The sequence below is a fragment of the Micromonospora sp. NBC_01412 genome (genome assembly GCF_045040215.1).
GTDB classification, from domain to species: domain Bacteria; phylum Actinomycetota; class Actinomycetes; order Mycobacteriales; family Micromonosporaceae; genus Micromonospora; species Micromonospora rubida.
In genome coordinates this window covers 5,492,561-5,722,410 of sequence record NZ_CP109528.1, presented here as the reverse complement: position 1 = coordinate 5,722,410, position 229,850 = coordinate 5,492,561, and the positions used below count along the sequence as shown (strand labels likewise).

Genomic DNA, 229,850 nt, shown 5'->3' with positions numbered 1-229,850 from the left:
GGCGCACGCCGGCCGGGCCCCGTCCCGCGCCGCATATGGCGGTCGCGAGGCACGCCCGCGTACCGTGTGGCGGTGCGCGCCGTACCCCGCTGGGCCCTGCTCTCCTCCGCCGCCGCCCCGGTGTTCCTGATCGGCGGCTGGACGCTCGCGGCGATCCGGCAGCCGGGCGGCTTCGACCAGGTGGGCGACACGATCAGCGCGCTCGCGGCGGTCGACGCCGCAGACCGGTGGATCATGACCGTCGGGCTGCTCGGCCTGGGGCTGTGTCACTGCGTGACCGCGGCCGGGTTGCGGGCGGCGCGGCCCGCCGGCCGCCTGCTGCTCGCCCTCGGCGGGGTGGCCACGCTGGCCGTGGCGGCCCTCCCGCTGCCGGCTATGAGCGGCACGTCCGCCCCGCACCGCGCCGCCGCCGTGGTCTCCTTCGGCGCGCTGGCGCTCTGGCCGGCCCTCGTGGCACCCACGCGCCGCCCGCCCGGCACCGCCGCCGCGGTGCCGGCGTCCCACGGTACGGCCGCGGCGGCGCTGCTGCTGGGCCTGGTGGGCTGGTTGCTCGTTGAGCTGGTCGGCGGCGGCGCCCGGCTCGGCCTGGCCGAGCGGGTGGCGGCCGGGGCCGAGGCGCTCTGCCCGCTGCTGGCGGTGCTGGCCCTCGGCGGTGGCCGACGGCGGGCAGGTGCTTCACCGTGACCGGCCCTCGGCCGGCGCCCGGGCGCGCCCGCCGGTCGCCGGCCTCCCGGTACGCCGGAAGCGGGCCGCCGGGAGTCCGGCGACCCGCTTCGCGGGGAGTACGAACGGATCAGATGATGCTGACCCCGTAGACGCTCATCGGCTCGGTCACCGGCTGGAAGAACGTGGTGCCGCCGGAGCTGCAGTTGCCGCTGCCACCAGAGGTGAGGCCGACGGCGCTGCTGCCGCTGAACAGCGAGCCGCCGCTGTCGCCCGGCTCGGCGCAGACGTTGGTGCGGATCAGGCCGGAGACGCTGCCCTCGGCGTAGTTCACCGTGGCGTTGGTCGCGGTCACCGAGCCACCCTTCAGGCCGGTGGTGCTGCCGGAACGCTGCACGCTCTGGCCGACGTACGCGTTGGCGGCGCCGGTGACGTCCCGGTAGCTGCCGTTGTAGAGGGAAACGTTGCCCGTGGCGTTGGCGGAGTTGCTGTGCCGCACGATGCCGTAGTCGTTGCCCGGGAAGCTGGTGCCGGCGCGGGTGCCCAGCACGCTGGTCTGGCCCGAGTTCGAGTACCAGGTCGAGGCGATGTTGGTGCAGTGCCCGGCGGTCAGGAAGAAGGTCGTGCCCGCGCTGTTGCGGACGTTGAAGCCGAGCGAGCAGCGGCCGCCACCGGCGGCGTAGATCGCCTGGCCGCCGGAGATCCGGGTGCTCAGCACGCCGGCCTCGGCCTCGACGCGCACGGCGCCGCCGGTCCGGGCGGCGGCGGCCTTGACCTGCTCCAGCTTGGCGCCGGTGACGGTGCTGTCGACGGAGACGACGACCTGGTTGGTGACCGCGTCGGTCCACCAGGCGGTGCCCGGGATCTTCGCCGAGCGCTCCAGCTCGGCGGTCGCCCGGTTGAGCTCCACGGCGCCCCGCTTCACGACCTTCGCGGTCGCGCCGGAGGCGCGGACCTGACGGGCGGCAGCCTCGTCGGTCACGGTGACGATCATCTTGCCGCTGGCGTCGGCGTACGTGCCGGCGGAGCGGTCACCGAGCCGCTCGGCCAGGGTGGCCGCGGCGTCGGGCGAAGCGGGTGAGGGCGCGGCCTGGGCGGGCGCGCCGATCAGCGCGCCGGCGACCAGGGTTCCGGCTGCGGCTACGGACGCGGCGCGGAGGAGCGATGACCTCGTGGGTCGCATGTAACAACCTCCCGGAAGGGGGTGACGGGTCGCGCCGGGGGTGACGGACCCGAGGACCAGACGACCGGATCTGGGGGAACCGATCTGGCGAAGTGAAGTATTCACATATTTAAGATCACCGGCAAGGCCGGGCGCCGCCCGCCCCATCTGAGTCGCGCACGACGCGGACCAGCACATTGTGGTCGCAGGTGTCGATCTATAGGATCGATGGACTCCGATTTCCCCTATCGGCACCCGTGATCCGGAGGCCACCATGAGCACTGTCCGACGCGTCCTGGCCACCCTCGCCGCCGCCGCCGTCCTCGTCCCGCTCGGCACCACCGCCGCCCACGCCGGCACCCACGCCGCCCCCGGCCCGGCGCCCGCCTCGATGGCCAGTCTCGGCGACTCGATCACCCGCGGCTTCAACGCCTGCGGCTGGTTCGTCGACTGCACCTCCCGCTCGTTCAGCACCGGCGACACGTCCTCGGTGAACAGTCACTACCTGCGCATCCGGGCGGTCAACCCGGCGATCGCCGGGAACAACCACAACGACGCGAAGACCGGCGCGAAGTCCGCCGACATGCCCGGCCAGGCGGCCACCGCGGTCGGCCAGGGCGTCGGGTACGTGACGATGCTGATCGGCGCCAACGACGCGTGCACCAGCGCGGAGTCGACGATGACGCCGGCGGCCACCTACCGGGCCAACATCGACGCCGCGCTCGGCCGGATCAGGGCGGGCCTGCCCGACGCCCGGGTGCTCCTGGTCAGCGTTCCGGACATCCACCGGCTCTGGTCGGTCGGCAAGGACAGCGGCAGCGCCCGCACCGCCTGGTCGCTGTTCAGCATCTGCCAGTCCATGCTGGCCAACCCGACCTCCACGGCGCAGGCCGACGTGGACCGGCGGGCCCGGGTCCGCCAGCGGGTGGTCGACTACAACACCCAGCTCGCCCAGGCGTGCGCCGCGTACGGCCCGAACTGCGACTTCGACGACAACGCCGTGTTCGGCTACCCGTTCACCCTGGGCCAGCTCTCCAGCTGGGACTACTTCCACCCGAACAGCACCGGCCAGCAGGTGCTCGCCGACACCTCGTACGCCGCCGGCTTCGGCTGGTAACCGCCGTCCCCGGCGCCCCTACCCCACCCCACCCCACCCGCCCCGCCCGCCCACCCTCCGCCCCGCCCGCCCGCCCGCTCGTGTTGATCAAGAGGTTTGCGTCGCCGATGACGCGCTCGCCGACGCAAACTTCTTGATCAACTCTGTGGGCGGGGGCGGGGGCAGGGCAGGGGTCAGTCAGCGGGCGGCGGCGAGGCGGGCGGCGCGGGCGTCGCGCTTCTCCTCGAAGCGGGACGCGTGAGTCTCCAGGGTGTCGAGGTGGGCGGCGATCTGGTCGCGGGCCGTCTCGCCGTCGGCGTCCAGGCCCGAGACGTTGAACACGTCCCACTGGCGCAGCACCGGGGCGACCACCTCGTCGCGGTGCTGGCGCAGGTCGTAGATGCCGGCCAGGGCGATCGCCACCGACTTGCGGGCGAAGCCATCGATGCCCACGCCGGGCATCTGGAAGTCCGCCAGCACCTCGGCGATCGCCCGCATCGTCTGGCTCGGGTCGAGGTCCAGGGCGGCGGCGAGCAGGTTGCGGTAGAAGACCATGTGCAGGTTCTCGTCGGCCGCGACGCGGGCCAGCAGCGCCTCGCAGGCCGGGTCGCCGGTCACCCGGCCGGTGTTGCGGTGCGAGATCCGGGTGGCCAGCTCCTGGAACGACACGTACGCCAGCGAGCGCAGCATCGAGTCGTCGTGGGAGTTGGAGTACCCGGCCGTCATGTGCACCATCCGGGCCCGCTCCAGGGCCACCGGGTCGACCGCCCGGGTCACGGTCAGGTAGTCCCGGATGGCGGTGCCGTGCCGCCCCTCCTCCGCCGTCCACCGGCCCACCCAGGTCCCCCACGCCCCGTCGGGGCCGAAGAGGGTCGCGATCTGGTGGTGGTACGAGGGGAGGTTGTCCTCGGTCAGCAGGTTCACGATCAGCGCGGTGCGCGCCACCTCGGGGATCGTCGAGTCCGACGCCGACCACGCCTCGCCGCCGAGCGGGCCGTCGAAGGTGCGACCCTCGCCCCACGGCACGTACTCGTGCGGGAACCACTCCTTGGCCATCGAGAGGTGCCGGTCGAGGTTCTTCTCCACGACAGGCTCGAGCTCGACGAGCAGGGCGGTCTGGCTCAGTGCGGTCACGACGATCTCCCTACCTACGGTGGCGTAACTTACGCCACCGTAGGTCTTCGTCGGCGTACGCGCCAGTAACCCCAGCTCGTGGGCGTTACCGGCGGGTCCTCAGCCCTCGCCGACCAGCGGCCGCAGGTCCGCCCGGGGCGGGGTCCACTCCCCCGCCGCCGCGGCCACCTGCTCGCCGGAGCGGATGTCCTTCACCTCGTCCGCCGCGCCCTCGGCCCCCGGGAACCACACGTACGGGACGCCGCGCCGCTCGGCGTAGCGGATCTGCTTGCCGAACTTCGCCGCGCTCGGCGACACCTCGGTGGGCACGCCCCGGCTGCGCAGCGCGTCGGCGACGGCGTTGCTGGCCGCCCGCTGCTCCTCGGCGGTGACCGCGACCAGCACGCAGGTCGGCACGCTGCGGGACACCGACAGGGCATCGGCGCCGAAGAGCAGGCCGAGCAGCCGGGTCACCCCGATCGAGATGCCCACCCCCGGGAACCGGGCGGTCCCCGAGCTGGCCAGGTTGTCGTACCGGCCGCCGGAGCAGATCGAGCCGAACCGCTCGTAGCCCACCAGCTGCGTCTCGTAGACCGTGCCGGTGTAGTAGTCCAGGCCACGGGCGATACGCAGGTCGGCCACGCACAGCCCCGGCGAGTGCGCGGCGGCGGTCTCCACCACCGCGACCAGCTCGGCGACGCCCTCGTCCAGCAACGGGTGACTCACCCCGAGGGCGCGCACCGCGTCGGCGAAGGAGGCGTCCGGGGCGGAGATCTCGGCCAGGGACAGGCACGCCCTGGCCTGCGCCTCGCTCGCCCCGGCCGTCTCGGCCAGCAGCTCGGCCACCTTCGCCGGGCCGATCTTGTCGAGCTTGTCGACCGCGCGCAGGGCCGCCTCCGGATCGGTCAGCCCGATGCCCCGGTAGAAGCCCTCGCAGATCTTGCGGTTGTTGACCTGGATCCGCACCGGCGGGATCGGCAGCGACCGCAGCGCGTCGCCGATGACCAGCGGCATCTCGGCCTCGAAGTGGGCGGGCAGGGTGTCCCGGTCGACGATGTCGATGTCGGCCTGGAGGAACTCCCGGTAGCGGCCCTCCTGCGGGCGCTCGCCCCGCCACACCTTCTGGATCTGGTAGCGGCGGAACGGGAACTGGAGCTTGCCGGCGTTCTCCAGCACGTAGCGGGCGAACGGGACGGTCAGGTCGAAGTGCAGGCCGAGGGCGTCGTCCCCGGCCGGGCCCTCGGCGTCGGCCTGGAGCCGGCGCAGCAGGTAGACCTCCTTCGAGGTCTCCCCCTTGCGCAGGAGCTGGTCCAGCGGCTCCACCGAGCGGGTCTCCAGGGGCGCGAAGCCGTACAGCTCGAAGGTGGCGCGGATCCGGTCGAGGACGAACTGCTCGATCATCCGCTGCGCCGGCGTCCACTCGGGGAAGCCGGAGATGGGCGTGGGCTTGCTCATGGCGTACTCCTTGCAGCTCCGCGCCGCCGGGCGCGGTGAGGTCGTGGCCCGCGCGGCGCGGGCGAAGGATCTAGAGGCCGCGGATGGGCGCGGCGGGGCGCGCGCCGCCGGAGCCCGCCACCTCGACGAGGTACGGGTTGCTCGCGCGCTCGCGACCGATGGTGGTCGCGGGGCCGTGGCCGGGCAGCACCACCGTGTCGTCGGCCAGCGGAAGGATCTTGTCCCGCAGGCTGGCGAGCATCCGGGGCATGCTGCCGCCCCACAGGTCGGTGCGGCCGATCGAGCCGGCGAAGAGCACGTCGCCGGAGAGGCAGACCTGCTCGGCCTCCCAGGGCGAACCGGCGCCGGGCAGCCGGAAGAGCACCGACCCGCCGGTATGGCCCGGGGCGTGGTCGACGGTGATCTCCAGGCCGGCCAGGGCGAGGGTGGCCCCGTCGGTCAGCTCGGCGACGTCGTCGGGCTCCGTGTAGGGCAGCCGGCCACCGAAGAGCTGGGTCAGGTCCATCGACAGCGCCTTGCCCGGATCGGCCAGTAACTCCCGGTCGTCGGGGTGGACGTACGCGGTGATGCCCCGGGCGCCGCAGACCGGCGCGACGGAGAAGGTGTGGTCGAGGTGGCCGTGGGTGAGCAGCACGGCGGCCGGGTGCAGGCGGTGCTCGGCGAGCACGGCGTCGAGCCGGTCGATCACCCCGATGCCCGGGTCGACCACCACGCACTGCTCCCCCGGCGCGGTCGCCACCACGTAACAGTTGGTGCCGAAGGCGTCCGCGGGAAAGCCGGCCACGAGCACGTCCGCTCCCCTTCCGTCGAGCTGTCGTCCCTGCACCGGCAGCCTAGCCGCAACGGCGCGCGGATTCCGTCGGCCCACCCGCCCCGGGGGCCCCGCCGGGCACAGTGACACCCCCCGATAAACCCCGCGAGGACCTGGTACACCACATTCCCAGTCCGTACCCGTACACTCTGGCGGGCGTGTGGCGTGGCGCACGTGCCGCCAGACCGGGCGCTACGCCCGACCCGCCGGTGACCGTCAGGGTAGAGGAGGGGGAGCACGGGTGGCTTCCAGCAGGGACCGGCAGCGCAAACTGGCGCGGGCCAAGCTCGATCGACAGTTGGCCCGACGGGCCTCCCGGACCAGGCGCCGTCGGCAGATTCAGGCCGGTGTGGGCGCCGCCGTGGTGCTCGCGCTGATCGTGGCCGGCTCGGCGTGGGCGCTGGGCGCCTTCGACGACGACCCGGAGAAGAATACGGCCGCCGGGGACGTCTGCCTCTGGACCCCGCAGGACGCCACCGCGAACACCAACCTCAAGGACGTCGGCACCCCGGCCACCACCGGCCTGCCGACCTCCGGCACCCGGGCGATGACCGTCACCACCAACCAGGGCTCGCCGGTCACCGCGGAGCTCGACCTCGCCTCGGCCCCCTGCGCCGGGGCGAGCATCGCCCACCTGGCCAGCCGGGGCTTCTACGACAACGCCACGTGCCACGAGATCACCGCCGAGGGCGCGCTGCGCTGCGGTGACCCGAGCGGCACCGGCCTGGGCGGGCCGACCTACACGTTCTACGACGAGAACGTCCCCGTTCAGCCGGAGGCGAGCCCGTCAGCCAGCCCCGCCCCCGGCCAGCCCCCGGCGTACCCGAAGGGCACGGTCGCGATGATGGCCAACCCGCCGGGCGCCAACGGCAGCCAGTTCCTCGTCTTCTTCAAGGACTTCAATCCCGCCAAGCCGGTCTACCCGGTGATCGGCAGGGTCACCGGCGGGCTCGACGTGATCACGAAGATCGGCGCCCTCCCGACCGTGGACAATGGGAGCGGAGCAAAGGTCAAGCCGAAGACCGACGTGGTGATCCAGAGTCTCACCGTCGGCGAGCCGACGACGGCGCCGGCCGCGACCGCCCCGGCGTCGGGCGCTCCGGCGGCCAGCCCGAATGCCGGCTGACCGGCCCCGCTCCACACACTGCGGCACAGACCGCGCCAGAGACACAGTCCAGGAGGATCGACCGTGACGTCCACGAAAGAGCGGCAGCGCGCGGCGGCGAAGGCCCGACTCCAGCGGAACATGGCCGCGCAGGCGACCAGGGCCCGCAAGCGCCGGCAGACGCAGGCGGTCGTCGGCGCCGGAGCGGCCCTGTTGCTCGTGGTCGCCGGCACCGTGTGGCTGGCCACAACCATCAGCGACGACGACGACAAGAAGCAGGACACCGCCGCGAGCGGTCTCGTGCAGTGCGCGTTCACCGAGATGCCCAAGGAGAACCGGACCAAGGAGGTCAAGGACGTCGGGCTGCCGCAGGCCCAGCAGGCGAACACCGGCGTTCAGACCCTGACGATGGACACCAACCTGGGCCCGATCACCGCCAAGGTCGACCGGGCCGCCTCGCCGTGCACCGCGGCCAGCTTCACCCACCTGGCGAGCAAGAACTTCTTCGACAACAGCAAGTGCCACCGCCTGGTCACCGAGGGCATCCAGGTGCTCCAGTGCGGTGACCCGAGCGCGACCGGCAAGGGCTGGCGGGACACCGACGGCACCGGTGGCCCGGCGTACAAGCTGACCGAGGAGAACCTGCCCACCGACAAGCGCCCCGCCTACCCGAAGGGGATCATCGCGATGGCCAACTCGGGGCAGCCAGGAAGCACCGGCAGCCAGTTCTTCATCGTCTACGGCGACTCGCAGCTCGACCCGAAGTACACCGTCCTGGGCACGATCACCGGCGGCATGGACATCGTCGAGGCAGTCGCCAAGGCCGGCGACGACAAGGCGTTCGCCCAGCAGGCCGGCGGTGGCCACCCCAAGAAGGAGGTCGTCATCAAGAAGCTGACGATGAGCGAGCCGCAGGGCTGAGCCCTCCACCACGACGAAGCGCCCGCCGGCTGAGAGCCGGCGGGCGCTGTCGTGTGCGGATCAGGACCCCGAGGTGACCCGGTACGCGTCGAAGACGCCGTCGACCTTGCGGACGGCGGCCAGCAGGTGGCCCAGGTGCTTCGGGTCGGCCATCTCGAAGCTGAACCGGCTGACCGCCACCCGGTCCCGGGTGGTGGTGACCGTGGCGGACAGGATGTTGACCCGCTCCTCGGAGAGCACCCGGGTCACGTCCGCGAGCAGCTTGTGCCGGTCCAGTGCCTCCACCTGGATGGCCACCAGGAACGTCGAGGCGGAGGTGAGCTTCCAGCTGACCTCGACCACCCGCTCGTCCTGGGCCCGCAGATCCTCGGCGTTGGCGCAGTCGTCCCGGTGCACGCTGACCCCGCCGGAGCGGGTGACGAACCCGAAGACCGCGTCCGGCGGCACCGGGGTGCAGCACCGGGCCAGCTTGATCCAGACGTCGCTGACGCCACGCACCACCACGCCCGGGTCGGAGCTGCTCTGCCGGCTGCGCGGCGGCCGGGTGGCGACGGCGGTCTCGGCGATGTCCTCCGCCGCGCCCTCCTCGCCGCCGTACGCGGCCATCAGCTTCTGCACCACCGACTGGGCGGAGACCTGACTGTCGCCGACCGCCGCGTACAGCGACGCCACGTCGACCAGGTGCAGGTCCCGGGCGATCGTCATCAACGCGTCCGAGGTGAGCATCCGCTGCAACGGCATGCCCTGCTTGCGCATCGCCTTGACGATCGAGTCCTTGCCGGCCTCGATCGCCTCCTCGCGCCGCTCCTTGTTGAAGTACTGGCGGATCTTCGTACGCGCCCGGGGGCTCTTCACGAAGCCCAGCCAGTCCTGCGTCGGCCCCGCCGTCTCGGACTTCGACGTGAAGATCTCGATCACGTCGCCGTTGGACAGCGTCGACTCCAGCGGCACCAGCTTGCCGTTGACCCGCGCCCCGATGCACTTGTGCCCCACCTCGGTGTGCACCGCGTACGCGAAGTCCACCGGCGTCGACCCGGTCGGCAGCGGGATGACGTCACCCTTCGGGGTGAAGACGTACACCTCCTGGCTGGACAGGTCGAAACGCAACGCGTCCAGGAACTCGCTCGGGTCCGCCGCCTCCCGCTGCCAGTCCAGCAACTGCCGCAGCCAGGTCATCTCGTCGATGTGCGCCGGCGGGCCGACGATCTGGGTGCCCTTGTGCTCCTTGTACTTCCAGTGCGCCGCGATGCCGAACTCCGCGGTGCGGTGCATCGCGTACGTGCGGATCTGCATCTCCACCGGCTTGCCGGTGGGCCCGATGACCGTCGTGTGCAACGACTGGTACATGTTGAACTTGGGCATCGCGATGTAGTCCTTGAACCGACCCGGCACCGGCTGCCAGTTCGCGTGGATCACACCCAGCGCCGCGTAGCAGTCCCGCACCGTGTCGACCAGGATCCGCACCCCGACCAGGTCGTAGATGTCGTTGAAGTCGCGACCCCGCACGATCATCTTCTGGTAGATCGAGTACAGGTGCTTCGGCCGGCCCGTGGTCTCCGCCTTGATCTTGGCGGCCTTCAGGTCGGTCTGCACCTTCTGGGTGACCTGGCGCAGCAGCGCCTCCCGCTGCGGCTGGTGCTCCCCGATCAGCCGGAGGATCTCCTCGTACCGCTTCGGGAACAGCGTCCCGAAGGCCAGGTCCTCCAGCTCCCACTTGATCGTGTTCATGCCCAGCCGGTGGGCCAGGGGCGCCAGGATCTCCAGCGTCTCCTTCGCCTTCTGCTCCTGCTTGGGGCGGGGCAGGAAGGTCAGGGTGCGCATGTTGTGCAGCCGGTCGGCCAGCTTGATCACCAGGACCCGGGGGTCCTTGGCCATCGCCACGACCATCTTGCGGATGGTCTCCGCCTTGGCGGCGTCGCCGAGCTTGACCTTGTCGAGCTTCGTCACCCCGTCGACGAGCAGCGCGACCTCGCCGCCGAAGTCCACCTTCATCTGGTCGAGGGTGTATTCCGTGTCCTCGATCGTGTCGTGCAGCAGCGCGGCGACCAGGGTGGTGGTGTCCATCCCCAGGTTCGCCAGGATGGTGGCCACCGCCAGGGGGTGGGTGATGTACGGGTCGCCGGACTTGCGGTACTGGCCCGAGTGCCAGCGGGCCGCCATGTCGAACGCCCGCTGGAGCAGCCGGGCGTCGGCCTTGGGGTGGTTCACCCGGTGGGACGAGATCAGCGGCTCCAGCACCTCGCTGACCTGCGAGGTCTGCCAGGGCGCGTTGAACCGGGCCAGCCGGGCCCGCACCCGCCGGCCGGTGGGCGCGTTGGAGAGGGCGAAGCCGCCGCTCGGCGACGGGTCGCCGGAGTCGTCGGCCGACAGCGGCTCCAGGACGCCGGCCACCGGGGTGCCGCCGTCGGCGTGGGCCGAACCCGCCTCGCTCCCGGGTGCCACGCCCTGGGGGTCAGCTCCCTTGTCGGTCACCGAACCGTCAGCGTCGCCTGTCGGGTGCACCGTGCCCTCCACCGGAGGGACGACATCGTGGGACACCGGCCTCCTCACCGCTCGCCGGGGTATGCCGACCGTGCGCCGGCCGGCCTGGTCTTCCGCCGCCCGGACGGTCTCCCGGCCGGTCAGCAAAGGGCAATGCTACCCGTACGCACGGTGCCCCGCCGCTCCGCCGGACGGACCGCACCGGGTCCGCCCGGCGGCCATCGCGACCAATCGGTCAGCAGGGCACGGACCGGACGCCGCCCCCGTCCGCGGGCCACCCGTGCGGGGTCGCCGGCCCGGTCCAGGGCCCCGCATGGGCAGGGCCGCCGGGGCGGGGTCGCCGGGGCAGGGCCGCCGGGGCGGGGTCGCCGGGGCGGGGTCGCCGGGGCAGGGCCGCCGGGGCGGGGTCGCCGGGCGTTACGGGGGCGCTCAGACCTCGAGCAGGGCGTGCACCGGGCGCGGGGCGAGCCGCTCCCGGCCACCGAGGAAACCGAGTTCCAGCAGCACGGTGAAGCCGACGACCGTGCCGCCGGCCCGCTCCACCAGGTCGAGGGTGGCCTCGGCGGTCCCCCCGGTGGCGAGCACGTCGTCGACCACCAGCACCCGGCGCCCGGCGGTGAACGCGTCCTCGTGCAGCTCCAGCGTCGCCTCGCCGTACTCCAGCGCGTACGAGGCCGAGTAGGCGGGGCGGGGCAGCTTGCCGGCCTTGCGCACCGGCACCACGCCGACCCCGGTGGCGTACGCGACGGCCGCCGCGATCACGAAGCCCCGGGCCTCGATCCCGACCACGGCGTCGAACGAGTCCCGCCCGTGGTAGGCCACGATCCCGTCGACCACCTGGCGGAACACCGCGCCGTCGGCGAAGAGCGGCATCAGGTCCTTGAACATGACGCCTGGCTTCGGGAAGTCCGGCACGTCCAGCACGCGGCTGGCGACCAGCTCGGCGACCTGCGGGCCGCTGTCTCCCCGTACCCCGGCGCTGCGCGTCTCCGTCACGGCGGCCCGTCTCCCTTCGTACGACGACGGCGTCCTCCACGCCGCTCGCACAGCATGAAGGACGCCGTCGTCACCGTCTCCGGCGGGTGTCTCCCCGGTCGCGTCAGCGGCGCTTCGCGCCACCCGGCCGGTTACCGCCGCCGCCGGCGGGGCGACCGCCCCGGGCACCGCTCGGACGCTTGCCGGCAGGCCGGGTGCCCACCTTCGGCGCGGCCCCGGCCAGGGCCGCCTCCTCCGGGTCGATGGACTCGTCGTCCTCCCCGGCCGGGCGCGGCGCGCCCTTCGGGGTGATCTCGCCCCGGCCCAGGGCGCCCCGCCGGGCCAGTACCCGCTTGTTGTGCGCCTGGATCCGCGGCTCGTAGCTCTTCAGCAGCACCAGCAGCGGGGTGGCCAGCAGGATCGAGGTCAGGAACGCGATCGCCATACCGACGAAGAGCACCAGGCCGAGGTCCTTCAGGGTGCCCGCGCCCAGCAGGCCGGCACCGATGAAGAGCAGACCGCCGACCGGGAGCAGGGCGACCACCGACGTGTTCAGCGACCGCATGAGGCTCTGGTTGATCGCCAGGTTGGCCGCCTCGCCGTACGTCTGGTTGTTGTTCGCGGTGATGCCCCGGGTGTTCTCCTGGACCTTGTCGAAGACCACCACCACGTCGTAGAGCGCGAAGCCCAGGATGGTGAGGAACCCGATGATCGTCGACGGGGTCACCTCGAAACCGACCAGCGAGTAGATGCCGGCGGTGAGGATCAGGTTCATGAAAAGCGAGGAGACGGCCGCCACCGCCATCCGCCACTCGAAGCGCAGGATCAGGTAGACCATCACCAGCGCGACGAAGATCACCAGGCCGAGCAGCGCGCGGGAGGTGACCTGGCTGCCCCACGCCTCGCTGACCTGGTTGCCGCTGATCTGGTCCGGCTGGATGCCGAACTCCCGGGCCATCTCCTCCTTGGCCGCGTTGGCCTGCTCGGCGGTGAGCTGCGAGGTGCGCAGCTCGTAGTAGTCGCCGCCGGTGCCGCCGACCTTCTGCGCGGTCTCCACCTCGGCGCCCCCCGCGGTGGTCGCCAGCGCCGCGTCGACCTTCGCCTCGGCCTGCTCCAGCGTGCCGACGCTGGCCGGCACCTGGAACGAGTTGCCACCGGCGAACTCGATGCCCAGGCTGAAGCCACGCACGGCGAAGCTGAGCACCGAGATGAGGATCAGCACCCCGGCGACGGTGAACCACAGCTTGCGCCGGCCGATGACGTCGACGCCGGCCTCGCCCCGGTAGAGGCGGCTCGCCAATCCAGTCTTAGCCATCTCAGGCCTCCTTGACGCGCGAGGTGCGGGTGGCCTGCTCGGTCCGCGCGGGAAGGGCGCGGCCAAGACCGCTGACCCGCGGGGAAAGGAACGCCCGGGTCCGGGCGAACATCGTCATGATCGGGTGACGGAAGAGGAAGACCACGACCAGGTCGAGCACCGTGGCCAGGCCGAGCGCGAAGGCGAAGCCCTTCACCGCGCCGACCGAGACGACGTAGAGCACCACGGCCGACATGAGGGTGATCGCGTTGGCCGAGATGATCGTCCGGCGGGCCCGGATCCATGCCCGCGGCACCGCGCTGCGCGGGCTGCGTCCCTCGCGGATCTCGTCCTTGAGCCGCTCGAAGTAGATGACGAACGAGTCCGCCGCCACACCGAGCGAGACGATCATGCCGGCGATGCCGGCGAGGGTGAGCGTGAAGCCGATCTGCCGGCCGAGCACCACCAGCGCGCCGAAGACCAGCAGCGCCGACAGCACCAGGCTCAGGAAGATGACCGAGCCGAGCAGGCGGTAGTAGAAGAACGAGTAGATGATGACCAGCAGCATGCCGATGCCGGCGGCGAGCAGGCCCGCGCGCAGGTGGCTGGCGCCGAGGGTCGCGGTGACGTTCACCTGCTCCTGCGGCTCGAAGGTCACCGGCAGGGCGCCGTAGCGCAGCTGGCTGGCCAGGGCGCTGGCCGCCTTGTTGTCGAAGCTGCCGGTGATCTGCGAGTCACCGGTCAGCACGCCCTGGATCTCCGGCGAGGAGACCACCTTGTTGTCCAGGACGACGGCGACGCGGCACTTGCCGTCCTGGCCCAACGCGGTCTGGTCGCACGCCTGGCCCTCGTTGGTGAACGCCTCCCGGGTCAGGCCGGTCCACTTCTCCTGGCCCTTGCCCTTGAAGTCGAGGCTGACCACCCAGGAGCTGGTCTGGTCGAGCACCGCGTTGGCGTCGCCGACGTCGGTGCCGAGCACCTTCGCCACGTCGAGCAGGTACTTCTGGGTGCCGTCCTCGCAGGCGACCGCCTTCTGCTTCTCGTCCTTGATCGACGCCGCCGGGCGCTGGTCGAGCTGGGCGCAGCCGATCGTCGGGACGTTGAACTGCATCTCCGCCGGCAGCACCGCGACCTCGGCCGGGGAGAGCGTGCCGAACGGCTTGAGGGTCGCGCCCAGCGACGGGTCGGTGGTCAGGTCGGCCGGGGCCTTCAGTCCGCTGGCGGCCTGCCAGGCGGCGGCCCCGACCTTCTGCTGGACGGCCTTGCGCTGATCCTCGATGCCCTGCGGCACCGGCTCGGCGCTGGCGCTCGGCGACGGCGCGGCGGCGCTCGGCGAGGCCGGCGGGCTGGCGCTGGCGCTCGGGGCCGCGGCCCCGCCGCCCTGACCGCCGGCGCTCGGCGACGCGGTCGCCCCGGCCGGTGCGCTGCCCGACGGCTTGGGGCTGGCGCTGCCCGACGGCTTGGGGGAGGCGCTGCCCGACGGCTTGGGGGAGGCGCTGCCGGAGGGGGCCGGGGTCGGCGTGGCGGCCGGGGGGGCCACCGCACCGGTGCCGTCGGCCGCCTTCAGCACCTTGCGGAAGCGCAGCTCGGCGGCGCTGCCGACGTCGGTGAGGTCGCGGTTCTCGCCGGGCAGGGAGATGACGATGTTCCGGTTGCCCTCGGTGACCACCTCGGCCTCGGCCACGCCGTACGCGTTGACCCGGTTCTCGATGATCTGGCGGGCCTCTTCGAGGTTCTCCGCCGTCGGGGGCTTGCCGTCGATGCTGTTCGTCGCCTCGAGCGTCAGCCGGGTGCCGCCGATCAGGTCCAGGCCGAGCCGGGGCTCGAGCCGGTCCTTCAAGCCACCACTGGCGCCGCCCGAGAAGAACACCATGAGATATAGGACGACGAAGATGAGGCCGAGCACGGCGAGCTGCCGTCCGGGCCGCATCTGTCCCTGAGGTGGTGCCACGGCTGTCTGTCTCCCTGTTACGGTCGCGCCGCCTGCACGGCGGCGCGAATGTCGGGCCGGGGGTCCCGGCGACGGCTGTCCGGGGCCGGCGACCCGACGCCGACACGGCTGACCACAGCCGACGCGGGGGCGTCGACCGGCAACCTTCGGGTGTCGGCGTCAGGTGTCGACCCAACTATCCAGTTTTAACGGCGTCTCCGCTGCCCCGTCGGGGAGGCGGTCACTCCTTGACGGTCTCGGCGTCCTCGCTGACCAGCTCGGTCGACTCGACCCGCTCGGCCCGGTTGACCACCCGGGCGATGGCCGGACGGGCGTACCGGGTCTGCACGCCGGGAGCGACCTCGAGCAGGACGGTGTCGTCGTCCACGTCGGTGACCGTGCCGTAGAGACCGCCGATGGTGACCACCTCGTCGCCGGAGCCCAGGGCGGACTGCATCTGCTCCGCCTCGCGGCGGCGCTTCTGCTGGGGGCGGATCATCATGAAGTACATGACGCCGAAGAGCAGGGCGATCATGAGGATCGGCGTAAGACCGCCGACTCCCCCTCCGCCCGCTGCTGCGTAGAGCACGGTTACTGACCTTCCGATTGGCCTCCGGCTCGGTGCGACAGGCACCGGAGCGGAGGCGGATTCTCACGTCCTGTACAAACCGCGGCGAAGTCTAGTCCCTGCACCTGGGAACGCCGAATGCGGCACAGATCACGTTCGGATCACGGCTGATCGGGCGTGGCAGAGAACAGATCGGGCGCGACAGGAACATCAGTGCCAAATGTACCATTCGGTGGGGTACGCCCCAGGTGCCGCCAGGCCGCCTCCGTCGCCACCCGGCCTCGCGGCGTGCGGGCGAGCAGCCCCGCCCGGACCAGGAACGGCTCGCAGACCTCCTCGACCGTGTCCGGCTGCTCCCCCACCGCCACCGCCAGGGTGGACAACCCGACGGGCCCACCCCGGAACGAGTCGACCAGCGCGGTGAGCACGGCCCGGTCCAGTCGGTCCAGCCCGAGCGCGTCGACGTCGTACACCGTGAGGGCGGCCCGGGCGGTCTCCACGGTGACCACGCCGTCGGCGCGGACCTCGGCGAAGTCCCGCACCCGGCGCAGCAGCCGGTTGGCGATCCGGGGGGTGCCCCGGGACCGGCCGGAGATCTCGACGGCGCCGTCGTCGGTGATCGGCACGCCCAGGATCCGTGCCGAGCGACGCAGCAGCACCTCCAGGTCGGCCGGGGAGTAGAAGTCCAGGTGCGCGACGAAGCCGAACCGGTCCCGCATCGGCCCGGTCAGCAGGCCGGACCGGGTGGTCGCGCCGACCAGGGTGAACGGCTCCACGTCCAGCGGGATGGCGGTGGCCCCCGGCCCCTTGCCGACGATCACGTCGACCCGGAAGTCCTCCATCGCGCTGTAGAGCAGTTCCTCGGCCGGCTTGGCTATCCGGTGAATCTCGTCGATGAACAGCACGTCGCCCTCGGCGAGGCTGGTCAGGATCGCCGCCAGGTCCCCGGAGCGTTCGATCACCGGACCGCTGGTCACCCGGAGGCCGGCGCCCAGCTCGGCCGCCACGATGTTCGCCAGGGTGGTCTTGCCCAAGCCGGGCGGGCCCGACAGGAGGATGTGGTCCGGCGGGGAGCCGCGCCGCATCGCGCCCTGGAGCAGCAGGTCGAGCTGGTCGCGGACCCGGTGCTGGGCGATGAACTCCGCCAGCCGCTTCGGCCGGACGCTGGCCTCGGCGTCCAGCTCGGCGTCGTGGACGTACGCCGAGACGAGGTTGCCCTCGGGGCCCGTCATCGGGTCCGGCCGAGGAGGCGGATGGCCTGCTTGAGCAGCACCGGCACGGGCGGGGGCGGCCCGTCGACGGTCTCCGCCACGGCGGCGACCGCCTGGTCGGCCTGGCCGGCCGTCCAGCCGAGCCCGACCAGGGCCTGGCGGACCTGCTCGGGCCAGGCGCCCCTGGTCACCCCGGCCGCGCCGTCGGCGCCCACCGGCACCGGGCCGATCCGGTCGCGCAGCTCCAGCACCAGGCGCTCGGCGCCCTTCTTGCCGATGCCCGGCACCCGGGTCAGCGCCGCCGTGTCGGCGTTGGCGACCGCCCTGCGCACCGCGTCCGGGGTGTGCACGGCGAGCACCGCCTGGGCCAACCGGGGGCCCACCCCGCTGGCGGTCTGGAGCAGCTCGAACAGCTGCTTGGCGTCGTCGTCGGCGAAGCCGTAGAGGGTGAGCGAATCCTCCCGGACCACCAGGCTGGTCGCCAGCCGGGCTGGCTGGCCGACCCGCAGGTCGGCGAGCGTGCCGGGGGCGCAGTAGACCGCCAGGCCCACCCCGCCGACCTCGACCACGGCGTGGTCGGGGCCCGTCGCGGTCACCGTGCCGCGCACACTGGCGATCATCGTGCTCCTCCTCGTCGTACCCGGTCGGCCGCCTCGGCCAGCTTCGAGCGGGTGCCACCGCGCCAGATGTGGCAGATGGCCAGCGCGAGCGCGTCGGCCGCGTCAGCCGGCTTAGGCGGCTCGGCCAGCCGCAGCAGCCGGGTCACCATGGCCGTCATCTGCGCCTTGTCCGCCTGGCCGGACCCGGTCACGGCAGCCTTCACCTCGCTCGGGGTGTAGGTCTGCACCGGCAGGCCGGCCCGCGCCCCGGCGAGCACCGCGATCCCGCTGGCCTGGGCGGTGCCCATCACGGTGCGGACGTTGTGCTGGCTGAACACCCGCTCCACGGCGACGGCATCCGGCTGGTGCTCGGCGACCAGCTCGGTGAGCGAGCGGTCCAGGTGCAGCAGGCGCAGCGGCAGGTCCTCGCCCGGGTCGGTTTGGACGACGTAGTAGGCGACCAGGGTGCAGGGCCGGCCGGGCATTCCCTCGACCACACCGACCCCGCAGCGGGTCAGCCCCGGGTCGACGCCGAGCACGCGCACGCCGCCTCCTCCCCCAGCCGCCAGCAGTACGTGTGTTCGACACCCTACTGGCCGCCCCGGACACCCGCCGCCGGGGACACGCCGACGGCCGGCCGCAGCGCCCGGGGCTCCGGCGGCGACCGGGGGCCGGGGCCCTGAGGTCGTCAGCGGGCCCGGATGCCGTCCAGGACGCCGTCGACGATCCGGCCGGGCAGGGAGTCGTCGTCCAGGTCGGGGTTCCAGCGCAGCATCCGCTGCACCAGCATCGGCCCGGTGAGCAGGGCCATCACCACCTCGATGTCGAGGTCGGCGCGCAGCTCACCGCTACGCACCCCCCAGCGGAGCACCTCGCGCATGAGCTGCCGGCGGGGCTCGATGATGTTCTGGTAGACCCGGAAGTGGTCCGGGCTGCGGTTCACCTCCGGCACGAGGCAGGGCATGATCTTCGCGGCCCGGGGGTCGACGTTGTGCCCGATCGCGCCGACCAGCAGCACCAGGTCCTCCCGGACGGAGTTCCCGGCAGGCTGCGGGAGGACTCCCTTGAGGCGGCGCAGCGCGTCGAGCATCAGCGCCTCCTTGCCCGACCAGCGCCGGTAGATGGTGGCCTTGCCCACCCCGGCCCGGGCGGCGATGCCCTCGATGGACAGCGCATCGATCGTGCTGCCCTCGGCGAGCAGGTCGAGAACGGCCTCCACGATCGCCTCGTCCGCGCGGACGCTCCGCGGTCTGCCGGGCGACCGCGGAGCGTCGGCGTTGGAAGTCATGTCCGACATTCTTCCCTTACCTATGCGGTTCCGGCCAACTCCGGTTTCCCGGCCGCCGGCGTCGCGACCGGTGGCTGCCCGTGATCCCGGCCGGGCATCCAGCGCAGCGCGACCACGATGCCGAGCGCGGCGACCGCCGCCGAGAGGGCCGCGGCCCAGTGCATCGCCGAGACGAAGGCGTGGTCGGCCGCCGTGACAAGCGCCGGCCCGGCCGGGCCGAGCTGGCCGGCCGCGGCGTACGCCCCGGAGATCGACTCACCCGCCGCCTCGTGCGCCGCCGCGGGCAGGTCCCGCAGGGCCGGGGCGACGTCCTGGCGGTACAGCGCGGACAGGACCGAGCCGAGCACGGCCACGCCGAGTGCGCCGGCGACCTGCCGAACCGTGTTGCTGACCGCCGAGCCGACCCCAGCCTTCTCCCGGGGCAGCGCCGACATGATCGACTCGGTGGCCGGCGGCATGACGTTCGCCATCCCCGTGCCCTGGAGGAAGAAGCACACCAGGACCACCCAGAGCGGGGTGCTGGCATCAATGAACGCGAACGCCCCCAGCGACACCACGGTCAGCGCCAGGCCGACGATCGCGACCGCCCTGCCCCCGTACCTGCGGACCATCGCCGCGCTGCGCGGGGCGAAGATGAGCTGCGCCGCGGCGAAGGGCAGGAAGAGCAGGCCGGTCTCCAACGGGCTGTAGCCGCGGACCAGCTGCAGATAGAACGAGCTGAAGAACATCACGCCCATGGCGGCGAAGAAGATCAGCCCGACCAGCGCCACCGGCGCGGCGAACCGCGGCACCCGGAACAGCCGGACGTCCAGCGACGGGTGGTCGCTGCGCAGCTCCAGCACCACGAACCAGGCCAGCACGGCCAGGCCGCCGACGATCGACACCCAGACCAGCGGCCGGTCGAAGCCGTGCTCGCCGCCGTCGATGATGCCGTAGGTCAGCGCGACCAGGCCCACCACCGACAGCAGCACGCCGGGGACGTCGACCCGGCCCGGGTCGGGGTCGCGCGACTCGGGGACCAGCAGGGCGACCAGGAGCACGCCGAGCACGACGACCGGCACATTGATCAGGAAGACCGAGCCCCACCAGAAGTGCTCCAGCAGCGCGCCGCCGAGGATCGGGCCGATCGCCACGGCCAGGCCGACCGCGCCGGCCCAGATGCCGATCGCCCGGCCCCGCTCCCGGGGGTCGAAGACGTTGGAGATGATCGACAGGGTCGCCGGCATGATCGCCGCGCCGCCCAGGCCCATCAGCGCGCGGGCCGCGATCAGCTGGGCCGGGTTCTGCGCGTACGCGGACAGCAGCGAGGCGAGGCCGAAGAACACCAGGCCGGCCACCAGGAACCGCTTGCGCCCGGCGCGGTCGCCGAGCACGCCGAAGGTGAACAACAGGCCGGCGAAGACGAGGGTGTAGGAGTTGATGGACCACTCCAGCTCGCCCTGGCTGGCGCCGAGACCGTGTACCGGGTCGGCGAGGGTACGCAGGGCGACGTTGAGGATGGTGTTGTCGAGGACGACGACGAGGAGGCTGATCACCAACACCCCGAGGATCGCCCACCTCCTCGGGTGTCCGGTGTTCTCGTGAAGCTGCATGGCCGGCTCTCCCCCGGGTCCACCCGCGACGCAATTACGAAACGGGCCATACTCGTAACCTGAGCGAGCTTAAGCGAACCTTTTTCGATACGGAACCGCCCCGTATCCCATGTGCCCCACCTCACACCCTCTGCGCCAACTCCCAACCCCCACCCCCGCAGCCCTCACGGCCCTCATCCGGTGATCAAGAGGTTTGCGCCAGATAGGGCTCCGAATCTGACGCAAACCTCTTGATCACCGGGCAAAGGCGGTGCGTGGGTGGGTGGGTTTGGGGGATTTGGGGGGTTTGGGGGTGTGGCCGGGGGCACCCGGGTGGCGGAACATCGGGCGGGGCGGGGTCGTTACACATGGCAGACGATCGAGTAGCGCACACCGCTGCTGAGCTGCCCGGACCCGTGAACCCCCGAGCCCCGAGGGGCGCCGGGTGGGAATGCGGGTCAGCCGCCGGTCGTTACACCTGGACCCGCCACCAGCACCCCCCGGTGCAGTGAGCCAGGACTGATCTTTTGGGCGCCTCGACGTGGTGCTCACACCCCTGTCCCTTCCCCCGGGACGGTGTGTGTCGACCCCCGATTGGAGTCACCCCCATGAACACGATCATGCGTAAGAGCGTTCTCGGTATCGCTGGTCTGGCCTTCGCCGGTGGTGTGTTCGCCGGCCCGGCCACCGCCCACGCCACCCCCACCACCGAGTCGACCCCGACCGCCGTCGCCGTGCAGGCCGACAAGCCCGGCGTCGACAAGGCCACACTCATCCCCCACGGTGTGCAGGGCAAGCAGTCCCGCATCGACCTCGACGACGAGCAGACCGCCAACGTGAAGGCCATCATCGCCGCCACGAAGAAGGCCGGCCTCGACGAGCGGGCCGCCGTGATCTCCATCGGCACGTCCCTGCAGGAGTCGAAGCTGGAGAACCTGGGCCACCTGGGCGACCGCAACGACCACGACTCCCAGGGCCTCTTCCAGCAGCGCCCGACCTCCGGATGGGGCACCCCGGAACAGATCACCGACCCCGAGTACTCCACCCTCGCGTTCCTCAAGGGCCTCAAGCAGGTCGACGGGTGGCAGGACATGCCGCTGACCGAGGCCGCGCAGACCGTCCAGGTGTCCGCCTACCCCGACGCGTACGCGCAGTGGGAACAGCAGGCCGCCGACCTCGTCACCCAGCACTGGAACAGCTGACCCGGACTTTCCACCACAAGGGGGATCGCTGGCCGGCACCGACGACTCGGTGCCGGCCAGCGGCACATCCACACCAGCGGCCGGCGCCCCGACACGGGTGCCGGCCGTCGGCATACCCGGGGCGGGGTGCGGCCAGCCCGAACAGCTCGGACCCGCCTGCGCTCCGCCTTGACAGGTGCCCCTAGGGTGATCACCCACTCCCCTCGAAAGGAGCCGAGCGGATGCCCTTCGGCTTCACTGTTGCGATCATCTTTGCCATCGCCCTGGCGATCTCCGGCCTGCTCGCGCTCGCCGCTCCGAGCAGGTCGACGAAACGGACCGCCACCCTGGCGACGCTCGGCTGCCTCGTCGGCGCGGTGGTGTTCCTCGTCGGCTCCAGCGCCCACTCCGTGCCGATCCGCTCGGTCGGGATCGTCACCAGCTTCGGCAAGCCGACGGGCAAGGTCACCGGCTCCGGCCTGAAGTGGGTCGCCCCCTGGCAGAAGGTCGGCGAGTGGGACGCGGGCCGGCAGAAGTACGACCACATCGGCGGCGACCACTGCGTCCGGGTCCGCACCGGCACGCTCGCCGACGCCTGCGTCGAGGTGCTCGTCGAGTGGCAGGTCAAGCCGGAGAACGCGCCGAAGCAGTTCATGGACTACAAGGGCGACTTCGACAGCTTCCGGGGCCAGCGGGTGGGTGTCCAGCTCGACAGCGCCGTCAACGACGCCTTCGCCAGCTACAACCCGCTGGAGAGGATCGACGCCAACACGGGCAACCTGAACGTGGCGCTGAAGCCCTTCGCGGAGAGCATCAAGACCAGTGCGGAGACGCGGCTCTCCAGCGACGTCGACATCCTGTCGGTCACGATCACCCGGGTCAACCACGACGACAAGACCGAGGGCAACATCAAGGCCTTCCAGGACAAGCTCGCCCAGACCCGGAACCTGGAGCAGGACCGGAAGAACGCCGCCATCCAGAAGCAGATCACCGAGACGAACGCGAAGGTCGACAAGGTGTCGCGGTGCCTGGAGATCGCCGAGCGCAACGGCAGCAACCCCGGCCTCTGCATCAACCCCGGGATCATCACCGGCGCCAAGTGACGGCCGGCCGGCGCTGACCCCGCCCGGGTTCAGCCGGTCAGCGCGTCCAGTGCGAGGTCGACGTCGCCTTCGGTCGAGTAGACGTGGAAGGACGCCCTGACCCGGCCGGCGCGGACCGCCGCCCGGACGCCGGCCCGCTCCAGCCGTTCCGCCGCGCCGGGCACCTCCACGGTGACGATCGCGCTCTCCCCCGGCGGCCGGCCCAGCCCGGTGAGGAACCGGTTGGCCAGCGCGACGTCGTACGCATGCACGGCCGGCACGCCGATCTCGGCGACCAGTTCCAGGGCAGGGGCCGTACCGACCCAGCTGAACCAGGCCGGCGAGATGTCGAACCGGCGGGCGTCGTCGGCCAGGCGCAGCGGCGGGCCGTAGTAGGAGGCGTGCGGGTCCTCCCCCGCGTACCAGTTGGCGGCGTCGGGACGCAGCCGCTCACGCAGCGCGGGCGCCAGGTAGGCGAACGCCGAGCCGCGCGGAGCCATCAGCCACTTGTACGCCCCCACCACGACCACGTCGGCGAGGCCCGCGTCGAACGGCAGCCAGCCGCACGCCTGGGTGGCGTCGACGGCGACGAGCGCGCCGTGTGCCCGGGCCGCCGCGACGATCTCGTCGTACGCGGCGACCGCGCCGTCGGCCGACTGCACCAGGCTGAACGCGACCAGGTCGGTGTCGGCGTCTATCGCGTCGACCAGCCTTGCCGGCGGCACCGTGCGCACCCGCACGCCCCGCTCGGCCTGCACCAGCCAGGGGAAGAGGTTGGAGGTGAACTCGACCTCCGGGACCACGACGGTCGCGCCGGCGGGCAGTGCGGCGGCGACCGGGGCCAGCAGTTGGGAGACCGTGCTGCCGACCGCGACGTCGGCGACCGACACCCCGACCAGGCCGGCGAAGGCGGCCCGGGACCGCTCGGTGGCCCGCCCCCAGCCCTCCCACGACGTACGCCCCGCCCGCCAGTCGGCCATCGCCTCCTGCACCGCGTCCCACGCCGGCTCGGGCGGCAGCCCGTAGCTGGCGGTGTTCAGCCAGCCCGGCTGCGGCTGCCACAACTTCTGTGCCTGTGCGATCTCCACCCCGCCGACGCTATCCACCCGCGCCGCGTGCGGGGACGGCCAATTCAGCGCTCGCGGCCTGCCGGGCCGGCGGGTCAGTCGAGGCGGTCGGCGCGGCGAAGCAGGTACCGCCACTCGACCTGGTTGCCCGTCAGGGTGGCCGCCTCGCGGTACAGCGTCGCCGCACCGGCCGCGTCGCCGGTCATCTCGCGCAGGTGGGCGCGCACCGCGCGTTCCCGTTGCCGGGTCAGCGGTTCCTGATCCAGCCGGAAGCGCCGGTTGAGGTCGTCGAGCAGGGACAGCCCCCGGACCGGACCGTACGCCCTGGCCACCGCCACCGCCCGACTCAGCCGTACCGGCGCGGTCGGGTTCAGCCGTTCGAGCCACAGGTACAGCGCCGCGATCTGTGGCCAGTCGGTGCTCTCCGGCGACGCGGCGGCGGCGTGCACGGCCGCGATCGCCGCCTGCAACTGGTACGGGCCCACCTCGCGCCGACTCCAGACACTGTCGATCAGCTCGGTGCCCTCGCGGATCAGGCCGGGATTCCACCGCGTCCGGTCCTGCTCGTCCAGCGGCACCAACTCGTCGTCGCGGCCGGTACGGGCGGCACGCCGCGACTCGGTGAGCAGCATCAGCGCGAGCAGTCCGGTGACCTCGGCGTCGTCCGGCAGGGAGTCGCGGAGCATCCGGGTCAGCCGGATCGCCTCGCGGGTCAGGTCGACGCGGGCGAGTTCGGCACCGGCGGAGGCCGTGTAGCCCTCGTTGAACACGAGGTAGAGCACCTGCGTCACGGCGTCCATCCGACTGTGCCGGTCGGCGTCGGTCGGCGGGGTGAAGCGGGCGCCTGCGCGGGCCAGTTGCTGTTTGGCGCGACTGATCCGGGTGCCCATCGTGGCTTCGGACGTCCCGTGGGCGTGCGCGATCTCGGCGGTCGTCAGACCCCCCACCGCGCGCAGCGTGAGGGCCACCTGGGAGGTGCTGCTCAGCGCCGGATGGCAGCAGAGCAGCAGCAGGGTGAGGCTGTCGTCGGTCTCCGGCGGAGGGCACGCCCGGCGGACCGGTTCCCGCATGGCCAGCTCGGCCGCGCCGACTTCCCGCTCGCGCCGGCGCCGGGCCTGGTCGGAACGGAGCAGGTCGACCATCCGCCGGTAGCCGATCCGGATCAGCCAGCTGCGCGGGTTCTCCGGCACGCCGTCGACCGGCCACGCCCGACTCGCGGTGAGCAGCGCCTCCTGCACCGCGTCCTCGGCGACGTCGAAGTGACCGAAACGCCGCACCAACGCGCCGAGCACCTGCGGCGCCTCGGTGCGCAGCAGGTGCTCGACGTCCGCAGTCATGCCGGTCCCCCGTTCGTACCCTCTCTCGATCCTCTGCTCGCGCCGGGCGCGGGCCCGCACGGGTGGGTCATGCCGTGAAGTCCTCGCCCATGATCGGCCGGACCTCGATCGGCTCACCCAGCACCTCGACGATCCGCGAGGCGATCTCGACGGCCCGTTCCCGGCTCGCCACGTCGATGACGGCGAAGCTGGCCAGGACCTCCTTGAGCTCGGCGAACGGTCCGTCGGTGGCGACCACGCCGGCCGGGGCCGGGCGGACGGTGGCGCTGACCACCGGGTGGCCGAGGCCCTCGCCGGCGACGAACTCGCCGGTCTCGGTCAACTCCCGCTCGAACCTCTGATACGCGGCGAACGCGGCCATCGCCTCGTCGGACGGCACGTCGGCGGTCGCGGCGTCCCAGGCGGCGGTCGGCGTGTAGCTGAGCAGCAGGTACTTCATGGGTCCTCTTCCTGGTCGGGGGTGGATCGACGGTACGTGGGGTCAGGCGGAGCGGCGCAGGACGGTTCCTGCCGCTAACTCGTGGCCGGACCCGGGATCTCGACACGACCGGGCAGTGCTCGGGGTCACATCCGGCGCGGGTCGAGACCCGCGGGTCGCCTCCGAGGTACCGGCAACAACCCACCGAGGAGGACGAGATGTCTGAGACCCAACAGCCGAGCGCCGAACTGAAGGCCCTGGACCGCCTGGTCGGCACCTGGACGGTCACCGGCGGCGCCGAGGGCACCGTGACGTACGAGTGGATGGAAGGCGCGTTCTTCCTGCTCCAGCGCGTCGCGCTCACCCAGTTCGGCCAGCCCGTCACCGGCCTGGAGGTGATCGGCAACTTGCGCCCGTTCGGTGAGCCGGCGAGCGTGGACGTGGTGTCGCGGTTCTACGACTCCACCGGCAACACCCTCGACTACGTCTATGAGCTGACCGGCGACACGCTGACCATCTGGGGCGGCGCGAAGGGCAGCCCGGCGTACTACCTGGGCACGTTCAGCGCCGACGGCACGACGGTCGCCGGCGAGTGGGTCTACCCCGGCGGGGGCGGCTACCCGTCGACCATGACCCGGGTCTGACCCCCGCCCGCCCCGCCGGCCGGTAACAGCGCACGGCTCCGGAAGGAGACCATCGCGCCCCGGCCGGCGGGGCCGTCGGCCGGGGCCCTGTCGCCGGGCACCCGTCGCCGGGTGACGGGGTGACGTTGGCCGGGGTCAGGTGACGTTGGCCGGGCCGAGGACGCTCTTCAGGTCGCCCATCAACGCCGTGGTGGCGGCGACCCGGAACGGCCCGAGCCGCAGCGTGGTGGTCTTGCCGCCGTTGAGCAGCTTGACGTGCACCTCGGTGTCGCCGGGGTGCAGCACCAGGGTCTCCTTGAGCTGCGCCACCAGCGGGGGCGTGCACCGGTGCACCGGGATGGTGAGGGTGACCGGCTTGCTCCCCGGGTTGCTGCTGACGTCCGGGAGCTGCATGTCCATCGCCATGATGCGCGGGGTGTCGTCGCGGCGGTCCACCCGCCCCTTGACCACCACGATCGCGTCCTCGGCGATGTACTGGCCGATCACCTCGTACGTGTTCGGGAAGAACAGGGTCTCCACGCCGCCAGCGAGGTCCTCCAGGGTGGCCGAGGCCCAGGCCCGGCCCTGCTTGGTGACCCGCCGTTGCACGCCGGAGAGGATGCCGGCGAGGGTGACCACCGCACCGTCGGGGACGGTGCCCTCCTCGGACAGGGAGGCGATGGTGCAGTCCGCCGCCGCGCCGAGCACGTGTTCCAGGCCGAACAGCGGGTGGTCGGAGACGTACAGGCCGAGCATCTCGCGTTCGAACGCGAGCTTGTCCCGCTTGTCCCACTCGGCCTCGCCGATGGTCGGCATGACCGTGGTGCTGCCGGTGCTCTCGGTGTCGCCGAAGCCGGCGCCGAACAGGTCGTACTGGCCGACGGCCTCCTTGCGCTTGACGTCGGCGTACGCGTCGATGGCGTCGGCGTGCACGGAGAGCAGGCCCTTGCGGGGGTGGTGCATCGAGTCGAACGCGCCGGCCTTGATCAGCGATTCGATGGTCTTCTTGTTGCAGACCACGGCGTCGACCTTGGAGAGGAAGTCGTAGAAGTCGCCGTACTCGCTCTTCTCCTGGCGGCAGCGCATGATCGCGGCGACGACGTTCGCGCCGACGTTGCGGATCGCGGCGAGGCCGAACCGGATGTCCTTGCCGACCGGGGTGAACGGCCCGGCCGAGGTGTTCACGTCGGGCGGGAGGACCTGGATGCCCATCCGCCGGCACTCCGACAGGTAGAGCGCCATCTTGTCCTTGTCGTCGCCGACGGAGGTGAGCAGCCCGGCCATGTACTCGGCGGGGTAGTGCGCCTTGAGGTACGCCGTCCAGTAGGAGACCAGGCCGTACGCGGCGGAGTGGGCCTTGTTGAAGGCGTACCCGGCGAACGGGACCAGGACGTCCCACACGGCCTGGATGGCCTCGTCGGAGTAGCCGCGCTCGCGGCAGCCGTCCCGGAACGGGACGAACTCCTTGTCGAGGATCTCCTTCTTCTTCTTGCCCATCGCCCGGCGCAGCAGGTCGGCCTGGCCGAGGGTGTAGCCGGCGAGGATCTGCGCGGCGCGCTGCACCTGCTCCTGGTAGACGATCAGGCCGTGGGTGGGGGCGAGGATCTCCCGCAGTGGCTCCTCCAGCTCCGGGTGGATCGGGGTGATCTCCTGGAGGCCGTTCTTGCGCAGCGCGTAGTTGGTGTGTGAGTCGACGCCCATCGGGCCGGGCCGGTACAGCGCCAGGACGGCGGAGATGTCCTCGAAGTTGTCCGGCTTCATCAGCCGCAGCAGCGACCGCATCGGCCCGCCGTCGAGTTGGAACACGCCGAGGGTGTCGCCCCGGGCCAGCAGCTCGTACGCGGGCTTGTCGTCCAGCGGCAGGCCCAGCAGGTCGAGTGCCTTGCCGTGGTTGAGCTGGATGTTCTTGACGGCGTCGTCGATGATCGTCAGGTTGCGCAGGCCGAGGAAGTCCATCTTCAACAGCCCGAGCGACTCGCACGTCGGGTAGTCGAACTGGGTGATGATGGCCCCGTCGGCGTCCCGGCGCGTCAGCGGGATGTGCTCGATGATCGGCTCGGCGGACATGATCACGCCGGCGGCGTGCACGCCGGTCTGCCGGATCAGCCCCTCGATGCCCTTCGCGGTGTCGATCACCTTGCGCACGTCCGGGTCCGACTCGTACAGGCCGCGGATCTCGCCGGCCTCGGCGTAGCGGGGGTGCTTCGGGTCGAAGATGCCGGTGAGCGGGATGTCCTTGCCCATCACCGCCGGGGGCATGGCCTTGGTGATCCGGTCGCCGACGGCGTACGGGAAGCCGAGCACCCGGGCCGAGTCCTTGATCGCGGCCTTCGCCTTGATCGTGCCGAAGGTGGCGATCTGAGCGACCTTGTCCTCGCCCCACTTGTCGGTGACGTACTTGATCACCTCGCCGCGCCGACGCTCGTCGAAGTCGATGTCGACGTCGGGCATCGAGACACGCTCGGGGTTGAGGAACCGCTCGAAGATCAGCCCGTGCAGGATCGGGTCCAGGTCGGTGATGCCCATCGCGTACGCGACGAGGGAGCCGGCGGCCGAGCCCCGGCCCGGTCCCACCGCGATGCCCTGGTTCTTCGCCCACTGGATGAAGTCGGCGACCACGAGGAAGTACGACGGGAAGCCCATCTGGATGATGACGCCCAGCTCGTACTCGGCCTGGACGACGTGGCCCTCGGGGATGCCGCCGGGATAGCGGCGGGCGAGCCCGGCGAAGGTCTCCTTGCGGAACCAGGACTCCTCGGTCTCCCCCTCGGGGACGGGGAAGCGGGGCATCAGGTTGTGGAACTCGAACATCCCGGTCGGGTCGACCTTCTCGGCGACCAGCAGGGTGTTGCGGCAGCCCTCCAACCACAGCTCGGAGGAGTCCACGGCGCGCATCTGGTCGGCGGACTTGATGAAGTAGCCGCCGCCCTCGAAGCGGAACCGGTTCGGATCGGCGATGTTACTGCCGGTCTGCACGCAGAGCAGGACGTCGTGCGCCTCGGCCTGGGCCTCGTGGGTGTAGTGCGAGTCGTTGGTGACCACCGGCGGGATGTCGAGCTTCTTCCCGATCTCGGTGAGCCCCTCACGGACCCGGTGCTCGATGCTCAGCCCGTGGTCCATCAGCTCCAGGAAGTAGTTCTCCTTGCCGAAGATGTCCTGGTAGGCGGAGGCGACCTTGAGTGCCTCGTCGAACTGGCCGAGCCGCAGCCGGGTCTGCACCGCGCCGGAGGGACAGCCGGTGGTGGCCATGATCCCCTCGGCGTGCTGGGAGATCAGCTCCATGTCCATCCGGGGCCACTTGACGTAGTGGCCCTCCATCGAGGCGCGCGAGTTGAGCGTGAACAGGTTGTGCAGGCCCGTCTTGTTGGCCGCCCACATCGTCTTGTGGGTGATCGCGCCGTTGCCGGAGATGTCGTCGCTCTTCTGCTCCGGCCGGCCCCACTTCACCCGCGCCTTGTGGTACCGCGACTCCGGCGCGACGTACGCCTCGACGCCCAGGATCGGGGTGATCCCGGCGGCCATCGCCTGCTTGTAGAAGTCGTTCGCGCCGTGCATGTTGCCGTGGTCGGTCATCGCGACCGCCGACATGCCGAGCCGGCCCGCCTCGGCGAACAGGTCCTTCAGCCGGGCCGCGCCGTCGAGCATCGAGTACTCGGTGTGCACGTGCAGATGCGCGAACGAATCGCCCATGCGAGCGCCCCCCCGGGTCGGATCATGGGTCGGCCGGACTGGCCGGGCACCACCCTACCGAGGCGACCGGGCCGGCTCCACCGTCCGCGCCGGGGGTGGTGGCCCGTGTCTCCACCGGTCACCCCGGACGAGCCTCGACCGGGAACAACGATGTGCCGGGAGACAATACTGTGTGGCATACAGTATTGTGTGAGCCATGGTGAGCGACGAGATCCTGCGGACCCATCTACAGGAGCTGCGCCGGGGGACGGTGGTGGTGGCGAGCCTGGTCGCGCTGCGCCAGCCGGGCTACGGCTACGCACTGCTCCAGCGGCTCGCCGACCACGGCTTCCCGGTGGACGCCAACACGCTCTACCCCCTGCTGCGCCGACTGGAGGAGCAGGGGCTGCTAACCAGCGAGTGGAACACCGAGGAACGCCGGCCGCGGAAGTTCTACCAGACCAGTGACGACGGCGAGACGGTGCTGCGCCTGCTGCTGACCGACTTCTCCGCCGTGCAGAACTCCCTCACCGGCCTGATCGAAGGAGTGGACCGATGAGTTCGCTGACCGACCGCTATCTCGCCGCCACCCTGCGCGCGGTGCCCGCCCCCCGGCGGGAGGAGATCGCCACCGAGCTGCGCGCCTCGATCGAGGACATGATCGAGGGCCGGACGGGCGCCGGGCGGGACGCCGACACCGCCGAGCGCGAGGTGCTCACCGAGCTCGGCAACCCCGACCGGCTCGCCGCCCGGTACGCCGACCGCCGGTTGCAGCTCATCGGCCCCACCTACTACCTGCACTGGCAGCGACTGCTGCGGCTGCTGCTCACCTTCGTCCCGGCGCTGGCGGGCACGGTGGTCGGGGTGGTCCAGGCGACCACAGGGGAGGACCTAGTCCCCGCGATCGCCTCCGGGTTCGGCACCGCCTTCGAGGTCGCGATCCAGGTCACGTTCTGGGTGACCCTGACCTTCGCCATCATCGAACGCGCCGACCCGTCCCTGAGGCTGCCGGCGTGGACGGTCGACCAACTGCCCGAGGTGCCGGCGAAGCAGGACATGACCCTGACCGACATCGCCGCGTCCGCCGCCCTGATGCTGTTCACCGCGGCCTTCCTGCCCTGGCAGCACTTCTTGTCGTGGGCGAGGCAGATCGACGGCGAGCGCATCCCGCTGCTCGACCCGGCGCTGTGGCGGTCGTGGCTGCCGGTGCTGATGGCCGTGCTGCTGGCCGGCGTGGTCTTCGAGCTGGTCAAGTACCGCGTCGGGCGCTGGACCTGGCCGCTGGTCGCGGTGAAGGCCGCGCTGGACCTGGCGTTCTCGGTGCCCGTGGTCTGGCTGCTGGCGGAAGACCGGCTGCTCAACCCCGACCTGATCGAGCGCTTCGCCTGGCTCCAGGACGAGGGCAACCTGCAGTCGATCACCGTCATCGCGATCGTCACGACGGGGGTGGTCCTGGTCTGGGACCTGATCGACTCCGGCGTCAAGGCCCGGCGCGCGGGCTGAGGCGCCCCCGCCGCCCCGGCCCGACACGTCGTCACCGGGCGTGCCGGGCCGCCGCGACGAGTCAGAGCGGGTACGACGGGCGGGCCGTCGCCGTCGACACCCGGTCGAACGGCATCGGGGTGCCGCCGGTCCACCGGTGCAGCGTCGCCGTCGCGTCCTGGCGGCGCTGCCCGTCCACCACGATCCACCCGCCGGTCACCAGGTAGAAACTGCCATCACCGAGCGACTCCAGGCCCCGACTGCCGGGGGACACCCAGCCCCGGACCCCGGTGCGCCGGTCGGACAGGCCGTCCGGGGCGAGGGTGGCGAGCCGGCCGGTCTCCCCCGCCGGCTGCCCACGCACCACTCCCCGCTGCGGCGGGGTCGCCCCGTCGACGGCGTACAGCGAGTAGTTCGGCCAGCCCCGCTTGCCGCCGGGGTACACGGCCATCAGCCACCGGCCGGTGTGCCGGTCGTACTCCAGGTTCTGCACGCCATAGGCGGTGTTGCCGGTGCGGACGAAGACCTTGTCGTCGGCCGCCCAGGGGCCGCTGCGGTGCGGGTGCCGCTCGTCCAGCGGCCGGGCGAAACGCTGCCAGCCGCGCACGTCGTAGGCGAGCAGCACCTGGTGGTCGTTGTCGCGGCGACGGGTGTCGGGGTAGACGCCATACGCCACCATCAGCACGTCCGGGCCGTCCGGGTCGCCCAGCGGCGGCCCGAACGAGATGCCGTCCACGCCGCTGGTGCCGTAGCGGTGCCGCCGTGGCGCGACGCCGGCCGACCCGCCGTCCCCGTCCACCCCGGCGGCGAAGTCCCTGGCGACGTCGCGCAGGTGCACGGTGGTCAGCACCCCGCCGGTCTGGGCATCGATGCCGACCCGGTCGATCCGGGCGCCGTCGAAGATCGCCACGTAGAACGCGCCGGCGTCGCGGTACTCCAGCGAGCCGTACACCCGGCCGTCGCGCCGATCGAGATCGAGGTCGCCCAGGTGCCCGGTGATCCCGGTGACCGTGCCGAGCACCCGACCGGCGAGGTCCGTCCTGACCAGCGCCTCGGTGAAGGACCAGTAGACCGACCCGCGGCGCTGGTCGACCGCGATGCCCTGCACGTGCGAGGTCGGCCAGGCGCCGCCGTAGATCGTCGTCGGCAGTTCCCCCGGCCCCCGGCGCGGGTGGGCGGTGGCCGGGGACGGCCGGTCCGGCAGGGTGTCGGCCAGCACGCCCACGCCCAGCGGGGCGAGGACGGCGCGGGCCGACCGGGCCAGGGCGTTGACCGGGGCGAGCGCTGCCACGAGGGGCAGCACGGCCGCGACGACGACGGCGGCGGCGTTCCTGCGCACTGTTACTCCGAGGTGCTCCGGTGACCGGGCGGTCGCAGACCATATCCGGACACAGGGCACGAAACCCCACGAACAGGTCAAGCAAGAATGAAGCGTACCGGTGGGCTGGCGGGCCGCGCGGCCGGGGTCAGCAGGGGACGGTGTCCCACCCGGCGGGCAGCGTCGGCACCGGCCAGGCCGGGTCGGGACGCCACCGCGCCCACGCCGGATCCCGCCAGCGCTCCCCCGCGTCGAGCAGGGCCGCGATCCGGTCGCCCTCCGCGCGGATGGCCGCCGCCATGCCCGGGTAGCGCCCCTCGACCAGGCGCCGGGCGAACATCTCGACGTCCTTGAACTCGTACCGGTCGGCGTCCGCCGCCCACCACAGGTCCAGCTCGTGGTCGAGGGTGTCCACCCCGATCGGGGTACGCCGCGGCGGGTCCTGAAGGTTGAAGTACCAGCCGGCGAACGTCCGCCCCGGTTCGGCCCAGAACACGTCGACGCGGCGCTGAGTCTTGGTGATCATGGTTCTCTCCTCGTACTGCGGGCGGCCACCTATCACCCTGACGGGCTGGTGTACGTCGGCAGCGTCCACCCCGCCACCCTAGCCGCCCTGATCCGCCAGGGCTTGATGGAGCAGGTCAGCGCCTTCAAGGGTCAGCCGTCCGTCGCTCGGATCAACGACGCTGGCCGCACGAAGGCAGGTGCCTGATGAACGCAGACAAGATCGAAAACGCCGTACGGCCAGCCATCGTGGCTGTCGTAGGCCTGGCGGCGGGAGCAGCCAGCTTCACCCACGTTCACGACTGGACGATGAGCAACAGCCCTATCGGCACGCCTGATTGGTTCGGATGGGCAAACGCCTGCATCTCCGAGCTTGTGCCGATCGCCTCCCTGCTGACCATCCGCAGCAACCAACGTGCCGGCAAGAGCATCGGGTTTCCGGTCGCCATGCTGATCGGCGCTGCTGGCTTCTCGCTCTCGGCACAGTTGGCGGTAGCCAAGCCATCGGCAAGCAGGTGGCTCCTGTCGGCTGTTCCGGCCGTCGCCTTCATCTCCATGGGCTTGAATAAGTCCCTGACCAGGGGTTTCCCTTTAAAGCAGCAGGTCAAAGCACACCCATGGGATCTCCATGAGTACAGAGATGGCAAAGGGCCGGCAACCCCTGAGGATCACCCGCCCTGTGCGACAGCGTCAGGCACTCATCTTCTCCTTGATGCGGGCTGCTATGTCCCCGCTCCACACCAGCCAGATACGTGGTCCGTCAGTGTCGTCAGGGTCAAGGCGGACCACAGTGTGCTTACGCAGAGTCATCGTAGAGGTTTCCTTGGGCGGGAGGTGATCCCAACCAGACAGTTCGTCGTCGTAGGCCCGGAAAGCCTTAGGACTGCCCTCAAGCGTCGAAGCGGCGAAAATCTTGAGGTCACCACCTCGGATCAACTCACGCTTACCGGCGACATCCGCACTGTCCCACAGTTGCCGGTAGGTGCGGCCTGTCGGGATGTACTTCCAACCCTCAGGGCGGGACGGCATCGCTTCCAACTCTTCGCGCTGCCGTTCCAGCGAGGCGTACATCTCTCGGAATTCCGCCGTGCCCTGCTCGCCCCGGTACAGCCCGGCCTTCCGGTCCTCCCTCAACTCGCTCAGGCGTTCCTCAACCTCAGCGAGGCTGGTTGCCGTGTCATCGCCGGGAACGTACGTCTTCTTCATCACGTCCAAATCACCGATCGTCGCCACGAAGATTGTTTCCACGGCTTTTTCAAGCTGCTCTGCCCGGACAGCTCCCGCTTTGCAACCGTTGCCCTTACGAGTCCTGCCCGAGCACCTGTAGTACTTGTATTCCTGTTTCCTCTCAGGCTTCACCGCGTAGTGGTAGTGCAGGATCGACCCGCACTCAGGACAGTTCACCTCACCCGACAGAAGGGCATCAGGGGCTTTGCGGGTCTTCGGCTTCTTCGCACCGTTGATCACGTCTTGCAGCGCCCCCCACTCATCCTTTGAGGTCAGCGGCTCACCTCGCAGGACCGGCTTACCGTTGTTGTCACAAACAACTCTTCTGTCTTCGGTGAGGCAACCCAGCAGAACAGGATTGGTCAGCATCCGACGAATCGTCATATCGGTCCACAGTTGCGGGGGCAGGGGCTCCCCTGTGTCGCGGTCCTTGCGGGGCTCTCCGGTGTCGCGCAGCGCGGCGTGGTCCCGAGGTGAGAGCACTTCCCTGGCGTTCAGATCCTTGGCGAGACTGGCGATGCTTGCTCCGTCGATGACACGACGAACCACTTCCCGCAGGATGGGCGCGCTGACCGGATCGTGTTCCAACTCCAATGGCCCTCGGGGAGCACGCTGATACCCGTACGGCGTGAGGCCGCCGATGGAGCGCTTCTCCTTGCGCAAGCGCCGCACCCGAGCCTGGCTACGTGACTTCATCCGTTGAAGCTCAGCGCGGGCAATCTCGGCCCTGACGAGGAAGTTCAGTCGGAAGCCTTCCCCGTCTGCGGAGTCAAGCCGGTCGTCGTAGCCGATCAGCCGCACCGGAGGGCGGACCACTCGGCCTGTCTCAGGATCTTTGCCCTCAATCACGTCCAAGATGGTCGCTGCCACGTTCAGCCCTTCACGGGACAGCCGGTCTACGTGCCAGGCCACCAGCACGTCAGCGTTGCCCTCAGTGGCGTCAGCGAGCCATTCTCGGAACGCTGGACGATTGCGAATGCCTCCCGAACTGCCGTCATCGATGCGCAACGCCACCTCAGCGAACCCGTGAGCAGCACAAAGCCGCCGAAGATCATCAACCATGCCCTGCTTGGACAGGTTGCGCTCATCAGCGGCTTTGGACAGGCGGACGTACAGACTCGCCCGCAGAGCACTCCTACCAGTCATGACCGGCAGGCTAGGCACCCTCAGGGGAGTTGTGCAAGTATCTCGTCGGAGACGTCGAAGTTCGCGTAGACGTTCTGCACGTCGTCGCAGTCCTCCAGGACGTCGATCAGCTTGAAGATCTTGCGAGCGCCCTCCTCCTCCAGCGGCACGTTCATGCTGGGGATGAGGGAGGACTCGGCCGACTCGTACTCGATGCCGGCGTCCTGCAGGGCAGTGCGCACGGCGATCAGGTCGGTCGGCTCGGAGACCACCTCGTACGCCTCGCCGAGGTCGTTGACCTCCTCCGCCCCGGCGTCGAGGACCGCCATCATCACGTCGTCCTCAGTGGTGCCGGCCTTGGGCACGATCACCACGCCCTTGCGGGAGAACATGTAGGACACCGACCCGGCGTCGGCAAGCGATCCGCCGTTGCGGGTCAACGCGGTGCGCACCTCGGTCGCGGCCCGGTTGCGGTTGTCCGTGAGGCACTCGATGAGCATCGCCACGCCGTTCGGGCCGTACCCCTCGTACATGATCGTCTGCCAGTCGGCGCCGCCGGCCTCCAGGCCGGAGCCGCGCTTGACCGCCCGGTCGATGTTGTCGTTGGGTACGGAGTTCTTCTTCGCCTTCTGGATGGCGTCGTAGAGGGTGGGGTTGCCGGCCGGGTCCCCGCCGCCGATGCGGGCCGCGACCTCGACGTTCTTGATCAGCTTGGCGAACATCTTGCCGCGCTTGGCGTCGATCACGGCCTTCTTGTGCTTGGTGGTCGCCCACTTTGAGTGGCCGGACATCTGCTACCTCCGTCTGTTGATCACGCCTGCGTCGACGGCCCGCGCCAACTCCACTTCTCCACCGGCGTAGGACGGGGCCGGTCGGCTCTGCGTGGATGGCCGCGGCGGGCGCTGGCCCTGCCGAACCGCGGCAATCCTACCGAGGCGGGGCGGGGCGGTGTCACACCCGGCACCGACGGGCCCGGCGGCCGGCACGCCGAGGGGCCCGCTCCCGACACGGGAGGGGCCCCTCGGCGGTGGCTCAGGCGGCGCGGACCAGGTCCACGAAGTAGCGGTGCAGGCGCAGGTCGCCGGTCAGCTCCGGATGGAAGGAGGTGGCCAGCAGGTTGCCCTGCCGGACCGCGACGATCCGGTCCCCGGCGGGACTGTCGGTGACCCGACCCAGCACCTCGACGCCCGGGCCGACCCGCTCGACCCAGGGCGCCCGGATGAAGACCGCGTGGAACGCCGCGCCCTCCACCCCGGCGATCTCCACCGACGCCTCGAACGAGTCGACCTGCCGACCGAACGCGTTGCGCCGCACCGTCATCTCGATGCCGGCGAAGCCGCGCTGGTCGGGGCGGCCGTCGAGCACCTCCGTGGCCAGCATGATCATGCCGGCGCAGGAGCCGTAGACCGGCATCCCGGCGGCGATCCGCTTGTCGATCGGCTCCCGCATCTCGAAGATGTCGACGAGCTTGCTGATCGTGGTGGACTCGCCCCCGGGGATGACCAGCCCGTCGACCGCGTCCAGTTCGCCCGGGCGGCGGACCGGGCGGGCGTCCGCCCCGACCCCGGCCAGCGCGCCCACGTGCTCACGGACGTCACCCTGCAGGGCGAGCACACCGATGACCGGTGCCGTCACGTTCACTCCTCTCGGGTGTCAGAAAGAGGCCCCTGCTCCGCCTGAGGCGGCGAGCAGGGGCCCTCCTCTCACATCACCAGCCGCGCTCGGCCAGGCGGTGCGGCTGCGGGATCTCGTCGACGCTGATGCCGACCATCGCCTCGCCGAGGCCCCGGGAGACCTTGGCCAGCACGTCCGGGTCGTCGTGGAAGGTGGTGGCCTTGACGATCGCGGCGGCCCGCTGGGCCGGGTTGCCGGACTTGAAGATGCCGGAGCCGACGAAGACGCCCTCAGCGCCGAGCTGCATCATCATCGCGGCGTCGGCCGGGGTGGCGATGCCGCCGGCGGTGAACAGCACCACCGGGAGCTTGCCGGTCTCGGCGACCTCCTTGACCAGGTCGTACGGGGCCTGGAGCTCCTTGGCCGCGACGAACAGCTCGTCGGCCGGCAGCGAGCTGAGCCGGGCGACCTCCTGACGGATCTTGCGCATGTGCATGGTGGCGTTGGAGACGTCGCCGGTGCCGGCCTCACCCTTGGAGCGGATCATGGCCGCGCCCTCGGTGATCCGGCGCAGCGCCTCGCCCAGGTTGGTCGCCCCGCACACGAAGGGGACGGTGAACGCCCACTTGTCGATGTGGTTCGCGTAGTCGGCCGGGGTGAGCACCTCGGACTCGTCGACGTAGTCCACGCCGAGCGACTGGAGGATCCGGGCCTCGACGAAGTGGCCGATCCGGGCCTTGGCCATCACGGGGATCGAGACGGCCTTGATGATGCTGTCGATCATGTCGGGGTCGCTCATCCGGGACACCCCGCCCTGGGCGCGGATGTCGGCGGGCACCCGCTCCAGAGCCATCACCGCGACGGCTCCGGCGTCCTCGGCGATCTTGGCCTGCTCGGCGGTGACCACGTCCATGATCACGCCGCCCTTGAGCATCTCGGCCATGCCGCGCTTGACGCGGGCGGTGCCGACGACGGGGGTGGCGCTGGCGTTCGGGGAAGTGGTTTCGGGCACGGGTTATCGCTCCTCGGCGTGCTCGGGGGGGGTGGCTCAGCTGAATGCTACGACGGGGTCAACGCCGGTCCGACAGCCAATCAGACCCCGGGTGGCCTGCTCTGTGGCCGTCATCACCCCGCCCCGGCCGCTGGTCGACGGGCCCGGGCCGCGGCGGGCACCGCTCAGGCGGGCACGTCGGCGGGGAGCGCGAGGGTCGGGTCGTCGATGTCGAAGTAACGCGGCCACGGGTGCCGGCGGCCCATCCGCAACAGCCGCACCAGCGGCCGGCCCCGCGCCGAGCGGGCGTCCCGCACCAGGTCGGTGTGCACCTGGCGGGCCAGGGCGAGCCGCCGGCTCGCGGCGATCACCGCCTCGCAGTCCGGGTCGGCCGGGTCCAGCCGCACCGCCCGCAACTGCCGGGTGAGGTCGTTCTCCGCGGCCTCCCGCTCCTCCGGTTCGGCGTCCAGCGCGATCCGGGCCGCCGCGTACAGCTCCACGCCGTAGCGCCGCTCGGCCAGCACCGCGGCGGCGGCGGCCCGGCGCAGCAGGTGCGCCTCCAGGGCCCGGGCCGCAGCCTCCGCGCGCAGGCGCAGCCGCTCGACCCGGCCGACGGTCCAGGTCAGGTACGCCGCGAGCAGCCCCACGACGAGACTCGCGCCCACCCACCACCACATGCCCGGCATCGTAGTGCTGCTCCGTTCGCCTCCGTCCGGGGCGCGACCCGCCCCGGCACCTGCGTCCTACCGGCACCCCCGGTCACGGCGGTCAGCCCAGCCCCGCCCACTCCTGGTCGATGACCCGCCCGTCGGTCGCCTCGATCGCCGCCGCGTACACCTCCAGCACCCGGCGGGCGACCACCGGCCAGTCGAAGTGCGCCACCACCTGGTCACCGCACGCGGTCAGCTCGGCCCGCCGCGCCGGATCGTCCAGCAGCCCGACCAGGGCCGCCCGCAGCCCCACGGCGTCCCCGGTGGGGAAGAGCAGCCCGGCCCGCCCGCCGTCGAGCACCCGGCGGAACGCGTCCAGGTCGCTGGCCACCACCGTGGTGCCGGCGGCGAGGGCCTCGGTGAGGATCATCCCGAACGACTCCCCGCCGGTGTTCGGGGCCACGTAGAGGTGGGCGCTGCGCAGCATGCGCGCCTTGTCGTCCTCGGAGACCAGGCCGAGGAAGGTGACCCGGTCGCGCAGGTCGGCGGGGAACTGGTCGAACAGGTCGTCCGGGTCGCCCGGCCCGGCCACCAGCAGCCGCAGGCCCGGGCGGGTGCGGGCCAGCTCGACGAAGGCGTCGCGCAGGATCGGGAAGCCCTTGCGGGCCTCGGTGAACCGGCCGAGGAAGCCGAGCGTGCCGCCCTCCCCGAGGTCACACTCCCCCGGCCAGCCGGGCAGCGGCGTCGCGTGGCTGAACTTGGCCACGGTGACCCCGTTGGGGATCTCCACGGCGCCGCCGTCCATGTGCTCGACCTGCACCTTGCGGGCGAGGGCGCTGACCGCGATCCGGGCGGTGATCCGCTCCAGCACGATCTGCAGCAGGCCCTGCGCGGCGGCGAGCACCCGGGAGCGCGTCATCGCGGTGTGGAAGGTCGCCACCACCGGCCCCCGGGCCGAGAGCACGGCGAGCATCGACAGGCTCAGCGTCAACGGCTCGTGCACGTGCAACACGTCGAATTCGCCCCGGGCGATCCACCGCCGGACCCGGGTGGTGGAGACCGGGCCGAACGCGATCCGGGCCACCGACCCGTTGTACGGCAGCGGCACGGCCCGGCCCGCCGACACCACGTACGGCGGGAGCGGGGAGTCCTCGTCTGCGGGGGCGAGGACGCTCACCTCGTGCCCGAGCCCGATCAGCGCCTCGGCCAGGTCCATCACGTGGTTCTGCACCCCGCCGGGCACGTCGAAGGAGTACGGGCACACGATGCCGATCCGCATGTGAGCGCCCTCCGCCTCAGACCGGTCCGGTGACGGCCGGCGGCGTGGAGACGGGTCGGGGCTCGCCGTCGCCGGTGCCGCGCTGGTCCAGCCACATCCGTTGCAACATGTGCCAGTCTTCCGGATGCCGGGCGATGCCCGCCGCCAGACCGTCGGCAATCCGCTGGGTCAGCGCCCGGACCCGCTGGTCCAGCGGCCCGCTGTCCTCCCCGGGCACGGGCAGTGGACCCTCGATCGAGGCGCACGCCGCGTCCGGTTCGTACCACAATGAGGCGACGTAGAGCGGCGCCCCGGTGCGCAGCGCCAGCAGCGCCGGACCGGCCGGCATCCGGGTCCGCGCGCTGAAGAAGTCGACCTCGATCCCCCGGGCGGACAGGTCCCGGTCGGCCAGCAGCGGCACCACCGCGCCGGCGCGCAGCCGGTCCACCAGCACGTCGAACGCGGGCCGATCGCCGCCGTGGGTGGGCAGGATCTCCATGCCCAGCCCTCGCCGGAAGGCGAGGAAGCGCTGGTAGATGGCCTCGGGCTTGAGCCGCTCGGCGACCGTGGTGATCGGCCAGCCGGTGGCCGCCACCCAGGCCCCCGCGGCGTCCCAGTTGCCGGAGTGCGGCAGCGCCACCACCGCGCCCCGGCCGGCGGCCACGTCGGCGGCGAGCCGGTCGACCCCCTCGGGGGCAAGCCGGAACCCGGCGAGGAGCTGTTCCCGGCTCAGCGCCGGCAGCCGGAACGCCTCCATCCAGTACCGGGCGTACGAGCGCAGGCCGCGCCGGAGCAGGTCGTCCAGCTCGGCCTCGGGCAGCTCGGGGCCGACCACCCGGCGCAGGTTGGCGCGCAGCCGGGCCGTACCCCCGCCGCCGGAGCGGTGGGCGCGGTCGGCGCCCGCCCGGAAGGCCGCGGCCACCACGGGCCGGGGCAACGCGCGGACCAGGCGCCAGCCGGCGACGTAGCCGAGCTCGGTGAGGTTCACCCCTGCGGCCCGGCCGGGGCGGCCTCGCGGGCCTGCCGGTACACGTGGGCGATCCGCTGGCCCACGGTGAAGATCGAGACGGCGGCCAGCAGCCAGAGCGCGACCTGCAGGGCGTGCGGGACGCCGACGCCGGTGAGGATTCCGCCCACGCCGACGATGAGGAGCCGCTCGGTGCGCTCGGCGATGCCCACGTTGCAGGTCATCCCGAGCCCTTCGGCGCGGGCCTTGACGTAGGAGACCAGGCCGCCGGCGGCCAGGCAGAGCAGCGCGGCGGCGACCCCGGCGTGGTCGCCCTCGGTGGCCAGCCAGTACGCGACCGCGCCGAAGACGGCGCTGTCGGCGACCCGGTCCATGCTTGAGTCGAGGAACGCCCCGAATCTCGTCGAGCCGCCGCTCATCCGGGCCATCGTCCCGTCGAGCAGGTCGGTCAGCGCGAAGAACGTAACGATGAGGGCGCCGGCGACCAGATGGCCGCGGGCGCCGAAGCCGAGCGCCCCGGCCAGCACCCCGAGGGTGCCGGTGACGGTGACGGCATTGGGGGACACGCCTGCGCGGAGCAGGCCGCGCGCGATCGGTTCAACGACGCGGGTCATCCCCGCCCGGACCGACACTTGGAAGATCTTCGCCATGGCGGTCCCACGATAACGGCCGGCCCCCGGCGACGGCACGCCCCGGTCGCCGACCCGCCCGGGGAAGTCTTGTGCTGGCCCTCCGAGGGGTGTGAGATCGAGCCTGAGGGTGAGCCAGCTCACCCGACCGACCGTCCCGTACCCGCCGCACCGCAGATCACCGGAGGATGGCGCCGCGGAGCTTCCGCACCGGGCCGCTTCCCCGTCGCGCGCGGCGGTCGCCACCAACCACCGGCTGAGGGAGGTGCGCCCCATGGCGCAGAGGAATCAGGACAAGGGGGTCACCGGCGGCGTGCCGGCGGTGACCGAGCCCGCCAGGATTCGCAACGTGGTGCTCGTCGGGCACTCCGGGGCGGGCAAGACGACCCTGGTCGAGGCGCTGCTCGCGGCGACCGGCACGATCGGGCGGGCCGGCACGGTCACCGACGGCACCACGGTCTGCGACCACGACCCGGCCGCCGTGCGCCAACAGCGCTCGGTGAGCCTGGCCTGCGCCCCACTGGTGCACGACGGCGTCAAGATCAACCTGCTGGACACGCCGGGCTACGCCGACTTCGTCGGCGAGCTGCGCGCCGGCCTCCGGGCCGCCGACGCCGCGCTGTTCGTGGTCTCCGCCGTCGACGGGATGGACGCCGCCACTGCCGCGCTCTGGGAGGAGTGCGCCACGGTGGGCATGCCCCGGGCGGTCGCGGTGACCCGGCTGGACCACCCCCGCGCGGACTTCGACGAGGCCGTGGCGCTGTGCCAGCGGGTCTTCGGCGACAACGTGGTCCCGCTGCACCTGACGATGCTCGGCGACGACGGCGAGTCCGTCGTCGGACTGCTCGGCCTGGTCACCCGCCGGGTCTTCGACTACACCGCCGGGATGCCGGCCCAGGTGCGCGAGCCCGACCCGGAGCACCTGCCGGCGATCGCCGAGTCCCGCAACGAGCTGATCGAAGGGATCATCGCCGAGAGCGAGGACGAGTCCCTGATGGACCGCTACCTCGCCGGCGAGGAGATCGACCCGCAGGTGCTGGTCGCCGACCTGGAGAAGGCGGTCGCCCGGGGGCACTTCCACCCGGTGGTGCCGGTCTGCGCCGCCACCGGCGTCGGGCTGGACGTGCTGCTCGACGGCCTCGTATCGGCATTCCCGTCGCCGCTGGAGCACGAGCTGCCCGCCGTCACCGGCGTGGACGGCTCCCCCCGGCCGCCGCTGACCTGCGACCCGGACGGCCCGCTCGTCGCCGAGGTGGTCCGCACCACGGTGGACCGGCACGTCGGCCGGGTCTCCCTGGTCCGGGTCTTCTCCGGCACCCTGCGCCCCGACCGGACGATGCACGTCGCCGGCCATGGCCTGGCCGAGCGGGGACACCCCGACCACGACGCGGACGAGCGGGTCGGGCACCTCCACACCCCGCTGGGGGCGACCCTGCGCGAGGTGCCGGTCTGCGTGGCCGGCGACATCTGCGCGATCACCAAGTCGGGCAGCGCGGAGACCGGCGACACGATCTCCGCCAAGGACGACCCGCTGCTGGTGGCCCCGTGGGAGATGCCCGAGCCGCTGCTGCCGGTGGCGGTCGCCGCGCGCAGCCGGGCCGACGAGGACATCCTGTCCCGCAACCTGGCCCGGCTGGTCGCCGGGGACCCGACGCTGCGGTTGGAACGCAATCCGGAGACCCACCAACTCGTCCTGTGGTGCATGGGCGAGGCGCACGCCGACGTGGTGCTCGACCGGCTGCGTGGTGGCGGAGTCGAGCTGGACACCGAGCCGGTCCGGGTGGCGCTGCGGGAGACCCTCGCCGCCCCGGCCACCGGGCACGGCCGGCACGTCAAGCAGTCCGGCGGCCACGGCCAGTACGCCGTCTGCGACATCGAGGTGGAGCCGCTGCCCCGGGGGGCCGGCTTCGAGTTCGTGGACCGGGTGGTCGGCGGCGCGGTGCCGCACAACTACGTCCCGTCGGTGGAGAAGGGCGTGCGGGCCCAACTGGAGCGCGGCCTGGTCGCCGGGTACCCGGTGGTGGACCTGCGGGTGACCCTCGTCGACGGTAAGGCGCACAGCGTCGACTCCTCCGACGCGGCGTTCCAGACCGCCGGGGCGCTGGCGCTGCGCGACGCCGCCGAGAAGGGCCAGCCGACCCTGCTGGAGCCGGTGGACGAGGTGGCCGTCCGGGTGCCGGACCACACCGTCGGGACCGTGCTGGGCGACCTCTCCGGCCGGCGCGGCCGGGTGCTCGGCACCGAGCCGGACCCGGACGCCGACGGCCGCACCGTGGTCCGGGCCGAGGTCCCGGCCGTCGAGCTGCTCCGGTACGCGATCGAGCTACGCGCCCTGACCTCCGGCGCCGGCACCTTCCGCCGCCACTTCACCCGCCACGACCCGATGCCCGCCCACCTGTCCGACCAGCCCCGCAACGAACACCCCCCAACCCCCTGACCCCCAACCCCCTCCCCCACCGCCCCGCCCGTCGGCGTTGATCAAGAGGTTTCCGTCAGGAACGGCCGGATCCCCGACGCAAACTTCTTGATCAACGCCGGGGAACGGGGCGGGGGGCGGGGGGCGGGGGGTGGGGTTGGGGGGTGGGGGGTGGGTCAGGGGCGGGCGGAGGGGGTGGGGGGCATGGGCCAGTGGGGGCGGTCGGCGAAGCGGAGGGCGGCTGCGCGGATGGCCGCCAGTTGGAGTTCCACCTCGGCGAAGTGGTCGGGGGCGAGCGGGCCGAGGGCCAGGGCGGCGGCGTTCTCCTCGACCTGGGCGACGGTGCGGCAGCCGGGGATCGGGACCGTTCGGTCGCTGCGCGCCCAGATCCAGCCCAGCGCGCCCTGGGCCAGGGTGCGCCCGTCGGCGGTCAGCGCCGCCCGGACCGCGCCGACCCGGCGCAGCCACTCCGGGGCGGGTCGGCCGCTGCGGAACCACTCCAGCCAGTTCGCCGTGGCCCCCCGCACGTCGTCGCGGGGCAGTGTGGAACCGGCACCGTACTTGCCGGTGAGCAGGCCCATCCCCAGCGGGCTGCGGTTGACGCTGGCCAGGTCGTACTTGTCGCAGACGGCGAGCAGCTCGGGGGCGTCGCGCAGCACCGACAGGGTGTGCTGCACTGCGGTGGCGTGCCGGGCGCCCTGCCCGAACCAGGTGGCCCGGTCGACCCGGTCGGTGCTCCACCCGTACGCCCGGACCAGGCCGTCGGCGACGAGGTCCTCGCAGACGCCGAGCAGCGCCTCGACCCTCGGCACCGGCAGGTCACCCAGGTGCAGCTGGTAGAGGTCGATGCGGTCGGTGTCCAGCCGGCGCAGGGAGTCGGTCACCGCCCGGCGCAGGTACTCCGGCGAGTGGTCCTCCCCGGTGGCCTGGCGGGCATCCTCGTCGAACGTGTAGCCCCACTTGGTGGCGATCACGGCCTCGTCGCGCCGGCCGGCGAGGGCCCGGCCGAGGACCCGCTCGCCGTGCCCGGCCCCGTACGTGTCGGCGGTGTCGAAGAGGGTGACCCCGAGATCGAGCGCGCGGCGCACCGCGCGGACGGACTCGTCGTCGTCGACCGCGCCCCAGCCCAGCGGCTGGACGCCCTCGGCCCAGGGGCCGCCGATCGCCCAGCACCCCATGCCGAGGGCGCTGACCTCGATGCCGCTGCGACCCAATGTCCGTGTCGTCACTGCCATCGCCCGATCGTGTCACCCCGGGCCCGGTCGAGGGCAGCGGGTTGGCCGAAAGGATTCGGGTGACTACGTAGGGTCAGCTCGACCAGGCGTGGGTGAACAGCTCGCGGGTGTCGGTGAGCAACTGCGGCAGGACCTTGGTCCGCCCGATCACCGGCATGAAGTTGGCGTCGCCGCCCCAGCGGGGCACCACGTGCTGGTGCAGGTGCTCGGCGATCCCGGCGCCGGCCACCCCGCCCTGGTTCATGCCCAGGTTGAACCCGTGCGCGTTGCTGACCTTGCGCACCACCCGCATCGCGGCCTGGGTGAACGCCGCCAGCTCGGCGGTCTCCGGCAGGGCCAGGTCGGTGTAGTCGGCCACGTGCCGGTAGGGGCAGACCAGCAGGTGCCCCGGGTTGTAGGGGTAGAGATTGAGCACCGCGAACACGTGCTCACCCCGGGCCACCACCAGACTCTCCTCCGGCGGCAGCCCCGGCGCCCGGCAGAACGGGCAGCCGGCGGGCTTCTCGTATCCGCCCTCGGGCCGGTCCTCACCGGAGACGTAGGCCATCCGATGCGGAGTCCAGAGCCGCTCCAGCCCGTCGGCCATGCCGCTGTCCCTGAGCCGTTCCTCCCCTGTCACGCCACCGATCCTACGTTCCCGCCCGACACCGCCCCAGTGCCGGAGTGCGGGACCCGCCCGGGGCCGCCGTCGGGGTGCGAAGGGGGCGTCACCGGGACGAATAGGGGGGTGAAGGTTCTTGACGCAGAGATGACCGTGAATGAAACTTCCATTCCAATCGATCCTGATAACCGTCGATGGGAGTCACCCTGTGAGGACCGCATTCCGCCGGATCGGCAAAGCGCTTGCCGCCTGCCTGCTCGCCGCCGCAACCACCCTGGTGGGCCTGACCGTGACCACCGGCGCCGCGCACGCCGACGGCTGCTACAACTGGGGCCGGACGCTCGTCCAGGGCTCAACCGGCGAGGACGTCCGCCAGCTCCAGATCCGGATCGCCGGCTACCCCGGCTACAACTCGTCGATCGGCCTCGACGGCGTGTTCGGCCCGGCGACACGCGCGGCGCTGATCCGCTTCCAGCAGGCGTACGGCCTGTCCGCCGACGGCGCCGCCGGCCCGCAGACCTTCGGCACGCTGTACGCGCTCCAGGACGACGACTGCACCCCGATCAACTTCACCTACGCCGAACTGAACCGGTGCAACAGCACCTGGGCCGGCGGGGCGGTCGCGGCGAGCACCGCCAAGTTCAACGCGCTCGTCTCGATGTGGAAGCTCCAGGCCATGCGACACGCACTCGGGGACGTGTCCATCAACATCAGCAGCGGCTTCCGCAGCTACGCCTGCAACAGCGCGGTCGGCGGGGCGTCGAACAGCCGGCACCTGTACGGCGACGGGGTGGACCTGGTCGGGTCCCCGTCGTTCTGCCGGATGGCCCAGCAGGCCCGCTACCACGGCTTCGGGAACATCCTCGGCCCCGGCTACCCGGGCCACAGCACCCACACGCACGTCGGGGCGGTCGGGGGCTGGTCGGCGTCGAGCTGCGGCATCTGATCGACCGGCGCCGACACTACGGCCCGGCCCAGGTGGGGCTCTCCTCGTCGCCGAGGCGACGAGGAGAGCCCCACCTGGCGTGTCAGGCCGGGTCGGGAGCCGACGGGCCGGTGTTCGACCGGGAGGTGACCACGTCGAGCACGTGGGCCACCGCCTCGGCCATGGGCACGCCGTTGCGCTGCGAGCCGTCCCGGTACCGGAACGACACGGTCCCGGCGGCCACGTCGTCGTCGCCGGCGATCACCATGAACGGGATCTTCTGCTGCTGGGCGGTGCGGATCTTCTTCTGCATCCGGTCGTCGCCCGCGTCCACCTGGGCCCGGATGCCCTCGGCGCGCAGCGCCGCGACGAACCCGTGCAGGTAGTCGGTGTGGTCCTCGCGGATCGGGATGCCGACCACCTGCACCGGGGCCAGCCAGGCCGGGAACGCCCCCGCGTAGTGCTCGGTGAGCACCCCGAAGAACCGCTCGATCGAGCCGAACAACGCCCGGTGGAGCATCACCGGCTGCTTGCGGGTGCCGTCGGCGGCCTGGTACTCCAGCCCGAACCGGGCCGGCTGGTTGAAGTCGACCTGGATCGTCGACATCTGCCAGGTCCGGCCGATCGCGTCCCGGGCCTGCACCGAGATCTTCGGCCCATAGTAGGCCGCGCCGCCCGGGTCGGGCACCAGGTCCAGCCCCGACGCCTCGGCGGTGGCGCGCAGCACCTCCGTCGCCTCCGCCCAGTCGGCGTCGTCGCCGATGAACTTCGGCGAGTCGTCCCGGGTGGACAGCTCCAGGTAGAAGTCGTCCAGCCCGTAGTCGCGCAGCAGCTCCAGCACGAAGGTGAGCAGCTTCGACAGCTCGCCCGGCATCTGCTCCCGGGTGCAGTAGATGTGCGAGTCGTCCTGGGTCAGCCCCCGCACCCGGGTCAGGCCGTGCACCACGCCGGACTTCTCGTACCGGTACACCGTGCCGAACTCGAACAGCCGCAGCGGCAGCTCCCGGTAGGACCGCCCGCGCGCCCTGAAGATCAGGTTGTGCATCGGGCAGTTCATCGCCTTGAGGTAGTAGTCCACGCCCTCGAACTGGATCGGCGGGAACATGGTGTCCGCGTAGTAGGGCAGGTGGCCGGAGGTCTCGAAGAGCTGCCCCTTGGTGATGTGCGGGGTGTTGACGAACTCGTACCCCGCCGCCTCGTGCCGCTGGCGCGAGTAGTTCTCCATCTCCCGGCGGATGATGCCGCCCTTGGGGTGGAAGACCGGCAGGCCGGAGCCGACCTCGTCGGGGAAGCTGAACAGGTCCAGGTCCGAGCCGAGCTTGCGGTGGTCGCGCCGGGCGGCCTCCTCCAGCAGCTTCAGGTACGCCTTCAGCTCGTCCCGGGTCGGCCACGCGGTGCCGTACACCCGCTGGAGCTGCGGGTTCTTCTCGCTCCCCCGCCAGTACGCGGCGGCCGAGCGCATCAGCTTGAACGCCCCGATCAGCCGCGTGTTCGGCAGGTGCGGGCCCCGGCACAGGTCCGACCAGCAGACCTTGTCCTCCTTGGCGGCGAGGTTGTCGTAGATGGTCAGCTCGCCGCCGCCCACCTCCATCACCTCGGACGAGTCCAGCCCTTCGCCCTTGACGTCGATCAGCTCCAGCTTGAACGGCTCGGCGGCCAGCTCGGCCTTCGCCTCGTCCAGGCTGCCGAAGCGCCGCCGCCGGAACCGCTGACCGGACTTGACGATCTCCTGCATCCGCTTCTCGAGCTTGGCGAGGTCGTCGGGCTGGAACGGCTTCTCCACGGCGAAGTCGTAGTAGAAGCCGTTCTCGATCGGCGGGCCGATGCCGAGCTTCGCCTCCGGGAAGACGTCCTGCACGGCCTGGGCGAGCACGTGCGCGGTCGAGTGGCGCAGCACGTTCAGCCCGTCCGGCGAGTCGAGGGCGACCGGCTCGACGATGACGTCCTCGGCCGGCGTCCAGTCCAGGTCCCGGAGCTGGCCCTGCGGGTCGCGGACCACGACGACCGCCTTGGGGCCGCTGGCCGGCAGGCCGGCCGCGGCCACCGCGTCGGCCGCCGTCGTCCCGGCGGCGACGACGACGGGGTCGGCCACGACGGGGGTACGGGGTGCGGACACGGTGACTCCTTCAACTGACGACGAATGCGGCCGAACGACCGCCCCCGCTGATGCTAGCGGGCAGCAAAGGGTCCCTTCTTGCCGCATTCGGTGCAGACGCGGGGCGGTCAGCCCGCCCAGTCGGGCAGCGGCTCGCGGGCGGCGAGCCAGTCGGCGGGCACCCCGCCCGGCGGGCCGACACCGGTGTGGGCGGCCACCACCGCGCCGGCGATCGCCGCTGTGGTGTCCACGTCCCCGCCCGCCTCGACGCACGCCCGGACCGCGGCCGGGTAGTCGTCGAGGCGCGTGGCGGCGACCCAGAGCGTGAACGGGACGGTGTCCTGCGCCGTCACCCGGGAGCCGTTGCCGAGCGCGTCGGCGGCGACCGCCACCGGGCGGCCCAGCAGGCCGACGGCCCGGAGCACCCCCTGGTGCACCTGGCCGCCCGGATCGAGGGCGGCGGCCACTGCGGCGAGCAGCCGCGACGGCGGCGGGCGGTCCCCGTCGAGGCGGGCTCGGGCGGCCAGGGCGGCGGCCACCGCCACCGCCACCGCGCCGGCGATCCCCTCCGGGTGGGCGTGGGTGACCTCGGCGGACGCCCGGGCCTGGGCCGCCGCCCGCCGCGTCGAGTCGGCGAACCACGCCCCGAGCGGCCCGACCCGCATCGCCGCGCCGTTGCCGCACGAGCCCTGCCCGTCGAACGCGGAGGCCGCGGCGACGGGCCACGGCGTGCCGGTGCGGATCAGGCGCAGGATGGTCACCGCCCCGGGGCCGTAGCCGCGGTACGGCTCGCACCGGTGCGCGAACGCCAGCGCCAGCCGGTCCCGGTCGACCTCCCCGGCGCCGGCCAGTTCGGCCAGCACGGAGCACGCCATCTCGGTGTCGTCGGTCCACTGCCAGGGCGGCACGGGGAGCCGGCCGGCGGCGAGGTCCGCAGGCCGATGCCCCGGCACGAAGAACTGGGAGCCGAGGGCGTCGCCGACGGAGAGCCCGGCGAGGCTGTCCCGGGCGAGCGCCAGTCGGGTGTCCGGGAAGAGCGTGAAGGACATGGTCGTACCAGCTTGCCCGGTTCGCGGGTGCGCCGCAACGCGCCAGCTTGCCCTGCCGAGTACGGTGCTGACGTGGCCACGGTGCTCCTGGTCGAAGACGACCACGTCGTACGCGGCGCGATGCTGCGGTCCCTCGCCGACCGGGGGCACGCCGTACATGCCGTCGGCACGGCGCTGGACGCGCTGCGCCGGGTGGCCGCGGAGACCCCAGACCTGGTGGTGCTCGACCTCGGCCTGCCGGACCTGGACGGCTCGGACGCGCTGCGGATGCTGCGCGGCATCACCGACGTGCCGATCATCATCGCCACCGCCCGCGACGACGAGCAGTCGGTGGTGCGCCTGCTGCGGGCGGGCGCGGACGACTACATGGTCAAGCCGTTCACCGGCGCGCACCTGGACGCCCGGATCACCACGGTGCTGCGCCGGGCCGGCCGGGCCAGCCGGACGGTGCAGCCGGCCGTGCACACCGTCGGCGGCCTGCGGGTGGACGTCGGCGAGCGCAGCGCCCAGCTCGACGGGATGGCGCTCGTGCTGACCCGCAAGGAATTCGACCTGCTGGCGTATCTCGCCGCCCGACCGGGGCGGGTGGTTTCCCGCCGGGAACTCTTGGAGGAGGTATGGCACCAGCCATCGGTCGGCGAGGACCAGACCATCGACGTTCACCTGTACTGGCTGCGCCGCAAAATGGGCGAGTCCGCGGCGAAGCCGCGCTACCTGCGCACCGTGCGGGGGGTCGGCTTCCGGTTGGTGGCCCCGGACTGAGGGTCGCGCTGGCCTGGCTCACGGCCGGCATGTGCGCGCTCGTCGCGCTGGCGTTCCTGATCCCCCTCGGCATCAGCCTGGGCGAGCAGACCCGTCAGGAGGCCCTCGCCGACGCCGCCCGGCGCGGCGCGCTGGTCACCGGCGCGCTCGCGGTCAGCACCGAGCCGGCGGCGGTGCGCCGCGCGGTGGAGGCCAGCGGCGCGGACCCGGCGACCCGGCCGGTGGTGCACGGGCTGGGCGGCGCCGCGCCGACCGGTCGGGCCGACGCGGCGGCGCTGGCCAGGGCCGCCGCGGACCGGCGCTCGGTGGTCGTCGACGTGCCCGGCGGGGCGCTGCGGCTGGATCCGGTGGTGCTCGGCGACACGGTGGCCGTGGTCGAGGTGTTCGTGCCCGACTCCGCGCTCGATGCGGGTTCCGGGGGCCGCTGGCTGCTGCTGGCCGCGGTGGCGGTGGCTCTGGCCGGGGCGGCCGTGCTGCTGGTGGACCGCGTCGCCGCCCGCGCGGTCGAGTCGACCCGGGGGCTGGTGAAGGCCGCTCTCGCGGTGGGCGACGGCGACCTCGGGGTACGCGTCGAGCCGAGCGGCCCGCGCGAGCTGGCCGAGGCCGGCTACGCGTTCAACCGGATGGCTGACCGGATGGCGGCGGCGCACACCGACGAGCGGGAACTGGTGGCGGACCTGTCGCACCGGCTGCGCACGCCGCTGACGGTGCTGCGGCTGGACGCCGAGGGGCTGGACTCCGACGACACCAGCGTGGGCTCGTTCACGGAGGCGGAGCTGGACCGGCGGCGCACCATCCGGCGGATCCGGCAGGCCATCGTGACCCTCGAGGGCGAGATCGACGTGCTGATCAAGACGACCCGCAAGACGGTCGCCCACGACGCCGGCCCGGCGATGTGTGACGTCAGCGAGCTGGTCCGGGACCGGATGGTGTTCTGGTCGGCCCTCGCGGGGGACCAGAACCGGCCGCACCGGGTCAGCGGGGCGCAGCTGCGCATCCCGGCACCCGTGCCCCGGGCCGAGCTGGCCGCCGCCCTCGACGCGGTGATCGGCAACGTGTTCCGCTACACCCCGCAGGGCACCGCGTTCGAGCTTGCGGTCTCCCGCCGGGACGGATACGTGGCGATCCGCATCGACGACGCCGGCCCGGGCATCACCGACCCGGACCGGGCGCTGCGCCGGGGGGCCAGCGACCAGGGCTCCACGGGGCTGGGCCTGGACATCGCCAAGCGGGTGGCCTTGCAGGCCAACGGGTCGGTGAGCATCGACCGGGCCCGGCTCGGCGGGGCCAGCGTGGTGATGCTGCTGGCCGACCCGGAGGCCACCCCGAGGCAGGTCAGCCGGTTCGGCCTGGTCGGCCGGATGGCCCGGGAGGCGCGGGAGCAGAAGACCGGGGGCCGCCGCTGGCCCCGGCAGCGCCCCACGGACGGCTGACCGCCTTCCCGCCTGTGGGCAAACACAAGTCTTTCTTAGATTCGGATTAACGGCACCGGTTGGCCGGGCGCGGCCTGACAGGATCGAGGAGCGAACCCACCAGTTCCACCGGCCGCCCCCGGATCCACCCTCCTGGCCGGTGGAGTCCGTGCACGCGGCGGGAGTACGGCCCCCCCACAACCGGCTCCCGCCGCGCGCGCCGGCGCCCGCGAGCGGGCGCCGACCGGCCAGGCGGCTGCGGCGGCCCGGGTCAGCGGGTCGCCGCGGCCAGGTAGCCGTCGATCTCGGCGGTGAGCCGCGACTTCTCCCCCGGCTCCAGGAACGCGGCGGTCACCGCGGCTTTGGCCAGCGCGGCCACTCCCTCGGGGCCGAGCCCGAGCAGCCGGGCGGCCACCGCGTACTCGTCGTCGAGGGTGGTGCCGAACATCGGCGGGTCGTCGGAGTTGATGGTGACCAGCACGCCCGCCTCGACGAGCCGGGGCAGCGGGTGTTCGTCGAGGGAGGCGACCGCCCGGGTGCGCAGGTTGGAGGTCGGGCAGACCTCCAGGGCGATCTGCCGCTCCGCGAGGTGGGCGAGCAGCTCCGGATCCTCGGCGGCGGAGATGCCGTGGCCGATCCGCTCCGCGCCGAGGTCGCGCAGCGCGTCCCAGACGGTCTGCGGGCCGGTGGTCTCCCCGGCGTGCGGCACCGAGCGCAGCCCGGCCGCCCGGGCCTGGTCGAAGTACGGCTTGAACTGCGGTCGGGGCACCCCGATCTCGGGGCCGCCCAGGCCGAAGCTGATCAGCCCGTCGGGGCGTTCCTCCAGGCAGATCCGCAGGGTCTCCTCGGCGGCCGGCAGCCCCGCCTCGCCGGGGATGTCGAAGCACCAGCGCAGCGCGATGCCGAAGTCGGCCTCGGCCCGCTTCCGGGCGTCCTCGATCGCCTCGCAGAACGCGGGCGCGGGGATGCCCCGGCGCACATGCGAGTACGGGGTGACGGTCAGCTCGGCGTACCGGACCTGCTGGCGGGCCAGCTCGCGGGCGACCTCGTGGGTGAGGATCCAGACGTCCTCGGGGTCACGGATCAGGTCCACGACGCTGAGGTAGACCTCGATGAAGTGGCCGAAGTCCCGGAACGCGAAGTAGTCGGCGAGGGCGTCCGGGTCCGCCGGCACCGGGCTGCGTCCGGCGTGCCGGGCGGCCAACTCGGCCACGATCCGCGGCGACGCCGAGCCGACGTGGTGCACGTGCAGCTCCACTTTGGGCAGTCCGGCGATGAAGGTGGACAGGTCGGTCACGAGTTCTCCTCTGCGCGGGCGCCGGTTCGGGCGACGACGAAGATCCGGCGGAACGGGAAGGACACCTGGCCACTCCGGACCGGGTACGCCGCCGCGAGGCGCGCCCCCAGCGCGGTGCGGAAGTCGGCCCACCGCGCGGCGTCCAGCGCCGCCCGGACGGGGCGCAGCGCGGTGCCCTCCATCCAGGTCAACACCGGGTGGTCGGCGGGGACGGGGGCCGGCAGCAGGTGCACGTAGGTAGTCTCCCAGGCGTCGACCGCGCAGCCGGCACCGGTCAGCAGCGCGGCGTAGCCGACCGCGTCGTCGACCGGGGTCTCGCGCAGCAGCGGCGTCAGCTCGGCGGCCCACGGCCCCGCCCCGGCCACCGAGCGCAGCGCCCGGTGCGACGGGGCGTCGAAGTTCCCCGGTACCTGGACGGCGAGCCACGCCCCGGCGGGCAGCCCGGCGGCCCACCGGGCCAGCAGTTCCCGGTGCCCCGGCACCCACTGGAGCACCGCGTTGCTGACCACCACGTCGACGTCGGGGGCGGGGCGCCAGTCGCGCACGTCGCCGACCGCGAAGTCGACCGGTGCGCCCAGGGCGGCGGCCCGGTCGATCATCTCCGCCGACGAGTCGAGGCCGGCGATCCGGGCGCCTGGCCAGCGGGCGGCCAGGGTGGCGGTGAGCGTACCGGGACCGCAGCCGAGGTCGACGACGGCCCGGGGCCGCCCGGCCGGGACCCTGGAGACCAGGTCGTGGAAGGGCCGCCCCCGCTCGTCGTCGTAGCGCAGGTACGCCGCCGGGTCCCACATCGTCGCCTCCCAAACCGTACGTCCGTCTTGTTGCACCGTACGGCCCGCCGCACGGCCGGGCAAGCCGATCACTAGGCTCGGGGCATGCAGCAGCGCACCCTCCCCCGGCTCGGGCGGCACGTCGGTGTGGTCGGCCTCGGCGCCTGGCAGCTCGGCGCGGACTGGGGTCGGGTCGACGAGGCCGACGCGCTGGCCGTGCTGGCCGCCGCGGCGGACTCCGGCGTCACCTTCGTCGACACCGCCGACGTGTACGGCGACGGGCGCAGCGAGCAACTCATCGGCCGGTTCCTGAGGAGCCGGCCCGACGCCGGGCTGACCGTGGCGACCAAGATGGGCCGCCGGGTCGAGCAGCGGCCGGAGGCGTACACCGCAGAGAACTTCCAGGCCTGGACCGACCGGTCCCGGGCCAACCTCGGCGTGGACACCCTGGACCTGGTGCAGCTGCACTGCCCGCCCACGGCGGTGTTCGGAGACGACCGCGTCTTCGACGCCCTGGACGATCTCGTCGCGACCGGGCGCATCGCCGGGTACGGGGTCAGCGTGGAGACCTGCGACCAGGCGCTCACCGCGATCGCCCGGCCGGGCGTGGCCAGTGTCCAGATCATCCTGAACGCGCTGCGGCTCAAGCCCCTGGAGCGGGTGCTGCCAGCCGCCTCGGCCGCGGGGGTGGGCATCATCGCGCGGGTGCCGCTGGCCAGCGGCCTGCTCTCCGGCCGGTACGACGAGCACACCACCTTCCCCGCCGACGACCACCGCACCTTCAACCGGCACGGCGAGTCGTTCGACGTCGGGGAGACCTTCTCCGGGGTGGACCTCGACACCGGGCTGGCCGCCGTGCGCCGGCTCGCCCCGCTGGCCGGGACGGGCCGCACCCTGGCCCAGTTCGCGCTGCGCTGGGTGGTCGACCAGCCGGGCGTCACCGTGGTCATCCCCGGCGCCCGCGACGCCGACCAGGCCCGGCGCAACGCCGCCACCGCCGGCCTGCCGCCGCTGTCCACCGAGGAGCTGGCCATCGTCCGGCACACCTACGACGAGTTGGTCCGGCCGCAGGTGCACGACCGGTGGTGACCCGCCCGGGGGCGGCGGTGCTCGCCCACCCCGGTGACGACGCGCATGCTGGACGGGCCCGGCCGGTCGGCGAAGGAGGAACGCGATGAAGGGGTGGCTCCCGCTCACCCTCGGCCTGCTCGCCATGGTCGTGGGCGCCGTCTGGACGGTGCAGGGCCTCGGCTACGTCGGCGGCAGCATCATGACCGACCAGTCGATCTGGGCGCTGGTCGGCCCGCTACTGGTCCTGATCGGACTCGTGACGATCTGGCGCGGCCTGCGCAGCCGCCGCCGGCCCTGACCGCTCCCCCAACGGATCGGGCGCCCGGACCGGCCGGCCAGACGGACGATGCCGACCGGCTCTGGCCGTTCTCCAGCGGCGACAGCACCGAGCCGGCCAGACGGACGAGCCGATCGACGGGAGAGCCGGCCTGGCGGGTGCGGGGCGCGGCGACGGGTCCAGGGCACGGAAAACCCCGCATCCCGGACAGGACGCGGGGTTTCACTGTGATCCGGGCGGATCACCCGGCCTCGGCCGGCACGCCGGCCACGGCTGCTCAGATCGGGCGGACCTGCTCAGCCTGCGGGCCCTTCTGACCCTGGGCGATCTCGAACTCCACCCGCTGGTTCTCCTCCAGCGAACGGTAGCCGCTGGACTGGATCGCCGAGAAGTGGACGAAGACGTCAGCACCCCCGCCGTCGACGGTGATGAAGCCGAAGCCCTTGTCTGCGTTGAACCACTTCACGGTTCCCTGCGCCATGTGAATCTCCTTCTAAAACTGGCGGCCGAGCACGCCGTGCGGCCGTTTGGCCGTTTTCGAGCAGCGGCGCCTGAGGCCGCCCCCTGTGCAGGAGACTTTCTCTCACCCCACGCCATCTCGCAACAGCGTGGGACAGCAAACCACGTAGCGAAAACTCTGCACAGCGTACCCGAAGAGATCCTCTAAGAGGTGACCCGAAGGGCGCTCGAATTCCGATCCGGACGGGCCACGCCGCCGAGCGAAAGGGCCCTTTCCCGCGTACCGGAAAGGGCCCTTTCGCATGGTGCGGACGGGTCAGTCGGGCCAGCGGCCGGTCAGCCGGCGCACGCCGGCCGCCCCGCCCCGGTCCACGGCCGCCCGGACCACCGCGAAGATCGCGCCCTGGAGAGCGGCGGCGGCCAGGATCTCGCCCCAGCCACGGTCCTCGTCGGTGGCGCTCGGGGCCTCGCCGTCGCCGGCGGTCGCCTTCCAGACCTGCCGGAAGATCGCGCCCGCGCCCGTGCCGGCGGCGACGCCGAGCAGCACCCCGACCGGCTTGTACGCGGCCTTGCCGATGCCCCTGCTCACCTGCGCCTCCCCTGAACGATCAACAACACGATCATCGTAGCCACCGCGCCGGCGGCGACGGCCGCCCACGGCACCGGGCCGCGCAGCCCCGCACCGGCGGAGGACGCCCCCTCCCGGGCCGCTCCGGCGCCCTGCGCCGCCTGCTCCCGCACCCGGGCCACCGTCTGCGCGGCCTGCTCCCGCATCCGGCCCTTCGCCTGCTCGGCGGAGGACCTCAGGCGGGCCTTGACGTCGGCCTTGGCGGCCAGCGCCTCCATCGTCTCGCCCAGCTCCACCCTGGTCCGCCGGATCTCCTCGCGGAGCGCCTCGGTGTCGCCGGCCCCGTTGCCCGTCATGCCCGTCCCCTGTCCCTCACCGCGGCGGTGACGGTGTCCACGTCCGCCCGGACGCTGCGTACCGTCGCCGCCGGAACCGGCGGGACCGCCTGGCTGACCTGCTTCTTGCCGATCAGGGCGAGGATCCCCGCCAGCAGGAAGAGCGCCACCGCCACGATCAGCGCGCCCAGCCACGCGGGCATGACCAGCGCCAGCAGCAGGATCACGGCGGCGACCAGGGCGCCGAGCCCGTAGAGCGCCAGGGCCCCGCCGCCGCCGAACAGGCCGATCCCGATACCGGCGTGCTTGCCCTTCTGGGTCAGTTCCGCCCGGGCCAGCGCGAGCTCGTCCCGGACGAGGCGCGAGACCTGCTCCGTGGCCCGCTGCACCAGTTCCGCGGTGGACGGCTCGCTCCCGGTCCGAGACGTGCGGTGATTCGCGACGTCAGCCATGCTGTCCTCCTTTCACCATCACCGCGCTGTATGCCCGGAGTAGCCGCTCGTCAATCCTGCGCGGCGCAGCCAGTAACACTGACCACCCCGGGCACCAGTCCCCGAAAACCCCCCACCCAAACCCAAACCCCTTCTCTCACCACGCCCAGACCACGCCCGGTCCCCGGTGATCAAGAGGTTTGCGTCGGGATCTGCGATCCGCCCGACGCAAACCTCTTGATCACCGCATTCAGCGGGGGGTGGGGGTGGGGTGGGTGGGGGTTGGGGTTGGGGTGGGGGTGTCGTCGGGGCCGATGAAGGCTTCGCTGCGGGCCGTGCCGTCGTCGCTGCCGCCGAAGACCCGGGCGTCGTCGGGGACGTCGGTGTCGGCCAGCCGGCGCACCGGGCGCCTGGGCTGCACCGACTGCCAGGGCAGGGCGCCGGAGGAGTCGCCGACCTCGGCGCGCATCCGGGGCAGGGCGGTCGGGCGGTGGTCGCGGACCCAGCCGACCAGGTGCTCGCGCACCAGGCAGCGCAGGTCCCACAGGCTGCCGGCGTCCGCCGCGCTGACCAGGGCGCGGACCTTGACCAGGCCGCCGGTGGCGTCGGTCACCTGGAGTACGCAGACCCGGCCGTCCCACAGGTCACTGCTCTCCGCCAGCCGGCGCAGCTCCTCGCGCATCGCCTGCACGTTGACCGACCAGTCGACGTCGAACTCGGCGGTGCCCAGCACCGCGGCCTCGGTCCGGGTCCAGTTCTGGAAGGGCTTGCTGGTGAAGTACGAGGTAGGCAGGATCAGCCGGCGGTCGTCCCAGATCTGCACGACCACGTAGCTGAGGGTCAGCTCCTCGATCCGGCCCCACTCCCCCTCGACGACCACCACATCGTCCAGGCGCACCGCGTCGCTGAAGGCGAGCTGGAGCCCTGCGAAGACGTTGCCGAGCAGGCTCTGCGCGGCCAACGCGGCGACCACGCCGACCACGCCGGCGGAGGTCAGCACGCCGGCCCCGACGCCCCGGACGCTGGGGAAGGTCATCAGCATCACGCCGACGGTCAGGATCACGATCACCGCGATGGTCAGCCGGCGCAGCATCACCACCTGGGTACGTACCCGGCGGGCGTGCCGGTTGTTCGGCACGTCGACCCGGAACCGGGCCAGTGCCACGTCCTCGGCCGCCACCAGCAGCGAGGCGACCAGCCAGGCCGCGGCGGCGATGACGGCGAGCACCAGCATGTGCAGCACCACCTGCCGCCACTGCGTACCGACGGCGTAGCCGGTGGAGAACCGGACGGCGAACTGCACGGCGACGACGGTCGCGGCGACCTGGAACGAGCGGTGCGTGTGGTCGGTCAGCTCGGTCATCAGCAGCGAGCGCCGGCCGAGTCGCCGGGTCGCGCGGTGCACCACCTCGACCAGGAAAAGGGCGATCGCCGCCGCGGCGAGCGCGGCGACGATCGTCGTGAGGTAGCTCTGCACAGGTATCTCTCTCCCTCCAGCGGGCACCCTGGATCCGGGCAAAGGCCCAATGGTGCCCGCTGTTGCCCGATCCGACCAGGTCAGACCTTGCGGTACCGGGACTGGAGGAAGCAGTAGACCCCGAAGCAGGCGATGCCGAGGGCCACCAGGGCCAGCAGCACCGGGCCGTACGACTGGTCGCGCAGCGTGCGCAGCGCGGCGTCGAGGCCGCGGGCCTTCTCCGGGTCGTAGTTGACGGCGGCCACCACGACCAGCAGGCCGGCGATGCCGTACGCGACCCCCTTGGCGATGTAGCCGGCCATGCCGAGCCGGCGGGCCAGGGTGCGGGTGTGGGCGTTCATCTCGCCGGTCTTCAGGTGCTTCTCGAACTTCTTCTTCCACCCGTAGATCACCAGGCCGATGCCGATGGCGGCGAGCACCAGCCCGGCCAGGCCGACCAGCCAGCGTCCGCCGGAGGAGGTCATCAGCTTGCCGGTCAGCGCCTCGGACTGGTCGGCGTTGCTGCTGCCGGCGTTGGAGAAGACCTTCCAGGCGGTCCAGGCGAAGTAGAGGTAGACCAGGGTGCGGGCGGCCGAGGCGATCCGCTCGAAGAGCCGCTCCTTGTCGCGCTCGGTGCGGTGGCCGACGGCCGCCTCCAGGGCCTGCCAGATCGCCATGGCGAGCATGCCGACGGCGATCGCGACGCAGAGGAACTTGCCCATCGGCTTCTCGGCCAGGGTGCCCAGCGCACCGGACTGGTCGCCGCTCTTGCCGCCCGAGCCGCCGAAGGCGATCTGCAGGGCGAGCCAGGCGATCAGCAGGTGCACGACGCCGTAGCCGATGAAGCCGGCCCGGGCGAGTAGTTCGAGCCACCGGCTGTTCGCGGCCTGCGAGGCGGTGGCTTCGGCGTTCCGGGTGAGTGACATGGCGCCACAATCTCCGATTGCGGAGATCCCCAAACGTCGGCCACCGCCGCCGCGGCGACGCTAGCTGCTGGGATTGCGCGAGACTCGGATCTTGACCTCCTGGTCGGTGACGCTGTCCAGGGTGACGGCGAAGCCGCCGACCTCGGTGGCCTGCTGGCCGACGGTCAGCGACAGCTGTTCGCCGGCCACCTCGACGGTCACCTGGTCGCCCTGGGCGCCGACCAGCTTGGCCTCGACGCCGAGGATGGTGGCGCTGGCCTCGACGCCACGGTCGAAGGTGACCGTGCAGGCGTCCAGGCCACAGTCGGTGGAGGCGCCCTCGCTGCTACAGCCGGCCAGCAGGGCGACGCCGAGCGCCAGGCCGGCCAGCAGGCCGACGGCCCGGCGGGTGGGGGTGGACGGGGAGGTACCGGGTCGGTTCGTCACCCGATCAAGGGTACGAGACCCGCGCGAATACCCCCAGGCACGCAACCGCCCCTGCTCAACGCCTTCGTACCCCGGTTGCCGCCCGACGAGGTGGCCCGGTTGCCGGCCGAACCGGACGAGCCGGCCCGGGGCCCGGGGCAGAATGGCCGGGTGAGCTTCCTGGTCGAGGACAACCCCGCCCGCCGCCGCTTCGAGATCCTGGTCGACGACGCGCTGGCCGGTTTCACCGTGTACCTGCCCCGGGGCGAGGTGCTGGTCTTCACCCACACCGAGATCGACCCCGGGTTCCAGAACATGGGGGTCGGGTCCACGCTGGTGCGGGCCACCCTGGACCAGGTCCGCGAGCGCGGCGGCCGGGTGGTGCCCAGGTGCCCGTTCATGGCCGCGTTCATCGAGCGCCACCCGGAGTACGCGGACCTGGTCATCTCCGCCTGAACCGGCGGGCACGCCCGCCCGACCGGCCCACCGCGTCGGGCGGTCGAGCATCGGGCCGTCGGGCATCGGGCCGGCGAGCCGGCGAGCCGTCGGTCATCGGGCCGGCGGGCCGTCGAGCCGTCAGCCGGCGACGGGCTTCCCGAGGCCGGCCAGCGGCGGGGCGAGGGTGCCGGCGAGCAGCTCGGCGGCGGCGCGGGCTGCGGCCCGGGTGGCACCGTGGGTGGCCACGTGCACCACCCCGGCGACCAGTGCGGGCACGCCCAGTTCGACCACCACCGCGTCGGGGCGGGCGGCGATGGCCCGCCGCACGGCGGTGCGCATCCAGTCGTGCCGGTGCAGGTCGCGGACGACCAGCACCAGCGGCCGGCCGGCCGCCCCGGCGGTCGGGTCGGCGGGCAGGTCGGCCTCGCCGAGGCGTACCGAGGTGGTGCCGGTGAGCAGGCCGGCGAGGGGGGCGGCGACCCCCCACGGGGTCTCCTGGCCGATCGCCATGTTGCGCGGCGGCTCGAACTCGACCACGTGCGGGGCGGTGACCAGGGGCAGCGCCGCCTCGGCGCCGGTGCGCGCGGTCACCCGGACCGCCCGGCGGGCGGCGGCCAGCCCGACCAGGGAGCCGTCGACCGCGACGCCGGGGTGGGCCGGGACGGCGGCCTGGGCCCCCGTCGTCCAGCTCGCCAGCCGGCCGACCCGCTGGGCCGCCTCGGCCAGCCGCTCCTCGGGCAGCTCGCCGGCCACGACGGCGGCGACGATGGCGTCGCGCAGCTCGCGGGCGGAGTCCTCGTCGGCCCGCTCCCCGCCGACGCAGATCGCGTCCGCGCCGGCGGCGAGGGCGCGCACGGCCGACCCGGCGAAGCCGTACCGGTCGGCGACCGCGCGCATCTCCACCGCGTCGGTGACCACCACGCCGGTGAAGCCGAGCTCATCGCGGAGCAGGCCGCCGAGGATGCGCGGGCTGAGCGTGGCCGGCAGCTCCGGGTCCAGCGCCGGGACGAGCAGGTGGCCGGTCATCACCGCCTGCACCCCGGCCGCCACGGCGGCCCGGAACGGGACCAGCTCGGCGGCGTCGAGCTGTTGCCGGGTGCCGCCGATGCGGGGCAGGTCGTGGTGCGAGTCGACGCGGGTGTCGCCGTGGCCGGGGAAGTGCTTGGCGCAGGCGGCCACACCGCTGGACTGCAGCCCCCGGATCCAGGCGGAGGTATGCCGGGCGACCAGGGCCGGATCGGCCCCGAAGGCACGGACCCCGATGACCGGGTTGGCCGGGTTGGAGTTGACGTCGGCGTCCGGGGCGTAGTTGAGGGTGACGCCGACCGACGCCAGCTCGCGGCCGAGGTCGCGGGCCACCTCGTGGGTCAGCTCCGGGTCGTCGACCGCGCCGAGGGCGAAGTTGCCGGGGCGGGAGCTGCCCCGTCCGGACTCGATCCGGGTGACGTCGCCGGCCTCCTCGTCGATGCCGACCACCACGTCGGGCCGCTCCGCGCGCAGGGCCGCGGTGAGCGCGGCGACCTGGTCGAGGTCGACGATGTTGCGGGCGAAGAGGACCACCGAGCCGAGCCCTTCGCCGAGCCACCGGCGGACCCAGGGCGGTGGGGTGGTGCCGACGAATCCCGGTTGCAGGACGGCGGCCGCCAGGCTCGCCAGTTTTCCCGTCGGTGTGCTGCTCATGCGGCTGCCGTACCCCCGTCTTTCCCGTTTCGGACCCGGCCGCGGGCCGCGGCGGTGCTTGCCATGGTCACACCGGGTCCGCTAATAGTCAAGAAACCTTACTGTTAGTCCGTGGCGCGGCACGGCCCGACGTGGGAGAGTTCCCACATGCCACTGCCGCCCCTCGCCGACGCGACCAGCGCGGCCGACGTACCCGGTGTTCGGCTGCTCGGCCTGGTCGTCGGCGGCCTGCTCCTGCTCGCCGCCATCCGGGCGATGTTCCGCCGGCGCTGACCCCCGCGGTCGCCGGCCCCGCACCACGCCGGCCTGTTCGACCTGCACCGGCGCGAGCTGCCCCGGCTGCGATGAATCCACGCCCCCGGACGGGCCGCCGCCGGGCCGGGACGCGGCAGGGCGGCGCGCTCCTGAGGTGGGGTTTCGCCGCTGATCGCGACGGGTACCTCCGGCCCTCGATGAAACTGTCCACGCACTCGATGACGCTGCGCCGCGCGGCGCGCAGCCTGTTTGGTTGGACCGCCCTGCGGCCCAACCAGCTCGCCGCCATGCGCGCGGTGATGAAGCGACGCGACGCCCTGGTGGTGCTGCCCACCGGTGCCGGCAAGTCGGCGATCTACCAGATCCCGGCCAGCCTGATCCCCGGCCCGACCGTGGTGATCTCCCCGCTACTCGCCCTCCAGCAGGACCAGATCGCGGCGCTCAACGAGCGGCAACGCCCGGAGCTGCGGGCGGTGCGGATCAGCTCGGACGAGACCGCCGCCCAGCAGGCGGAGGCGATCACCGAGATCCGCGAGGGCCGGGCGGAGTTCCTGTTCATCACCCCGGAGCAGCTCGCCAACCCGGACCGGATGGCGGAGGTGAAGTCCCTCAAGCCGGCGCTCGTGGCGATCGACGAGGCGCACTGCATCTCGGCGTGGGGGCACGACTTCCGCCCCGACTACCTGGCGCTGGGACACCTCATCGACGGCATCGGCCGGCCGCCGGTGGTCGCGCTGACCGCCACCGCCTCGCCGCCCGTCCGCGACGACATCATCGCCCGGCTACGGCTGCGCGACGCCGAGGTGGTGGTCTCCGGGCTGGACCGGGCGAACCTCTTCCTCGAGGTGGCGCACTGCCCCACCGAGGACTACCGGTGGCGGCGGCTGATCGCGCTGCTGCGCGAGGACAGGCGGCCCGGGATCATCTACGTGCCGACCCGGCGCGCGGCCGAGGAGTTGGCCGGCCGGCTCACCGACGCCGGCTACCCGTCGCAGTACTACCACGGCGGCATGCCAGCCGGGGCGCGCGGCGAGCTGCACACGGCGTTCCTCGCCGACCAGGTGCCGATCATGGTGGCCACCTCCGCGTTCGGCATGGGCATCGACAAGCCCAACATCGCCTGGGTGGTGCACATGGCCCTGCCCGACTCGCCGGACAGCTACTTCCAGGAGATCGGCCGAGCCGGACGCGACGGGGAGCCGGCCCGGGTGCTGCTGCTCTGGCAGGCCGAGGACGTCGGCCTGCAACGCTTCTTCTCCGGCGGCCTGCCGGACGCCACCGAGCTGCGCGACCTGGCCGCCCTGCTGCGCAAGAAGCCGGCCACGAAGAAGGAGCTGCGGGAGCTGACCGGCCTGGGGCCGCGCAAGCTCGGCCAGTACCTCGCCCTGCTGGAGCAGGTCGGCGCCGCCGAGCCGCGGTCGAAGCAGCGGATCAGCGCGCCCCGGTACTCCCCCAAGCCGGCCGAGGCCGGCGAGGCCGCACGAGCCGAGGCGGAACGCCAGCAGACCGTGACCCGGTCCCGGACCGACATGATGCGGGCCTTCGCCGAGACCACCGGCTGCCGGGGGCAGACGCTGCTGGCGTACTTCGGCGAGCAGATGACGAAGGTGTGCGGGCACTGCGACAACTGCCTGGCCGGCACGAGCGTCGCCGACGACGGCGCCAGCGGGCCGTTCCCGGTGCACAGCCAGGTGCGGCACCCGGAGTGGGGGCCGGGCATGGTGCTCAGTTACGAGGACGACCGGATGACGGTGCTCTTCGAAGAGGTCGGCTACAAGACGCTGTCGGTGCGCGTGGTGTCCGAACAAGGGCTGTTGACCCTCGACTAGCCTGAGCCGGGCCCCGGCGACCGGGGTGCGGTGGCAGTCGAGCCGAGTGAGACCAGGATGAGAGGAGCGTGGACGTGATCGAGCAGCCGGCGTACACCGGGTTCGGTTTCTCCGACGAGGAGTGGGGGCTGCTGGCCGGCCTGCCGCAGGCGGTCCTCGCCGCGGCGAGCGTCGCCGAGCACGACAGCGCCCGTCGCACCATGGCCGAGAACGCCGCGGGCCTGGAGACCATCGCTACCGGCCGGGAGTCGGCCAGTCCCCTGGTCGCCGCCGTGGCCGGCGAGATCGTGTCCCGGGTGGGCGACCCGGAGGCCGGCGAGGAGCTGCCGGTGATCGTGCCGGCCGACCCGCGGGCGATGATCGAGGACGTGCTGAACCGGGCGGCCTCGGCGGCCCGGCTGCTGGCCACCAAGGTCGACGAGGGCGAGGCCGGCGCCTACAAGCACTGGCTGGTGGAGATCACCGAGAATGTGGTGGGTGCGGCGTCCAGCGGCGGCATCCTCGGCCTCGGCGGCGACCAGGTGAGCGACTCCGAGCGGCGGTTCCGCGACCGACTCTCCCAGGTCCTCAACGACTGATCCCGAGCGTCACACCGGCCGTCCCCGGATTGGGGGCGGCCGGGTCGAATCGCTGCTTCCTTCCCCGGGCAGCGCGTCGCTGGCTGCGCGGCAGGGACCCGGAGCGCCTCTGGTCTGCCAAGCGCGGCGCGGCCGGTACGTGGCCGAGGACCGGGTGGCCGCCCTCACCGCCGCAGCGGACGAGACGATCGAGCCGGCCGTGTTGGTGACGCACAGCGTCGGCTGCCGCACCGTGGCGCTGTGGGCGCTCGGCGGCCCAGCCTGGTGTGGAGAGCGCCGCAGGTCGTCGCCCCGCCGGACATCGACGAGCCGTGGACGGAAAGTTCTCGATGCTGTCGCTGCCCGGCGGTCCGCTGCCGTTCCCGTCGATCCTGGCCGCGAGTTGCAACGACCCGATGATGGGGAACGAGCGGGACGGTGCTCCGGGCACGGCGGTGGGCTGCGGAGCTGGGCGACCTTGGCGACAACCGAAGATCTTGTTACTCGATTCCGGTGCCTCAAACCAAGCGCATACCGAGCGCGTTCCCGAAACGCAGGAGGCAGCCGCAGACCAGACGCCGTCCGTGGTCAGGGACCGCCGTGAACGGGTTATGTCCGTTTGCAACATCGCCGGCCGCCGCCGAGCCGATATCAGTCACGGCGGGCGTTGTTTTCGTACAGGTCGATCAACACACTGTCGCCGTAGGGCGCGCGGATCTGCCGATGTCAGTATGTCGGGCCTTCCGGCACTTGTCGTTTACGCATTGTCGGGGAGCGGCGGCGTCGTGGTCGTGCTGGCGCCCAGTTCCGTATGCAGGAGGTCGGTGAGAATTCCGATCGGGTCCTCCCAGCGGTCGTCGGCCCAGTCGCCGTTGACGTTGGCGACAATTATGTGTTTGCCGTCGCGTGTTCCGTAGGCATACGTCCAAGACCCGAAGGTTGCACCGCCCATACCCCACGCCTTGCCCCTGTGGGGGAGATCGAGGGAAGAGATGCCCAGGCCGTACTCGGCGGTCGGGATCCAATTGGTGGTCGGCACCGTGGCGAACATTTCGTGCTGTAGTGCCGGTGGGAGTAGTTGGCCGCCGAGCAAGGCTTGAAGGAATCTGGCGAGGTCGCCGGTAGTGGAGATCATCGCGCCGGCGGCCCAAAACAGGGACGGGTCGAATTCGGTGGCATCGTGGGTCTCCGCGTCAGCGCCTGAGATGTTGAGCCGGGTGTAGTGGCGGACATGCCGACCATGAATGGTGGGGTCGTCGCCCGAGGGCAGGTAGGTGGCGGGTAGCTGGAGTGGTCGGCTGATGCGGTGGTCTATCTCCTCGGCCAGTGGTCGGCCGGTGACCTGCTCAATGATCAGGCCGGCGAGGATGTAGTTGGTGTTGGAGTAGGCCCAGCTCGTGCCCGGCGCAAAGTGAGGTGGATGCGCGACGGCGATCTGCACCAGCAGCTCTGGCGGGTGGCGGTCGTGCTGATTGAGTGCCTGCTGGTCCAGCGTGTAGTTGAAGATCCCGCTGGTGTGGTTGAGCAACTGCCGCACAGTGACGGCGTCGCCATCGTGACCGTTGCCACGGACGAGTCCGGGCAGTCTCTTCCCAATGGGCTCGTCCAGGTCGAGCTCGTTTTCGGCGGCAAGCTGAAGCATCACAGTGGCGACGAATGTCTTGGTGATGCTGCCGATGCGGAAGCGGTCCTCGGGGTGCCGGGGACGGTGCGCAGCGGTATCTGCCATGCCAGCCGAGCCGTACCAGGTTTGATGGCCGGTGCGGACCTCGACGGCGATGCCGGGCAGTCGTGCCAGTGTCACCGCACTGTCCAGCAGGTGTTGCGTCCGGGTGTGCCGGTCGGCGTTCAGCATCGACATAGTTCTCCTCGTATCGGATCTACTGTGCGATCACAGTAGGTTGATGTTGACGTACGGAGCAACGGATCCAATCGCCCTACGCGGCCGTAAGCGCGGGAAACTCGGAGGATGTTGCAATGATGTGCAGCTGAATGCATCGGCGATGGGGGACATTGCAATGAAGGTGGCGAAGCGTCTACGGTGCGCCCGAGGACCGGGTGGGCAGGGTCGGGATGCCAGGTAGCAGGCTCAGCGAGCAGGACCGTCGACGGATCGAAGCAGGGCTGGGCGCTGGTCTGGGTTACGCCGAAATCAGCCGGATGCTGGGCAGGCCGACGTCGACCATCAGCCGTGAGGTCGCTCGCAACGGCGGGCCTGCCCGCTATCGAGCCGATCACGCCCAGCGGGCAACCGAGTGGCGGGCGCACCGGCGTACCCCGTCAGCGCACCCGGTGGTCGACATGACAGACGGCCGCTACCGGCGTGACGCCGAGGCCGTCGAGGAGTTCGCCGGGAAATTCGTGGACGTGATGTTGCGTACCGGCATGCCGCCGATGGCGGCCCGGGTGCTGGTCTGCCTCATGATGACCGACACCGGCGCGCTCACCGGTGTCGAACTGGCCGCGCAGCTGCGGGTCAGCCGCGCGTCGGTGTCGAAGGCGGTTGCCTACCTGGAAACCTTGGCGATGCTGGGACGCGAACGATCTGCCGGACAGCGTCGTGAGCGCTACGTCATCGACGACGACATGTGGCTGCGGGCTTGGGCGGACAACATTCGTACCAATGCCATGTGGGCCGACACCGCCCGGCAGGGAGCTGACCTACTCGGCCAGCGCACTCCTGCGGGAGCCCGCCTCCATCACTTTGCCGCCTTCTTCACCGATCTCAACGGTGACATGAGTAGCGCTCCCGCCACCGCCGGCGTCACCGACGCGCTCACAGTTGTGACCGCGCTGGCATACGCCCGCAGGGCACTGTCGGCACATCGGCTAATCACCGCGCTGCACTGGTCATCCGACCGCCTCCATCGAGCACTGCACACCATTGCCGGCCATCCGTCGATCGGCGGCCCACTTACCGTCCACCGAGACGGCAACGGCCGATACGCGTGCTCCGCCAGATTGGAGCGATTGAACGCCGCGCAACTCGACGCATTGGACCGCATCATTTCGCCAGATTGTTGAGCAGCCCCGGCTCAGCTTCACGTCCAACACACTCAACTGCCGCGAACGGCGGGTGCCTCTGGGGCGATCTCGTGGTGCGTCAGGGTGTCAGCATGGTCTGGAACTCTTGGGCTTCGGGCAATGTTCGAAGGTGTGCCGGCACCTCCCGGTACAGGTCAAGGGCGCGCTTGCGGGTCAGATCCGTTCGGAAGCGGCCTGGTAGGTCGACGAGTGCCTCGGTGGCGGCGTGGCAACCGTCGATGGCGTTGCCGTCGCTGTGGTCGCACATCGCGGCGTCGAGGCGTATCAGGGTGCGGGTGAGGGCGCTCGTTGGTGCCGACAGCGCCACCGCCTGGGCCTGGTTCTGCCGGGGCCGGGTGGTCTCGCCGAGTGCGGTGAGGGCGTGGGAGAGGTGCACCCGGTGCTTTTGTTCGCAGTGGCCGAACCAGGAGTCGGTGCGTTCGTCTGTGGGGAGATGGTCGGCGAGGCGGTCGGCGTCGGTAAGCGCGGCCGGGGCCTTGTCGCGTTGGCCGCTGAGGGCGTAGGCGCGGGCGGCGACGGCGGAGGCGAGGGTGGCCGCTGCGGTGGTGCCTTTGCCTACGTCGCGGAGGCGCTTCGGGTGGATCCGTCGGTGTTGGTGGGCGGGACGCCGTCGTCGACGACCCTCGCTGTTGAGGGCGTGGACGGAGTACGGGCCGTGCTCGCGCGTTACCCCGCCGGCCCAGCACCGGCGACGGGACACCCACCCACCCCGCCGCAGCGGGGGCAGTTTCACGGAAAGAGTGGCCTCGCGGTGCGAGATGACCACTCTTTCCGTGAAACTGCATGGATCTTGGTCGCGGTCAGTGGGCGGTGGCACGCGGCGGCGGCGTTCGGCGCGCCACCAGCGGTGGATCAGCACCGCGCCGACGATCAGGTGAGGCCGTCCGGGGCGACGGCGTACCAGTTGACCTGTCCCGGCGAGGTGGCCGCCGCGCCGAGTGCCGCGTAGCCGAAGGCGGTGGGGGCGGAAGCGAGGATGCCTCCGGTCAGGAAGAGGGCAGCATTCGGGTGCCGGTGGTGCCGTACCGGGGCTCCGGTGGCGGCCCGGCCACTCCCAGCGTCGACAATGGAGCAGTGTCACGGACGGGGACATGTGCGATGGACGCGCCTTCCGGCGATGAGCGACGGCCGACCGTGTCGTCGTCGACCGGCGGGGGCGCCACGCGGGGAGGTCGGTGATGGGCACACTGCGGGCCGAGACGGTGGACACGGCAACGCTGCCGCCGGCGGAGCGGTGGCCCTTCTGGGTCGACATGTCGGCCCAGGTCTCCGCGCCGATCGCGTTCGCCAGCGACCACGCGGCCGACTTCCGGGGCCGCGCCCGGCTGGTCGACCTGGGCGGCGGAATCCAGCTGACCCGGTTCCGCTACCAGTCCCTGATCGGGCGGCGGACCCCCCGGCTGATCCGCCAGGCCGACCCGGAGGTCTACCAGATCCCGCTGACCGTCGCCGGCACCAGCGCGATCAGCGCCCGGCGCCGGAACACCGCGATGGGCAGCGGTGACTTCGCGCTCATCGACTGGGGCCGGCCGCACGACATCATGCACGCCAGCCGGCAACACGGCCGGGAGGACGCCGCCTCGGCCACCGTGGTCATCCCCCGGGCGCTGCTGCCGCTGGACACCGACAAGGTCGACCGGCTCTCGGCGGTGCGGATCTCGGGCGCGCAGGGGCCCGGCGCGCTGCTCGCCCAGCACCTGCACCGGATCACCCGGCATCCCGAGCAGTTCCGCGCCACCGACGCCCCGCACCTCGCCGACATCACCCTCACCCTGGTCTCCCTGCTGCTCGCCCGCCACCTCGACGCCGAGGCCGCCCTCCCCACCGAGATGCGCCAACAGGCCCTACTCACCCAGGTACGCGACTTCGTCGAGCGCCATCTCGGCGACCCCGACCTATCCCCCCAGTCCGTCGCCGACGCCCACCACGTCGCCCTGCGCACCCTGCACCGCCTCTTCGCCGACCAGGACGAATCCGTCAGCGGCGTCATCCGCCGACGCCGCCTCGAACGCTGCCGCCGCGACCTCGCCGACCCGCTCCTGCGCGACCAGACCGTCCAGGCCATCGGCGCGCGCTGGGGCTTTCGCGACAAGACCCACTTCAGCCGCGCCTTCCGCGCCGCGTACGGCACCAGCCCGCGCGCCTTCCGGGAGAGCCGGTGGCAGGAGGCGGGCCGGCCCGACCCGCCCACGGACTGCGCCGCACCGCAGGAGTGACCCGTACCACCCGCCGGGGCGCTTACCCGGACGCACCGCCCGCAACGGCACGGATCGTCAACCACCCGGCGTCCACCGTCAACTCGGTTCCGCCGCCGTCCGCCGATACTTGGGCGGGCCGGCGAGCGGGACCACCGCCCCGGCGGCCCACACGTAACGGGGGCCGTGGCGAGGCGCCCGCGACCGACCGTCGCGGGCGGCCGCCCGGTGCCGTCCGTCCGCGCCCCCAGCCGCGCGACGCGACGATCCCGTACGGTCGGTCACCGGCCGCCGGCTCCGGCCCCGTCGCTCTCCCCCCAGGACCGTCGACGGGGCCGGTCAGGCGTCCTTCAACAGTTCCAGCACCCGTCGCTCCGCCTCCGACCGGGGCGTGTCCGGTTCCACCGGGGCGACAACCCCGTCGTGGAACAGGTCGACCACCCGGGGGTCCACGTAGGAGGTCCGGGCCACGGTCGCGGTGTTGCCGAGCAGCTCGGCGACCTCGCGCATCACCGCCGCCACCGCCCGCTTGCGGGCCGTCGCGGAACGGGCCGGCCCGTGGGTGGCCAGCTCGGTGGCCGCCAGCACGGTGGCGTGCCAGGTGCGGAAGTCCTTCGCGGTCATCTCACCGCCGCTGGCGGCCCGCAGGTACTCGTTGACCTCGTCGCTGCGCACGTCCCGCCAGTCCCGGCCGTCCCAGTAGCCGAACAGCCGCTCGGCCCGCCGGCGCCGGCGGCGCAGGTTGGTCAGCACTCGGCACAGCTCCGGGTCCTCGATCCGCCGCACCTGGTCGATGCCGCCCTTGGCGGGGAACTCGAACACCACGCAGCCCCGCCGGCTGCGGGCGTGCTCGGGGCGCAGCGTGGAGACGCCGAAGGTGGCGTCGTCACCGACCGCGTACTGGTCGCTGCCGACCCGGAACATCCCCATGTCGAGCAGGCGGGCGACCGTGGCGAGCACCCGGTCCCGGTTCAGCCCTCGGCCGGACAGGTCCTGCTCCACCCGCTCGCGCAGCACCGGGAGCCGGTGGGCGACCTCCAGCACATGGTCGAACTTCGCCTCGTCCCGGGTGCGCCGCCACTGCGGGTGGTAGAGGTACTGCTTGCGGCCGGCGGCGTCGATCCCGGTGGCCTGGATGTGCCCGTTGTGGTGCGGCGAGATCCACACGTCCCGCCAGGCCGGCGGGATCACCAGGTCCCGCAGCCGGGGCAGCTCGCCGGGGGCGCGGACCGGCTCGCCCCTCGGGTCGAGGAACGTCCACCCCCTGCCGCTTCGCCGGCGGCCGTACCCCGGCCTGGCCGGATCGCTACGCCGTAACCGCACCGGAGACCCGCACCGCCCGTTCCGCGTCGTCCACGGCCGCCAGCACCTCGTCGAGGCCGACGGCCGCCAGTGTCGAATCGGCTGTCACCCCGTCGAACACGGGCCAACCGTCCCGCGCTCCCGGCGACCCGGCGGCGGGCCGGTCGCCCGGGCCACCGTCGCCGTGCCAGAGCACCCGGTGCCACGGGCGGTCCGGCGGCGGCCCCCACCGCGCCGGCGCGACGGGGCCGAAGAGCACCACCGACGCGGTGCCGTACCCGGTGGCGAGGTGGGCGACGCCGGTGTCCCCGCTGACCACCAGGCGGGCGTGGGCGACGAGGGCGGCGAGGTCGCCGAGGTCCGTGCGGCCGGCGAGCACCGCGTCCGGCGCCAGCCCCCCGTGGTACGCCACCCACCCGGCCAGCTCCCGCTCGCCCGCCGAACCGGTGACCACCACCCGGTGTCCCCGGCCGGCCAGTTCCCGGGCCAGCGCCGCGAACCGCCGGGCCGGCCAGCGTTTGGCCGCGACCTTGCTGCCGGGGTGTACCACCGTCGCCCCGGTCGGCACGCCGCCGGGCTCGGGACGGCGCAGGGCGAGGTCGGCACGGTCGGCGCGGAGGCCGTACCAGCCGAGCAGGCGACACCACCGGTCGACCTCGTGCTCGTCGGCCCGCCAGTCGGGGCCGTCGGCGTGGCCGGCGTCGGGACTGGCGAAGGCGAGCAGCCGGCCGGGGCGGATGGTGGCCAGCACACGGTGCGACCGGGGGCCGCGGCCGTGCAGGTTGACCGCCAGTTCCGGCGGCGGGCCGGGCCACCCCAGGTCCCCCAGGCCGTCCGCCGGCACCAGGCGGTCGACACCCCCGACCAGGTCGACCAGGGGGGCCAGCCAGCCCGGGGCGGCCAGGGCCAGCTCCCGGTCGGGGTACGCGGCGCGCAGGGCGCGCAGCGCCGGCACCCCGGTGGCGAGGTCGCCGACGCCGAGCGCCCGGAGCACGACGATCACGGGTACGAAGACTCCCGCTCGGCGCAGACGACCAGTTCGCGGACGGCGCTGCCGGGCGGTTGGGACAGGGCGAACATGACGGCGGCGGCGGTGTCGGCGGGGTCGTTGAGGTTGGCGTCCGGGCCGGGCCGGTACTGCGCGTCCCGCTCGTCGAAGAAGGCGGTGCGCATCCCGCCGGGGACGAGCAGGGTGACGCCGACCGCCCCGGCCAGCTCGGCGGCGAGGGCGCGGGTGAAGCCGACCACGCCGAACTTCGCGGCGCAGTACGCGGTGGCGTCGCTGACGGCCTTCACGCCGAGGGTGGAGGCGACCGTGACGACGTTGCCCCGCGACTCCTCCAGCCAGGGCAGGGCGGCCCGGATCACCGCGGCGGTGGCGAGCAGGTCGACGGCGACGATCCGGTCCCAGGTCTCCCCGGGCACGTCGGCGAGCCGGCCGGGCACGTCGATGCCGGCGGCGGTGACGACGGCGTCGAGGCCCCCGGAGCGTTCGGCGAGCCGCCGGGTGGCCGCCTCGGCGGCCCGGGTGTCGGCCAGGTCGCACTCGATCCACGGCACCCCGTCGGCCGGGGCGTTGCGGTCCAGCACCAGCGGCCGACCGCCGGCCCGGGCCACGGCCGTCACCACGGCCGCCCCCAACCCGCTCGACCCGCCCGTGACCAGGACGGTCGGCCCCGTCCCCACAGCGTTGCCGGTCATCGTCTCCCCTTCGTCGTCGCACCGTCCAGGCCCACCGCCACACCCGGCGGCGGCCCGGGCACCGGGTCGCCGGGCCCGGTCGTCCCGCCGCCGGCGCGGGCGGCGGCGATCATGTCGGTGGTGGAGCGCCCGTCGAGGTACGGCACGACCACCGTGTGCCCGCCCCAGCGGCTCAGCAGCTCTGCCTCGGGCATACCCGGCTCGCCGCCGCCGGTGGCGTAGTCGCCGCCCTTGACCCAGATATCGGGGCGCAGCCAGGTCAGGGCCGCCTGCGGGGTGGGCTCGTCGAAGACCAGCACCGCGTCGACGCAGCCCAGCGCCGCCAGGAGCCGGCCACGGTCGGCCTGTGGCACCACCGGCCGGTCCGGCCCCTTCAGCCCCGCCACCCCGGCGTCGGAGTTGAGGCAGACGACCAGGCAGTCCCCGAGTTGGCGGGCCGCCTCCAGGGTGGCCACGTGCCCGGCGTGGAGCAGGTCGAAGCACCCGCCGGTGGCGACGACCGTGCCGCCGGCCGCGCGGACCGTCGCGACCACCGCGGCGGCGGCGGCCATCCCGACCCGGTCGCCGCCGCCGATGCGGGTCCCGGTCACCGGGACCGTCCGGGCCGGCGGCGGCAGGGCCGTGGCCACTCCCCCGGCCGCGACGTACGCGGACGCCTCGGTGACCGCCGCCTGCACCGCCTCGGAGACCAGCGCGCCCCGGGACAGGGCGATGCTGGCGGTCGCGGCGAACCGGTCGCCCGCACCGCAGGTGTCCCCCTCGGCGCTGGCCGGGGCGGGCACCACCAGCGGCGTCGACCCGGCGTGGCAGAGCAGCGCCCCGTCGCCGCCGAGGGTGACGGTGACCGCGCCGGCCCGCCAGCGCCGGCGCAGCTCCTGCGCGCCCCTCGACGCGGTGGCCAGCCGGGACGCGCCCGGCCCGGTCTTCACCAGCTCGCGCACCTCCGACTCGTTCGGGGTGGCCAGGTGCACCCCCGGCACCGCCGCCGGGCCCCGGGGGTGCGGGTCCCACACGACGGGCGCGCGGGTCGCCGCGAGCGCGCAGCGCAGGGCCGGCTGCCGGGCCACCCCCCGGCCGTAGTCGCTGACCAGCACGGCGGACGCGGAGGCGAGCAGCCGCAGGGCGACCTCGCTCGGCTCGCCGGGCTCCCCGGCCGGTCCGCCCCGGTCGTGCCGCAGCAGCACCCGCCCCCGGGCGTGGAGCCGGATCTTCTCCGGGGTGGCGCCGCGCAGCGGCAGCGCGTACACCTGCACCCCGGCGGCGGCGAGCAGCGTGCTCAGCCGGGCCCCGCCCTCGTCGTCGGCGAGCGCGGTCACCAGGGCCACCTCGGCGCCCAGCGCGGCGGCGAAGACCGCCGCCAGGCCGGCGCCGCCGGGCCGGTCCACGGCCACCGACTCGTCGAGCACCGGCACCGGGGAGTCCGGACAGAGCCGGTTCACCACCCCCTCGACGTCCCGGTCGAGCAGGATGTCACCGACCACCACCACGGGTCCCGCCATCAGCTCGCCTCCTCAGCCCGCCTCGATCTGCCGGTCGGCCTCGCCGTCCAGCACCACCTCGACCCCGGCGCGCACCGGCCGGTCCGGCCCGCCGGCCGCGCCCACCGCCGCCACCGCTCCGCCCGGGCCGCGCCCGCCGGCCACGCCCACCGCCGGCACCGCTCCGCCCAGGCCGCGCTCGCCCGCCACTGCGAGGGCGGCGGGGAGCACCCGGTCGACGTGCTCGCAGAGCACGTGGACGGAGACCAGGTGCAGCTCCTGGACCACCTGGCTGTCCGGCGAGTCGATGGCGAGGGCGTCGTGGCAGGCGTCTGCGAGGGGGTTGGGGGTGGGACCGGTGAGGGCCCAGCAGCGCAGGCCGACCTCATGGGCGGCGCGGGCCGCGGTGAGGAGGTTGGTGCTGGTGCCGCTGGTGGACATGAGCAGGAGGATGTCGTCCCGCCGGCCGTGGGCGCGGACCTGACGGGCGAAGGTGTGGTCGTAGCCGTAGTCGTTGGCGATGGCGGTGAGGGCGGAGGTCTCGGCGTGCAGGGCGATGGCGGAGAGGGGTTGCCGGTCGTCGCGGAGCTTGCCGACGAGTTCGGCGGTGAGGTGTTGGGCCTCGGCGGCGCTGCCGCCGTTGCCGGCCACCAGCAACCGGCCGCCGGCGGCGAGCCGGTGCGCCAGCTCCCCGCCCCATCGGGCCAGCAACTCCTCCGACCTGCGGTACGGCAGCAGGGCCGCGGCCAGGTTGGCCAGGTGCCCGTCGAGCACCGACGGGGTTGCCGGGCCGGCGGAACCGGGCTGGCCGGCGGGACCAGGCGGCGCGGCGGCCATCAGGCGACCACCCGGGCGGGCCGGTGCACCGCCGCCACCTGGCCGTACACGTCGGTCAGCCGCTCGGCCGTGGCGGCCCAGGAGTAGCTGCGCCGGGCCCGGTCGCGGGCCGCCCCGGCGTAGGAGAACCGGCGGATCCGGTCGTCGAGCAGGCGCCGGATCGTGGCGCCCAGCGCGCGCGGGTCCCGGGCCGGCACCAGGTCGCCGGTCACGCCGTCGAGCACGGTGTCGGTCAGCCCGCCGACGGCCGTGCCGACCACGGGCACCCCGCACGCCATCGCCTCCAGCGGGGTCAGCCCGAACGGCTCGTACCAGGGGGCGGCGACCAGCACGTCGGCGGAGCGGTACCAGCGGCCCATCTCCTCGCGGGGCACCGCCCCGACCAGCGTCACCCGGTCCGCCACCCCGCTGGACTCGGCGAGGGCCCGCAGCCGCCGGGCGTGCGGGTCGGTCTCCAGCAGCCCTTCCGGCGGGCCGCCCACCACCACGCACTCGGCGTCCGGCACCAGCGGCATCGCGCGGATCACGTCCTGGAAGCCCTTGCGCTCCACCAGGCGGCCCACGGTGAGCAGGCGGGCCCGCCCCGGGGCCCGCTCGGCGGCCGGGCCGAGCGGCGTGAACGTGCCGAGGTTGACCCCGGACGGGACGACGGTGATCCGGGACCGGGGCACCCCGAGCCGGACCAGCTCGCCGACCTCGTCCTGGCACTGGGCGACCACCCGGTCGACGGCCCGGCCCAGCTCCCGCTCGTGGTCGATCCGCCGGGGCGGGCTGGTGTCCTGGGCGCCCTGGTGGCGGCGCTTCACCGCGCCGAGGGCGTGGTACGTCTGCACCACCGGCACCCCGGTCTGCCGGCCGGCGGCCAGCGCGGCCAGGCCGCTCATCCAGAAGTGGGCGTGGATCACCTCGGGCGTCCAGTCCCCGGTGCGCCACCAGTCGACCAGCCGGCGGCCGAACGCCCGCATGTGCGGCAGCAGCGCGTCCTTGGCGACCGGCTCGGCCGGCCCGGCCGGCACGTGCACCACGTCGTACCCGCCCGGGCTGCGGACCGTCACCGGCAGGTCCACCGCGTCCCGGCGGGTGTACACCCGCACGTCGTGACCGGCGGCCGCGAGCGCGGCGGAGAGCTCCGCGACATGCGTGTTCTGGCCGCCGGCGTCCTCGCCGCCGAGGACGGCGAGCGGGCTGGCATGCTCCGAGATCATCGCGATGCGCATACTTCCTCCTCCAGCAGCCGGTCCCAGTCAGCGAGGAAACGGTCCAGGCCGTAGCGGTCCCGGGCGGCCCGCCGGGCCGCCGCGCCCGCCCGGCGGGCGGCCGGCGGGTCGTCGAGGAACCGGCGGGTCGCCGCCAGCAGGTCGTCGACCCGGGTGGAGAGCGCGCCGGCCTCCGGCGGCACCGCCACCACCGCCTCGGTGGTGGCCAGCGCGACGACCGGCATGCCGATGGCCATCGCCTCGATCAGGCTGAGCCCGAGCGAGGTCCACCGGCACAGGTGCAGGTACGCCCGTCGCCGGGCCAGCTCGGCGTGCATCCGGTCCTGCGGCACGTCGTCGTGGCTGGTGACCCGGTCGGCGGGCAGCCCCAGCCGGTCGGCCAGCCCGGCGACCCCCATGCCGAAGACGTCCAGCGGGGCGAGGGCGGCGAACCGGGGCAGCAGGTCGGTGCCGGTGACCCGCCAGCGGCGTACCGGCTCGTTGATGACGACGGCGAGCCGGTCGAGTTCGCCGGTCCACTCGACGTTCGGGGCGACGATGCCGTGTTCGACGACGGTGCTGCGGGTGCCCCCGTTGTCCCAGAAGAGCTGGTTGAATCCGGTGACGTGGACGAGCAGCAGGTCGTCGCGGTCGGCCATCGGGTGGCGGGTGTTGGGCACGTCCCCCTTGGGGGTGTTGTGCTCGACGTAGACCGCCGGCACGTCCCGGCCGACCCGGCGGCCGAGCCACTCGGAGGCCAGGTCGAACTCCTCGGGGCGCTGGAGGATCACCACATCGACCTCGGCCCGGCGCAGCTCGGCCGGGGTGACCTCGACGGCGCCGTCGGGCCACGGATAGGTGCGGGCCCGGCCGAGGCCGTAGGGGCCCCGGTCGGGGGTGACCGGCACCAGGTAGCGGTGCCTGCCGTGCACGAAGGACGTGGCCCAGGAGCCGTGCACGTGCCAGACCAGGACGTTCATCGGCCGCTCCCGCCGCCGGCCGGCACGGCGACCGCCGGCGACCCGCCGGCCGTGGCGTCGGCGCCGGCCACCCCGCCGGCGCCGGCCGTGGCGGCGGCGCGGGCGTCCCTCGCCGTGGGCACGCCGAGGAGCCGGACCGCGTCGAGGACCGCTGCGGGGTCGACCCCGGCGAGGCAGGGATGCCCGGCGGCCGGGCAGCCCGCCGAGCGGGTGTCGCGGCAGGGGGCGTCGGCGTCGCCGAGTCGGACGGTCGGCACCCGGTAGGGCCCCCACTGCCCGAACGGGACGGTGGGGGCGAACAGGCTGACCACGGGGGTGCCGAGCGCGGCGGCGAGGTGGGCGGGGCCGGTGTTGCCGACGACGAGGGCACCGGCGTCGGCGATGATCCCGGCCAGTTCGGCGAGTCCGGTGCGTCCGCCCAGGTCGGTGGCCCCGGCGGCGGCGACCCGGGCGGTCAGTTCTCGCTCGCCGGGTCCGCCGGTGACCACCACCCGGTGACCGGCGTCGGCGAGCACCCGGACGATCCGGGCGGCCAGCTCCGGCGGGCAGGCCCGGGCCGAGGCCGACGAGCCGGGGTGCACGACCACGTACCCGGGCGGGCCGAGCTGCGACGGCGCGGCCGGCACCGCGTCCCGGCGCAGGCGCAGTCGGGGTTCGTCGTCGGCGGGCAGGGCGTGACCGGCGGCGGCGGCCAGCGACAGGGCCCGCTCCGGTTCCGGCACCCCCGACGGGACGCGGTGGCGCACGTCCAGCAGGCTCCCCGGGTAGTCGTCGCTGATCGCGGCGATCCGGGGCACCCCGGCCAGGCGCAGCAGCAGGGCCAGCGGCAGCGGCGACTGGTGGAAGCTGGTGAAGATCACCGCCTCGTCCGCCCCCACCGCCGCCAGCCGCCGTACCAGCCGGCCGATCCGCTGCGGGTCGACCGCGGCCGGGTTGGGGTCGATCCACTCCAGGGGCCACTCGACGACCTCGTCCACCCCCGGCAGCAGCCCCGCCGCCGCCCGGCCCCGTGGCCCGCACAACAGCACCACCCGCCGCGCGTGCGCCGCCACCGCCCGGATCCCCGGCCCGGTCACCAGCACGTCCCCCGCAGAATCGCTGCGCACCACCAACACCGTCCCCGCCGTACGCCGCTCGGCGGGAACGACGGCGGCCTGCCGGCGCAGGATCTCCTCCACCGCGGCCGGCAACGTCGGGGCGGTGTACGGGGCGGCGGCGACCTCTTCGGCCCGGGTCACCGGCGTCGGCACCAACACCCCGGACGCGCCCGCCGCGAGGGCGGCGGTCATGTCCCGGCCGATGTCCCCCACCACCACGCACCGCCCCGGCGTGGTGCCCAGATCGGCGGCGGCGGCGCGTACCAGCCCTGGCGCGGGCTTACGGCACTCGCACCCCGCCCCGTCGTCGTGCGGGCACACCCGCCACGTGTCGAACGGCCCCAGCAGCTCCTCGATCCGCGCGTGCACCCGACCCAGCTGCCCGGCGGTGAAACACCCCCGCGCCAGGCCCGACTGGTTCGTCACCACCCCCAGCCGCAGCCCCGCCGCCCGCAACCGGTCGAGGGCCTCCCGCGCCCCCGGCATCGGCCGCACCTTCTCCGGCTCCCCGTTGTACGGCACGTCCTCGATCAACGTCCCGTCCCGGTCCAACAGCACCGCGTCGAACAGGACACCGCCGGACCGATCGCGGTCAGCACCCGGGTCCACCCGGGCTGACCTGCGCCGATCCGGCTCCCACTGGTCCCGTCGCACGGGCGGCGGGTTCCCTGCGCCCCGAGGAGTAAACGTCGGCCTCGGCGCGGTACCGCCGCCGCGCCGACCCGCCCGCCGCGCCCGCCGGGCCGGCTCCTGTCGGGCACCGCGTCACGGCGGGGCGGACCGGGAACGGGTGGGTCGCGCGTCGTCTCCGGTGCGGCGATACCCGCCGCACCGGAGAAGCTAACCCACCGGCGTCGTTAGCCCCGCCCGGAGCCGGGTATGGGAGCGCAGTGGCGATTGTGGAGAAAGTGATCGAAGCACCCCCACAGCGGGTCTTCGACGTCCTCGCGGACGGCTGGACGTACAGCGACTGGGTGGTCGGCACGGTGCACGTGCGCGGCGTCGACGACGCCTGGCCCCGGGTCGGCGCCCGACTGCACCACAAGGCCGGGCCGTGGCCGTTCTCCCTCCAGGACGTCTCCACCGTGCTGGTCCACGAGCCGCCGCACAAGCTGGTGCTCAGGGCCGGGCTGTGGCCGGCCGGCGAGGCGATCGTGGTGTTCACCCTGGAACCGGTCGGCGAGCACGCCACCCGGGTCCGCATCGGCGAGGACTTCGCCGCCGGCCCGCTGCGCTGGGCCCGGAACAAGCTCAACGACCTGGTGCTGCACCAACGCAACAAGGAGACGCTGCGCCGGCTCGCCGACATCTCAACCCGACAGAAGGCGGACCGGTGACCCGACAGAAGGGGACCGGTGACCGGGCGGGAGGCGGACCGGCGAGCCAGACCGTGATGATCATCGGGGCGGGTGCCGGGGCTGGCTCACCACCGTCGCGCTCGCGGCCACCGGCCCGGCCCGCCGCGGGCGCCAGGTCGCCGAGCACGGCCGCCCGACCGGGGAACACACCACGTCACACGTGCCGGACGGGGAGCCTTTACGACAGGGAACGGGTAACTGGCTACCCTCTTGGTGACCCTGTCGGCAAACCGAGGATGTCCGTCATGATCGAACCCGTGCTGTTGCCCGAGCCGTGGCGTGACGCGCGCCTGACCGTCGTGGTCCCCACCTACAACGAGGCGGGCAACCTGCCGGTGCTGGTCGAGCGGCTCCTCGCGCTGCCGCTGCCGGGCCTGACGGTGCTGGTCGCCGACGACAACTCGCCGGACGGCACCGGCGATGTGGCCGACAAGCTGGCCCTCGAACACCCCGACCGGGTGCAGGTGGTGCACCGGGCCGGCAAGGAGGGGCTCGGCCGGGCGTACGTCGACGGGATCACCCGGGCGCTCGACGGCGGCGCCGAGTACGTGGCGCAGATGGACGCCGACCTGTCCCACCCGCCGGAGGCGCTGCCCGGCATGCTCGGTGCGCTGCTGTCCACCCGGGCCGGGGTGGTCATCGGCTCCCGCTACGTCCCCGGCGGCCAGCTCGACGAGGCGTGGCCGCTGTACCGCCGCGCGCTCAGCGGCTGGGCCAACCTCTACGTGCACACGCTGCTGCGGGTGCGCATCCGCGACCTCACGGCGGGCTTCAAGATCTGGCAGGCCGACGCGCTGCGCGACATCGGCCTGGACCGGGTGCAGTCGAACGGCTACAGCTTCCAGGTGGAGATGCACTACCTGGCCACGAAGCTCGGCCACACCATCCTGGAGGTGCCGATCCGCTTCGAGGAGCGCCGCGACGGCGACTCGAAGATGACCACCGCCACCAAGATCGAGAGCGCGCTGATGCCGTTCAAGCTGCGCACCCGGCACCGCAACATCGAGCGCTGACGGCCCGGCCCGGGCGTCCGAACCGCCCGGGCCCGCGTCGCCGCGCCACCCCGTCGCCGGTCGACCGCACTCGGCGACGGGCCGGCGGAGGGCCGGCGGACGGCAGAGGGCCAGCTGGACGGCGGACTCAGCGGTGGGCCGCCGGGCTCCACGCCGGCGAGTTCAGCGGTAGACCGCCTGGTGGGCCGCGCCGATCGCCCCGGCGTAGAGCCCGCCGGTGACCGCCCGGTCACGGGCCAGCGCCGCCCGGGCCGCGTTCGAGCCCGGCGCGCCGTGCACCCCGCCGCCCGGATGCGCCGAGGAGCTGGCCAGGTACAGCCGGTCCACCGGGGTGTCCGCGCGGCCCAGGCCGGGGATCGGCCGCAGGAAGAGCTGCTGGTACGCCGCGGCGGTGCCGCCGCCCAGCGCCCCGCCGACCAGGCTCGGGTCGCCCCGTTCCAGGTCCGCCGGGCCGGCGACGTGCCGCCCGACGATCCGGGCCCGGAAGCCGGGGGCCGCCGCCTCCAGCACCTCCTCCATCCGGTCCACGTGCGCGGCGATGTCCTCGGCCCGCCAGTTCCGCCGGAACGGCAGGTGGGTGTACGACCAGAGCGACTCGGTCCCGGCCGGCGAGTGGCTCGGGTCGGCGACGCTCATCTGCCCGAGCAGCAGGAACGGGTCCCGGGGGATCTCGCCCCGGGCCAGTTCGGCGGCGTAGCCGGTCAGGCCGTTGAGGTCGGCGCCGAGGTGCACGGTGCCGGCGGTGGCCACCGCCGGGTTGGCCCACGGCACCGGCCCGGACAGCGCCCAGTCGACCTTCAGGGTGGAGCCGTCCCATCGGAAGTGCGCCAGGTCCTCCACCAGCCGGGGCGGCAGCGCCTCCGGGCCGACGAGGTCCAGGTAGAGCGCGGGGGCGGGGACGTCGGCCAGCACCGCGCGGCGGGCCCGCCAGGCGGTGCCGCCGACGGTGCGTACCCCCATCGCCCGACCCCGGGCGGTCAGCACCCGGTCCACCCGGGCGTCGTAGAGGATCCGGCCACCCCGGGCGGTGAGCCGGTCCACCAGCGCGTCGGTGATCCGCTGCGCCCCGCCGACCGGCACCGGCCAGCCGACCTGCTGGCCGAGCATGGCCAGCAACCAGCCGTACACGCCGGAGCCGGCCTCCTCGGGCGACAGGTCGGTGTGCAGGGCGCAGCCGGCCAGCAGCAGAGTGCCGCCCTCGCCGTCGAACATCTCGTCGCCGAGCTTGCGTACCGGCACGACGAGGCGGCGGGCCAGCCGCAGCGCCCCGCCCACCCTCAGCCGGCGCAGCAGGCCGAGACCGCCGCGCACGGGCGGGAACGGGGTGGTGATGGTCTCCAGCATCGGCCCGGCGACGTCCAGCCATTCGGCGTACGAGCGGCGCCATCGCTCGCCGTCGGCGGGCGCGAACGCCGCCAGCGAGGCCGCCGTGGCGTCGAGGTCCCGGTTCAGCACCGCCGCCCGGCCGTCGGGCAGCAGGTGGGCCAGCACGTCGGGGGCGTGGGTCCAGCTCAGTCCGTGCCGGTCCAGCTCCAGGCCGGCCAGCACCGGGGAGGCGTACCCGAGGGGGTAGAAGGAGCTGTACAGGTCGCTGAGGTAGCCGGGGGCGGTCACCTCTGCCGAGCGCACCGCCCCGCCGGGCGCGCCGGTCGCCTCCAGCACCAGCACGTCCCAGCCCGCGTCGGCCAGCAGGTTGGCGGCCACCAGGCCGTTGTGGCCCGCGCCGACGACCACGGCGTCCGCCGTCTGCACCCCGGTCGAGATCATCCGAGCCGGCTACCCGGCCGGTTACCGGGTGAAACGCGTTTGCGTCGGGGGGACCGGGGCATCCACCGCCGCATGTACACGGTTTCGCAGCTCATAGGTGGAGTGTGGGGCGCGGGCGGCACCGGTGGCGAGCTGGTCGTACGCGACCCGGCCGACGGCTCGCCGGTCAGCACCGTGCCGGTGGCGACGGCGGACGAGGTCGGCAAGGCGGTGGAGGCCGCGCGGGGCGTGGCGGCCGACTGGGCGGCGACCGCCCCGGCCGAGCGGGCGGCGGCCCTACACCGGGCCGCGGACGCGGTCGAGGCCACGACGGAGGAGCTGGCCGCGGCGGTCACCGCCGAGATGGGCAAGCCCCTGGCGGACGCCCGGGGCGGCGTCGAGGCGGGGGTCGGCACCCTGCGACAGTACGCGGAGCTGGCCCCGCTGCGCGGCGGGCGGACCCTGCTCGGCGGCGCGGACGCCATCGACTTCATGACCCCGCAGCCGCGCGGGGTGGTCGCCGCGCTCACCCCGTGGAACGACCCGGTGGCGGTCGCCTGCGGGCTGCTCGGCGCTGCCCTGGTGACCGGCAACGTGGTGCTGCACAAGCCGAGTGAACGGACCCCGGCGACCGGATGGCTGCTGGCCCGGGCGCTGGACGGCGCGCTGCCGCCCGGGGTGCTGTCGCTGCTCACCGGGGGCGGCGAGGTCGGCGCGGCGCTGGCCGCCAGCGACGTGGACGTGGTGGCGCACGTCGGCTCCACCGCCACCGGCCGGTCGATCGCCGCGGCGGCGGCCCGGACCGGGGCGAAGCTGCTGCTGGAGAACGGCGGCAGCGACCCGCTGGTCGTCGACGCCGGCATCGACCCGGTCTGGGCGGCGGAGCAGGCGGCGCTGGGGTCGTTCGCCAACGCCGGGCAGATCTGCGTCGCGGTGGAGCGGATCTACGTGCACCGCGACGTCGCCGAGGACTTCGCCGACGCCCTGGTGCGGCGGGCCGAGGCGCTGCGGACGGGACCCGGGCGGGACCCGGGGACCGAACTCGGGCCGCTGGTCGACCGGCGGCACCGGGACCACGTGCACGGGCAGGTGACGGCTGCGGTGGCCGACGGGGCGCGGGTGCGCACCGGCGGCGCGCTGCCGGACGGGCCGGGGGCGTTCTACCCGGCGACCGTGGTCACCGACTGCCGGCACGACATGTCCCTGGTCCGCGAGGAGACGTTCGGCCCGGTCGCCCCGGTGGTCGTGGTGGACTCGTTCAGCGAGGCGCTGCGGTGCGCCGCCGACTCGCCGTACGGGCTGGCCGCCACGGTGCTCACCGGGTCGATGAGCCACGCCCACCGGGCCTGGCGGGAACTCCCGGTCGGCACGGTCAAGGTCAACGCCGTCTTCGGCGGCGCTCCGGGCGGCGCCGCCCAACCGCGTCGCGCCAGCGGCCAGGGCTTCGGCTTCGGCCCGGAACTCCTCGACGAGTTCACCGCCACCAAGGCCGTCCACCTGCAGGCCCCCGGCGGCGGCCACTGGTGAGTGACCCCCGCCGGGGGCGGTGGCGGTGCGGGTTGCTGGGTCAGTCGCCGCGGGCCCTGCGGGTCTCGCGGTCGTTGGCCTTCTCGATGGCCTTGACCAGTTCGGGCTTGGTCATTCGGGAACGGCCGGGAACGTCCAGTTTGCGGGCCACCCCCATCAGGTGGTCCTTGGTGGCGTTGGCGTCCACCCCGCCCGCCGTGGGGGCCCGCCGCTCCGGGCCGCCGCCGGCCGCCTGGCGGTCGCTGGGGCCCTTGCGGCCCTTGGGCTCCCAGTGGTCGCCCACCTTCTCGAACTCGTGCTTCACGGAGGCGAAGGCGGTGCGGTGCGCCCGCTCCCCCTCGCCGTACGTCTCCACCGCCGAGTCGTGCGTCTTCTCCCAGGTGCGCTGAGCCTTGTCCGGGGAGCGCCGCAGCGTGCTGGGCAGTACCTCGCGCCCGGGCATGTCGTCCTCCTCCGCGTCGACGGGATGGCTGACTCCCACCGTTCCCGAGGGCCGCACCGGCAAACCGGGCACCGGGCCGCCACCTGGCCGGGTTTGTCGATTTCCGGCTCCGGGTACCGGCGGGGCCAGGCGAGCAACGGGGTGGCCGGCACCCGGGCCGCCTGGGCGCAGGGGGCGGTCAATGACAGCGACGACGGAACCGGGCACGGCTCCTTCCGGCGGGCCGCTGCGGCTCCCCCGGCGGGTACGCCAGCTGAGCTGGCACACCTGGCGCGGGGTGCTGGTGCGCAGCGGTCAGAACTTCGTGAAGGACAACTGCGCGGACTGGGCCGCCGCGCTCACCTACTACGGGGTGCTCGCGCTGTTCCCGTCCACCATCGTGGTGGTCGCCCTGGTCGGGCTCGTCTCCGACGGCGAGCGGACGGTGGACACCGTGATCGACCTGGCCCGCGAGGTGGGGGCCGGGTCGATGGTCGGCAACGACGGCTTCGTCGGCGTCGTGCGGGGCGTGGTGGACCAGCAGAGCGGCGCGAAGGTGCTGCTCAGTTTCGGTCTGCTCGGCGCGCTCTGGTCGGCGTCGGGGTTCATCGGGGCGTTCACCCGGGCCTCCAACGCCATCTACGGGGTGCGGGAGGGGCGGCCGGTCTGGAGGCTGCGCCCGTTGCAGATCGGCCTGGCCGCCGTGACGCTGGTGCTGCTGGCCGTGGTGGCCACCGGCCTGATCGTCAGCGGCCCGGTCACTGACGCGGTGGGCAACCTGATCAACGCCGGCGGGCTGGCCCGGACGGTGTGGAGCGTCGTGAAGTGGCCGGTGCTGGCCATGGTGGTGATGTCGCTGCTGTCGCTGCTGTTCTGGATCGCCCCGAACGTGCGTCAGCCGCGGTTCCGCTGGCTCACCCCGGGCGGGACGGTGGCCCTGGTCTCCTGGGCGCTGGTCTCCTTCGGCTTCGGCCTGTACGTGGCGAACTTCGGCTCGTACGACGTCACCTACGGCAGCCTCGGCGCGGTGATCGCGTTCCTGGTCTGGCTCTACCTGTCCAACTGCGCGCTGATGCTGGGCGTGCAGATCAACGCCGAGCTGCAACGGGGCCGGCAGATCCAGGCCGGCGACCCCGACCCGGGCGAGCCGGTGCTGCCGCCCCGGTCAGCGGTCGATTCGTGACTGTTTGCCGCTTTCCAGGCGTCCCCTTCGGTTTACCGGCGGCCCCCTCGGGTAGCGCAGGAGACATGGAACGTGGCAGCAGCAAGCACAGCCCGAGGGTTGACGAGCAGATGAGCCAGGAGGTCAGCGGCCTGGTGCAGGGCCCGGGGACCGGTGGCTCGCGGGTCGACGAGTCCCGGCAGCCCGAGCCCGCGGGCGAGGACCAGCCGGAGCCGACCACGGCGCCGGCCGGCGAGCTGCGCACCGGCTCCCCGCAGGGGATGAGTTCCACCGACGTGGAGGCGCGCAGCAGGCTCGGGCGGTTCATCACGATGACCGCCCTGCCCGGCGACCGGGACGCGCTGGTCGCGAACGCGCGCGGCAACAACGCGCCCGACGACATCGTCGCCGCCCTGGAGGGCCTGCCGCCGGGCACCCGTTACCAGACGATTTCCGAGGTGTGGGCCGCGCTCGGGCACAAGAACGAGACGACACGCTGGTGACCGGATCGGCCCACGATCCGACAAACACGCCGGCGCACTGAGGAGGATTGTCGATGAGTGACCTCACCGAGCACGTTGACGTGTCCGTCCCGATCCGGACCGCGTACGACCAGTGGACCCAGTTCGAGGAGTTCCCGCACTTCATGGAGGGTGTGGAGGAGGTCCGGCAGGTCTCCGACACGAAGACCCACTGGACGGTGGAGATCGCCGGGGTCAAGCGCGAGTTCGACGCCGAGATCACCGAGCAGCTGCCGGACGAGCGCGTCGCCTGGAAGTCCACCGGCGGCACCCAGCAGGCCGGCGTGGTGACCTTCCACCGCCTCGACGAGGGCAACACCCGGGTCACCCTCCAACTGGAGTTCGAGCCGCACGGCGTGGTGGAGCAGGCCGGCGACAAGCTCGGCGTCGTCGACCGCCGCGCCAAGGGCGACCTGGAGCGGTTCAAGACGTTCATCGAGCGGCGCGGTCAGGAGACCGGCGCCTGGCGGGGGGCCGTGGACCGCCCGCAGCCCTGATCCTCCGGGCACGCGTTGACGACGGCCGCCGACTCCCGGCGGCCGTCGTCGTTGTCCGGGTACGGCGACGGCCCGGCCGTTTGCGATCACCACCCCCGGGTACGGCGACAGCATGACCGACAACGACAGCCACGTGTGGCGCGACGAGGAACGGCTCCCGCTGGAGGAACTGGACCGGGCGATCGCCCGATCGACGCTCGACGGGCAGTCCGACGACGTGACGGCCAACGACGCCGGCGAGGAGGCCACGTTCGGGCACGGCCCGGAGGCGGTGGACCGCGGCGCGGCACCGGCCGAGCGGGAGCGCGAGCGCACGGACGCCGACCGGGCGTACCGGGCGTCGACCATGGGACGGACCGGCCCGGACAACATGTGATGCCCACCCGCCCCGCCCCCGCCCCGCCCCGACGGCGGGCGGCTCAGCGCCGCCGGGAGGTGGCGGCGTGCAGGGCGAACAGCACCACGGCGAGGACCGTCAGCGCGGGCCCGAGGGCCTGGACCGAGGTGTTGCCGACCAACACGCCGATCCCGGTGGGCACCAGCGCACCACCCAGCCCGGCGGCGGCGATCTGCACCCCGACGGTCCGGTCGGCGTGGGCGGCGCCGACCCGCTCGGCGGTGGTGAGCATGAGCAGCGGGAACACCGGCGCGGCGGCGAAGCCCAGCACCAGCAGGCCGGCCACCGCCACCCAGGCCGGGGCGGGCAGGGCGATCAGCGCGGCGCCCGCGGCCATGCCGAGCAGGCTTCCGCGTAGCACCTTCGCGGCGCCGAGCCGTTCGGACCCGATGCCCTGGACCACCCGCCCCACGAACAAACTGCCCCAGTAGCCCGAGACGCAGACGCCGGCCACCTCGGCGGTCACCCCTCGCCCCTCGGTGAGCAGCAGGAACGCCCAGAGCCCGGCGGCGGCCTCGATCGCGACGTACACCGCGAAGGCGAGCGAGCCCAGCCAGACGGCCGGCAGTCGCAGGGTCTCGCGTACCCGGACCGGGACGGCGGCGGCCTCCTGCGGCCCGGGGTCTGGTGACCCCGGCCCGCCCGCACCCGCCGCGGACCGGTCCCGCCACGCCCGCACGGCGAGGGCGAACGCGGTGGCGAGGGCGAGCTGGGCGGCGGCGACCAGGCCGTACCCCCAGCGCCAGGAGAGGCCGACGGCGAGCGCCCCCGTCATGATCAGCGGGCCGATGGCCACGCCGAGCCCGAAGAACGCGTGCATCCAGTTCATGTGGCGCGGCCCGAACGCGCCGGCCGCGTACGCGTTGAGCCCGGAGTCGATCGCCCCGGAGCCGAGCCCGAGCACCAGCGCGCAGGCCGCCATGACGGCGAGCGCCGGGCTGGTGGCGTAGCCGGTGAGGGCCAGGCTGGCCAGCAGCGTGCTGCCGGCGAGGAGCCGGCCGACGCCGAGCCGGGCCAGGGTGAAGCCGGCCACCAGACTGGAGGTGAGATATCCGACGGTGCCGGCCGTGAGCACCAGGCCGACCGCCTCGGTGGGCACGTCGAAGTCCGCCCGGATGGACGGCCAGCCGACGCCGATCAGCCCGTCCGGCAGGCCGAGGCTGACGAACGCGAGGTAGGCGAGCAGGAGCAGCGAGGCGCGGGGCGGGGCGGAGGTGGACACGGCCGCCCATCCTGCCCCACCCCCGGCCGACCCCGCCCCGGCCGGTCCGACCACGTCCCTCGGGAACAAAAACCCGCGGCGACCGCTACCCCCGAAACGACAAAAAGCGCGGTACGGGTGGCCGCAAAGGCGGACAGGTCATCCAGAATCGTCCGATCGGGTGACGGCGTTCGGCGGGTACCGCGTAAGACTTTCGGAATGCAGCAGGCCTCCGGGTTCCTCACCGTTCGTCAACGCCGTCTCGCCTGGTTCGGCTTCCTCCTCGCCGCCGTCCAGGCGCCGGTGGCCGCCAAGTTCGCCACCGACGACTCCTGGCTGTTCAGCCTCTGTGTCGCCCTGATGGTGGCCACAGTGATCATCGCGGACGACGCCTCGCGGCGCCGCCCCGCCGGCGCGCCCTCCTCCGACTAGTCCCCCAGCCGGCCCCCGTGCCCGGGTCAGGGCACGGGGTCAGCCCTCACCGCCCGGCCGCGCCTCGTGCCCGGCCCGGCCCCGGGTGCGCCGCCGCTCCTTCATCTCCGCCTCGTACAGGTGCCGCCGGCCGCCGGCCAGCTCCTCGCGCGCCCGACGGTCGAGGTCCCGGAACAGCGCGTGGTACCCGTCATCGAAGTCCTCGACGATCTGGAAGGTCCACCGGCCGGCGATCACGTTGCGGCCGAGCAGGTCGGTGGCGATCCGGTCGGCGATCGCGTCGTGCCCGGCGGCGCGGAACTTCGCCACGGCGTCGTCGAGCATCAGGTCGGCGTGGCCGATGAGCTGGTGCATCGAGTAGAGGTGCCCGCGGGCCCGCTCCACGGTCTCCAGCGCCTCGCTGAGCCTGCCCAGCGCCGCCACGGTGGCGTCGCCCACCCCCGGCGGGCGGCGGTGCTGCTCGTCGGGCCCGTCCTGGTGTCCCATCTGCCCCTCCACGGTGTCGGCCGCGCGGCGTGCGCGCAGCCTCCCTTCTGCCCCGTCGCGACCGGGTCGATCCACCCGGTCGGGTGCCGGCCGATGGGCGGAGGACCCGGTACCGGCCGAGCGGCCGACTCCGCCCCGGTTACCAGCCGGTTAACCTCGTTTCTCATGCGTGTGCCGTCGAAGCAGGTGGTCAGCCGTTCCGCAGCGGACTCCGCCAACAGCGTCCTCGCCCGGCTGACCGTCGCGATCGGCACCGCCGGGCTCGCCGCGGCGGCGGCCCGGCCCGGGCTGCTCGCCGAGATCGACCAGCACGCCGCGGCCGTCCGGGACAGCCTCGGCGGCGACCGCCGGCCGCTGAGCCCGGCCGCGCTCGCCGGGTACGCCGAGGGCGTTCGGGACGCGGCGCGGGAGCACGGCTGGCAGCCGCCCACCCGGTCGACGGACTGGTCGGAGGCCGACTGGCCGCTGGCCCGCCTGCTGGCGGTCTGCGCCCTGGCCCGCGCGCTGGAGACCGGCCCGACGCCGCTGCCCACCCTCTGACGTACGCGAGCGGGGAGGGGGCCCGCGCGGACCCCCTCCCCCGTGCTCCTCCCGTCAGGTACCCGGGCGGCCGAACTGCTGGGTCTCGTCGCCCGGCGTGCCGCCGGAGCGGTACGTGCCTTGCTGCCCGCCGCGAGCGCCGGACATCGAGCCCTCGGGCTGGGGCATGGCCTGGGTGCGCTCGGCGCCCGCCCGGTCGGCCATCCGCCGCTCGACGTCGCCCCGGCCGGCGGCCTGGGCCTGGCGGTGCTCCCGCAGCGACCGGGACTCCTCGGCGGCCCGGTTGAGCCAGCCCTCCCAGCGGTTCTGCATCGGCCGCACCAGGCCGCCGCCGACGCCGATGATCAGGATGCCGGCCACCGTGGCGAGCACCGCGATCAGCACCGGGGTGGTGACGGTGGTGGCGATGCCCACCTGGTTCAGCGCGGCGATGATGCCGAGCGCCAGGATGAAGATCGCTGTCAGGTCGGCCAGCACGCGGCCGTACGACAGCCCGCCCAGGAAGCCGGTGACCAGGTCGCGCACCGCGTTGGCGATCGCGGCGGCCACCACCACGACGATGATCGCGATGAACGCCCGCGGCAGCCAGGCGACCACGCCCCGGATCAGGTCGCTGATCGCGTTCGGCCCCCACACCCCGAAGGCGAACTGCAGGGTGAACAGCAGGACGGCGTAGTACGCGAGCCTCGCCAGGATGTCGCTGGCGTCGTACTTGGTGCGTTCCAGCGCGCGCTTCACGCCGCCCCGTTCGACCGCACGGTCGAACCCCACCCGTTCCAATGCCGCGTCCACGATCTTGAGGACCGCTTTGGCGATGAGCCACCCCACCACGAGGATCACGATGAACGCGATCGCCCTCGGGATGAAGAGCAGCACCGACCTCCACATATCGGTCAGGGCGTCCCCGATGTCTACCTGCCCGACCGCGAGGGTTTTCTGCATGGTGTCCCTCCTGTCGCATGGACTTCGGCGCGCGCATACCCGGTCCGCCCGGCAGCACGCCGAGCGCCGGGCAATGAATTTCCCGACATCTCCGTCCAGAACGGCCCTGGCCTGCACTGATGCACACCGGGAGCGGGCGGCGGCGCGGCGCGCACCGCCGTCCCGGCCCTCGATCGGGCCGCCGTCCGGGCGCTCCGGCTAGGCTGCGGGCATGCCAGGCACGGTCGGGCGAGTGCCCACGCCAGCGACGCGCGCCGCGTCGGAGACGGATGCCTCCGGGGCGGCGAACGTCGTTCTCGGCCATCCCTGGGCCGGCACTGCGCTCGGCCCGCCCCAGGGCTGGGACCCGGGGTTACGCGGGGTGGTGGACCTGGTCCTCGCCTCGCCGGTGCCGATGGCGTTCACGTACGGCGACGCCCTCCTGCTGCTCTACAACGACGGGTACGCGGCGCTGATCGGCGACCGCCACCCCGGCGCGGTGGGCCGGCCGGCGGCCGAGGTGTTCGCCGACGTGTGGGCCGAGCCCGGCGTCGGCGACGTGATCGACCGCGCCTACCGGCAGGGCGAGTCGTTCCTGGAGAAGGAGGCTGCGTTCCCGTTCGACCGGCACCGCCCCGGCTCCCGCGAGCAGGCCGTGTTCACCCGGGGCCACTCCCCGGTGCGGGACAGCACCGGACGGATCGTCGGGGTGCTGACCGTCGCCGCCGAGACCAGCCAGGTCACCGAGCAGCTGCAGAGCCTCAGCGACGTGGCCGCCGCGCTGGCCGGCACGCTCACCCTGGACGACGTCGCCCGGGTCGCCCTGCGCTACCTGCTGACCGCGTTCGACGCCGACCGGGTCACCTTCGGCGTGGACGACGGCGCGGGTTGGCGCACGGTCCGGCGGGTGCGCGGCGAGCTGCTGGACGAGGCCGACGAGCGGCTGCCCCCGCTCTGGCGGCGCTCGCCCGCCGACTCCCCCGGGCCGCTGATCGTGGCCGCCCGCAGCGGCGTGCCCCAGTTCGTCGGCGACGGGCAGCCGCTGCGGGACATCGCGGTGGACCGGCACGACCAGAAGGTCCGGGCGCTGGCCGCCCAGCCGCTGCGGACGTCGGTCCTGCGCGGCGGCCTGACCGTCGGCTACCACGAGGCCCACCTCTGGCCGGCCGCCGAACGCGCCCTGCTCGCCGCCTCGGCCGAGCTGATCGGCCAGGCCGCCGAGCGCGCCCGCCGGTTCGAGACCCAGCACGGCACCGCCCAGCTCCTGCAACGCAGCATGCTGCCCGAGCGCCTGCCGGACCTGCCCCGGCTGCGGATCGCCGCCCGGTACGACCCTGGCGTCGACGGCAACGCCGCCGGTGGGGACTTCTACGACGCGTTCCTGCTGCCCACCGGCGAGCTGGGCATCGTGCTCGGCGACGTGGCCGGGCACGACGTGCAGGCGGCGGCGCGGATGGGCCAGGTCCGGGCGGCGTTGCGCGCGCTGGCCCTGGCCGATCCCCGGCCGGACGCCGTGCTCGCCGGGCTGGACCGCCTGGTGGGCAGCCTCGGCACCGAGACCGGCACGTACGAGCTGTTCGTGACCGTGGTGTTCGGGGTGGTCGACACGCAGCGGGAGCAGCTCACCCTGGCCAGCGCCGGACACCCCGCGCCGCTGGTGCGCCGCGCCGGCCCCGACGGCGGGTCGGTGGCGCAGTACCTGGACGTGCCGCCCGGGGCCCCGCTCGGGCTGGGCTGCGCTCCGCGCACCACCACGGTCCCGTTCGCCCCGGGGGACACCGTGCTGCTGTTCAGCGACGGGGTGGTGGAGCGGCGGTGGCAGAGCCTCACCGCCGGGCTGGACGACCTGGCCGCCGCCGTGGCCGGTGCCCCCAGCGGCGACCCCCGGGCGCTGTGCGCGGTCGCGACCGCCGCCGTGGAAGGCGCCACCGAGGACGACGTGGCGGTGCTGGCGGTGGAGCACGCGCTGATGCCGAGCCGCTCGGCGAGCATGGAGGTGCCGGCGGAGCCGACCGCGCCGAGCCGGGTGCGGCACTGGTTGACGGCCCAGCTGGCCGACTGGCAGGTGCCCGAGGCGGTGATCGGGGCCGCCGTGCTGTGCACCAGCGAGCTGACCACCAACGCGCTGCTGCACGCCGGAACCGCCGCCCGGGTCGAGATCGACCTCAGCCCGGAGCGGCTGCTGGTGTCGGTGGCCGACTCCGGCACCCGGGGCACGGTGACCCGGGCCCGCACCGACACGTTGAGCAGTCGGGGCCGCGGGCTCGGCCTGATCGAGCAGCTCAGCGACGCCTGGGGCACCGACCCGACGGTGCGCGGTTCGACGGTCTGGTTCGAGATCCTCGTCCCGTCCGGGTAGCCGGGCGGCGGGCGGACAGGGCTCGCCGCGAAGTACAACGACAGCGACCGGTCGGGTGACCGCCGCCGCGAAGGGCCTCGCCCCGGACGACCTCCCACGTGCGCCGGAGGGTCGTCCGCGTGGGTCACCGAGGGCTGACCGCCCGGAGCCCGTGGGCCTGCGGGACCGGTGAGCCGGCGGATCAGTTACGGGCGGCGCGCATACCGGGGCCGCCGACGGGGCAAGGACCGTCACCACCTGCCCACGGCCGTGGGCGAGGTCGAAGGGTGGTGCGGTGGAACCGGTAGACGTCGCGTTCGCGGTGGTGGGGCTGGGCGCCCTGCTCGCCGGGATCCTCCCCCGATTGCTGGAGCGCCGGCCATTGTCCATGCCGATCGCGTTCCTCGGCCTGGGCATGCTGATCTTCATCCTGCCCACCGGGCTGCCCAGCCCGGACCCGCTGGCGCATCCCGAGATCGCCACCCACCTCACCGAGATCGGCGTGATCGTCGCGCTGATGGGCGCGGGCCTCAAGATCGACCGTCCGTTGAGCTGGGCCAGGTGGTCGTCCACCTGGCGGCTGCTGGCGATCGCGATGCCGATCTGCATCGCGGCCGTGGCGCTGCTCGGCTGGTGGTGGGCGGGCCTCGTGCCGGCCACAGCGCTGCTGCTGGGCGCGGCGCTGGCCCCGACCGACCCGGTGCTCGCCGCCGATGTGCAGGTCGGCGAGCCGACCGACGTGGAGGACTCCGAGGACGAGGTGCGCTTCGCGCTGACCTCGGAGGCCGGCCTCAACGACGGCCTGGCCTTCCCCTTCGTGTACGCGGCCATCGCGATCGCCAGCACCAGCCTCGCCCCGGCGGACTGGTTCGCCGACTGGTTCACCGTGGACGTGCTGTACAAGCTGGCCGTCGGCATCGGCGGCGGGCTGCTGGTCGGCTGGCTGCTCGGCAAGCTGTTCTTCCGGGCCCCGAGCGAGCTGCGGCTCGCCCGGCACGCCGAGGGCTTCCTCGCGTTGGCCGCCACCTTCCTCGCGTACGGGCTGGTGGAGGTGGTCGGCGGCTACGGCTTCCTGGCCGTCTTCGTGGCGGCCCGGGCGATCCGGGCGGCCGAGCGGACCCACGAGTTCCACTCGGTGCTGCACGACTTCGCCGAGCAGATCGAGCGGCTGCTGACCGTCCTGCTGCTGCTGCTCTTCGGGGGCGCGGTGGTCGGCGGTCTGCTCGCCCCGCTGACCTGGCCGGCGGCGCTGGTCGGGCTGGCGCTGGTCCTCGTGGTCCGGCCGCTGGCCGGGTGGCTGTCGCTGCGCGGCGCGCCGGGTCGACCGGCGGAACACTGGGTGATCTCGCTGTTCGGCATCCGGGGCGTCGGCTCGCTCTACTACCTGGCGTACGCGACGACGAAGGCGGACTTTCCGCAGGCCGACCTGATCTGGGCCACGGTCGGGCTGGTGGTGATCGTCTCGGTGGTGGTGCACGGCGTCGCCGCCACCCCGGTCATGCAACTCCTCGACCGCGCGGGCGAACGCACCGAGACCCCCGCCGAACCCACCCCCACCCCCACCCCCGTCTAGCCACCCCCACCCGCCCCCGCCCCAACCCGCGATCTTGCACTTACGGCCCGAATATAACGGACGAAGGCCGCAGAACACGGGCCGCAAGTGCAAGATCGACGGGGGCGGGGGTGGGGACGGAGGCGGGGGCGGGGCGGAACGGGGGTGGTTAGGAGGGGGTTAGGCGGGTGGCCAGGGCGCGGCCGAGGTCGCGGCCCGAGCGCCAGGCGGTCTGCACCCGGGGCTTGCCGAAGGCGTCGCCGGCCAGCCCGATGCCGTCGGCGTCCAGGTGGTACGTCCCGGCCTCGCCCGGCGCGGCCGGCGTGGCGTACGCCCAGCGGTGCACGTGCACGAGCGCGGCGGGCTCGGGCAGGCCGAGCAGGTCGCGGACGGCCTGTTCGATGGCCCGGCCGGCCCCGGTCGGCTGGGCGAGGTGACCGGCGGCGAACGTGGCCGTGGTGTGCGCGACCAGCACCGGGGCGCCGTCGCCACGCCGGTCTCCGTCGTCGCAGACGAGCCTGAGCAGGGGATGGTCGTTGACGAATGCGCCGCGGAAGTCGGGCCAGGACCGGGCCGGGAAGCGCAGCACCGCGCTCAGCGTCGGCGACCACCGCTGCGCCTGCACGGCGGCGGTGGCCGCCGCGAGCGCCGGGTCGAGCAGCAGGGCAGCCTGCGGGCCGGGCACGGCCAGCGCCACGGCGGCGCAGGGCGAGCCGTCGACGGCCGGCCCGGGGTCGACGCCGAGCACCAGCCGGTCGACCATCACCGGCAGGTCGGCGGCCAGGTGCTCGACCAGCGACCGCAGCCCGCGCGGGGCCGCCCAGCGCACCGGTCCGGGGACCTCGCGCCGGCCCTGCGCGGAGTACGCCACGAAGGTGTCGGTCCACTCCCGGGCCAGCCCGGCGGTCGCCCAGCCGCGCACCACCTCGGCGAAGTCCGGGTCGCTGACGGTGAAGTACGCCGCGCCGATGTCCGCCGGGCGCCCGTCGAACCGCTTGCTGGCCATCCGGCCACCCGCCACCCGGGCGCGCTCGCGGATCTGTACCGGGACGCCCGCCCGGACCAGCTCGGCGGCGCACGCCACCCCGGCGATCCCCGCCCCGACCACCACGACCCGTGTCCGGTCCGCATCCATCCGGTGATGGTAGGGCGTTCCCGGCCGGGCCCGCCCCCGGCACGCGCGGCCGCGCCTTTCCCCGGCCACCGTGCCCGCCCCCGGCCACGCGCCGCCGCGCCCCTCCCCGGCCACTGTGCCCGCCCGGCCGCGTGGACTGCAAGCTCCGTTGCCGGTCTGGCAAACTGGTGGCATGGGCGACGACCTCGACCGCGCGCTCGCCGGGGTGGGGCCCCGGCTCCGTGCGCTGCGCCGGCAGCGCGAGACCACCCTGGCCGACCTGTCGGCGACGACCGGGATCTCGGTGAGCACCCTGTCCCGGCTGGAGTCCGGCGCCCGCCGGCCGACCCTGGAGCAGCTACTCCCGCTGGCCCGGGCGCACGGCGTGACGCTCGACGACCTGGTGGGCGCCCCGCCGACCGGCGACCCGCGCGTCCACCTGCGCCCGGTCAGCCGGCACGACATGACCATGCTCCCGCTGACCCGCCGGGCCGGCGGCATCCAGGCGTACAAGCTGGTGATCCCGGCCGGCAACCGCCGGCGGGAACCGGACCCGCAGACCCACGAGGGCTACGAGTGGCTCTACGTGCTCAACGGCCGGCTTCGGCTCGTCCTCGGCGAGCGGGACATGGAGCTGACCCCCGGCGAGGCCGCCGAGTTCGACACCCGGGTGCCGCACTGGTTCGGGGCCGCCGACGGCGAGCCGGTCGAGTTCCTCAGCCTCTTCGGCCGGCAGGGAGAGCGCGCCCACCTGCGCGCCCGGCCGAAGGCGCAGCACCCGCCGGAGCGACCCGACGAGCGCTGACCCCTGCGGTGGGTCCGGGGCCATGCCTGTTTTTGATCTTGAAGAAAGCGCGCCCGGTCGCGGGAGGTCAGCGCGGTGGCAGGCGGTGCAGCTCGACCCGGTCGAGCCGTCCCGCCGCCACCCGCGCCGTCAGGTAGGTGGCGTACGGCTGGCTGCGCCGGTCGGTCGGCGAGCCGGGGTTGAGCAGCCGTAGCCCGCCCGGGGCGACGGTGTCCCACGGGATGTGCGAGTGGCCGAAGACGAGCAGGTCCGCGTCGCCGTACGCGGCGGAGCAGCGCTCCTCGCGGCGGGCCCGCGGGCCGGTCTCGTGCACCATGGCGACCCGCAGGCCGTCCAGCTCGACCCGGGCCACCTCGGGCAGCCGGGCCCGCAGTTCGGGCCCGTCGTTGTTGCCGTACACGCCGATCAGGCGGCGGGCCTGGGCCTCGATGGCGTCGAGCAGCGCGACGTCCACCCAGTCCCCGGCGTGCAGCACCACGTCGGCGGCGTCGATCGCCGCCCAGAGCGGCGCCGGCAGGTCGCGGGCCCGCTTCGGCACGTGGGTGTCGGCCGTGATCACCAGGCGCATTCCGCAATTCTCGCCCCCCGAGGGCCGGCGGGGGCGTCACGGGGTCTTCACACGCCGGCAACAGGCGCGTACCTTGACGGGAACGCGTGGGAGCGCTTCCACGCACTTTCATCGATACATGGAGGACGCCCCATGCGAAGCAGACCGGCGCTCGCGGCCCTGGCCGCCGGCGCGACCACACTCGCCGCCGCCGCCACCGTCGCGGTCGGCCTCGTCGGAACCGCGCCGGCCGTGGCCGCCGACTCCGTGTTCTACGTCGACCCGCAGACCAACGCCGCCCAGTGGGTGGCCGCCAATCCGGGCGACCAGCGCGCCGCCGTGATCCGGGACCGGATCGCCGCCGTCCCGCAGGCCCGCTGGTACACCCGGACCAACACCCCCACCGTACGGGCCGAGGTGGACCAGTTCGTCGGGGCCGCCGCCGCGGCGGGGAGGATCCCGATCCTGGTGGTCTACAACATCCCGAACCGGGACTGCAGCGGCGCCAGCGGTGGCGGCGCGCCGGACCACGCCAGCTACCGGCAGTGGGTCGACCAGGTGGCCGCCGGGCTGGCCGGCCGGCCCGCCTCGATCGTGCTGGAGCCGGACGTGCTCCCGCTGATGACGAACTGCCAGAGCGCCGCCCAGCAGGCCGAGACCAAGGCATCCATGGCGTACGCCGGCAAGAAGCTCAAGGCCGGCTCGGCACAGGCGAAGGTCTACTTCGACGCCGGGCACTCGGCGTGGCTCTCCCCCGCCGACATCGCCGCCCGGCTGACCGGCGCGGACATCGCCAACAGCGCCGACGGCATCTCGCTCAACGTCTCCAACTACCGGACCACCGCCGAGTCCGTCGGGTACGCCAAGCAGGTCATCGCCGCCACCGGCGTGTCCCGGCTGAAGGCCGTGGTCGACACCAGCCGCAACGGCAACGGCCCGGCCGGCTCGGAGTGGTGCGACCCGCCGGGGCGGGCGATCGGCACGCCGAGCACCACCGCCACCGGGGACAGCGCGATCGACGCGTACCTCTGGGTGAAGCTGCCCGGCGAGGCCGACGGCTGCCTCGCCGGGGCCGGCCAGTTCGTCCCGCAGCGGGCGTACGACCTGGCGGTCGCCGCTGGGCCGATCCCGACCACCGCCGCCCCCACCACGGCCGCCCCCACCACCGCGCCCCCGACGACCGCGCCGCCCACCACCGCGCCACCGACCACGCCGGCCCGGGGCTGCGCGGTCACCTTCACCCCGAACACCTGGACCGGCGGGTTCACCGCCGAACTGCGGGTGACCAACCGGGGCGGGGCGCTCAGCTCGTGGACGGTGGCCTTCACCGCCGGCCCCGGCGTACGGCTCACCGGCGGCTGGAACGGCGAGTGGAGCCAGAGCGGTGAGCAGATCACCGTGCGCAACTCCGCCTGGAACGGCAGCCTGCCGGCCGGCGGCACGCTGAGCGTCGGTTTCCAGGGCACCTACTCCGGCGGCACGCTGCCCACCCCGGTCGGCTTCACCCTCAACGGGGCTGCCTGCTCCTGACCCCGCGACGGCGACGCCGACGCGCACCACGCCCGCCGACGCGCACCACCCCGGCCGACGGGGCCCCGCACCCGGGGCCCCGCCGGTCCGTACCGTCGACGGTTGACCGGGGAGCGCCCACGGGTCGGCCGGCCCGCGCCGGCGATCGATCCGAGCGGACGCGCTCAGGCGCCCTGGCCCTGGTTCTGCATCAGCCCGCCGTCCATGAAGTACGTCGAACCGGTCACGTAGTCGGCGTCGTCGCTGGCCAGGAAGACGGCGAGCCGGCCGATCTCCTCGGGCAGGGCGGCCCGCTTCCACGGGATGCTCTGCACCTGCTCCTGGAGGTACGCCGGGTCGTCGATGGCCTTCTGGTTGAACGGGGTGAGCACCATCCCCGGCCCGATGTTGTTGACGTTGAGGTGCATCGGCGCCACCTCCAGGGCCAGGCTCTTGGCGAACTCCAGCAGCGCGCCCTTACTGGTGTCGTAGTCGGAGCCGCCGGCCCGGGCCACCTCCTGGTGGACCGAGGTGATGTTGATGATCTTCCCGTGGCCGCCCTGGTCCCGGCGGTGCCGGACGAACCGGCGGGAGCAGAAGAACGCCCCGTAGACGTTGGTCCGGATGGCCCGGTCCCAGGTCTCGGTGTCCAGGTCGGCCACCGGGATGCCCGAGGCGTCCACCCCGGCGTCGTTCATCAGCACGTCGAGCGCCCCGAACTCCGCCAGGGCCTCGTCGAACATCGCCTCGACCTGGGACTCCTCGGTGATGTCGCACTGCACCACCACCGCCCGCCGGCCGGCCTGCGCCACCTTGTCCCGGGTGTGGTTGGCCCCGGCGTGGTCGTGCAGGTAGTGCACCACCACGTCGGCGCCCTCGCGGGCGAACTCGATGGCCGTGGCCTGGCCGATGCCCGAGTCCGAGCCGGTGATCAGGGCGGTCCTTCCGTCGAGCCGTCCGGTCATCAGCGTGCTCCCTCCGTTCGTCCCGCGCCTGTCGGCACGGTCCGGCGCGGGCCGTCCGCGCCCTGGCGTCGCCGCTCGTCGGCCTCGGTCAGCCAGCCGGCGGCGTTGATCAGGCCGATGTGCGAGAAGGCCTGCGGGAAGTTGCCGAGCTGCTCCCCGGTGGCCTGGTCGATCTGCTCGGCGAACAGGCCCAGGTCGTTCATCCGGCTGGCGAGCGACGTGAACATCCGCTCGGCCCGGTCCAGCTCGCCGGCCAGCGCCAGGCAGCTCGCCAGCCAGAACGAGCAGATGACGAAGCCGGCCGGGTCGCCGTCCCAGCGGCGCAGCAGGCCGTCGCGGGACAGCCGGGCCTCGATGACGTCCATGGTGGAGCGGAACCGGTCGTCGTCGGCGGGCAGGAACCCCACCAGCGGCATGATCAGCACCGAGGCGTCCAGCTCGTCCGAGCCGAAGGCCCCGGTGTACGCGCCGAGCCGGTCGTTCCAGCCCCGGTCCAGCACCGCCGCGCGAACCTCGTCGCGGGCGGCGGCCCAGCGGGCCAGGTCGGCGGAGTCGCCGAGGCGGGGGCCGAAGCGCACCGCCCGGTCCAGCGCGGTCCAGCACTGCACCTTGGACGAGACGTAGTGCCGCTCCGCGTCCCGGGCCTCCCACATGCCGGCGTCCGGGCGGTGCCAGTCGGCGACCGCCTGGTCGGCGAGGGCGCGCAGGAGCTGGTGCACCTCGGGGTCCATCGGATCGAGGTAGTGGCGCATCAGCCACGCCGCGTCGAGGACCTCCCCCAGCACGTCGGTCTGCCGCTGTTTCCAGGCGTCGTTGCCGACGAAGACGGGTTGGCTGTCGGCGTACCCGGCGAGGCCGTCGAGGCGGTGCTCGGAGAGGTCCCGCTCGCCCTCCACGCCGTACATGATGGGCACCGGCTGGTTCCCGATGCGGCCCATCGCGTGGGCCACCCAGGCGAACTGCCGGTTGGCCTCGTCGGGACAGGCCGCCAGCCAGAGCGCCTGGAGGGTGAGGCTGAAGTCGCGGACCCAGACAAAGCGGTAGTCGTAGTTGCGGTTCCCGCCGAGCTGCTCGGGCAGCGAGGTGGTCGCCGCGGCGACGATCGCGCCGCTGGGCTGGTAGGTCATGCCCTGCACGACCAGCGCGCTGCGGCGCACCTGCTCCGCGAACCGGCCGTGGTACGGGTGCAGCTCGGCCCAGGACCGCCAGCCCGCCGCCGCCTCGGCAACCGTCGGCGCGGCGTCGGGGGTCAGGGGCGGGCCGGCGTCGTAGGTCGGCGCGTACCCCAGCGTGAAGCCGTACGACTCGCCGGCCCGGACGGTGAACGTCGCGGCGGCCTCGCCCTCGCCGCACCGCACGGGCACGTCGCCGCGCAGTCGCAGGCGGGCCGCGCCGACGGTCGCCTCCACCCCGTCGCCGGTGCACACCAGGTACGGGACGACCCGGCCGTACTCGAACCGGGGGCGGTAGCGCAGCCGCACCGGGACCACACCGGAGACGCCCTCCACCAGCCGGGCCAGCACCCGGGGCGAGCTCAGCCCGATGTCGTGGCCGCGCGCGCCGGGCTCCAGCGCCAGCGTGTCGGTCACCGCCACCGACCCGTCCCGGGTGGTGAAGACGGTCCGCAGCACCAGCGTGTCCTCCAGGTAGGAGCGTTCGGTGGTGAAGTCGCCGTCGGGCCGGATCGACCAGTGGCCCGCGTCGTCGTCGAGCAGCCGCCCGAAGACCGACGGGGCGTCGATCCGCGCCGGGCACCACCAGTTGACCGAGCCGGCCCGGTCGACCAGCGCCGCGCTGCGGCCGTCGGCCAGGAAGCCGTGCTCGCTGATCCGTCCGCTGTCCACGGCCGTGCCTACCCGGCGGCGCCGACCAGCATTCGTCGGGGCACCGCCGGATGCGGCCGGACAGGTCCCGCGCGTCGTCCCTCCCGGTCGGGGCTCGGCGACCGGAGACCGGTCCGGCGCGTCGGGCATCCGGATCGGGACGGGGACCCCTGGACCGGGGGGAGGCGGCGCGTTACCGCCCGCCGCCCGGGGGAAGGCGGGAGGTCGACGAAGGAGGATGCTCATGCTCAGACCCTCGAACCCCACCGCGACCTGGCAACCCGGAACATCGGGCGGAAACGACCTCCCGTCCGGCCCGGCGGGCCGTCCCGCCCCACCCGGCGGCGCCGGTCACGGCCCGCCGGCCGGGACCCCGACCGTGACGATCGGGTCGTACCCGGACTATCCGTCCGCACAGCGGGTGGTGGACTACCTGGCCGACAACCGGTTCCCGGTGGAGCGCACCGCGATCGTGGGGACGAACCTCACCCTGGTCGAGACGGTGCTGGGCCGGATGACCACGGGCCGGTCGGCCCTGCTCGGCGCGGGCACCGGCGCCTGGTTCGGCCTGTTCATCGGGCTGCTCTTCGGCATCTTCACCACCGGTAACTGGGTGGCGGTGATCCTGGTCGGCCTGGTGATCGGCGCGATCTGGGGCGCGGTGTTCGGCGCGGTCGCGCACGCGATGACCGGTGGGCAGCGGGATTTCACGTCCGCCAGCTCCCTGCGCGCCGGCCAGTACGCGGTAACCGTCGACGCCGACCAGGCCGACCAGGCCCGGCAGTTGCTGGGCCGGATGCACCTGACGCCGACGGGCGCGACGGCCCGCTGAGCCCGACGCCGACGGACGGCCCCGGAGCGACGGCCCCGGGGCCGTCGCTCCGCCCGAACCACCCGCCCGAGCCACCCGCCCGAACCACCCGCCCGAACCACCCATCGGGAGCGGGCGACGGGCGATCCCCAAGATCAAAGACTGCGGTTCTGCGACAGATACACCCTGGACGTTCGGTACGGTGTGCTGGTGACTTTCCTCGTTGTCTCGCCGCCACCGCCGACCCGGTAACGACACCTCCACCGACCCGGCTCTCACCTTCCTGAGCCCGGGTGCGTTCTTTGGTGCCCGGGCGGCGATGACAACGGAGAATTGTGTGAACACAAACGCGCCCTCTTCCGTGGGGCGAGGAATCTTCTACATCTGCGTGGCGGCTGTCGCCTGGGGAACCGGCGGCGCCGCGGCGGCCGTCCTCTACGACACCAGCGGCATGGGACCGGTGGCCGTGTCCTTCTGGCGGTTCGCCGGCGGGGTCCTGCTCCTCGCCGCCGGTCACCTGGTGGTCCGACGTCGCACGGCAGCCCCGGCCAGCGCACCGGCGCGCGGCCGGTGGCGGCACGTGGTGACGACCGGGGTGGGGCTGGCCGTCTACCAGACCGCCTACTTCGCCGCCGTGGGCTACGCGGGGCTGGCCGTCGCGACGGTGGTCACGCTGGGATCCGGGCCGATCCTCATCGCCCTCGGGTCCCGCGTCCTGATGGGAGAACGGATCGGCAGGGCCGGCGCCGTGACGGTCACGCTGGCGCTGGTCGGGCTGGTCCTCTTGGTGGGGGGCGGGAGCGCCAGCAGAGCCTCGGCACCGGCGCTGGGGTTGGCCTGCGCACTGCTGTCCGCCTGCGGGTATGCCGGCGTCACCCTGCTCAACCGGAAGATGGGCCGTGACGGCACCAGCGGCAGCCCGCAGGCGACGGCCTTGGGCGGGTTCGCCGTCGGGATGGTGTGCCTGCTCCCCCTGGCCCTGCTCGAAGGGCTCCTACCCACCTCGGGCGACGCCGGCCAGGTGCTGGGCCTGGTCGCCTACCTCGGGTTCGCCCCGACCGCGCTGGCGTACAGCCTGTTCTTCGCCGGGCTGGCCACGGTCCGGGCGACCACCGCGTCGGTCATTGCGCTGATGGAGCCGGTCACCGCCACTGTCATCGCGGTGCTGCTGCTCGACGAGCGGCTCACGGTGACCGCCACCGTCGGCTCGGTCGTGCTGCTCGGGGCCGTGGTCGCGCTGACGCTCGGGGAGCAGCGGGCCAATGCGGCGCAGCAGGCCACGCCGACCGGGACGGCGCAACACCCGACGCCGGCACGCTCCGGCTGAGACACGCGCCGCCCGTCCCGGCGGCCTCGGCCGTACGAGGCGGGGTCAGCGCTGACCCGCCGACTCCGCCTCGTACGCCAGGCCAGCGACCGTCACCGACCGTTGCCCTGACGATGAGCGGAGACCTACCAGTTCCGGAGCATTCCGGGGCCGGGCGGCCACCCCGGGAACCGCCGCCGGCGATCAGCCAGGCGTGCAAGGTCGTGCTCGATCCCGGAAAGTGTGGCCTCCTACCCGCAACGAGGCCACACTTTCCCTGATCGAGCACGACCTTGTTCCGCGATCCAGCGTGATCGTGTGCGCTCGTGTGCGCTTGTACGGACCCAGACCACGCCAGGGGCCCGCCCGCGCAGGGAGCAAACCTGAACGCCCGGAGCGGGCCGGCCCCCGGGGGATCCCACCCCGCCCTCACCCACGCCGAGCCGACAGCGCCGAGCCGAGCCGAGGCAGGCCGACTTCGACACAGGCTCTAGCCCGGATCGGTGGCGAGGCGCGCGTGCAGGTGTTCGTCGTGGCGGCGGCCGTCGCCGTAGCGGTACGACTGGCGCAGCGTGCCCTCGGCGAGGTAGCCCGCCCGGTCGGCCACCCGGCAGGACGCCACGTTCGCCACGGCGTGGCAGAGCTCGATGCGGTGCAGGCCCAGCGCCGCGAAACCCCACGTGGTGAGCCGCCGGACCGCGCCCGTGGCGACGCCCCGTCCCCGGGCGGCGGGGACCGTCCAGTAGCCGACGCTGGCGTTCCCGCCGCCGATCCGGTGCATCGACACCGACCCGAGCAGCTCGGCGTCGCCCGGGTCGGCCACCGCGAGGGACACGTGTTCGCCGCTCGACCAGTCCGCCCGCCGGCGCACCCAGTCGCGCGCCCGCGCCTCGTCCATGTCGCCCTGCGGGTTCCACGTGGCCACCTCCGGGTCACCCAGGGCGGCCAGCACGTCGGGGGCGTCTGCCACCCGCCAGGGGCGCAGCAGAAGGCCGGGGGCGGCGAGTACGACGTGTTCCACGGGGCAGTCTGGCACGCCGCCGACCCGGCCATGCGGAGGCATTCCCGGCTGCTTCCCTTCAAATCCGAAGCTTCCCATCCTCATCCGCCTACTGTGACCCCGGACGCAGCGCAGAGGTAGTTGTTAAATTTTGAAAGAGTGCTACTGTTTCGGCATGACGGAGAGCCTGGACGACGAGCGGATGGCCTGCTGGCGTGCCTACATCGAGGCGAGCCAGCGGCTGTTCACCCAGCTCGAGGACGACCTGCGGGCCGACAGCGAGCTGAGCTTCGCCGACTACCACGTGCTCGTGCTGCTCTCCGAGGCGCCGGGGCAGCGGCTGCGGATGGGCGAGCTGGCCGGCCGGCTGGTCTTCTCACCCAGCCGGCTGACGTACCAGATCTCCTCGATGCAGAAGCGCGGCCTGGTGGCCAGGGAGGCCTGCCCCGCGGACCGGCGCGGCAGCGAGGCGGTGCTCACCGCCACCGGGCTGCTGGCGCTGCGCGAGGCCGTGCCGCACCACCTGCGCTCCGCCCGCACCCACCTGATGGACGACCTCGACGACGCCGAGATCGCCTGCCTGAACCGGGTCTTCGACCGCCTCGGCCGGCGCCTGCGCGCCGACCGCGACGCCTCGTCCACCCTCAGCGAATAAGGAGTTCGAGATGCCCGCCATCACCGTCGACGACGTCCTCGTCCTGCCCCGCCTGCCCCGGCTCGACGAGACCGCCACCTACCGGCCGGTCCGCCGGCTGACCACCGCCCCCAGCGGACACGAGGGCGAGGGCTTCCCCGTCCGCCGGGCCTTCGCCGGGGTGCCGATGCACGAGCTGGACCCGTTCCTCCACCTCGACCAGATGGGCGAGGTGGACTACGCGCCGGGCGAGCCGAAGGGCACCTCGTGGCATCCGCACCGCGGCTTCGAGACGGTGACCTACATGATCGACGGGATCATGGACCACCAGGACTCGCAGGGCGGCGGCGGCACCATCACCGACGGCGACACCCAGTGGATGACGGCCGGCAGCGGCCTGCTGCACATCGAGGCGCCGCCGGAGCACCTGGTGGCCAGCGGCGGCCTCTTCCACGGCCTCCAGCTCTGGGTGAACCTGCCGAAGGTGGCGAAGATGATGCCGCCGCGATACCAGGACATCCGGGGCCGGGAGTCGGTGCTGCTCACCACGCCGGACGGCGGCGCGCTGATCCGGGTCATCGCGGGCGAGGTGGCCGGGCACCGGGGGCCGGGCTCGACCCACACCCCGATCAGCATCGCCCACGTCACGGTGCAGCCCGGCGCCGAGCTGAGCCTGCCCTGGCAGCCGGACTTCAACGCGCTGGTCTACGTGCTCGCCGGGCGCGGCACGGTGGGCGCCGACCGCCGGCCGTTCCACACCGGCCAGCTCGCCACCCACGGTCCGGGCGACGCGCTGCGGGTCACCGCCGACGCGAAGCAGGACTCGAACACCCCCGCCCTGGAGCTCTACGTGATGGGCGGGCAGCCGATCCGGGAGCCCGTGGCGCACTACGGCCCGTTCGTGATGAACACCCGGGACGAGCTGATCCAGGCGTTCGAGGACTTCCAGGCCGGCCGGCTCGGGGTGGTCCCGGCCGAGCGGCTGCCGCACACCGGAGGCCAGGGCGACCGCCCCTGACCACCGGGCGTGACGGGCGTCACCGGGTGCCCCCCGGTGGCGCCCGCCGGCGGGCTCAGGAGACCGCGAAGATCCCCACCACCCCCAGCAGCACCATCACCAACACGGCCACCAGGGCCCCGCGCTCACTCTCCACCGGCTGTTCGCGGTCCTCGGTCACGGCGTCGGTCGTCTCGGCGGGCATCGTGTGGCCTCCTCGGTGTTTCGCGTCAGGGTCGTCGGGCGTCGCGCGGGAAACGTCGGCCAGGTCACCGGGGGTGCCGGCCGGCGTGCGGGCCCGGCGCGGGGGCCCTACCGTGAGGACGTTGTCGACCTCGGGAGGCTGGAAACGTGCCGATGCGGGACTGGTTCCTCACCGCGCAGGAACGCGCCAACCCAGCCTCCGAGTTACCCGTCTGGACGACCGGAAACCTCGCCGAGCCGCTGATTCACGGCGCGGCGTACTTCGACCGGCTGGTCAGCGAGGTGGAGGCGCTTCGGGAGGGCGACCACCTCTTCTTCACCGACTGGCGCGGCGACCCTGACGAGCTGATGCGCCCGGACGGGCCGACCGTGGCCCAGCTCTTCAGCCGCGCCGCCCAGCGCGGCGTGGTGGTCAAGGGCCTGCTCTGGCGCTCGCACCTCGACTCGCTGTCGTTCAGCGAGGCGGAGAACCGCAGCCTCAGCGAGACGATCTGCGCGGCCGGCGGCGAGGTGCTGCTCGACCAGCGGGTCCGCCGCGGCGGATCGCACCACCAGAAGCTGGTGGTGCTGCGCCGTCCCGCCGCCCCCGAGCGGGACGTCGCCTTCGCCGGCGGGATCGACCTGTGCCACAGCCGCCGGGACGACGCCGAGCACCACGGCGACCCGCAGGCGATCGGGATGTCCCCCCGGTACGGCGACACCCCGCCCTGGCACGACGTGCAGCTCGCCCTGCGCGGGCCGGTGGTCGGCGCGCTGGACACGGTCTTCCGGGAGCGGTGGACCGACCCGATGCCGCTGGACTCGGAGAACCCGCTGGCGTACCTGCGGGACCGGCTGCGCGGCTCGGACCTGCGCCCGGATCCGCTGCCCGAGCAGCCGGCCGACCCCCCGCCGTGCGGCCCGCACCGCATCCAGGTGCTGCGCACCTACCCGGCGGTGCGCCCGCGCTACTCCTTCGCCCCCGACGGCGAGCGCACGGTGGCGCGCGGCTACACCAAGGCCGTACGCCGGGCCCGCCGGCTGATCTACCTGGAGGACCAGTACCTCTGGTCGACCGAGGTGGCCGACCTGTTCGCCCGGGCGCTGCGCGACAACCCCGACCTGCACCTGGTGGCCGTCGTCCCGCGGCACCCCGACGTGGACGGCCGGTTCGCGCTGCCGCCGAACATGGTCGGCCGGGAGCAGGCGCTGTCGCTGTGCGGCAGGGCCGCCCCGGACCGGGTGCACGTCTTCGACGTGGAGAACCACGCGGGCGACCCGGTGTACGTGCACGCCAAGGTGTGCGTGATCGACGACGCGTGGGCCAGCGTGGGCAGCGACAACTTCAACCGCCGCTCGTGGACCCACGACAGCGAGCTGTCCTGCGCGGTGCTCGACGACACCCGGGACGAACGGGCCCCCCTGGACCCGGGCGGCCTCGGCGACGGGGCCCGGCTGTTCGCCCGGGAGCTGCGACTGCGGCTGTGGCGCGAGCACCTGGACCGGGACCCGGACGGCAGCGCGGACAACGGCCTGCTGGACCCGGCGTCGGCGATCGAGACGATCACCGCGTCGGCCGACGCGCTGCAACGCTGGCACGACTCGGGCCGGGTCGGGCCCCGGCCGCCGGGCCGGCTGCGCCCGCACCGGCCGGAGCGGCTGCCCTGGTACACCCGGGCGTGGGCGCTGCCCGCGTACCGGCTGGTCTACGACCCGGACGGCAGGCCGCTGAGGGCCCGGCTGGCCGGCACCTGGTGACCGGCCCGGCCGACCGCCGCCGCCGGGCTGCGGGCGAGCACGCTCTCCCCGCCGGGGTACGCGAACGACGCGCGCGGTGAGTAGAAGCCGCCGGCGATGACCAGCGGGTTGGCCGGGCGCAGCGGGTAGACCGGGTGGTCCGGGTCGAAGAAGTCCACCGACTCGACCTCGAACGGGGCCACCGGCTCGGCCAGGTACGGGTAGACGCCGCTGACCAGGGCGTCGTCCCGGCCCGTGAGGTAGCGGTGGTGGCCGCTGCGGATGACGTGCCCGGTGTCGCCGACCCGGGCCCGGGTGCGGATCAGGGGCACCCCCTCGACCTCGGTCTGCGCCACCAGCGTGTCGCCCCGCTGCTCCAGCCAGGTGCGGCCGGCGGCGACCGGGGCGCCGCGCGCGGCGGCGTAACCGCGTACCCGAGGGCTGGAGCACAGGTAGTGCGTCCACCAGCCGCCCTGCAGGGGGCGGCCCGGGGCGTCGAGGCCGGCGAGCGACACGCCGAGATAGGTCAGCGAGTACGCGCCGAACCCGGAGGTCTGGGTCTCGTCGTCGACCACGTACTGGTTCATGAAGACCCGGCGGTCCTCCCCGGCGCGCAGGCCCGCAGGCAGTAGGGCGGCGATCGCGTCCGGGTCCGCCGGCAGCCAGCTCAGATAGATCATCCGGCTGTGCACGACGAGGTGCGGATCGGCGGGGTCGAGCACGCTGCCTCCGGGCCAGGGGATTTTCCCGCGACGCTACGGGCGGCCCCGCGGGCGGGACAAGGACGGAAAGCCGACAGGCCGGCCCGTCTGTCGGCTTTCATCTTGACGCCGCCCCTCGATCATCGGCCGATCGGGCACCGTGGCCGTCGGGACGGCCACATACCAGCCCCGACCTGCCGCCAAACCTCGCCGCAGGGGCGGTGGCGGCCAACTGGCCGGCCAACCGCGATGGACCGTCCGGCCCGCGCCGGATTGGCCGATCGGCCAGCGAACCAGTAATCGCGATCACATCTTCCGGTCTCTACGCACCTTTCATGGGGTTTGTTCCAAGAAATACCTTAAGTACATCGTACTTTCGGCTAGATTTCGGGGAGCCGATCAGGTTAAGGTGAGTCCCGAACGGACGATCTGAATCTAAACCACAGCGTCACGCCTTTATCCGCGGACGAGGTGCAGGGAGGACCACCACATGACCGCGCCAACGATCAGCGAGCAGACGAAGCCAGCGCCGGCCGTCGCCACCAAGAAGCTGGACCCGCGAGCGCTCACCGACAGCGCGGCCGACATCCTCAACGCGATGGCAGCGCTGCCGGCCAACCACCCGTCGCGCCCCGCACTGCGGGACCGGGCGATCGAAGCCTGGCTGCCGCTCGCCAACCACCTCGCCCACCGCTACAGCGGCCGGGGGGAGCCCACCGACGACCTGGCGCAGACGGCCGCCATCGGCCTGATCAAGGCCATCGACAAGTTCGACCCGTCCCGCGGCGTCGACTTCGCCGGCTACGCCATCCCCACCATCATCGGCGAGCTCAAGCGCCACTTCCGCGACCGCACCTGGGACATCCGGGTGCCGCGTCGCCTCCAGGAGCTGCGGCTGGCCATCTCCGACGCCAACAGCTCCCTGCTGCAGACGCTGGGCCGCTCCCCGACGGTCGCCGACATCGCCGCCCACCTCAAGGTCACCGAGGAAGAGGTCCTGGAGGGCCTGGAGGGCGCCCGCGCGTACAACGCGGTGTCGCTGTCCACCCCGACCGGCGACGGCGACCGGGCCACCGAGCTGGGCGACATGCTCGGCGGCGAGGACAACGAGTTCGAGCTGGCTGAGCTGCGCGTGGCCCTGGGCCCGGCGCTCGCCACCCTGGACGAGCGCGAGCAGAAGATCCTCACCCTGCGCTTCTACGGCAACCTGACCCAGTCGCAGATCGCCGACCAGATCGGTGTCTCGCAGATGCACGTGTCCCGGCTGCTGGCCCGGGCGCTGACCAAGCTGCGCGGGCAGCTCGACGGCACGTACTAGGGGCACCGCCGGTGGTCCGGTCGACGGGCCGACCACCTGTACGCCTGACAGGCCCGGTCGGCGCATCGCCGACCGGGCCTCTTCGCCGTGTGCCGCTTCCCGTCCCGGGCCCTCCCCGCGCCGAGTCAGGCCCCCGCCGGCTCCCGCCACATCGGGTAGAACGGGGTGCCGTCCGGCAGCCGGAAGATCTCCCGCGCCCGGTAGCCGTGCCGGGCGTACAGGTCCCGGCCGATCTCGCTGCTCGCCTCCAGGTAGCCGGGCACCCCGTCGGCGTCCAGCCTGGCGTGGTGGTGCCGCAGCAGCGCGGAGCCGAGCCCCTGCCCCTGCCGGTCCGGCGCGACGGCGAGGAACGCCAGGTGGTGGTGGCCGGCGTGCGGGTGGCTGGCGGCGAACAGCACGTCGAGGTGCCGGAACCGCTCGACCCACTCCCCGCAGGCGGCGGCCAGCCGGGTGTCGTAGTCCGCCGGCGGCGGGACCTCGTCGCCGACCTGCGGGAACCACACGGCCACCGCCGCCCGGTCCGCGGTGGCGTACACGTGGCCGTGCGCCATCGCGTGCCCGACCAGGATCTCGAAGTTGTCGGCCAGCACGGCCTCCCGCTCGGAGTCGTCCGGCACCAGCCAGTGGGTCGCCGGGAGCACCAGGAACGCCCGGGCGATCCGCTCGGCCACCAGCCGGGTCTCGGCCGCGCCGAGGCGCTCGACGCGCACGTCGCTCACCGCCGGCCCTCCGTCCCCACCGGGGCCTGCTCGCTGGCGGGACCCGGCGTGACCAGCATGGCCGCGCTCTCCGCACCCATTCCGATCCGGGCGTAGGCGTCCGGCCGTCTGCCGCGCAGCACCAGCGACCAGTGCAGGCCGGCCAACACCACCACCGGGTACGCCGCCGGAATGGCCCAGCGCAGCGGGGAGTCGGGCGCCACGCCGAGCAGGATGGCAAAGTTGTCCAGCGCCACGATGATGATGGCGACCAGCGCCACGGCGGCCAGCCCGGGGGCGACCAACCGCCGCCACAGGCTCTCCTCGACCCCGGTGCGGGCGAAGTACGCCATCACCGCGATGGAGGTGGTGACGATCAGCAGCAGCACGCCGAAGCCGCCGCCGATGCCGGTGTAGTAGAAGAGCTGGAGCACCGGGTCCCAGCCGTTGGCCGCGTACAGCAGGATCACCAGCAGGCCGAAGGCGCTCTGCGCGATCGAGGCGAACCGGGGCGAACCGGTGCGCGGCGAGGTCCGCCCGAACACCGCCGGCAGCACCCGCTCCCGCCCGAGCGCGAAGATGTACCGGGCGGTGGTGTTGTGGAACGAGATCATCGCGGCCAGCACGGAGGTCATGAACAGCGCCTGGCCGATGGCGACGGCGGTGTCGCCGAGGTGCGCCCCGGCCAGGTTGAAGATCAGCTCGACGCTCTGCTCGCCGGCCTGGGCGGAGACCTGGTCCGGGCCGGTGGCCACGGTCATCGTCCACGACGACAGGGCGTAGATCCCGGCGATGATGGCCACCGACAGGTAGGTGGCCAGCGGGACGGTGCGCTTCGGGTCCCTGCTCTCCTCGCTGAACACCACCGCGGACTCGAAGCCGACGAAGCCGGTCGCGGCGATCACCAGCAGCGCGCCCGCGCCCGGGACGAGCAGGCTGTCCGGGGAGAGGGCGGTGAAGCTGACCGAGCCGCCGGCCGGGTTGCCGAGCTGCCCCAGGTCGAACACGAGGATCACCACGAGCTCGGCGACCAGCAGCACCGCGAGCACCCGGCCGTTGACGTCGACCCGGAGCAGGCCGAGCACGGCGACCATGGCCCAGGCGGCCAGCGCCACCACCCACCAGGCCGGGTCGACGCCGAAGAGCCGTTGCAGCACCGGGGAGGCCGCCGCCCCGATCGCGCCGTACAGCCCGACCTGGAGCGCGTTGTACGCCATCATGGCGACCCAGGCCGCACTGACGCCGGCCGGCCGGCCCAGCCCCCGGGTGACGTACGCGTAGAACGCACCGGCGTTCTCCACCCGGCGGGCCATCGCCACGTACCCGACGGAGAACAGGGCGAGCACCGCGCCGACCACGAGGAAGGCCAGCGGCAGGCCGATGACGCCGGTGACGGCGTACCCGGTGGTGACCACGCCGGCCACCACGGTCAGCGGTGCGGCCGCGGACAGCACGAAGAAGATCACCGACGGCACGCCGAGCCGGCCGCGGGCCAGCGCGTCGGACACGTTGCTCGGTCGTTGGACGGTCGATGTGGGGGGCATTGGGGGGTGCTCCGGTTCCAGGGGAGGGGTGGGGGCCCGGCCGGTCAGGGCGTGCCGCGCAGCACCGCCGCGCCCACGGCGGCCTCGGCGTGCGCGACGAGCTCCTTCAGCGGCGGGGGCAACGCCGGGATGAGGACGCCGAGCCGATGCTGGGCCTGAGGGCTGGCGCTCCACAGCACCTCGCGGGTGAGCCCGGCGGCGGCGACCAGGCCGAACAACAGCGCGTCCGGCACGGCCGGCCGCTCCGGCCGGTCCAGCAGGGCGCGCAGCCGGGTGGCCGGCCAGGCCACCGCGTTCAGGTCGATCGGTACGTAGCTGATGCTGGCGCGCAGCAGCCGGCGGCTCTCCTGTCGGTGCAGCACCCCGGCCCGGGCCAGCCGCTCCGCCACCGACGTCACCGCGGACTGCCCGAGGAAGCTCAGCCAGGTGCGGACCAACTGGTGCTGGGACTCGCCGATCAGCTGGTCCAGCACGGTGTGCGCCAGGGCGTCGGGCGGTGGGCGGCGGTCCACCACCGTCACGTTGCCGGCGCTGACCGTGATCCGGCCGAACAGGACCAGCTCGCCGAGGAGACCGGCCGCCAGGCAGATGCCCGCCGCGCTGGCGTGCAGCTTCGCCCGGCCCCGGCTGTCGTTGTGGGCGATCAGATAGAACTCGTCGGCGGTGAGCAAACGAGCCTCCCGAACGGATTGTCCACAACTGATCGACGCCGGGTGAAAGGATGCACGCCCTCTGTTTGCAACGCAACTCCCAGTTCCGACAGTTGCACTCCGTGCGCATGCGACCTGCGGATCTTGTCGCGACGGACTCGGAGGGTGACCGCGGCCCGACATGTCCAGGGGCAACCTGTGGCCTCGACACGGTACGCGCCTGCTGACGCCCGCGCCGCCGGTGCGACAGTAGGAGACGTGCTCGCCGACGTGTCCCTCGACCTGCCGATCCGGCCCGTGCTGCCGGCGCTGCTCGACGCGCTGCGCACGGCCGGCGGCGCGGTCCTCGTGGCGCCCCCGGGCACCGGGAAGACCACCCTCGCCCCGCTGGCCGTGGCCGGGGCGGTCGCCGGCCGGGTGGTGATCGCCCAGCCCCGCCGGGTGGCCGCCCGCGCGGCGGCGCACCGGATGGCCACCCTGCTCGGCGAGCGGGTCGGCGACCGGATCGGGTACGCGGTGCGCGGCGAGCGCCGGGTCGGTCCCGCCATCCGGGTCGAGGTGGTCACCACCGGGCTGCTCGTGCGCCGGCTGCACCACGACCCGGAGCTGCCCGGGGTCGACGCGGTGCTGCTGGACGAGTGCCATGAGCGGCAGCTCGACGCCGACCTGGCGCTGGCGTTCACCGTCCAGGCGCGGGCGACGCTGCGCCCCGACCTGTGGCTGGCCGCCATGTCGGCCACCCCGGACGCGGGCCGGTTCGCCGCGCTGCTCGGCGCCGACGGCACGCCGGCCCCGGTGATCCGGGCCGCCTCGGCCCTGCACCCGGTGACCCGGGTCTGGACCCCGCCGCCCCGCCCGGTCACCCCTTCCGGGGCCGGCCGCGTCGACCCGGCGCTGCTGGACCACGTCGCGGCCACCGTACGCCGGGCCCTGGCCGAGCGGGACGGGGACGTGCTGGTCTTCCTGCCCGGGGTGGGCGAGATCGCGGCCGTGACCCGCCGGCTGGCCGACCTGCGGGGCTCCGTCGCCCTGCTGCCGCTGCACGGCCGGCTGCGCGGGGCGGAGCAGGACGCCGCGCTGCGCCCCGCCGACCGGCGGCGGGTGGTGCTGGCCACCGCCGTGGCGGAGAGCAGCCTCACCGTGCCCGGGGTCCGGGTGGTGGTCGACGCCGGGCTCGCCCGGGTGCCCCGGATGGACCTGGCCCGAGGGCTGGGCGCGCTGGTCACGGTGCAGGTGTCCCGGGCCGCCGCCACCCAGCGGGCCGGCCGGGCCGGCCGGGAGGCCCCCGGGCACGTGTACCGGTGCTGGTCGGAGGCCACCCATGCCCGGCTCGCCGCGCAGCCGGAGCCGGAGATCGCCACCGCCGACCTCACCGGGTTCGCCCTGGAGCTGGCCGCCTGGGGCGAGCCGGACGGCAGCGGGCTGGCCCTGCCCGACCCGCCGCCGGCCGCCGCGATGACGGTCGCCCGGGAGACCCTGACCACCCTCGGCGCGCTGGACGCGGCCGGCCGGATCACCTCCCGGGGGCGGGCGATCGCCGGCGCGGGGGCGCATCCCCGGCTGGCCCGGGCCCTGCTGGACGGAGCGCCGGCGGTCGGCGCCGACCGGGCCGCCGAGGTGGTGGCGCTGCTCGCCGAGGACACCGCCGCCGGGCCGGGCGACGACCTGACCGCCGGGTGGCGCCGGCTGCGCGCGGGCGCCGACCCGGGTGCCACGGCCCGCTGGCGCACCGAGGTACGCAGGCTCCGCGCCGCCCTGCCCGCCGGGGCGGACGGCCGCCGGCCCACGGAGCACGCCGGCCGGGAACGCGGGGAGGGCCGGCTGCCCGACGATCTCGCCGCCGGCCTGCTGGTCGGGTTGGCGTACCCGGAGCGGCTGGCCCGGGTGCGCCGGGCCGGCGGGTCGGCGTACCTGATGGCGGGCGGAACCGAGGCGGAGCTGACGCCAGGCTCAGGGCTGACCGGCGCGGCGTGGCTGGCCATCGCAGTGGCCGACCGCTCCCCCGGGGCGCCTACCGCCCGGATCCGGCTGGCCACCGGCCTGGACGAGGCGACCGCCCGTGAGGCCGGCGGCCCGCTGCTACGTTCCGCGCGGGAGGTGACCTGGTCCGGCGGCGACGTGGTGGCCCGGGAGGTCGTCCGGCTCGGCGCGATCGAGCTGGTCGCCCGGGCACTGGTCCGGCCGGAGCCGGCGCTGGTGGCCGCGGCGCTGCGCGACGGGCTGCGCCGCGGCGGCCTGACGCTGCTGACCTGGACCCCGGCCGCGCGGGCGCTGCGCGAGCGGATGGCGTTCTGCCGACACGCCCTCGGCCCGGACTGGCCGGACGTGGGCGACGAGGCGCTGCTCGCCGGGGTGGACACCTGGCTCGGCCCGGAGCTGGCCGCCGCCCGACGCCGGGCCGACCTGGCCCGGGTCGACGTCACCGCCGCGCTACGCCAGCTGCTGCCCTGGCAGCAGGCCGCCCGCCTCGACGAGCTGGCCCCGGAGCGGCTCAGCGTGCCCAGCGGCTCCCGCGTCCGGGTGGACTACGCCGACCCGGCCGCCCCGGTCCTGGCGGTGAAGCTCCAGGAGACCTTCGGCTGGGCCGAGGCGCCCCGGATCGCCGGCGGGCGGGTGCCGGTGCTGCTGCACCTGCTCTCCCCCGCCGGCCGCCCGGTGGCGGTCACCGCCGACCTGGCCTCGTTCTGGCGCACCGGCTACCCGCAGGTCCGCGCCGAGCTGCGCGGGCGCTACCCCCGGCACCCCTGGCCGGAGGACCCGACCACGGCCGAACCCACCCGCCGGGCCGCCCCACGCCGCCGCTGACCCGCCGCACTCACCCGCACCGCCGCCAGGCCGCCGCTGACCGGCCGCACCCCACCGGCCACGCGGGGCCGGACCTGACCTGACCGGGCCTGACCGGGCCTGACCGGGCGGCGTGCAGGGGCCTGGTCAGTCCTCGGCGACCACGTCGGCGACGACGACGGTGACGTTGTCGGGGCCACCGGCGCGCAGCGCCAGGTCGATCAGCCGCCGGGCGCACTCGTCCCGGTCCGGGTGGGCGCCGAGCACCTCGGCGAGGGTGTCCGGGCGGACCACGTTGGACAGGCCGTCGCTGCACAGCAGCCACCGGTCGCCGGCCCGGGGCACCATCGTCGCGTACGACGGGGAGACCTCCTCGCCCTGCAGCGCCTGGGTGACCACGGCCCGGCGGGGGTGGCTCGCGGCCTGGTCGGCGGTGATCACGCCCTGGTCGACGAGCATCTGCACGAAGGTGTCGTCCCGGGTGATCTGCTTGAGCACCCCCTCCCGGAAGAGGTAGGCGCGGGAATCGCCGACGTGGGCGAGGGCGAGGCAGCTTCCGGTCCGGGCGAAGAGCAGGGCGGTCAGGGTGGTGCCCATGCCCTGCCGCTCCGGGTCCTCCCGCACCGCCTCGCGGATCCCCGCGGTCGCCAGCTCGATCCCGTTCTGCAGGGCGGCGACCAGGGCGTCCTCGGGGGTCGCCAGGTCCAGCGGCCCGACCGCGTCGATCGCGATCTGGCTGGCCAGGTCGCCGGCGGCCATCCCGCCCATGCCGTCTGCGACGGCGACGAGCCAGGTCCCGGAGTGCAGGGCGTCCTGGTTGCCGCTGCGGATCAGCCCGCGGTCACTCGCCCCCACGGAACGCAGCTTCAGGGTCATGGGACGCAGCCTGCCAGTTGGAGGGCGCAGTTGTCTCTAGGAGATCGCGACGACGTCGCGTGGCGCGGCGAATCTCACGTGGGCGGGCCGGGCCGACGGTGAACCCGGTCCAGTCAATCCAGCTTCCTCGATTGACACGGCGGACACCCGCTGGAAACATCGGAGCAGCATTGGGAGCGCTCCCAAGATTGGTTGCTACCCGTCCCCCGGAAGGAACCCCCGTGACGCCATCCCGACGCCGCCGACGCCGCCTCGCGGCGCTCGCCGCGGCGACCACCCTGGCCCTCACCGGCACCACCGCCGGCATGGCCCACGCCGAGGTCCCACCGGACGCCCCCGAGCAGCTGAAGAACGGCGACTTCGGCGCGGGCGTCGCCCCCTGGTTCTCCTACGGCACCGGCCCGCTCGGCGTCACCGACGGCCGGCTCTGCGCCACCGTCCCCGGCGGGCTGGCCAACCCCTGGGACGCCGGCATGGGCCAGGACGCCGTGCCGCTGAAAGCCGGCGCCGAATACGAGCTGGCCTTCGACCTCTCCGCCACCCCCGGGGCAAACGTCAAGGCCGTCCTCCAGCTCGGGGCCGCCCCCTACACGCAGTACGCCAGTGTGGACGCCGCCGCCACCAGCGGCAGCCAGCACTTCGCCAAGACCTTCACCGCCGGCGAGGACAACCCCGGCGCGCAGCTCATCTTCCAGGTCGGCGGTGCCGCCGCCGAGCAGACGATCTGCCTGGACAACGTCTCGCTGCGCGGCGGCGAGCCACCCGAGCCGTACGAGCCGGACACCGGCCCCCGGGTGCGGGTGAACCAGGTCGGCTACCTGCCCGGCGGCCCCAAGAACGCCACCGTGGTCACCGAGGCCACCGAGCCCCTCGACTGGCAGCTCCGCTCCGCCGCCGGCACGGTGGTGGCCGGCGGGCGGAGCACCCCGCGCGGGGTCGACGAGGCGTCCGGGCAGAACGTGCAGACCGTCGACTTCTCCGCGTACCGCACCCCGGGCACCGGCTACACCCTGGTCGCCGACGGCGAGACCAGTCACCCGTTCGACATCTCCGGGACGCTCTACGACAAGCTGCGCGCCGACGCCCTCCAGTTCTTCTACATCCAGCGCAGCGGCATCGCCATCGACGGCGCCCTGGTCGGCGACGAGTACGCCCGCCCCGCCGGCCACCTCGGCGTCGCCCCCAACCAGGGCGACACCAGCGTGCCCTGCCAGCCGGGGGTCTGCGACTACTCCCTCGACGTGCGTGGCGGCTGGTACGACGCGGGCGACCACGGCAAGTACGTGGTCAACGGCGGCATCGCCACGTACCAGCTGCTGAACGCCTTCGAGCGGACCAAGACGGCGGCCACCGCCGACGGCGGCGCGGGCCTGGCCGACGGCTCGCTGCGGGTGCCCGAGCGCGGCAACGGCGTGCCGGACGTCCTCGACGAGGCCCGCTGGGAGTTGGAGTTCCTGCTGCGCATGCAGGTGCCGGCCGGCAAGCCGCTGGCCGGGATGGCCCACCACAAGATCCACGACAGGAACTGGACCGGCCTGCCGCTCGACCCGGCCGCCGACCCGCAGCCGCGCGAGCTGCACCCGCCGTCCACGGCCGCCACCCTCAACCTGGCCGCCGTCGCCGCCCAGTGCGCCCGGCTGTTCGCCCCGTACGACACAGCGTTCGCCACCCGCTGCGGCACCGCCGCGAGGACCGCGTACGCGGCGGCCAAGGCCCACCCGGCGGTCTACGCCAGCCCGGCCGACGCCACCGGCGGCGGCGCGTACGACGACACCGACGTCAGCGACGAGTTCTACTGGGCCGCGGCGGAGCTGTACCTGACCACCGGCCAGCCGGCGTACCTGACCGACGTGACCGCCTCCAAGCACCACACCGGCCCGGTCTTCGGCGACCAGGGCTTCGGCTGGCAGGGCGTCGCCGCGCTGGGCCGGCTCGACCTGGCCACCGTGCCCAGCGGCCTGCCCACCGCCGACCGGAGCCGGGTACGCGCCTCGGTGACCGCCGCCGCCGACCGCTACCTGGAGATCCTGCGCGGCCAGGCGTACGGGCTGCCGATGCCCGGCGACGCCGCCAGCTACTTCTGGGGCGCCAACGGCAACATCGCCAACAACGCGGCCGTGCTGGGCACCGCCTTCGACCTGACCTGGGACGCGAAGTACCGGGACGGGGCGGTGCAGGCGGCGGACTACCTGTTCGGCCGCAACGCGCTCAACATCTCGTACGTGACGGGCTGGGGCGAGCACGCCGCGCGGAACCAGCACAGCCGCATGTACGGTCACCAGTTCGACCCGGCCCTGCCGAACCCGCCCGCCGGCTCGCTGGCCGGTGGCGCGAACGCCGCCCTCCAGGACCCGTTCTCGGCGAACCTGCTGGCCGGCTGTGAGCCGCAGTTCTGCTACGTCGACGACATCAACTCGTACTCGACGAACGAGGTGGCGATCAACTGGAACTCGGCGCTGGCCTGGCTGGCCTCGTTCCTCGCCGACCAGGACGACGCGACGGCCGTACCGGCACCGACCTGCGCCGTGACGTACACCAACTACGGCACCTGGCAGGGCGGGACCGGGTTCACCGCCCAGGTGACCATCCGCAACACGGGCCCCGCCGCGGTGAACGGCTGGACCGCCCGGTTCGCGTTCACCGGCGACCAGCGGGTGCGGGAGGCGTGGATGGCGAAGGTGACCCAGTCCGGGGCCACGGTGACCGCGAGGAACGAGTCGTACAACGCCCGGATCGCCCCGGGCGGCAGCGCCACCTTCGGCTTCAACGCGACCACCGCCGGCGGCCCCAACCCCGCCCCCGCCCTGATCACAATCAACGACTCCCCCTGCACCCTCTCCTAGCCCTCCACCAGACGGCAAGCTCGCGCAATTTCCTGGAATTAGTGGCCTCCCCGCGCTTGGAGGCCACTAATTCCGTGTTTTTGCACGGATCGCCCGCGTTCCCGCGTGGGCCAGTGGGCGTCGGTGGGCCGCTCGCGGCACATGGACGCTCTCGCTCCGCCCGCCGGGTATGGCTCCGGTCCACGAAGCCGGCCGGCGCCTCGGCCCGGCGGCGGTCAGCCGCACGTGGAGCCGATGTCGCAAACGATTCAGCTCCACAGTGGCCCGGAGCGAGTCACCCCGTCGGGCGGCGCATGGCGAACCAGGCCGGCGGCCCAGACGCTGATGTGGTCCAGCAGCGCAGCGCCGATGCGACGGCGGGTGAAGTCGGGGTGCCGGCCACCCAGGCACGGCCGGCACGCTGGTACGCGGCGAGGGCATCCAGCGGCCGGGGCGCCCGCTCCCCTCGCGTCGCGGGAGGAGCGGGCGCCCCGGTGGTGCGGGGTGACGCGGTGATGCCGGGTAACGCGGTGGTGCCGGGTGCTTGACGCGCCAGGATCAGGCGGGGAGGCCGCCGACCTGGGTGTTGATCCAGGAGCGGATCGACGGCAGGTCACCGTAGATGGACGGGCCGGTGGCGCAGGTGGGGTTGTTGTTGCCGGCCCGGCTGGTCGCGCCGATCAGGTTCCACACGCCGCTGACCTTGCGGACCTGGGGGCCGCCGGAGTCGCCGTAGCAGGCGCCGGCGACGCCGCCGGTGTTGTTGGTGCAGATCTCGTACGTGGCGTTGATGCCGCTGCACCGGCTGTCGGCCACGATCGAGGTGTCCAGTTCCCGGGCCACGGTCGGCGCGGAGCCGCAGCCGGACGTCGGGCAGGTCTGGCCCCAGCCGATGATCCGGGTGGCGGTGCCGACCGCTCCCGAGGTGGTCGGGATCGTGGCCGGCGCGTGGCTGACCGAGCTGGCGAGCTGGAACAGCTTGACGTCGATCGACGGGTGGCTGACCGCCCGGCTCACCGAGGCGACGGTGCCGCCGCTGGTGCGGTTGGTGCTGCCCACCCGCACCGAGGCCGGCGTCGGGCAGTGCTTCGCGGTGACCACCCAGTTGGCCTTGATCAGCGAGGCGGTGCAGCCGGAGCTGTACACCAGGAAGGAGTAGTTCTCCGAGGCGGTGACGCCGCCGACGATGTTCGGCGTGATGTCCCCGTCGGCCTCCTCGCCGCTCCAGACGTACGTCTTCTCGGTGGTCGACTCGGTGGCGAGGCTGCCGGCGAACAGCGAGTTGACCCGGGACGCCTCGACGGTGCTGGGGTTGGCGTTGGTGCAGGAGACCGGCGCGCTGCTGCCCGACATCAGGTCGGTGCAGAGCCCGGTGCGCTTGTCCGGCAGGCCGAGGATGTGGCCGATCTCGTGGGTGGCGATCCGGGTCCGGTTGTACCCCTGGTTCACCGCCTCCCAGCCCATCCACACCCGGCCGTTGCCGAGCGAGGTCGTCTGCGCCCGGGGCCAGCCGTTGTCGACGTAGATGGTGATGTTGCCCGGGGTGGCGGGCAGCAGCCGGACGGTGCTGACCTTGCTGTTCCAGATCTGGGCGGCCTGGTCGAAGTTGGTGCGGAACTCGCCGGTTCGGCTGGCGTCGTAGTAGACGGTGCGGACGGCGGACGCGCTGGTGCCGGTGGCGGCCAGCATGCCGGCTGCGGACAGGACCACCGCGGCCACGGCTCCCACCGTGCGCAGCAGGTGTCGTCGGATCACGCGCACTCCTCTGGATCACGGCGGCGCTGCCGCCTTCCATCGATGTGCGTCGACAATAGATCGGCCTCGGTCGATCCGGCGCATAGCGGTTGCGTCATACGAACCACGTCGGGAACGCGGCTGAGCCGTCAGCCGAGCTCCTCGTCGACGAAGCACCAGCGCCACGCCTCGCCCGGCTGGATCGAGCGCATCACGGGGTGCCCGGTCGCCTCGAAGTGCTTCGTCGCGTGCTGGTACGGCGAGGAGTCGCAGCAGCCGACCTGCCCGCAGGCCAGGCAGGCCCGCAGGTGCACCCAGTCGTCGTTGCCGACGGCAACGCAGTCGGGGCACTCCGCCGGGGTCAGCGGCTCGGCGGCACCCGCCTCGGTGAGATGCTGGCAGCTCATCACTCGGTCTCCTGTCGCAGCAACGACTCCTCCAGGTCCAGGTCACGGTAGGCCCGCACCAGCGCATCCTCGGGAATCCGGCCGGCGTCGCGGGCGGCCCGGAACACCTCCCGCTCCGCGTCGATCATCTCCTGCCGCAGCCGACCGTACGCCTGGGACGGGGTTTCCCGATCGGCGCCGCCCAGCCGCTCCCAGGCCAGGTTGGTGCGATCCTCCAGCCCTCGGCGCAGCCGGTCCACGACCGCCTTCGGCGCGCTGTCCGCCAGCGCGTCGAGCCGCTCCCGGGCGGCCCGGCTGGCCTGCTGCTGGACGCCGGCCGCGGAGAGCGCGTCCTGCATCGGGTCGTCCGGCGGCAGCCTGAGCCGGCGGGCCACCGCCGGCAGGGTGGCGCCCTGGGCGACCAGCGTCACCACGATCACGGCGAAGGCCAGCCAGATGAACAGCTCCCGGGGGTAGGGGCGGTCCTGCGCGAGGGTGAGCGGCAGGGCCAGCGCGGCGGCCAGGGTCACCACGCCGCGCATCCCGGCCCAGCCGATGACGATCGGGAACTTCGCCGACGGCCCCGTCTCGCGCTGCCGGACCCGGGGCACCAGCCGGGCCAGGTACGTGGCCGGGAAGATCCAGACGAACCGGGTCGCGATGACGGTGACCAGCACCGCCGCAGTGATCGCGGTGAGGAAGCCGAGCGGCTCGTCGAGGTCCCGCACCACCTCGCGCAGTTGCAGGCCGACGAGCAGGAAGACCAGCCCCTCCAACAGGAACCGGGTCAGCCGCCAGAACGCGCCGATCTGAAGGCGGGAGGCCGCCGACATCAGCAGCGGCATCCGATGCCCGATGCCGAGCCCGGTCACCACCACCGCGACCACCCCGGAGGCGTGGATCGCCTCGGCGGCGAAGACCACCGCGAACGGCACGATCAGCGACAGCGCGTTGTCCAGCACGGCGTCGCTGATCCGCTTGTGCAGGAACCCGAAGACCACCACGCCGGCCAGCCCGACCAGGATGCCGCCGCCGGTGGCGGCCACCACCTCCCAGGCCACGTCGCCGACCCCGACCGAGGTGCCGATCGTCGCCATCGTGGCCACCCGCAGCAGCACCAGCGCGGTGGCGTCGTTGATCAGGCTCTCGCCCTCGAGGATGGTCACCACCCGGCGGGGCAGCCCGATCCGCCGGGCGATCGCGGTGGCGGCCACCGCGTCCGGCGGGGCCACCACCGCGCCGAGGGCCAGGCAGACCGCGAACGGCACCGCCGGCAGCAGCAGGTGCACGACGAGGCCGACGGCGAACGCCGTGAAGATCACCAGCCCGACGGCGAGCAGCAGGATCGACCGCAGGTTGAGCCGGAACGCCGGCACCGACGTCTCCAGGGCCGCCACGTACAGCAGCGGCGGCAGGATGCCCACCAGCACCAGGTCCGGGTCGAGCCGGACCTGGGGGAAGCCGGGCACGAAGGAGAGCACGAGGCCGACGACCACCAGCACGATCGGCGCCAGCAGGCCGAGCTTGCGGGCCAGCGCCGCGCCGAGCGTCGCGATCGCGAGGAAGACGACGACCTCGAACAGTGACTCCATGGGGTACGAGCCTAGGCCGCGACCCCGGCCGGACGGATCACGCCGCTCGCAGTTTCGGCAGCACCTCGGCGCCGAAGGTGTCGATGAAGGCCCGCTGCTCCTGCCCGACGTGGTGCAGGGCGATCTGGTCGAAGCCCAGCTCCAGGTACTCCTCCAGCCAGCCGACGTGCCGGCCCGGGTCGGCGGAGACGTTGACCGCCGAGGTGACCTTCGCCATCGGCACGTCGGCGGAGACCACGTCGAAGTGCTCGGCCGTGTCCAGGTCCCAGCAGATCGGCGGGGCGAACACGTTGCTGCGCCACTGGTCGTACGCGAGGGCCTCGGCCTCGGCCTGGTCGGGCGCCCAGCTCACGTGCACCTGGAGGTGCAGCGGCCCCCGGCCGCCCGCGTCCCGGTAGGCGTCGATCATCTGTCGTAGGTGATCGGTGGGGGCGTTGACGGTGATCAGGCCGTCGGCCCACTCGGCGCACCAGCGGGCGGTGGCCACGCTGACGGCCGCGCCGATCAGCGCGGGCGGCTGCTCGGGCCGGGTCCAGAGCCTCGCCCGGTCGACCGTCACCAGGCCGTCGTGGCTGACCTCCTCGCCGGCCAGCAGCGCCCGGATCACGTCGACGCACTCGCGCAGCCGGGCGGTACGGATGTCCTTGCGCGGCCAGGTGTCCCCCGTGATGTGTTCGTTGCTGGCCTCGCCGGTGCCCAGGGCCGCCCAGAACCGCCCCGGGTACATCGCCCCGAGGGTGCCGATCGCCTGCGCGATGATCGCCGGGTGGTACCGCTGGCCGGGCGCGTTGACCACGCCGAAGGGCAGGTTCGTGGCCTGGAGGGCGGCGCCGAGCCAGGACCAGGCGAACCCGGACTGGCCCTGCCGGGCGCTCCACGGGGAGAAGTGGTCCGAGGACATGGCGGCGTCGAAGCCCGCCCGCTCGGCGTGGATCACCGCCTCCAGCAGCTTGGCCGGGTGGATCTGCTCGTGGGACGCGTGGAAGCCGAACACCGTCATGGACGCACCTCCTACCCATGACGGTGTCCGGCCAATCGCTACTCGGCGTGCGCCCCGGCACCGGCCGAGGCCTCGCCCCGGCCCACCCAGACGGTCTTGGTGTTGCAGAACTCGCGCATGCCCAGCGCGGACAGCTCCCGGCCGTACCCGGAGTTCTTCACCCCGCCGAAGGGCAGCTCCGGGAACGAGGTGGTCATCCCGTTGACGAAGACGCTCCCGGCGTCCAGGTCGGTGGCGAAGCGCTCCTGCTCGTCGGGGTCGGTGGTCCAGGCGTTGGAGCCGAGGCCGAACGCGGTGCCGTTGGCCACCTCGATGGCCTCGGCGTACGAGGAGACCCGGTACAGCCCGGCGACCGGCCCGAACACCTCCTCGGTCCACATCCGCATCTGCGGGGTCAGGTCGGTGACCACGGTCGGCGGGTAGAACCAGCCGTCCCCGGCCGGCTTCTCGCCGCCGCACAGCACCGTGGCGCCGTGGTCCACGGCGTCCCGCACCTGGGCGTGGACCTCGTCCCGGCCGCCGGAGCTGGCCAGCGGCCCGACGTCGGTGCCGGCGTCCATCGGGTCGCCGACCCGCAGCGCGGCCATGTTCGCAGCGAACCTCTCGGCGAACGCGTCGAAGACGTCGGTGTGCACGATGAACCGCTTCGCGGCGATGCAGGACTGGCCGTTGTTCTGGCAGCGGGCGGTGGTGGCGACCTCGGCGGCCCGGTCGAGGTCTGCCGAGGGCATCACCACGAAGGGGTCGCTGCCGCCCAGTTCCAGCACGGTCTTCTTCAGCTCCCGGCCGGCGATCTGGGCGATCGACCGGCCGGCGCGCTCGCTGCCGGTGAGGGTGGCGGCCCGCACCCTCGGGTCGCTGAGGATCCGGTCCACCGCGTCCGAGCCGACCAGCAGGGTGGTGAACGCGCCCTCCGCGAAGCCGGCCCGGCGGAACAGGTCCTCCAGGTACAGGGCGGTCTGCGGCACGTTGGAGGCGTGCTTGAGCAGGCCGGTGTTGCCGGCCATCAGCGCCGGGGCGGCGAACCGCATGACCTGCCAGAGCGGAAAGTTCCATGGCATCACCGCCAGCACCGGCCCGATCGGCTGGTACCGGACGAACGCGCGGGTGGCGTTGACGGCGCGGGCGTCGGCCGGCTCGTCGGCGAGCATCCGCTCGGCGTGCGCGGCGTAGAACCGACAGGCCGACGCGCACTTGGTCACCTCGGCCTGCGCGGCGGCGTACGTCTTGCCCATCTCGGTGGTCATCAGCCGGGCGGTGTCGTCGCGCTCGGCGTCGAGCAGGTCGGCGGCGGCGCCCAGCCACCGCCCCCGCTGCGCGACGGTGGTCCGGTGCAGGTCCCGAAAGGCCAGGTCGGCCCGCTCGATCGCCGCGTCGAGCTGCTCGGTCGACATCGGCTCGTACGACTTGAGCACCTCGCCGGTGGCGGGGTTGGTGGTGGCGATGCGCATCTCGTACTCCTGTCACTCGAACAGCGAGTGCCGCGCGCCCGGCTGCTCCCGGCGGCGCGCGGCCCGACGGCGCTGGATGACGAAAAGGTCGACCACGGCGACGGCGGCGAAGACCGCGCAGACCACGCCCAGCCACACCACGCCGGCCCAGAACGCCAGCCCGGCGAAGACCGCCATGGTCACCAGCCCGAAGCCGGCAAGCGCGAGGCGGAGGTTGAGCGCGCTGTACGCGTGGCCCACCGTGCCGCGGGCACGTCGGGGCTGCGATCTCGTCATCCCTTCGGGCTACCCCCCGATGGGCGCGGTTAACCGACCCGGCCGCCCCGCCACGCCCTTTACCACTCGCTGAGCGAGGACGGGACAGACTGCCGGAAAGCCGACAGGAGGCCACCCCCCAACCCGGTGTCCCGCATAGGGTTACCGCGCTGTCGCACTCCACCGCGGGACTGGGGAATCATGCCTCGACGCTGGGTCGCCGCCGTCGCCTGCCTGGCGGCCCTGGTCGCGCTCGCCTGCGAGGACGGGGGCAGCGCCCAGCCCCGGCCGACGGGCGGGTCGCCCGCGCCCGGCACGCCGGCCGCGATGGCCGCGCTCGGCGACTCGATCACCGCCGGTTTCGGCTCCTGCCTGATGCTCAGCTCGTGCGAGCGCAACTCCTGGTCGACCGGGGACGGGCTGCGGGTGGACAGCCACTACCAGCGGCTGCTCGACCGGAACCCGAAGCTGCGCGGGAAGGCGTACAACCACGCCACGCCGGGCGCGCGGGCCGCGGCGCTGGCCGGGCAGGCCGAGGCTGCGGTACGCGACCGCGCCGACTACGTCACGGTGCTGATCGGCGCGAACGACGTGTGCCGCGACGACGTCGACGCGATGACCCCGGTGGCCACCTTCCGCAGCGAGGTGGACCGGGCCCTGGGGGTGCTGCGCAAGGGTCGCCCGAAGGCACGGGTGCTGGTGGTGAGCATCCCCGACCTCCACCGGCTGTGGGAGGTCGGGCACACGGACTCCCGGGCGGTGCGGGCCTGGCGGCACGGCATCTGCCCGGCGCTGCTGGCCGACGCGACCTCGACCGCGCCCGACGACGTGGCCCGCCGGGCCAGGGTGCGGGACCGGATCGACGCCTACAACACGCAGTTGAAGGCGGCCTGCCGGGCACACGGTTCACGGTGCCGGTACGACGGCGGGGCGGTGCACCGGGTGCGCTTCACCCTCGACCTGGTGAACGCGCTGGACTGGTTCCACCCCAACGTCGCCGGTCAGGGCCGGCTGGCGGACGCGACCTGGCGGGCCGCCGGCTTCGACTGAACCCCCGGGCCTACGATCGTCTGACCTTCACCGGCACCCCGCCCGGCGTGTCGCGCCGGTTCCCGTCAGACGATCACGGAACGCGGAACACCGGTCACGGAACGCGGAACACCGATCACGGAACACGGATCACGGCGAGCCCGAGCCGGCCGTGCCCGTGCTGCGGTAGAGCTGTCGGGAGCGCTCGGCGAGATCCTTGGTGGCCGACGAGTTGGCCCAGGTGCCGAGGATGATGGCCGCGCCCGGGATCACCTTGGCGAAGACCCGCTTCGCCGCCCGCACCCCGGCCATCTGAGCCAGCCGCACGCCCAGCCGGATCATCGTCTTGCCCAGCGCGTTCTGCCCCCCGGAGCCGAACAGCGCCCCGGCCCGCTCCCGCCCGGCGGCCACCCCCAGCGCCAGCCGGGCGGTCCCGGCGACCTTGTGCACCTTCTGCAGCACCAGCAGGTCGGTGGCCCGCTCGGGGTGGGTCGGATCGACCCCGTGGGCCGCCGCGACGTGCAGCACCATCCGGGCCTGCGTCCAGGCCAGCACCCCGACGTCGATCACCGCGCCGGGCAGCCCGGCCACGCCCGAGACCGCGCCGGAGAGCCGGGCCAGGGTGACGAACTTGCGGACCGCCTGGTCGGCCAACTCCTCGGCCGGCACGCCCGGCCGCTCCGCCCTCGCCCGGGCCGCCCACTGGGCCGCCTCGGGCCCGAGCCGGCGCACCGCCTCCAGGGCGAGGTGCTCCGGGGCGTACTGCGGGTCCTCCCGCATCCGGTCCCAGAGCCGGGCCGGCGGCGCCTCCGGGGCGTCCTGGGCGACGGTTGGGGCCACCACCGGTGGACGCGGCGCGGCCGGCTCCGGGGCGGGGGTGCTGGGCTGGCCGTCGACGGGGGCGGAGTCGGTCACGGAGGCTCCCGGGGGTCGGTGACGTGCGGGTACGACGGCGCCGGCGCTCAGCGCCGGGTGGACAGGCGGGAGGCCAACTGCTTCAGTTTGCGCTGCGTCTCCGGCTTCGCCATCTCGCGGCGGCCCCGGTCGACGATCTTCTGTCCCTGCGGGGAACGGAGGAACCGGCTGATCCGCTGAACCAGTGCTGACATGTCGTCCTCCTGTAAGTTGCCTCCACCATGTGTACCCCGTGGGTGCAACCGCCACGCGTCCACTTTGGCCGTCACGGGGCGCGCCCGGCCCGCCCTCGTCCGGGGATCACTTCACGGCGGCAAGGTGGGCGTCGACCACCTTGGTCGCCCGCCACTCGTGCTGGGCGTACAGGTCCGGATACGCGGAGATCTGCACGGCCTGGGCCGCCACGGTCAGCGGCAGGTCCCGCCAGCCGGGGATCTGCTGGAGCGCGGCGAGGAACTGCCGGGTGGCGAACGCCGGGTCCATGAGCTGGCCCACCTCGCCCCAGCCGCTGCTGGCCCGCTGCTGGAACAGCCCGACCGAGTCGTGGTCCCAGCCGACCCCCTGGTGCGGGTACTCCTGCGACTCGGGCAGCACGCCGCTGGCCACGTTGTAGAGGTTGCTCTCCTGCATCGCCGTCGCCACGGCGATGACCAGTCCTCTGCGGGGCACCCCCATCGCCCGACCGGTCCGCACGATCACCTTCGCGTTGGCCATCTGCACCTTGGTCAGCCCGGCGACCGGGGCGGGGTCGGCCGGGCGGGCGGGCTGCTTGCGGGGGGCGGGCGCGCGGGTGGTGTCCGGATCGGTGGTGGTGGGGGACAGGGTCGCGGCGGAGGGGCTGACGGTCGCGGACGGGGTCGCCGACACCCGATCCAGCGACCGGGAGGCGGCGTCGGCGTCGGCGTCGGCGTCGGCACGCCGTTCCAGGTCGGCGCCGGCGACCGCCGCCCGGGCGGCGGTGTCCGCCCCCGTCTCCTGCCGGGCCTGGGCCAGGGCGGCAAGGCCGAGGCAGCAGGTCACGCCGGCGGCCAGGACGACCGCGGTCCGCCCGGGCCGGCGCGACGGGCCGCCCGGGGCGGCGGGACCGGACGCGGAACGGCCGGGGGCGAGCAGGTTACGCAGCCGCGCGGAGCGGGTAGTCGTACCGCCAGGGGAAGTGATCCGGTGGTGCCCGGGGCGGGTGTCGCCGGTGGCGGTGGTGGAAGTAGCTGGCCGTTCGGACGAGGTGGTAACGTCCGAACGGCCAGCCGCCACGCCCGGGTTCTGCTGGTCGTCGAGGGTGCCGTCGTCACGCATCCGCCGACACTAGGCGGGACAAATGCGGATGACCCAGGGCCATTGAGTGGCCATCGTCACACTTCCACCCGTCAGGCCGGGCACCCCGGCAGCCGGCGGGCCACCCCGGCACGAGCCGGGCGGACCGGACGAACCTCCGGGACCGGTGGAGGCACGCCGAGCCGGGCAGCCAACGCCCACGGAGACCGGGGAGACCGACCCCTCCCCCGTTCGGCCGACATCGCATCGGCTGTCCGGCCCCCGGCGAGACCGACGCCGCCGGAGCGGGGTGTGTTCACCTAATTGTGATCATGAACCTTCCCGACGGACCGTCGACGCAGGAATGCACAAGGATGGCGGGTACGTTTCCCGAACTGGGAGTCGTGCACGGCACGGCGCCCCGTTGGCACATTCCAGGGAGGTCCGCACCGGTGCTCGACCCACACGAGCTGTACGAACTCTCCGACGAGCTGCCCGACCTCGGGCAGCCGGTCCTCATCCAGGCCCTCACCGGCTTCGTCGACGCCGGCAGCGCCACCCGGCTGGCCCGGGAGCAGCTGCTCACCTCCCTCGACGCGCGCCCGGTCGCCCGCTTCGACGTCGACCAGCTCTACGACTACCGGTCCCGGCGCCCGCCGATGACCTTCGTCGAGGACCACTGGGCGGAGTACGACGCGCCGACGCTGGAGGTGCACCTGCTGCACGACGACGACGAGACGCCGTTCCTGCTGCTCACCGGCCCGGAGCCGGACCTACAGTGGGAGCGGTTCGCCGCCGCCGTCGGCGGGCTGGCGGCCCGGCTCGACGTCCGGCTCACCGTCGGGCTCAACTCGATCCCGATGGCGGTGCCGCACACCCGGCCGACCGGGGTCACCGCGCACGCCACGAGACGAGAGCTGATCTCCGGGTACGAGCCGTGGCTGCAACGCGTCCAGGTCCCCGGCAGCGTCGGGCACCTGCTGGAGTTCCGCCTCGGCGAGCAGGGCCGCGACGCGCTCGGCTTCTCCGCGCACGTGCCGCACTACGTCGCCCAGTCCGAGTACCCGGCCGCCGCCGAGGTGCTGCTCGCCTCGGTGTCCCGCAGCACCGGGCTGCTGCTGCCCCGCGACGGGCTGCGCTCGGCCGCCGAGGTGGTCCGGGTCGAGATCGACCGACAGGTCGCGCAGACCGAGGACGCCGCCGCCCTCGTCTCGGCCCTGGAGGAACAGTACGACGCGTTCGCCCGGGGCCGGGGCGAGAAGAACCTGCTCGCCGCCGAGGTCGGCCCCCTGCCGACCGCGGACGAGCTGGGCGCCGAGCTGGAACGGTTCCTGGCCGAGCAGGGTCGACCGGGCGACACCCCGGGGAGCTGACCCGGCGGCCGGGGCGGGGATGCGGCAGGCTGGGGGCATGCGCCTGGCGACCTGGAACGTGAACTCGGTGAAGGCCCGCCTGCCCCGGCTGCTGGACTGGCTGGCCACCACCGGCCCCGACGTCGTCTGCTTTCAGGAGACCAAGTGCCCCGACGGGGCATTCCCGGTCGCCGAGGTCGGCGAGTTGGGCTACACGGTGGCCAGCCACAGCGACGGCCGGTGGAACGGGGTGGCGATCCTGTCCCGCGTCGGCCTGACCGACGTGACGGTCGGCTTCCCCGACGAGCCGGGCTTCCCCGATCCGGAGGCCCGGGCCATCTCGGCCACCTGCGCCGGGCTGCGGGTCTGGTCGGTGTACGTGCCCAACGGCCGCGCCGTCGACGACCCGCACTACGCGTACAAGCTGGTCTGGTTCGCCGCGCTGCGCGACGCGCTGGAAGCTGAGCTGGCCGGCGGGCCGCCGGTGGCGGTCTGCGGCGACTTCAACGTGGCCCCGACCGACGCCGACATCTGGGACCCGGCGCTCTTCGCCGCCTCCACCCACGTCACCCCGGCCGAGCGGGCCGCCCTCGCGGCGCTGCGCGACCTGGGGTTGCACGACGTCGTGCCCACCCCGATGAAGGGCCCGCACCCCTACACGTACTGGGACTACCGGGCCGGGATGTTCCACCAGAACAAGGGCATGAGAATCGACCTGGTGTACGCGTCCGCGCCGTTCGCCCTCGCGGTCCGCGCCGCGTACGTGGACCGGGAGGCCCGCAAGGGCAAGGGCCCCTCGGACCACGCCCCGATCGTGGTGGACGCCGACCTGGTCCCGGCCACGCCGACGCCCTGACCCACGCCGGGTTCGTTGTGCCGCGGTTAGGGTGAAGCCATGGCAGTCGTGAAGATCAACGCAATCGACGTACCGGACGGCGCCGGCGAGGAGTTGGAGCGGCGGTTCGCCGCCCGGGCCGGCACGGTGGAGGGCTCCCCCGGTTTCCTCGGCTTCGAGCTGCTCCGCCCGGTCGCCGGCGAGAAGCGCTACTTCGTCTATACGAAGTGGGAGACCGAAGAGGCTTACCAAAATTGGGCGGCCGGGCCGTCGCGGGCCGCGCACGCCGGCGGCGAGGGTGGCGAGCAGCGGCGGCCGGTGGCCTCCGGCGCGAGCCTGCTGGAGTTCGACGTGGTCCTGCAGGTGTCGCCCCGGCCCTGATCCGGGTCGGCGCGGTGATAGGCCCTCATCCGCCTGTGTCGGTTACCCGCCCGGCGCGCCTTCCGCACCGCCAAGCGCGGTATTGCATAGATACCTATAATTGGTAAATTCCGCTATGGACGCCCCGAAGCATGAACACTGAGCCTTTTCCACGCTGATCTTGCAGTTCAGGACGGGTGTGGCAGGCCCCGGTGATCGATGGGTGCGAGGCTCCGGGTAGGACAGCTGTCGGCCGAGACTCGAAGCCCCGACCGGGAGCCTCGCCATGCTGTCCTACCCCGCCACGATTCCGTTGTCCAGCCGCACCCTGAACCACCTCGCCGAACGCATCCGCTTCCACCGTCAGCAGCGCCGATCCCGGTGGCGGCGCCTCGACCCCGGCCGGCAGGCGCTGCTCGCTCTGGCCCATCTGCGTAACGGCGACACCTACACCCGACTCGCGGCCGGCTTCGAGATCGGCGTCGCCACCGCCTGACGCTACGTCCAGGAGGCGATAGCCCTGCTCAGCTTCGCAGCCAACGACCTGGAAACCGCGATGCGACGCATCCGGCTGCCGGCGTACGCGATCCTGGACGGCACGCTGATCCCGATCGACCGGGTCGCCGAGCAGAGGCCCTACTACCGCGGCAAGCACAAACACCACGGCGTGAACGTGCAGGTCATCGCGGCCCCCACCGGCCGGCTCGTATAGGCATCACCAGCACTACCCGGCTCGGCACACGACCTGACCGCCGCCCACCATCGCAGCATCATCGATGCCCTGACCAGCGCGGACGTGATGACCTTCGCCGACAAGGGCTACCAGGGCGCCCGTGGCAACGTACGCACCCCGTTCAAGCGACGCCGCTTCCGACCGAAGCTCTCAACCAGGCAGAAGGCCGTGAACCGGGCCCACGCGAAGATCCGCGCCCGCGGAGAACGAGCGATCGCCACACTCAAAACCTGGAAAATCCTGACCAAACTGCGCTGCCGCCCACGCCGAGCCACCGCGATCGTCCAAGCCATCCTCGTCCTGCACCACGTCGAAACCAACCGCTACGCAGGATGAAAATGGCTCACTCCGAACAGGAGTGACACGGAATGCCCCCGCAATCGGTTTCGTGGTCGTGCAAGTGCCGCTCCCGACCCTGACCCGACAGCGACTAGGTGCGGGCCACGCAACCGCTTTCCTCGCGGTTACGCGCCTGGCACCTCGCGAGCACCAGGCGCGTAGCCGACATCTATCGAGGACTCCAGATCAGCTAGGAATAAACCAGACCTGGTTGGAAGTATTGTGACATGTGTTGGTGTACACACTTCCGTCCAGCACTGATGTCGACAGGCAATAGCCGGTCGCCTTGTTTATGATCTCGTAGCGCACCGGCCCCGAGCTAGGCCGCGCATTAAAGTGCCACCGCTGATAATCACCGTTGTTGCAAGCCAAGATGTAGACCGCGCCCCAGCGGTTGCTGTCCAGGCAACCCGTGGCGTGGAAAATAGTATGCCCGTTGGGCGCATTGTCCTTAATAATCCAAGATTGCCGCGGCAGGTTGCTGGAGTGATTAACTACACCATTTGACACAGCCAAAGAATGGGCGATCGAGGTCTCATTGTAGAGGAACCCCCAGGCGTTGACCGAGACGTACTGCGCCTGGGCGGGCGTCGCCGTGACCATCGCCGGGGCACCGATCGCCACCATTACCACTGCCAACCTGGCAATGACTCGTTTGAGACTTCCAACTCTCATATTCTCTTCTTTCTCCCTTGCCGCAGATTCACACGCGCAACGTTCCCGCAACACGCACGGACAGTCTCGCAGCCGACTTCATCAGTGGCAAGCTCCACTGCGTACGACTCCCCTAAAAGGGGATGTCAACGTCCCCCTTGACGCCATTCGCTTAACGTGGATAGTGACGCAAGAAGCCCACAAACAGCGACATGCAAGCTCAGCAGGGGCCGGAGTGTCACCCGAGAAGCGGAGGCAATCGCGTTGTCGGCGTAACTCACCCACCCACCGGCCACCGCAGGCAATCGGCCCCGGTTCCGGCGTCCTGTCGTCGTCGTACACCCGGTCGGCCGGCCCTCGCCCCTGCCCCTGACCCGCCGACGCGCATGCCTGACCAGCAACAACCAACGCCCCGCCCCGGATGACCGGGTGCGGGGCGTTCGGCGTGATGGGGGTGCCACGCCACGGTCGGACTACTACGGTGTTGCTGTGAATTGGAGGAGGCGTACCAGGCGTGGGCGGCCGGGCCGTCGCGGGCCGCGCACGCCGGCGGCGAGGGCGGCGAGCAGCGGCGTCCGGTCGCCTCCGGCGCGAGCCTGCTGGAGTTCGACGTGGTCCTGCAGGTGCCGCCCCGGCCCTGATCCGGGCCGACGATTCAGCGCGGGTGGGTAGGCCCTCATCCGCCTGCGTCGGTTACGCGCCTGCCGCATTTTCCGCAACGCCAGGCGCGCAAGCCGAAAACTATCGAGAACTCGCCTGATCAGGGCCTATCAGGGCATGATGTACCACCGCTGGTTGTCCCCGTTGTTGCAGGGGAGGGTGTACGCATCGGCTGTGTTTCCATCGAGACAACGGCCGGTTGCCACATTGATGATCTCGTAGCTCTGCGCATTGAAGTCACCCGTCCAACCGTGTACCGTTCTCACACCCCTCGCGTTGAAGTGCCACCGCTGATGCTTGTTGACACCGCTGGAGCAGCCCATCACGTAGACACCGCCGCTGAAGTTGCTGTCCAGACACTTTCGCTCAATCGAGATTGTATGCCCGTTTGGCGGGCCGTCCAAAACCAGCATTGTAGTCATGACGTGAGCTTCCATCGTGATGTTGTTGTCTGACTGTTGCCAGTGCATCTTGTAACCTTGGCCGTAGGCAAAATTACCCAATACTCCAAAGGTACTGACCGAGACATACTGCGCCTGGGCGGGTGCCGCCGTGACCATCGCCGGGGCACCGATCGCCACCATCACCACTGCCAACCGGGCAATGGCTCGCTTGAGTCTTCCAACCTTCATGTCCTCTTCCTTCCTTGCCCACAATTTTCCACGCGCGCAACGTTCCCGTAACACGCACGGGCAGTCTCGCATGTGCGTTTATAAGTGGCAAGATCCCCTGTGGACATCCCGAACTGTGGACGCCCCTAACGCGGGGCACCCGCAAATCGTCACGCACAAAAACCCGCCAAGAATGGCGGACACCCCCCTTAAAAGGGGACGGCGATAGCCCTCTCGATGCAACCTGCCCAACGGGCAAGTGACGCGGGAAACCCACAAACAGCGACACGATAAGCCCATCAGGGGCAGCGAATGTCACCCAGAGAAGCGGGGGCAATTACGTTGTCGGCGTAATGCGTCCGCCCCCACCCACCGGCCACCGCAGGTGATCGACCCCGGTGCCGGCGGCCCGTCGTCGCCGTACACCCGGTCGGCGGACACATCGCCGTCGCGGTCCTTCGTGTCGCGGACGAGGACGACGCCGGAGAGGTTGTCGGCAACCTCGACGCAGTCGCCGCCGTTGGAGCTGCTTCGGGTGCTCGTGCGCCACCGGGCGCGAGTCAGGTTCCGGTCCAGCCCTCCCCTCCCCCGCGGCGGTGATCAAGAGGTTTACGTCAGGTTTGATCTCCAATCCCGACGTAAACCTCTTGATCGACCCGCGAGGAAGGCCCGGGCCGGCCGCGGAGGTGGGGAGGGGTGGACGGGGCGGCGGCGGCCATCTCGCCGAAGATGTGCAGTTGGGGCGCGGCGCCGAGTTGGCGTACACCAGGAGAACTGGCTGCCGTTGGTGTCCGGGCCGGCGTTGGCCGTGGCGAGCACACCCCCGGGTGCCCTGATGGCCCGCCGACACCTGCCGATACGTCCCGCCTGGCTGTGCCGGTCCCGGGCCCGCGCCCATGGCTGACCGAGGGCTGGCGTCGGCGGCAGGTGCCCGGACCAGTAGTTTCGGCTACGTGACTGCTGTTGTTAATCAGGCCAGGACGGGCCCCGCGCCGGTCGCCGTGCCCGGTGTGCGGAACTTCCGGGATGCGGGCGGTGTCGGGGCCCTGCGTCGGGGCGTGCTGTACCGGTCCGGTGCGCTGCATGAGCTGCTGCCGGCAGGAGCGCGGTCGCTGGAGCGTCTGGGCGTGCGCACGGTCGTCGACCTGCGCAGCGTCCCGGAGATGGCCGACAGGCCGGACGTACGGGACGGGCTCGGCTTCCGGCATGTGCGTGCGCCGGTGTTCGCCGAGCGCAACTGGCCGAGCGACCAGTTGGAGCTCTACCCGTTCATGGCCGGGCACGCGGGGCGTTCCGCGGTCGCTGTCATTCGTTGTCTTCTTACCCCGGGCCCGCCCGTGCTGGTTCACTGCGCCTCCGGCAAGGACCGGACAGGTGTCGTCGTTGCCGTCCTCCAGACGTTGCTGGGAGCGTCCGAGGCGGAGGTCACCGCAGACTTCCTCCGGTCGAACGCCGAGCTGGGCCTGACCGTGAACACGGCGTCGTCCACGGCAGGACACGGCACCCTTCCTCTCTCCGCCACCCTCATCCATCAGGCGATGCTCTGGATTCGCAGCATCCATGGTTCCGTCTCCGCCTACCTCGTGAAGCACGGCGCCGAGGAGTCGGAGCTGACGGCGCTGCGAATGCAGGTGGCCTGACGGCCAGGCCGGCGTGGAGCCCCTTCACCAAGTTAGGGGGCCGTCAGGGGCGGCGGGTGTCCACCAACGAGGCGAAGGCGACCACGTTGTCGGCGTAACCCGTCCGCCCGCCCACCCACTGGCCGCCGCAGGTGATCAGCCGCAGTCCCGGCGGCCCGTCGTCGCCGTACACCCGGTCGGCGGGCAGGGCGTCCTTGCCGAAGTGCTCGACCGAGTCCACCGCGAAGAGCACCACGTCGCCGTCGGCGCGGGTCACCTCGATCCGGTCGCCGACCTTCAGCCTGCCCAGCTCGTAGAAGACCGCCGGGCCGTTCTTCGTGTCCACGTGCCCGACGATCACGGCCCGGCCCGGCTCACCCGGCGTCGGGCCGCGGTCGTACCAACCGGTCTCGTCCGCTTTTGCCAGCGGCGGCACGTCGACCGACCCGTCGGGCGCCTGCCCGACCGGTGCCACGGGCGCGGACACCCTGATCGCCGGCACGGCCAGGGAGACCGGGCGGCTGGCCGCCAGCCGGGGGGCGCCGGCGGCGGAGGCGGCGGGCCGGCCGGCGGTTCCGGCAACCCAGTCGAGCGGCCCGGACACCCGGCCCAGCCCCGCGCCGGTGGCGAAGACGCCGACCAGCACCAGGACCACCGCGACCGGCACCGACCACGGCCGGCGCTCCGCCGGCTGCCCGGCACCGGCCGGCGGGGCGGGCGACCGGGGTACGCGTGCGGAGGCCACGGCCGGCCTCAGCGCCCGGCGGCGGCGCGGCCGGCGCGGGGCCGGCGCCTGGTGGCCAGGCCGATCGTCACCCCGGCCACGGCCAGCGCCACGCCCCCGGGCAGCAACAGCCCGCCGGTGGCCGCCCCGGCGGTGCCGCCGAAGCCGGTGTTCGGCCCCCGGCTCGGGTGCTGCGCCGCAGGGTGCGTCGGGTGCGGGGCCGGCTCGCGCGTCGGCTTGTGGGTGGGCGAGGGCGGGGGCGAGGGCGTCCGCTTGACCACCTGGAGCATCGTGGTCGCGGTCTCCCCGCCCCGGCACTCCAGCTTGACCCGGTAGTTGCCCGGCCAGACCCGCTCCCGGACCATCGGGGACGCCGTCAGCAGGCCACGGTCCGGTCGGGCGGCGACCCGGCCGAAGGCGTCGGAGACCACGATGGCCGGCACCGAGTTGTCGTGGCAGCTCGCCCGGATGCCGACCAGGTAACCGGGCTGCACCGTGCCGGGGCTGACCTCGACGAAGACGAGCCAGCCGGGCTGGCCGCCGTCGGGCTGGCCGGCCGACGACTCGGGCGCCGGGACGACCGCGGGGGCACCGGCGGCCCACGCGACCCCTGCGAGCGGGCCGGCGACCGCGCTGACCGTGGTGACCGCGAGCGGGCCGGCAACCGCGGCGACGGCGACCGCCAGCGCGGCGCCGAGGCGCGTGGCTGACCCCATGACCCCTCCCGGCGCGGTAGCTGGCGCGACGCCGGGCACCGGCCGCCCGGCCTGCCGTACGGGACGGATCCGCCCGTCCCGGTCGTACATCACATCCGGTCCGGCGCGGCCGTCGCGTACGCTCGGGTCGCTGTGACCTCCACCGACCCGAACCCCGCCGCGACCGTGCCGCCACACGCGCCCCGGATCCGCACCTTCCACCCCCGGCGCGGCCGGATGAGCGACCGTCAGGTCGACGACCTGGACCGGCTCTGGCCGGCGTACGGCATGACGATCACCGACGACCTCGCCGCCCCGGTGGACCTGGCGGCGCTGTTCGGTCGCCGGGCCCCCGTGGTGCTGGAGATCGGGTCCGGAATGGGGGACGCCACGGCCGAGATGGCCATCGGCGACCCGAACCGAGACTATCTGGCCGTCGAGGTGCACACGCCCGGAATCGCCAACCTCCTGGGCCTGGCGGAGCGCCACGGGCTGGGCAACGTGCGGGTCGGGCGGGGCGACGCGCTGGACCTGGTCCGGGCGCTGCCGGAGGGCTCGCTGGACGCGGTGCACGTGTTCTTCCCCGACCCGTGGCCGAAGTCACGGCACCACAAGCGGCGGATCATCCAGCCGGCGCACGTGGCACTCCTGCGCTCCCGGCTGACCCCCGGTGGGACGCTGCACTGCGCCACCGACTGGGCCGAGTACGCCGGCTCGATGCGCGAGACGCTGACCGCCGACCCGGGGCTGGCCGACGTGCACGGCGGGTACGCGGCGCGTCCCGCCCACCGGCCGGTCACCAAGTTCGAGCGCCGCGCGCTGACCGCCGGCCGCCCGGTCTTCGACCTGATCCACCGCCGGGCGTGACGGCAGGGGGTCCCCTTGGCGGTCCGGTTGGCGCGGGAGGGCCTGCGGCAGGCACGATGGACGGGCTATGACGCTCACCGCCGCGCTGCCGACAAGCGCCGACCCCGACACCCTCTTCGACGCGTTCGCCGGCTGGGCGAAGGAGCGCGGCCTCGACCTCTACTCCCACCAGGAGGAGGCGGTCATCGAGATCGTCTCCGGCGCGAACGTGATCATGAATACGCCGACCGGCTCGGGCAAGAGCCTGGTGGCGATCGCCGCGCACTTCGCCGCCCTGGCCGACAGCCGGACCACCTTCTACACCGCCCCGATCAAGGCCCTGGTGTCGGAGAAGTTCTTCGCCCTCTGCGAGGTTTTCGGCGCCGAGAACGTCGGCATGCTCACCGGCGACGCCAGCGTGAACGCCGACGCCCCGATCATCTGCTGCACGGCCGAGATCCTGGCCAACCTCGCGCTCCGCGAGGGCGAGCGGGCCGACGTCGGCCAGGTGGTCATGGACGAGTTCCACTTCTACGCCGAGCCGGACCGGGGCTGGGCCTGGCAGGTGCCGATCATCGAGCTGCCCCAGGCGCAGTTCGTGCTGATGTCGGCCACCCTCGGCGACACCACCCGCTTCGTCGACGATCTCACCCGGCGCACCGGCCGGCCGACCGCCGTCGTCCGCTCGGCCGAGCGGCCGGTCCCGCTCATCTTCACGTACGCGATGACGCCGATGCACGAGACCCTCGAGGAGCTGCTGGAGACCAAGCAGGCCCCCGTGTACGTCGTGCACTTCACCCAGGCCGCCGCGCTGGAGCGCGCCCAGGCGCTGATGAGCGTCAACGTCGCCAGCCGGGCCGAGAAGGACATGATCGCCGAGGCGATCGGCCGGTTCCGGTTCACCTCCGGGTTCGGCAAGACCCTGTCGAGGCTGGTCCGGCACGGCATCGGCGTGCACCACGCCGGCATGCTGCCGAAGTACCGCCGCCTCGTCGAGACCCTGGCCCAGGCCGGGCTGCTCAAGGTCATCTGCGGCACCGACACCCTCGGCGTCGGCATCAACGTGCCGATCCGCACCGTGCTGTTCACCGGCCTGAGCAAGTACGACGGCATCCGCACCCGGCTGCTCAAGAACCGCGAGTTCCACCAGATCGCCGGCCGGGCCGGCCGGGCCGGCTTCGACACCCTCGGCCGGGTCGTCGTGCAGGCCCCCGAGCACGTCATCGACAACGAGAAGGCCCTCGCCAAGGCCGGCGACGACCCGAAGAAGCGGCGCAAGGTGGTGCGCAAGAAGCCGCCGGAGGGCTCGATCGGCTGGGGCCGACCCACCTTCGACCGCCTGGTCGAGGCCGAGCCGGAGACGCTGACCTCCAGTTTCCAGGTCAGCCACTCGATGCTGCTCAACGTCATCGGCCGCCCCGGCGACGCGTTCACCGCGATGCGGCACCTGCTCACCGACAGCCACGAGGACTCCGCCGCCCAGCGCCGGCACATCCGCCGGGCGATCGCCATCTACCGGGCGCTGCGCGCCGGCGGGGTGGTCGAGGAGCTGCCCGAGCCGGACGAGACCGGCCGCCGGGTGCGGCTCACCGTCGACCTCCAGCTCGACTTCGCGCTCAACCAGCCGCTGTCGCCGCTCGCCCTGGCCACCATCGAGTTGCTGGACGCCGAGTCCCCGTCGTACGCCCTCGACGTGCTGTCGGTGATCGAGTCGATCCTCGACGACCCCCGCCAGGTGCTCTCCGCGCAGCAGTTCAAGGCCCGCGGCGAGGCGGTCGCCGCGATGAAGGCCGAGGGCATCGAGTACGAGGCCCGCCTCGAACTGCTCGACGAGGTGACCCACCCGAAGCCCCTCGCGGAGCTGCTGGATGCCGCGTACGAGATGTACCGGCAGGGGCACCCGTGGGTGGCCGACCACCAGCTCTCCCCCAAGTCCGTCGTCCGCGACATGTACGAGCGGGCGATGACCTTCACCGAGTACGTGCAGTTCTACTCCCTCACCCGCTCCGAGGGGCTGGTGCTGCGGTACCTCGCCGACGCGTACAAGACGCTGCGCCAGACCGTCCCCGAGGACGCCAAGACCGAGGAGCTGGTCGACCTCATCGAGTGGCTGGGCGAGCTGGTCCGCCAGGTCGACTCCAGCCTGATCGACGAGTGGGAGCGGCTGCGCAACCCCTCCGACGTCGCCGAGGCCGCCGAGGCGTACGCCAACCTGGACGACCGGCCGCCGGCGGTCACCCGCAACACCCGGGCGTTCCGGGTGCTGGTGCGCAACGCGCTGTTCCGCCGGGTCGAGCTGGCGGCCCTGCGCCGCTGGGACCTGCTCGGGGAGCTGGACGCCGGGGACGGCTGGAACGCGGACGCGTGGGCCGACGCGCTGGAGCCGTACTTCGAGACGTACGACTCGATCGGGACCGGCCCCGACGCCCGCGGTCCGGCGCTGCTGATGATCGAGCAGGGCCGCGAGCGGTGGACGGTCCGGCAGATCCTCGACGACCCGGACGAGGACCACGACTGGGGCATCAGCGCCGAGATCGACCTGGCCGCCTCCGACGAGGTGGGCGCAGCCGCGGTCCGGATCACGGACGTCGGCCAGCTCTAGTCGATTCCCACAGGAGGGGCCGTCCGGGCCGGTGAGAGGTGGCGTGAGGAGCGGCGCAGCCCACGGTCGAGGAAGTCGATCAGCCACTCGAAGCTCTGGTCGGTGTCCGCGTCCCACTGGAAGCCGTGCGCGGTCTGGAGGGTGGCGAACCCGTGCAGGGTGCTGCGCAGCGTCCGCAGCGCGTGGGTCTGCTCGGCCGGGTCGATCCGATAGCCGCGCAGCACCGCGGCGAGCGACTCGACCACCCGGGCGCCGGCCGCGTCGAGTGCCGGGGTGGCGACCGCGCCGACCGTGGCGGCGTACCGGCCCGGGTGCCCGGTCAGGTAGGACCGCATGGCCCGGGCAGCCGCGGCCAGCGCGTCCCGCCCGGCGTACCCCTGGGTGGCGTCCCGCAGCGCGTCGCCGAACTCGGTCATCGCCAGCACGGCGAGACCCTGGTGCAGCTCGGCGAGGTTGTCCACGTGCTTGTACAGCGACGGGGTGCGGACGCCGAGCCGCTCGGCGACCAGGCTCATGGTCAGCTGGCCGAAGCCCCGCTCGTCGGCGACCTCGGCGGCCGCGGCGATCACGGTGGCCCGGTCCAGGCCGGCCCTAGGCACGGACGGCCGCGGCGAGGAACGGGAGCATGAGCGTCACGACCTGGTCGGGGAACTGGGTGTGCGGATAGTGTCCGGCACCCTCGACGAGTGCCAGGGTGGCCAGACCGTCGGGCATCGCGGCCACGATCGCCTCGCCCTCGGCCCGCGGGTCGGCCCAGTCCGGGTCGAGCGTGCCCTCGACGATCAGCGCCGGGCAGCGCACCCCGGCGAGGTGGGCGCCGGCGTCGGCTGGGCTGGACTGGCCCATCTTCTGGAGCACCTTCATCCGGCCGGGCTCGCGCAGCATGGCCTCGATCCGGGCCAGCCGGTCGGGCCAGTCGGCCGGTCGCGGACCAGGGTAGGAGACGTCGAGGTAGCTGAGCCACAGCTTCACGCTGCCGAACAGGGCGGCACCGAGCAGCCGGAACGTGCCCTGCCGGAAGCGCCGGACCCGCAGGTCGGCGAGTCCGATGGACTGCTTGCGGGTGAACGGCGCCAGCTCGACGATCGCGCTGACCAGCTCGGGCGCGGTGGCTGCGGCGATGGTGGCCGCCCCGCCGGAGATCGAGTGGCCGACCAGAACGGCCGGCCCGCCCAGGTGGCGGATCAGCGCGACCAGATCGCCCGCGAGATCGGTACGGCTGTAGCCGGTGAAGCTGGTGTCGGACTCGCCGGCGCCGCGCAGGTCGGCCGCGGCCACCCGGTAGCCGGCGGCGACCAGGCGGGGCACAACGAAACGGTACGCGTCGCGACTGTCGCCCATCCCGTGGGCGAGGACCACGAGCGGGCCCTCGCCGGTCACCTCGTAGGCGATGCGCCCGCCGTTGACGGACAGAAACTCGGTCATGGCTACCTCCAGAGCTAGCTAATGTTGTTAGCCATTACGCTAATCGCATTAGCTAGATCCTGCCACCGGTGGAGTCGCCCGTCACACCCGCCCCGGGACCACCCCAGGATCGGCGGCGCCGCCGCGCAGCCCTTCCTTTTCGCTGGGCAATGTCAGACCCGTCGATTAGAATGTGTGTACTAAACCAAGTCCTGACCTGGGAGGACTTCCGTGACCGCGCCCACCTCCAGCACCCTCCCGCCCTACGCCACCCTCCTCGGCTTCACCCGGTACGTCGACCGCACCGGGCCCACCAAGGCAACCTTCGTCGGGGGCCTGCGCAAGCAGCGGGCGAGCCGGCACGGCTTCAACCCACACGGCCAGTTCGTCAAGGCACTCAAGGCCGACGTCGCCTTCCACACCGGCGGCACCCACCTGGCGCAGGTCGCCGACGTGGTCAAGCCACGCTGGCGCCCGCTCTACGAGGCGCTCGTGCCGGGCGCGACGACCTGGCTGCGTTCCCTCGGCGAGCCGACCGCCGTCGACCTGGCCCAGACCCGCGACGCCCTGGCCATGCTCGGCGACCTCCCCGTCAAGATCAACCCCCACTTCGGCATCCGGTACGCCGAGGACGGCCGAGCCGAGGCCGTCCGCCTGCACTTCGACGAGGCCCCGCCCAGCGAGGAGGCGGCCCTGGCCACCCTGCACCTGATGGCCCGACACATGGACGCCGTCCTCCCCCACGCCGCCCCGGTCCTGGTAGACGTCCGCCGAGGCGAGGCATACCGAATGCCGAACACCGTCAAGCCCCAACAGATCGAACAGTGGCTGGCCGGCGAGGCGGCAGCCTTCCGCGCCATCTGGTCCACCGCCGCCTAACCGGGCCCCAATCCGACGCGCCGCCTCCCACCCGTCCACGGGAGGCGGCGCGTCGACCCGTTCCAGGCTTGGCCGTGGGAGGCGGCCGTCGACGTGGAGGTCGCCGCTGCAAGATCACGCTCGATCCGGGAAACAGTGGTCACCGTGGCGCCCGGAGGCCCCTGTTTCCCGGATCGAGCACGACCTTGACACGACCTTGAGGGGCCACAACGGGGTTATCCACAGGGGACGGCGGAGTCCGACCGAAATCGGCAGAGTCGGGGCATGCCAAAAGCTCCGCTACGACCTCCGCAGTTGCGGGGCCGAATCTTCCGTGGATCGGTGGCCGTGTCCGACGGTCTCCTCACCCGCAACGAACTGCGCAGTTCCGCCTGGCGCCCGTTGTTCCGGGACGTGTACGCGGACGCCTGCCTCACGGTCACCCACCGCCACCGGTGTGCTGCGGTGGCCCGCTGGCTGGTGCCTCCCGGCACGGCCGTCGCCGGGCGATCAGCGGCGGCGTTGTACGGGGTGGGACGCGTCGCCCTCGACGAGCCGATCGACGTCCTGACGCCCAAAGGGCCGTTCCCCCTACCCTCGCACCCGACGGCAGCGCCCCGGTCGGTACCAGGAGGTGACCACCGGCAGGAACCAGCAGGGGGCGATCGGCAGGACCCGAGGGTGGGACGCCGGCAGGGGCCGATGACGGGGCTGCGGGTGCATCGGGGCGAGGTGGATCCGTCGGATGTCGTCGATCGGGTGGGCGTGGTCGTGACCACTCCGGCCCGTACCTGCTGGGACCTGGCCCGCTGGCTGGACGTCGTGGAGGCGGTCGTCGTCATCGACGGACTGCTGGCGCGTCGCCTCACCGACGTTCCGGCGCTGCGCGAGTACGCGCTGGCCCGGGCCGGGCTGCGGGGCTGGCGTTCCCTGCTGCGCGCGGTCGACCTGGCCGACCCGGGGGCCGAGTCGCCGCAGGAGTCCCGGACCAGGGTGCGGCTGGTGCTGGCCGGGCTGCCCCGGCCGCGTACCCAGTGGGTCGTCTCCGACGGTGGGCGGTTCGTGGCCCGGCTGGACCTGGCCTGGCCCGAATTCAAAGTCGCCGTCGAGTACGACGGGCTCTGGCACGACGACCCCGAGCAGTTCCACCGCGACCGCCGTCGGCTCAACCGGCTCATCGGCGAGGACTGGCTCGTGCTTCATGTGACGGCGCGGCGCCTGCGCGACGACTTCGACGGCTTCGTCGCCGAGGTGCGGGAGGCGCTGCGCTCCCGCGACCACCGCCGCCAGGTCCGCACTGGGCATGATCGCGCTCGAACATGGAAGTAGTGGCCTCCGGTGCGTCAGAGGCCACTACTTCCTGGATCGAGCGTGATCATGCCAGCGGGGGCAGCGCGAGGGCCGGTCAGGCGAGGTACTTCTCCAGGTCGTCGATAATCTTGTTGGCGGCGCCGACGCCGATGCCGGTCATCCAGACCTCGTCGGAGACCGGGTACGCCTTGCCGGCCTTCACCGCGGACAGGCCCTTCCACAGCGTGCCGCCGGAGACGGTGCCCTGCTCGGCGACGGCCTTCTCGCCGTACGCGGTCACGAAGATGACGTCGGCGTCGACCTCGTTGACCCGCTCGGGGCTGACCGCGTCGAAGCGCTTGTCCTCCTTGTTGGCGAGCTGCTGCCGCTCGGGGCGGCCCAGCCCGGTGTCACCGATCACGATGCCGGAGAAGGAGTCCGGGCCGTAGACCCGGATCACGCCGGGCATGAAGCGCACGATGGAGATCTTCCGCTGGGCGGCGTCGCCGAGCTTCGCGCCGAAGTCCGCGGCCCGCTTCTCGTAGGTGGTGAGCAGCTCACGGGTCTGCTCCTCCTTGCCGAGCGCCTTGCCGTCGAGGAGGAGGTTCTCCTTCCAGGTGATGCCCACCTGCTCGGTGAACACCGTCGGGGCGATGGCGGCCAGCTCGTCGTAGAACTTCTCCTGGCGGAACTTGCTGCCCAGGATCAGGTCGGGCTTGAGGGCGTTGATCGCCTCCAGGTCGGGCTCGGTGACCACCCCGACCGCCTTGATCCCGGCCAGCTTCTCCTCGCCGAAGTAGGTCGGCCAGCCCTTCGCCTCGCCTGCGGTGGCCGCACCGACCGGTGTGATGCCCAGCGAGAGCGTTGTGTCGATCTTGTCTGTGTCGAGGACCACGACCCGCTTCGGGTCGGCCGGGACCTTGGTGGTGCCCATGGCGTGGGTGATCTCCCGGGTGTCCCCGGCGGCGGTGTCGGCGACCGGGTCGCTCTCTCCGCAGGCGGTGAGTCCGGCGCTCAGGGCGACGGCCGCAGTGAGCACGGCGGCGAGACGACGCATCGATGTTCCTTTCAGAGGGTTCCGCCGGCCGGTGGGCCGGCGGAGGAGGTGACGGAGGAGGCGGCCCGAGCGGGGGCTGCCAGGGAGGGGCTGGTGAGGGCCGGTACGACCAGAGGCGCGCCGGTCACCGGGCAGGGCACGACGACGCAGTCGAGCCCGAAGACGTCGCGGACCAGCTCCACGGTGAGGATCTCCCGGGGCGGGCCGGCGGCCACCACCCGGCCGGAGCGCATGGCGATCAGGTGGTCGGCGTACCGGGCGGCCTGGTTGAGGTCGTGCAGCACGGCGACCACGGTCCGGCCCCGCTCGGCGCGCAGCCGGTGCAGCAGGTCCAGCACCTCCACCTGGTGGGCCAGGTCGAGGAAGGTGGTCGGCTCGTCCAGCAGCAGCGCCTCGGTGTCCTGGGCCAGAGTCATCGCGATCCAGACCCGCTGCCGCTGCCCACCGGAGAGGGTGTCCACCGGCCGGTCGGCGAGACCGGCCACGTCGGCGAGCGCCATCGCCTCGTCGACGGCGGCGCTGTCCTGCTCCGACCACTGCCGCCACCACCGCTGGTACGGCTGCCGGCCCCGGCCGACCAGGTCGGCGACCGTGACCCCCTCGGGCACCAGCGGGCTCTGCGGCAGCACGCCGAGGCGTTGGGCGACCTCCCGGGTCGGCAGGTCCCGAATCGCGGTGCCGTCGAGCAGCACCGCGCCCCGGCTGGGGGTGAGCAGCCGGGCCATGGTGCGCAGCAGCGTCGACTTGCCGCAGGCGTTCGGGCCGACGACGACCGTGAAGGCGTCGGCGGGCAGCTCGAGGTCGAGGCCGTCCAGGACGGTCCGCTCGTCGTAGCCGACGACCAGGTCGCGGGTGGAGAGCATCGCGGCTCCTCGGGAGGGGACGGCGGAAGGGGAGGCGGGAACATCGCCGGATCCGACCGACGGGGAGGCGGGACCGTCGGGCGGCGACGCGGGTACGCCGGCGGGCCGGGGCGTGAGGACGCCGCCGGAACCAGCGGGACGCGACGCGGGAACGTCGGGGGACGCGGGGACGCCGGCGGAGCTGCCGGGCGGGGACGCGGGTACGCCGGTGGGCCGGGGGGCGGGGGCGGTGGCGGGGTCGGTGGGCGGTGGCGGCGGGCCGGCGGGCCCGGGACGCGTTGGCGGCGGGCCGGCGGGGTCGGGGGCGGTCGTGGGCATCAGGACGGCCTCCGGCGTCCGCGCAGCAGGAAGATCAGGTACGGCCCGCCGATCGCGGCGGTCAGCACGCCCGCCGGGAGTTGGGTGGGGGCGAGCAGCCGGCGGCCGGCGAGGTCGGCGAGGACCAGCAGCAGCGCGCCGAGCAGGGCGGAGCAGAGCAGCGGGGGACGCTCGGCCCGAACCAGCCGGCGGGCCAGCTGGGGCGCGACCAGGGAGACGAAGTCGACGGCGCCGACCTGCGCGGTGACCATCGCGGCGGCGAGCACCCCGGTGCCGGCCAGGCCGATCCGGCGGGCGACCGGGCGGACGCCGATCCCGCGTGCGGTGTCGTCGTCCAGGGCGGTGCTGTTCAGCGCCCAGCCGGCCCAGAGCAGCACGGGCAGCAGCGTCAGCAGGGTTACCGCGATCCACGCCGCCTCGGTCCATCCCTTTCCGGCGAGGGTGCCGACCAGCCAGATCTGGGCGCGCATCCCGTCGATCGGGTCGACGGTCATCAGGACCACCTCGATCAGCGCCCGCAGCGCGAAGGCCACCGCGACCCCGGCGAGGACGAACCGCTGGGCGGCCAGCCCGTGCCGGGCCCCGAGGGCGAGCACCAGTGCCGCCGCGGCCAGCCCGCCGAGCAGCGCCGCCGGGGCGACCAGGACGGCGGCGGCCCCGCCGGTCAGGGCGATGGTGGCGGCCAGCCCGGCGCCCTGGGTGATGCCGATGACGTCCGGGCTGGCCAGCGGGTTGCGGGCCACGCTCTGGATCAGCGTGCCGGCGACGCCGAACGCCGCGCCGGCCACGGCCGCGAGCACGAGTCGGGGCAGCCGCAGGTCGAGCACCACCAGGTCGTACGGGGTGCCGGTGCCGGAGAGGGCACGCAGCACGTCGGGCGGGGCGACGTACGGGGTGCCGAGGGAGAGGCTGAGCACCCCGGCGGCGACGAGCAGCCCGGTCAGCGCGGCGGCGACCAGCACCGGCCGGCGGCGTACCGGCACCCGGAGCGGGCCGAGGCGCAACAGGGTCCGGCCGGGCGGGGCGGATCGGGGGCGGGCCCCGGTGGCGAGGGCGCTCATGCGGTCACCACCCGGGCGCGGCGAACGAGGAAGGCCAGCAGCGGGGCGCCGATCAGCGCGGTGACCACCCCGGCGGGCACCTCGCCGGGCGGGGCGACGAGCCGGCCGACGACGTCGGCGCCGAGCAGCAGGGCTGGCCCGAGCAGGGCGGCGACGGCGAGGGTCCACCGGTGGTCCGCGCCGACCAGGGCCCGGGCCAGGTGCGGAACGGCGAGCCCGACGAAGGCGATCGGCCCGGCCGCCGCCACGGCCGCCCCGGTGAGCAGCACCCCGGCCGCGCCGCCGCCGAGGCGGACCAGGCCGATGCGGTGGCCCAGTCCCCGGGCCACGTCGTCGCCGAGGGCGAGCGCGTCCAGGCCCCGGGCGACGAGGGCGGCCAGCACGAGCCCGGCGAGGACGAGCGGCAGCACCTGACCGGTGACACCGACGTCCCGGCCGGTCAGCCCACCGACCACCCAGAACCGGTACTCCTCGAAGGTGCGGGCGTCGATGCTGAGCAGCGCGTACACGACGGCGCCGAGACTGGCGTCGAGCGCGGCGCCGGTCAGCGCGAGGGTGACCGGCGAGGCGCCCTCGCGGGTCCGGTTGGCGACCGCGAACACGGCCAGGCCGGCCAGGAGCGCCCCGGCGACGCCGAACCAGACGTACCCGGCGAGGCTGCCGACGCCGAAGACGGCGATGGCCAGCACCACGCCGCACGACGCGCCGGCGCTGATGCCGAGGATGCGTGGCTCGGCCAGCGGGTTGCGGGTCAGCGCCTGGAACAGCACCCCGGCGACGGCGAGGGCGAGACCGACGACGATGCCCAGGGTGGTGCGCGGCATCCGCAGCTCGCGGACGATGGTGGTGGCGTCCCCGCCGTCGGGGGCGACCAGCGCGTGCCACACGTCATCGGGCGCGAGCGGCCGACTGCCGAGGGCGAAGCTGGCGAGCACGGCGAGCGCCAGCACCACCGCCGCACCCACGGTGACGGCCACCCGGCGGCCCGGCCCGCGGGTGGGCCGGTTGGCGGCCCGGATCGGCCGCGCGGCGACGGTGGTCACGAAGCTCCCTCAGCTTAGGCTCGCCTTACCGTAGCTGAGCTGCTCAGACCCGCCTAACCAACGGATGTCGATCCCGGATCGCGTGTGCCGTGCAGCATTCCCGCGCCCAGGGCGGCGGCCCCGAGGGCCGCCACGCCGGCCAGGCCGAGCCCGGAGGAACCCGCCGCGCGGATCCCCCCGTCGCCGGTCGGCGCCCCGCCGGAGGGCACCACGTCGTACGGCCGCATCATCTCGTTGTCCTCGTGCTCCAGCAGGTGGCAGTGCCAGGCGAACCGGCCCGGCAGGTCGAACCGGGCCTTGATCCGGGTCACCTCCCCGGGGAACACGGCCACCGTGTCCAGCCACCCGCGCTCGGCCGGGCCCGGCGGCTGCTGGCCGGTCGGCCCCCGCCCGACCAGCTCGAACTGCACCTGGTGCAGGTGGATCGGGTGGGCGGCCGGGGTGAAGTTGTGGAACTCCCAGACCTCCGTGCCGTACAGCCGCGGCGTCTCGGTGACCGGCGCGTTCCAGCGCAGCGGCACCGCCCGGCCGTCCCGGTCGACGGTGCCCAGCAGGGCGGCCACCGGGCCGGCGCCGGGCGACGTCGACATCGTCTCGTTCAGCGACAGCCGGCGGACCCGTTCGGCCGGGCCGAGCGGTCGCGACGACGGCAGGTCGAGCTGGTCCGGCGGGACGCTGCGGTCCGGGCCGGTCGCCTCGGTGACGACGAGCTTCAGCACCTGGCCGGTGGTGTCCGGGTCGGCCGGCTCGAAGTCCGCCTCCGGCCGGCCGGGCAGCCCGTCCGGGCCCTCGTTGACCAGGTACAGCTCGGTCCCCGCCGGCACGTCGGAGAAGTCGACCACCGCGTCGACCCGGGAGCCGCCGCCCAGCGGCAGCTTGCCCAGTCGCACCGGCGCCGGCAGGAAGCCGCCGTCGCTGCCGATCTGCCAGAACGGCACCGCCGGCCGGGCCGGCCGGACCGTGGGGTGCGCCGCCACCGACAGCAGGAGAAATCGCGAGTTGCAGCCGTTGAGCAGGCGGAACCGGTAGCGCCGGCGTTCCACCTCCAGCACCGGCCAGGTGCGGCCGTTGACCACGATGGTGTCGGCGAAGACCGCCGGGTGCCACATCGGCGGCACGTCCGTCTCCGGCGCGTACCGGCCGGGTCGGCCGTCGAACTCGGCCCGGCTGGCCGGGTAGTGCAGGGAGCCGTCGGCGGTGAAGCTGCGGTCCTGGATCACCAGCGGGATCTCGTGGTGGCCGCGGGCGGAACCGCCGGCCGGGCCGATCGGCTGGCCGGTCGCCGCGCCGGGGAGCACCCCGGGCGGCAGGTCGGCGTCGCCGCCGCGCAGCAGGTACAGGCCGATCGGGCCGGCGTACATGGTCAACCGGGTCAGGCCGAGGGCGTGGTCGTGGTACCAGAGGGCGGTGGCCCGCTGGTCGTTGGCGTACTCGACGGTCGCCGCGCCGGGCGACCACCGGGTCCCGCGGTAGTCGGCGTACCGGTCGCCGAACTCGCGGTACGAGCTGCCGTACCGCGCGTACCCGGACGGGAGGTCGCGGCAGCTCGGCAGGTACCAGGCCTCCGGGTGGCCGTCGCACTCCTGCCGGTTGTGCCCGCCGTGCAGGTGCACGACGATCGGCACCGGCCCCAGGTAGGGGCCCGGCGTGCGGCGGAAGTGGCCGGCGTGGTCCCGCCCCTCGTCGCCGCCGGCCGGGTTGGCCCAGTGCAGGGTCGGGTCCACCGGGAGCAGGTGCGGCAGGTGCCGGCCGCGCCGGTCGAGGAGTTGGTTGAGCCAGGTGACCCGGACGGGCCGGCCGGCCCGGGCCTCGATGGTGGGGCCCGGGTACCGGAAGCTGCCGGGGTGGGCCGCCGAGCCGAAGCCCCAGACGGTGGTGGGCGGCAGCGACCGGGGCAGGACCTGCTGGCGGAACTGCCGCACCGCGACCGCGTACTCGTCGGCGTCGGGGCCCCCGAGGTCCCGGGGCATGGTCCGGGGGACGGGGAGCGGGGTGACGTACTTCGGGATGCCGCGCGGGTCCAGCGGCGGTGCCGGACGCGACCCGGCGACGGCCCACCCGGCCGGCGTCAGCGCGGCCGCGCCACCCGCCGCCCCCGCGATGAGCAGACCTCTCCTGGAGACCATTCCCCGCACCTCCCCGCGTCGTCGTCCGAGACCGAGGCTAGATGGAAGAAATTTCGTTTGAAGTGGCAAAAGCCGTGATCTTCTCGGAAACCCCCGTTCGGGCGATGAGGGCACCATTCACCCACATACGCTGGTCGCATGGAATTCGACCAGCACACCGTCGTGCTCCTGTCCTGGCCCGAGGACGCGCCGGAGCTGCCCCGGGACGCGGCGGACCGGTTGCGCGACGCCCACCTGGCCCACCAGGCGGGGCTGGTGGAGCAGGGCCTCGTCCTGGCTGCCGGCCCCTTCCTCGACCCCGACGACGACCGGCTGCGCGGCTTCGCGGTGCTCGCGGTCGATCGGGCGGCAGCCCGCGAGCTGTACGGCAACGACCCGGCGGTCCGGGCCGGCCGGCTCGTCGTGCGGGTGATGAGCTGGCTGGTGCCGCAGGGCAACGTCCGGTTCGGCGGCGTGCCGATCCCCCGGTCGATGCTGGAGATGGCGGCGGGCGACTGAGCCGGCACCGGCACGGGCCACAGGGGCCCGCCGGGGTGGTCAGCCCGCGGTGCCCTCGCGGGGGGCCGGCACCCCGACGCCCGCGTCGATCTGGTGGTCGGCCCAGACGTACTCCGTCGGCAGCAGCTCGGCGACCGGCACGGCGCGCAGCGCGTCCGCCGGGCCGACGATGACCCGGATCGACGGGAAGTAGTCCAGCAGCACCTGCCGGCAGCGGCCGCACGGCGGGATGACGCCCCGCCCCCGGTCGCCCACCGCCACGATCGTCTCCAGCTCGCCCGCGCCCTGGGTGGCGGCGGCGCCGATCGCGACCACCTCGGCACACGGCCCACCGGTGAAGTGGTACACGTTCACCCCGGTGAAGACCCGGCCGTCGACGGTACGGGCGGCGGCGGCGACGGTGTGGTTGTCGCTGCGACAGCGCAGCTTGGCGACCGCCGTGGCGGCCTGCACCAGCGCCCGGTCGGTGTCTCGCATGGTCATTTCTCGGCGCCCCCGCGGTCGATGTCGGTCGGTGGTCAACTCTAGACGGCGGTAACCAGGGGGCGGTCCGCACTCGGGCTGCCTATCCTTGGCGACGACATGCAGAATCCAGCCGTACCCGCCGCGCCCGACACCGTCCGCGAGCTGCACCGCCGCCTGCCCGCCCTGATGTTCCGCGACCAGCGCCGGCTACAGCGGCGCCTCGACGGTGTCCGGCGGCTGCGCGACCCGCAGCGGCGCGAGGCCACCCTGGCCGAGATCATCGCCGACGTGGCCCGGGCCGAGCAGCGGCTCGCCGACCGCCGGGCGGCCGTGCCCGTGATCACCTACCCGGCCGGGCTGCCGGTCAGCGACCGCAGGGACGACATCGCCGCCGCGATCCGCGACCACCAGGTGGTGATCGTGGCCGGCGAGACCGGTTCCGGCAAGACCACCCAGCTGCCGAAGATCTGCCTGGAGCTGGGGCGTGGGGTGCACGGGCTGATCGGGCACACCCAGCCGCGCCGGCTGGCCGCCCGGACGGTGGCCGACCGGATCGCCGAGGAGCTGGGCACCGAGCTGGGCGACGTGGTCGGCTACAAGGTCCGCTTCGCCGACCAGGTCGGCGACCGCAGCCTGGTCAAGCTGATGACCGACGGCATCCTGCTGGCCGAGTTGCAGACCGACCGGATGCTGCGCCAGTACGACACGCTGATCATCGACGAGGCGCACGAGCGCTCCCTCAACATCGACTTCATCCTGGGGTACCTGCGGCAGCTCCTCCCCCGCCGCCCCGACCTCAAGGTGATCATCACCTCGGCGACCATCGAGACCGGGCGGTTCGCCCGGCACTTCGCCGCCCCGCCAGTCGAGGGGGAGGCGGAGGGCAGACCGGCGCCGGTGGTCGAGGTGTCCGGGCGGACGTACCCGGTGGAGCTGCGGTACCGGCCGCTGGTCGAGGTCACCGAGGCCGAGGCCGACGAGTCCGACGACGAGGAGAACGTCCGCGACCAGATCCAGGCGATCTGCGACGCGGTGGAGGAGCTGGCCGCCGAAGGGCCGGGCGACGTCCTGGTCTTCCTCTCCGGCGAGCGGGAGATCCGGGACACGGCCGACGCGCTGGCCAGGCTGGTGGAGAGGAAGCGGTCGCTGCTCGGCACCGAGATCCTGCCGCTGTACGCCCGGCTGTCCTCCGCCGAGCAGCACCGGGTGTTCGCCCCGCACGGCGGGCGCCGGGTGGTGCTGGCCACCAACGTCGCGGAGACCTCGCTGACCGTGCCCGGCATCAAGTACGTGGTGGACCCGGGCACCGCCCGGATCTCCCGGTACTCCAGCCGGCTGAAGGTGCAGCGGCTGCCGATCGAGCCGGTGTCCCAGGCGTCGGCCAACCAGCGCAAGGGCCGCTGCGGGCGCACCTCGGACGGCATCTGCATCCGCCTCTACGACGAGCCGGACTTCCTGTCCCGCCCGGAGTTCACCGACCCGGAGATCCTGCGCACCAACCTCGCCTCGGTCATCCTCCAGATGACCTCGATCGGGCTGGGCGACGTCGCGGCGTTCCCGTTCATCGACCCGCCGGACCGGCGCAACGTCGCCGACGGGGTGAACCTGCTGTACGAGCTGGGCGCGCTCGACCCGGCCGAGACCGACCCGGACAAGCGGCTCACCCCGCTGGGCCGGCGGCTGGCCCAACTGCCGGTCGACCCCCGGCTGGCCCGGATGGTCCTCGAAGGCGAGCGCAACGGCTGCGCCACCGAGGTGATGGTGATCGCCGCCGCGCTGTCCCTCCAGGATCCGCGCGAACGGCCGGCGGAGCGGCAGGCCCAGGCCGACCAGGCGCACGCCCGGTTCACCGACAGAGAATCCGACTTCGTCGCGCTGCTGAACCTGTGGCGGTACCTGCGGGAGCAGCAGCGGGAGCTGTCGTCGAGCGCCTTCCGCCGGATGTGCAAGGCGGAGTACCTCAACTACCTGCGGGTGCGCGAGTGGCAGGACATCGTCAGCCAGCTCCGCCAGGTGCTCCGTACCCCCGATCAGGGCGGTGGTGGGCGCGACGGGCGCGGCGCGAAGGAGGCCGGGGCGGACGGCGGCCGGCGCGGCCCGGCCGCGGACCTGCCGGAGGAGATCGACACCCCGAAGGTCCACCAGTCGCTGCTGGCCGGCCTGCTGTCCCACGTCGGGCTCAAGGATCCGCAGAAGCACGAGTACCTGGGCGCGCGGGGGGCGAAGTTCGCCCTGTTCCCCGGGTCGGCGCTGTTCAAGAAGCCGCCGCGCTGGGTGATGGCCGCCGAGCTGGTGGAGACCTCCCGGCTGTGGGGGCGGGTGGCCGGCCGGGTCGAGCCGGAGTGGGTCGAGCCCCTCGCGCAGCACCTGGTCAAGCGCAGCTACAGCGAGCCGCACTGGGAGAAGAAGCAGGCGGCGGTGCTGGCGTACGAGAAGGTCACCCTGTACGGCGTACCGCTGGTCACCGCCCGGAAGGTCAACTTCGGCCGGATCGACCCGGGGCTGTCCCGGGAGCTGTTCATCCGGCACGCCCTGGTCGAGGGCGACTGGCAGACCCACCACCAGTTCTGGCAGGACAACCAGCGGCTGCTGACCGAGATCGCGGAGCTGGAGAACCGGGCCCGACGGCGGGACATCCTGGTCGACGACGAGACGATCTTCCAGTTCTACGACGAGCGGATCCCGGCCGACGTGGTGTCCGGGCGGCACTTCGACGCCTGGTGGAAGCAGACCCGCCGGGAGCAGCCCGACCTGCTCATGTTCACCCGGGAGCTGCTGGTCAACGCCGGCCGGGGCGGGGTCGCCGAGGACGACTACCCGGACGAGTGGCAGACGGAAGGGGTCACTCTCCCGCTGACGTACACCTTCGATCCGGGCACCTCGACCGACGGGGTGACCGTGGACATCCCGCTGCCGCTGCTCAACCAGGTGCCGGTGGAGAGCTTCGACTGGCAGGTCCCCGGCCTGCGCGAGGAGATGGTGATCGCGCTGATCCGGTCGCTGCCCAAGCCGGTCCGGCGCAACTTCGTCCCGGTCCCCGACTACGCCCGGGCGGCGCTCGCCGCGATCACCCCGGGCGAGGAGCCGCTGCTGGACGCGCTGACCCGGCAGCTACGCCGGATGACCGGGGTGACCGTGCCCCGGGACGCCTGGGAGCCGGCGAAACTCCCCGCCCACCTGCGGGTCAGCTTCCGGGTGCTCGACGAGGAGAACAAGCCCGTCGCCGAGGGCAAGGACCTGCTGGCCCTGCAACGCCAGCTCCGCCAGGAGGTGCGCCAGGTGGTGGCCGCCGCCGCGCCGGAGGTGGCCCGCACCGGGCTGACGGAGTGGGGCGTCGGCACCCTGCCGCGCACCATCGAGCAGGTCCGCGCGGGGTACGCGGTGACCGCGTACCCGGCGCTGGTCGACGAGGGGTCGACGGTCGGGGTGAAGGTCTTCGACTCCGAGGCCGAGCAGGCCGCCGCGCACTGGGCCGGCACCCGGCGGCTGCTGCGGCTGACCGTGCCGTCCCCGGCGAAGTTCCTCCAGGGGCGGCTGTCCAACGAGGCGAAGCTGGCGCTGAGCCGCAACCCGCACGGCGGCGTGCAGCAGCTCATCTCCGACGCGGCCGGGGCGGCGATCGACAAGCTGATCGCCGAGGCCGGCGGCCCCGCGTGGGACGCCGAGGGCTTCGCCGCGCTGCGCGAGCGGGTCCGCGCCGACCTGGTGGACACCGTGGTCGAGGTGATGGGGCGGGTGCGGCAGGTGCTCGCCGCCGGGTACGCCGTCGAGCAGCGGCTCGGCAAGACCCAGAACCTGGCCGTGGTGGCCGCCCTGGCCGACATCCGGGTCCAGCTCTCCGGCCTGGTGCACGCCGGCTTCATCACCGAGAGCGGGTACACCCGCCTGCCCGACCTGCTGCGCTACCTGACCGCGATCGAACGTCGGCTGGACCGGCTGCCGGGCAACCCGCAGCGGGACCGCCAGCAGCAGGACCGGATCGCGGTGGTGCAGAAGGAGTACGCCGACCTGCTCGCCGCGCTGCCGCCGAGCCGGCGGCAGTCGGCGGCGGTGCGGCAGATCCGCTGGATGATCGAGGAGCTGCGGGTGAACGTGTTCGCCCAGGCGCTCGGCACCCCGTACCCGGTCTCCGAGCAGCGGATCTACCGGGCGATGGACGACGCCGAGGGCCGCTGAGCCGCCCGGGGCGGGTCGGGTCGGGCCGGCCCCGGGCGGCACGGCCGCCGTCGCCCGGCGGGCCGGACGGCGTGGTGGCGGTGGCGACAGCAGTGGCGGTGGCGGTGGCGGGTCAGTGCACCGGGGCGGGCACCGCCCGGCCGACCGGGAGCCCCCGCACGGAGTTGGTCAGGCCGGCGGGGCGGGCCTCCGGGTACGCGTGCACCCACCAGGCCCGGTTCTCCCGGTACCAGTGGAAGACCTCGGACAGCCCCTCGGCGAACCGGATCTGCGGCTCGAAGCCGAGTTCGTCCTGGATCTTGGTGTAGTCGAGCGAGTACCGCTGGTCCTGGACCTTGCGGTCGGCGACGTGCCGCACCCGGTCCCAGCCGGCCCCGGCGAGCAGCAGGATCTTCTCGGCCAGCGCCTTGTTGGTCAGCTCGACGTCGCCGCCGATGTTGTAGACCTCCCCGGCGCGGCCCTTGCCCAGCACCAGCGCGATGGCTCGGCAGTGGTCGTCGACGTGCAGCCACTCGCGGACCGCGCCGCCATCGCCGTGCAGGGTGATGTCCCCACCGGTGAGCAGGCTGGTGACGAAGCGCGGGATGACCTTCTCCACGTGCTGGTAGGGCCCGTAGTTGTTGGCGCACCGGGTGATCGACACGTCGACGTCGAAGGTGCGCCAGTACGACCGCACGACGTGGTCGCTGGCCGCCTTCGACGCCGCGTACGGCGAGTTGGGCTCCAGCACGCAGCGCTCCGTCCACGCGCCGTCGGTGATCGACCCGTACACCTCGTCGGTGGAGACGTGCACCACCCGGCCCACCCCGGCGCGTGCGCAGGCGGCCATCAGGCGGTGCGAGCCCATCACGTTCGTCTCGAAGAACGGGGCCGGGTCGTCGATGGAGCGGTCCACGTGCGACTCGGCGGCGAAGTGCACCACCGCGTCGTGCCCGGGGACCAGGTCGGCGAGCAGCGGCCGGTCGCAGATGTCGCCGCGGACGAAGGCCAGGCGGGGGTGGCTGGCGGGCAGGTTGTTCCGGTCGCTCGCGTAGGTCAGCTTGTCCAGGACCGTCACGTCGCAGTCCTCGAAGCCGACGTACCGCCCGTTGAGCAGGCTCCGGACGAAGTGTGAGCCGATGAAGCCGGCACCGCCGGTAACCAGGATCCTCATGTGGTGGCCTCCCTGCCACGCGAACCCGCGCGTCGACTTCGTCTTCGACAGGCCGACGGGGCGTCGTGCCTGTGCAAGGCTTCACCATAGGGGACCAACAGGACCAACGCGGCTGATACAACGCCCTTAAGGACTATTTAACTCAAGCGCGGCGCAAAGGGGCGGCACGCCCGCACTGTTCCCCCGACCGGGGTCCCTCACCGCGGCTCCACCCCGGGCGGGAGGCCGTCCGACTCGGTCGCCGTGTGCACGTAGTCCATCAGGATGCGGCGCAGCTCGCGCCCGGCGTGGGTGGGCACGACGTCGCGGCGGCGGGCCACGGCGATGGTCCGGCGTACCCCCGGCGGGGCCAGCCGGGTGACCCGGATGGCGGGGCGGCGGGCCACCACGATGCCGGGCACCAGCGCCACCCCGAGCCCGGCCTCGACGAAGCTGAGCACGGCGTCCATCTCGCCGCCGTCGACGGAGAGGGTGGGCTCGAAGCCGGCCTCCCGGCACGCCTGGAGGGTGGCGTCGCGCAGGTCGTAGCCTTCGCGGAACATGACCAGCGGCTGGCCGCGCAGGTCGGTGACGCGCAGGTCGCCGGCCGCCGAGGTGCCGGGGACCTCGTCCAGCGAGGCCACCACCAGGCTCTCCCGCAGGATCTCCTCGGTGTGCAGCCCTGGATCTGCGCCGTGGGCGGGCATGATGATCAACGCCAGGTCGAGGTCGCCGCGGAGCAGGTCCCGGACCAGGTCCTGCGAGCCGCCCTCCTCCACCCGCAGGTCGACGGCGGGGTGGGCGTCGCGGAACCGGCGCAGCACCGGCGGGGCGAGCGCGGTGGCCAGGCTCGGGGTGGCGCCGAGGCGGACCCGGCCGCGCCGCAGCCCGACCAGTTCCTGGACCTCGCGGGTGGCGGTCTCGACGTCGGCGAGGATGCGCTTGGCCAGCGGGAGCAGCACCTCGCCGGCGGCGGTGAGGGCGATGTTGCCCCGCACCCGCTCGAACAGCGGCGCCCCGAGGCCGGTCTCCAGGGCGTGAATTTGCTTACTCAACGAGGGCTGGGTTATGCCGACGACATCGGCGGCCTGGGTGAAATGTCGCACTTCTGCGACTGCGACGAAGTAGCGGAGCTGATGGAGCTGCATCTCCATAGCCTACGGCTATCAAGACTGCGAGTTCGATGCATTGGACGACTGGTCGAAGTGCTCCTAGCGTCGGTCGAGTGGTAATCACGAAATCTCGGTCGCCCATCCGCTCGAACGTCGGCCTGAAGGCCGTCATGGCGGTGACGGGCATCCTCCTTGTGCTGTTCCTGATCGCCCACATGCTCGGCAACCTGAAGATCTTCACCGGCGAGACCGCGTTCGACCACTACGGGCACTGGCTGCGCGACCTCGGCACGCCGCTGCTCCCGTCGACCTGGTTCCTGTGGATCCAGCGCACGGCGCTGCTGGTGGCCGTGCTGGGCCACATCGCCGCCGCCACGGTGCTCGCGGCGCGCGCCCGCGCCGCCCGCCCGGTGAAGTACGCCCACCGCAAGGCGGTCCGGGGCAGCTACGCGGCCCGCACCATGCGCTGGGGTGGGGTGATCATCCTGCTCTTCGTGATCTACCACATCCTGGACCTGACCACCGGTCACCTGAACCCCAAGGGCGATCCCAGCAACCCGTACGGCAACGTGGTCGCCGACTTCGCGCCGGAGCGCTGGTACGTCACGCTCTTCTACACCCTGGCGATCGTGGCGCTCGGCTTCCACCTGCGCCACGGCGTGTTCAGCGCGTTCCGCAGCCTCGGCCAGCAGACCCCGAGGGGCGAGCGCCGGGCGCGCGCCGCCGCACTGGTCTTCGCCGTCGCGCTCTGCGCCGGCTACCTGGCGGTCCCGTTCGCCGTACTCACCGGATTGGTGGCCTGACCATGGATCTGTTCACCGAGGGCGACCCGATCGCCGACACGAAGGCTCCCGGCGGCCCGGTCGAGGCCCGCTGGGACACCCGCCGCTTCGAGGCCAAGCTGGTCAACCCGGCCAACCGCCGGAAGATGACGGTGATCGTGGTGGGCACCGGCCTGGCCGGCGGGTCGGCCGCCGCCACGCTGGCCGAGCAGGGCTACCGGGTCAGGTCGTACTGCTACCAGGACAGCCCGCGCCGGGCCCACTCGATCGCCGCGCAGGGCGGCATCAACGCCGCCAAGAACTACCGCAACGACGGCGACTCGGTGCACCGGCTGTTCTACGACACCGTCAAGGGCGGCGACTTCCGCTCCCGGGAGTCGAACGTGCACCGGCTGGCCGAGATGTCGGTCAACATCATCGACCAGTGCGTCGCCCAGGGCGTGCCGTTCGCCCGCGAGTACGGCGGCCTGCTCGACACCCGCTCGTTCGGCGGCGCGCAGGTGCAGCGCACCTTCTACGCCCGGGGCCAGACCGGCCAGCAGCTGCTGCTCGGGGCGTACCAGGCGCTGGAGCGGCAGATCGGCCTGGGCAACGTCGAGATGAACGCCCGGCACGAGATGCTGGAGCTCGTCGTCGTCGACGGCCGGGCCCGGGGCATCGTGGTCCGGGACCTGGTCACCGGCGAGATCAGCACCGAGATGGCCGACGCGGTGGTGCTCGCCTCCGGCGGGTACGGCAACGTCTTCTACCTCTCCACCAACGCCAAGGGCTGCAACGTCACCGCGACGTGGCGGGCGCACCGCAAGGGCGCGTACTTCGCCAACCCCTGCTACACCCAGATCCACCCGACCTGCATCCCCGTCTCCGGCGACCACCAGTCGAAGCTGACGCTGATGAGCGAGTCGCTGCGCAACGACGGCCGGGTGTGGGTGCCGAAGGCCGAGGACGACGACCGCGCGCCCCGGGACGTCCCCGAGGACGAGCGGGACTACTACCTGGAGCGGATCTACCCCGCCTTCGGCAACCTGGTGCCCCGGGACATCGCCTCCCGCGCCGCGAAGAACGTCTGCGACTCCGGCCGGGGCGTCGGGCCGACCAAGCTCGGCGTCTACCTCGACTTCGCCGACGCGATCGACCGGCTCGGCCGCAAGGCCATCGAGGCCAAGTACGGCAACCTCTTCGAGATGTACGAGCGGATCACCGGCGAGGACCCGTACCAGGTCCCGATGCGGATCTACCCCGCCGTGCACTACACGATGGGCGGCCTCTGGGTCGACTACGACCTCCAGTCGACCATCCCCGGGCTGTTCGTGATCGGCGAGGCGAACTTCTCCGACCACGGCGCGAACCGGCTCGGCGCCTCGGCGCTGATGCAGGGCCTGGCCGACGGCTACTTCGTGCTGCCCAGCACCATCGCCAACTACCTGGCGTCCGGGCCGCTGGAGAAGGTCGACGCCAGCCACCCGGCGGCGGTCGAGGCCCGCGCCGACGTGGAGGACCGGATCCGGCGGCTGCTGGCGGTCGACGGCGACCGGACGGTCGACTCGTTCCACCGCGAGCTGGGCCAGATCATGTGGGAGCACTGCGGGATGGAGCGCGGCGAGGCCGGGCTGCGCAAGGCGATCGACGAGATCCGGGCGCTGCGCGAGCAGTTCTGGCAGCGGGTCCGGGTGCCGGGCGACGGCGAGGGGCTCAACCAGTCGCTGGAGAAGGCCGGCCGGGTGGCCGACTTCTTCGAGCTGGCCGAGCTGATGTGCGTCGACGCCCTGCACCGCGAGGAGTCCTGCGGCGGACACTTCCGGGCCGAGCACCAGACCCCGGACGGCGAGGCGCAGCGCGACGACGACCGGTTCGCCTACGTGGCGGCCTGGGAGTACACCGGCACCGGTGAGCCGGCCGTGCTGCACAAGGAAGACCTGAAGTTCGAATACGTGCACCCGACGCAGCGGAGCTACAAGTGAACCTGACCCTGCGCATCTGGCGCCAGCCCGGCCCCGAGGACAAGGGTCGGATGGTGACCTACCAGGTCGACGACGTCTCCCCCGACATGTCGTTCCTGGAGATGCTCGACGTGCTCAACGAGCGGCTGACCCTCTCCGGGGAGGAGCCGGTGGCGTTCGACCACGACTGCCGCGAGGGCATCTGCGGCATGTGTGGCCTGATGATCAACGGCGACGCGCACGGGCCGCAGCGCGGCACCACCGCGTGCCAGCTGCACATGCGGCAGTTCTCCGACGGCGACACGATCGACATCGAGCCGTGGCGGGCCCGCGCCTTCCCGGTCATCAAGGACCTGGTGGTCAACCGGGGCGCCTTCGACAAGATCATCGCCGCCGGCGGGTACATCACGGTGCCGACCGGCAGCGCCCCCGAGGCGCACGCCACGCCGGTGGCCAAGGCCAACGCGGACGCCGCCTTCGAGTCCGCCGCCTGCATCGGCTGCGGGGCCTGCGTGGCGGCCTGCCCGAACGGCTCCGGCATGCTCTTCACCGCCGCCAAGCTCACCCAGCTCTCGCTGCTGCCGCAGGGCCAGCCCGAGCGGTACACCCGGGTGATCGGGATGGTGGACGCGCACGACGAGGCCGGCTTCGGCGGCTGCACCAACGCCGGCGAGTGCACGGCGGTCTGCCCGAAGGGCATCCCGCTGAACACCATCGGCCGGCTCAACCGCGACTACCTCACGGCGACCGCCAAGGGCGGCGGCACCCCGGGCTCCTGACCCGGCCGCACCCCCGCCGACCGACCGCCGCGCCCCACCGAGGGCCGGCGGTCGGCCCGTCTCCGGGCAGAGGCCGGGCGGATGACGACGACCCGTCGGCCGTCGGGCCTCCCCCTCCCCCGCGTGGTCCCGGTGCGCGCACTTACACGGAATGCGGGGCCATGGCGCGCGGCCGATGCCACACATTCCGTGAAAGTGCGCGCAGGGGAGGTGGGGGTGGGGTGGGGGCGGCTCAGATCAGCACGCTCCAGGTCACCGGGCCGACGAGACCGTCGGCGACGAGACCGTTGCGGCTCTGGAAGCTACGTACCGCGGTGGTGGTGACCGAACCGAAACCGCCGTCCACGAGGAGGCTTGCGCCCCGGGCATTGAGCGCGGTCTGGAGGCCGCGGACCAGGTCGCCGGACTTGCCCTCCTCCAGGGGCAGGATCAGTGCCGTCCAGGTGACCGGGCCAACCAGGCCGTCGGCGTAGAGGCCTCGGCCGCTCTGGAACGACCTGACCGCCGAGGCACAGGCCGGTCCGAAGACGCCGTCCACGACGACGGAGATTCCGCGCGCCCGCACCAGGTACTGGATCACGGTGGGCACCCATCCCGAGGCGCCCTGGCTGACGCTCGGGTAGCCGGTGCTGCCGACGGGGGCCGTCGAGCCGAGGGTGATGCCGCGGTTGGCCAGGAAGATCCGGGGATCCGTCGAGGTCAGCCGGGGCCGGTGGATCTCGAAGTGCAGGTGTGGGCCGGTCGAGTTGCCGGTGGTGCCCATCAGACCGACCAGCTGTCCGCAGCTGACCTGCTGGCCGACGCTGACCAGCACCCGGTGGAGGTGGCCGTAGTAGGAGAAGTAACTGTCGGCGTGGTTGAGGTGGACGCTGTTGCCACTGCGGCCGGGAAGGGGGCCGCTCGACGTGTCGCCCGGGTACGAGTTGGTCCTGATGTCCCGGACCGTTCCGGCGGCCGTCGCGTAGACCGGGGTGCCCTGGCTGTTCGCGACATCCCAGCCCGTGTGGGTGGGGCGGCTGGCGGTCTTGTATCCGGAGGTCAGGCTGCCCCGCGTCGGGTTGCTCCAGCCGGCGACCGCCGCCATCGCCGGGCTGGGCACGCCGACGACCCCGACCCCGATCCCGACGCCCAGCGCCGTGAAAAGGGTGCGGCGCCGAGCCGGCGCGTCGAATAGGCGGCCCGTTTCCGGATCGTCGCTCATTGTTGTCTCCCGATGCTCGCTCGCGTGTGGTGGCCGGTGGACGACCGGGTGGCGGCCGGTAGCGATCGTAGATCTTCCATATCGACAGATCAATATCCAGTGCCGCCTGGCGCAGGCGTACGAGATGTTCCGGAAGAAGGAGGACGGCTGCGTCAAGGTCGTGCTCGCGCCGTGGCCCGCACAACGCCCGATGACCGGTTTCGGGGGGCCACCGGAATCGATCTTCTCCCCTAGGGTGGCGGTGGAACGGATGATCACGACCATCAACGGGGGAAACGCATGACGATCAGAGTGAACCGCAGGGCTGCGCTGGGGCTCGGCACGGTGGCGACCGCCGGAACGGTGCTCGGCGCCGGCACGCCGGCCTCCGCCGCCGCCATGCGCCCCCGGGCGGCGGCCAACGCGGTCGAGGCCGCGAGCTGGGTGGCTGCCAGGTACGCCCAGCAGTCCACCCTGGCCGGCGGCAACTGGCAGGCGTACGTGACCGTCGCCAACTCGTCCGCCGCCCCGCTGGTGGCCGTCGCCGACGAGGCTGACACCCAGATCGAGGCGTACAGCGTGAACAAGATCGCGGTGGCCACGGCGGTGCTGGACAAGGTCGACCGAGGGCTGCTCACGCTCGCCCAGCAGGTCGACGTGACGGCGTCGATCGTGGTGCCCGGCGGGGACGGGATCTTCAGCCTGGACGGCGCGTACCCGAGCAGCGTCACCCTGGGGCACGCGCTGGCGAACCTGCTCACCGTCTCCGACGACACCGCCGTCCGGCTCTGCGGCCTGGTCTGCCCGGCGGCCGAGCTGAACCAGATCCTGGTGGCTAAGGGCTTCCCGAACACGCAGGTGCAGCCGGTGGCCAACCCGAACCGGTTCTTCCTCGGCACCAGCACCCCCCGGGAGTCGCACGACCTGCTGCGGGCGCTGGTCGCCGGCACGCTGCTGTCGGCGTCCTCGACGGCGTTCCTGCTCGGGCTGCTGCGCTCCCCCGTCGCGTTCAATGACGGCATCCGGCGGGAGATGTCCTCCGCGCAGCGGGCCCGGATCGCCACCAAGGCGGGCTGGTTCGGCGACGCCCGGCACGAGGCCGGGGTGATCTTCGACTCCGCCGGCGCGGCGGTGCTGACGTACGCCCTGTTCGCCGACGGGCAGGCCGACGCGGGCAACTTCGGCGCGACCCACCCGGCGGTGCAGGCCCGGGCCCGGATGGGGCGCAGCTTCCTGGCCACCATCGACGGGCTGACCGGCGCCGGGGCCATCTACCGGCCGACCGTGCGGCGGCCGAGCAACGGCGGCTGACCAGACCCCCGAGCACCCGCGCGGCCGAGCCGACCGGCACCCGGCGCGCGGGTGCGGCGGCGGACTACCGTGTACTGGCGGGACACCGGCGGAGGGGGCGCACGACGATGGGGGAACCAGCGGAACGGGCCGTTGCGCGGGCACTCGGGCGGCGGCTGCGCGGCGCGGCCGGGCTGGCCGCGCTCGCCGGCCTGGCCTGGGTGGCGCGGGACGTGCCGGCGGCGCTGGGCGGGCGGCTGACCGGGGCGCGCGCCGCGCGGGCGGCCCGCTCGCCACAGTTCCGCGACGGCACCTTCCACAACCGGCCGAGCACCCGCACGATGCCCGGCGCGTCCGACCGCAACCTGGTCCGCGAGCTGATCTTCGGCAAGCAGAAGCGGCGGCCGGCCGCCGCCGTCCCGCTGCGGCGGCCGGCCGCCGCGCCCGCCGCGACCGAGCGCGAGCTCAACGTCGTCTGGTACGGCCACGCGTCGGCGCTGATCGAGATCGAGGGGCACCGGGTGCTGATCGACCCGGTGTGGAGCGACCGTTGCTCGCCGTCGGCGCTGGTCGGGCCGCGACGGCTGCACGAGCCCCCGGTCGGCCTCGACGAGCTGCCCGCCGTGGACGCGATCCTGATCTCCCACGACCACTACGACCACCTCGACATGGCCACCGTGCGGGCGCTGCTGGCCGGGCAGTCGGCGCCGTTCCTGGTGCCGCTGGGCGTCGGCGCCCACCTGGACCGCTGGGGCGTGCCGGAGGACCGGATCGTCGAGCTGGACTGGTCGGAGAGCCACCGGGTGGGGCCGCTGACGATCACCGCCACCGCCGCCCAGCACTTCTCCGGCCGGGGGCTGCGCCGCGACGGCACGCTGTGGAGCTCGTGGGTGGTGGCCGGCGCGCACCGCCGGCTCTTCTACACCGGCGACTCCGGCTACTTCGACGGGTACGCCGAGATCGGCGCGGAGCACGGCCCGTTCGACGTCACGCTGATGCAGATCGGCGCGTACGACCGGGCGTGGCCGGGCATCCACATGTTCCCGGAGGAGGCCGTGGCCGCCCACCTCGACCTGCGCGGCGGGCTGCTCGTCCCGGTGCACTGGGCGACGTTCAACCTGGCCCTGCACGACTGGTCGGAGCCGGTGGACCGGATCTGGGCCGAGGCGAAGGCCCGCGACGTACGGCTGGCCGTGCCCCGCCCCGGCGAACGGGTGGTGGTCGACGACCCGCCCGCCGTCGACGGCTGGTGGCAGTCGGTCGCCTGAACACCCGCACCGCCCCGTCAACGCCGCCCGCGCCGCCCCGTCAACGCCGTCCGCGCCGGTCAGTCGACGCCGTACGTGCCGTCGTCACAGCACGAAGGCGTCCGTCCACAGGGCTCCGGAGCGGCCGGAAAGGACGTCCAGCATCGCCACCGCCTGGCCGTCGGTGAGCTGCGCGACGAAGTCGATGATCGCCCGCCCCCGGGCCCGGCCGACCCGGTCCGGGGTGCGCGGGTGCAGCTCCGCCTCGGCCAGCTCGACCAGGTCGTGCAGCCGGCGCGGCAGCCGGGACTCCTCCTCCGGGTCGAGCAGCCACTCCCACAGCGCCTCGACGAGGGTGCCCAGCAGCCGGGCCTGGCCGCGCTGGTGCAGGGCGAGATCCGGCCTCGCCAGCACGAACCGGTGGTGGACGAACTTGAGCACCTGCACCTCGTGCCACTGCGCCGGGGCGAGCAGCACGTGCCCGGAGCGCACCGACGGGGCCTCGGTCACGGTGATGGCGTCGACGAACCGGGTGGTCCACCGGGCGGAGAACCGCGCCACGTACTGCTCCGCCTCGATCGAGCCGTCGAACGGCATGGCCAGCAGCCCCTCGACCAGCTCCTCGCGGACGTGCTCCACGGCGGCGGCGAACGCCGCGTCGTCGGCGATCCAGCCGTCCTTGCGGTGCAGTTGCCGGCGCAGCCGCTCGATCGCCGCGCCGGGCCTCCGGGCCGCCCCGGCCAGGGCCGGCTCGGTGACCGCCCGGAAGTGCCCGTTCTCCCGCTGCCAGGCCGTCAGCTCGGCGGCCACGGCCCCCTGCTGGAGCACCCCGACCCGGTAGAAGTCCTCCACGTCGTGGATGGCGTACGCGATGTCGTCGGCGGTATCCATCACCGACGCCTCCACGGTCTGCTGCCAGTCGGCGATCCGCCCGGCGAACGGCTCCCGGGCCTGCCGCAGGTCGACCAGCTCCGTGCGGTACGCGCCGAACTTGGCGGAGCCGCTGTCCTGGTCGTCGGGCGGTGCGGCGGCGCCCCGGGGCGGCGGGTCGAGGTGCCGGGGGTGCGGGTCCGGGTGATCCAGCCGGGTCCACGGGTATTTCAGCAGGGCCGCCCGGACCGCCGCGGTCAGGTCGAGGCCGGTGGTCGCCGCGCCCCGGATCTCGGTGCTGGTGACGATCCGGTACGACTGCGCGTTGCCCTCGAACCCGTCGGCCAGGCCGAGCCGGTGCCGGGCCAGCCGGTCGAGCACCCGCTCCCCGAGGTGCCCGAACGGCGGGTGGCCGAGGTCGTGGGCGAGCGCGGCGGCCTCCACCACGTCCGGGTCGCAGCCGCCCAGCTTCTCCAGCAGGCCCCGCCAGCGGTCGTCGGCGGCGAGCCGCTCGGCGATCGCCCGGGCCACCTGGGCCACCTTGAGGCTGTGGGTGAGCCGGTTGTGCACCAGCAGCCCGGAGCCGCCGGGGCTGATCACCTGGGTGACCCCGCCCAGCCGGGTGAAGAAGGGCGAGGCCACGATCCGGTCCCGGTCGGCCCGGAACGGGCTGCCGGCGAGGTCGCCGAGGGCCCGGGCGCTGCCGCCGAAGAGCCGGCGTGCCCGCGGATCAGCGGGAGGTTCCATGATCGCCACGCTAGCGCAGCCGGCGGCCCGGGTCATCCCGGTGACGCGGTGACCAGCGCGGTGGCGGGCCGACCGGCGGGTGCGGCGCGTCCCGTCGGGGGCTGCCGGCACAATGCAGGGCGGAACCCACCCAGAAGGCGGATCAGATCGTGACCCAGTCTGTGCACCAGCGGATCGCCGACGAGCTCGGCGTCGCCGAACGACAGGTACGGGCGGCCGTGGAGCTGCTCGACGGCGGCTCCACCGTGCCGTTCATCGCCCGCTACCGCAAGGAGGCCACCGGCCTGCTCGACGACGCCCAGCTGCGCACCCTGGAGGAGCGGCTGCGCTACCTGCGTGAGCTGGACGAGCGCCGCGCCGCGGTGCTGGAGTCCATCCGCGGCCAGGGCAAGCTCGACGAGGCCCTGGAAGCGCAGATCATGGCGGCCGACTCGAAGTCCCGGCTGGAGGACATCTACCTGCCGTACAAGCCGAAGCGGCGGACCCGGGCGCAGATCGCCCGCGAGGCCGGGCTGGAGCCCCTGGCCGAGGCGCTGCTGGCCGACCCGGGGCAGGACCCTCGGGAGCGGGCCGCCGGGTTCGTCGACGCCGAGCGGGGGGTGGCCGACGCCGCCGCCGCGCTGGAGGGCGCGCGGGCCATCCTCATCGAGCGCTTCGCCGAGGACGCCGACCTGATCGGCACGCTGCGCGAGCAGATGTGGTCGCGGGGGCGGCTGGTCTCCCGGGTACGCGACGGCCAGGAGTCGGCCGGGGCGAAGTTCTCCGACTATTTCGACTTCGCCGAGCCGTACCCGAAGCTGCCCTCGCACCGGATCCTGGCGATGCTCCGGGGCGAGAAGGAGGGCGTGCTCGACCTGACGATGGCCCCGGAGGCCGAGGGCGACTCCGACGCCGCGCCGACCGGCCCGAGCCGGTACGAGGCGGCGATCGCCGGCCGGTTCGGGGTCACCGACCACGGCCGGCCCGCCGACCGGTGGCTGGCCGACACGGTGCGCTGGGCCTGGCGTACCCGGATCCTCATCCACCTCGGCGCCGACCTGCGGATGCGGCTGTGGCAGGCGGCCGAGGAGGAGGCCGTGCGGGTCTTCGCCATCAACCTGCGCGACCTGCTGCTCGCCGCCCCCGCCGGCACCCGGCCGACCATGGGCCTGGACCCGGGCCTGCGCACCGGGGTCAAGGTCGCGGTGGTCGACGCCACCGGCAAGGTGGTGGCCACCGACACGATCTACCCGCACGAGCCGCGCCGGCAGTGGGACGCCTCGATCGACACCCTGGCCCGGCTGGCCGGGGCGCACGGCGTCGAGCTGATCGCCATCGGCAACGGCACCGCCAGCCGGGAGACCGACAAGCTCGCCGGTGACCTGATCAAGCGGCACCCGGAGCTGACGCTGACCAAGGTGGTGGTCTCCGAGGCCGGCGCGTCGGTCTACTCCGCCTCCGCGTACGCCTCGCAGGAGCTGCCCGAACTGGACGTCTCGCTGCGCGGCGCGGTCTCCATCGCCCGCCGGCTCCAGGACCCGCTCGCCGAGCTGGTCAAGATCGACCCGCGCTCGATCGGCGTCGGGCAGTACCAGCACGACCTGTCCGAGGTGAAGCTCTCCCGGTCGCTGGACGCCGTGGTCGAGGACTGCGTGAACGCCGTCGGCGTGGACGTGAACACCGCTTCCGCGCCGCTGCTGACCCGGGTCTCCGGCATCGGCGCGGGGCTGGCGGAGAACATCGTGCTGCACCGGGACGCCAACGGCCCGTTCCGCTCCCGGGTGGCGCTGAAGAAGGTGGCCCGGCTCGGCCCCAAGGCGTTCGAGCAGTGCGCCGGCTTCCTGCGCATCCCCGGCGGCGACGACCCGCTGGACTCCTCCAGCGTGCACCCGGAGGCGTACCCGGTGGTGCGGCGGATCCTCACCAGCACGGGCCAGGACCTGCGCTCGCTGATCGGGCAGAGCGGCATCCTGCGCGGCCTGCGGGCCACCGACTTCGTCGACGACAAGTTCGGCCTGCCCACCGTCACCGACATCCTGGCCGAGCTGGAAAAGCCCGGGCGGGACCCCCGGCCGGAGTTCCGGACCGCGACGTTCGTCGAGGGCGTGGAGAAGATCGGCGACCTGACCCCCGGCATGGTGTTGGAGGGTGTGGTCACCAACGTGGCGGCGTTCGGCGCGTTCGTCGACGTCGGCGTGCACCAGGACGGCCTGGTGCACGTGTCGGCGATGTCCCGGACCTTCGTCAAGGACCCGCGCGACGTGGTGAAGTCGGGCGACGTGGTCCGGGTCAAGGTGCTCGACGTCGACATGCCGCGCAAGCGGATCTCGCTGACGCTGCGGCTGGAGGACGAGGCCGAGGCGGGCCGGCGCGGCCCGGACGACGGGCAACGCGAGCGCGGCGGCGGTCGAGGCGAGCCATCCGGCGGGGGTCGGGGTGGGCCGTCCGGCGGGGGTCGGGGTGGGCCGTCCGGCGGCGGCCGTGGCGAGCAGTCCGGCGGTCGGGGCGAGCCATCCGGGGGTGTCCGGGGGAAGCAGTCCGGCGGCGGCCGGGGCGAGGGCTCCGGGGGCGGGCGGGACGGCCAGGGGCGGGGCGGTCCCCGTGGGGACGGCCAGGGGCGCGGCGGCTCGCAGCAGCGGCCGGGGCGGGGCGGCGGGACTCCCCCGCCCGCCGACGGGCCGATGGCCGACGCGCTGCGCCGGGCCGGCCTGGCCTGACCGGCCGCAGCGGGTCCGTCCCGGCGCTCCGGCCCGCGCGGGCGGCGGGCGCGGCGCGTACCGTCGCCGGCATGGGTGGTGGCGACGACGACGTCCGGTGGCGGGAGCAGCAGCGGCGGGCGGTACGCGCGCACGCCGAGGCGGACGAGCGGCGGCGGGCGGCCGAACGCGCCGAGGCCGCGGAGATCGTGGCCTGGTTCACGGCCGAGGCGACCCGGCTCGGGCTGCGGCCCACCCGGCTGGCCGCCGTGCCGTACGCGGGCCAGGGTCGGTACCGCACCCGGCTCACCGGTTGGTACGTCGACCGGGCCCGCTCCCGCGCGGTGGACACCGCCGGGCGGTGGTACCTGCTGACCGTCCCGGCGGGCCTGCGGGCCCGGCTCCTCGGCGCCGACCCGCAGCCCGTCCCCGCGCCCCTGATCGTCGGCGAGGGTGGCCGGGACGGCGAGTCGGTCCCGCTGCGTGACCTGCTCACCCGGCGGCTGGCGGCCGGCGACGACTGGTGACCGGCCCGGGGCGACCTGGGCCGGAGCCGCCGGCCGGGATCGGACCCCGGGCCGGCGGGACTGCCCGGGGGCCCGGTGTCCGGGCGGGACCGCCCGGCGGCGATCCGGCCGGTGGGGTCCCGTCAGCCGCCGGCCGACCGGGACCGGGCTGTGCGGCGCCGGACCTGCCGGGCCACGTGCCACCACCAGGTCTGCTGCACGCCGAGGGTGGCCAGCCCGGCGAGCACGATCGCGCACAGGTTGATCACCAGTTGCAGCGCCGAGCCGGCGGCCTCGTGCCACACCCCGTACGCGGCTGCGACGGAGACGTTCGCGGCTGCCGGCACGGTGGTGACCGAGATCAGGACACCCACCAGGGAGCCGGACTTCTTCGAGGTCAGCGAAAGCATCCCGGCGATCCCGGCGAGCAGGCCGACGACCCAGGACAGCGCGTCCGGCCGCCAGATGAAGTCGGTCAGCGGCCGGTCGGCGAGCAGCATGTCCCGGTCGACCAGGCCGGCCAGGGTCAGCACCCAGGTGCTGAGCACGGTGGCGAGCATGGCGGCCAGGAAGCCCACCACCAGGGCCTGCACGGAGCGGCCGACGACGGCCGGCCGGCGGCGCAGCAGGGCCACGCAGAGGGCGGCCAGCGGGCCGAACTCCGGCCCGACCACCATCGCGCCGACGATCAGGATGGGCTGGTCGAGCAGCACCCCGATCCCGGCGATCATGGTGGCCACCACGATGAGCACCAGGTAGGTGGCGGACAGCTCGGTCTGCTCGCCGGTCTTCGCGGCCACCTCGTCCCAGACCACCGCGTCCGCCCCGCTGCCAGGGGCCTCCGCGGCGGCCCGGTCGGCGGCGCGGGACACCGTCAGCTCCACGTCGTCGGCGGCGATCCCGCCGCGCGCCTCGACGCCCAGCTCCTGCAACCCGTGCAGCACGTTGTCGGCCCGCTCGCGGACCACGTCGCAGAGGATGAGGTCACCCTCCGGCTGCCGGGCCGCCCCGGGGAGCACCGCCAGGTGGGTGACGCCGGGATCGGCGGCGAGCAGGTCGATCACCGCCGGCGACTGGTCCAGCGGGGCGATCACCCTGAGGTGCAGCACGGCCCGTCCCCTCACGCCTAGCCCGGTACCGCCCGGCGCGGCCGGCAGCACTCTACCGCCCGCCGGCCCGCCCCGTTCCGACCCGCGCGACCACGCCCGATACGTGAAAGCGACGGTCCCCGGTCCGCCGTTTGGTAGAACGGTTCTGACCGATGTGACGTGGTCCAGGCGAGAGACGGAGAAAACGTGGATTCCTCCCGTATTCCGCAGAGCGGTACCGACCTTCCGCCCAGCACGGCCCGGCCAGTGGCGTCATGACCGCCGACCCGGTCTACCTCTCCCCGCCCGACCTCGGGCCGGTGGAGGAGGCCTACCTGCTGGCCGCGTTCCGGGCGCGGCAGGTAGGTCCGTTCGGCCCGGACATCACCGCCCTCGAACACGCGACCGCCGAGCGGGTCGGCACCCGGGCCGCGCTGGCGACCAGCTCCGGAACGGCCGCCCTGCACCTGGCCATGCTCGGCCTCGGCGTCGGCCCCGGGCAGGTGGTGGTCGTACCGACGCTGACCTTCGCGGCCACCGCGAACGCCGTCGCGTACACCGGTGCCCGGCCGGTCTTCGTGGACTGCGACGAGGAGACCGGGAACCTCGACGTGCCGCTGCTGGCCGCGCTGCTGGCCCGCCTTCGGGCGGCGGGGACGCCGGTCGGGGCGGTCATGTCCGTGGACCTCTTCGGCACCTGCGCGGACTACACCTCGCTGCTGCCGGTGTGCGCCGCCGCCGGGGTGCCCGTGATCGAGGACGCTGCCGAGTCCCTGGGGGCGACCCACCGGGGCCGCCCGGCCGGCTCGTTCGGCCGCGCCGCCGTCCTCTCCTTCCAGCACAACAAGATCATGACCACGTCGAGCGGCGGGATGCTGCTCTCCGACGACGAGGCGTTCGTCGCGCGCTGCCGGTACCTGGCCGCGCAGGCCCGCCAGCCCGTGGTGCACTACGAACACACCGAGGTCGGATACAACTACCGCCCCAGCAACCTGCTCGCCGCGGTCGGTCGCGGCCAGCTGCACCGCCTGGACGGCATGCTGGTCCGGCGGCGGCTGCTGCGGGAGCGGTACGCGAAGCTGTTCGCCACGGTGCCCGGCGTACGCCTGCTCGGCGACGACGACGGCGGCGGCAACTGCTGGATGTCCACCGTGGTCGTGGACCCCGCCCGGGCGGGCTGGCAGGCGGCGGACCTCGCCGCCGCGCTCGCCCTCGACGAGATCGAGACCCGGCCGGTGTTCAAGCCGATGCACCTGCAACCGGTCTACGCCGACGCGCCCGCGTCGGTCACCGGCGTCGCCGAGCGCCTCTTCGACACCGGTCTCATCCTGCCCAGCGGGTCCGCACTCGACGAGCGGCAGATCGACCGCGTGTGCGGGGCGATCGAACAGTTCCTGGACCACCGGTGACGGGCGGCTTCACCCTGACCGGACCGGGCCCACAGGCCGGCCGGCTCGACGCCGACTGTCCCGACGTCTACTTCACCGCCGGCTACGGTGCGGCCGACGCGGCGGCGCAGGGCGGCACCTGGCACAGCGCCCGGCTGGGGCGGCGGATCCAACTCCCGTACGTGCTGCGGGCCGTCGCCGACGGGGTGACCGACGGCGTCAGCCCGTACGGCTACTGCGGCCTGCACGTCGAACCCGGCTGCCCGCCCGACGACCTGGCCCGGTTCTGGGCCCAGGCCGTGGCCTGCTGGCGCGACCAGGGCATGGTGAGCCTCTTCCTCCGCTTCTCGCCGCTGGATCCCGCGCCGGTGGCGGCCGTCCGGGCACTCGGGACGGTGCGGCTGGCGCAGCACGGCGAGACCGTGGCCGTCGCCGTGGACGCGGGCCCCCGCCGGGTGTGGGAGGCGATGGCGGGCCGGGCCCGCACCGCCGTCCGCAAGGCGGAGAACGCGGGGCTGACGGCCGAGCTGCGGCCGGCCACGGCCCTCGACCTCACCGCCGCCGCGCCGTTCCGGCGGGTGTACGAGCGGACCATGCGCCGCATCGGCAGCGCCGAGCGCTACCTGTTCCCCGACGGGTACTACCGGCTGCTGTCGTCGGGGCTGGACAAGGACCTGTTGCTCGTCTCGGTGCGCGGCCCCGGCGGGGAGGTCGTCGCGGCGGCGCTCGTGCTGCGGCACCGGGACCGGGCGCACTACCACCTCGCCGGCTCGGAGCCGGCTGCCGCCCGCGACGGCGCCAACAACCTGCTGGTCTGGCGCATCCTGGAGTGGGCCGCCGAGACCGGCTGCACCCGGGTGCACCTCGGCGGCGGGGTGGGTGGCGACGACGGGCTGCTCCGCTTCAAGACGTCGTTCGGCGGCGCCCTCGTCCCCTGGTGGACGGGCGCGGTGGTGCTCGACCGGGACCGGTACGCGGCGCTGACCGTCGCCCGCGCCCACCGCCTGGGCTGCCCGGTCACCGACCTGCGCGACGGCGGGTTCTTCCCCGCCTACCGGGCGGGACGGGCGCTGACCCGGTAGGCGGGGACGGGCGCTGACCCGCCCCCGGCTCGCGCCCGTCCGTGACCGGTTCCGGCGCGACGTACGCCACCGTGGCCCCCGATCGTGGTGGCCCCCGATCGGGCCCGGTCAGCGCCGGATGCCGGCCCAACCGTGGTGCAGCCGCACCGTGGAGAGGATGAAGCTGACGACCCGGCGGGAGGTGTCGGTGACCTGGTAGTCCGCCGGGCAGGGCACCCCTGCGGACGCCACCTGGGCGATGGCGACCGTCACCGCCTCGCGGACCGCGTCCGGGTCGAGATCGGTCAGCAGGATGCCGGCGCTGTCCAGGGCCTCCGGGCGTTCGATCGAGTTGCGCAGCGTCACCGCGGGGAAGCCGATGATCGCCGCCTCCTCGCTGATCGTGCCGCTGTCGGACAGGGTGCAGCGGGCCTGCGCCTGGAGGCGTACGTAGTCGAACAGGCCGAACGGCTCGTGGAACGTGATGCCGGCCAGGTCGGCCGGGTCGGGCGCAAGGGCGGCCAGCCGCTTGCGGGTCCGGGGGTGGGTGGAGACGAGCACCGGCAGGTCCCAGTGCTCCCGGACCGCCCGCAGGCAGTCCAGGAGCCGGCCCAGCCGGGGGGCGTCGTCGACGTTCTCCTCCCGGTGGGCACTGACCAGGAAGTAGCCGCCGGGGGTCAGCCCGAGCTGCTCCAGGACGCCGGACTTGTCGATCTCGGCGCGGTAGTGCTCCAGCACCTCCCGCATCGGCGACCCGGTGTGCAGGATCCGCCGCGGGTGCAGCCCCTCGGCCAGCAGGTTGCGCCGGGCGTGCTCGGTGTAGACCAGGTTGAAGTCGGCCACGTGGTCGACCACCCGCCGGTTCGTCTCCTCCGGCACGTTCAGGTCGAAGCAGCGGTTCCCGGCCTCCATGTGGTAGACGGGCACCCGCATCCGCCGGGCGATCAGCGCGGCGATGCAGCTGTTCGTGTCGCCGAGCACCAGCAGGGCGTCCGGCCGCAGGTCCTCGATCGCCCGTTCCACCCCGGTCAGCACGCCGCCGAGCACGCTGCCCAGCGAGGTGGTGTCCACCCCGAGGTAGCGGTCGGGCTGGCGCAGCCGCAGCTCGGTGAAGAAGACGTCGGACAGGGTCGGGTCCCAGTTCTGCCCGGTGTGCACCAGCACGTGGTCGACCGTCCGGTCGAGCCGGGCGATGACCCGGGACAGCCGGATGATCTCGGGTCGGGTCCCGACCACCGTCATGACGCGCGTCATCGACGCCTCCCCCGGTCCGCAGCCTTGATCATGATGTCCTCCAACTGGTCGACCCCCACCCGCAGCGACATGCGGTCCAGGTACACCTGGCGGGCGCGGTCGGCCGTCGCCCGCCGCTCGGCGGCGGGCTGGGCCGCCGCGGTTGCGAACCGGTCGGCGAGCGCCCGCCAGTCCTCCGGCGGGCAGGTGAGTCCGACCCGGGCCGAGCGGACCAGCCGGGCGGCGTCGCCGCCCGCCGAGACGATCACCGGACGGCCGCAGGCCAGCGCCGCCTGGAGCTTCGACGGGACGGTCCCCCGCAGGCCGGTCGCGTCCCGCAGGCAGATGAGCTGGTACTCGGCCGCGGCGTACAGCTCGGCCATCCGCTCCGGCGGGCGGCGGTCGAGGAACCGGACGTTGTGGGCGCCGAGGTCGGCGGCGAGCCGGCGGGCGCTCTCCTCCTGCACCCCCGAGCCGACCAGCACCAGGTCGACGAGGTCCCGGGTCGCGGCGGCGGCCCGGACCGCCGTCTCGATCCCCTGGAGCAGACCCAGGTTCCCGGCGAACATGATGGTGCAGCGTCCGGTGTGGCCGATGACGGCGCGCGCCGCGTCGGTGGCCGGCACCGGCCGGAACAGCCGGTCGTCGGTCCAGTTCCAGACCACCCGCACCTGGTCCGGGTCAGCGCCCCGCTCGATGACGAGTTCGGCCATCGCCGGCGAGATCACCGCGATGGTCGTGACCGACCGGTAGATCCGGCGCATGGCCGCGGCGATCGCCCCGTCGAGCAGCCGGCCCGCGCGCCCCTGCGGCGCCATCCCGGAGTGCAGCACCGACTCCGGCCACGGGTCCTGCACGTGCAGCACGGCCGGCGTGCCGCGCAGCAGCCGGCCGACGACGGCTGCGGCGACGGACGTCGGCGGCGGGTGGTAGACGTACGTCACGTCGACGTCGGCGAGGTAGCGCGCCGCGGCGACCGCGCTCGTCGCCGCGAAGGACAGGTAGCTGGCCGCCCGGCGCACCGGCGACCGGTCGTGGCTGGGGTACGACGGCACCCGGCGCACGGTCAGCCCGCCGGTGCGGACGCAGTCGTACCACCGCTGCCGGTAGCCCGGGTAGACGCGGCCGTACGGATAGCTCGGGAAGGTGGTGAGCACCTTGACCTCGTGCCCGCGCGCGACGAGTTCCGTGGCGAGGTTGTCCTGGATGAAGGCACCCTCCGGCGGGTACCACTGGCTGACCAGGCCGATCCTCATCCGGCGACCACCGCGCTCGGCACCAGGGCCGGCAGGTCGACCGGCTCGGGGTACGTGTCGGGCCGGGCCGGATCGAAGATCTCGTTGGCCCAGAACAGGGTGACCAGCTCACCGGGCCCGGTGTTGGTGATCCGGTGCGCCCACATCGTCGGCATGTCCACGGCGACCGGCTCGTCCCCGGCGACCGCGAACCGGACGACGTCGGCGTGGCCGACCCGGCGAAGGGCGATCTCCGCCGAGCCGCGCAGCACGACGAAGCGCTCGATCTTGGCGAGGTGGAAGTGCTCCCCCCGGGTCACCCCGGGATGGCTGCCCGAGCAGAAGCTCTGGCCCCCGCCGTCGTGCACCTTGACCGTCTCCACCAGCTCGCCCCGGGCGTCCGAGCGCCGGGGCAGCGGCATCGGGACGCCGGACGGGAAGACGTGCGAGCGGTAGGTGTTGAACAGCCGCACGTCGTGCCGGTCCCGCAGCGGCGGGACCTCCGCCCGGCGGTAGGCGTCGGCGAAGCCGGTCAGCCGGTGGGCCAGCTCGCCCACCCCGATCCGCAGCGCCGGCATGTCCGGGTCCCAGGACCCGCCGGCCGGAACGCCGACGAGCCGGGCGGCGGCGTCGGTGACGTGCACCAGCTCCATGTCCCGGTCGAGCTGCACCTGCGGCGTGTCGCCGGAGGCGAGGAGCCGGCAGAAGGTGGCGACCACGGAGTTGTAGAAGGGCCGGCCGTGCTCGCCGTACAGGTTGGGCAGCAGCACGTCGTCGAGGGCGGCTCCGGCGCCGGCCAGGATCCCCGCCGCGGTGGCCTTCGCGTCGCCGTACGGGGTGCCGTTGCCGGCCTGGACCGAGTTGGCGAAGACCACCGCCGGCGGGGCGGGGCAGCGCCGCAGCCCGTGCGCGAGCTGCGCGGCGAGCTGGACGTTCCCGGCGGCCACCTGGGCGGGGTCGCCCCGGTTCACGCCGGCCAGGTGCAGCACCCGGTCGACCCCGGCGAGCTTCGCGGCGACGGCGTCCGGGTCGGTCAGGTCCGCCCGGGTGACGACGACGGGCTCCGGACGGCCCAGCGCGCGCAGCAGCGTCCGGACGTGCCAGCCGAGGAAGCCATCGGCGCCGGTGACGGCCAGCCTCAGCATGCCAGCACCGGGTCCCGCAGGGCCAGCTCCGCGCGGATCTCCGGCAGGCCGCGCAGCAACTCCATGATCTCGGGTACGCCGAGCCTGGGCGCGTTGGCCGAGTTGAAGTCCTCCCGGGGCACCTCGCCCAGCTCGCCCTCGGAGACGTACAGCGCGTAGTTCAGGTCCCGCCCGTCGACCGGCACCCGGAAGAACTCCCCGAAGTCGTCGGCCTGGGCCAGTTCCTCCCGGCTGGCCAGCGTCTCGTGCCACTTCTCGCTGTGCCGCACGCCGATGACGTCGAGCTTGCACGGCACGTCGAACAGCCGGCAGACGGCCTCGGCGAGGTCCGCGATGGTCCCGGCGGCTGCCTTGCGGATGAAGACGTCGCCGGGCTGCGCGTGGTGGAAGGCGTGCTCGACCAGGTCGACCGAGTCGGCCAGCGACATCAGGAACCGGGTCATCGTCGGGTCGGTGACGGTCAGCGGCCGGCCGGCCTTGACCTGCTCGACGAAGAGCGGGATGACCGAGCCGCGCGAGTACATCACGTTGCCGTACCGCACGCAGGAGACCGTGGTCGCGCTGCGCGGGTCGTTGCGGGCGTGGGCCTGGGCCACCTTCTCCATCAGGGCCTTGCTCATGCCCATCGCGTTGACCGGGTAGACCGCCTTGTCGGTGCTGAGCACCACCACGGAGCCGACCCCGTTGCGGGCGGCGGCCTCGACCACGTTGGCGCTGCCGAGGACGTTGGTGCGCACCGCCTCCAGCGGGAAGAACTCGCAGGACGGCACCTGCTTCAGCGCCGCCGCGTGGAAGACGAAGTCGACCTCGCGGGTCGCCCGCTCGACCGTGTCCCGGTCCCGGACGTCGCCGACGTGGTAGCGGACCCGCTCGTCGCCGAGCGCCCGGCGCATCGCGTCCTGTTTGGCCTCGTCGCGGCTGAGGATGCGCACCTCGCCCACGTCCTGGGACAGCAGGCGGCGCGTCATGGTCTGTCCGAAGGAACCGGTGCCGCCGGTGATGAGCACCCGGCGGCCCGAGGTCGTGAAAGCCATAGCCTCTCCCGTTCGTCACGCCCGGCGGACGGCTTTCCCCGTTCCGCCCGCCCGTGCCGCGGCGATCCGCCGGCCGCACGGGCGACCGACCGGACCGACCTGGCTCCGGTGCGGCATCCGGGTCAACGACGGCCCCGCGCCCGCAGATACGCGTTTCGGGCCATATCCTCGAATCACTCTCAAGCGGATAAGAAGGAGGGAAAATACCCTCCGGGCCCCCGTTGGCGGGCCTACCTTCGGTCGGCCAACCGACGGCGTTAACGCCGATTCCACCACTTCGGCACGTCACAACTGGTACAAAGGGCGCGGACCATGCGGTCCCGACCGGTCCCGTCACGCTCCACAGCAGAGTGGTCGACCGGGGCGGCGGCGCGGTCCGTCAGCGAAGGAGCACCATGCCGCCAGTTCGACCACCGCACCCAGACCTGTGCCGCCCGGCCGGCGCGGGCCCGACCGTGGCCGCCCCCGGGCGGTCCGTGCTCCGATGACCGCCTCGCCACCTCGACTCGGCCCGCGTATCCCCGCCGCGGCGCGGCAGCCGCGGGCAGCCGACCGTCCGTTCGGCCCGGTCCCGACCGGCCCGGGGCGGCGACGTCGGGCGGGCGGGCCCGCCACGTGGCTGCTCCGCGCGTGGCCGACCGGCCTGCCCAGCGTCGTCCTGCTCTGCTGGATCGCGTTCTGGGCGGCCCGCCCGCCCTGGTGGTCGTTCAACTGGCTGGCCCCGATGGCCGTGCTGGCGCTGTTGCTCAGCGGCCGGCTGCCCCGGCCGCGCTGGGCGGACGCCCTGGCGGCGGCGACTGCGGGCTGGGCGTACAACACCAGCTTCTGGTCGGACCGGCCGGACCTCACGGCGGCGGGTGCCTACCGGTACGCGACGGTCTGCCTGCTCTTCGTGGCCTGCCGGCACGTGCTGCGCACCCGGCGGGACCTGCTGCTGGTGGGCGGGACGTTCCTCGCCGGGTGCGTGGTCGTCGCCCAGGAGGTGGTCACCGGGGCCGCCGAGGACCTCCGCTCACGGGGACAGGTGCTCGACGTGGCCCACCGGTTCGGCGTCGAGGGCCGGGAGGTGAATCTCACCGCCTACACGCTGGCCGCCGGGATCGTGGTCGCCACGATCCTGACCACGGCCGTGGCACGTCACCGGCGGTGGCGGCTGGTGCCGCTGGCCGCCGGTGCGCTGTTGCTCTGGGCCATGCTGCTCACCGGGTCCCGGGGCGCCGCGATCGGGGTGCTGCTCGGCGCGGTCGCCGTGCTGGCGGCCCGGTTCTGGCCCCGGCTGACGGTGCTCGGCCTCGGCGTGCTCGCGCCCGCGCTGCTCTTCCTGGTGCCGCTCGGCAAGACCCCGGGCTGGACGATGACCTGGCTCGACGGCATGTACGGCCGGGCCACCGGCGACATCTCCGGGCGCCTGTGGCTCTGGCCCTACGCCGTCACCACCTGGTCGGAGCACCTGCTCACCGGCTCCGGACCGGGAGTGCTCATCGCGACCAACCCGTACGGCGTCGGCCCGCACAACCTGCTGTTGACCGTCGGCAACGACCTGGGACTGATCGGCGTGCTGCTCTACTTCGGCACGCTCGCCGCCGCCCTGGTGGCGACCGCCCGGGCAACGCCGGTCGGCCGCCTGCTGGCCTGCGGCTTCACCGCGCTGATGCTGCCGATCTGGCTCACCGGCCAGTGGGAGGCGTCGCCGGCCGCCTGGCTGGCCCTGGCCATGCTGACCGTGCTGCCCGCGCTCCACGCCCCGGCGACACCGCAGGCCCCGCCTCCCGCGCAGCGACCGGCAGCCGAGGTCCCCGCCACCGGTTGAGCCCGGGCGGAACGCCTCGCCGGGCCTGCCCTCGCCCCTCGCCGGGTCGGGCCGCCCGGTCCCCGCCCTCACCCCTGGCCGGGCCCGCCCTCACCCCTCGCCGGGCCGCCCGGCCCTCACGCCGGGCCGAGCCGCCCGGTCCTCACCCCTGGCCGACCCGCCCGATCCTTGCCTCGGCCGGGTCGCGCCGGGGCCCCGGCGCGGGGCCGACCGGCCGGCGGGCGGCCCGCGCCAGGGTCTCGGCGAACCGGGCGGCCACCTGGTCCGCCCGGTGGTGGCGGACGGCGAAGTCCAGACCCTGCCGGCCCAGCCGCTCGCGCAGCGCGGGATCCCCGCAGAGCCGGGCGACCTCCCGGGCCAGCCGGGCGGGATCGTCGACGCCGACCACCGCGCCAGCCCCGGCCGCGTCCAGGTGGGCCATCGAGGCCAACTCGGCCGGGCCGAAGCCGAGCACCGGGCGGCCGGCGGCGAGGTACTGGGGGATCTTGGTGGACAGCGAGTACCGGGTGTAGTGGCGGTGCTCCTCGGCGAACGACTCCACGTGCACCAGGACGTCGGCGCGGCGCAGCACCACGGCGACCTCGTCGCTGGCCAGCGATCGGCCCAGCCGGACGCCGGGCAGCCCGAGCCGCTCGCCGTACCGGGCCAGGTCCTGCGGGGGCGCGTGCACGGTCAGCCGGGCCCGCAGGCCCTCGGCGGCGAGCCAGCCGACTGCCTCGCCGACCCGGCGCAGCGACCGCCAGCGGTCCAGGTGCAGCCCGCCGACGTAGACGAGGTCCAGCACCGCCCCGTCGGCGGCGGGCCGGGCGGGGCCCGGCCGGTCGGCGAAGTCCGCCGGGTCGACGCAGTTGCCGAAGGCCGCGAAGGGCAGCCCGTAGCGGCGCTGGTACTCCCGCGCCATCGGCTCGCTGATCCCCAGGCCGTACGACGAGTGCCGGACCACCTCCCGGACCCCGGCGAGCAGCACGCGCCGGGCGACGCCGAGCGTCTGCCGGTCGGTGTACAGGGTGGTGGGCCAGTCGTCCATGAAGTGCGGCACCAGCGGCACCCCGCACTCCCGGGCCGCCAGCACCGCCAGCCGCATCTGCCGGATGCTGCCCAGCGTCGCGTAGACCACCTGCGGGCGCTGCTCCCGCAGCCACCGGCGCGCGTCGGCGGGCACCCGCAGCGGGCTGAGGTCGACGAACGCCCGCAGTTCCGTCCGCATCCGGGCCCGCAGCGGCCCGGGCTCGACGCCCGCCCCGCCGGGCCCGCCGGCCCTCAACCCGCTCCGCGCACCCGACCCGCCGACGGCCGACCCGCTCCGCACGCCCGACCCGGTCCGCGCACCCGACCACGTCCCCCGGGTGGTCCGGGCCCGCCAGCGGAACAGGTGGTACTCCACGGGCGCGGAGCGCGGGTCGAGCCGCAGGAACCGCTGGCACACGTCCGTGTCGGGTTCCTGGTCCTCGGCGTAGAGCTGGGCCAGCCGCTGTCGCGGCCAACCGGCGAAGAGGTTGGACAGGGTGATCCCGGTGCCCGAGGCTCGGCCGAACACCGCCGCGCCGACGACCAGCACCCGGGGATGCTCCTCAGCCGACCAGTTGTCCATCGGATCTCCATTCCGACGCCGGGCGCCCGGCCCGGCGCAGCGCCTTGCGGTAGCCGTACACGGCGGCGGGGACGACGGCGAGCGCGAACCCGGCCACCGCGACCCAGGGCACCGCCCAGAGCCCGAACCAGGAGGCGCCGTACCACTTGCCGACCAGCGACAGGACGGCGAACACCGTCCAGCCGACCAGTTGCGGGGTGATCACGCCGGCGGCGTTCTGCACCATGAAGCGCGGCGAGAGCGCCGCCTGCACCACCCACCAGGCGCCCAGCCCGGCCAGCAGCCACGGGTCGGCCCCGATCGGCACCGGCAGCCAGGCGTCGAGGAGCCGCTGCCCGACGAACGCCAGGACGACCGTGGGCAGCAGGGTGGCCAGCACCGAGACGGCGGTCATCCGGCGGGTGATCCGCCGCACCCAGGCCAGTTGGCCCCGGGCCAGGGCGTCCCCGTTGGCCGGCCAGAGCGGCACGTTGACCAGCACCACGAGCTGGCCGAGCTGGGCGAGCAGCTTCGCCGGCACCACGTAGGCGGCGACGGCGGACAGGCCGAGGGCATGGGCGACGATCAGTGTGTCCACGCTGGTCGCGACGGACGTCACCACGGTCACCACGAAGAACAGCCCGCTGAGGCTCAGCAGCTCGCGGGCGGCTCGCGGGTCGACGCAGCGCAGCCGGGGCCGGATCCGGGCGCCGTCGCGCCAGAAGAACCAGAGGCTGTTGAGCAGGTTTACCACCAGCGGCGCGCCGGCCGAGGCCACGATGATCGCCACCGGCGGCAGCCCGGCCCGGACGATGCCGAGCACCACCAGCAGCCCGACCAGGCCCGCACCGGCCTGCCAGAGGTTGCTCCGGCCGACCTGCTGACAGGCGTACTGGACCCGGACGATCAGCGACAGCGGCACGTTGAGCACGAACGCGGTGAGGCAGGTCAGGGCGATCGTCCGCGCCTGCCCGGGCCCGACCTGACCGGTCGTGTTGAACACCGACGCCCAGGGCACCGCGTCGGCGAGCAGCCAGAGCGTGCCGCAGAGGGCGACCGCCAGCAGGGACAGCGTCAGGTAGGCGCTGGAGACGTAGCGGCGGGCCAGCTCGTGGTCGCCGGCCGCCTGGCAGGGAGCCAGCTTGGTCATCAGGCCGCTGCCCAGGCCGAGGTCGGCGAAGGCGGCCATCCCGGCGAGGGCGGCCACGGCCATCCAGAGTCCGTACAGGTCGGTGCCGAGATAGGGCAGCGTCACCGGGACCAGCACGATCGGGACCACTAAGCCGGCCAGCCGGCCGAGCACGGCGGTGCAGACGCCGGTGACGAGCCGGCGGGTACGGTCGGGCGCTCGCCGGTGGGCCCCGGGCGGGGGTCTCTCCCGCTCGACGAGTCCGGCCGGGGCGTTCGGCACTAGTGTCCGGCGAGCACGTGGCCGGACATCCAGGCCACGGTCTCCTCCAGACCGACGCGCAACGGGACCGGGCGGGCCGTGGGGAACAGCTCCCGCAGCCGGCCGCAGTCGGCCTGCGAGTCGCGCACGTCGCCGGGGCGGGGCGGCTCGTGTATCACCGGCAGCCGGCGGCCGAGCACGTCCTCCAGCTCGGCGACGAGGTCGAGCAGCGACACCCGGGCCCCGAAGGCCAGGTTGACCGCGTCGGGCGCCGCCACCCGGCGCAGCACCGCCTCCACGATCACCGCCGTCACGCTGCCCACGTAGGTGAAGTCGCGGGTCTGTTGGCCGTCGCCGTACACCCGCAGCGGCCGGCCGGCGAGCGCGGCGGTGACGAACCGTGGCACCACGGCGGCGTACGCGTGGTGCGCCGCCTGCCGGGGGCCGAACACGTTGAAGAAGCGGAACGGCAGCACGGACAGCCCGTAGCAGGACGCGAAGGACAGGGCGTACGCCTCGGCGGCCAGCTTGGACACGGCGTACGGGCTGACCGGCATCGGACGCAGCGTCTCCCGCCGGGGCAGGACGGGATTCGCCCCGTACACCGAGGAGGACGACGCGAGGACGACCTGGGACACCTCGTGCCGCCGGGCGGCCTCCAGCACCATCAGGGTGCCGGTGGCGTTCGCGTGGTGGCTGGGCAGCGGCCGGTCGATGGAGCGCGGCACCGAACCCAGCGCGCCCAGGTGCACCACGCTCTGCGCGCCGACGAAGGCCTCGTCGAGCAGGTCCGGGTCGAGGACGGTGCCCCGCGCCAGCCGGACCGGCACGTCGAGCAGGTTCTCCACCGCCCCGGTGGAGAGGTCGTCGACCGCCACCACGTCGGTCACCTGCGGGACCTCGCACAGCGCCCGGACCAGGTTGGCGCCGATGAAACCGGCGCCTCCGGTCACCACTACCTTCACGATCTCCCCCACCACTGGTCGGTCTCCACGACGGCGGCCGGCGCGTAGCCGAGCCACCCGCTGAACAACGACCGCCGATCCGGCAAGTTACTGCAAAAGGGACGGAGAAGGAGTCAGCCGCCCGGCCCGGCTCACGGCCGCGGCTCGGGCGCGGCCAGCGGCTGCCGCTCCGCCCCACGCCCGCCGGCCGGCAGCCGGGCACCCCCGGCCCGGTGCCCGCCGGCGTCGATCCGGCCGGCAGCGGGACCCAGCGCGCCGAGGAACGCCCGCAGCCTGCGGCCCTGCGCGGCCGGGTTCCTGGTCTCGGCGACGAAGGCCCGTCCCGCCGCGCCGAGCGCGGCGGCCGTCGCCGGGGGCAGCTCCAGCACGTGCCGGATCGCGTCCCGGAGCCCGGCGGCGCTGTCGCCGTCGGCGTACACCAGGTGGGAGTCGTAGTCGGCGGGGATGCCGGGCAGCCGGGTGGTCACCACCGGAACCCCCGCCGAGAGGTACTCGATGAGCTTGGACGGAAACGAGTACGGCACGAAGTGCTGGTCGACCGGCCGGGGGTTGACCAGCACCGCCGCCCCGGCGAGCCACCGGGCCAGGTCGCCGCGGTCCAGCAGCCGTGGTGGCGCGACGCGCGGGTCGAGCGCGGCCTGCTCGTGCAGCCATCCCTCCAGCTCGCCCCGGCCGAAGACGCACAGCCGCAGGTCCGGTGCCGGCAGCCCGCGGAACGCCTCGACCAGGCGGTCCACGCCGTAGGCGCGGCTGAGCCCGCCGGCGTACACGATCTGCCGGGGCGCGGCGACCGCGACCCGGGGCCGGACCGCGACCGGCGGGTCGCAGATCCCCTCCAGCACCAGCCGGGGACGGCCGGGCGCGAAGTCCTCGGCGAGCGGGCCGGTCAGGGCGACCACGCCGGCGCACCGGCGCAGGGCGGCCCGGACCAGCGCGACGTCCACGGACCGCAGCAGCCGGACCAGCCGGCCCTCGTGCGGCAGCGGCACCCCCGGCGGGTCGGTCAGCACCGGCACGACCCGGACCCCGCGCAGCCGGCCCAGCACCAGGCCGGCCCAGAGGAACGGCGTGTGCACCCCGTGGACCAGCAGCACGTCGGCGGGCTGTTCCCGCAGCATCCGGGAGCCCCGCCGGCAGGCCGAGACGAACCGGGTGAGGTGCTTGAGGCCGAGCAGGTTGACGAAGCCGAGGAGCTGCCCGTCCACCCCGGCGTGGCGGAACCGGGCGGCCCGGTACCGGATCCGGGGGTTGCGGGGGTAGGTGGAGACCGGGGCGGCGGACAGCAGCCGGACCGGGCAGCCGGCGTCGCGCAACGCCTTCACCAGCCCCCAGGCGAAGGCGTGGGTCTGGGTGGAGTGGACGGCGTCCCCGGCCATCACCCGGCCCAGCGCCTCGTCGGACAGCGTGAAGCCGAGCAGGACGACCCGGGGCGGCGCCTCCCGGTCACGCGCGTCGCCGGCCGGCACCGCTCAGCCCGCCAGGATCCGCTGGTACGCCGTGTCCAGCGACCCGAGCATCGCGTCCAGGCTGTACCGGTCGACGACCGTGCGGCGGGCCCGCGCGCCGAGCCGCGCCCGGGTCCCGGCGTCGGCCAGCAGCGCGGCGAGCGCGTCGGCCAACGCCGTCGGATCCCCGGCCGGCACCAACCGCCCGCCGCCGTCGCGCAGCACCTCCACGTTGCCGCCCACCGCCGAGGCCACCACCGGCAGCCCGTGGGCCATCGCCTCCAGCAGGGCGTTGGACAGGTTCTCGTGCAGGGTGGGGAAGACGAACAGGTCGGCGGCGGAGAGCAGGTCCGGCACGTCGGCTCGGTTGCCGAGCATGCGTACCCGCGCCGTGCCGGCACCCCGCAGGGCAGCCTCGACGTCGCCGCGGGCCGGGCCGTCGCCGGCCACCAGCAGCACCGGGCGGTTCGGGGCCGGCGGTAGCCGGCGCAGCGCCTCGGCCAGCACGCCGAAGCCCTTTTCCCAGGTCAGCCGGGCCACCACGATCATCGCCAGGTCGTCGGGGCGCAGCCCGAGATCGGCGCGGACCCGGTCCCGGGCCGCGTCCGGCCGCGCCGGCACGGGCACCCCGTTCGGGATGACGCCGAGGAACCGGTCGGCGCAGCCGCGCAGGAAGTCCCGGCCGGCGGCGTACTCGCAGACGGTCGCGACGTGGCTGGCCGCCCGCACGGTCAGCGGCTCGGCACCGCGCACCAGCAGCGCGCGGCGCACCGGGCGGTCGGTACGGCGCAGGTCCCGCACGGTCCCGTGCACGGTGACCAGGACCCGCCGGCAGCCGGCCAGCCGGGCGGCGAGGACGCCGTGGAACCCCTCGTTCTGTAGCCCACGCACGTGCACCAGGTCGGGCCGGACCCGGCGCAGCAGGGCGACCCAGTCCCGCAGCAGGCCGACGTTGAGCGCGCCGTTGCCGCTGGTCTGGTGCATCCGGACGAAGTCGTACCGGTCGGCCAGCCGGGAGGCGAGCACCCGTTCGACGGCGGTGAGCGGCCCGTTCGCGCCCGGCGTACCGGCCGAGTGCTGCACCACCACGGGGCGGGTGCGGGTCCCGGGCCCCACGCGCCGGGCACCGGCGAGGTCAGTGCTCAGGTCCACACCCGCTCCTATCGACGCGCCAGGCAAGAGGCGGGACCTGCCCCGCCAGAGTGCCTACACTAAACCGATCTATCGGGCACAAGTAGCAGACACGCAAAGATGGGGAATATGCCGACATCATCTGAAGAGGACACCGCCCCGCCGCCACGGCTGCTCGCGCTGGCGGCCTTCCGGTTCCCGCACGGCGACGCGATCTCGAACCGGCTGCTCCAGTTGGCCCGGTCCGCCACCCCGCCCGGCACGCCCACCCTGGTGGTCAACGACTGGCCGGCCGACGGGACCCGGCTGCCCGCCGACCCGTCCCTGCCTCCGGGCGTACGGCTGATCTCCCTCGGCGGGGGCACCCACGGGCCGCTGGCGCGCTGGCTGCGAGGGCGCACCCGGCCGCTGCGGGTGCTGGCCGCGCTGCGGCGCGCCGGGGTGCGGCCCGACGACCTGACCGGCGTCTACCTGCCGCTGAGCCTGTGGAACCTCACCACCTGGGCGGTGCTGCGCGTCGCGACGCGCTGCCCGGTGACGGTGGACGTGCTCGAACGCCACGACCCGGAGCAGTTCCCCCAGGGCCGGATCACCCCCTACTTCCTGCGGCACCGGTGGAGCCTGTTCCTGGCCGGCCGGCTCGCCGACCGGGTGATCGCCGTGTCCGAGACGATCGCCGGGCACTTCGTCCGGCGTGGACTGCCGACCCTGGTCGTACCGCCGCAGGTCGACCTCGCCGAGCACATCGCGTCGGCGACGCCTCCCCCGATCGCCGAGGGGGTCCGGCTGCTCTACGCCGGCTCGGCCGGGCCGAAGGACCTGCTGTCGGTGGTGCTGGCGGGCATGCGAGGGCTGCCCCGGGTCGAGCGGGACCGGGTCCACCTGGTGATCGCCGGCTTCGACCGGGACCGGGCCGCCAGCCTGTCGGACCTCGACGAGGGCCTGCTCACGGAGCTGGCCGACCGGATCACCTTCCTCGGCCGGGTGCCCCGCGACCGGGTGCTGGAGGAGCTGCGCCGGTCGCACTTCTCCCTGCTGGTCCGCCCCCTGGCCGGGTACGCGCAGGCGGGCTTCCCCTCGAAGGTGCCGGAGAGCCTCGCCGCCGGGTGCCCGGTGCTGCTGAACTCCACCAGCGACCTGGGACGGTACGTCGTGGACGGCCGGGAGGGGCTGGTGCTCGCCGGGCCCACAGCCGACGACGTCCGGGACGGGCTGGTCCGCGCCCTGGCCCTAGACGACGCCGCCTGGCGGGCGATGAGCCGGGCCGCCCGGGAACGGGCCGGGTCCTTCGACTACCGGTTGTGGGCCCCGGTCGTCAGCGCGTTCGTCGCCGGCCCGGGGGCCGCCCCCGACGGCACACCGGCGAGGTCCGCCAGCGTGGCCAGTTCGGCCGGGGTCAGCCGGTGACCGGGCGGGTAGAGCGCACGCTCGTGCGCGGCGATCGTCGCCACCGGCCACCGCAGCCGGATCACCCGCGCCGGGTTGCCGGCGACGATCGCGTACGGCGGCACCGGGCGGGTCACCACCGCGCCGGCCCCGACCACCGCGCCCCGGCCCACCGTCACGCCGTGCAGGATGACGGCCCGGGTGCCGACCCAGACGTCGTCGCCGATCGTCACGCCCCGGTCCAGGGCCTCGTCGCCGGGCTGCTTGCCCACGGCGGTCATCGGCACGCCGACCCGGTCCACCCGGTGGTTGCCGCCCCGGATCGTGACCTGCGGCCCGAACATGACATTGTCGCCGATCCGGATCCGGGACCGGGCGGCGATGAGGACCGGCCGGTGTCCCAGGTCGACGTTGCGGCCCACCTCGATCGTCTCGTACGTGTAGACGCCGTCCGGGTCGAAGACGAAGCCGTCCCCCCGGGCGGCGAACCGGCCGGCCACCGCCAGGCCGCGCACCGCCCGCCGGGCCCGGGAGCCGAGGGTCCAGAGCCGGTCGAGGGCCCGGGCCAGCCCGCCGAGGACCGGGCCGGGACGGCTGGCCGAAAGCCGCATCAGGCCCGCCCCCGCCCGGCGCCGGCCCGGTCAGCGCGCCGGCACACCGTAGGTCTCCCGGATCGCGCACCGATCGGTCGCCCATCGGTCCCGCACAGACGCCCACAGCACACGAAGCATCCTCACCACCCGCTCCCGTCCCAGTCCGGCTCGCTGTCCGGTGCAACGACGGTCGCCGCCCCGGGTGACCCCCGGCGGCCGTTCCACCCGACCCCGTCCACCGTCGCGGCGGCCACCCACCGCCCGCCCCAGTCCCCGTACGGAGTATCGGCATGACGAGAATCCTGATCCTCACGGACTACCGAGGCGCTTTCTACTCGACGGCGCGCACCCGGCACGGGCTGTGCAGCATGGACGTCGGCCGGGTGGTGCGGCAGTTCGAGCGGGCCGGCCACCAGGTGGAGGTGACCGGGTTCGCGGACCTGAACCTCGCCGCCGACGTGCACGGGGTGCCCGTGCTCTACACCTCGTCCGAGGATCCCGGCCTGCTCTACAAGAGCTGGATCGAGGACCTCGTGCTGGCCCTGGAGACGGCCGGGGCCCGCACCCTCCCGCCGCACCGCTTCCTGCGGGCGCACCACAACAAGGTCCTGATGGAGGCGCTGCGTGGTCAGTTGTTCCCGAAGGAGGCAGCCCGGCTGGGCACCCGCGCCTTCGGCACGTACGAGGAGTTGGAGCGATCGGCCCTGGACGGACGGTGGCCCAAGGTGATCAAGTCGGCGTACGGCGCCGGCTCGGACTACGTGGCGCGGGCGGCCGACCGGGCCGAACTGCTGCGCCTCGCCCGCGCGATGAGCCGGGCCGGCAGCCCCGGCGAGACCGCCCGCGAGTACGCCCGGCGCCTGCTGCGGCGGGGACACCACCCCTGGTCGCTGCACCGCCGGAAGTTCGTCGTCCAGGAGTTCGTCCCGGGGCTGACCGGCGACTTCAAGGTCCTGCGAATGGGCGACCGGTACTACACGCTGTATCGCCGCAACCGGCCTGGGGACTTCCGGGCGAGCGGCAGCGGTGACTTCGACTTCCAGGACACCGGTGGCGTCGACCGGGAGGCCCTGCTCGACTACGCCGAGCGGGTGGCCGAGACGATCGGCACGCCGCTGGTCTCCCTCGACATCGGTTTCGACGGCACCGAGTTCCACCTGATCGAGTTCCAGTGCCTGCACTTCGGCACCGTCACCGCGGAGGAGTCCACCCACTACCACGTCCGGCGGGACGGGGGTTGGGCGCGTGTGGCGGAGCGGTGCGACGTGGAGGCGGTGTTCTGCGAGGCGATCCTGCGCCACCTCGGCCGGCGACCCGCACCGGATCCGGTTGGGCTCACTGTCGAATCCAGACCATCGAAGCATTGACATGCGTGCCGCTCCGCAGAAGGCTCGCGCTACAGGTCCCTGCACACCCGAGGAGCGCGGATGAAGAAGGCACGGCTGGCGATCGCCGGCGTGTTGACACTGGTCGGCGCGCTGGCGCTGACCCCGCCGGCAGGCGCGCGGCCACCGTCGGACCCCGCCGGCCGCGACGGCCTGGAGGTGTACGTCGGCACGGTCACGCCGGAGCAGCGGGAGAAGCTGCGGGCGGCCGGGGTCGACCTCGGCCACGACCAGCGCGGCACCGACGGGGCCGGGGCCACCCGAGTGGAGACGGTGCTGAGCCGGCGGCAGGCGGACCGGCTCGCCGGCCAGGGCGTCCGGCTGGCCGTGAAGCGGGTGCACGGCCGGGACGCCTCCCAGGCCCTGCGCGAGCAGGCCGCCGCCGGGTGGTCGGCGTTCCGGTCCTACAGCGAGCCCGGTGGCATCCGCGACGAGCTGACCGCCACCGCCGCACGCTTCCCCAAGCTGGCCAAGGTGGAGACCATCGGCCGCACGGTGCAGGGCAGGCCGATCCTCGCGGTCAAGGTCACCCGGGACGCCCGGACGGTGCCGGACGGGAAGCGCCCGGCCGTGCTGTACGCCAGCAGCCAGCACGCCCGGGAGTGGATCACCCCGGAGATGACCCGCCGGCTGCTGCACCACGTGCTCGACAACTACGGCACGGACGCCGGGATCACCCGGCTGCTGAACACCACCGAGCTGTGGTTCCTGCCGGTGGTCAACCCCGACGGCTACGACCACACGTTCACCCCCGGCAACCGGCTGTGGCGCAAGAACCTGCGGGACAACGACGGCGACGGGCGGATCACCACCGCCGACGGCGTCGACCTGAACCGCAACTTCGGCTACCGGTGGGGGTACGACAACGAGGGCTCCTCGCCGGAGCCGAACAGCGACACCTACCGGGGCACCGCCCCCGGCTCGGAGCCGGAGACGAAGGCGCTGGACCGGCTGTTCCGGCGGGTCGGCTTCGAGTTCTTCGTCAACTACCACTCGGCGGCCCAGCTGCTGCTCTACGGCGTCGGCTGGCAGGTGAGCACCCCCACCCCCGACGACGTGATCTATCAGGCGATGGTCGGCGACGACGCGAACCCGGCGGTGCCCGGCTACGACCCGGACCTCTCCGCCGAGCTGTACACCACCAACGGCGACACCGACTCGCACGCCCAGGTCCTCTACGGCACGCTCGGCTTCACCCCGGAGATGTCCACCTGCGAGACGGCCTCCGCCGTCGACCCGGACGACCAGTGGCGGCCGGAGGACTGCGTCAGCGGCTTCGTCTTCCCCGACGACGAGAAGTTGATCTCCGCCGAGGTGGCCAAGAACCTGCCGTTCGCCCTCGCCGTGGCGAAGTCGGCGGCCGACCCGGACGAGCCGGTGTCGGTGGTCGGCCGCAGCACCCCGGACTTTGTGGTGGACGCCTTCGACACCTCGTACGGGCGGACCCAGCAGGTGGCCACGGTCGCCCGCCGGGCGCTGCGCGACGTGCGGATGCACTACGTGGTCAACGGCGGCCGGCCCAAGACGGTCAAGGTCCGCGAGTGGCGCGGCGGCGAGCGGTACGGGGACACCAACAACGTCTGGTACGCCGAGCAGCGCGGCACGGTGACCGGCACGAGACCCGGCGACCGGGTCGAGGTCTGGTTCACCGGGGTCAAGCCGCGCAAGGGCCCGGTGGCCAGCGAGCGGTTCACCTACCGGGTGCACACCGACGTCGGCGGGGACGTGCTGGTCCTCGCGATGGAGGACGTCACCGGGCTGAGCCCCGTCCAGGACGCCACCACCGCGAGGTACGCCGACGAGGTCGCCGCCGCGCTGAGCGCCGCCGGGCGCAGCAGCGACGTGTACGACTTCGACTCGATGGGCCGCCGGGCGCCGCACCCGCTGGGCGTGCTGTCGCACTACCGGGCGGTGGTCTGGGAGACCGGGGACGACGTGATCCTGCGCTCCCCCGGCCAGGTGGGCGGCACCACGGCCGAGGCCGCGCTCACCACCGAGCTGGCGGTGCGCGACTACCTCAACGAGGGCGGGAAGGTGCTGGTCAGCGGCAAGTACGCGCTGTTCGCCCAGGCCGCGAACGGCTCGTACCTGTACCGCCCGGACGCCCCGCCGGAGTGCACCGACCCCGACGACGTCACCTGCCTGCCGGTGCTCAACGACTTCCAGCAGTACTGGCTGGGGGCGTACACGTACGTCAGCGGCGGGGGCGGCGACGCCGACGGGACGCCGTACCCGGTCCAGGGGTCCGCCGGGGCCTTCGCCGGGTTCGCCGGCCGGCTCAACGCCGACGGCTCGGCCGGCAACCAGGACCACACCGCGTCGTTCCTGACCACGTCGAGCTTCCTGCCGCCGGACGAGTTCCCACAGTTCGGCGGGACGGCCACGGTGGACTGGGTCCGCCCGGGCAGCGCGCCGTTCGACCCGCGCACCGGCGAGTGGTACCTGTACAGCGGCCGGGCCGACGAGTCGTACAAGCGGCTCACCCGGACCGTCGACCTGACCTCGGCCGGCAGCGCCCAGCTCCGCTTCTTCACCTCCTACGACATCGAGGAGAACTGGGACTTCCTGACCGTCGAGGCGCACGAGGTGGGCAGCGACGACTGGACCACCCTGCCGGACGCCAACGGGCACACCGGCACCGCCACCGGCGAGAGCTGCGAGTCCGGCTGGGCGGACGAGCTGCACCCGTTCCTGGCCCACTACCAGGGCCCCGACTGCTCCCCCACCGGCAGCACCGGGAGCTGGAACGCGGCCACCGGCGCCTCGGGCGGCTGGCAGGAGTTCGCGGTCGACCTGTCGGCGTACGCGGGCAGGAAGGTCGAGGTCTCCATCTCGTACGTCTCCGACTGGGGCACCCAGGGGCTCGGAGTCTTCCTCGACGACGCCCGGGTGATCGTCGACGGCGCCACGGTCAGCGAGACCTCGTTCGAGACCGCCGACCTGGGTGGCTGGACGGTGGCCGGCCCGCCGCCCGGCTCCGCGCCGGGGGCGAACGACTGGTCGCGCAGCCAGCAGGCGTTCGAGGAGGGGGCGGCGGTGGTCACCCCGGACACCGTCTACCTCGGCTTCGGCCTGGAGGGGCTGGCCCCCGCGGCCCGCAACGATCTGGTGGCCCGCTCGTTGACCCACCTGCTCGGCGGGTCCCGCCGGTGACGTCGCGCGGCGCGGGGCGCCGCTGACCGGGTGACGGGTGCGCCGGTGGTGGGATGCCGCCGGCGCACCCTTGGGTCCGCCCGGCGTGCCGGGGTCGACACGCCGCCGCTTGTGCCGCACCGGGAAACGGCATAGAGCGGAAATCGGAAACATCACATGAAAGCCTCCCAAGGCTGATAGAAACACGATTCGGCCTATTCGCCGCCGAGTCCTGGGAGGTCGGAACGTGAACGTTCGCCGGGAGCTGGCAACACCACGGGGATCGGGAACCGCCCGGTGAGCGGGCGTCCCCCGCCCGCCCAACTGCGGGTCAAGCGCGCCGTCGACGTGCTGCTGGCGCTGGCCATGCTGGTGCTCACCGCGCCGGTCGTGGCGGTCGCCGCGCTGCTCGTGGCGGCCCAGTTCGGCCCGCCCGTGTGCTTCAGCCAGGTCCGGACCGGCCGGCACGGGCGGCGGTTCCGGATCTACAAGCTGCGGACGATGTCCGACGAGCGCGACGCCGACGGCGCCCTGCTGCCCGACGGGGTCCGCTGCCGGGGGGTCGGGCCCGTCCTGCGTCGACTCAGCATCGACGAGCTGCCCCAGCTCTGGAACGTCCTGCGCGGGGACCTCAGCCTGGTCGGCCCGCGGCCCCTGCTCCCCCGCTACGACCCCTGGTACACCGACCAGGAGCGGCGCCGCTTCCTCATGCCGCCCGGGCTGACCGGCCTGCAACAGATCGGCGGGCGCAACACCCTCGCCTGGGACGACCGGCTCGCCCTGGACACCCGCTACGTCGACGAGTGGTCGCTGCGGCTGGACCTGTGGATCCTGGTCCGCACGGTCGGGAAGGTGCTGCGGGGCACCGGCGTCGTCCTCGACCCGTCCGCGCACATGCCGGACCTCGACCAGGAGCGGCAGCTCACGTGCCTGCCGTCCTGACCGCCGCCGGGGTCACCGCCGAGGTCACCGCCCTCGACGGGCCCACCGACCCGGCGCTGGGCCCGGTCACCCGGCTGCTGGCCGAGGCGATCCCGGCCGACTGCGCGGGCCTGGTGCCGTACCACGCGCCCGGGTACGCCGCGTTCCTGTCCGCCGCGCTGGCCCCTCCGGCCGGCTCCCGCACCGTCCTGCTGCGCTGCGTGCGCGACGGCACGGACGTGCTGGCCGTGGCTGACTGGCGGTGGCTCGGGCGGCAGCTGCTGCTCAACGGGGTCGCGGTGGCCCAGGGGGTGCGGGGCTCGGGCCTGGGCGGCGCCCTGCTGGCCGACGGCCTGCGGCTGGCCCGCCGGCTGCGGTGCGCCGCGCTGGCCCTGGACGTGTCGCGCGACAACGCCGGTGCCCGGCGGCTGTACCGGCGCTTCGGCTTCGCCTGCCGGTCGCACAGCTCCTGGGCCGAGGTGCCGATCGGCGCGGGAGCCGGCCCCGGGCTCCGCTTCGCCGACTGGCCGGCCTTCGCCGCCCACCGCGCCGCCTACGGCTTCGGCGACCTGCGGGTGCTCACCGCCGCCGGCCCGGTGACCGTCCGGGCGGTCGGCACGACGCTGCGGGTGCCCGCCGGCCCGGAGGCCGGCGGGCTCGCCTCGGCGCTCGCCGGGCCGCTCGGCGCCACCCGGGCCTGGGCCGTCCGGGACGGGCGGGACGCCGAGGGCTTCGCCCGGTTCACCAGGATGCTGCGGCCCGTCACGCCCGGCTGAGCACCGCCGACACCAGCTCCCGCGCCTCCTGCTGGATCCGGGCCAGGTGGTCGGGGCCCTGGAAGGACTCGGCGTAGATCTTGTAGACGTCCTCGGTGCCGGAGGGCCGGGCGGCGAACCAGCCGGACGCGGTGGTCACCTTGAGCCCGCCGATCGCCGCGCCGTTGCCCGGGGCGGTGGTCAGCGTCGCGGTGATCGGCTCGCCGGCCAGCTCGGTCGCGGTCACCTGGTCCGGGGAGAGCTTGGCGAGCACCGCCTTCTCCTGCCGGCTCGCCGGGGCGTCGATCCGGGCGTACGCGGGGGCGCCGAACCGCTCGGCCAGCTCGGTCCAGTGCTGGCTAGGCGTCTTCTGCGTGGTCGCGATGATCTCCGAGGCGAGCAGGCAGAGCAGGATGCCGTCCTTGTCGGTGGTCCAGGTGCTGCCGTCGCGACGCAGGAACGAGGCCCCGGCACTCTCCTCGCCGCCGAAGCCGACGGACCCGTCGAGCAGGCCCGGCACGAACCACTTGAAGCCCACCGGCACCTCCAGCAGCGGCCGGCCCAGGTCGGCGGCGACCCGGTCGATCATCGAGGAGGAGACCAGGGTCTTGCCGACGGCGGCGTTCGGGCCCCAGTTCGACCGGGTGCGGAACAGGTGGCCGATCGCCACCGCCAGGAAGTGGTTGGGGTTCATCAGGCCGCCGTCGGGGGTGACGATGCCGTGCCGGTCGGCGTCGGCGTCGTTGCCGGTGGAGACCTGGTAGTCGGCGCGGGCGGCGATCAGGGACGCCATCGCGTTCGGCGACGAGCAGTCCATCCTGATCTTGCCGTCGCCGTCGAGGGTCATGAAGCGCCACGTCGGGTCGACCGTCGGGTTGATCACCGTGAGGTCGAGGCGGTGCCGCTGCGCGATCTCCCCCCAGTACGCCACGCTGGCCCCGCCGAGCGGGTCGGCGCCGATGCGCACCCCGGCGTCCCGGACGGCGTCGAGGTCGACCACGGCGGGCAGGTCGTCGACGTAGCGGGCGAGGAAGTCGTACTCACCGGTGGTGTCGGCGGCGCGGGCCCGCGCGTACGGGATGCGCTTCACCTCCTTGAGCCCGGCGGCGAGGATCGCGTTCGCCCGGTCCTGGATCCACTTCGTGACGTCCGTGTCCGCCGGACCGCCGTTGGTCGGGTTGTACTTGAACCCGCCGTCGTCGGGCGGGTTGTGCGACGGGGTGATCACGATGCCGTCGGCCAGGCCGGAGGAGCGGCCCCGGTTGTGGGCGAGGATGGCGTGCGACACCGCCGGGGTGGGGGTGTAGCCGTCGCGGCTGTCCAGCAGCACGGTGACCCCGTTGGCGGCGAGCACCTCCAGGGCGTCGACGGCCGCCGGGGCGGACAGCGCGTGGGTGTCCCGGCCGAGGAAGAGCGGGCCGTCGAGGCCCTGCTCCCGGCGGTAATCGCAGAGCGCCTGGGTGACGGCGAGGATGTGGTCGGAGTTGAACGCGTTGCGCAGGCTCGACCCCCGGTGCCCGGAGGTGCCGAAGGACACCTGCTGCGTCGGGTCGTCCGGATCGGGGTGCTCGGCGTAGTAGGCGGTGACCAGCCGGGGCACGTCGACCAGGTCGGCGGGCTCGGCGGGCTGACCGGCACGGGGGTGGGCCACTGCGCAACCTCCAGGGACGGGACGGACGCTGACTCTTTCCCGGAGAGGGCCGGGGTCACACGTGACTCAGGGCTCGACCCGCTGGCCCTTGCCGATCACCACGATCCCGTTGTCGGAGACGGTGTAGCGCTGCCGGTCCTTCTCCAGGTCGACACCGATCTCGGCCCCCTCGGGGACGACGACGTTCTTGTCCAGGATGGCGCGGCGGACCACGGCGTGCCGGCCGATCTCGACCCCCTCCATCAGCACCGCGCCGTCGACGTGCGCCCAGGAGTGCACCTTCACCTTCGGCGAGACGATCGAGTTCTCCACCAGGCCGCCGGAGATCACCGCGCCGGGCGAGACCATCGACGCCACGGCCCGGCCGACCCGCTCGCCCCACTGGTGGACGAACTTCGCCGGCGGGTACGGCGGCTGCTCGGTGTAGATGGGCCACTCGAAGTTGTAGAGGTTGAACACCGGGTGCACGTTGATCAGGTCCATGTGCGCGTCGTAGAACGAGTCGAGCGTCCCCACGTCCCGCCAGTAGCCGAGGTCGCGGTCGGTGCTGCCGGGCACCTCGTTGTCGCGGAAGTCGTAGACGTTCGCCTCGCCCCGTTCGACCATCATCGGGATGATGCTGCCGCCCATGTCGTGCTTGCTGGTCTTGTCCTCCGCGTCCCGCTCGACGGCCTCCAGGAGGACCTTCGTGGTGAACACGTAGTTGCCCATCGAGGCGTAGATCTGGTCCGGCGCGTCGGGCAGCCCGGCCGCGTCGGTGGGCTTCTCGCGGAACGCCCGGATGCGCCGGCCGTCCTCGCCGACCTCGATCACGCCGAACTGGTCGGCCGTCGACAGCGGCTGGCGGATGCCCGCGACGGTCACCCCGGCGCCCGAGGCGATGTGGTCGTCCACCATCTGCCGGGGGTCCATCCGGTAGATGTGGTCGGCGCCGAAGACGATCACGTAGTCCGGCTGCTCGTCGTGGACCAGGTTGAAGCTCTGGTAGATGGCGTCGGCCGAGCCGGCGAACCACCACGGCCCGCGCCGCTGCTGCGCCGGCACCGGCGTGACGTAGTTGCCGAGCAGCGTCGACATCCGCCACGTCTTGGTGATGTGCCGGTCCAGTGAGTGGGACTTGTACTGGGTCAGCACGACGATCTTGAGGAAGCCGGCGTTGGCGAGGTTGGACAGGACGAAGTCGACCATGCGATACATCCCGCCGAACGGGACGGCCGGTTTGGCCCGGTCCGTGGTGAGCGGCATCAGGCGCTTGCCTTCCCCACCGGCCAGGACGATCGCGAGCACCTTGTCAGCCATGACCAGACGCTAACCACCCGCCCGCCACTTCACCACTCGGACGGACCGACTTCTGCACTAGGGTGCGGGCATGACCGCCTCCGCCCCGGCCACGGCAGCACTCCGCGTCGATCTGCTCACCCGCGAATACCCGCCGGAGGTGTACGGCGGGGCCGGGGTGCACGTCGAGTACCTCGCCCGGGAGCTGCGCAGACTCGCCGACGTGCGGGTGCACTGCTTCGGCGCGGCGCGCACCGAGCCGGGCGTCACCGCGTACGCCGAACCGGCCGGCCTGGCCGGTGCGAACGCCGCGCTGCGCACCATGGGCATCGACCTGGAGATGGCCGCCGGGTGCGCCGGCGCCGACGTGGTGCACAGCCACACCTGGTACGCGAACCTCGCCGGGCACACCGCGAAGCTGCTGCACGGCGTCCCGCACGTGGTCACCGCGCACAGCCTGGAGCCGCTGCGGCCGTGGAAGGCCGAGCAGCTCGGCGGCGGCTACGCGCTGTCCTCCTGGTGCGAGCGCACGGCGTACGAGGCGGCCGACGCGATCGTCGCGGTGAGCGCGGGGATGCGGGCGGACGTGCTGGCGGCGTACCCGGCGGTGGACCCGGACCGGGTGCGGGTGGTCCACAACGGCATCGACACCGTCCAGTACGCCCCGGACACCGGCACCGACGTGGTGGACCGGCTCGGCATCGACCCGACCCGCCCGAGCGTGGTGTACGTGGGGCGGATCACCCGGCAGAAGGGGCTGCCCTACCTGCTGCGGGCGGCCCGGGAACTACCCGCCGACACCCAGCTCGTGCTGCTCGCCGGGGCCCCCGACACCCCCGAGCTCGCCGCCGAGGTGGAGGGCCTGGTGGCCGAGCTGCGGGCGAACCGGTCCGGAGTGGTCTGGGTGGCCGAGATGCTGCCCAAGCACGAGGTGATCCAGGTGCTCACCCACGCCACGGCCTTCGTCTGCCCCTCGGTCTACGAGCCGATGGGCATCGTCAACCTGGAGGCGATGGCCTGCGAGACCGCAGTGGTGGCCACCGCCACCGGCGGCATCCCCGAGGTCGTCGCCGACGGCGAGACCGGGCTGCTCGTGCCCATCGACCAGGCCACCGACGGCTCCGGCCGGCCGCTGGACCCGGCGCGTTTCGTGGCCGACCTGGCGGCGGCGATCAACGAGGTGCTGGCCGACCCGGCCCGCACCGCAGAGTTCGGCCGGGCCGGCCGGCGTCGCGCCGTCGCCCACTTCTCCTGGGACGCCATCGCCACCCGCACGATCGAGCTGTACCGCTCGCTCCTGGTGTAGGCAGGAGGTGTTCACTCGTCACCGAGCAGGCCCATCAGGTCGTCCGTCGACATGCCCTCCACCTCCCGGGCACCGTCTCGTCCGCACATGCGCAAAACCACGCGCCGCCCACGGATCTCGGCGTCACTGACGCGCACGATGCGCAGCGCGCCGCCTTCCTCGATCACGTCGACCTCGTCGCCCTCGTGCAGGTTGTGCCGGGCGCGCAGCTCCGGTCTGGGGGGCCTGGCGTGGGTGCCGCTCCACGGTAGGTATGCCTCCCGGTGCCTATGGAGCTGAGTCGGATACGACATCAGCCACGTTCGGCGCGCCCGGCGACCGTGAGCGACGACCCGACGGGGCGGTGGGTAACGCGACGGCGGTGGCCCGATCGGCAGTGATGACGTAAACGACTCAGCTCCAAAGGCACCGCCCCACAGCATCGACCGCCCCGCCCACAGCTCGGAGGGGGGCCACCAACGACGGGGTACGCAGTCGAAGGTGGGCGCTCACCAGAAGGCTCACGCATCGTGACTCCTCGGATTTCCAGGGTTGCGGGAATGCCGGGCGAGGCGAAGGAATCGGTGGAATCAATGCCTCGCCCGGCGGGGCGCACCGTCGCCGAACGGAGAGCGCCACCGCCATCACGTTAAGTCTCATTGGCTAAAGTCAATGAAGAGGTTGAACAGAATGAGGTGCCGTGGTCGAATCGGGCTGCCGAACGGAGACAGCACCCATGACCATCCCGATGGGCTATCGGAAGATAGCCGCCGACCTGCACGCCCGCATCCAACAGGGCGAGTACCCGCCGGAGACGAGGCTGCCCACGTACGCCGAACTGGCGCAGCTCTACTCCGCGAGTGTCTCCACCGTCCAGCGGGCGGTGATGCTGCTCCAGACCCAGGGCATCATCGTCGGCGTGCAGGGCGCCGGCCTCTACGTCGCGGCGACACCGCCCGCCTAGACCGGCGCAACAACGTCGTCCCCGCCGATCCCCGCTCTCCGGCCAACACGTCGACACGGGGCCACGCCGCGTCGCGCTCGGTGCGATTCTGGCCGGGCTGACGAGAGGTGGTCGACCATGCCGCGCAAGCCTGTGTACGAGCAACTCATCGATGACGTCACCGCGTCGATCCGGAGCGGCACACTCAGGCCTGGTGACAAGCTACCGACGATCGCCGAACTCGCCCGCCAGTACAGTTCGTCCGCCAGCCCGATCAGGTTGGCCTTGCGGATCCTGGACGAGCGGGGCTGGATCGAGGTGTACCAGCAAGGGCTCGTTCGTGGCACCGGAGCCGCCCGCCTGAGCCCTTGCCGCGCCGACGTTGCGCCCCGCCTGACACCGCCCTCGCCCGTCAGGCTGCTACCCGACTGACCATGATCGTCTGTTGTTTTCGGAGATTTTGGTCGGCGTGTCGTCTCCTTGAACTGCAAACGATCATGGCGGGACGCCTCAAGCGGGAACCTGGTCCTTGACATCGTCGTAGCCGACCCTCGCGGGTGCGGCGGTCGGCGAGTAGTTCACGCGGATCACGCCCGTCGGGAACGCCTCCGTCGCCACCACCCGCAGGTGGTACGGCACGTCGCCGTCGTCGAAGAGCTTGCGTCCCTTACGCGCCGCCACCGGATGCACCAGCAGGCGCAGCTCGTCGACCAGCCCTGCGGCGAGCAGTTGCTGCACGACGGAGATCGACCCGGGGATGAGGATGCCCCTGATGCCGGTGTCGGCCTTGAGAACGGTGACGGCGTCGACGAGATCGCCCTGGATCAGCTCCGAGTTCCGCCAGGAGAACTCCGGCCGCTGGCGCGAGACGACCACCTTGCGCATGTCTCCGAGCTGCTTGGCGAACTCCGCGTCGTCCCCGCCCGCGGCCTCGCGGCCGGGCCAGGCTCCGGCGAAGCTGTCGTAGGTCTCGCGGCCGATGAGCAGCACGTCGGCGGTGTCGTAGTCCTCGCCGACGGCGCGGCCCATGTTCTCGTCGAAGTACGGGAGGTGCCAGTCGGAGTCGATCTCGGCAACCCCGTCAGCCGAGATGAACAGCGTGGAGACAACCTTGGCCATCGCCATGATCCTTTCGAGTCTGTCAGCAGTGACAGGTGCGCCGGACGCAGTCGAAGCGCGCCGCGAGCAGATCGTCGCGGTGGACGGTCCAGCCGTACCACGTCCGGGTACGACATGGCCGCATCCTCGCGTACCCGTCCGACAGTCTCGCCGGCCGGCGTCACGCCGCAGGCCGGCTTTCGGGCCGAAGCGACCACCACGCGCCAGCATCCGGCGAGACTGAACGGGCCGGGTCCGACCGGCTGCTGGCACAGGGGGAAGGAACCGACATGGGCACGTACGCGGTGACGGGGGCCGCCTCGGGCATGGGCAGAGCCGCCGCCGAGCGGCTGCGCGGCGACGGGCACACCGTCGTCGGCGTGGACCTGCGGGACGTCGAGGTCATCGCCGACCTGTCCACGCCGACGGGGCGCTCGGCGGCGGCGGCCGAGGTGCTGGAGCGCGTCGGGGGCCGGCTCGACGGCGCGGTCTGCGCTGCCGGGCTCGGTGGCATCCCGGGGCGGGACCGCATGGTGCAGCAGGTCAACTTCTTCGGCGTCGTGGATCTGCTCGAAGCGTGGCGGCCCGCGCTGGCCGCAGCAGGCAACAGCAAGGTCGTGGTGTTCGGCTCGAACTCCACGACGCTGACCCCGATGGTGCCGGAGGGCGCCGTACGGGCCCTGCTCGCCCGGAACCCCGACAAGGCGCTGCGTGTGGTGGGGCGCTTCGGCAAACGCTCGGCGCCCTTCGCGTACGCCAGCTCGAAGATGGCGGTGACGCGGTGGGCTCGCCGCAGCGCGATCTCGCCGGAGTGGGCCGGCGCCGGCATCCGGGTCAACGTCCTCGCCCCCGGCATCATCGCCACACCGCTGCTCGACGAGCAGATCGCCCGGGGCGAGAAGGAGTCGGTCGAGCAGTTGGCCGTGCCGATCGGCGGACGCGGCAAACCGGCGGACGTCGGCGAATGGGTGGCGTTCATGCTGTCGCCGGCCGCCGACTTCCTCTGCGGCTCGGTGATCTTCCTGGACGGCGGCTCCGACGCCTACTTCCGCACCGACGACTGGCCCGCCTCCACCGGCCCGGCCGGAGTGATCCGCTACCTGCGGCGCGCCAAGAAGTGGCGGGCCCGGCACTGACCCGGCTACCCGTCCGGCGGGCAGCGGAGCCGAAGGAGCGCTCAGCCGCGCGCGAGACGATCTCGCACAGTAGGTTGGCGGGGTGACTGGACGGTTTCCGATCGAAGACGTCTCCCCCGTCGTCGCCTGCGGTCGCTACCCGGCCAAGGCGGTGGTCGGCGAGGCGGTGCCGGTGTCCGCCCGCGCCTACCGGGAGGGGCACGACGCGCTGGGCTGCAACGTGGTCTGGCTCGGCCCCGACGGGCGGGCCCGGCCGTTCATCCGGATGCGCCCCGGCGAGCCCGGCCAGGACCGCTGGCACGCCACCATCCGCCCGGACGCCGTCGGCGCGTGGACCTTCGCCGTCGAGGCGTTCCAGGATCCGTACCTGACCTGGCAGAACGCGGTGACCAAGAAGGTCGCCGCCGGTCAGGGCGCGGCCGATCTGGCCAACGACCTCGCCGAGGGCGTACGCGTACTGACCGCGGCCCTGGACCTCGTGCCGGCCGGCGACGCCGACCGGGTGACGGCGGCGGTGGCCGCGCTGGGCGACGAGCGGCTGGACCTGCCCCGGCGGGTCGCCCCGGCCCTGGGCCTGGCCGACCTGCTCTGGGCGCACCCGGTGCGCGAGCTGGTCACCACCGGCGAGGAGCACCGGCTCTGGGTGGACCGCCCCCGGGCGCTCTTCTCCTCCTGGTACGAGTTCTTCCCCCGCTCCGAGGGTGCGGTCCCGGCCACGGTCGACGCCCCGGCCCGCTCCGGCACGTTCGTCACGGCGAGGGACCGGCTGCCCGGGGTGGCGGCGATGGGCTTCGACGTGCTCTACCTGCCGCCGATCCACCCGATCGGCCGGGTCAACCGCAAGGGCCCCAACAACACGCTCACCGCCGGGCCGGACGACGTCGGCTCGCCGTGGGCGATCGGCGCTGCCGAGGGCGGCCACGACGCCATCCACCCCGACCTGGGTACGCCGGAGGACTTCCGCGGCTTCGTCGCCGCCGCCGCCGAGCAGGGCCTGGAGGTGGCGATGGACCTGGCGTTGCAGTGCGCCCCGGACCACCCGTGGGTGACCGAGCACCCGGAGTGGTTCACCACCCGCGCCGACGGCAGCATCGCGTACGCGGAGAACCCGCCGAAGAAGTACCAGGACATCTACCCGGTGAACTTCGACAACGACCCGGAGGGCATCCGGGCGGAGATCCTGCGGGTGGTGCTGCACTGGATGGGCGAGGGCATCCGGATCTTCCGGGTGGACAACCCGCACACCAAGCCGTTCGACTTCTGGCACTGGCTGATCGCCGAGGTCAAAAAGGTCGACCCGGACGTGCTGTTCCTCGCCGAGGCGTTCACCCGGCCGGCGATCATGCACGGGCTCGGCAAGATCGGCTTCACCCAGTCGTACACCTATTTCACCTGGCGCACGACGCCGGCCGAGATGCGGGAGTACTGCGAGGAACTGGTCGCCTCGGCCGACCACATGCGGCCGAACTTCTGGCCGAACACCCCGGACATCCTGCACGAGACGTTGCAGCACGGCGGCCCGCCGATGTTCAAGATCCGGGCGGTGCTGGCCAGCCTGCTCTCCCCCTCCTGGGGCATGTACGCCGGCTACGAGCTGTTCGAGCACGTGGCCCGCCCCGGCGCGGAGGAATACCTCGACAACGAGAAGTTCGAGCTGCGCCCCCGGGACTGGGCGGACGCGCAGGCGCAGGGGCGCTCGCTGGCCCCGTTCGTCGCCACCCTCAACCGGGTCCGGCGCGACAACCCGGCCCTGCACCGGCTGCGCAACCTGGTCTTCCACGACATCGACAACCCGGCGCTGCTGTGCTGGTCCAAGCACGACCCGGACACCGGCAACGCGGTGATCGTGGTCTGCTCGTTCGACTCGCAGGCCGTGCAGTGGGGCAACACCACCCTCGACATGCCGGCGCTGGGCCTCGACTGGCACGAGCGGTTCACCGTGCACGACGAGCTGACCGGCGCCAGCTACGACTGGGGGCAGCACAACGCGGTACGGCTCGACCCGTACCTGCAACCCGCGCACGTGTTCACGGTGCGCCGCCCGGTCCCGCCCCCGGTGGAGCCGGCCGCGCCGGCCGCGCCCGACCTGACCGTGCAGGACGTGCCCTCCGAACTCTCCGGGGGCACCGCCCCCACCGCTGCGGCTGACAAGGACGACGCACGATGGACCAGCTGATCGCAGGCGCGGCGCACGACCCGCACGCCGTGCTCGGCGCGCACCCCGCCGACGGGCGCACCACCATCCGCACCCTGCGCCGGGGCGCTCAGGCGGTGACCGTGCTCGTCGGCGACGAGCGGCACCCGGCGACCCGGGTGCACGACGCGGGCGTCTTCGAGGCCGTCCTGCCCAGTGAGGTGCTCGACTACCGGGTCGAGGTCGACGGCGCGGTGCACGACGACCCGTACCGTCACCCGCCCACCCTCGGTGAGCTGGACCTGCACCTGATCGGTGAGGGGCGGCACGAGCGGCTGTGGGAGGCGCTCGGCGCCCGGGTGCGCGCCGGGGGCGTGGCGTTCGCCGTGTGGGCGCCCAACGCGCGCGGCGTGCGGGTGATCGGCGACTTCACCGGCTGGGGCCCCGACGACGGCTGGCCGATGCGCTCGCTCGGCTCCAGCGGGGTGTGGGAGATCTTCGTCCCCGACGCGCCCGAGGGCGCGCGGTACAAGTACCGGATCCTCGGCGCCGACGGGCACTGGCGGGACAAGGCCGACCCCCTGGCCGCGTACGCGGAGGTGCCGCCGGCCACCGCGTCGGTGGTGCACCGCTCGACGTACGAGTGGAACGACGCCGACTGGCTGGCGCGACGCGCGCGGCGACAGCCGCACCAGGAGCCGATGAGCGTGTACGAGGTGCACCTCGGCTCGTGGCGGCCCGGCCTCGGCTACCGGGAACTGGCCGAACAGCTCACCGCGTACGTCACCGAGTTGGGCTTCACCCACGTGGAGTTCATGCCGGTGATGGAACACCCGTTCGGCGGCTCCTGGGGCTACCAGGTCACCGGCTACTACGCGCCGACGTCCCGGTTCGGCAACCCCGACGACTTCCGGCACCTCGTCGACACCCTGCACGCCGCCGGGATCGGGGTGCTCCTGGACTGGGTGCCGGCGCACTTCCCCAAGGACGAGTGGGCCCTGGCCCGGTTCGACGGCACTCCCCTGTACGAGCACCCCGACCCGCGCCGGGGCGAGCACCCCGACTGGGGCACGTACGTCTTCGACTTCGGCCGTCGGGAGGTACGCAACTTCCTGGTCGCCAACGCGCTGTACTGGTGCGACGAGTTCCACGTCGACGGGCTGCGGGTCGACGCCGTCGCCTCGATGCTCTACCTGGACTACTCCCGCCCCGAGGGCCAATGGCTGCCCAACGAGCACGGCGGCCGGGAGAACCTGGAGGCGATCGCCCTCATGCAGGAGGTCAACGCCACCGTCTACAAGCACCACGCCGGCGTCGTGATGATCGCCGAGGAGTCCACCGCCTGGCCGGGCGTGACCCGGCCGACCGCCGACGGCGGGCTCGGATTCGGGTTCAAGTGGAACATGGGCTGGATGCACGACACCCTGCTCTACACCTCGAAGGACCCGATCCACCGGCAGCACCACCACCACCAGCTCACCTTCTCCCTGGCATACGCGTGGAGCGAGAACTACGTGCTGCCGATCAGCCACGACGAGGTGGTGCACGGCAAGGGCTCGCTCGCCGCCAAGATGCCCGGGGACGCCTGGCAGCGGCTGGCCAACGTCCGGGTGCTGCTGGCGTACATGTGGGCGCACCCGGGCAAGCAGCTCCTCTTCATGGGATGCGAGCTGGCCGACGACCGGGAGTGGAGCGAGGAACGCGGCCTCGACTGGTACCTGCTGCACGACCCGGCGCGGGCCGGCGTGCAGCGCCTCGTCGGCGACCTGAACCGGGTCTACCGGGACACCCCCGCGCTGTGGGCGCAGGACACCGAGCCGGCCGGGTTCCGCTGGATCGCCGGGGACGACGTCACCCACAACACGGTGTCGTTCGTCCGGATCGCCCCCGACGGGGCGACGCTGGTCTGCGTGGCGAACTTCTCCGCCCTGCCGCTGGAGGACTACCGGATCGGCCTGCCCGCCTCCGGCACCTGGACGGAGGTGCTCAACACCGACGCCCACCACTACGGCGGGTCCGGGGTCGGCAACATGGGCGAGGTGCACGCGCAGGACGTGCCGTGGCACGGGCTGCCGGCGTCGGTGGCGCTGCGGGTGCCGCCGCTGGGCGCGCTCTGGCTACGCCGGGACTGAGCCGGGCTCAGTCGGGATTCGCCCCACCACCGGTCAGCCGCCGCAGGCGTTCCTCCGCGGGGCTCACGGGCTTTCTCGCCTCCCGGCGGCGCAGCCAGGCGTAGTACCGCGGGACACCGACCACTGCCCGGACCAGGTAGAAGCCGACGCCGATGATCATTAGAAGATTCAGCGTGATCCGCACCATGCCCAGGATCGTCACGGCGAGCGCCCAAACGCCGGGTACGGGCCGGCCGTACCGGCAGTCGCTGTTCCCCTTCCGGTAGCAGACCTCACGAAATTCGATCGGCTCTCCCCGGTCATCCGGGGTGACGATCGAGTGCTCGACCACGGTGTCGACCTCGCGGCCGTCGTGGGTTCGGACGGTCACCTCGCAGTGCCACCAGTAGCCGAGGCCGTCGAGGCGACAATGCGGCGATCGAGGCGACCACTACCGCGAACTGCGTCAGCCGGCCCCAGAATTGGCCGCGCCGCTCGTACGCGACGATCTGCTCGCGTTGCACCGCCGCCATCTCATCCGGACCCGCGCCGTTCAACTGGGCGCACCCCCCTTCTCGGCCTCGATCAGCGGTCGACAGGGGCCATCCCGAACAGCAAGAGTTCGGCTGTGACATCGGCCAGCCGGGTCAGCTGGTCAGTGCAAGCACACCGCAGAGCACCACCACGACCACGACCGCGACGATGTTCATCGTCATGACCGCGGAATACCCGGTGGACTTCTGTTCGCCGGGGGTGCCGAGCGATCCCTTGGCGAAGGTGATGGTGGGCGCGACGTACTCGAGATCGATCTCTTCGCCCTGACCGACGACAAGATCGAGCCTGGCCCGCCCGGCCCTCCGGGGAAGGATGTACGGCACCCAGACCTCGATCTGATGACTCCCGGGCGTGACCGGCAGGGTGTGCTGCCCCCACCCGCTCGCTTGGGGAACAACCGTGCCGTCGAGCCGCACGACAGGCTTGGTGGTGCGATAGAGAAAGGTGGCCTCGGGGTGACCGAGAGTCAGTGACACGGTAGTTCGTGCGCCGTCGCCGCCGGAGTTACCCATGTGGAATGTCCTCGCCGTGCGAAACCTGGCCGGGCTGACTGCCTCGTCCATCGGTCCTCTCCGGAGGGAAGAGGTAGCCGTGCGCCTGAACGTACAGGGGCACCCCAAGTACAGCCCTGACGGCGGCGCGTTGTGGGCTCGGTTGACCTGCTGCTGCACGTCGGTGCAGGCGGCGTTCTTCGGTTTCTTGAACGCGATGATTATGGCGCCTTCACCACCGGCGCCGTCATCGCCGTCGCGGTACTGACCTTCGTCCTCACCCCCGGCTGGCCCACTGACCCCGCCCCGGTGGTCGGTGGTGCCCGCCCACCGACCACCGGGGCGGGCGCAGGGATGCTTCGTCCCTGGCGCGGCAAGCGGCCAGGACCTGCGTCGGAGTCGGTTACAGCCGTCCCGCCGCCCGGCCCCGGTGCCCCAGGCCGATTGCGAAGTCGGGCGGGAGCGCTTCGATCAGGATGTCTGGGGTTCTGGCATGGGTGCCGCTCCATGGCGGGTGTGCCTCCCGGTGCCTATGGAGCTGAGTCGGATACGACATCAGCCACGCTCGGCGTGCCCGGCGCCCGCAAGCGACGACCCGACGGGGCGGTGGGTGACGCGACGGCGGTGGCCCGACCGGCGGTGATGACGTGGACGACTCAGCTCCAAAGGCGCTGCCCCACAGCATCGACCGCCCCGCCCACAGCTCCGCCCCGGCCACGGTCCCCGGGCCGGCCAGGGAACGCACCCACGACTACGCAACGACATCGCCCGGTCCCCCACCGTCGCCCGGCCGACGGGCTCCTGTCGTGTCGGTCACTACTGTTAGCGTGCCCCTGCGTTGATCATTCTCGGCCAATTCGCCATGAGATCCGGCCGATTTGCCACTGCGGAGGGTGTTCCTGATGGGCTGGCTACCGGTGGGAGACTCCTATGAGATCTCTCTTGTGGACGGAAAGGTGGCGGCCCGGTCCACCGGCTCACGGGCCGGCGGTCGTCCACTGAAGGCGCTGCCGAAAGTGCTGCGCGACGATCCCGAGGTGGACCGGTTGCGCCAGCTCGGCCAGTGGCTGGACCGGCACACCGCCGAATGCCTGGCGCGGGTCGACGCCTGGGTGATGTCCTCGCTGCCGGTGCCGACCGGGCTGCTGGCGCGGGTCTGGCCGGATCCGGCCTGGCGGAACGCGCTGCGCGACCTCGTGGTGCTCGGGGACGACCCGGCCGAGCCGGGCTTCCTGCGGGACGTCACCGACACCGGTGACCTGCGCGTGGTCAACCTCGACGGGGACACCGTCCGGCTCTCGCCGGCCAACGCCACGCTGCCCCATCCGGTGCGCCTTTCCGACCTGGCGGACCTGCGCGAGTTCGCCGACGAACTGGACGTCACCCAGGGGGTCGAGCAACTGCATCGGGGCACCTGGGGCAGGCCCACCAACCTTGAGGACCGCGACACCACGATCACCGACTTCCGCGGCACCACGGTCCCCAACCGGCTGGCCGCCCGGGCCGCCACGCTCGGCTTCCGGGTATCCGGCTCGCAGATCAGGTGCCGGGTCTGGGAGGCCGGCCACACGGTCGAGGCAGCCCTGGGGTTCGACGAGGACTACTGGGACTCCGAGGCGACCCTGGGCAACCTCTCCTGGTCGGTCACAGAGGGGCCGACGCTGCGGTTGACCGAGGTCGGGCCGGTGGCCTGGTCGGAAGGAATACGGATGGCGACGGCCCTGTCCGGCGCTCTGACCGGAACGGGGAAGAGGGCATGACCGGGATGACGACCAGGTCGGGCGAGGATTCGGCCGCGAGTCTGCTGGCCGCCGGCGCGGTGCTGCCGACCGACACCGCCGGGTCCGGCGACCGGGCGGTGCCCCTCACCGCCCGCACCTACCGGCACCCGGCCCTCGACGACCGGCTGGTGGTCCGCCTGGTCGACGCCGCTCTGGGCGAGGGCGAGGACATCGCCGTCGGATTCCTCGGCCTCGCGCCGGCTGCCGAGCCGGCCGTCGTCGGGCTGGGCCCGCGCCGTCCGCTGGCGTTTCCGGAGTGGGTGCTGGTGCACCACCCGGCGGACGGCCGACACGCGTTGTCGGTGGTACCGGAGTTGCAGAAGCTGGCCAAGCAGGTCCGGTCGCGGCCGAAGGCCGCCCTGGACGGGCACCAGAGCGTCGCCGACCGGTTCGCCAGGACGCTGCCGCACTTCCTGCCGACGTTCTTCGAGCAGGCGGCACGGGTGTTCCTGGCCGCCGGGCAGGACACCTACGCGACGCAGTTGTTCAACAAGGCGCGCAAGGCGGAGGCGCAGCACGGCCTGCCGGTCGACCTGAGCCGGCTCGACGAGGTCTACGTGGAGTTCGCGGCGGCCAAGGTGGTCTCCGCGACCGCGCTGGCCGGCCACGCGAAGGAGCTGTCCGCCCAGTTGCCGGCCGACGAGGCGCTGGAGCGGTTCTGCCGGCTGGCGCTGCGGGCCGCTGCCGCCGGCGTGGTTCCCTCCACGCAGTCGGCCAACGCGGTGAACCGGCTGGTCCGTACCGCCACCAAGGCCGCCACCAGCAAGGCCGCCGCCACCAAGGCCGCCAGCAAGGCCGCCGGTAAGGCTGCCGCCGCCGTCGCCGACCGTGAGGCGGCCTACCTGGCCGAGATGGTCCGGCTTCCGGTGGCCGCCGAGGCGCCGGCCGGCTGGTGGAAGGCGCACCTGCCGGCGGTGACGGCGCTGGCCGGCCGCGACCCGGCGATCCGCGGCAGCCTGCTCGACCTGATGCCCGCCGACCGGGACAACCTGGTCATGTGGCTGGCCCTGTTGGCTGACACCGTTGCGCTCGCCGGGCTGTCCGACCCGGACGTGCCGGACCCGGCCCGCCCGCAGGAGGGCTCCGTCGGCTGGCTGCGCCGCTTCGTGAGCCGGGCCCAACTGGACCGCTACCGTGCACCGCGGGAGCTGTACCCACTCGTCGAGCGGATGGCCGCCCGGCTGCGCGCCGAACTCGCCGACAGCGGCGAGACCCTTGCCGCCGCCGGCGATCTGGACCTGCTCGACCTGCTGCTCGCCCTCGACGTGCCGGTGGCCCCGCCGAAGGAACGCGACACCCTGAACCTGGCGCAGTGGGCGAGTGTCGAGGGAGAGCGGGAGTTGCTCGCCCTGGCCGGCGACGACCGGTTCACCGGGGCTTTGCGCCGGGGCCTCGACCCGCTCGACGGCCGGCAGGACGCGCTGCGCCGGATGGTCGAGACGCCGGGCGTCCGGCCGTTGCTGGACGAGTGGCTGCGGGCCCGGATCCGCGACCGGTTCACCACCGGGCTGCCGTACCTGCCCGATTCGGTGGCCTGGCTGGGCAACCTCCCGGTCGAGGCGCTGCGCCTGGTCTCCGACGACCTCGACGGGCCCGGTGAGCCCGGCGCGGGCGGCGAGCTCAGGCAGGCCCTTGACGTCGACCTCGCCGAGCACGTCGCCCGCAGCCTGCGCGGCGGGCTCATCGACGAGCTGGGCTGGCCGGACTGGGAGCAGGCCTGGCAGGAGGTGACCGGCGGCGACCAGCAGGTCGAGCTGACCCTGCAGGAGGCCTGGCCGTACGTGATCATGGGTGGGCCGACCACGGTGCGCGTGCTCGGCGCCGAGGGCATCGTGCTCCGCCACGACCTGCGCATCCCGGCCGGCGACCTGTGGGACCAGCCCGGTTACTACTACGTCGACGGCCAGTTGCTGGTCTTCTGGCGTTCCCGGGCGTTCGGCTACGACGCGTGCGGTTACTGGCACTCGTCGCCCGGCGAGCCGCAGGCCATCAACGGCTATCTTCACGGCGGCCGGCGGCGCCGCAATCAGATCACCCTGCCGCTGGCGGGCGGCGGGCGGACCACCGGCGACGGCGTGCTGCACGCCGGTGACACCGCTGTCCCTGAGGAGCTGCGGGTCATCACCGACGGCACCTCCCACTGGGTCTACCGCGCCGGCGAGGAGAACGGCGACCGCGGCTGGCGCGAGTACGACCCGGCCAGCAACACCTGCGGCCGGCGTAGCCTGCCCCGGTTCCTGGCCGACCTACCGGTGGGCGGAAGCCGCCTCCAGGAGTCGGCCAGCTGGCTGCGGCCAGCCCTCTCCGACCGGGCCACCCCGGCCGCCGCTCCGGTGGACGGTCTGCTCGGCTGGCGGGTGGTCACCCTGCCGGACGACTCGGTACGCGGCGAGGACCTGGCCGGCCGTAGTGTCACCGTGGCACCGGGACAGGAACCGATCGCGGCGCTGGTGCTGCCCGGCGACGACCGGCCGCGGGCCGTCCTCAAGGGTGTCGCCCTGGTCGACCCGGACGGGGTGGTGTCAGCCACCGCCGGAGCGTCGTCCGGCCGGGACTACATCTCCAGGGCGGTCCCGCTGCCGATGCGGGAGTTCCTCGGCAACATGCTGCCCCGGGATCCGGCCGGATCCACCGCGCTGCGCCGGGTAGATCGGGACACCGCCGCCACGCTGTTCAAGGCTGCCCTCGACGAACGCCGCGCCGCTCTGGCCGAAGCGGCCGCGCGGGCCGCGGCCCGGACGGCGACCCGATCCGGGTTGACCGCGGCCACGCAGGCCATCACCGGCCTTCCCGTCGCTGTCCCGGTGTCCATGGTCGGCACTTCGGCAAGCACCTCCGGCGTCAACGCGTCCGCCGCCCGCGCCACCGCCGACGAAGACGACAAGGACGCGTTGGTCGAGCTGGTCCGCTCGACGTTGCCGGCGATCAGCCACGACGCGGTGCTGGCCGGGGTGGCCGGGGTGCTGCGGCTGGCCGCCCGGGCGCGCACCGACCTGGAGGCGGTGGCCGAGCGGGTCACCAGGTCGCTGTCCGCCCCGAAGGCGGTGGCGCCGGTGGTCACCGCGAGCGGGCCCACCGACGAACAGCTCACCCTGGCGCTGGACGGCCTGCGCGGCTCGGCCCACGGGGGGAGCAGCTCGACCCACGCCTTCACCCAGTTCCAGACGCTCGCCACCCTGCGGTCCGCCACCGGCGGCAGCGAACCCGCCGTCCGGCTGCACCTCGACGGACCGGGACTGCCGGTCGCTCTGGACTGGTGGTCCCTGCTCGGCGGTGTCGCGGCCGTCGCCTACCGGGCCGTCGCGGCGGTCACCCCCGACGAACACCGGGAGACGCTGCGTGCCCTGCTCACCGAACTGGACCGGCTCGACCTGAGCGCGGCGGCCGAACCGGCCCGGTGGCGCCGGTGCACGCTGCACCTGCTGGACGAGGACCTCGACAACCCCGACGGCACGCGCCGGCACCCCGGGCCGGGCATCCTGCCGTTGCCCGACGGGGCGTTCATCGCCGTCTTCCGCTACTCCGGCACGAGAACCGGCTACACCCTCGACGCGCTGCACCACGACCCGGCCGGCGTGTTCGCCGTGCCCGAGCCGTACACGGTGCGGTCCTCGGCGCCGGTCGGTGACGAACGGCCGGCGGGCTGGCTGGCCGGTTTCCTCACCGAGTGGACCGCGCGCGGCGCACTGCCCTGGCGGCCGGAAGCGGCCGAGCAGTTCGCCGAGCTGACCGGCGTCACCCCCACCGCGGCGAAGCTGGTGCTGGCCGGCCTTCCGTACGCGGACTCGGCGAACACCGTGCCGCCCGAGCTGCGCAAGGCGCTCGGGGTCAAGCAGATCGGCGAGGTCAAGCTGGCCTTCGGGATGCTGAACGAGGCCAACTCGGAGCTCCGGCGGGCCGTGGTCTCGGCGCTGCTTCCGGCCGACCCGGCCCGGCTGTGGACCGACGGTCCGGACGTGGCCGCCGCCGCGGCGGTCTGGAACGCGGCCCTGGGACGCCGGGTGGCGGTGCCCGAACAGTTGCTCGCCGAGGCGGTGCGCGCGGTCCGGACCGACTGGGGGCCCGCGAAGGCGTTGTCGGCGCTGCTCGACCCCGCCCGTTCGGCCGAGCTGGGCACCGACCTGGCCTTCGAGATCAGGGGCGACCGGGCCCAGCAGGCCGACAGCAAGGCAACCGGATTCACCGGTGGGGTGCTGCGCTCAACGGTCACCCTGGCGGCCTGGGTCGCCCACCACACGCCGGCCGGCGACCCGTGCCGGGCCGCGCTGCCGGCCGCGCTGGCCGCGATCCGGGACCGGCTGGCCAACCCCAACCTGCTGCTCGACCTCAACCAGTACGCCTCCCTGCCCGCGTTCCGCCAGGTGGCCGGCACCCCGTCCGAAACCGGCCCGGGCTGGGAACGGTACGGCGCCATCGTCCTGGCCACCCACGACAACCAACCCTCGCCCGCGCTGCGGCCGGACCTGCTCGACGCCGACGGGACGGACCCGTACCTGCCGGCACTGCGGGCAGACGCGGCCAAGCCGTACCCGATGGAGGTGGCGTTGCGCCTGGCCCGCGACCCACGGTTCGCGGCGCTGCTCGGCGATCCGGGGGAGCCGGGCGGCGGCGCGCGGGCGGCGGACGGCACCTGGTGGCCGCAGGATCCGACCCGGTCGGTGCCCGAACTGGTCGCCGAGGTGTCCGGGGAGCACGGCCTAGGCGCCGACGCGGCGGCGGTGTACCTGATGCTGCTGGCCATGCCGGACCCGACCGACCGCAACACGGCGAAGTGGACCGGCTGGAAGCCGACCCGGCTGAAGGCGGCCCGCGCCGAGCTGGCCGGCACCGACCTGGTCCTCGAGGCCAGCCGGCCCCGGGCCGGCCGGTCGCTGTTCCTGCCCGGCCCGTGGCTGGAGCGCGGCAGCGGACAGGCGCCGATCGAGGGCTGGAAGACCGCCCTGTTCGACCTCGCACCAGACGGTACGGCCGGACTCGGCGTGACCGTGCCGTTCGAACCGGCCGCCGACCTCTACCGGCGGGCCCGGCAACGCCTCCGCGACGGCGACCGGCCCCGGTTCGACAACCTGCCCACCCGCGGCACCCGCCGCTGACCCCTGTGCCGAACACCCCGTCAGAACCAGAGAGAGATCGAGGAACACCAGTGACCGTGACGGAACACGTCCGCCCCGCCGTGGCGGCGGAGATCGCCGCCCAGGTCCTCTCCGCCGAACAGCGGTACGCCGACGAGCTGGCCTTCCTGGCCGCGTACGACGACGGGGCCCGGCCGCCGGGCTGGGCGCTGACCCCGCGCGCCGTGGTCACCTTCATCCAGGGCAGCGACGGCGAGGCGTTGAAGCTGCCCGCCGGCCGGCGCACCGGCCCGGCCGACACCGAACTGCCGGCCAGCATGACCATCCCGGCGAAGTTCGTCGGTGAGCGGAGCCTGGTCGAGCGGTGCGTGGTCACCCTGGCCGGCGAGCGGGGCCTGCTGCTGGTCGGTGAGCCCGGTACCGCCAAGTCCATGCTGTCCGAGCTGCTGGCCGCCGCGGTCTGCGGCACCAGCGCGCTGACCGTGCAGGGCACCGCCGGCACCATCGAGGACGCCTTCCGGTACGGCTGGAACTACGCCCTGCTGCTCGCCCAGGGCCCCACCCCGCAGGCGCTGGTCGACTCGCCGGTGCTGACCGCGATGCGTACCGGCCGGGTGGTCCGGATCGAGGAGATCACCCGCTGCCTGCCCGAGGTGCAGGACGCGCTGGTGTCCCTCCTGTCCGACCGGCGGATGAACGTGCCGGAGCTGAGCGGCACCGAGGACGGCCTGATCCGCGCGGCACCCGGGTTCACCGTGATCGCCACCGCCAACCTGCGGGACCGGGGCGTGTCGGAGATGTCCTCGGCCCTCAAGCGCCGGTTCAACTTCGAGACCATCCACCCGATCTCGGACGTGGATACCGAGACCGACCTGGTCCGCCGGCAGGCCACCGCCGCCGTGCAGCGCGCCGGCGCGGCCTACACCGTGGACGACGCGGTGCTGGACGCCCTGGTCACCGTGTTCCGCGACCTGCGTTCCGGCCGGTCGGGCGAGGGCTGGGACGTGGAACGGCCCGGCACTGTCATGTCCACCGCCGAGGCGGTGCAGGTGGCGGCGTCGCTCGGGTTGGCCGCCGCGTACCTGCCCGGCGGGGACGCGCTCGACCTGGTGCCCGGGCACCTGCTCGGCGTGGTCCGCAAGGACGACCAGAACGACCACGCCCGGCTGCTCGGCTACTGGGACGGCCCGGTCCGCCGCCGCGCCGAGGACGGCTCGGCGATGTGGCGCCGGCTCTGGGACCTGCGGGAGAACCTGCGGTGACGACCGTATCCCGCACGTCGCCCGGTGGGGCTCCGCCGACCGCCGACCCGACGCCGGCCGACCCGCGAGCCGTGGTCGACGCGCTCGCCGGTGCGGTCCGGCCGTACCTGATCGGGGTGCGGCATCACAGCCCGGCCCTGGCGGCGGTGGTCCCGGCGCTGCTCGACGCCGCCGCGGCCGAGGTGGTCTGTATCGAGTTGCCAGCCGACTTCCAGCGCTGGCTGCCGTACCTTTCCGACCCGGCCGCCCGGGCCCCGCTGGCCCTGGTCGGCAGCCACGGCGAGGACGGGCCGACGGGCTTCTACCCGTTCGCCGACTTCTCCCCGGAACTGGCCGCGATCCGCTGGGCCCGACAGCGCGGCGTCGAAGTGGTCTGCTGCGACCTGCCGCTGACCGACCCCGGCTGGAGCGCCGACAGCATCGACCCGGCCACCGACTCCGACCCGACCGCCGGTTCCGAGCCGACCGCCGGTGGCGACCCGGACGCCGGTGAGCCGGTGCCCGGCCTGCGCCGGTCCGGCTACGCCGCCGCCCTCAGCGCCAGCGGCACCGGCCGGGACGGCGACGACCTGTGGGACCGGGTGGTCGAGGTGCGTGCCCCGGGCTGCCCGCCCGAGGCGGTCCGTCGGGCCGCCCTCGGCGTCGGCTGGGCGATGCGTACCGACAGCGCCGGCGGCGACGGCATACCGGCCCGGGACCTGGCCCGCGAGCGGCACATGCGCCGGGTGCTGGCAGAGGCCGGCGCGAACGGCCGGCGGGTGGCCGCCGTCATCGGCGCGTTCCACGCCCCGGCCCTGCTCGCCGCCGCACCGGCCGCCGCCGATGGTGCTCCCGCCCTGCCCGCCGCCGTGTCGACCGACGCCGCCGATGCTCCGACCCGGACGGTCAGCACGGCCGACGCCGCCGCCCCGACCGGTAAGGTCCGGTCCGGGCCGGCCGCCACCGACTGCGGCGGCGGCACGGCGATCACCTCGCTGGTGCCGTACGCGTTCGACCTGCTCGACTCCCGGTCCGGCTACCCGGCCGGGATCCGCGACCCGCGCTGGCAGCAGTCCGTCTTCACCGCCGCCGGCGACCCGGAACGGATCCGGGCCGCCGCCGCCCGGGCGGTCACCGACCTGTGCCGGGAACTCCGCTCGGCCGGGCACACCGCCGGTACCGGCGAGGCCGCCGAGACGGTACGGCTGGCTGGCGACCTGGCCCGGCTGCGGAACCTGCCCGCCCCCGGCCGGGGCGAGGTGCTGGAGGCGGTGACCACCGTGCTCGGCCAGGGCGAGCTGCTCGGCCGAGGCCGAGCGTTGGCCAGGGCGCTGGAGACCGTGCTGGTCGGCGCCGAGCGGGGCCGGATCGCCCCCGGCACACCACGCTCCGGCCTCGGTCCCGCCGTCGAGGCGGAACTCACCGCGCTGCGGCTGCCCAGCCCGGACAGCCCGAAGTCCCGCGAGGTCCGGCTGGACCCGCTGCGCACCGAGCTGGACGGGCGGCGGGAGATCCTGCTGCAACGCCTGCAGATCTGCGGCATCGGCTACGGCGAGCCGATCGCGGTCTCCGGCACCGGCGACGGCGCCGCCCTGACCACCCGCTGGCAACTGGCCTGGACGCCGTCCGTTGCGGCCCGGCTGGACCTGGTCGGCGTACGCGGGGTGACTGCGGCGCTGGCCGCGGCCGGCACCCTGCGGGAGCGGTTCCGCCGGGAGGCCACCGACGGCGGCCCCACCGCCGCGCAGCTGCTCACCGGGCTGCGCGACGCCGCCCGTTGCGACCTGCCCGAGCTGGTCACCGACCGGCTCGAGCTGGCCACCGTGGTGCTGCCGGGCACCGGCACGCTGCCCGAGCTGCTGGCCGCCCTGGACCTGCTGGAGGCCCTGCGCCGCGAGCATCTGCCCGGCACCACCGCCGACGGCCGGGCCCGGGCGGCCGAGCTGGCCGTCGTGCTGCTGGACGCGGCGGTCCGCGGGCTGCCGGGCCTGGCCGGCAGCGACGCCATCGCCGACGCCGCCGCGCTGGTCGACCTCGCGGTCCGCGCCGGCGAGGATCGGATCGGCCTGCGCCTTGACGAGGCCCTCGGCCACCTGGCCCAGGCCGGTTCGCCGCTGATCCAGGGCGCCGCCCTGGCCGCCCGGGTGCTGCTCGACCTGACCGGCCTGGAGGTCCTGGGCAGCCGGGTGGCCGGCTGGATCGACGCGGCGACCGGCCCGGACACCCGGCGGCACCTGCACCGGCTGCTCGGGGGTCTGCTCACCGCGGCGCACCCGCTGCTGCAGTCCGCCCCGGCGGCGCTGGACCCGCTGCTGGAGCGGATCGAGCGGCTCACCGACACCGAGTTCCTGGACCGGCTGCCGGCGCTGCGCGGCGGGTTCGACGTGCTCACCCCAGCGGCCCGGGACCGCCTGCTGCACACCGTCGCAGACCGGCTCGGCGACCGGCTCGAACTGGCCCTGTCCGTCCCGCCCGAGCTGCTGGCCCGCTGGACCGCCGCCGACCTGGCCGGTCGGGCCGCCCTGATCGCCCGCGACATACCGATCCCGGGCCCGTCGAGCGGCTCCACCGACGCCCAGCCCGGGCCGGACACGCCGACCGGCTCCACCGACGCCGAGCCCGGCCCGGACACGCCGGCCGCCCAGCTCACCCCTACGAACCGGTGGCGGCTGCTGCTCGGCCGCCAACCCGACCGGTTGCCGGCCGACGCCCGCCGCTACGCCCGTGCCCTCGACGAGCTGTACGGGGCGGGCCAGGGCGAGGGCGCCACCGACCTCGGCCAGGCGGCCGGAGGCGGCCAGGAAGCCTCCTTCCCGACCGCGCGCGAGTGGGCCGACGAACTCGAGGCGCTCTTCGGCACCGCGGTACGCGAGGAGGTGATCGCCCGGGCGGCCGAGAACGGCCGTACCGACGTGCTAATCGAGCTCGACCCGGCCGCGGTACGCCCCTCGATGGAGCTGCTGACCTCGGTGCTGTCACTGGCCGGTGGCCTGCCGGAGGGGCACCTGGCCAAGCTGCGGCCACTGGTCCGGCGGCTGGTCGAGGAGCTGACCAAGCAGTTGGCCACCCAGGTGCGTCCGGCGCTGACCGGGCTGACCAACCCGCGTCCGTCGCGCCGTCCCGGCGGCCGGATCAACCTCGCCCGTACGCTCCAGGCGAACCTGCGGCACACCCAGCGCCTCCACGACGGGCGGACGGTGGTGGTGCCGGAACGCCCGGTCTTCAACACCCGCACCCGCAGGGAGGCCGACTGGCGGCTGGTGCTGGTGGTCGACGTGTCCGGCTCGATGGAGGCGTCGGTGGTGTGGTCGGCGTTGACGGCCGCCGTACTGGCCGGGGTGCCCACCCTGTCCACCCACTTCCTCGCCTTCTCCACCCAGGTGGCCGACCTGACCGACCGGGTCGACGATCCGCTGTCGCTGCTGCTGGAGGTGCGCGTCGGCGGCGGTACGCACATCGCCGCCGGACTGGCCCACGCCCGCTCGCTGGTGACCGTGCCGAGCCGCACCATCGTCGCGGTGGTCAGCGACTTCGAGGAGGGCTACCCGCTGGCCGGGCTGCTCGGTGAGGTCCGCACCCTGGCCAGCTCCGGCGTGCACCTGCTCGGCTGCGCCGCCCTGAACGACAGGGGGGTTCCCTGCTATTCGGTACCGGTCGCCGAGCAGCTCGTCGCGGCCGGGATGCCGGTCGCCGCTCTCAGCCCGCTCGAACTCGCCCGCTGGGTGGGCGATCGCATCCGCGGAGGATCACGTTGACGGACCGCACACCCACCGCCGTGCAGGCCGACCTGTTGCCGCCGGTGCTGCCGGAGGTCGCCGCCGCGGCGGTGGCCGCCCTGCCACCCCGGCTGCACAAGCGGCTGGACGCCACCGTCGGACGGCTGGCCGGGGTACCGGTCGGCCGGGTCGACGGCGGCGTGTCGGTCGACTGCGGCGCCGAGGCCCTGGTCACCCTGACGCCCGGACCGACCGGCGCGGTCACCGACGCGCACCAGGCGCGGTGCAGCTGCCTGCTGGCGCCCCGCTGTCTGCACCGGACCGCGGTCCTGGTCGCCTGCCCGGTCGCCGACCCGGCCACCCATCCCGACCCGGCGTCCGCCGTCGCGTCGTCCGCTCCGGACAGCCATGGCGCGAAAACCGGCCGGACGGGGCGGACCGGGAGATCGGCCGCCGGTCGTGCCGGCCAGAACACGGCACCGACGAAGGCGCAACGGGCCGCCGCCGGTGCGCTGTGGCGGGCAGCCGCCGCGGTGCTCGCCGCCGGCGCGCCGGCCGCCGGCGCGGTCCCCCAGGCCGAACTGCTGCGGGCCGCGCACGGCGCCCGGCTGGCCGGCCTGCCGCGGGCCGAGAGCGCCGCGCTGCGCACGGTACGTGGCCTGCGCGCCCACCGGGAACGACAGGCCGGCCACCGGCTGGCCGAGCTGGTCGAGGTGCTGCACGATCTGCTGTACGTGGCCGGCCGACTGGCCGTCGGCGATCCCGACCCGGCGCTGGTCGGCATCCTCCGGCGGGCCTACCAGCCGGACGGAGCGCTGGAGGTGTACGGCGTCTGCCGGGAGCCGGTGATCAGCGCGAACGGATACGCCGGGGTGGTCACCCACCTGGTCGCCGCCGACGGGCGCCGGCTCTCCTTCGGCGACGTGAAGCCGGGCGGCCCTGACCGGGCACGGGACTGCGCCCGGGCGGTCACCGAGATGGGCGCGGTCGCGGTCAACCATGCGGTGCTGGCCCGCGGCGGCCTGCGGATCACCGGCACCACCGTTTCCCCGGACGGCCGGCTCGGTGCCGGCAAGGGGGTCCGCGCCAGCCCGCTCACCGAGACCGACTGGTCCACCGGGCCGCTGGCGGAACTGTTCGCCCGCCCACTCGCCGAGGTGGTGACCGCCCAGTTCGCCGCCGCCGACGACCCCGAGGACCCGGCACGGGCGGGGACCGCGCTGGTCGGCTGCGACCTGATGGTTGTGGGTGCCGTCGGTGACCAGGTGCTGGCCCGCGAACTGGCCCCCGCCACCGACGCCGACGCCGACGCCGGACCGGAGCGGGCGCCGGTGCCGGATGGCCCGGTGATCCGGCTGGCGCCGGTCAACTCGCACCCGCTGCTGGCCCACGTGGCCAACCTGCGGCGGCTCGCCGCCCGGCCGGGCCTGCGGATCCGGGTGGTCGGCCGGCTGGACCCGGACCGGGCCAGCACGCTGCACCCGCTCGCGGTCGGCCCGGTGCCCGGTGCCGCCGCGACGCTCCGGCTGCCGGCGGACTGGCACGGCCGGGCGGACCTCGGCTACGACGAGATCCAGGGCGGCCACCTGCCGCCGCGTGACCCGGCTGCGATGACCGAACCGGTCCTCGGCGCGGGCGCCGACGCGGTCGCGGAGTCCCCGCTGTGGCGGGTTCGCCGGCTGGTGGAGCTGGCCGTCTCCGGCGGTCGCCGCGCCGTGGTCGAGGCGGCCCGCGGCGAGGGCGCCGGGCTGACCGGGACGCTGCGCCGCGCCGGCTTCACCACCGCCGCCGCGGTGGCCGCCGCGCTCGCCGACGAGTCCGACCGGCGCGGGCGGGACGCATTCGGTCGGCGTACCGATCCCGACCCGGACCGGTACGCCTGGGCCTGGCTCGCCACAACCGCCCACCTCGCCGCCACCGAGCGGGAGCTGATCCGCTCCTCCTGGACCGCCCCAGGCTCGGTTGATCTCTGACCTGTGCCGTGGAGCGGGATGGGGACACGTGGGTGGTTCGTCCTGCGGCGGGTGTCCTTCGCGCGTCCTTTGGAGCTGATGTCGTCAACGACATCAGGCGGGGGTGATGTCGTCAACGACATCAGCTCCAAAGCGCCCCGGACAGGGGATGTCGCCCCCTCGTGGTGCCCGGCAGTCTGCCCGGCGGCTTCGCCGCCGTGTCGGGTCCAGCGTGTCGAACGCCCGGTCGTCGCACGCGCGGATCACGTCGCGGACGTCGACCTCGCTGGTCCGCCGCAGGACAGATCACTACTGGCTGTAGCGCTCAGCTGCGTCCTCGAAGACCAGCAGGTGCGGAGGCTGACCCTCGCGACGAGGGGTCGAGACAGGAAGGCCGGGACGCAGCACCGGGGCAAGGGACTCGAAGACACCGCTCACTGCCTCGCCCCGGTTGCCCGGAGCGCTTCCTTGCCTCCGAGCCCGCCCACCAACTCCTTCGGCACGATCGTCAGCCACGAGTACCCCCGCAGGTAGCGGCGGCACTCGTTGACGGTGTGCTCGGGTTCGCGCTGCTGCGGGGGATAGGCGCTGGGCGGTAGGCAATCCTCCAGCGCCGTGGCGCCGAGCCCGTAGCTGTACGAGATGTGCCCAAAGCCCGAATCCCACGTACTGGCGTAGGTGTGCAGCACGTCCAGCCACGCCCGCTGAACGACGAGGCTGCCGTCGGAGCCGTCCAGGCGCTCGTCGCTGTCGAGCAGCGAAAGCCGCACCCACCCGGGGGACGCCGGATGGGTGCGGGCACTCAGTATTAGTTGCCGCCGCGCCCGGTGCCCCCGCTCGTCGAACGTCCCGATCTGCAGACTCACCATGTCCGGAAGATCTACGAGTTCCTTCTTCAGCCAGCCGAACCCGGTGTCCGAACAGGTACGCTCCCTGATCTTCGGCGGAACATCGACCCCGCCTCGGGTGACGGCGAGCACGCCGAAGGTGGAGCCGGGTTCCCCAAGCGCCCTGGAGACCCGGGCCGAGAGGGACGCCAGCGTTTCCGCTGCTCGGGCAGAAGCTGCGCCGACGCCCCTTCCAGCCACTCGTACACGACCCCGCCGAGGTCGCTCGTTTCGCCGTCCACGTCCAACTGCAGGTCCACCGGAGGAGGAGGCACGTCGGTCATCACGCCCCGAACTGTGCGCAGGCTGCCCTGACCCGTCTCACGGTCTCGTCCCGATTGGGCCTGAATCGGCCTGCCAACCAGATGAAGCCGGGTCCGGTCGGGGACAGGATACGAACGGAGACACGCTCCCCGAACCTCGTATGGACCTCGATCATCCTCCGGTCAGTATGAGACCCAGGGCCGGCAGAGCCGTGCGAGTCTCCGGCCTGGGCTGGTGGGTGGAGACGCCGTCGTCGCTGATCTGCACCGGTGCTTCGCAGCCGGACGGGGACGCCCCGCCGTCGCCCCGCGCGCTTTTATGGGCTGTCCCTTGATCGCCTGTTGGTCACCGGCGCGACATACCGGGTGGGATGTCGGTACGTGACAGACGATTTCCGTGGCTGGCAGTCGAGCGCCATCGGCCTTTGTCTCCTCTGGAGCTGCCCCGTTTGTGCTATTTACGGGGCGGGAGCTCAGACGGGGCAGCTCTGTAGGGGCCGCCGAGCCTGTTCCCCATCAGGCGGACGGGCATCCCGGACAGGTTGGGCCGGTCGACGCCTATGCGGCGGCGGCCGTTCGGCCGTAGGCACCCGGAGGGGCATCTACGGCCGAACGGCCGGCACGGCTTCGACCGTACGAGAGGTTGCTCTGTCGGCTCAGAGGCGGGTGATGCGTACGGCGTCGGCGACGACGTACCCGGTCGTGCTGGTCCAGCGGCTGACCCCGACGACCTGGCGCGTGCCCGCGGCGAGGTCGTAGGTGCCCAGCACTCGCCACTGCCCGCCGCCGGTGCGCTGGTCGACCTTGGCCGTCACGGTCCCGTTGGCCGTCGCCACCAGGTGGGGCGTGGCGCTGTTGTAGCCGGAGTCGGACGGGTACCAGACCTCGACCCGGTACGAGCCGGCGGCGGGCAGCGTCGCGGTGAACCAGGCCGGGTCGCTGACCGCCTGCGGCTCGGCGAACCGGTAGTTGGCGCCGTACCGCGTGGCGAAGTACGACGACGTGCCCCAGGTGGCCGCGGCGGTGAAGCCGCCGGCGGTGGCGTTGTCCACGATCACGCTGAACGTGCCGCCGGCGCCGGTGACCACCCGCGCGTTGCTGGCCGGGCTCTCGTGGTGCAGCCGGTCCAGGCCGGTCACCAGGTAGCGGTAGGTCGAGCCGGTCGCGGCGGTGGCATCGGTGAACGTGCCGGTGGTGCCCGAGGCGCGGACCGTGCCGAGCAGGTTGCGGGCGTCGGCCAGGTCGCAGGGGTCGACCGCGCCGTCACCGGGCAGCCGGTACACCGCGTACTCGGCGGTGCTGCCGGTGGCGCCGCGCTGCCAGCTCAGGGTCACGCCGCCGGTGCCGCGGACGGCCGAGGTGAGGGTCGGCGCGGCGGGCGCGGTGCCGCCCAGCCCGGCGGGTGCCAGCGCCGGCCGGCGGTAGTGGTCGGCCGCCACCCGGGAGACGGCGCCGATCCGGTCGGCGCGGACGTCCTTGGCGCTGAAGTGGATGTCGCCGGCGACCCGGGGGTAGGCGCGGTTGACCGTGAGGTGGTCGGTCAGCTCGGCCGGGTCCTGCCAGGCCGCGTCCTGCCCCGCCGCGCCGGCGCGGTAGGTGGCCTGCCCGACGAGGAGTTGCACGTCGGTGCCGGTGACGGTCTCCGACCACCAGCGGACCAGCTCCGCGTAGTCGGCCGAGGGGTGGCCGATGTGCCAGTAGATCTGCGGGGCGATGTAGTCGATCCAGCCCTGCTTCACCCAGCGGCGGGTGTCGGCGTAGATCGCGTCGTACGACTGGAGGCCGGTGGTGCGCGAGCCGAGCGGGTCGGTGCCGGCGTTGCGCCAGATGGCGAACGGGCTCACGCCGAGCTTCACCCACGGCTTGATCGCCCGGATCCGGTTGTGCATCTCCTGGACCAGCAGGTTGACGTTGTTGCGCCGCCAGTCGGCGATGTTGCTGAAGCCGGTGCCGTACTGGGCGAAGGTGGCCTGGTCGGGGAAGCCCCCGCCGCTGCCCGGGTACGGGTAGAAGTAGTCGTCCCAGTGCACGGCGTCGAGGTCGTAGCGGCTGACGGCGTCCATCATGGCGTCCTGCACGAAGGCGCGGACGGCGGGGATGCCGGGGTTGTAGTAGAGCTGGCCGTTGTAGGCGACGGCCCAGCCCGGGTTCTTGCGGGCCGGGTGGCTGGCCGTCAGCTTGGTGAGGTCGGTGTGGTTGGCGACCCGGTACGGGTTGAACCAGGCGTGGAACTCCAGGTTGCGGGCGTGCGCCTCGGCCACCATGAAGGCCAGCGGATCGTAGCCGGGGTTGCCGCCCTGGGTGCCGGTGAGCCAGTGTGACCAGGGCTCGTAGGTCGACGGCCAGAACGCGTCGGCGGTGGGGCGGATCTGCACGACGACGGCGTTCATCCGCCGCTGCTGGGCCAGGTCGAGCCAGCCCCGGTACTCCGCCTGCTGGGCGGCCGGGGTGAGCCCGGTGCGGCTGGGCCAGTCGATGTTGGCCACGCTGGCGATCCACATGCCCCGGAACTGCCGTTTCGGGGTGGCCGGATCGGTCACGCAGGCCGCCTGGGCGGCGACCGGCACGGTGTCCGGCATGGTGGGCGGGGAGGCGGTGGCGCCCGTGGGGACGGCCACGCCGAGGGCCAGCGCCACCGTCAGCGCCGCGCCGGAAAGGAATCGACCATAGTCTCTGCGCACGAAGGAATTTTCAATGTTGCCGGGCCGTCGCGCAAGTATCCTTCACGAATTCCACCGTGTACCTGAGATGCGGAGGGTTGGTCCGGGCTGCGGGGGTGGCAACCGGAAGTCCCGGAAGCCATGCACAGGGGGCGAACAACAGTTGGGCGTCGACCGGGCGCGACGGGACGCGGCGTCATCCGGTACGCCCAGGACCCCCGAGCACCCGAATCTGGCCCTTCATGCCGAGAACCCTGGGAGCCAGATAGTCCAGGTCGACGGTCTCGCCCTCTCCGACCGCGACGTCGCACCCGGCGACCGCGAAGTCGTCGGCGCCACCGAAGGAAACGCGGATCTCGACGGCGTTCCGGCCGGCAATCGCCGCGAACCGGTGGATGCCCCAACCGGGAACGGGTACTTCGGCCCCGTTGAGCGACAGGCACGGCCCGGTGGACCGGTACACATCCGCGAACGGGCCTGATGGACAGGAGAACGTGATACGCAGGGACGGACCGGCCTCTTCTCCCACCTCATCGCCGTCGGGGCGAACGTGATCGGCACCTCCATCACGAGGACGATCATGGATCAGCCGCAGCAGGCGAGCCTCCGCCGGGCTCACGGCCTTTCTCGCCTGCCGACTGTTCAGCCAGGCAAAGTACCTTGGGACGCCGATCACGCTCGCCACCAGGTAGAAGCCGCTCCCGACGATCAGCAGCAGGAATACGGCGGTCCTCAGCATGCCGAGGATCGACAGCGCGAGGGCCCAGATCCGGAGGACCGGACGGCCGTACCTGCAGTCGGCGTTCCCCTTCGCGTAACACGCCTCACGGAACTCCACCGGCTTTCCGCGGTCGGCGGGGGTAACGACCGAATGCCCGACCACCGTCTCCACCTGTCGACCGTCAGGAGTCCGGACCGTCACGGCGCAGCGCCACCAGTAGCCGAGGCCGTCGCCGCTCACCGGCCCAACCCGCTGGCAGTCCCCTACGGTGGCCTCGGCCGGCTGCTCTCGGGGCGTGGACTTCACCACCCCGGTGCCGGGATAGAGACTCGCCAGCGTGGCGAAGACGAGGAACGACACGATCACGCCGGCGAGGAGGCCGACCGCCTGCGCGAACAGGGTGAGCCGACCCAGCAACGGTCCGCGCCGCTCGTACGCGGCGATCTGCGCGCGCTGGATCTCCTCCATCTGATCCATCCGGCTCACCCAGCCGCCTCTCGTCCGGCCGCGCCACGAAAGACGCGGCGGTGCAGCCGAAGGTACGTCGGAGCGCCGAGGGTGGCCCTGACGACGGCGATGACGGCACTTCCGCCGAGGATAATCAGGAGGAATCAGCTCCCTGATCCCCACGGTCCCGCCTTTCCCTGATCCGTCTCACGGCCTCATCGCGCCGCAGCCGGCCGGACGGCCCTTGTGGCGGTGACCCGGCGCCGCTAGCCTCGTCCCGCGCAGCGGGGGGAGATCGCATGCGGACGTCGATGCGGGCCGTGCTGTCCGTCGTCATGCTCGTCGGGTTCTACGTGCTGGCCCTCGGGCTGCTGGTGGCCGTCGGCGCCATCGGCCTGGGGTACGGCACCCAACGGGACGCCGACGGCGCGGTCACCGTCCGCCCGTTGGTGCTCGTCAGCGCCTTCCTGCTGCTCGCCGGCCTGCTGGTCGCCATCGGCAAGGTGCTCACTGCCCGCCCGCCGTCCCCGCAGGGGATACGGCTCGACCCGGAGCAGGCGCCCCAGCTCTGGCAGGCCGTGCGGGAGCTGGCCGAGCGGGTCGGCACCCGGGAGCCGGACGAGATTCGGCTCATCGCGCAGACGAACGCGGCGGTCAGCGAGGACGCGCCCCTGTTCGGCCTGCGCGACGGCCAGCGCACCGTGGTGATCGGGCTGCCGCTGCTGAGGACGTACACCGTGGACCAGCTCCGGGCGGTGCTGGCGCACGAGCTGGGCCACTACTCGGGCCGGCACACCGCGACCACGGTACTCGCCCACCGCGGCCGGATGATGATCGTCGAGACGTACCAGAACACCCAGGACGGCCTGCTCAGCATGGTCCTGTCCGGCTACGCCCGGCTGTACGTGGCCGTGGAGCAGGCGATCAGCCGGCAGATGGAGTACGAGGCGGACCGGTACGCGGTCGCTGCCGCAGGCCGCAAGGCGATGACCAGCGCCCTGCGCGAGCTGCGGGTGGTGACTGTCGCCTGGGACACCTACCTGGAGCGGCACGTGCTGCCCGCGTACGACCGGGATCACCTGCCGGAGGACGTGTTCGGCGGGTTCGACGCATTCCTCACGGAGTGCCGCCCGGAGCTGACCGAGCGGAGCGTCGAGGTGGCGACGGAGCCGGCCTGGTGGGAGTCGCACCCGACGATCGGCGCCCGGATCGCCGCGCTGCGTTTCGTGTCCTCGGACGAGGAGGTGGTCGCCGACGAGCGACCGGCGGCCGTGCTGGTCCCGGACCTGGACGAGGTGGGCCGGAAGCTCCAGGCCGCCACCTTCGACCGTCCCGGCCTACGCGTGCTGCCCTGGGACCAGCTCGCGCCGGCGCTGGCCGACCAGGCCGCCCGTGGGCTGGCTCACCCGCTGTTCCAGGCCGCCGCGGAACTAACCGGTCGACCCGGGGCGGACCTCGGTCTGCTGCTGGACCTGTTCGCCGCCGACCGGTACGCCGAGCTGGCCCACGCGCTCGCTCCCGACGCGCCCGGTGAGGACGGCCTGTGGGCACTGAGCGCGGCCTTCGAGGGGGCCGTGGAGGCGGCAGCGGCCGATTCGGGCGCCGCGTTCTGGCGGCACTCCTGGTCGGGGCAGCCGCAGCTGCTCACCGTCTCCGGAGTGGAACTGCCGCTGGGCGAGCTGGTCGAGCTGGCCGCCGACCCCGACACCGTGCCACGGGCGCGGGAGCGGCTCGCCGCGCTGGGCGTCCCCGCACCGGCGCTTGTGGGCACCGATCGGACGCCGGCGCTGCCCTAGATCAGGCACCGACAGTGATGGACAAACGTCACACAGATCCAACCACCACAGACGGTCCCAAAGGGACAACGCCTCGTCACCAAGGGCGCATCCGGACACCTACGGAGTGGTTCACTGGTGTGATCACCGAACGAGGTCAACGCCTCACTCGGACGCGCACATGGGGAGGAACCTTCGTGCCCGCAAGCATCCCTCGGGAGAGAACGTCCAGGATCAGGGTCATCGCGGCCGGCATCGGCGTCGGCCTCGTCGCGGCCGGCGGGGCCGCGTCACTTCCCGCCGGGCCGGCGGTAGCGGCGGCGCCCTCGGCCCTCGCCGTCAACCTCGACTCCACCCCGCCCGGGGCACCCACCGTCTCCCACCCGGGAGACCTGACCACGACGGTGCACGTGCCGGCGACCTTCACCGTCGCCAAGGGCGCCACCGGCGACACCCCGAGCCAGTACGTCTACCAGCTCAATGCCGGCCCGCCGGCCAGCGTCGCGGCGGACAGCCAGGGCAACGCCACCATCGTGATCGCGCCCACCCGGTTCACCAACACCCTGACCGTGACCGGCGTCTCCGGCGGAAGCTTCGGCGAGTCCACCAACGTCACGTTCAACTCGAACCCCGCCGCCCCCGCCGTCGACGGTGACATGACCGGCGACGGGGTCGCCGACCTGCTCACCGTGGGCGCGGCGCACGGCCTGCCCTCCGGGCTCTGGCTCGCCGCCGGCAACACCGCCGGCTCCTCCCTCCCCGCGACCGACATCGGCGCCCTGGGCAACGGGGTCGGGAACAACACCTCTGCCGACTTCGACGGGGCGCAGGTCCTCACCGGCCGGTTCACCGGCACCGGTGTCCAGGACGTCCTCGTCTACTACCCCACCGGCATCAATCCCGGCGGCGCCAGCGTCCTAGCCGCCAACGGCGACGGCTCGGTCCTTCAGGCCCACCTCAGCGGCAACCAGTTCAGCATCTACTCCGGCCAACTCCTCGACCCCGACGGCAACCAACCCCTCCAGCTCGCCAACGCCGGCGACACCCGCCGCATCGACGCCCCGGTCCCGGACCTGATCGGCACCAGCGGCAGCGCCAGCACCGGCCACCACCTGACCTACTACCCCAGCCTCTTTGCGCCCGGCGCCTACATGGGTGTCTTCCACACCACCGCCGTCACCCCCGCTGGCGGCACCGACTGGAACAACTGGACGATCGCCACCGCCCAGCTATCCGGCGGAACCGCCATGTTCCTGTGGAACCGCACCACCTGCGCCCTGCACCTGTGGACCGACCTCACGGTCGACCCGGACACCGGCGCACTCAGCTACACCCCCTACGCGCTGTCCACGTCCTGGAACACCGGCGCGAGCCTCACCCTGCGCGCCGCCGACGCCGACAACAACGGCACGCCCGACCTGTGGACCGTCGGCGCGGGTGGCAACACCGTCCTCTGGCGGGTCACCAACCTCACCGCCGGCACCATCAGCACCCCTGGCACCGGCACCCTCACCGCCGAT

Annotated in this window: 193 protein-coding genes and 6 pseudogenes (1 of these 199 cut by a window edge); 83 read left to right on the top strand and 116 right to left on the bottom strand. The window is 73.3% G+C overall.

Going from position 1 to position 229,850, the window contains the following annotated elements; translation table 11 throughout:
- Window positions 1–72: 72 nt before the first annotated feature.
- Entirely contained in the window at window positions 73–684 is a 612-nt protein-coding gene (locus tag OG617_RS25275) for a DUF998 domain-containing protein (RefSeq protein WP_405095452.1), read from the top strand.
- Between the two features lie 109 nt (window positions 685–793).
- On the opposite strand, the gene OG617_RS25270 is transcribed toward OG617_RS25275, so the two are convergent.
- Window positions 794–1,846 (bottom strand): S1 family peptidase, encoded by a 1,053-nt coding sequence (locus OG617_RS25270; RefSeq protein WP_405095451.1) that lies wholly within the window; start codon window positions 1,844–1,846, stop codon window positions 794–796.
- A gap of 253 nt (window positions 1,847–2,099) precedes the next feature.
- Between OG617_RS25270 and OG617_RS25265 the strand changes: the two genes are divergently transcribed.
- Window positions 2,100–2,942: a GDSL-type esterase/lipase family protein gene (locus OG617_RS25265; protein WP_396683872.1), complete on the top strand. Its 843-nt coding sequence runs from the start codon at window positions 2,100–2,102 to the stop codon at window positions 2,940–2,942.
- Between the two features lie 177 nt (window positions 2,943–3,119).
- Here OG617_RS25265 and OG617_RS25260 read toward each other — a convergent pair whose 3' ends face one another.
- From OG617_RS25260 to OG617_RS25250, 3 genes are all read right to left on the bottom strand, one after another.
- Window positions 3,120–4,055, bottom strand: a complete 936-nt coding sequence (locus tag OG617_RS25260; protein ID WP_405095450.1) for an acyl-ACP desaturase — start codon at window positions 4,053–4,055, stop codon at window positions 3,120–3,122.
- 99 nt (window positions 4,056–4,154) lie between these two features.
- The gene (gene hisS / locus OG617_RS25255) at window positions 4,155–5,489 is read right to left on the bottom strand and encodes a histidine--tRNA ligase (protein ID WP_405095449.1); all 1,335 of its coding nucleotides are present in this window, start codon (window positions 5,487–5,489) and stop codon (window positions 4,155–4,157) included.
- Window positions 5,490–5,559: 70 nt separating this feature from the next.
- Complete coding sequence (locus OG617_RS25250) at window positions 5,560–6,279, bottom strand: MBL fold metallo-hydrolase (protein ID WP_405103944.1); 720 nt, start codon at window positions 6,277–6,279, stop codon at window positions 5,560–5,562.
- A 262-nt stretch (window positions 6,280–6,541) separates the two neighbouring features.
- On the opposite strand from OG617_RS25250, the gene OG617_RS25245 reads away from it, so the two are divergent.
- On the top strand, window positions 6,542–7,426 hold the full coding sequence (locus OG617_RS25245) for a peptidylprolyl isomerase (RefSeq protein ID WP_405095448.1): 885 nt from the start codon (window positions 6,542–6,544) through the stop codon (window positions 7,424–7,426).
- Window positions 7,427–7,489: 63 nt separating this feature from the next.
- Window positions 7,490–8,326: a peptidylprolyl isomerase gene (locus OG617_RS25240; RefSeq protein WP_405095447.1), complete on the top strand. Its 837-nt coding sequence runs from the start codon at window positions 7,490–7,492 to the stop codon at window positions 8,324–8,326.
- 60 nt (window positions 8,327–8,386) lie between these two features.
- Here the strand turns inward: OG617_RS25240 and OG617_RS25235 are convergent, their stop codons facing one another.
- The 10 genes from OG617_RS25235 to OG617_RS25190 form a co-directional block, all read right to left on the bottom strand.
- A complete protein-coding gene (locus OG617_RS25235; RefSeq protein WP_405095446.1) occupies window positions 8,387–10,864 on the bottom strand; it encodes a RelA/SpoT family protein in 2,478 nt (825 codons plus the stop codon).
- 372 nt (window positions 10,865–11,236) lie between these two features.
- On the bottom strand, window positions 11,237–11,803 hold the full coding sequence (locus OG617_RS25230) for an adenine phosphoribosyltransferase (protein ID WP_405095445.1): 567 nt from the start codon (window positions 11,801–11,803) through the stop codon (window positions 11,237–11,239).
- A 103-nt stretch (window positions 11,804–11,906) separates the two neighbouring features.
- Window positions 11,907–13,097: a protein translocase subunit SecF gene (gene secF / locus OG617_RS25225; RefSeq protein WP_405095444.1), complete on the bottom strand. Its 1,191-nt coding sequence runs from the start codon at window positions 13,095–13,097 to the stop codon at window positions 11,907–11,909.
- 1 nt (window position 13,098) lies between these two features.
- Window positions 13,099–15,027: a protein translocase subunit SecD gene (gene secD, locus OG617_RS25220; protein ID WP_405095443.1), complete on the bottom strand. Its 1,929-nt coding sequence runs from the start codon at window positions 15,025–15,027 to the stop codon at window positions 13,099–13,101.
- Window positions 15,028–15,247: 220 nt separating this feature from the next.
- Window positions 15,248–15,595, bottom strand: coding sequence for a preprotein translocase subunit YajC (gene yajC / locus OG617_RS25215; protein ID WP_405095442.1), 348 nt, complete (start codon window positions 15,593–15,595; stop codon window positions 15,248–15,250).
- 140 nt (window positions 15,596–15,735) lie between these two features.
- Window positions 15,736–16,806 (bottom strand): Holliday junction branch migration DNA helicase RuvB, encoded by a 1,071-nt coding sequence (ruvB, locus tag OG617_RS25210; protein WP_405095441.1) that lies wholly within the window; start codon window positions 16,804–16,806, stop codon window positions 15,736–15,738.
- Window positions 16,803–17,405, bottom strand: a complete 603-nt coding sequence (gene ruvA, locus OG617_RS25205) for a Holliday junction branch migration protein RuvA (protein ID WP_396683850.1) — start codon at window positions 17,403–17,405, stop codon at window positions 16,803–16,805. Before ruvA ends, ruvB begins: the two co-directional genes overlap by 4 nt.
- On the bottom strand, window positions 17,402–17,929 hold the full coding sequence (gene ruvC, locus OG617_RS25200) for a crossover junction endodeoxyribonuclease RuvC (protein WP_396683848.1): 528 nt from the start codon (window positions 17,927–17,929) through the stop codon (window positions 17,402–17,404). Before ruvC ends, ruvA begins: the two co-directional genes overlap by 4 nt.
- A gap of 143 nt (window positions 17,930–18,072) precedes the next feature.
- Window positions 18,073–18,681 carry a TetR/AcrR family transcriptional regulator gene (locus OG617_RS25195; RefSeq protein WP_405095440.1) on the bottom strand — a complete coding sequence of 203 codons (609 nt, stop codon included), beginning with the start codon at window positions 18,679–18,681 and terminating at the stop codon, window positions 18,073–18,075.
- Window positions 18,682–18,692: 11 nt separating this feature from the next.
- Window positions 18,693–20,264, bottom strand: a complete 1,572-nt coding sequence (locus OG617_RS25190) for an MFS transporter (protein WP_405095439.1) — start codon at window positions 20,262–20,264, stop codon at window positions 18,693–18,695.
- 587 nt (window positions 20,265–20,851) lie between these two features.
- Here OG617_RS25190 and OG617_RS25185 point away from each other — a divergent pair.
- Entirely contained in the window at window positions 20,852–21,445 is a 594-nt protein-coding gene (locus OG617_RS25185; RefSeq protein ID WP_405095438.1) for a hypothetical protein, read from the top strand.
- A 221-nt stretch (window positions 21,446–21,666) separates the two neighbouring features.
- Entirely contained in the window at window positions 21,667–22,527 is an 861-nt protein-coding gene (locus OG617_RS25180; RefSeq protein ID WP_405095437.1) for an SPFH domain-containing protein, read from the top strand.
- A 29-nt stretch (window positions 22,528–22,556) separates the two neighbouring features.
- Here OG617_RS25180 and OG617_RS25175 read toward each other — a convergent pair whose 3' ends face one another.
- From OG617_RS25175 to OG617_RS25165, 3 genes are all read right to left on the bottom strand, one after another.
- The gene (locus tag OG617_RS25175) at window positions 22,557–23,594 is read right to left on the bottom strand and encodes an aminotransferase class V-fold PLP-dependent enzyme (RefSeq protein WP_405095436.1); all 1,038 of its coding nucleotides are present in this window, start codon (window positions 23,592–23,594) and stop codon (window positions 22,557–22,559) included.
- A 74-nt stretch (window positions 23,595–23,668) separates the two neighbouring features.
- On the bottom strand, window positions 23,669–24,910 hold the full coding sequence (locus OG617_RS25170) for an RNA polymerase sigma factor (RefSeq protein WP_405095435.1): 1,242 nt from the start codon (window positions 24,908–24,910) through the stop codon (window positions 23,669–23,671).
- A 67-nt stretch (window positions 24,911–24,977) separates the two neighbouring features.
- Complete coding sequence (locus OG617_RS25165) at window positions 24,978–25,349, bottom strand: YciI family protein (protein ID WP_405095434.1); 372 nt, start codon at window positions 25,347–25,349, stop codon at window positions 24,978–24,980.
- 197 nt (window positions 25,350–25,546) lie between these two features.
- On the opposite strand from OG617_RS25165, the gene OG617_RS25160 reads away from it, so the two are divergent.
- Window positions 25,547–25,972, top strand: a complete 426-nt coding sequence (locus OG617_RS25160) for a hypothetical protein (protein ID WP_405095433.1) — start codon at window positions 25,547–25,549, stop codon at window positions 25,970–25,972.
- 135 nt (window positions 25,973–26,107) lie between these two features.
- Here OG617_RS25160 and dnaE read toward each other — a convergent pair whose 3' ends face one another.
- Window positions 26,108–29,641, bottom strand: coding sequence for a DNA polymerase III subunit alpha (gene dnaE / locus OG617_RS25155; RefSeq protein WP_405095432.1), 3,534 nt, complete (start codon window positions 29,639–29,641; stop codon window positions 26,108–26,110).
- A gap of 196 nt (window positions 29,642–29,837) precedes the next feature.
- Here dnaE and OG617_RS25150 point away from each other — a divergent pair, with 196 nt between their 5' ends.
- Together OG617_RS25150 and OG617_RS25145 are read left to right on the top strand one after the other, a co-directional pair.
- A complete protein-coding gene (locus OG617_RS25150) occupies window positions 29,838–30,179 on the top strand; it encodes a PadR family transcriptional regulator (RefSeq protein ID WP_405095431.1) in 342 nt (113 codons plus the stop codon).
- A complete protein-coding gene (locus OG617_RS25145; protein WP_405095430.1) occupies window positions 30,176–31,123 on the top strand; it encodes a permease prefix domain 1-containing protein in 948 nt (315 codons plus the stop codon). Before OG617_RS25150 ends, OG617_RS25145 begins: the two co-directional genes overlap by 4 nt.
- Window positions 31,124–31,184: 61 nt before the next feature.
- On the opposite strand, the gene OG617_RS25140 is transcribed toward OG617_RS25145, so the two are convergent.
- The 11 genes from OG617_RS25140 to pgsA form a co-directional block, all read right to left on the bottom strand.
- A complete protein-coding gene (locus OG617_RS25140; protein WP_405095429.1) occupies window positions 31,185–32,441 on the bottom strand; it encodes a hypothetical protein in 1,257 nt (418 codons plus the stop codon).
- Between the two features lie 127 nt (window positions 32,442–32,568).
- Entirely contained in the window at window positions 32,569–32,946 is a 378-nt protein-coding gene (locus OG617_RS25135) for a DUF402 domain-containing protein (protein WP_405095428.1), read from the bottom strand.
- A gap of 274 nt (window positions 32,947–33,220) precedes the next feature.
- Window positions 33,221–33,481, bottom strand: a complete 261-nt coding sequence (locus tag OG617_RS25130) for a hypothetical protein (protein ID WP_405095427.1) — start codon at window positions 33,479–33,481, stop codon at window positions 33,221–33,223.
- Window positions 33,482–33,614: 133 nt separating this feature from the next.
- Entirely contained in the window at window positions 33,615–35,297 is a 1,683-nt protein-coding gene (locus tag OG617_RS25125) for a recombinase family protein (protein WP_405095426.1), read from the bottom strand.
- Between the two features lie 20 nt (window positions 35,298–35,317).
- On the bottom strand, window positions 35,318–36,067 hold the full coding sequence (locus OG617_RS25120) for a YebC/PmpR family DNA-binding transcriptional regulator (protein ID WP_405095425.1): 750 nt from the start codon (window positions 36,065–36,067) through the stop codon (window positions 35,318–35,320).
- A 241-nt stretch (window positions 36,068–36,308) separates the two neighbouring features.
- Window positions 36,309–36,911, bottom strand: coding sequence for a pyridoxal 5'-phosphate synthase glutaminase subunit PdxT (gene pdxT / locus OG617_RS25115; RefSeq protein WP_405095424.1), 603 nt, complete (start codon window positions 36,909–36,911; stop codon window positions 36,309–36,311).
- A gap of 73 nt (window positions 36,912–36,984) precedes the next feature.
- Window positions 36,985–37,902: a pyridoxal 5'-phosphate synthase lyase subunit PdxS gene (gene pdxS, locus OG617_RS25110; RefSeq protein ID WP_405095423.1), complete on the bottom strand. Its 918-nt coding sequence runs from the start codon at window positions 37,900–37,902 to the stop codon at window positions 36,985–36,987.
- Between the two features lie 164 nt (window positions 37,903–38,066).
- A complete protein-coding gene (locus OG617_RS25105; protein ID WP_405095422.1) occupies window positions 38,067–38,567 on the bottom strand; it encodes a hypothetical protein in 501 nt (166 codons plus the stop codon).
- A gap of 82 nt (window positions 38,568–38,649) precedes the next feature.
- Window positions 38,650–39,810, bottom strand: coding sequence for a glycosyltransferase family 4 protein (locus tag OG617_RS25100; RefSeq protein WP_405095421.1), 1,161 nt, complete (start codon window positions 39,808–39,810; stop codon window positions 38,650–38,652).
- A 16-nt stretch (window positions 39,811–39,826) separates the two neighbouring features.
- Entirely contained in the window at window positions 39,827–40,777 is a 951-nt protein-coding gene (locus OG617_RS25095; RefSeq protein WP_405095420.1) for a phosphatidylinositol mannoside acyltransferase, read from the bottom strand.
- Window positions 40,774–41,406 carry a phosphatidylinositol phosphate synthase gene (gene pgsA / locus OG617_RS25090; protein ID WP_405095419.1) on the bottom strand — a complete coding sequence of 211 codons (633 nt, stop codon included), beginning with the start codon at window positions 41,404–41,406 and terminating at the stop codon, window positions 40,774–40,776. The genes OG617_RS25095 and pgsA overlap by 4 nt, the downstream gene beginning before the upstream one ends.
- Before the next feature lie 253 nt (window positions 41,407–41,659).
- On the opposite strand from pgsA, the gene OG617_RS25085 reads away from it, so the two are divergent.
- Entirely contained in the window at window positions 41,660–43,822 is a 2,163-nt protein-coding gene (locus tag OG617_RS25085) for an elongation factor G-like protein EF-G2 (protein ID WP_405095418.1), read from the top strand.
- Window positions 43,823–43,977: 155 nt separating this feature from the next.
- Here the strand turns inward: OG617_RS25085 and OG617_RS25080 are convergent, their stop codons facing one another.
- Together OG617_RS25080 and OG617_RS25075 are read right to left on the bottom strand one after the other, a co-directional pair.
- The gene (locus OG617_RS25080) at window positions 43,978–45,036 is read right to left on the bottom strand and encodes an aldo/keto reductase (RefSeq protein ID WP_405095417.1); all 1,059 of its coding nucleotides are present in this window, start codon (window positions 45,034–45,036) and stop codon (window positions 43,978–43,980) included.
- Between the two features lie 73 nt (window positions 45,037–45,109).
- Complete coding sequence (locus tag OG617_RS25075; protein WP_405103942.1) at window positions 45,110–45,622, bottom strand: HIT family protein; 513 nt, start codon at window positions 45,620–45,622, stop codon at window positions 45,110–45,112.
- Window positions 45,623–45,845: 223 nt separating this feature from the next.
- Between OG617_RS25075 and OG617_RS25070 the strand changes: the two genes are divergently transcribed.
- A complete protein-coding gene (locus tag OG617_RS25070; protein ID WP_405095416.1) occupies window positions 45,846–46,583 on the top strand; it encodes a D-Ala-D-Ala carboxypeptidase family metallohydrolase in 738 nt (245 codons plus the stop codon).
- Window positions 46,584–46,665: 82 nt separating this feature from the next.
- On the opposite strand, the gene thrS is transcribed toward OG617_RS25070, so the two are convergent.
- Both thrS and OG617_RS25060 read right to left on the bottom strand, forming a co-directional pair.
- Window positions 46,666–48,678, bottom strand: coding sequence for a threonine--tRNA ligase (gene thrS, locus OG617_RS25065; protein ID WP_405095415.1), 2,013 nt, complete (start codon window positions 48,676–48,678; stop codon window positions 46,666–46,668).
- 107 nt (window positions 48,679–48,785) lie between these two features.
- Window positions 48,786–49,706: an ADP-ribosylglycohydrolase family protein gene (locus tag OG617_RS25060; RefSeq protein WP_405095414.1), complete on the bottom strand. Its 921-nt coding sequence runs from the start codon at window positions 49,704–49,706 to the stop codon at window positions 48,786–48,788.
- A gap of 72 nt (window positions 49,707–49,778) precedes the next feature.
- Here OG617_RS25060 and OG617_RS25055 point away from each other — a divergent pair, with 72 nt between their 5' ends.
- A complete protein-coding gene (locus OG617_RS25055) occupies window positions 49,779–50,468 on the top strand; it encodes a response regulator transcription factor (RefSeq protein ID WP_405095413.1) in 690 nt (229 codons plus the stop codon).
- 29 nt (window positions 50,469–50,497) lie between these two features.
- On the top strand, window positions 50,498–51,901 hold the full coding sequence (locus OG617_RS25050) for an ATP-binding protein (protein ID WP_405095412.1): 1,404 nt from the start codon (window positions 50,498–50,500) through the stop codon (window positions 51,899–51,901).
- 250 nt (window positions 51,902–52,151) lie between these two features.
- Here the strand turns inward: OG617_RS25050 and OG617_RS25045 are convergent, their stop codons facing one another.
- A complete protein-coding gene (locus tag OG617_RS25045; protein ID WP_405095411.1) occupies window positions 52,152–53,177 on the bottom strand; it encodes an adenosine deaminase in 1,026 nt (341 codons plus the stop codon).
- The gene (locus OG617_RS25040; protein WP_405095410.1) at window positions 53,174–53,968 is read right to left on the bottom strand and encodes a trans-aconitate 2-methyltransferase; all 795 of its coding nucleotides are present in this window, start codon (window positions 53,966–53,968) and stop codon (window positions 53,174–53,176) included. Before OG617_RS25040 ends, OG617_RS25045 begins: the two co-directional genes overlap by 4 nt.
- Before the next feature lie 84 nt (window positions 53,969–54,052).
- Here OG617_RS25040 and OG617_RS25035 point away from each other — a divergent pair, with 84 nt between their 5' ends.
- Window positions 54,053–55,036 carry an aldo/keto reductase gene (locus tag OG617_RS25035; protein WP_405095409.1) on the top strand — a complete coding sequence of 328 codons (984 nt, stop codon included), beginning with the start codon at window positions 54,053–54,055 and terminating at the stop codon, window positions 55,034–55,036.
- Between the two features lie 85 nt (window positions 55,037–55,121).
- Window positions 55,122–55,316 (top strand): hypothetical protein, encoded by a 195-nt coding sequence (locus OG617_RS25030; RefSeq protein WP_405095408.1) that lies wholly within the window; start codon window positions 55,122–55,124, stop codon window positions 55,314–55,316.
- A gap of 256 nt (window positions 55,317–55,572) precedes the next feature.
- Here OG617_RS25030 and OG617_RS25025 read toward each other — a convergent pair whose 3' ends face one another.
- From OG617_RS25025 to OG617_RS24995, 7 genes are all read right to left on the bottom strand, one after another.
- The gene (locus tag OG617_RS25025; protein ID WP_088962828.1) at window positions 55,573–55,776 is read right to left on the bottom strand and encodes a cold-shock protein; all 204 of its coding nucleotides are present in this window, start codon (window positions 55,774–55,776) and stop codon (window positions 55,573–55,575) included.
- A gap of 294 nt (window positions 55,777–56,070) precedes the next feature.
- Window positions 56,071–56,343, bottom strand: coding sequence for a DUF4235 domain-containing protein (locus tag OG617_RS25020; RefSeq protein ID WP_405095407.1), 273 nt, complete (start codon window positions 56,341–56,343; stop codon window positions 56,071–56,073).
- Window positions 56,340–56,678 carry a DUF3618 domain-containing protein gene (locus OG617_RS25015; protein ID WP_405095406.1) on the bottom strand — a complete coding sequence of 113 codons (339 nt, stop codon included), beginning with the start codon at window positions 56,676–56,678 and terminating at the stop codon, window positions 56,340–56,342. Before OG617_RS25015 ends, OG617_RS25020 begins: the two co-directional genes overlap by 4 nt.
- Complete coding sequence (locus OG617_RS25010) at window positions 56,675–57,109, bottom strand: phage holin family protein (RefSeq protein WP_396681152.1); 435 nt, start codon at window positions 57,107–57,109, stop codon at window positions 56,675–56,677. Before OG617_RS25010 ends, OG617_RS25015 begins: the two co-directional genes overlap by 4 nt.
- A 229-nt stretch (window positions 57,110–57,338) precedes the next feature.
- Window positions 57,339–58,565 carry a mechanosensitive ion channel family protein gene (locus OG617_RS25005; RefSeq protein ID WP_405095405.1) on the bottom strand — a complete coding sequence of 409 codons (1,227 nt, stop codon included), beginning with the start codon at window positions 58,563–58,565 and terminating at the stop codon, window positions 57,339–57,341.
- Between the two features lie 80 nt (window positions 58,566–58,645).
- Window positions 58,646–59,470: a DUF1206 domain-containing protein gene (locus OG617_RS25000; RefSeq protein WP_405095404.1), complete on the bottom strand. Its 825-nt coding sequence runs from the start codon at window positions 59,468–59,470 to the stop codon at window positions 58,646–58,648.
- 60 nt (window positions 59,471–59,530) lie between these two features.
- Window positions 59,531–59,896, bottom strand: coding sequence for a hypothetical protein (locus OG617_RS24995; RefSeq protein WP_405095403.1), 366 nt, complete (start codon window positions 59,894–59,896; stop codon window positions 59,531–59,533).
- A 99-nt stretch (window positions 59,897–59,995) separates the two neighbouring features.
- Here OG617_RS24995 and OG617_RS24990 point away from each other — a divergent pair, with 99 nt between their 5' ends.
- A complete protein-coding gene (locus tag OG617_RS24990; RefSeq protein ID WP_405095402.1) occupies window positions 59,996–60,331 on the top strand; it encodes a GNAT family N-acetyltransferase in 336 nt (111 codons plus the stop codon).
- Window positions 60,332–60,451: 120 nt separating this feature from the next.
- Here OG617_RS24990 and OG617_RS24985 read toward each other — a convergent pair whose 3' ends face one another.
- Window positions 60,452–61,993 (bottom strand): glycoside hydrolase family 3 protein, encoded by a 1,542-nt coding sequence (locus OG617_RS24985; RefSeq protein ID WP_405095401.1) that lies wholly within the window; start codon window positions 61,991–61,993, stop codon window positions 60,452–60,454.
- A 147-nt stretch (window positions 61,994–62,140) separates the two neighbouring features.
- Between OG617_RS24985 and OG617_RS24980 the strand changes: the two genes are divergently transcribed.
- From OG617_RS24980 to OG617_RS24970, 3 genes are all read left to right on the top strand, one after another.
- Entirely contained in the window at window positions 62,141–62,266 is a 126-nt protein-coding gene (locus tag OG617_RS24980) for a hypothetical protein (protein WP_256371533.1), read from the top strand.
- Between the two features lie 179 nt (window positions 62,267–62,445).
- Complete coding sequence (locus OG617_RS24975) at window positions 62,446–64,077, top strand: RecQ family ATP-dependent DNA helicase (protein WP_405095400.1); 1,632 nt, start codon at window positions 62,446–62,448, stop codon at window positions 64,075–64,077.
- A gap of 74 nt (window positions 64,078–64,151) precedes the next feature.
- Complete coding sequence (locus OG617_RS24970) at window positions 64,152–64,655, top strand: hypothetical protein (protein WP_405095399.1); 504 nt, start codon at window positions 64,152–64,154, stop codon at window positions 64,653–64,655.
- A 736-nt stretch (window positions 64,656–65,391) separates the two neighbouring features.
- On the opposite strand, the gene OG617_RS24965 is transcribed toward OG617_RS24970, so the two are convergent.
- Entirely contained in the window at window positions 65,392–66,495 is a 1,104-nt protein-coding gene (locus tag OG617_RS24965) for a serine hydrolase domain-containing protein (RefSeq protein ID WP_405095398.1), read from the bottom strand.
- Between the two features lie 212 nt (window positions 66,496–66,707).
- Between OG617_RS24965 and OG617_RS24960 the strand changes: the two genes are divergently transcribed.
- Window positions 66,708–67,658: a helix-turn-helix domain-containing protein gene (locus OG617_RS24960; protein WP_405095397.1), complete on the top strand. Its 951-nt coding sequence runs from the start codon at window positions 66,708–66,710 to the stop codon at window positions 67,656–67,658.
- 79 nt (window positions 67,659–67,737) lie between these two features.
- Here OG617_RS24960 and OG617_RS24955 read toward each other — a convergent pair whose 3' ends face one another.
- Window positions 67,738–68,379 carry a hypothetical protein gene (locus OG617_RS24955; RefSeq protein ID WP_405104124.1) on the bottom strand — a complete coding sequence of 214 codons (642 nt, stop codon included), beginning with the start codon at window positions 68,377–68,379 and terminating at the stop codon, window positions 67,738–67,740.
- A gap of 126 nt (window positions 68,380–68,505) precedes the next feature.
- Window positions 68,506–68,704, bottom strand: a pseudogene (locus tag OG617_RS24950) (TVP38/TMEM64 family protein); the annotation flags it as partial.
- Between the two features lie 153 nt (window positions 68,705–68,857).
- Between OG617_RS24950 and OG617_RS24945 the strand changes: the two are divergent.
- A complete protein-coding gene (locus tag OG617_RS24945) occupies window positions 68,858–69,895 on the top strand; it encodes a helix-turn-helix domain-containing protein (RefSeq protein ID WP_405095396.1) in 1,038 nt (345 codons plus the stop codon).
- 318 nt (window positions 69,896–70,213) lie between these two features.
- Here the strand turns inward: OG617_RS24945 and OG617_RS24940 are convergent, their stop codons facing one another.
- The 8 genes and pseudogenes from OG617_RS24940 to OG617_RS24905 form a co-directional block, all read right to left on the bottom strand.
- On the bottom strand, window positions 70,214–71,197 hold the full coding sequence (locus OG617_RS24940) for a DNA topoisomerase IB (protein WP_405095395.1): 984 nt from the start codon (window positions 71,195–71,197) through the stop codon (window positions 70,214–70,216).
- Entirely contained in the window at window positions 71,181–72,179 is a 999-nt protein-coding gene (locus OG617_RS24935) for a glycosyltransferase family 9 protein (protein ID WP_405095394.1), read from the bottom strand. Before OG617_RS24935 ends, OG617_RS24940 begins: the two co-directional genes overlap by 17 nt.
- On the bottom strand, window positions 72,176–72,862 hold the full coding sequence (locus tag OG617_RS24930; RefSeq protein ID WP_405103940.1) for an SDR family oxidoreductase: 687 nt from the start codon (window positions 72,860–72,862) through the stop codon (window positions 72,176–72,178). The genes OG617_RS24935 and OG617_RS24930 overlap by 4 nt, the downstream gene beginning before the upstream one ends.
- An 11-nt stretch (window positions 72,863–72,873) precedes the next feature.
- The gene (locus OG617_RS24925; protein WP_405095393.1) at window positions 72,874–74,376 is read right to left on the bottom strand and encodes a PfkB family carbohydrate kinase; all 1,503 of its coding nucleotides are present in this window, start codon (window positions 74,374–74,376) and stop codon (window positions 72,874–72,876) included.
- A 12-nt stretch (window positions 74,377–74,388) separates the two neighbouring features.
- Window positions 74,389–75,192: an SIS domain-containing protein gene (locus OG617_RS24920; RefSeq protein ID WP_405095392.1), complete on the bottom strand. Its 804-nt coding sequence runs from the start codon at window positions 75,190–75,192 to the stop codon at window positions 74,389–74,391.
- A complete protein-coding gene (locus tag OG617_RS24915) occupies window positions 75,192–76,409 on the bottom strand; it encodes a glycosyltransferase (protein WP_396681123.1) in 1,218 nt (405 codons plus the stop codon). The genes OG617_RS24920 and OG617_RS24915 overlap by 1 nt, the downstream gene beginning before the upstream one ends.
- Window positions 76,394–77,368, bottom strand: coding sequence for a glycosyltransferase (locus tag OG617_RS24910; RefSeq protein WP_396681121.1), 975 nt, complete (start codon window positions 77,366–77,368; stop codon window positions 76,394–76,396). The genes OG617_RS24915 and OG617_RS24910 overlap by 16 nt, the downstream gene beginning before the upstream one ends.
- Window positions 77,369–77,451: 83 nt before the next feature.
- Window positions 77,452–79,119: pseudogene (locus OG617_RS24905) on the bottom strand (HAD-IIIA family hydrolase); the annotation flags it as partial.
- Between the two features lie 254 nt (window positions 79,120–79,373).
- Between OG617_RS24905 and OG617_RS24900 the strand changes: the two are divergent.
- Window positions 79,374–79,802: an SRPBCC family protein gene (locus tag OG617_RS24900; RefSeq protein ID WP_405095391.1), complete on the top strand. Its 429-nt coding sequence runs from the start codon at window positions 79,374–79,376 to the stop codon at window positions 79,800–79,802.
- Between the two features lie 266 nt (window positions 79,803–80,068).
- Entirely contained in the window at window positions 80,069–80,836 is a 768-nt protein-coding gene (locus tag OG617_RS24895; RefSeq protein WP_161691292.1) for a polyprenol monophosphomannose synthase, read from the top strand.
- Between the two features lie 162 nt (window positions 80,837–80,998).
- Here the strand turns inward: OG617_RS24895 and OG617_RS24890 are convergent, their stop codons facing one another.
- A complete protein-coding gene (locus OG617_RS24890; protein ID WP_405095390.1) occupies window positions 80,999–82,603 on the bottom strand; it encodes a phytoene desaturase family protein in 1,605 nt (534 codons plus the stop codon).
- A gap of 72 nt (window positions 82,604–82,675) precedes the next feature.
- Between OG617_RS24890 and OG617_RS24885 the strand changes: the two genes are divergently transcribed.
- On the top strand, window positions 82,676–84,109 hold the full coding sequence (locus tag OG617_RS24885) for an aldehyde dehydrogenase family protein (protein ID WP_405095389.1): 1,434 nt from the start codon (window positions 82,676–82,678) through the stop codon (window positions 84,107–84,109).
- Window positions 84,110–84,149: 40 nt separating this feature from the next.
- On the opposite strand, the gene OG617_RS24880 is transcribed toward OG617_RS24885, so the two are convergent.
- The gene (locus tag OG617_RS24880) at window positions 84,150–84,551 is read right to left on the bottom strand and encodes a ChaB family protein (RefSeq protein ID WP_396681111.1); all 402 of its coding nucleotides are present in this window, start codon (window positions 84,549–84,551) and stop codon (window positions 84,150–84,152) included.
- A gap of 181 nt (window positions 84,552–84,732) precedes the next feature.
- Here OG617_RS24880 and OG617_RS24875 point away from each other — a divergent pair, with 181 nt between their 5' ends.
- The 4 genes from OG617_RS24875 to OG617_RS24860 all read left to right on the top strand — a co-directional run bounded on the left by OG617_RS24875 (window position 84,733) and on the right by OG617_RS24860 (window position 87,086).
- A complete protein-coding gene (locus OG617_RS24875; protein ID WP_405095388.1) occupies window positions 84,733–85,713 on the top strand; it encodes a YihY/virulence factor BrkB family protein in 981 nt (326 codons plus the stop codon).
- Window positions 85,714–85,778: 65 nt separating this feature from the next.
- Window positions 85,779–86,195: a DUF2795 domain-containing protein gene (locus OG617_RS24870; RefSeq protein WP_405095387.1), complete on the top strand. Its 417-nt coding sequence runs from the start codon at window positions 85,779–85,781 to the stop codon at window positions 86,193–86,195.
- Between the two features lie 53 nt (window positions 86,196–86,248).
- Complete coding sequence (locus tag OG617_RS24865) at window positions 86,249–86,710, top strand: SRPBCC family protein (RefSeq protein ID WP_405095386.1); 462 nt, start codon at window positions 86,249–86,251, stop codon at window positions 86,708–86,710.
- Window positions 86,711–86,822: 112 nt separating this feature from the next.
- On the top strand, window positions 86,823–87,086 hold the full coding sequence (locus OG617_RS24860; RefSeq protein ID WP_405095385.1) for a hypothetical protein: 264 nt from the start codon (window positions 86,823–86,825) through the stop codon (window positions 87,084–87,086).
- 43 nt (window positions 87,087–87,129) lie between these two features.
- Here OG617_RS24860 and OG617_RS24855 read toward each other — a convergent pair whose 3' ends face one another.
- On the bottom strand, window positions 87,130–88,329 hold the full coding sequence (locus OG617_RS24855) for an MFS transporter (protein WP_405095384.1): 1,200 nt from the start codon (window positions 88,327–88,329) through the stop codon (window positions 87,130–87,132).
- Between the two features lie 198 nt (window positions 88,330–88,527).
- On the opposite strand from OG617_RS24855, the gene OG617_RS24850 reads away from it, so the two are divergent.
- Entirely contained in the window at window positions 88,528–88,740 is a 213-nt protein-coding gene (locus OG617_RS24850; protein WP_396681100.1) for a hypothetical protein, read from the top strand.
- Window positions 88,741–88,779: 39 nt separating this feature from the next.
- Here OG617_RS24850 and OG617_RS24845 read toward each other — a convergent pair whose 3' ends face one another.
- Window positions 88,780–89,226, bottom strand: coding sequence for a hypothetical protein (locus OG617_RS24845; RefSeq protein WP_405095383.1), 447 nt, complete (start codon window positions 89,224–89,226; stop codon window positions 88,780–88,782).
- Window positions 89,227–89,391: 165 nt separating this feature from the next.
- Here OG617_RS24845 and OG617_RS24840 point away from each other — a divergent pair, with 165 nt between their 5' ends.
- Window positions 89,392–89,766 (top strand): DUF6401 family natural product biosynthesis protein, encoded by a 375-nt coding sequence (locus tag OG617_RS24840; protein WP_405095382.1) that lies wholly within the window; start codon window positions 89,392–89,394, stop codon window positions 89,764–89,766.
- A gap of 54 nt (window positions 89,767–89,820) precedes the next feature.
- Here the strand turns inward: OG617_RS24840 and OG617_RS24835 are convergent, their stop codons facing one another.
- A complete protein-coding gene (locus OG617_RS24835) occupies window positions 89,821–90,708 on the bottom strand; it encodes a mechanosensitive ion channel family protein (protein ID WP_405095381.1) in 888 nt (295 codons plus the stop codon).
- Between the two features lie 211 nt (window positions 90,709–90,919).
- On the opposite strand from OG617_RS24835, the gene OG617_RS24830 reads away from it, so the two are divergent.
- Together OG617_RS24830 and OG617_RS24825 are read left to right on the top strand one after the other, a co-directional pair.
- On the top strand, window positions 90,920–93,046 hold the full coding sequence (locus OG617_RS24830; RefSeq protein ID WP_405095380.1) for a SpoIIE family protein phosphatase: 2,127 nt from the start codon (window positions 90,920–90,922) through the stop codon (window positions 93,044–93,046).
- 274 nt (window positions 93,047–93,320) lie between these two features.
- Entirely contained in the window at window positions 93,321–94,598 is a 1,278-nt protein-coding gene (locus OG617_RS24825; protein WP_405095379.1) for a cation:proton antiporter, read from the top strand.
- 148 nt (window positions 94,599–94,746) lie between these two features.
- Here OG617_RS24825 and OG617_RS24820 read toward each other — a convergent pair whose 3' ends face one another.
- Window positions 94,747–95,712, bottom strand: coding sequence for an NAD(P)/FAD-dependent oxidoreductase (locus OG617_RS24820; RefSeq protein ID WP_405095378.1), 966 nt, complete (start codon window positions 95,710–95,712; stop codon window positions 94,747–94,749).
- A gap of 172 nt (window positions 95,713–95,884) precedes the next feature.
- Between OG617_RS24820 and OG617_RS24815 the strand changes: the two genes are divergently transcribed.
- The gene (locus OG617_RS24815) at window positions 95,885–96,496 is read left to right on the top strand and encodes a helix-turn-helix domain-containing protein (protein ID WP_405095377.1); all 612 of its coding nucleotides are present in this window, start codon (window positions 95,885–95,887) and stop codon (window positions 96,494–96,496) included.
- A 67-nt stretch (window positions 96,497–96,563) separates the two neighbouring features.
- Here the strand turns inward: OG617_RS24815 and OG617_RS24810 are convergent, their stop codons facing one another.
- Entirely contained in the window at window positions 96,564–97,064 is a 501-nt protein-coding gene (locus tag OG617_RS24810) for a metallophosphoesterase family protein (RefSeq protein ID WP_405095376.1), read from the bottom strand.
- Window positions 97,065–97,196: 132 nt separating this feature from the next.
- Between OG617_RS24810 and OG617_RS24805 the strand changes: the two genes are divergently transcribed.
- The gene (locus tag OG617_RS24805) at window positions 97,197–98,573 is read left to right on the top strand and encodes a glycoside hydrolase family 6 protein (RefSeq protein WP_405095375.1); all 1,377 of its coding nucleotides are present in this window, start codon (window positions 97,197–97,199) and stop codon (window positions 98,571–98,573) included.
- Window positions 98,574–98,737: 164 nt separating this feature from the next.
- Here OG617_RS24805 and OG617_RS24800 read toward each other — a convergent pair whose 3' ends face one another.
- Complete coding sequence (locus OG617_RS24800) at window positions 98,738–99,517, bottom strand: glucose 1-dehydrogenase (protein WP_405095374.1); 780 nt, start codon at window positions 99,515–99,517, stop codon at window positions 98,738–98,740.
- Window positions 99,517–101,361, bottom strand: a complete 1,845-nt coding sequence (locus tag OG617_RS24795) for a glycoside hydrolase family 15 protein (protein ID WP_405095373.1) — start codon at window positions 101,359–101,361, stop codon at window positions 99,517–99,519. The genes OG617_RS24800 and OG617_RS24795 overlap by 1 nt, the downstream gene beginning before the upstream one ends.
- 223 nt (window positions 101,362–101,584) lie before the next feature.
- Here OG617_RS24795 and OG617_RS24790 point away from each other — a divergent pair, with 223 nt between their 5' ends.
- Together OG617_RS24790 and OG617_RS24785 are read left to right on the top strand one after the other, a co-directional pair.
- Window positions 101,585–102,172, top strand: a complete 588-nt coding sequence (locus tag OG617_RS24790) for a general stress protein (RefSeq protein ID WP_405095372.1) — start codon at window positions 101,585–101,587, stop codon at window positions 102,170–102,172.
- 316 nt (window positions 102,173–102,488) lie between these two features.
- Window positions 102,489–103,478 carry a DMT family transporter gene (locus tag OG617_RS24785; RefSeq protein WP_405095371.1) on the top strand — a complete coding sequence of 330 codons (990 nt, stop codon included), beginning with the start codon at window positions 102,489–102,491 and terminating at the stop codon, window positions 103,476–103,478.
- Between the two features lie 469 nt (window positions 103,479–103,947).
- Here the strand turns inward: OG617_RS24785 and OG617_RS24780 are convergent, their stop codons facing one another.
- On the bottom strand, window positions 103,948–104,478 hold the full coding sequence (locus OG617_RS24780; RefSeq protein ID WP_405095370.1) for a GNAT family N-acetyltransferase: 531 nt from the start codon (window positions 104,476–104,478) through the stop codon (window positions 103,948–103,950).
- 154 nt (window positions 104,479–104,632) lie between these two features.
- Between OG617_RS24780 and OG617_RS24775 the strand changes: the two genes are divergently transcribed.
- Together OG617_RS24775 and OG617_RS24770 are read left to right on the top strand one after the other, a co-directional pair.
- On the top strand, window positions 104,633–105,112 hold the full coding sequence (locus OG617_RS24775; RefSeq protein WP_405095369.1) for a MarR family winged helix-turn-helix transcriptional regulator: 480 nt from the start codon (window positions 104,633–104,635) through the stop codon (window positions 105,110–105,112).
- Between the two features lie 10 nt (window positions 105,113–105,122).
- Entirely contained in the window at window positions 105,123–106,109 is a 987-nt protein-coding gene (locus tag OG617_RS24770; protein WP_405095368.1) for a pirin family protein, read from the top strand.
- A gap of 55 nt (window positions 106,110–106,164) precedes the next feature.
- On the opposite strand, the gene OG617_RS24765 is transcribed toward OG617_RS24770, so the two are convergent.
- On the bottom strand, window positions 106,165–106,293 hold the full coding sequence (locus OG617_RS24765) for a hypothetical protein (RefSeq protein ID WP_405095367.1): 129 nt from the start codon (window positions 106,291–106,293) through the stop codon (window positions 106,165–106,167).
- A gap of 146 nt (window positions 106,294–106,439) precedes the next feature.
- Here OG617_RS24765 and OG617_RS24760 point away from each other — a divergent pair, with 146 nt between their 5' ends.
- A complete protein-coding gene (locus OG617_RS24760; protein ID WP_405095366.1) occupies window positions 106,440–108,029 on the top strand; it encodes a phospholipase D family protein in 1,590 nt (529 codons plus the stop codon).
- Here the strand turns inward: OG617_RS24760 and OG617_RS24755 are convergent.
- Entirely contained in the window at window positions 107,978–108,730 is a 753-nt protein-coding gene (locus OG617_RS24755) for a hypothetical protein (RefSeq protein ID WP_405095365.1), read from the bottom strand. The genes OG617_RS24760 and OG617_RS24755 overlap by 52 nt on opposite strands.
- Before the next feature lie 469 nt (window positions 108,731–109,199).
- On the opposite strand from OG617_RS24755, the gene OG617_RS24750 reads away from it, so the two are divergent.
- On the top strand, window positions 109,200–110,027 hold the full coding sequence (locus OG617_RS24750) for a SigB/SigF/SigG family RNA polymerase sigma factor (protein WP_405095364.1): 828 nt from the start codon (window positions 109,200–109,202) through the stop codon (window positions 110,025–110,027).
- Between the two features lie 125 nt (window positions 110,028–110,152).
- Here OG617_RS24750 and OG617_RS24745 read toward each other — a convergent pair whose 3' ends face one another.
- From OG617_RS24745 to OG617_RS24735, 3 genes are read right to left on the bottom strand one after another with little or no spacing between them, the layout of a single operon-like run.
- Window positions 110,153–110,746 carry a GNAT family N-acetyltransferase gene (locus tag OG617_RS24745; RefSeq protein WP_405095363.1) on the bottom strand — a complete coding sequence of 198 codons (594 nt, stop codon included), beginning with the start codon at window positions 110,744–110,746 and terminating at the stop codon, window positions 110,153–110,155.
- Complete coding sequence (locus OG617_RS24740; protein ID WP_405095362.1) at window positions 110,743–112,269, bottom strand: APC family permease; 1,527 nt, start codon at window positions 112,267–112,269, stop codon at window positions 110,743–110,745. Before OG617_RS24740 ends, OG617_RS24745 begins: the two co-directional genes overlap by 4 nt.
- Window positions 112,270–112,313: 44 nt before the next feature.
- The gene (locus OG617_RS24735; RefSeq protein ID WP_405095361.1) at window positions 112,314–112,940 is read right to left on the bottom strand and encodes a GPP34 family phosphoprotein; all 627 of its coding nucleotides are present in this window, start codon (window positions 112,938–112,940) and stop codon (window positions 112,314–112,316) included.
- Between the two features lie 237 nt (window positions 112,941–113,177).
- Between OG617_RS24735 and hrpB the strand changes: the two genes are divergently transcribed.
- The gene (gene hrpB, locus OG617_RS24730) at window positions 113,178–115,724 is read left to right on the top strand and encodes an ATP-dependent helicase HrpB (protein ID WP_405095360.1); all 2,547 of its coding nucleotides are present in this window, start codon (window positions 113,178–113,180) and stop codon (window positions 115,722–115,724) included.
- Between the two features lie 126 nt (window positions 115,725–115,850).
- On the opposite strand, the gene OG617_RS24725 is transcribed toward hrpB, so the two are convergent.
- Entirely contained in the window at window positions 115,851–116,579 is a 729-nt protein-coding gene (locus OG617_RS24725) for a PP2C family protein-serine/threonine phosphatase (RefSeq protein ID WP_405095359.1), read from the bottom strand.
- Between the two features lie 221 nt (window positions 116,580–116,800).
- Between OG617_RS24725 and OG617_RS24720 the strand changes: the two genes are divergently transcribed.
- The gene (locus OG617_RS24720; protein ID WP_405095358.1) at window positions 116,801–119,422 is read left to right on the top strand and encodes a glycoside hydrolase family 9 protein; all 2,622 of its coding nucleotides are present in this window, start codon (window positions 116,801–116,803) and stop codon (window positions 119,420–119,422) included.
- A 537-nt stretch (window positions 119,423–119,959) separates the two neighbouring features.
- Here the strand turns inward: OG617_RS24720 and OG617_RS24715 are convergent.
- The 6 genes from OG617_RS24715 to OG617_RS24690 form a co-directional block, all read right to left on the bottom strand.
- Window positions 119,960–121,156, bottom strand: a complete 1,197-nt coding sequence (locus tag OG617_RS24715; RefSeq protein ID WP_405095357.1) for a snapalysin family zinc-dependent metalloprotease — start codon at window positions 121,154–121,156, stop codon at window positions 119,960–119,962.
- Between the two features lie 128 nt (window positions 121,157–121,284).
- Window positions 121,285–121,542: a UBP-type zinc finger domain-containing protein gene (locus OG617_RS24710; protein WP_405095356.1), complete on the bottom strand. Its 258-nt coding sequence runs from the start codon at window positions 121,540–121,542 to the stop codon at window positions 121,285–121,287.
- Window positions 121,542–123,113: a Na+/H+ antiporter gene (locus tag OG617_RS24705; RefSeq protein ID WP_405095355.1), complete on the bottom strand. Its 1,572-nt coding sequence runs from the start codon at window positions 123,111–123,113 to the stop codon at window positions 121,542–121,544. The genes OG617_RS24710 and OG617_RS24705 overlap by 1 nt, the downstream gene beginning before the upstream one ends.
- Window positions 123,114–123,150: 37 nt before the next feature.
- Complete coding sequence (locus OG617_RS24700) at window positions 123,151–124,113, bottom strand: TIGR03885 family FMN-dependent LLM class oxidoreductase (protein ID WP_405095354.1); 963 nt, start codon at window positions 124,111–124,113, stop codon at window positions 123,151–123,153.
- A 38-nt stretch (window positions 124,114–124,151) separates the two neighbouring features.
- Window positions 124,152–125,564, bottom strand: coding sequence for an NADP-dependent succinic semialdehyde dehydrogenase (locus tag OG617_RS24695; protein ID WP_405095353.1), 1,413 nt, complete (start codon window positions 125,562–125,564; stop codon window positions 124,152–124,154).
- A gap of 12 nt (window positions 125,565–125,576) precedes the next feature.
- Complete coding sequence (locus OG617_RS24690) at window positions 125,577–125,840, bottom strand: DUF6343 family protein (protein WP_405095352.1); 264 nt, start codon at window positions 125,838–125,840, stop codon at window positions 125,577–125,579.
- Between the two features lie 180 nt (window positions 125,841–126,020).
- Between OG617_RS24690 and OG617_RS24685 the strand changes: the two genes are divergently transcribed.
- A complete protein-coding gene (locus OG617_RS24685) occupies window positions 126,021–126,869 on the top strand; it encodes a GDSL-type esterase/lipase family protein (protein WP_405095351.1) in 849 nt (282 codons plus the stop codon).
- A gap of 129 nt (window positions 126,870–126,998) precedes the next feature.
- Here OG617_RS24685 and OG617_RS24680 read toward each other — a convergent pair whose 3' ends face one another.
- From OG617_RS24680 to OG617_RS24670, 3 genes are all read right to left on the bottom strand, one after another.
- Window positions 126,999–127,763: an EcsC family protein gene (locus OG617_RS24680; RefSeq protein WP_405095350.1), complete on the bottom strand. Its 765-nt coding sequence runs from the start codon at window positions 127,761–127,763 to the stop codon at window positions 126,999–127,001.
- A gap of 47 nt (window positions 127,764–127,810) precedes the next feature.
- Entirely contained in the window at window positions 127,811–127,957 is a 147-nt protein-coding gene (locus OG617_RS24675; protein ID WP_201754126.1) for a hypothetical protein, read from the bottom strand.
- A gap of 106 nt (window positions 127,958–128,063) precedes the next feature.
- Window positions 128,064–129,059: a peptidase M23 gene (locus tag OG617_RS24670; RefSeq protein ID WP_405095349.1), complete on the bottom strand. Its 996-nt coding sequence runs from the start codon at window positions 129,057–129,059 to the stop codon at window positions 128,064–128,066.
- A gap of 410 nt (window positions 129,060–129,469) precedes the next feature.
- Between OG617_RS24670 and OG617_RS24665 the strand changes: the two genes are divergently transcribed.
- The 4 genes and pseudogenes from OG617_RS24665 to OG617_RS24650 all read left to right on the top strand — a co-directional run bounded on the left by OG617_RS24665 (window position 129,470) and on the right by OG617_RS24650 (window position 132,633).
- A complete protein-coding gene (locus OG617_RS24665; RefSeq protein WP_405095348.1) occupies window positions 129,470–130,390 on the top strand; it encodes a proteasome assembly chaperone family protein in 921 nt (306 codons plus the stop codon).
- Between the two features lie 37 nt (window positions 130,391–130,427).
- Complete coding sequence (locus OG617_RS24660) at window positions 130,428–131,225, top strand: exodeoxyribonuclease III (protein ID WP_405095347.1); 798 nt, start codon at window positions 130,428–130,430, stop codon at window positions 131,223–131,225.
- Window positions 131,226–131,264: 39 nt separating this feature from the next.
- Window positions 131,265–131,585 carry an antibiotic biosynthesis monooxygenase family protein gene (locus tag OG617_RS24655; protein WP_405095346.1) on the top strand — a complete coding sequence of 107 codons (321 nt, stop codon included), beginning with the start codon at window positions 131,265–131,267 and terminating at the stop codon, window positions 131,583–131,585.
- Between the two features lie 265 nt (window positions 131,586–131,850).
- A pseudogene (locus OG617_RS24650) lies at window positions 131,851–132,633 on the top strand (transposase family protein).
- A gap of 189 nt (window positions 132,634–132,822) precedes the next feature.
- Here OG617_RS24650 and OG617_RS24645 read toward each other — a convergent pair.
- Entirely contained in the window at window positions 132,823–133,365 is a 543-nt protein-coding gene (locus OG617_RS24645) for an RICIN domain-containing protein (RefSeq protein WP_405095345.1), read from the bottom strand.
- A 416-nt stretch (window positions 133,366–133,781) separates the two neighbouring features.
- On the opposite strand from OG617_RS24645, the pseudogene OG617_RS24640 reads away from it, so the two are divergent.
- A pseudogene (locus tag OG617_RS24640) lies at window positions 133,782–133,931 on the top strand (antibiotic biosynthesis monooxygenase); the annotation flags it as partial.
- 129 nt (window positions 133,932–134,060) lie between these two features.
- Here OG617_RS24640 and OG617_RS24635 read toward each other — a convergent pair.
- Complete coding sequence (locus OG617_RS24635; protein WP_405095344.1) at window positions 134,061–134,582, bottom strand: RICIN domain-containing protein; 522 nt, start codon at window positions 134,580–134,582, stop codon at window positions 134,061–134,063.
- Window positions 134,583–135,005: 423 nt separating this feature from the next.
- A pseudogene (locus tag OG617_RS24630) lies at window positions 135,006–135,125 on the bottom strand (DUF397 domain-containing protein); the annotation flags it as partial.
- A 389-nt stretch (window positions 135,126–135,514) separates the two neighbouring features.
- Here OG617_RS24630 and OG617_RS24625 point away from each other — a divergent pair.
- Complete coding sequence (locus tag OG617_RS24625; RefSeq protein WP_405103938.1) at window positions 135,515–136,201, top strand: tyrosine-protein phosphatase; 687 nt, start codon at window positions 135,515–135,517, stop codon at window positions 136,199–136,201.
- Window positions 136,202–136,244: 43 nt separating this feature from the next.
- On the opposite strand, the gene OG617_RS24620 is transcribed toward OG617_RS24625, so the two are convergent.
- Together OG617_RS24620 and OG617_RS24615 are read right to left on the bottom strand one after the other, a co-directional pair.
- Window positions 136,245–136,925: a class F sortase gene (locus OG617_RS24620; RefSeq protein WP_405095343.1), complete on the bottom strand. Its 681-nt coding sequence runs from the start codon at window positions 136,923–136,925 to the stop codon at window positions 136,245–136,247.
- Between the two features lie 8 nt (window positions 136,926–136,933).
- Window positions 136,934–137,620, bottom strand: a complete 687-nt coding sequence (locus OG617_RS24615; protein ID WP_405095342.1) for a hypothetical protein — start codon at window positions 137,618–137,620, stop codon at window positions 136,934–136,936.
- Between the two features lie 132 nt (window positions 137,621–137,752).
- Here OG617_RS24615 and trmB point away from each other — a divergent pair, with 132 nt between their 5' ends.
- Together trmB and OG617_RS24605 are read left to right on the top strand one after the other, a co-directional pair.
- Window positions 137,753–138,466: a tRNA (guanosine(46)-N7)-methyltransferase TrmB gene (trmB, locus tag OG617_RS24610; RefSeq protein ID WP_405095341.1), complete on the top strand. Its 714-nt coding sequence runs from the start codon at window positions 137,753–137,755 to the stop codon at window positions 138,464–138,466.
- 67 nt (window positions 138,467–138,533) lie between these two features.
- The gene (locus OG617_RS24605; RefSeq protein WP_405095340.1) at window positions 138,534–141,047 is read left to right on the top strand and encodes a DEAD/DEAH box helicase; all 2,514 of its coding nucleotides are present in this window, start codon (window positions 138,534–138,536) and stop codon (window positions 141,045–141,047) included.
- On the opposite strand, the gene OG617_RS24600 is transcribed toward OG617_RS24605, so the two are convergent.
- Entirely contained in the window at window positions 141,044–141,646 is a 603-nt protein-coding gene (locus OG617_RS24600; protein ID WP_405095339.1) for a TetR/AcrR family transcriptional regulator, read from the bottom strand. The genes OG617_RS24605 and OG617_RS24600 overlap by 4 nt on opposite strands.
- A complete protein-coding gene (locus OG617_RS24595) occupies window positions 141,639–142,472 on the bottom strand; it encodes an alpha/beta fold hydrolase (RefSeq protein ID WP_405095338.1) in 834 nt (277 codons plus the stop codon). The genes OG617_RS24600 and OG617_RS24595 overlap by 8 nt, the downstream gene beginning before the upstream one ends.
- A gap of 210 nt (window positions 142,473–142,682) precedes the next feature.
- On the opposite strand from OG617_RS24595, the gene OG617_RS24590 reads away from it, so the two are divergent.
- Together OG617_RS24590 and OG617_RS24585 are read left to right on the top strand one after the other, a co-directional pair.
- On the top strand, window positions 142,683–143,330 hold the full coding sequence (locus OG617_RS24590) for a hypothetical protein (protein ID WP_396681015.1): 648 nt from the start codon (window positions 142,683–142,685) through the stop codon (window positions 143,328–143,330).
- Between the two features lie 327 nt (window positions 143,331–143,657).
- Entirely contained in the window at window positions 143,658–144,638 is a 981-nt protein-coding gene (locus OG617_RS24585) for an endonuclease domain-containing protein (RefSeq protein WP_405095337.1), read from the top strand.
- Between the two features lie 76 nt (window positions 144,639–144,714).
- On the opposite strand, the gene OG617_RS24580 is transcribed toward OG617_RS24585, so the two are convergent.
- From OG617_RS24580 to OG617_RS24560, 5 genes are all read right to left on the bottom strand, one after another.
- Entirely contained in the window at window positions 144,715–145,656 is a 942-nt protein-coding gene (locus tag OG617_RS24580) for an ABC transporter substrate-binding protein (protein ID WP_405095336.1), read from the bottom strand.
- A gap of 11 nt (window positions 145,657–145,667) precedes the next feature.
- Entirely contained in the window at window positions 145,668–146,519 is an 852-nt protein-coding gene (locus OG617_RS24575; protein WP_405095335.1) for an ABC transporter ATP-binding protein, read from the bottom strand.
- Window positions 146,520–146,836: 317 nt separating this feature from the next.
- Window positions 146,837–147,898 (bottom strand): FecCD family ABC transporter permease, encoded by a 1,062-nt coding sequence (locus OG617_RS24570; RefSeq protein WP_405095334.1) that lies wholly within the window; start codon window positions 147,896–147,898, stop codon window positions 146,837–146,839.
- The gene (locus OG617_RS24565) at window positions 147,895–148,941 is read right to left on the bottom strand and encodes a FecCD family ABC transporter permease (protein ID WP_405095333.1); all 1,047 of its coding nucleotides are present in this window, start codon (window positions 148,939–148,941) and stop codon (window positions 147,895–147,897) included. Before OG617_RS24565 ends, OG617_RS24570 begins: the two co-directional genes overlap by 4 nt.
- 53 nt (window positions 148,942–148,994) lie before the next feature.
- Window positions 148,995–151,067 (bottom strand): multicopper oxidase family protein, encoded by a 2,073-nt coding sequence (locus OG617_RS24560; protein WP_405095332.1) that lies wholly within the window; start codon window positions 151,065–151,067, stop codon window positions 148,995–148,997.
- Between the two features lie 138 nt (window positions 151,068–151,205).
- Between OG617_RS24560 and OG617_RS24555 the strand changes: the two genes are divergently transcribed.
- Window positions 151,206–151,565, top strand: a complete 360-nt coding sequence (locus tag OG617_RS24555; RefSeq protein ID WP_405095331.1) for a YciI family protein — start codon at window positions 151,206–151,208, stop codon at window positions 151,563–151,565.
- Window positions 151,566–151,604: 39 nt separating this feature from the next.
- On the opposite strand, the gene OG617_RS24550 is transcribed toward OG617_RS24555, so the two are convergent.
- Window positions 151,605–152,042, bottom strand: a complete 438-nt coding sequence (locus OG617_RS24550; RefSeq protein WP_405095330.1) for a cytidine deaminase family protein — start codon at window positions 152,040–152,042, stop codon at window positions 151,605–151,607.
- A gap of 105 nt (window positions 152,043–152,147) precedes the next feature.
- Between OG617_RS24550 and hrpA the strand changes: the two genes are divergently transcribed.
- The gene (hrpA, locus tag OG617_RS24545) at window positions 152,148–156,206 is read left to right on the top strand and encodes an ATP-dependent RNA helicase HrpA (protein ID WP_405095329.1); all 4,059 of its coding nucleotides are present in this window, start codon (window positions 152,148–152,150) and stop codon (window positions 156,204–156,206) included.
- A gap of 112 nt (window positions 156,207–156,318) precedes the next feature.
- Here the strand turns inward: hrpA and rfbB are convergent, their stop codons facing one another.
- Both rfbB and OG617_RS24535 read right to left on the bottom strand, forming a co-directional pair.
- Window positions 156,319–157,359: a dTDP-glucose 4,6-dehydratase gene (gene rfbB / locus OG617_RS24540; protein WP_405095328.1), complete on the bottom strand. Its 1,041-nt coding sequence runs from the start codon at window positions 157,357–157,359 to the stop codon at window positions 156,319–156,321.
- Between the two features lie 197 nt (window positions 157,360–157,556).
- Window positions 157,557–158,492: a LysR family transcriptional regulator gene (locus tag OG617_RS24535; protein WP_405095327.1), complete on the bottom strand. Its 936-nt coding sequence runs from the start codon at window positions 158,490–158,492 to the stop codon at window positions 157,557–157,559.
- 77 nt (window positions 158,493–158,569) lie between these two features.
- On the opposite strand from OG617_RS24535, the gene OG617_RS24530 reads away from it, so the two are divergent.
- The 3 genes from OG617_RS24530 to OG617_RS24520 are packed head-to-tail and all read left to right on the top strand — an operon-like array spanning window position 158,570 to window position 161,951.
- Entirely contained in the window at window positions 158,570–159,253 is a 684-nt protein-coding gene (locus OG617_RS24530; RefSeq protein ID WP_405103936.1) for a succinate dehydrogenase cytochrome b subunit, read from the top strand.
- Window positions 159,254–159,255: 2 nt separating this feature from the next.
- Window positions 159,256–161,193, top strand: a complete 1,938-nt coding sequence (locus OG617_RS24525) for a fumarate reductase/succinate dehydrogenase flavoprotein subunit (RefSeq protein WP_405095326.1) — start codon at window positions 159,256–159,258, stop codon at window positions 161,191–161,193.
- Complete coding sequence (locus OG617_RS24520) at window positions 161,190–161,951, top strand: succinate dehydrogenase/fumarate reductase iron-sulfur subunit (RefSeq protein WP_396680990.1); 762 nt, start codon at window positions 161,190–161,192, stop codon at window positions 161,949–161,951. The genes OG617_RS24525 and OG617_RS24520 overlap by 4 nt, the downstream gene beginning before the upstream one ends.
- A gap of 232 nt (window positions 161,952–162,183) precedes the next feature.
- Here OG617_RS24520 and OG617_RS24515 read toward each other — a convergent pair whose 3' ends face one another.
- Complete coding sequence (locus OG617_RS24515; protein ID WP_405095325.1) at window positions 162,184–163,152, bottom strand: peptidoglycan DD-metalloendopeptidase family protein; 969 nt, start codon at window positions 163,150–163,152, stop codon at window positions 162,184–162,186.
- A 279-nt stretch (window positions 163,153–163,431) separates the two neighbouring features.
- Here OG617_RS24515 and OG617_RS24510 point away from each other — a divergent pair, with 279 nt between their 5' ends.
- A complete protein-coding gene (locus OG617_RS24510) occupies window positions 163,432–164,442 on the top strand; it encodes a serine hydrolase (protein ID WP_405095324.1) in 1,011 nt (336 codons plus the stop codon).
- 107 nt (window positions 164,443–164,549) lie between these two features.
- Window positions 164,550–165,689, top strand: a complete 1,140-nt coding sequence (locus OG617_RS24505) for an MBL fold metallo-hydrolase (protein ID WP_405095323.1) — start codon at window positions 164,550–164,552, stop codon at window positions 165,687–165,689.
- 84 nt (window positions 165,690–165,773) lie between these two features.
- Here the strand turns inward: OG617_RS24505 and OG617_RS24500 are convergent, their stop codons facing one another.
- Complete coding sequence (locus tag OG617_RS24500; protein WP_405095322.1) at window positions 165,774–167,285, bottom strand: deoxyguanosinetriphosphate triphosphohydrolase family protein; 1,512 nt, start codon at window positions 167,283–167,285, stop codon at window positions 165,774–165,776.
- A gap of 149 nt (window positions 167,286–167,434) precedes the next feature.
- Here OG617_RS24500 and OG617_RS24495 point away from each other — a divergent pair, with 149 nt between their 5' ends.
- Both OG617_RS24495 and OG617_RS24490 read left to right on the top strand, forming a co-directional pair.
- The gene (locus tag OG617_RS24495; protein ID WP_405095321.1) at window positions 167,435–169,981 is read left to right on the top strand and encodes a Tex family protein; all 2,547 of its coding nucleotides are present in this window, start codon (window positions 167,435–167,437) and stop codon (window positions 169,979–169,981) included.
- A 71-nt stretch (window positions 169,982–170,052) separates the two neighbouring features.
- Window positions 170,053–170,487: a hypothetical protein gene (locus OG617_RS24490; protein ID WP_405095320.1), complete on the top strand. Its 435-nt coding sequence runs from the start codon at window positions 170,053–170,055 to the stop codon at window positions 170,485–170,487.
- Between the two features lie 122 nt (window positions 170,488–170,609).
- On the opposite strand, the gene OG617_RS24485 is transcribed toward OG617_RS24490, so the two are convergent.
- Window positions 170,610–171,590, bottom strand: coding sequence for a DUF389 domain-containing protein (locus OG617_RS24485; protein ID WP_405095319.1), 981 nt, complete (start codon window positions 171,588–171,590; stop codon window positions 170,610–170,612).
- Window positions 171,591–171,829: 239 nt separating this feature from the next.
- Here OG617_RS24485 and OG617_RS24480 point away from each other — a divergent pair, with 239 nt between their 5' ends.
- Entirely contained in the window at window positions 171,830–172,963 is a 1,134-nt protein-coding gene (locus OG617_RS24480) for a DegT/DnrJ/EryC1/StrS family aminotransferase (RefSeq protein WP_405095318.1), read from the top strand.
- Window positions 172,960–174,024: a GNAT family N-acetyltransferase gene (locus OG617_RS24475; protein WP_405095317.1), complete on the top strand. Its 1,065-nt coding sequence runs from the start codon at window positions 172,960–172,962 to the stop codon at window positions 174,022–174,024. Before OG617_RS24480 ends, OG617_RS24475 begins: the two co-directional genes overlap by 4 nt.
- 108 nt (window positions 174,025–174,132) lie before the next feature.
- On the opposite strand, the gene wecB is transcribed toward OG617_RS24475, so the two are convergent.
- Genes wecB through OG617_RS24455 form a run of 4 tightly spaced genes read right to left on the bottom strand, consistent with a single transcriptional unit; the run spans window position 174,133 to window position 178,650 of the window.
- Window positions 174,133–175,257 carry a non-hydrolyzing UDP-N-acetylglucosamine 2-epimerase gene (gene wecB / locus OG617_RS24470; RefSeq protein ID WP_405095316.1) on the bottom strand — a complete coding sequence of 375 codons (1,125 nt, stop codon included), beginning with the start codon at window positions 175,255–175,257 and terminating at the stop codon, window positions 174,133–174,135.
- Window positions 175,254–176,492 carry a glycosyltransferase family 4 protein gene (locus OG617_RS24465; RefSeq protein WP_405095315.1) on the bottom strand — a complete coding sequence of 413 codons (1,239 nt, stop codon included), beginning with the start codon at window positions 176,490–176,492 and terminating at the stop codon, window positions 175,254–175,256. The genes wecB and OG617_RS24465 overlap by 4 nt, the downstream gene beginning before the upstream one ends.
- Entirely contained in the window at window positions 176,489–177,616 is a 1,128-nt protein-coding gene (locus OG617_RS24460) for an NAD-dependent epimerase/dehydratase family protein (protein ID WP_405095314.1), read from the bottom strand. The genes OG617_RS24465 and OG617_RS24460 overlap by 4 nt, the downstream gene beginning before the upstream one ends.
- Window positions 177,610–178,650, bottom strand: a complete 1,041-nt coding sequence (locus OG617_RS24455) for an SDR family NAD(P)-dependent oxidoreductase (protein ID WP_405095313.1) — start codon at window positions 178,648–178,650, stop codon at window positions 177,610–177,612. Before OG617_RS24455 ends, OG617_RS24460 begins: the two co-directional genes overlap by 7 nt.
- Before the next feature lie 484 nt (window positions 178,651–179,134).
- On the opposite strand from OG617_RS24455, the gene OG617_RS24450 reads away from it, so the two are divergent.
- The gene (locus OG617_RS24450) at window positions 179,135–180,460 is read left to right on the top strand and encodes an O-antigen ligase family protein (protein ID WP_405095312.1); all 1,326 of its coding nucleotides are present in this window, start codon (window positions 179,135–179,137) and stop codon (window positions 180,458–180,460) included.
- A gap of 142 nt (window positions 180,461–180,602) precedes the next feature.
- On the opposite strand, the gene OG617_RS24445 is transcribed toward OG617_RS24450, so the two are convergent.
- From OG617_RS24445 to OG617_RS24425, 5 genes are all read right to left on the bottom strand, one after another.
- Window positions 180,603–182,051, bottom strand: a complete 1,449-nt coding sequence (locus tag OG617_RS24445; RefSeq protein ID WP_405095311.1) for a glycosyltransferase — start codon at window positions 182,049–182,051, stop codon at window positions 180,603–180,605.
- Entirely contained in the window at window positions 182,032–183,441 is a 1,410-nt protein-coding gene (locus tag OG617_RS24440) for a lipopolysaccharide biosynthesis protein (RefSeq protein ID WP_405095310.1), read from the bottom strand. The genes OG617_RS24445 and OG617_RS24440 overlap by 20 nt, the downstream gene beginning before the upstream one ends.
- A complete protein-coding gene (locus OG617_RS24435; RefSeq protein WP_405095309.1) occupies window positions 183,441–184,385 on the bottom strand; it encodes an NAD-dependent epimerase/dehydratase family protein in 945 nt (314 codons plus the stop codon). The genes OG617_RS24440 and OG617_RS24435 overlap by 1 nt, the downstream gene beginning before the upstream one ends.
- Window positions 184,386–184,516: 131 nt before the next feature.
- Window positions 184,517–185,851, bottom strand: coding sequence for a glycosyltransferase (locus tag OG617_RS24430; RefSeq protein ID WP_405095308.1), 1,335 nt, complete (start codon window positions 185,849–185,851; stop codon window positions 184,517–184,519).
- 3 nt (window positions 185,852–185,854) lie between these two features.
- Entirely contained in the window at window positions 185,855–186,982 is a 1,128-nt protein-coding gene (locus OG617_RS24425; protein WP_405095307.1) for a glycosyltransferase, read from the bottom strand.
- Window positions 186,983–187,090: 108 nt separating this feature from the next.
- Here OG617_RS24425 and OG617_RS24420 point away from each other — a divergent pair, with 108 nt between their 5' ends.
- The gene (locus OG617_RS24420; RefSeq protein WP_405095306.1) at window positions 187,091–188,368 is read left to right on the top strand and encodes a glycosyltransferase; all 1,278 of its coding nucleotides are present in this window, start codon (window positions 187,091–187,093) and stop codon (window positions 188,366–188,368) included.
- On the opposite strand, the gene OG617_RS24415 is transcribed toward OG617_RS24420, so the two are convergent.
- Window positions 188,254–188,958, bottom strand: a complete 705-nt coding sequence (locus OG617_RS24415) for an acyltransferase (protein WP_405095305.1) — start codon at window positions 188,956–188,958, stop codon at window positions 188,254–188,256. The genes OG617_RS24420 and OG617_RS24415 overlap by 115 nt on opposite strands.
- A gap of 272 nt (window positions 188,959–189,230) precedes the next feature.
- Here OG617_RS24415 and OG617_RS24410 point away from each other — a divergent pair, with 272 nt between their 5' ends.
- The 4 genes from OG617_RS24410 (at window position 189,231) to OG617_RS24395 (ending at window position 195,154) form a co-directional block, all read left to right on the top strand.
- Window positions 189,231–190,307: a RimK family alpha-L-glutamate ligase gene (locus OG617_RS24410; protein WP_405095304.1), complete on the top strand. Its 1,077-nt coding sequence runs from the start codon at window positions 189,231–189,233 to the stop codon at window positions 190,305–190,307.
- A 60-nt stretch (window positions 190,308–190,367) separates the two neighbouring features.
- Window positions 190,368–193,478 (top strand): M14 family zinc carboxypeptidase, encoded by a 3,111-nt coding sequence (locus OG617_RS24405; RefSeq protein ID WP_405095303.1) that lies wholly within the window; start codon window positions 190,368–190,370, stop codon window positions 193,476–193,478.
- Window positions 193,479–193,754: 276 nt separating this feature from the next.
- Entirely contained in the window at window positions 193,755–194,399 is a 645-nt protein-coding gene (locus tag OG617_RS24400) for a sugar transferase (RefSeq protein ID WP_405095302.1), read from the top strand.
- Window positions 194,384–195,154 (top strand): GNAT family N-acetyltransferase, encoded by a 771-nt coding sequence (locus tag OG617_RS24395; protein ID WP_405095301.1) that lies wholly within the window; start codon window positions 194,384–194,386, stop codon window positions 195,152–195,154. Before OG617_RS24400 ends, OG617_RS24395 begins: the two co-directional genes overlap by 16 nt.
- Here OG617_RS24395 and pgm read toward each other — a convergent pair.
- Window positions 195,141–196,784: a phosphoglucomutase (alpha-D-glucose-1,6-bisphosphate-dependent) gene (gene pgm, locus OG617_RS24390; protein ID WP_405095300.1), complete on the bottom strand. Its 1,644-nt coding sequence runs from the start codon at window positions 196,782–196,784 to the stop codon at window positions 195,141–195,143. The genes OG617_RS24395 and pgm overlap by 14 nt on opposite strands.
- Before the next feature lie 66 nt (window positions 196,785–196,850).
- Window positions 196,851–198,083 (bottom strand): glucose-1-phosphate adenylyltransferase, encoded by a 1,233-nt coding sequence (gene glgC, locus OG617_RS24385; RefSeq protein ID WP_405095298.1) that lies wholly within the window; start codon window positions 198,081–198,083, stop codon window positions 196,851–196,853.
- A gap of 70 nt (window positions 198,084–198,153) precedes the next feature.
- Here glgC and glgA point away from each other — a divergent pair, with 70 nt between their 5' ends.
- Window positions 198,154–199,368, top strand: a complete 1,215-nt coding sequence (glgA, locus tag OG617_RS24380) for a glycogen synthase (RefSeq protein ID WP_405095297.1) — start codon at window positions 198,154–198,156, stop codon at window positions 199,366–199,368.
- An 11-nt stretch (window positions 199,369–199,379) separates the two neighbouring features.
- Here glgA and OG617_RS24375 read toward each other — a convergent pair whose 3' ends face one another.
- Complete coding sequence (locus OG617_RS24375; RefSeq protein ID WP_405095296.1) at window positions 199,380–199,661, bottom strand: AbrB/MazE/SpoVT family DNA-binding domain-containing protein; 282 nt, start codon at window positions 199,659–199,661, stop codon at window positions 199,380–199,382.
- Window positions 199,662–200,083: 422 nt separating this feature from the next.
- Here OG617_RS24375 and OG617_RS24370 point away from each other — a divergent pair, with 422 nt between their 5' ends.
- On the top strand, window positions 200,084–200,311 hold the full coding sequence (locus OG617_RS24370; protein WP_405095295.1) for a GntR family transcriptional regulator: 228 nt from the start codon (window positions 200,084–200,086) through the stop codon (window positions 200,309–200,311).
- A gap of 117 nt (window positions 200,312–200,428) precedes the next feature.
- Window positions 200,429–200,722, top strand: coding sequence for a winged helix-turn-helix domain-containing protein (locus OG617_RS24365; RefSeq protein WP_405095294.1), 294 nt, complete (start codon window positions 200,429–200,431; stop codon window positions 200,720–200,722).
- A gap of 78 nt (window positions 200,723–200,800) precedes the next feature.
- On the opposite strand, the gene OG617_RS24360 is transcribed toward OG617_RS24365, so the two are convergent.
- Window positions 200,801–201,409: a dihydrofolate reductase family protein gene (locus tag OG617_RS24360; RefSeq protein WP_405095293.1), complete on the bottom strand. Its 609-nt coding sequence runs from the start codon at window positions 201,407–201,409 to the stop codon at window positions 200,801–200,803.
- A 269-nt stretch (window positions 201,410–201,678) separates the two neighbouring features.
- Between OG617_RS24360 and OG617_RS24355 the strand changes: the two genes are divergently transcribed.
- From OG617_RS24355 to glgB, 3 genes are all read left to right on the top strand, one after another.
- Window positions 201,679–202,524, top strand: a complete 846-nt coding sequence (locus OG617_RS24355) for an SDR family oxidoreductase (protein ID WP_405095291.1) — start codon at window positions 201,679–201,681, stop codon at window positions 202,522–202,524.
- 82 nt (window positions 202,525–202,606) lie between these two features.
- Window positions 202,607–204,700 (top strand): maltotransferase domain-containing protein, encoded by a 2,094-nt coding sequence (locus tag OG617_RS24350; RefSeq protein ID WP_405095290.1) that lies wholly within the window; start codon window positions 202,607–202,609, stop codon window positions 204,698–204,700.
- Entirely contained in the window at window positions 204,688–206,790 is a 2,103-nt protein-coding gene (gene glgB / locus OG617_RS24345; RefSeq protein WP_405095289.1) for a 1,4-alpha-glucan branching protein GlgB, read from the top strand. The genes OG617_RS24350 and glgB overlap by 13 nt, the downstream gene beginning before the upstream one ends.
- A gap of 7 nt (window positions 206,791–206,797) precedes the next feature.
- Here the strand turns inward: glgB and OG617_RS24340 are convergent.
- Window positions 206,798–207,181, bottom strand: a pseudogene (locus tag OG617_RS24340) (DUF6346 domain-containing protein); the annotation flags it as partial.
- A 235-nt stretch (window positions 207,182–207,416) separates the two neighbouring features.
- The gene (locus tag OG617_RS24335; protein WP_405095288.1) at window positions 207,417–207,887 is read right to left on the bottom strand and encodes a hypothetical protein; all 471 of its coding nucleotides are present in this window, start codon (window positions 207,885–207,887) and stop codon (window positions 207,417–207,419) included.
- An 830-nt stretch (window positions 207,888–208,717) separates the two neighbouring features.
- Between OG617_RS24335 and OG617_RS24330 the strand changes: the two genes are divergently transcribed.
- The 5 genes from OG617_RS24330 to OG617_RS24310 are packed head-to-tail and all read left to right on the top strand — an operon-like array spanning window position 208,718 to window position 221,598.
- Window positions 208,718–209,575: a DUF4132 domain-containing protein gene (locus tag OG617_RS24330; RefSeq protein ID WP_405095287.1), complete on the top strand. Its 858-nt coding sequence runs from the start codon at window positions 208,718–208,720 to the stop codon at window positions 209,573–209,575.
- Window positions 209,572–214,689, top strand: a complete 5,118-nt coding sequence (locus OG617_RS24325) for a hypothetical protein (RefSeq protein ID WP_405095286.1) — start codon at window positions 209,572–209,574, stop codon at window positions 214,687–214,689. The genes OG617_RS24330 and OG617_RS24325 overlap by 4 nt, the downstream gene beginning before the upstream one ends.
- Window positions 214,690–214,739: 50 nt before the next feature.
- Complete coding sequence (locus tag OG617_RS24320) at window positions 214,740–215,930, top strand: AAA family ATPase (protein ID WP_396680923.1); 1,191 nt, start codon at window positions 214,740–214,742, stop codon at window positions 215,928–215,930.
- Window positions 215,927–219,664, top strand: a complete 3,738-nt coding sequence (locus OG617_RS24315) for a vWA domain-containing protein (protein ID WP_405095285.1) — start codon at window positions 215,927–215,929, stop codon at window positions 219,662–219,664. Before OG617_RS24320 ends, OG617_RS24315 begins: the two co-directional genes overlap by 4 nt.
- On the top strand, window positions 219,661–221,598 hold the full coding sequence (locus OG617_RS24310; RefSeq protein ID WP_405095284.1) for a hypothetical protein: 1,938 nt from the start codon (window positions 219,661–219,663) through the stop codon (window positions 221,596–221,598). The genes OG617_RS24315 and OG617_RS24310 overlap by 4 nt, the downstream gene beginning before the upstream one ends.
- A gap of 413 nt (window positions 221,599–222,011) precedes the next feature.
- On the opposite strand, the gene OG617_RS24305 is transcribed toward OG617_RS24310, so the two are convergent.
- From OG617_RS24305 to OG617_RS24295, 3 genes are all read right to left on the bottom strand, one after another.
- The gene (locus OG617_RS24305) at window positions 222,012–222,557 is read right to left on the bottom strand and encodes a hypothetical protein (RefSeq protein ID WP_405095283.1); all 546 of its coding nucleotides are present in this window, start codon (window positions 222,555–222,557) and stop codon (window positions 222,012–222,014) included.
- A gap of 826 nt (window positions 222,558–223,383) precedes the next feature.
- On the bottom strand, window positions 223,384–225,408 hold the full coding sequence (locus tag OG617_RS24300) for a family 10 glycosylhydrolase (protein WP_405095282.1): 2,025 nt from the start codon (window positions 225,406–225,408) through the stop codon (window positions 223,384–223,386).
- Window positions 225,409–225,583: 175 nt separating this feature from the next.
- Complete coding sequence (locus OG617_RS24295) at window positions 225,584–226,585, bottom strand: DUF6346 domain-containing protein (protein WP_405095281.1); 1,002 nt, start codon at window positions 226,583–226,585, stop codon at window positions 225,584–225,586.
- Between the two features lie 269 nt (window positions 226,586–226,854).
- Here OG617_RS24295 and OG617_RS24290 point away from each other — a divergent pair, with 269 nt between their 5' ends.
- Together OG617_RS24290 and OG617_RS24285 are read left to right on the top strand one after the other, a co-directional pair.
- Window positions 226,855–228,351: a M48 family metallopeptidase gene (locus tag OG617_RS24290; protein WP_405095280.1), complete on the top strand. Its 1,497-nt coding sequence runs from the start codon at window positions 226,855–226,857 to the stop codon at window positions 228,349–228,351.
- A 176-nt stretch (window positions 228,352–228,527) separates the two neighbouring features.
- On the top strand, window positions 228,528–229,850 hold the 5' portion of the coding sequence (locus OG617_RS24285; protein WP_405095279.1) for a hypothetical protein. The gene runs 30 nt beyond the window's last position; only the first 1,323 of its 1,353 coding nucleotides appear in the window; the start codon lies at window positions 228,528–228,530; its stop codon lies off the right edge, out of view.

Excerpts from the sequence above, each read along its gene's own strand:
- OG617_RS24365 (WP_405095294.1), top strand. The coding sequence starts at position 200,429 with ATGCCGCGCAAGCCTGTGTACGAGCAACTCATCGATGACGTCACCGCG.
- OG617_RS24695 (WP_405095353.1), bottom strand. The coding sequence starts at position 125,564 with ATGCGCATCGCCACCACCAACCCCGCCACCGGCGAGGTGCTCAAGTCG.
- OG617_RS24355 (WP_405095291.1), top strand. The coding sequence starts at position 201,679 with ATGGGCACGTACGCGGTGACGGGGGCCGCCTCGGGCATGGGCAGAGCC.
- OG617_RS25080 (WP_405095417.1), bottom strand. The coding sequence starts at position 45,036 with ATGGCAGTGACGACACGGACATTGGGTCGCAGCGGCATCGAGGTCAGC.
- OG617_RS24420 (WP_405095306.1), top strand. The coding sequence starts at position 187,091 with ATGCCGACATCATCTGAAGAGGACACCGCCCCGCCGCCACGGCTGCTC.
- OG617_RS24560 (WP_405095332.1), bottom strand. The coding sequence starts at position 151,067 with ATGGTCTCCAGGAGAGGTCTGCTCATCGCGGGGGCGGCGGGTGGCGCG.
- OG617_RS24920 (WP_405095392.1), bottom strand. The coding sequence starts at position 75,192 with ATGGCCGCCGCGCCGCCTGGTCCCGCCGGCCAGCCCGGTTCCGCCGGC.
- glgC (WP_405095298.1), bottom strand. The coding sequence starts at position 198,083 with ATGGCTGACAAGGTGCTCGCGATCGTCCTGGCCGGTGGGGAAGGCAAG.
- OG617_RS24375 (WP_405095296.1), bottom strand. The coding sequence starts at position 199,661 with ATGTCGTATCCGACTCAGCTCCATAGGCACCGGGAGGCATACCTACCG.
- OG617_RS25195 (WP_405095440.1), bottom strand. The coding sequence starts at position 18,681 with ATGTCGGACATGACTTCCAACGCCGACGCTCCGCGGTCGCCCGGCAGA.
- OG617_RS24700 (WP_405095354.1), bottom strand. The coding sequence starts at position 124,113 with ATGACGGTGTTCGGCTTCCACGCGTCCCACGAGCAGATCCACCCGGCC.
- OG617_RS25165 (WP_405095434.1), bottom strand. The coding sequence starts at position 25,349 with ATGAAGTACCTGCTGCTCAGCTACACGCCGACCGCCGCCTGGGACGCC.
- OG617_RS25185 (WP_405095438.1), top strand. The coding sequence starts at position 20,852 with ATGAACACGATCATGCGTAAGAGCGTTCTCGGTATCGCTGGTCTGGCC.
- OG617_RS24445 (WP_405095311.1), bottom strand. The coding sequence starts at position 182,051 with ATGGACAACTGGTCGGCTGAGGAGCATCCCCGGGTGCTGGTCGTCGGC.
- secF (WP_405095444.1), bottom strand. The coding sequence starts at position 13,097 with ATGGCTAAGACTGGATTGGCGAGCCGCCTCTACCGGGGCGAGGCCGGC.
- OG617_RS24835 (WP_405095381.1), bottom strand. The coding sequence starts at position 90,708 with ATGCAGAAAACCCTCGCGGTCGGGCAGGTAGACATCGGGGACGCCCTG.
- OG617_RS25130 (WP_405095427.1), bottom strand. The coding sequence starts at position 33,481 with ATGGAGATGAAGGCGACGGCCGGAACAGCCGACAGGAGCCACCTGCTT.
- OG617_RS24975 (WP_405095400.1), top strand. The coding sequence starts at position 62,446 with ATGAAACTGTCCACGCACTCGATGACGCTGCGCCGCGCGGCGCGCAGC.
- OG617_RS25265 (WP_396683872.1), top strand. The coding sequence starts at position 2,100 with ATGAGCACTGTCCGACGCGTCCTGGCCACCCTCGCCGCCGCCGCCGTC.
- OG617_RS24370 (WP_405095295.1), top strand. The coding sequence starts at position 200,084 with ATGACCATCCCGATGGGCTATCGGAAGATAGCCGCCGACCTGCACGCC.
- OG617_RS24805 (WP_405095375.1), top strand. The coding sequence starts at position 97,197 with ATGCGAAGCAGACCGGCGCTCGCGGCCCTGGCCGCCGGCGCGACCACA.
- OG617_RS24505 (WP_405095323.1), top strand. The coding sequence starts at position 164,550 with ATGGGGGAACCAGCGGAACGGGCCGTTGCGCGGGCACTCGGGCGGCGG.
- pgsA (WP_405095419.1), bottom strand. The coding sequence starts at position 41,406 with ATGGCGAAGATCTTCCAAGTGTCGGTCCGGGCGGGGATGACCCGCGTC.
- OG617_RS24925 (WP_405095393.1), bottom strand. The coding sequence starts at position 74,376 with ATGGCGGGACCCGTGGTGGTGGTCGGTGACATCCTGCTCGACCGGGAC.
- OG617_RS24360 (WP_405095293.1), bottom strand. The coding sequence starts at position 201,409 with ATGGCCAAGGTTGTCTCCACGCTGTTCATCTCGGCTGACGGGGTTGCC.
- OG617_RS24325 (WP_405095286.1), top strand. The coding sequence starts at position 209,572 with ATGACCGGGATGACGACCAGGTCGGGCGAGGATTCGGCCGCGAGTCTG.
- OG617_RS24595 (WP_405095338.1), bottom strand. The coding sequence starts at position 142,472 with ATGACCGAGTTTCTGTCCGTCAACGGCGGGCGCATCGCCTACGAGGTG.
- hrpA (WP_405095329.1), top strand. The coding sequence starts at position 152,148 with ATGCAGAATCCAGCCGTACCCGCCGCGCCCGACACCGTCCGCGAGCTG.
- OG617_RS25030 (WP_405095408.1), top strand. The coding sequence starts at position 55,122 with ATGAAGGGGTGGCTCCCGCTCACCCTCGGCCTGCTCGCCATGGTCGTG.
- OG617_RS25105 (WP_405095422.1), bottom strand. The coding sequence starts at position 38,567 with ATGCCGGGCATGTGGTGGTGGGTGGGCGCGAGTCTCGTCGTGGGGCTG.
- OG617_RS24865 (WP_405095386.1), top strand. The coding sequence starts at position 86,249 with ATGAGTGACCTCACCGAGCACGTTGACGTGTCCGTCCCGATCCGGACC.
- OG617_RS24840 (WP_405095382.1), top strand. The coding sequence starts at position 89,392 with ATGCGTGTGCCGTCGAAGCAGGTGGTCAGCCGTTCCGCAGCGGACTCC.
- OG617_RS24635 (WP_405095344.1), bottom strand. The coding sequence starts at position 134,582 with ATGAAGGTTGGAAGACTCAAGCGAGCCATTGCCCGGTTGGCAGTGGTG.
- OG617_RS24710 (WP_405095356.1), bottom strand. The coding sequence starts at position 121,542 with ATGAGCTGCCAGCATCTCACCGAGGCGGGTGCCGCCGAGCCGCTGACC.
- OG617_RS24295 (WP_405095281.1), bottom strand. The coding sequence starts at position 226,585 with ATGGATCAGATGGAGGAGATCCAGCGCGCGCAGATCGCCGCGTACGAG.
- OG617_RS24705 (WP_405095355.1), bottom strand. The coding sequence starts at position 123,113 with ATGGAGTCACTGTTCGAGGTCGTCGTCTTCCTCGCGATCGCGACGCTC.
- OG617_RS24815 (WP_405095377.1), top strand. The coding sequence starts at position 95,885 with ATGGGCGACGACCTCGACCGCGCGCTCGCCGGGGTGGGGCCCCGGCTC.
- OG617_RS24575 (WP_405095335.1), bottom strand. The coding sequence starts at position 146,519 with ATGCTCTCCACCCGCGACCTGGTCGTCGGCTACGACGAGCGGACCGTC.
- OG617_RS25040 (WP_405095410.1), bottom strand. The coding sequence starts at position 53,968 with ATGTGGGACCCGGCGGCGTACCTGCGCTACGACGACGAGCGGGGGCGG.
- OG617_RS24290 (WP_405095280.1), top strand. The coding sequence starts at position 226,855 with ATGCGGACGTCGATGCGGGCCGTGCTGTCCGTCGTCATGCTCGTCGGG.
- wecB (WP_405095316.1), bottom strand. The coding sequence starts at position 175,257 with ATGACGCGCGTCATGACGGTGGTCGGGACCCGACCCGAGATCATCCGG.
- OG617_RS25145 (WP_405095430.1), top strand. The coding sequence starts at position 30,176 with ATGAGTTCGCTGACCGACCGCTATCTCGCCGCCACCCTGCGCGCGGTG.
- OG617_RS25135 (WP_405095428.1), bottom strand. The coding sequence starts at position 32,946 with ATGATCACCAAGACTCAGCGCCGCGTCGACGTGTTCTGGGCCGAACCG.
- OG617_RS24690 (WP_405095352.1), bottom strand. The coding sequence starts at position 125,840 with ATGACGAGATCGCAGCCCCGACGTGCCCGCGGCACGGTGGGCCACGCG.
- OG617_RS24725 (WP_405095359.1), bottom strand. The coding sequence starts at position 116,579 with ATGACCCTGAAGCTGCGTTCCGTGGGGGCGAGTGACCGCGGGCTGATC.
- OG617_RS25025 (WP_088962828.1), bottom strand. The coding sequence starts at position 55,776 with ATGGCGCAGGGAACCGTGAAGTGGTTCAACGCAGACAAGGGCTTCGGC.
- OG617_RS24800 (WP_405095374.1), bottom strand. The coding sequence starts at position 99,517 with ATGACCGGACGGCTCGACGGAAGGACCGCCCTGATCACCGGCTCGGAC.
- OG617_RS25190 (WP_405095439.1), bottom strand. The coding sequence starts at position 20,264 with ATGCAGCTTCACGAGAACACCGGACACCCGAGGAGGTGGGCGATCCTC.
- ruvB (WP_405095441.1), bottom strand. The coding sequence starts at position 16,806 with ATGACGGGCCCCGAGGGCAACCTCGTCTCGGCGTACGTCCACGACGCC.
- OG617_RS25015 (WP_405095406.1), bottom strand. The coding sequence starts at position 56,678 with ATGACGGGCAACGGGGCCGGCGACACCGAGGCGCTCCGCGAGGAGATC.
- OG617_RS25060 (WP_405095414.1), bottom strand. The coding sequence starts at position 49,706 with ATGTCCTTCACGCTCTTCCCGGACACCCGACTGGCGCTCGCCCGGGAC.
- OG617_RS24740 (WP_405095362.1), bottom strand. The coding sequence starts at position 112,269 with ATGCCCCCCACATCGACCGTCCAACGACCGAGCAACGTGTCCGACGCG.
- OG617_RS24910 (WP_396681121.1), bottom strand. The coding sequence starts at position 77,368 with ATGAACGTCCTGGTCTGGCACGTGCACGGCTCCTGGGCCACGTCCTTC.
- OG617_RS24890 (WP_405095390.1), bottom strand. The coding sequence starts at position 82,603 with ATGATCTCGACCGGGGTGCAGACGGCGGACGCCGTGGTCGTCGGCGCG.
- OG617_RS24810 (WP_405095376.1), bottom strand. The coding sequence starts at position 97,064 with ATGCGCCTGGTGATCACGGCCGACACCCACGTGCCGAAGCGGGCCCGC.
- OG617_RS24945 (WP_405095396.1), top strand. The coding sequence starts at position 68,858 with ATGGGCACACTGCGGGCCGAGACGGTGGACACGGCAACGCTGCCGCCG.
- OG617_RS24405 (WP_405095303.1), top strand. The coding sequence starts at position 190,368 with ATGAAGAAGGCACGGCTGGCGATCGCCGGCGTGTTGACACTGGTCGGC.
- OG617_RS24615 (WP_405095342.1), bottom strand. The coding sequence starts at position 137,620 with ATGGGGTCAGCCACGCGCCTCGGCGCCGCGCTGGCGGTCGCCGTCGCC.
- OG617_RS24490 (WP_405095320.1), top strand. The coding sequence starts at position 170,053 with ATGGGTGGTGGCGACGACGACGTCCGGTGGCGGGAGCAGCAGCGGCGG.
- OG617_RS24850 (WP_396681100.1), top strand. The coding sequence starts at position 88,528 with ATGCAGCAGGCCTCCGGGTTCCTCACCGTTCGTCAACGCCGTCTCGCC.
- OG617_RS24860 (WP_405095385.1), top strand. The coding sequence starts at position 86,823 with ATGACCGACAACGACAGCCACGTGTGGCGCGACGAGGAACGGCTCCCG.
- OG617_RS24660 (WP_405095347.1), top strand. The coding sequence starts at position 130,428 with ATGCGCCTGGCGACCTGGAACGTGAACTCGGTGAAGGCCCGCCTGCCC.
- OG617_RS24965 (WP_405095398.1), bottom strand. The coding sequence starts at position 66,495 with ATGTCGATGCTGAACGCCGACCGGCACACCCGGACGCAACACCTGCTG.
- OG617_RS25120 (WP_405095425.1), bottom strand. The coding sequence starts at position 36,067 with ATGTCCGGCCACTCAAAGTGGGCGACCACCAAGCACAAGAAGGCCGTG.
- OG617_RS25010 (WP_396681152.1), bottom strand. The coding sequence starts at position 57,109 with ATGGCTGACGTCGCGAATCACCGCACGTCTCGGACCGGGAGCGAGCCG.
- OG617_RS24450 (WP_405095312.1), top strand. The coding sequence starts at position 179,135 with ATGACCGCCTCGCCACCTCGACTCGGCCCGCGTATCCCCGCCGCGGCG.
- OG617_RS24655 (WP_405095346.1), top strand. The coding sequence starts at position 131,265 with ATGGCAGTCGTGAAGATCAACGCAATCGACGTACCGGACGGCGCCGGC.
- OG617_RS25170 (WP_405095435.1), bottom strand. The coding sequence starts at position 24,910 with ATGACTGCGGACGTCGAGCACCTGCTGCGCACCGAGGCGCCGCAGGTG.
- OG617_RS24480 (WP_405095318.1), top strand. The coding sequence starts at position 171,830 with ATGACCGCCGACCCGGTCTACCTCTCCCCGCCCGACCTCGGGCCGGTG.
- OG617_RS24415 (WP_405095305.1), bottom strand. The coding sequence starts at position 188,958 with ATGCGGCTTTCGGCCAGCCGTCCCGGCCCGGTCCTCGGCGGGCTGGCC.
- OG617_RS24685 (WP_405095351.1), top strand. The coding sequence starts at position 126,021 with ATGCCTCGACGCTGGGTCGCCGCCGTCGCCTGCCTGGCGGCCCTGGTC.
- rfbB (WP_405095328.1), bottom strand. The coding sequence starts at position 157,359 with ATGAGGATCCTGGTTACCGGCGGTGCCGGCTTCATCGGCTCACACTTC.
- OG617_RS25270 (WP_405095451.1), bottom strand. The coding sequence starts at position 1,846 with ATGCGACCCACGAGGTCATCGCTCCTCCGCGCCGCGTCCGTAGCCGCA.
- dnaE (WP_405095432.1), bottom strand. The coding sequence starts at position 29,641 with ATGGGCGATTCGTTCGCGCATCTGCACGTGCACACCGAGTACTCGATG.
- OG617_RS25000 (WP_405095404.1), bottom strand. The coding sequence starts at position 59,470 with ATGTCACTCACCCGGAACGCCGAAGCCACCGCCTCGCAGGCCGCGAAC.
- ruvA (WP_396683850.1), bottom strand. The coding sequence starts at position 17,405 with ATGATCGCCAGTGTGCGCGGCACGGTGACCGCGACGGGCCCCGACCAC.
- OG617_RS25035 (WP_405095409.1), top strand. The coding sequence starts at position 54,053 with ATGCAGCAGCGCACCCTCCCCCGGCTCGGGCGGCACGTCGGTGTGGTC.
- OG617_RS24330 (WP_405095287.1), top strand. The coding sequence starts at position 208,718 with ATGGGCTGGCTACCGGTGGGAGACTCCTATGAGATCTCTCTTGTGGAC.
- OG617_RS24570 (WP_405095334.1), bottom strand. The coding sequence starts at position 147,898 with ATGAGCGCCCTCGCCACCGGGGCCCGCCCCCGATCCGCCCCGCCCGGC.
- OG617_RS24675 (WP_201754126.1), bottom strand. The coding sequence starts at position 127,957 with ATGTCAGCACTGGTTCAGCGGATCAGCCGGTTCCTCCGTTCCCCGCAG.
- OG617_RS24750 (WP_405095364.1), top strand. The coding sequence starts at position 109,200 with ATGACCGCGCCAACGATCAGCGAGCAGACGAAGCCAGCGCCGGCCGTC.
- OG617_RS24775 (WP_405095369.1), top strand. The coding sequence starts at position 104,633 with ATGACGGAGAGCCTGGACGACGAGCGGATGGCCTGCTGGCGTGCCTAC.
- OG617_RS24915 (WP_396681123.1), bottom strand. The coding sequence starts at position 76,409 with ATGCGCATCGCGATGATCTCGGAGCATGCCAGCCCGCTCGCCGTCCTC.
- OG617_RS24960 (WP_405095397.1), top strand. The coding sequence starts at position 66,708 with ATGCCAGGTAGCAGGCTCAGCGAGCAGGACCGTCGACGGATCGAAGCA.
- OG617_RS25180 (WP_405095437.1), top strand. The coding sequence starts at position 21,667 with ATGCCCTTCGGCTTCACTGTTGCGATCATCTTTGCCATCGCCCTGGCG.
- OG617_RS25100 (WP_405095421.1), bottom strand. The coding sequence starts at position 39,810 with ATGCGGATCGGCATCGTGTGCCCGTACTCCTTCGACGTGCCCGGCGGG.
- OG617_RS24880 (WP_396681111.1), bottom strand. The coding sequence starts at position 84,551 with ATGCCCGGGCGCGAGGTACTGCCCAGCACGCTGCGGCGCTCCCCGGAC.
- OG617_RS25125 (WP_405095426.1), bottom strand. The coding sequence starts at position 35,297 with ATGACTGGTAGGAGTGCTCTGCGGGCGAGTCTGTACGTCCGCCTGTCC.
- OG617_RS24895 (WP_161691292.1), top strand. The coding sequence starts at position 80,069 with ATGATCGAACCCGTGCTGTTGCCCGAGCCGTGGCGTGACGCGCGCCTG.
- OG617_RS24580 (WP_405095336.1), bottom strand. The coding sequence starts at position 145,656 with ATGCGTCGTCTCGCCGCCGTGCTCACTGCGGCCGTCGCCCTGAGCGCC.
- OG617_RS24465 (WP_405095315.1), bottom strand. The coding sequence starts at position 176,492 with ATGAGGATCGGCCTGGTCAGCCAGTGGTACCCGCCGGAGGGTGCCTTC.
- OG617_RS25085 (WP_405095418.1), top strand. The coding sequence starts at position 41,660 with ATGGCGCAGAGGAATCAGGACAAGGGGGTCACCGGCGGCGTGCCGGCG.
- OG617_RS24870 (WP_405095387.1), top strand. The coding sequence starts at position 85,779 with ATGGAACGTGGCAGCAGCAAGCACAGCCCGAGGGTTGACGAGCAGATG.
- OG617_RS24515 (WP_405095325.1), bottom strand. The coding sequence starts at position 163,152 with ATGAGCGACGATCCGGAAACGGGCCGCCTATTCGACGCGCCGGCTCGG.
- OG617_RS25160 (WP_405095433.1), top strand. The coding sequence starts at position 25,547 with ATGTCTGAGACCCAACAGCCGAGCGCCGAACTGAAGGCCCTGGACCGC.
- OG617_RS24410 (WP_405095304.1), top strand. The coding sequence starts at position 189,231 with ATGACGAGAATCCTGATCCTCACGGACTACCGAGGCGCTTTCTACTCG.
- OG617_RS24980 (WP_256371533.1), top strand. The coding sequence starts at position 62,141 with ATGCCACTGCCGCCCCTCGCCGACGCGACCAGCGCGGCCGACGTACCC.
- OG617_RS24500 (WP_405095322.1), bottom strand. The coding sequence starts at position 167,285 with ATGGAACCTCCCGCTGATCCGCGGGCACGCCGGCTCTTCGGCGGCAGC.
- OG617_RS24550 (WP_405095330.1), bottom strand. The coding sequence starts at position 152,042 with ATGCGAGACACCGACCGGGCGCTGGTGCAGGCCGCCACGGCGGTCGCC.
- OG617_RS24605 (WP_405095340.1), top strand. The coding sequence starts at position 138,534 with ATGACGCTCACCGCCGCGCTGCCGACAAGCGCCGACCCCGACACCCTC.
- OG617_RS24875 (WP_405095388.1), top strand. The coding sequence starts at position 84,733 with ATGACAGCGACGACGGAACCGGGCACGGCTCCTTCCGGCGGGCCGCTG.
- hisS (WP_405095449.1), bottom strand. The coding sequence starts at position 5,489 with ATGAGCAAGCCCACGCCCATCTCCGGCTTCCCCGAGTGGACGCCGGCG.
- OG617_RS24455 (WP_405095313.1), bottom strand. The coding sequence starts at position 178,650 with ATGGCTTTCACGACCTCGGGCCGCCGGGTGCTCATCACCGGCGGCACC.
- OG617_RS25150 (WP_405095431.1), top strand. The coding sequence starts at position 29,838 with ATGGTGAGCGACGAGATCCTGCGGACCCATCTACAGGAGCTGCGCCGG.
- OG617_RS24535 (WP_405095327.1), bottom strand. The coding sequence starts at position 158,492 with ATGGAGATGCAGCTCCATCAGCTCCGCTACTTCGTCGCAGTCGCAGAA.
- OG617_RS24985 (WP_405095401.1), bottom strand. The coding sequence starts at position 61,993 with ATGAGCAGCACACCGACGGGAAAACTGGCGAGCCTGGCGGCCGCCGTC.
- OG617_RS24510 (WP_405095324.1), top strand. The coding sequence starts at position 163,432 with ATGACGATCAGAGTGAACCGCAGGGCTGCGCTGGGGCTCGGCACGGTG.
- glgA (WP_405095297.1), top strand. The coding sequence starts at position 198,154 with ATGACCGCCTCCGCCCCGGCCACGGCAGCACTCCGCGTCGATCTGCTC.
- OG617_RS25075 (WP_405103942.1), bottom strand. The coding sequence starts at position 45,622 with ATGGCCGACGGGCTGGAGCGGCTCTGGACTCCGCATCGGATGGCCTAC.
- OG617_RS25050 (WP_405095412.1), top strand. The coding sequence starts at position 50,498 with ATGTGCGCGCTCGTCGCGCTGGCGTTCCTGATCCCCCTCGGCATCAGC.
- OG617_RS24555 (WP_405095331.1), top strand. The coding sequence starts at position 151,206 with ATGGAATTCGACCAGCACACCGTCGTGCTCCTGTCCTGGCCCGAGGAC.
- OG617_RS24790 (WP_405095372.1), top strand. The coding sequence starts at position 101,585 with ATGCTCAGACCCTCGAACCCCACCGCGACCTGGCAACCCGGAACATCG.
- glgB (WP_405095289.1), top strand. The coding sequence starts at position 204,688 with ATGGACCAGCTGATCGCAGGCGCGGCGCACGACCCGCACGCCGTGCTC.
- OG617_RS24845 (WP_405095383.1), bottom strand. The coding sequence starts at position 89,226 with ATGGGACACCAGGACGGGCCCGACGAGCAGCACCGCCGCCCGCCGGGG.
- OG617_RS24670 (WP_405095349.1), bottom strand. The coding sequence starts at position 129,059 with ATGCGTGACGACGGCACCCTCGACGACCAGCAGAACCCGGGCGTGGCG.
- OG617_RS24525 (WP_405095326.1), top strand. The coding sequence starts at position 159,256 with ATGGATCTGTTCACCGAGGGCGACCCGATCGCCGACACGAAGGCTCCC.
- OG617_RS24885 (WP_405095389.1), top strand. The coding sequence starts at position 82,676 with ATGTACACGGTTTCGCAGCTCATAGGTGGAGTGTGGGGCGCGGGCGGC.
- OG617_RS24765 (WP_405095367.1), bottom strand. The coding sequence starts at position 106,293 with ATGCCCGCCGAGACGACCGACGCCGTGACCGAGGACCGCGAACAGCCG.
- OG617_RS24335 (WP_405095288.1), bottom strand. The coding sequence starts at position 207,887 with ATGGACGAGGCAGTCAGCCCGGCCAGGTTTCGCACGGCGAGGACATTC.
- OG617_RS24460 (WP_405095314.1), bottom strand. The coding sequence starts at position 177,616 with ATGCTGAGGCTGGCCGTCACCGGCGCCGATGGCTTCCTCGGCTGGCAC.
- OG617_RS24830 (WP_405095380.1), top strand. The coding sequence starts at position 90,920 with ATGCCAGGCACGGTCGGGCGAGTGCCCACGCCAGCGACGCGCGCCGCG.
- OG617_RS24820 (WP_405095378.1), bottom strand. The coding sequence starts at position 95,712 with ATGGATGCGGACCGGACACGGGTCGTGGTGGTCGGGGCGGGGATCGCC.
- OG617_RS24770 (WP_405095368.1), top strand. The coding sequence starts at position 105,123 with ATGCCCGCCATCACCGTCGACGACGTCCTCGTCCTGCCCCGCCTGCCC.